Genomic DNA, 230,686 nt, shown 5'->3' on the forward strand with positions numbered 1-230,686 from the left:
AACTTGAGGCTTGAGCTTCAACGATCGTCTGTGGGCTAGAGTCACTCAGTGGGCCGCTTAGAGAACCACTCAGTGAACCACTCGGCGAACCACTCGGTGGCAGTTCAGGAATGAGTCCCGCTGTGGAGAGGATGGTTTGGCCCATGGGGACAGCAAGACCATCGGCTTGGGAGTGATCCCGTTGGAACTGCTTCACTAGAGCCTCAATAATGGCTTCGTATTCTGCGGTATCCGGTAACTTTTCTGCTTCGTTGCGTAACTTGATGACCAAAAAATCGACCCGATTTTTGTAGGTATTAAACAGTTGTTCCAAGAGGTGGCCTAGGCTGAGGGCACGCAGTTGGGCGTAATCAACGGTGGAATGTGCAACCAACTCTGGCCGATCGGGGTGGAGTAATGCAGCCAACAAAACTTTCGTGCGGAGGGGGTTGGCCACCTTCATCATTTCCTGGCGGAAGTCGTAAAACAGCAGGTGGGTGGGGGGTGTCGGGAGAGTGTGGTTAACAACAGCGGACGCAGCGGACGTACTACTTTGGCCGAGGGCCTCTACAGTTAGCATGTCGCCATAGAGTGCAGAGAGATGTTGTAGGGCGGTATCCGCAATGGGTTGATACTCAATAGGTTTACTGAGGTGCTGGACGATGCGATTAAACGCCGCTTGTAGCTCGGGAAAGGTGTTATGGATCCGCCACAGGTCATCCACGATGCGCGTAAATTGGATGGCGGCTAATTTATCGGGATCGGTTTCCCAGGTGCGATGAATCACGCAGAGCATGAGCTTCTTCAAGCGCAGTTGCTGGGGATGACGATCGAGCAGTTGTCCAATTTGGGCTTGTTTTTGAAATAACTCGATCGGGCTTTGGGAAGAGGCTGACATTTGCCCTGGCAGCCCGAGGATAGTTTCTTCAGCATCGAGGGTCGTGACCTGCAATTCATACAGATCTTGCACACAATCCAAAAAAAACTCTGCGACCTGAGAGTACTCGATCGGTTTACTGAGGGTGTTAACAACCTGATGGACTCGACTTTGGAGTGAAGGAAGACGAGGATAGCACTGCCTAAGTTCTTCCACCAGCACTGCCATATCTAAGCCCTGGAATTGGGCAGGTTGAGTGGGCCACACGTTACGACAGAGGTAAACGAGCAGCTTAAGAATTCGAGTTGCGTGGGGCGCTTGGGCTAGCCGACGCGCGATCGCGGAAACATCTCCCATGCAAGGCACTCTGAAAGGCGACACTATGCTGCTAGGGTTCCCGCCGAAATGACTCGCCGTCTCCGTTGTTTTGCGGATTTTTGGTGTTTTACAGATTCGTGGAGGTGGGGGTAGCAAAGCTTATCCATCGGTTGGAATCTGTCAATCGCGGGAATATGTGCGATCGCCGGGAATATGGTACTGTAATCTACAGTAAGTCCATCGAGAAACCGGGGATTTATCTTAACCTCTGCATCATTATCCTCGTTCTTCTGCTTTTCCCTTGCATTTATGGGTATCACGGTTCAACAAGTCTCGAAACGATTTGGCAGCTTCCAGGCACTCGACCAAGTCAATGTTGATATTGAGAGTGGTTCACTAGTGGCCTTGTTAGGCCCATCGGGATCCGGAAAATCAACCTTGCTGCGCTTGATTGCCGGACTAGAGACGCCGGACAGTGGCAAGATTTTCTTAACCGGGAAAGATGCGACTTACCAAAGTGTGCAAGCCCGCAACATCGGCTTCGTATTCCAGCATTATGCGTTGTTCAAGCACATGACTGTGCGGCGCAATATTGCATTTGGCATGGAAATTCGTAAAATGCCTGCGACCAAAATTCAGCGGCGGGTCGAAGAATTACTCGATCTCGTACAGCTCTCTGGATTGGGCGATCGCTATCCGTCTCAGCTATCCGGTGGGCAACGGCAACGGGTGGCGCTGGCGAGGGCGCTGGCGGTAGAACCCAAGGTTTTACTGCTGGATGAACCCTTTGGAGCCTTAGATGCCAAGGTGCGGAAGGATTTGCGAGCCTGGTTGCGTCGCCTCCATGATGAAGTCCATGTCACAACCGTTTTTGTCACCCACGATCAAGAAGAGGCCATGGAAGTCTCGGATCAAATTGTTGTGATGAATAAAGGCAAAGTTGAGCAAGTGGGAACTCCAGCCCAAGTCTATGACCACCCAGCCAGCGCCTTTGTCATGAGCTTCATTGGGCCAGTGAATGTCTTGCCTACGAGTTCGCGGATTTTCCAAGAGAGCGGATTCGACTCCGCCAACCCAGAGATGTTCCTGCGGCCCCATGACATCCAAGTGGAACTCCAGCCCAATGCTTCGACGGTTCCCGCACGGGTTCAACGCTTGATTCATTTAGGTTGGGAAATTCAGGCCGAATTGGTACTGGATGATGGCCAAGAAATGGTAGCTCACCTTACCCGCGAACGGTTTGACCAACTCAATCTGACGGAGAACCAACGCATTCACGTCAAACCCAAGGATGCGAAATCGTTTCCGCTTTACTATGAGATTTAACGCCAATTATGGCGCATGACAGAATCGCTGCGTAGTAGACTGACGGAGGCAGAAAATAAAGAAGGGAGTCCTCCATGAACGCTCAGGATTTAATGAAAAAACAGGTGGGTTATGCCGCCGCCGATCGTGTCCAATCCGGCATGATTGTTGGCTTGGGCACGGGTTCTACGACTGCTTTTGCCATTCAAGCGATCGGTGAGCGGTTACAATCCGGCAGCCTGAAGGATATCAAAGGCATTCCCACCTCCTTCCAAGCGATCGTGCTCGCCCGGAAATTTGGCATTCCCCTCGTGGGCTTAGATGAAGTCGATCATATTGATATTGCGATCGATGGAGCCGATGAAGTGGATCCCAATAAAAACCTGATTAAAGGGGGCGGCGCGGCCCATACCCAGGAAAAAATTGTCGATTCCCTCGCTAATCAATTCATTGTGGTGGTAGACAGTACCAAGCTAGTCGATCACCTCGGTTCTACCTTCCTGCTGCCCGTGGAAGTTTTACCGATGGCCGTGGCTCCCGTCACCCGCGCGATCGAAAAACTGGGGGGGCAACCGCAATTACGTATGGGTGTGAAAAAAGCTGGCCCCGTCGTTACCGACCAAGGCAACTTAGTGATTGATGTGAAATTCGATCGCATTGACAATCCCAGTGAACTTGAGCAAACGCTCAACAACATTCCTGGTGTTCTCGAAAATGGTCTTTTTGTGAACGTTGCCGACATCATCTTGGTCGGTGAAATTCAAAACGATCAACCGATCGTTCGGGAAATTGCCTAATTTCTAACTTGACCTAATCTCTAACTTCAAATCTCTAACTTGAATAGTTGAAAAGTAAAAATTCAGACTAGCCGTTTTCCAGGAGGCAGATGCTCAAGGCAGCCGATCGGGAAAGCGGCTTTTTTATTCGCTCCACCACCCTTGCCACGCTGACCACGTTGCGACCAACTCCGCTAAATACCCATAGCCCTGAGACCCCGGATGAGCCCCGTCAAACGCCTTCACCTCATCTAGCCAAGGGGTATAGCATTGCAACGGCGTAAAGACATCCAGGAAGGGAATCGCAAGACTTTTGCAGAGGGACTCCAGCGCCTCAATCAAAACCCAAGTGCGATCGTTCTGTCCTGCATCTGCGATCGGGGGTGGACTCACCAGCAGCACCGGGTATTGCCGTTGGGCTACCGTCAGAATCGATCGTGCATGGATCAGCGAATCAGCCAACGCAACACGGGGCTGGCCATTCTCCCAGGTCGTGTCATTCGTACCAAAGGAAAAGACCAAACGGCCATCGCAATCTTCAGGTAGTCGCAACTGAACCTCCGATCGCCAACGCTGCCTCAGTTCCGCGCTAGTTTCTCGCCGAATCCCCAGGTTGTAATAGGTCACGTTGTAATTAGTCGCGTTGTAATTAGTCGCGTTGTAATTAGTCCCAGGGGCATTCGTTACGGGGGGATGCGTCCCAGGGGTATCAGTCCCAGGGGCATTCGTCACCGCAGAGCTAGCAGTCGCAGCATGACCAGCAGTCCCAGCACGACCTCTCTGCTGAGCCATCGCACAGATCCGCCCTGTCCACCCTAGGCAATCTGGATCCCCGGTGCCATTAATGAAAGAGTCGCCTAAAAAACAGATCCGCCGATCGCGGGATGCTAAAACATGCATAGAAAGCTGGATCCCTTGTGTAGCAAGGACTTTGGGGATCGGAATCATACCGCGATCGCGGGCGTTTTTCAACAAATCCTCACCTTGGAATAGATTTACAATTCTTTACACAACCTGTGGAAAACTGACCTTTCTCCCAGGTCAATCCACAGGTTTCCCCAACATTCTCCACACGTTATCCACAACTTTCCACAGGTTTTCCCCAGAAAAGGAACGGTTTATCGACCCTCCCCGTAGCTTTGTGGAAAAGCAGCAAGTTCCTTCAACAGTTTGTGGAAAAGTGGTTGTTAGGTGAAGTTGTGTAACAGAAAAACGTCCGAAACCCGCATTTCTTCGTTTTACAAGTTCGCTTGAGTGATCAAAATTTCACGATCGTCAATGTTGATCTTCTAGAAGCGATCGCGCAGAATATAGCGACCAAAGCAAAGCCCTCAAACCTATACTCCGCTACGGATCCAAATCTTGGTTACGTGTTCGGTTATTCGTGGGACGGGTGATGTTTTTGTGTTGATTTTTTTCAGAGAGAGAATTGCCCATGGATACGCCCATCAGCCTTCTGGTCGAAATTCCTGAAACATTGCACGGTTCTTTGATCAACTTTCTGGACAATCGTCCTGATTGGGATCAGGATCGCGTATTCTCCGCTGCAATTTCCCTGTTTCTCTTACAAAATCGTTCCCCTGAACAGGGCAGCGATCGACAAGCGGCTCGCATCTATCTAGATTCTATTTTTCGTCGTCCTGCCGATGCAGCTTCGTGAGAGCGGCTGCTTCCGGCACCTGCTTTCTGAAACAGGATTATTCTGGGCTGATTTACAGATTGATTGACAGAATGTTTCGATCAAGTCTTCTAACAAGTCGCTTCCCTACCACCCTTTGTTCCCTTGCCTTGAGTTTGCAAACCTAAATTCGCAAACCTAAGTTCCCTAACTTAACGTCTAACTTGAATGTCCCAATTGAACGTCCAAAACAAGTATTTCCAGTCTTGAGTTCTTCCCTTGTTCCTTTGTCATCCGTTGGTTCCGTTACAATCTAGCTTATCTGTCTAGCTTGTCTGTCTGAATTGAATACTGGACTGGATCATTGCAGAAAGAATGGATTTCATCTTCAACAGAGTTTCGGGGTAAAAGTAGCTGCTTATAAGCTTTTGAGGCTTAGTAATAGACCGATCGAACCGTTGAAAAGTCCATTCTTTCTCCCCTGTCAGTCTTGCTCTACCTTGCTTTGTTTCAACCTTGTCTTGTTCACCTTTTTAATTACTTTGAGCAGTTATGACCTACCACATCTCTGCTACGAAGTTGAAGGCATATAAACGTTGTCCCTATGCCTACTACTTACGTTACGAACGGCGTGTTGGCTCCAATGAATGCTATGGATCGGCAGCGTTGGGTACAGCGTTGCACCAAGCCTTAGCACAGTGTTATCGCGATTGGCATTCTAGCGATCGTATACCTGATTGGGGCTGGTTTAGTGCAGCGTGGGATCAATTTTCCATGGGCTTGACCAACGGTCAGATTCTGGAGGGTCGGGGGATTCTTGAACGCTATTATCAAACGTTCATCGCCAACCAAATGTCCCTCAATCAACCGCTAGCCGTGGAAGGCAAAATCCAAGCCAAGCTTCAGGTGGAAAATGTAGAGTTTACGATTTCCGGACGGTACGATCGCATTGATTATCTCGCCGATGGATTGGAGTTAATTGACTACAAATCCGCCCGCGATGTTAAGTTACCCGATGCCGAAGAAGTCGATCTGCAAATTGGACTATATTACTTGGCTCTGGAGCAAACCTATCAGCAAAGCTTAAAGTACCTCAGCCTGCTGTTCCTGCGAACGGGGGAAAAGGTGCAATATAAAGCAACCCAACGCCATAAACGCAAAGTCAAGAAAATTATTTCCGACCTTGCCATGGAACTGCGCCACGATCGGACTTGGCAACCCCAACCCGGTTCCCAATGTGCCCGTTGTGCCTATGCTGGATACTGCGCGGCGGTGACCTGTTCTCCCAATCCTGTGCCACCCTGTGAGCGGCTTCAAGGACTCCAGCTTGCCATTAGTTTTTAGATCGTTGATTTTACAATTATAAGAATTACGTTCTCATCACCCATGCATTCGATAATGCATGGGTTTTGTATTGATTTATTGGGTATTTACTAATGGGGAATTCGTATTTATTCATGGGGAATTCGATAGAGTTCCTTGGATTCTACGATCGTCCCCTCTGCCGTCACCCAAACCAATTGGCATTGCTGGACAACTCCCGATGCGATCGTCACTAGAGAGAAATTCCGTAGTATTCCCTGAGCTGTCTGCCGCCAACGTGGTGCACAGGCTGCATTGAGGTACACCGACTGCTCCTGGGTATGAATCACCCGCCGGGTGCGATCGGGCGCAATCCGCAAACTGTGGTGCATATGGCCAAACGTAACCAGCGACACCTGTTTCCCTAGGGCAGGAACCTTCGACAACATCACTTCAAAATCCCTATCCCCATAGTCTCCCCCCGCTGGATACCAATCCTTTCCGCAGGGATCCTCCGGTTGATCACCCATTCCCGCAGGCCCGTTGTGACCCACAAAAATTAAATGATCGCAGGTTGTCTGCTCCACCACGGCCACCATTCGATCGATCGACTCCTCAAAACTCCGGACATCAAAGCGCTTGCGATAAAATTTGCGGTGTTTCCACTTCACGCCCCCCCAACTGAAAGGCCGCACGCCCACGACGCTAATGCCCCAAGCAGGAAAATCCAACTTGCCATAGCCCACGAACGCTTCACCCAGTAAATCAATCTGCATCTGCACCCGATCTTCTGCATGACGATCGTAGGGACAGCGCGATCGGCCCCAGGAACTCGCTGAATACCAAGCATCATGATTGCCTAAATTCACGGCCTTCGGTAAGTCCAGCGAGGCCACCTTTTGCACAACTTCGATCGCTTCGTTGCCAAAGTCACCAACAAATAAAACTAAATCTACGCCCAAGCCTTTGAGTGCCGTGTGATCCGCTTCTTCCCACTGATCATGGACATCCCCAACAACCGCAATTTTAATGCAATTCCCGATGGTCATAGTGTTTCTCTAAACAATTGTTCCAGCAATCTTTCCGTCATATTTTTTAGATCTGTTTTTTGGACCTATCTTGTTCCCCATCGCGCACTGATTAATCATTAATCCAAGTCGATCGCCAAGCGACCTGGGCTTCTGCAATCGATCGCTGCCGTTGCCGTTTACGATAGTCTCGGCCCAATGCCTTCATTCGCTGGGTTACTTCGCGAAGCTTACGTCGCCAAACCATGGTTTCCGCATCGTTGAATTCCAGTTCTGCCAACCGTAACTGAACCGCAACAACATGCATCAGATTAGCGGGACGCTTGCTACTCTTTTCCCGTTTTTCCGGTGAACTTCCTGGCCCTTCCACCAACATTTGCACAACATGGGGCAGTTTACCCATCGTTTCTGCACCTTCGGCGCGGGATGCGGCTTCTAAGACTGCATCCGGCAAGTTGGGAGAAATTAAACTGGCCCGTTGCAAAACCTGATTAACTTGGTGAGACAGTTGCCGTAACGTTTGTCGGGTCGATCGCTCCACATAGTCTTGCCAATTGAGCCATTGATCGATCGGGCTGGGAGGACGTTGGGAGGCCACTGCCGAAGCTACCTCCGCCAGCAACGCCGCCAATTCTTGAGCTGGATCTTCCTTTGTTTCTGCTTCATTTTCTACTTCACTTTCGTCGTCGTCCGCATCATCATCATTATCATCATCGTCATGGAATTTTTCCGCTCTAGACTGACGGTCTTCCACCATGAACGATTCTTCAAGCAAGTCCGAATCTTCCTCTAGGGATTGAATACGGAATGACGGTAACGCAGCGACTTCGCCGAGGGTGGGTAGTTGGGTTAATTGCGTAGCGGCCTGACGGGCGATCGATCGCACATCACTTTGCAACATTTCCCGCTGACTCACCGATAGCCGCAAAAATTCTTCCGGGAACCCTTCTGTGCACACATGGTAGGCCGCCAAAATCAACTGCTGGCGTGCATTTTTCTGCAATGCATCCAAATAACTAGCATAGGTCTGACGGAGGGTTTCACCCAGCTCTGCAACCTGCTTATCTAATTCCGCAAGGCTTTGATTCAGTTGCTCAATGGATGCTGCCATGGACGGTTCTGGACTCTGAATGAACAATCTTTTCTAGGATAACGGTAGTCGATCGAGACAAGCAGCCCTTCAGCGTTTTTCTCCAGGTTTGAGGGCACGTTATTTTCCCTCACAGAAACCAAGCGCCCACGATCACAATCTCTCATCCTCAAAATCTCTCACTCTCAACTAGGCGAATGGCCCAAACAGCGCTGAAGAAACCGTCGAGGTAAATCCGGCGTGGTGCCCCAGTGCAAATGTAAATACGACGCATGTAAATTGGCCATTGCCCAGCCCTCCGCTTGCCCTTCCAGTGGATTCGTCGCGGGAGTCTCTGAATGTTGCTGTTCTGAATTCTGCTGGGCCGATCGCGCAAACGGAAATTGCGACCCTCCCGATCGAGCCGGGGTTACCTGGAGCGATCGCAAATGAAACAACGGTTGCGCCGATCGCCCCGTCACCTGCGATCGATGGAACTCATGACCTCGCAGCCGTTGCCCCGCTTGCACCAGAGCACTCGTCGCTTGTACCGTGGCCTCCCGGTAGCCCAACGTTAGCCGTTTGCCCATCACTGCATCCGTCGGCAACGTCCCCACCATGGCATGGCGCTGCCCCTCAAAATCGACGATCGCCTGACAGAGATACATCAAGCCACCACATTCCCCATAGGTCGGCAGTCCCTGGGCGATCGCCTGTCCCACGGCCTGCCGTGCTGCGGCATTGTCCGCCAGTTCTGCCGCAAACATTTCCGGAAAGCCCCCGCCAAAATACAGCCCCTGGCAATCCGGTCGTGGCCCATCCCGCAGCGGACTCCAAGGCACCAGTTCCGCACCCAAGGCCGTCAGCAACTCTAAATTATCGGCATAGTAAAAACTGAAGGCCGGATCCTGGGCGATCGCTAATCGCACGGGTTGGGGGAGGGGCTCCACTTCAGGCAGATCAGACGGTTCGATCGACGAGGCCAACGGCGAATTCTCGACCAATGGCAATAGTTTTTCCCAATCAAAACAACGCAAACCCAAGACCGCCAAACGATCGAGAATCTCCGTCAACTGCGGCAATTCCGCCGTTGGCACCAACCCTAAATGCCGATCGGGCAGATGGATCTGATCCTCCCGTCGCAACACCCCCACAATCGGCAGGTTTAACGGTTCCAGCGCCGCCATCAGTAATTCCAAATGGCGATCGCTGCCCACCTGATTCAGCACCAGACCCGCCACATTCACCGCCGGGTCAAACGTCCGATACCCCTGTACCAGCGCCGCGATCGATTGGGACACACTGCGGCAATTCACCACCAGCACCACGGGCAACCCCAACACCTTCGCCACATGGGCCGTACTGCCATAGCCCTGCGGAGCCGCCGCCCCATCAAACAGCCCCATCACCCCTTCTACGATGCTGTGGGGGATGGCCTGCGATCGTCGCCCATAGGATTGCCGCACGTAGGTTTCAGAAGTCAGTACCGGATCCAAGTTATAGCAAGCGCGCCCAGTCACAGCCCGGTGAAACATCGGATCAATATAGTCCGGCCCCACTTTAAACGACTGCACCGCCAATTGCTTCTGCCGCAACGCCGCCAGCATCGCCAGCGTCACCGTTGTCTTGCCACTGCCACTGCGATCGCCCGCAATAATAACACCCATACCTTTCTCCAAAGTCCCAGACCATGCTACCCTAAAGCCTGATGGTACATCTGCTCTGCCATGCATCCCGAAAAACCCCTCGGTTCTGTTATTCAAGGCTCCCTCAGCAAAGGGTTAGAAGTTCGCCTCCATGCCGATGTGTCGGTGGAAGAAATGCGGGTGGGCAAGTTTTTGGTTGTCCAGGGTAGCCGATCGCGCTTTTTCTGCATGTTGACCGATGTAACCTTGGGCACCGCCAGCCAACGGATCCTCGCTAATCCCCCCGATCCGGCAAATACCTTTTTGCAGGAAGTGCTGGCAGGCAGCGGCACCTACGGCACGATCGAACTCGCTCCGATGCTCATGATTAACGACGAGAAGCGTAGGGACAGTCCCGCGATCGCGGAGAATACCGCTGAAACAACCTCTGCTAAAAAATCCGCCAAAGCTAAGGCCAAAATTCCCAACACCCGATCTACCGTTGCCGCCGCATCCTACCAGCCCAACACCAACGCCGATATTGAACTCCTGCCCGTTAAAACCATTCCCAGCCACTTCAGCCAAGTGTATGACGCCAGCGATCGGGACTTCCGCGCCGTCTTTGGTTGGGAAGACGACCCCCACCGCCGCAACTTTGCCATTGGGGAACCGATCGACATGGCTGTGCCCATCTGCCTGGATCTCGATCGCTTTGTGGAACGGAGTAATGGGGTCTTTGGCAAATCGGGCACGGGGAAATCCTTCCTAACTCGCTTGCTTCTGGCGGGCGTGGTGCGCAAACAGGCCGCCGTGAATCTAATTTTCGACATGCACTCGGAGTATGGCTGGGAAGCGACCCGCGAAGGTAAAGCCTTTAGTACCGTGAAGGGATTATGCCAATTGTTTCCTGGCAAAGTCGAAATTTTTACCCTCGACCCCGATTCCACTAAACGGCGCGGGGTGCGCAATGCCCAGGAACTCTACATCGGCTACGACCAAATCGAAGTGGAAGATTTGGCGTTGGTGCGGGGAGAATTGAATCTCTCGGAAACCAGCTTGGAAAATGCGGTGATCCTGCGCAACGAATTTGGCAAAGGTTGGATCAATCGCCTCCTGACGATGAGCAATGAAGAAATCCAGGAATTCTGCGAAGTCAAGATGGGGAACAAATCTTCCATCATGGCCCTGCAACGCAAACTAATTCGGCTGGAGTCGTTGAAATACATTCGCAATTCCTGTCCCCATAACTATGTCGCCCAGGTGTTGGAATGCATTGAAGCAGGGAAGCACGTTGTCATTGAGTTCGGTTCCCAATCCAACCTGCTCTCCTATATGTTGGCGACCAATATCATTGCCCGCCGTATCCATGCCGCCTATGTGCGGAAAGCTGAACATTTTTTGCAAACCAAAAACATTGACGATCGCCCCCGTCAATTAATGATTACGATCGAAGAAGCCCACCGTTTTCTCGATCCAGCCACCGTTGGGCAAACGATTTTCGGCACGATCGCGCGGGAAATGCGCAAATACTTTGTCACGCTGCTGGTGGTCGATCAGCGGCCTTCCGGCATTGACAACGAAGTCATGTCGCAAATTGGAACTCGGATTACCGCACTGCTCAACGACGAAAAGGATATCGATGCCATTTTCACCGGGGTTTCCGGCGGCCAAGCCCTGCGATCGGTGCTGGCCAAACTAGACTCCAAACAACAGGCCCTCATCCTGGGTCACGCGGTTCCCATGCCCGTGGTCATCCGCACCCGCCCCTACGACGAAGCCTTCTATGCCGCGATCGGCGATACCGACTGGGCTAGCCTTGAAGATGAAGCGGTGCTCAAAGCAGCCCTGGCAGCCAAAGCTGATTTGGGGTTTTAGTCAGCCGCAATCTCCCGCCAACCTCGATCGCAGCATAGCCCCTCAATCGCAAACTACGCTGTCAAATCAAACTTTGCCAGAAATCAAACTTTGCCAGAAATCAAACCGTGTCGAATCCAACCGCGTCAAATCCAGCCTAGGGATTGACTCTTGTAGTACCCTGTAATACAATTAGACCATAGTAGTTTCAAGCCGTTTTCCACCGAATCCCGATCGAAAACCAACCCAGGAATCATCCTTTCCCACCAGTCACTTTTGTTTTGTTAGGTTAATTCCAGGTTAATTGTGTGTGAGATTTAGTGCCATTTTTGAGTGCCATTTTTTTAGCACCATTGAAGCATCTTCATACTTGCTCCACTCAGTTTTCAGAGGATCACTTTAGGAACTTTTTGTAGATAGAAATCTGTCTCCATCTCAAGTGCGTATTCTGGTGTGTCACACTCCAGTCACATTCTTGCTACATGGAAACCACGTAGGTCATCTATGCTAAAGCTACCGATTATTACCCCGTTATTGCAGGGTGTACTAAGGAGGTCAAAACCTTGATAGAAGAGACTTTCCAGCCATGGGCGATTTCCAAGTTCAGGTAGAGGAATCCCTACTGAATTGCCCCTGATAGGGTTCGGTTGTCCCATAGCGTCCAGAGCATTAAATTGCGATGATGAAGTGACCTAAAACGGAATGCTAGAGATATTTAATAGGTTGCAATCGAATATTTCTATTCAAGAAATGTTTTGTCTGACTGGGCATTGAGATCGGGCAACACAAGGCAATCTACCCATGCCCATTCATCGCTTAGCCAACCTAACTAGCACCTCCGCTTTCGCTTCGTTATCTCTAGGATCCTTCAGAATAGGCACATTTACTCTCTTTACTGGCTTCAAGTTTTGTAATATGATTAACTCATACTCATTTCGACTTCGTTTATCATTATTTGCCTAGAGGTTGCCCAATATGAAACAGAAGTCTGAATCTCGCACCCTCCGATTTGGGGGTGCAGGCATGAAATCTTCATTGAGTCCCATGCTTGAGTCACGCACTTGAGTTCCATACTTGAGTCACATACTTGAGTCACACTTTTGACTGTCGCAAATTGTCTCCTCACTGGTTAGAGTTAGTCGCAGATTACTGAATCGTTTTCGCTGAAAGTGCTCTGTAGAACTCAATGCTTTTTTGAATATGTCCACCCTCTGAATGCGTTAGTGAGGTCTTTGATCCCTCTGGAGTCGTCCTCTATTTCCTGTTACGGAGTTTTGCCACCATGACCACTGCCACTTCCAAAACAACCCATCCCAGCCCAACTTACACGGCAGATATGGTGCGGACGTATCTGCATGAGATTGGTCGTGTACCCATGCTGACCCACGAGCAAGAAATTGTTTATGGTAAGCAGGTGCAGCAAATGATGGCCTTACAAGACCAAAAGGCCAACCTTGCTAAGACGTTGGATCATGAACCGAGCGATCGCGAATTAGCCGATCACGCTCAGATTAATGAGACGGAAATCAAGAACATCTTCCAGCGGGGTCGGCGAGCCAAGCAGAAGATGATTGAAGCCAACCTGCGCCTCGTGGTGTCGATCGCGAAGAAGTACCAAAAGCGCAACTTAGAGTTCCTGGATTTGATTCAAGAAGGCTCCCTGGGCTTGGAACGGGGGGTGGAGAAATATGATCCCACCCGAGGTTACAAGTTCTCGACTTACGCCTACTGGTGGATTCGTCAAGCCATCACCCGCGCGATCGCCCAACAGAGCCGCACCATTCGTCTGCCTATCCACATCACCGAAAAGCTGAACAAAATTAAACGGGTTCAGCGAGAACTGGCACAAACGCTAGGCCGCAGCCCCAGTGTGGCAGAGATCTCCGCTGAGTTAGACTTGGCTCCGGAGGAAATTCGGGATTATCTGATCATGGCCCGTCAGCCTGTCTCGCTTGATTTACGGGTGGGCGACAACCAAGACACCGAGTTGCAAGAGTTGCTAGAGGATGATGGCGCATCGCCGGAGATTTACACCACTCAAGAGCTACTGCGCCAAGACCTGCATAACTTGCTGGCAGATCTAACCCCTCAACAGCGGGAGGTTCTGATGCTGCGCTACGGCTTAGAGGATGGCATTGAGCGATCGCTGGCCAAAGTGGGCGAACAGTTGAACCTCAGCCGGGAGCGGGTGCGGCAACTGGAGCGGCAGGCATTGGATCACCTCCGTCGCCGCAAAGCCATGGTGCGGGAATATCTGGCTAGTTAAACCCGCTAGTTCGACCAACGTTACGCACGAAGTTACGCACGAAGTTACGCGAAAGGGCCAGCACTCAGCTGACCATCCATTACAACCACACCTAACGAGGAGCGCGATCGCGCTCCTTTTTCGATCTTGCCTGACTCCCATGAACCAGAGAGATCTCTAGCAGGCGCTAGCAGTGAGCTTCCAGCCATGAAATGGGGCTTCTAGCCGTCGTTATTCAGGTCGTCTTCAGATTGTCTCTAGAATTGCTCAAAACACAATTGTTTGTTAATTTTTCAACTAAATATTACATTCAACTTAACAACTTCGTTACCGTTGCAAATGATTAAATCACCGGCTTACGTGATCTGAGTCACAAGTCTTTGCGATCGGTCTTCTTAGGCCAGTTTTAGAGGTGGTTATTGAGCCATGACCGAGGGGTTGAGTCAGTTCAAACCATCCTATCGTTATAAAGCTTAAAGTCCCATGGGCATTGATTGGAAGGAACCGCTCTACAATGAGTTAACCTCCCTCAATCACCCAAGTGGCCGGATTGCAGAGTGGCACTTTTACACATTGCGATTCCTTTGGAAAGATGATTTCATAACTATATGAAAAGCTTCTGGGTAACAGGCTTCTGACTGATAGATCCCTTGTTCCTAAAAAGTTTGACTGTTCAGACTATCTCAGAATTTCTTCAGAATTTCTTAGGAGAGAGTCCCGCTTAATCCAGTTTTCAGTTATCTTCAAGCGCTATTTTAGCCACCGGAGTTCTGTAGACTGACTCAGTTTTAGCAGAAACGGCATTTGCATAACTGGACTCTCTGAGGATATAAAACCTTTCACAGCTTCGGTTCGCACATTTCTGGAATCGGTCATCTCAGCACTGAATCTAGTCATTGCAATACCCTCACACCTTAGGGGGACGACTCTACGCTCAGTCGATCGCTCCCGGCCTTGCTAATAAAATTTATATTGTGAGAGATGCTCTTATGGATGTGTTTTCTACGTGGTGTGATCATCAGTCGGGCGTGAAAGATGGGTTGTTTTCACGTTTATTCACCGCTGCTTCTCTAGCAGTAGGCTTAACATTATCTGTAATGGCATATCAGCCGGCCAATGCGGTGCCGAGCAATTCTCCAACTATCTTAACATCCGCAAAAACATCTGCCCTTATTCCCGCTGCTGTTTCTAGTCCCTTAGCAGATGGCGTTTATCTATACGGGGAAGAGGCTCAACCGGACGTGCTGGGTAGAGCATATTTTGTGTTTGAGGTGAAGCAGGGTCAAGTTCTCGGCGCATTGTACATGCCCAATTCCTCCTTTGATTGTGCCGCTGGACAGTTCCAAGCTAATCAACTGGCATTAACCGTGCGTGGAGCCTACGATCCCACTCCGATCCCTTTTGAAATTGCCCTCGATCGCTCAGGGATTGTCGCGTCCAATGACGTCCAGACAGAAATTGGCCTAGAAGGATTCCAGCGCCTAGAAAAAGTCAGTGATAACGATCACCGAATCCTTGAAATGTGCAAAGCAACCCTGAGCAAAACCCGATAGTCCGTTCTGGCGTTATCCATCTTGTGCAGGGAGGAGAGGCCAGTTACCGGATAGCCAGTCACGGCGTCAATCAAGATATTCAGTCACGGAGCCAATCCCTCAGTCGCCCAAATCCAGCTGAGTTGTTTGAACCCGATCGCCCCCCTCTGATAAGGTTAAAGGCATTGGTTGATATTGCCTCTGCACCATCTTGAGTTCCGCCCATGGGTCAGTCGAAAAAGGTCAAAGCGTCTGCGATCGCGGCTTCAAAAGTCACCGCTTCAAAAGCCCCCGATCCGAAGAAAGACTTAGCGTCCCCATTGGCACCCCCCCCGGTGGCTCAGCCTGTGGATGCGACTGTTGATACAACTGTGAATTCCACTGTGAATTCCACTGTGAATTCCACTGTGAATTCCACTGTGGATGCGACCGTCGATCCAGGAGCTAACCCCAACTCCTATGCAGATCGAACCGAGCGTATTCAAGCAATTACTCAACTGATCAAGACCCTTCAACCCTTCATCTGGGCGATCGTCTTGGCGATCGTCTTAATTCCCCTAGCCGGAAAATACATTATTGATCAGTCCCTAGTTCACCGAGCACCGGACATTCCCGAAGTGGTGCAGGAAGTCGCTGTCACGGCCCCGGACTGGAGTGAAGTAGATCGGGCGATCGCCGATAGTTTGCAAACCGCCCATGGGGTTGCTGAAACCTATGCCTCCCAAGCACTCACCCAATGGGAAGCGGAACTAGAGCCACGCATTGAAAATTTCCTCGACTGGTACTTCGACTTTTTTAACCAGAAGCGGATGGAATTCAGCACGCCCTTCGTCTGGGGCTATGGCTGGGCCATCCATCGTATGGATCCTAACCAACCCAGCGGCAAAGAGGCCGTGATTACCCATTTGTCAGAATCCTTTGAAAAAGAGTTCTCCAAACGGGTATTAGTGCCTAAGAACGCTCAACTGCGCTTAGAAGTCATCACCAATCAAACCGTTGATCAGTATTTAGCGGCCCTTCGTGAGTCGATCGGAGCTGTGCAAACCAAATACCATATCCCCCAAGGCCAATGGGATCGCTACCTCAGCGATATTTCCCTCACCCTGGGCAGCGAAGGCACCGTATCGAGCCTCTCCCTCAAGACTCTGGCAGGTGGTGGAACTTACCTCGCCGCCAAACCGATCGTCATGGCGTCCCTCGGCAAACTTGGGAGTAAAGCCAGCGCCAAGTTTGCCGGAGCTGCTGCCTCCAAGGTGGCCGCCAAAACCGGAGGAGCCGTCGCCGCAGAATTGGGAGCCGCCGCCCTTGATCCGATCGTGGGTCTTGGGATCCTCGCCTGGGATGTCTGGGACTATCGCCACACCGTGGAGGTCGATCGGCCTGTCCTGCGGGACAATCTAGCGACCTATCTCCAGGATGTGAAACAAGTGCTGCTCAACCATCCCGATTCCGGCGTCATGACGGCTATTCGGCAAATCGAGCAGGACATTTTGGCAGCGCTGTAGCAAATTTGCTGGGAATCTCAATCATTCAAGCGACAACAGGCAAAAAGATGCGGTTGTCACCCAACTGACTGAAATTTGACACTGAAATTTGACACTGAAATTTGACAAAGAACCAGCCCACCGACCCACCGACCCTACTCTTCTTCGCCCGCATGGTAGGAACTGCGCACCAATGGCCCCGATCGCACGTGGGAAAACCCTAATTCCCGCGCGATCGCGCCTAACTTTTCAAACTCATCAGGATGCCAATACTTGCGCACAGGCAAATGCTCCAAGCTCGGACGCATATACTGTCCGAGAGTCACCCGATCGCAGCCCACCGATCGCAGATCCTTCAGCGTTTGGATCACCTCAGCTTCCGTTTCCCCATGGCCCAGCATCAACCCCGATTTCGTCGGAATCGTCGGGTCAAATTGCTTGACGAGCTGCAACACCCGCAGCGTGCGATCGTACTTTGCCCCCCGGCGTACCGTTCCCTGAAGACGTTCGATCGTTTCAATATTATGGTTATAGCAAGCGGGCTGCGCCTCAACGATCGTTTTGACCCGTTGGGCTTGTAACGTCTCTGGAGACAAGTTCTCCTGCCGTCCGCCGTAGAAATCTGGGGTCAGTACCTCAATTTGGGTTTCTGGATTCGTGGCTCGAATGGCTGCCATCGTCGCGACAAACCAGCCAGCCCCCCCATCTTCCAAGTCATCCCTCGCCACAGACGTTAAGACAACATAACGCAGTCCTAACAATTGCACCGATTCCGCAACCTTTTGGGGCTCGTGGGGATCCAATGCCATCGGCGCGTGGCCCTTATCCACCTGGCAAAATCCACAGGATCGGGTACAAGTCGGCCCCATCAGCAAAAAGGTCGCCGTGCCCTGGGCATAGCACTCACCTCGATTGGGACAACGCCCTTCTTCGCAAATGGTGTGGATATTCCGTTGCTTGATAATTTGCTGAACCGTTGAAATCTCACTGGCCTTTCCGATCGATCTCCGCAACCACGGCGGCATCGCTTGAATATCCGCTCGCTCGGCCTCGCGATCCACCCGCGATCGAGGCATCTTAGCGAGAGAAGGGCTGGGAATCGAAGAATTAGTGTCAGCAGCCATAGAGTTGGGCACAATAGAGTCGATTGTCCAAGGGTGCGGACAAAATCAATATAATACTCGATCGATAAAGCTGCTAGGGGAGCTGGTGCAGGATGCCTCAAGATTCGGAGCACAAAACGCAAAATCCATTCATAATTCAATGGGGGAGCCGATCAAAATGAGTGAATCGCTCTCTGGATTTAGTGCTAGAAGTAATGTCATAGGAGAGTTTTCTAAGAGAGTGTGATTATTTGAACTTTTAGCTTCATCCTAAAAATAGACACCAAAAAAGCAGGCAATATACAACAGGCGCAAGAGTGTTTCCCGTCTGTCGGGTCTTTGTCAGGGTTTCATCTAGCCTTCGGATTGGACAGTCGCCGCCTTGAAACACTTTCACCTCTTTGTCTTTCACTCATGGTTATTAATTCCGCAGTCACCCGCAGAGGAGTTTAGTTGTGGCAAGTCATAAGGTTCTAGTGATTGATGACAGCGCCGTGATCCGGAACATGGTTCGCGATATGCTGCCCAAGGGCAATTTTGACGTTCTGGAAGCAAAAGACGGGGTTCAAGGGATTAACCTTGTGCGTCAAGAGCGGCCAACGCTAATCATGCTGGACTTTTTGCTCCCCCGTATGAGTGGCTGGGAAGTCTATCAGCAAATCCAAGCCCAACCCGATCTCCAGTCCATTCCTTTAGTCCTCATGTCTGGGCGTAAGGAAGAAGTCACGGAAAAGCTCCAAGAGCCGTTTGAATATTTTGAGTTCGTCCAAAAGCCCTTTGACCAAAAGCAATTAATTGAAGCGATCAAAGCGGCCATGAGCAAAGCCAAGCGGCGTCCAGCGGCAGTGGCCGCACCCGCCGCCGCACCCGCTGCCGCTGCAACGGGGGATACCAGCGGTGAAATGGCTGCGCTCAAAGCGCAAGTCGCGAAGTTGCAAGCAGAAGTCGATGCTCTGAAGAAACAACAGGCGCAAATTTTAGCTTTCATTAAGTCTAAGCTGAAGTAGAGCAGCTATTCCCACAGCCGTTTAAGGCCCAAAGTGGTTTAAGCGTGCTGCATCAAACGCCCTCCAGTTCACTCAGGAACCAGAGGGCGATTTTTAATGGCCATTGCAGGGAGCTTGAGAGCGCCAGTCGTAGCCACTGTACCCACTGCACCCACTATTACTCCAGTTCCCGACGCCCTTCCAGGGCCCGCGCTAACGTCACCTCATCGGCATATTCCAAATCCCCACCCATGGGTAGCCCAAAGGCAATGCGCGTCACCTTGGTAAAGGGCTTGAGCAAGTGGGCGACGTAGAGCGTGGTTGTTTCCCCTTCCACACTGGGACTGATCGCCATAATCACCTCTTGGATCGATTGCTGGCTGACCCGCCGCACGAGGGCTTGAATGTTTAATTGCTCCGGGCCGATGCCATCGATCGGTGAAATCAGTCCCCCTAGCACATGGTATTTGCCTTTGTACTCGCGGGTTTTTTCCAGGGCAATTAAATCGCGGGAATCTTCAACCACACAGAGCAGGCGATCGTCGCGCTTCGGAGAACTGCAAATCTCGCACACCGGATCGGCGGATAAATGCCCGCACACTGAGCAATGCCCCACCTGCTGCTTGGCATCTAACAACGCCTGGGCTAGGGCCGCCACTTCCTCCTTGGGACGTTTGAGAATATGCAAAGCCAGACGTTGAGCCGTTTTTGGCCCAACCCCTGGCAAATGCTGTAAATGTTCAATTAATCGGGCAAGGGGGCGAGTATACATCAGTTCTCCATCAGCCAGGGGGCCAAGCCAGACTCCGCCCACCCAGAATATGCAAATGCAGATGATACACCGTTTGGCCACCATCCTCACCGGTGTTGATCACGACTCGGTACCCCTTAGCCAAGCCTTCCTTTGCAGCAATTTCCTTCGCCTTGATGAGCAAATGCCCCAGCAATGCATGGTCTTCAGCCGTCGCATCCGCCAGCTTGGGAATATGTTGTTTTGGAATGAGGAGAATATGGATGGGGGCTTGGGGGCTAATGTCCCGAAACGCGAGGCACATTTCATCTTCGTAAATAATGTCGGCAGGCATTTCCTTCCGGATAATCTTGCCAAAAATGGTTTCGTTGGACTGGCTCATAAATTGTTTAAGTGCTGCTTTCGTTATTGTAAGCAATCCCTGTGAGGAATCTCTAAAAAGCCGGGAACTCTAAGCCAGATCCGTCATTTAGCGAGTTACATGCTGTCGAGAATTTGGAGTGCATCCCTGATGGGGATTGATGCCCTGAAAGTGGGGGTCGAAGTGGATGTCTCGAATAACATCCCCGGAATGGTGGTGGTGGGATTGCCCGATACAGCAGTACAGGAATCGAAGGAGCGGGTCAAAGCCGCAATTAAAAATGCTGGATTTGCCTTTCCCATGCGGCGGATCGTGATTAACCTCACGCCAGCGGATCTGCGCAAAGAAGGCCCCTGTTTTGACCTGCCCATCAGTATCGGCGTCCTCGCAGCTTCAGAACAGGTTCCCACCGATGCCTTAGAGCATTGCCTATTTCTCGGTGAATTGTCGCTGGATGGGAGCTTGCGTCCGGTGGCCGGGGTGTTGGCGATCGCGGCGGCGGCTCAGAAGTTAGGGATCCGATCGCTGATTGTCCCGGCGGATAATGTGCGGGAAGCCGCTGTGGTGAAAGGGATTGAGGTCTATGGCTTCAAACAATTGGCGGAGGTGGTGGAGTTTCTCCATGAGCCGGAGTCGGTCACACCCGCCACGATCGACAGTCAGGCGGAATTACAGCAAGGGACGATCGCTGGATTTGACCTGCGGGATGTCAAGGGTCAAGCCCATGCCCGCCGTGCCTTGGAAATTGCCGCAGCCGGAGGGCACAACTTGGTTTTCGTCGGGCCACCGGGCAGCGGAAAAACCATGCTGGCAAGGCGTCTACCGGGAATTCTGCCCAAGATGACCTTTGAGGAAGCATTGGAAGTGACCCAGATTCACTCCGTGGCAGGACTGTTGAAATCCAAAGGATCCCTGATCTGTCAGCGGCCCTTTCGCAGCCCCCACCATTCCGCCTCCGGCCCTTCTCTAGTAGGGGGTGGCAGTTTTCCCAGACCGGGAGAAATTTCCCTGTCCCACCGAGGTATTTTATTCCTTGACGAGTTAACTGAATTTAAGCGGGATGTTTTGGAATTTCTGCGGCAGCCCTTGGAAGATGGGCACGTGACGATTTCGCGCACGCGGCAGTCGGTCTCCTTTCCGGCGAAGTTCACGTTGGTGGCGAGTACCAATCCCTGTCCCTGTGGTTACTTCGGCGATCCGGTGCAGGCTTGTACCTGCTCCCCCAATGTGCGGGAAAGGTATTGGGCGAAGCTGTCGGGGCCGTTGATGGATCGGATTGATTTGCAGGTGCGGGTGAATCGCCTCAAGCCCGAGGAGATTATCCACGAAACCACCGGGGAAGATTCGGCGACGGTCTTGGCGCGGGTGCAAGTGGCACGCACTGCGGCTCAGGAACGTTTTGCGGGGACTCCCCTGCGCTGTAATGCCGAGATGCAAAGTCAGCATTTGCGTCAGTGGTGTCAGCTCGATGACAGTACGCGCGGACTGCTGGAGGGGGCGATTAAAAAGTTGGGTCTTTCGGTACGGGGCAGCGATCGCATCCTGAAGGTGGCCCGCACGATCGCCGATCTAGCTGGAGCCGATCGCCTGCAAGCCCAACATGTGGCGGAAGCGATTCAGTACCGCACGATCGATCGAATGCAGTAGCCGATCGGATGCAGTAGCCATCTCCGGTCGCCACGATCGATCTCCCGCCGCCACTTGGGCCAACCGAATCCTGGCCAGACTGATTACTCACGGATTGACCATAGTTGCAGCCGATTCTTGTCCATCTGATAGCCCGTTACCAGTAAGTGATCGCGGAACGGGAGGATCCGGGGACTGGGACGACCGGCAACGGCGGGTGCTAAATCCAAAATCGCTTCTGTGCCGCGATCGCTGCCGTCTGTGCGCCAGAGTTGAGTCTTGTCTGCGGTGTGGGCGATGAAATACAGCCGATCGCGAAAGGCCGTTAACCGGGTGGGGTCGGACGAGTTGGCAACCGGGGTGGGCGGTGGACAATTCCTCCGTTCGCCCAAGGGCGGTGGTGCACAAGGTGCGGCAATGACCGTTGTTCCTGGCGCGAGATCCTTAATTTGCCGAGTTCCTTGTACTGTCCCATCACTGACCCAAGGTTCACTCCCATCGGGGCCTGTGGCACTGAAAAAGACGCGATCGCCGACTACCGTTAGATGCGTGAGACTGAATAAACCTTGGGGAGTCAGTTGTCGGGTACCCGCCTCTGTGCCATCGGTTAACCAAAGATAGGCTTTGCCATCTGCTGCGACTGTACTAAAGAACAGACGATTCTTGACAACCCCAAAATTACGTTCTGCCCGAAAGCTAGGCCGATTCGTCAAACGTTTCACCCGACGAGTTTGGTTGGGCTGACCTTCCGTGACCCAAAGTTCTTCCCCTTGGGGGCCATTGGCAACCCAGAAAAATTGTTGTTTGATCCCCGTGAGCAATCTTGGGGCAGAATGTCCCGGCCCTGGCAGAACGTCTTGAATCAGTTGGGTGCCTGCGATCGTGCCATCGCTCGTCCACAGTTCCCAACCCTGCTGGGGGGTTTCCGCTTGGAAGTAAATGCGATTTTGCCAAACGGTGAAGGGTTCTGCGGCAGGATTCAGTGATTTCAGGGCGATCGTGCCTTTAGAAGTGCCGTCTGTGCGCCAGAGTTGCTGGGTTCCCTGGGCGTTCGCTGCTGCGAAGAAAGTCTGGGCACCCGCCACGGTAAAGAGTTGGGGAGGAAACCCAACGGCGGTACTCGGAAAGCGGTAAAAGCGTTGCGGAGTGGGTTGTTGGGCGGTACTTTGCCACAGTTCTGCGCCTTGGTTGGTGGCGATCGCAAAGAGCAGGCGAGGGGAGGGTTGGCTCACTGCCAGAATGGTGTTCGGCGGTTGGATGCGTTTGAGGGTGGAATTGAGGGCGGCGATCGGTTGCGTTGTTTGCCCATTGCTCTGCCACCAGGGTTGCGCAGAATCATCAACTTGGAACCAAACGCTAGACCCCATTGGCCAAAAGGCGATCGGATTGCCCGATCGGGGGCCTTGAGTGGTGCGACCGGGTAAAGTGTCCTTTAGCAATCGCGTTCCCGTTGGAGTTCCATCACTTGTCCAGGGTTCCCGTCCGCTGCGGCCATCATCGGCGGTAAACCAGAGTCGCTGATCCTGCACGATCGCGGGGTCAAGTAAATCCACAAAACGATCCGCAGGAAATTCTTTGAGAAGCTGGGGTGGGGGCGAACTGGCTGCGCTGGCATTGGGTAAAGCCAACGGGCATAGGAAGCTCACAGTCAGGATTAAGGAGTACAGGGGGCGGGGAGGTGTCATAGGAAGTGGGAAAGCGTCTTAGGAAACTGTCAGGAGCGAACCTGTCTAGCTGTTCACTTTGATGATGAGTCAGGTGAGACCCATCTACCCCTCAGTTACAGGATTTGATACAAGGTTATTGCTCCTCGGCCATTTCAATCGCTATCCAGCAACTTTAATGGCAACCATCCAACCCCAACTTGTCTTTGCAGATTAACAATCCCAAAATATCGAGTTGTCAAATCACAGTCAGTCGATCGTCATATCCCTATGCTTTACTAAAGCAGTCGGTTCGTCAGCGTCGTCATCTCCTTCTCAGCTTTACCATGATTCGTTTACTCAAGTTCCTCGTCGTCATTTTTGTAGCTATCTTTTGCGTCATTGCCTATGCGCGGAAAGTTGAGCCTGCATGGTTAGATGTCGTTCAAGTTCCCGTCACTTTGCCTCACTTAGCGCAGGAGTTTGAAGGCTATCGCATTGTGCAAGTGACAGATATTCATGCCGATCAATGGATGACCCGCGATCGCTTGGCGGATGTGGTGAAAACCATTAATCAACAAAATCCGGATGCGGTCATGCTGACGGGAGATTTTGTGACCAAAGCGGCGGAAAAGTATGCGCCCACGTTGCAAGCTTTAGCAGATTTGCAAGCCAAAGATGGTAGTTTTGCGGTATTAGGCAATCACGACCAATGGACAAAACCACAATTGCTAACGGAAACACTACAAAGTGTTGGTGTAGATGTCTTAAAAAATCAATTTCACACAATTTATCGAGGCAATTCTGAATTGCAAATTGCAGGCGTGGGAGATGTCTGGGCGCAACAGGATGATCTCCCAGCGGTATTGCAACAGTTACCGATCGCGGGTGCAGCCATTATGCTAGCCCATGAACCAGACTTCGCTGACGAAACTGCTGCAACGGGCCGCTTTGATTTGCAATTATCGGGCCATTCCCACGGTGGCCAGGTTTACCTACCGTTTTACAAACGAGTGACACCCCCCTTGGGACGCAAATATCCGATCGGGCAATATCAAGTGGGCAGTTTAATTCAATACACCAGTCGCGGCGTGGGCATGGCCAGCCCTCGGTTACGCTTCAACTGTCGCCCAGAAGTCACCGTCCTAACCCTCCACGCCACAACACAAGCGAGCTAATTCCGCAGGGTTGGCCAACTCTTAATGGAGCCTCTAAGATTTGGCAAAAATTGCACATTGATGTTGCGAATTGGGCATTCTTGACGTTAGCTTACATCTAGCTGATTTTAAGGATGGTTCCCATGCTGTCAAGTACATTGCCGCTTCAGTCACTCCCGCAATGCCAAGCTCTCCAAGATCAGGTCGATCGCCTCTTTCAACTGTTGAGTCAGGAACCCACCCTGCAAGCGCAGGTGGAAACGGCATCGATCCAAGCCTCTTTGAAAAAAGCGATCGCGCCGACATTTGAGATTGTTTTTGCGGGGGCTTTTAGCGCGGGTAAATCGATGCTGATTAATGCGCTGCTGGAACGGGAGTTGTTGTACAGCGCCGAAGGACATGCGACGGGGACGGAATGTTTGATTGCCTACGCAGAACCACAGGCAGAACGGGTGGTGCTCACATTCCTGTCTGAGGCGGAAATTCGGGAGCAGGTACAAATTTTATTACAACGGTTAGGGATTGAAACCGTCGTTAATATTAACAACAGTTCAGTGGTGGAAACCTTACTGGGCAAAATGCAGGATATTATTCAGACGGAAGGAGGAGAAAGTAAATCCGATCGGGCCAAGCAAGCCAGTGCCCTGAAATATCTGCTCAAGGGCTTTATTGAAAATCGTAATTACATCGACACGGTGGCCAATAAAACATTGTCGATGGAACAGTTTAATTTCACTAATCTACAAGAGGCTGCTAGCTACGCTCGTCGGGGATCCAATAGTGCGGTACTCAAGCGGGTGGAATACTACTGTCATCATCCTTTGCTCAAGGATGGCAATGTTTTAGTTGATACGCCGGGAATTGATGCGCCGGTCAAAAAAGATGCGGAGTTGACCTACAGCAAAATTGAGCATCCCGACACGTCTGCGGTAGTCTGTGTGCTGAAGGCGGCCTCTGCGGGGGATATGACGAGTGAAGAAACGGCGATGCTGGAACGAATTCGCAGCAATCCGGGTATTCGCGATCGGGTGTTTTATGTGTTTAACCGTGTGGATGAAACGTGGTACAACACGCAACTGCGGCAACGGTTGGAAGGCTTGATTCAGGAGCAGTTTAAGGATTCGAATCGGCTGTATAAAACCAGTGGGCTTTTGGGGTTCTGGGGGAGTCAGTTGCGGCAAACCAGTGGGGCCGATCGCTTTGGGTTAGATTCGCTGTTTGGATCGCCCACGGAAACGCCGCAGTTTGTCAGTGAGTTTAATCGCTATTGTTCGAGTTCGGGGAAGTTGCCGATCGATCGTTTTCGCATTGATGTGCGGAGCTATGAGACACCGAACGAAAACTATGTGCGGATTTTGGGGGAGTATGGTGGGGCGCTCGTTGAGCAGTTGATTAAGGATAGTGGCATTGAGACGTTTCGGAGTCAGATTACGCGCTATCTGACTGAGGAAAAGCGGCCCATGCTGTTGGCGAATTTGGCGGATGATTTGCAACCGTTGTGTATTGCGTTGCGGAAGACGTATTTAGAAAGTTGGCATGGTCTGAAGTCACAACCGCAAGATATTGCAGCGCTGAAGGATCAGGAGTTGCAACAGTTGGGGCGGGAACTGAAGCAGGTGGGCGATGATTTTCAGGCACACATTCAGGATGTCATTAATGAAATTGTCGGCAGCAATAGTAATGCAGCGTTTGAGGCGGATTTCAAAAAGCTGAAGGCTCGGATGGTGAGCCGTTTGGATGAGTTGTTGAATACGTTTTCGGTGGCGGCGGTGCATCAGCGGGCGCAGGCGAGTCATCGACGTAATTCTGTGGTGCCGTTGTTGGGGATTTTGGCGGAGGCATTTTACTATTTGGCGAATGGGTTGGAGGATGTGTTGGTGGAGTCTTCGCAGGAGATTGTGGGGAACTTTTTCCAGCAGTTAATGAATCGGGTACAAAAGCAGGATTATTACCGCAGGTTGTATCGGATGTTGGGGAATGATGGGGGGCTGGCGCAGAGTTTACGCAAGTTAGAGGGGGAGGCGATCGCGGCGTTGATGAATGAGGCGCGGACGGAGTGCGATCGTTATGTGCGGGAACGGCCTGAGTTTTTTGCGGAGGGGACGGCGTCGATGTTCCAGTTGCGGCAGACGTTGCAGCAGGCTTGTCGGGGCTACGATTTCAACAATATGGTGGAGGCGGAGGCGGCGATTCGGCAGTTGTTGAAGTTGGATTTTGAGCAGAAGGTGAAGGATACGGTGATGCGATCGTTCCGTCAGGTGATTAACCAGACGTTGAATGTGTGTTTGTTGCGCAATGCGACGGATCAAATGTCGTTGATTTTGCAGCAGTATGACCATGCGCGGGGGTATTTGGCGAAGACGTTAGAGAAGGAGGCGGAGGATAAAATCCGGCAAAATCAGCGGTTGTTGTCTGAGGTGGAGCAGAAGATGGCGGTGTATAACGAGGCGGTGCATGGGGTGAATGCTTGTTTGGAAGCGATGCAGCTCGATCGCCATCGGTTGCCGTTGGTTAGTGATGCAGAGGTGGATGGGTCGCTGCCTGGGGACGCATCGGAGGCTCTGACTTTGGGCACAATGGATTCGATCGAATCATAGGGTGGAAAATGCAGGAATTTAGAGCGATCGAACATGAAACAGAAGGGGTTTTTGCTTGTGATTCGAGTGTTGTTCGCATCACAAGTCTCGCTTCTGTAGCACAGCAGCTTTGGCTACAAATTGGTAACGTGTTGGGCAAAAAATACTATGTTTCAGGTAAGCCCTATCTGAGTACTCGGTTGTTTACCCATGAAGGCGTGCCTGGGCAGATAATGACGCCATCGAGCAATGGCTGGGTTTCAGGCCGAATGAGGCTACGGGTTTATTTGGAGTTTTGTCCTGATGAATCCGATACCCAGGAGTTGCAAGCTGAGAATTCGATGTTTTCTGATTCAGTACTAGATGAAATTCGGAGTGAAGGCGTGGTATGAACTCGAAACTTGAATTCTTGACTCAGGATGATGTTATTACGGTAGATAACTTAGATGATGCTTGCATAATGTCACAAGCTACATTTCGGATTAATGATTGGTTGAGTCAAGCAAAATTGCGTTGTTCGAAAAAGCAGTATGCCTTATATTCTGATGGGATTGATTGTGAAATCCTTCGGCCTGGTCAACCTTGGAAGAAATGTAAACTAAAACTTGTGTTGGCTTTCTGTCCCGACGAACCAGACACCGAACTCAACGATCTTGACCAAATTCGACAATTTCAGCTAGGGGAGTAAGTGATGACTAATCCAAAATCCATGAATTTATCGAATGATGATTTAAGTGTTATCACCTTCAAGCACGATCGCCAGGGAAATCTGCTCCAGGATGATGCCTTTGTCATTTCTCATTTGATACAACGAATTAAACGGAAGCTAGCAAATGAGACTTCTCTATGCATTGGGCCTGACGAAGGACAACGCTTTGCCAGTGATGGTATTCCATGTAAATATTTAGCCTTGGGATCTCATAGATGGATATCTGGGAAGGTCAGACTTGCGCTAGAGTTTATTCCTGATGAACCAGAAACACCGGAAGAAATATCAGCTTTGGATTCCGGGGCTTCTCCTCTTGATGGCATCCGTCAAGAAATTTCGAATGATTAATACCACTTGCATTGAGTAAGATTGGGTTTTCAGGTAGCCATCTTGTGAGCAATGGGCTACCTGCCATACCCTGACTACAATCATTATCCACACATAGTTATGACTAAACCACAACCAATTGACCTATCAAGTTGTAATGACGGAGTTCTTGATTTCCTATGCTATGGTCAACACTACGAAATGTTGAGAGATGATTCATTTATAATTCGTAGATTACTTGATCGAATTCAGCAAAGACTTTGGAATGGGACGACTGCAATGCATGTGAGCGATGCGGAACAGATTCTAAGTGCAGGAATTCAGTGTAAGTTTCTAGAACCAGGAAAATCTAAATGGATGTCTGGCAAGGTTCGGTTAGTTTTAGAATTTCAGCCGGATGAACCCGAAGAACCTGTAGAAGCAGTTCCCGACTCAGAATCTGAAACCTCACCTTTAGACGAAATTCGGCAAACAATATCTGATAATTGATTGCTTAGTTTTCATATCAGCATTGATTCGCTGATAAAAACCGACTTCCATAAGACTTTTCTTGATTTTTGGGTACTCGAAGAATGTTGAATAAGTCAATATTAGGGCCGTTCAGCCCAGATGATGTTGTTTCATTTCAGCCTATTGGACAACCCCATCTCCGACCTCAAATGCATAAGATTGGCACATTTTGTGAAGTCTTGGAACATGCTTTGACAGACAGCAATTTAGCGGAGATTATCAATCGATATCTCAAAGATAATGCCCTGGAAACTTATTCATACTATAAAACTGGTCATGGGCGACAGGAATACTCTCACTATCAAAACTGGTTTAGTGAAGGTGTTACTTGCGAAACGCTAAAAACAGATGGGTCTGGCTGGCAACATGGGAAAATGAAAATTACTGTTCAAATCAATGTGGAATTCTGCCCGAATGACGCAGAATCTGACGCCTCACCGTTAGACGAAATTCGGCAGACAATATCTGATACTGAAGTATAGGAAGAACCTGGAAACTTTATTTCTCTATGATTGAGCTAGCCCCAAACGACGGCGCACTTCCTCACTGGAAATTCCACCTTCTTGCTGTCGCCGTGCCCTTGAACGCTCAATCATGGACTGAAAATTCGGATTAGTCACCAATGATAGACTTTCCAGATCAACATTTTCCAAATTCACTAACGCTGCGATCGGCTGTCCATTACTCGTGACAACAACAATTTCTTCTGTCAGATTAGCGACGTAGTCTGCCAGTGAATCATTCGCCTCTGTAATTTTAATCATCTTCATAGGTTGTCACTGCCCCTATCATGATCGAAGTTTAGCACCCATCTGAGAAGCTCAAAATGCCTGAAAAAACATCCCGAATCACGATTCCGAAAGCGGTGCGCCAGTACATCCTCGATCGCGACAACCACCAGTGCCAAAGCTGCGGTAAAACCAGCCAACAAGCCAAACTAGAAATCGACCACATTATCCCCCTCGCCAGCGGCGGCAGCAACGACCTCAGCAACCTCCAAACCCTATGCCGTACCTGCAACGCCCAAAAACGCGATCGCTTCGACCCCCGCTTCGATCCCCACTTCCACTAACCCCGATCGCCCACCCGAAAAATATCGTGCGTTTTCAGAATTCAGTGCCATGATGGGGACTCATGGGTGTAGTGAATTTGACACGTGTGGCGCATGGACAGTTTACGATCGGCATTCCGTGGTAGCTTATGGGCTATGGCAGAAACAGGCAACCGCGATCGCATCAGTCAACAGGTACTTTTGGCGAACCTCTGGTTAGCCCTCTTGTCATTGGCCGTCAAAATTTGGATCGGCTGGGAAACCCGATCGCTCATGCTGCTCGCTGAATCCCTCCACACCGTCATTGACGCCTTCAGCACCGTCCTCAGCCTCATCGCTGTCCTCCTCCCCTACCGCCACAACGGACGCGAAGTCTGGAGCCACGGTCGCCTCGAATCCAGCCTTGCCCTCTTCCTCGTCTCCCTCCTCGGCTTTGGTGGCCTGGGGCTTACTAGCCTTGCCCTCACCCAACTCACCGCCAGCCCCAGCCTCGCCCACCTGCCTCGCCTCACCGTCACCCCCGCCATGATCCAAGTCCTGGCCTTGGTCTGCATTGCCCAGGTGGCCCTCGCGATCGTGCAAAACCGCCAAGCCCAACGCTTCAGTAGCCTCGCCCTCGGCACCAACGCCCAACACTTCCTCAAAGACGCCTGGTTACTCGTCATTTTGCTCGTGGCATTGCTCGGTCTATGGCAAGGCTACAGTTGGCTCGATCCCCTCGTCACGATCGCCATGGTCATCACCGCCGGACTCAGTTGCTGGCGCGTCCTCGACATTCAACTCCCCCTGATGCTGCGGCAAATTGCCATCGCCCCCGAAGCCATCAGCCAAATCGTGCGGCAAGTCCAAGGCGTCACCCACTGCCACCAAATTCGATCGCGGGGCGTTGTCGGTCGGCAAGTGTGGATTGACCTGCGCATTGTCCTACACCCCGAATTCCACAGCGCTAGCAACTGGGTCAAACAACAAATCGAAGCCAACCTGCGCGATCGCTATGGCCCCGTCCAAGTCGTCGTGGACATCGATCCCATTGATAGCGAACCGATCTATCCCCAAGACCTCCCCAAACGCAATCCCGATCGGGAACTCGATGGTCGATAATCGTGCACACTAGTTAGCACAAGCACATTAGTTAGCGCGTAAACACTCTTAGCGCGTAAACACTCTTAGCGCATAAACACTGTTAGCGAATTGCCGAGCAGATTACTGAGCAGATTGCAGAAGCAAGTGCGATCGCGATTGATCGCACGATCGGCAAAATAATTAGCGCCATGATTGGTCACGCAATCGTTTGCAAAATCATTCGTAAAACCATCCGTAAAACTACTGAGGATCCGCCTTACTGGGAGGAACTTTTTCCACCCCAGCCACCACTTCGATGACCTCCTTCACGATCGGCGCTGCCGTTGTTCCCCCATAGGCCAATCCCCCCGGTTCATCCAACACCGCCAGCACCACATAACGCGGATTATCCACCGGGAAAATCCCCACAAAGCTCGTAATAAACCGAGAAGCCGAATATCCACCACTTTCCGTCGCTTTTTGCGCCGTCCCCGTTTTCCCCGCCACCCGATAACCCGGAACTTGCGCCGCCTTCCCCGTCCCCTCCGACACCACCGCCTCCATCATCCGCAGAATCGCTTGGGTATGGCTGGGGGAAAAAATCTGCTTCGGCATCGATCTCTGGGGCTGCCAGTGGGGCTTACCCTGGCTGTCATACAAACCCCGCACCACATGGGGCGTCACCATCCGCCCCCCATTCGCCAGCATGGCATGGAGCTTCACCAGTTGCATCGGCGTTAAGGCAAACCCCTGGCCAAAGGACGTTGTCGCTGCTTCGATCGGCGAAGTCATATAGATCTTGCGATCCTTCAAATAGCCCGGAGCCTCAAAGGGCAGATCAATCTCCGAGGTTTGCCCCAAGCCAATGCGTTCTAGCCAACTGTAGTACACCGACGGCTTCATCGTTTGGGCAATCCGCACCATCCCCACGTTACTGGAATACTTCATCACATCCGTCAGGCTGATCGACCCTCGCCCCGCATTGTCAGCGTTATTAATCGTCCAGCCTTCAACCGTCACCGCACCCGTATCGTTAAAGTAATCCGTTAGCTTAATTGTCCCCGCTTCCAAGGCGATCGCCACATTGATTGGCTTAAAGGTCGAACCCGGTTCATACAAGTCCGTCAAGGCCCAATTCTTAAACGCCGCCATGTCCTTAACATCCCAGTAGCGGTTGGGATCAAACGTGGGATTGGTCACCATCGCCAACATCCCACCATCCTGGGCATCCATCACCAGCACCAAGCCGCGCTTCGCCCCAAATTCATTCACCCGACGATACAAAATGCCTTGGACAGCCCGCTGAAGCCGGTTATCGATCGTCAGTTGTAACCGCAGGTCATCTTCATGGACAAAGCCATTGGGCACCCCTTCCGGGAGCATCGTCCCCATGCCCGTGCGGTTCAGACGCACCGCCTTCGCTGCCCGATCGAGCAAATGCTGGTAGCTAAATTCCACGCCCCCCTGGCTCTTCTGCTGCACATCCACATAGCCCAAAATATTGGCCATTACGTCCTGTTGAGGATAGAGACGCTGCTGGGACGGCGTGAAATCTAAACCGTCGATGTAGAGTTCCTTAATGCGGTTGGCGGTATCTTCGCTCAAGCTATCTGCCAACCGAATACCACTCTTCGCAGAATCCAATTTTTGTTGTAACTCCGCCACTGGCCGATCGAGGATCGGCGCTAACTTGGCAGCCACCTCCGCCGTAGACAACGCTCCAAAGTAGCGAGGATGGGCGTAGATCGTAATCGACGGCTGATCGATCGCCACAACATTGTTATTGCGATCGACGATCGGACGCCGGGGCATAAAAGGCTTGAGATAGGTCGTCTGCTGCTGCTTTGCCCGCTCCACCAAATCATTGGCTTGCAATACCTGGAGTCGTACTAGGTTGGTGCCCAAGAGCCCGACCCCAAGCAACAACACACCCCAGACTAAGCGCAGTCGCCCAATCGAAGGTTGGGTTTCCGGCTTGCGGGGAAACCGGATCGATCGAGCGGGACGACGACGGGAAGCCTCAGAAGGGTAACGCACCTTAAGTATCCTAGGAAATAGTTAGTATCCGACAGGGGAAATAGGACGAGCTTGTGCTTCTTGATCTGGGGATTTCACCTCCTTGGGTGGGCGGGGAGGTGCAGGTTTGATCATAATCAGGTGATCCCGATTGCGAGGCACCAAGCCATAGTCAGCAGGATTCGCTGTTTTGGCAATTTCATTCTTCATCAGTTCGCTGTTCGCAGTCAGTTGTCGCTCATTGCGGCGAAATTGCTCCAAGCGAGCAAATTCTTTGCCCCATAGTTGCTGCGAATAAATCGTTAACCCATAGGTCACGATCGCGCTGCCCGCTAAAACCAATGTGATGCCCACACTCCACTGCTGCACCTGCAATATCGATCGCAACCAAGATGGCAGGCTGGGCGGGGTAGGCAGAGTCCGCACGGTTTGGCGGGAACGCAGAGAAGTCACTGTAGCGCCCTGTCCCGACTGCCCCGATCGTGGGGAGCGAGAAGATCGCCTAGAATCTGCTGTCCCCTGGCGCATAGCACGAGAGGGCGAACGAGAGGGTCGTTTGTCAGCTTGACGGGAACGCATACCTACAGACCGTATACCTACAGATATAGAACGCGATAGTCCTATCACAACCTGAGAATAGGGAGTCTCAAGCTAAGAACCGCACATTGAAGAATGCCCTATATTTTAAGCACACCTGTCTCGAAAGATCTCCGCTAATTCATAAATTTCCGTAGATTGCTCAGTAGATTGCTTTGATTGCTGGGTCGATCGCATCGCACTTGCCGCTTAACGATTGCCCTGCCCCGACGGCAACATCAGACGACTCATCACCCGACCATCCTCCAAGCGGCTCAGGCTCAAGTCCCCTTGCATCGCCTTGATGAGCTCCCGGCAAACCGCAAAGTGCAGCCCCGGCGGCTGGCTCAAGGTACTGGGAGCCAAGGGATCCAAGATCGAATTGCCCTCTAAGTCCTGGAGCAACCGAGATTCGATCGTCCCGTCATCGGTAATCGCCACCTCAATCCACCGACGATCGAACTGGCGACACCAAATGTCAATGCGGCCCCCCGCAGGCGATCGCAAACAGGCACTGAAGAGCAATTCATACAGCACCATTTCCAGCTTAACCGCATCACCCACCACCACCGGGTTATCTTCATGGTGCACCTGAGACCACAACTGGCGCTCCTTCAGGATGGCATCGGCGCGATCCATCGTGCGCCGCACCAAGCCAATTAATGGGAGGGTTTCCTGGCGAAATTTGAGTTGCCATTGTTCTTCCGTTAGGGCGACTGACAGCGGAGCCAGCGTATCATTCATCTGACGCAGAATTTGTTGCTGACGGGTCGCAATCAGAGAATCGGAGCCCGGTTTGGCCAGATCCAGGAGCTTTTGCACCCCAGAGTGGGTCGATCGATAGATTTCTTCCAGGTGGCGATGCTTATACCACCCAATTTGCTCCAGCTTGAGCCGTTCGCCCTGTAGGATGCGCTCCAGCTTGAGGTGGCGACGAGTGCCCGCCAGTTCCCCCGCCAGGAGTTCCAAGGCACTGAGATAGCGATCGTCCCATTGCCGCTGATCGTCATCGGCCACAAAGAGCACCCCCGCAGGTTCATCTTCCGCATTGGTACGCAGGCAAATCGCCAGCAGTTGGCCCATGCCCTGGGTATTGAGCCATTGCCGACTTTCCCCCGGCACCTGACTCGCCCGTAACGCCATAACGCCCGCATTTTCCAAGGCCATCCGCAGCAGGGGATCAGCATGAACCGAGACTTTTAGGTTATTGCTGATAGCATAGCGGCGATCGGACTGATCAATCGACACGACTAAACGTCCCACCCGACGTCCGGGAAACCAGGACACCAGAAAGGCCAAGGGTGCATCTAAGACACTGGCGATCGATCGCAGTGCCGATTGTTCCAAGGCTTCGATCGTCAAGCTCTGGCGCATTCCAGTAATACTGCGCTGAATGCTATTAGCCAACTGTTGTTGCTGATCAAGACGTTTTTGGAGTTGCCACTGGTGCAAAATCAAACCGATTTGCTGGGCAACACTACCGACGAGATCCTGTTCTGCCTGCGTCCACGATCGCGGCATCTCATGGCAAATAATGACTAGGCCACCTTCCGCTTTGCCCGCTGCGGTAGGACTCACCACCAGCGATCGCACCCCCAATTCCAGCAAAGGATTACGCCAAGCAGCAAACCGTAAATCATCCTCCAAGTTCTCAATCCCAACGGCTTTGGGTGTCCGCTCCAACAATTGGAGATCAATCTCACTCAAGGCAGGGAGAAAGGTGGGACAAGCTCGACGATTTTTAGGTTGGTTTTGATAGCACAGTTCAAAGCGCTGGTGGGTCTTGTCATAGAGTGCGACGATAAACCGCTCGACCTTGAGCCGTTTCCCCAGAAGGGTTGCAGCGCGGGAAATGGTCGATTTCCAATCCTGGGCACTGTAGAGGGATTGGGCAATTTCCGAGGTGAGGGTCTGATCCATCTGAGTTTGCTGGATCACCATCTCCATTTCTTCGAGGGGCGCAGCCATGGCCAACATTTGTGCAGCCCCACGGAGGAACTGTTTTTCTTCCTCTTGCCAGATCCGGGGCTCATTGCCCTCCACCGCCAGAAATCCTAGTAGTTGCCGTTGGTAGAGAATGGGAGCCGCCAAGAGCGATCGCGCCCGAATCAGTTGCATCAGGCGGGCGGTGGCATCGGCCCGCAGGGAACTGTGGGCCTCCCCGATCGCCACCACTTGATCGTTGAGCAGGGATTGATAGAAACTCCCGATTTCCTGGGCGGTAATGCCCGGAGCCGGATTGTTAATGTCGAGAAACCCGGTTGTCCTGGCATGGTTACTCAGTCGCCGCCAAAAATAGCGTTGATTGGGTTCAAACCAATAGACATTGGTGCGATGGGGCATAACAAAGCGATGGGTTTCCTCAATCACCGCCTCCAGCCGTTGGCCGAAATTAGCGAGTGATCGCATTTGATGCAAGAGGGCAAGGAGCGATCGATCGGGCCGCTTGGTCTGCTGGCGTTGCCATTCCTGTTCCGCCGCATTCAGGGATGCCCCCAATTCCCCCAGCACCATGGCGAGGCAGGCTTTTTCTTCCGCCGTTGGGAACGTCCCCCAGCGTTGGGATCCAACCAACACCACACCAAAGCAGCGATCGCGGTAGCCGATCGGAAAAATCATGGTGCCCTGGGTGTTGAGCTTTTGGGCAATCCGTTGCCATTCCCCGGCCCGCATCTCCTGCCGCAAATCGGCAACTGCGATCGGACGTTGTTGGATCACCACCTGCTCCAACAAATCCCCCGCCGTCAGACTAAATCGTTGTCGAAAAAACTCTGTACTCTGGTGAGTCGGAGTGTGACCGCCCTTGCCCAAGATGCGATGATCAGCCCGATCGTACAAACCAATCCAAATCAGTTCATACCCCGCCGAAAAGGCAGACCGCAGATAACTGAGCGTGGTTTCAATCAAGAAATCACTATCCTCAGCCTCTCGCAGGGTTTGCAGGACTTGCCCCAACGTGATGAGCTGTTGTTCGTAGAGATTTGGTTCTTTAACAGGACCCATGGGCAAAGCGTGGTTTGGCAAACTCAGTGAAGGACTCGAACTCAAAACTGATGAAGAATAGGGCGAAGTAGCGATGGCAGAGTAGTGCAGCTTAACTTTTAAAGTTCCCTGTGAGATGGGGGTTTTACCAATCCATAGGGGCACAAGATAATTTGTCTTTCTTGAAAAGATTTTTCACCCAATTCTGACGCTCCACCACTTGTCCCAGTTATCCACCAGTTAAGTCCATGGAGACCCAGATTGCTGTCTCGTTATAGCAAATTCCCCCTACAACTCAACTGATCCGCCATAAATTGTGATTCCTGACTCTCCTCTTGGTTAGATGACACAGATCCACAATACATTCAGAGTTCCTTCAGCCATCACAGCTTCAGCTACCACAGCTTCAGTCACCATAGCTTCAGTCACCATAGCAAGATTGAGCAGGGAGATCGAGACAGACGATCGAAGAGGGCGATCGAAGAGAGGACTTTCAACGGGATTTAGATAGTTTGAATATTTAAATGATTTAAATATAGTGTAGGGGGCAGGTTACCCAGTCGGTAAATTTGCGTCCCAAAAAATCTCACAGGCCCAGATCTCACCAGGATCGGCTGTTTTCTTGATTACTCTTGGAACCACCCTTGACTGACTTCTATACCACGATCGTACGGCCCATTCTGTTTTCTGGTCTCAAGGCTGACCCGGAATGGCTGCATCACCAAACACTCCACACGTTACACTGGCTCGATGCTGAGGCTCCTTCAGGCATCCGCGATGGCTTAATGCAGTGGATGCAGACGCTCTATGCTGTGGCCGACCCGAGGTTTCAACAAACCCTCTGGAACTGTTCCTTTAGCAACCCCATTGGACTGGCCGCAGGCTTTGATAAAGATGGCATGGCCACGGGGGTCTGGCCAGCTTTTGGGTTTGGGTTCGCAGAAGTTGGAACCGTGACAGCCCAAGCCCAGCCGGGAAATCCCCAGCCTAGGTTGTTCCGCCTGATGGATGATTGGGCGGCCTTAAACCGCATGGGATTTAACAATCAAGGAGCCAGCCGTCTCGCGCGAAGACTCAGCCAACACCGGGCTAGGCCAGCGCAATTTCCGATCGGGATCAACCTTGGCAAGTCTAAAGTCACCCCGTTAGAGGAGGCCGCCCAGGATTACTTAACCAGCTTCCAGCAGCTCAAAATGCTGGGGGATTACTTTGTGGTCAACGTCAGTTCTCCCAACACACCCGGCCTGCGATCGCTCCAGTCGATCGACCAATTGGAGCCCATCTTTGCTGCACTTCAGCAGGAAAACCGCGATCGTAAACCGCTTTTGGTCAAAATTGCGCCGGATCTCGCCGATGATGATGTTCGCGCGGTAGTGGACTTGGCGCAGCAGTATGAGCTAGCTGGCATGATTGCCACCAATACCACCATCCGGCGGGATGGCCTGAAAACTCAAGTCCTGGCAGCCACGGGCAAACCCATCCAGGAAGAAGCGGGTGGAATCAGTGGGGCACCGGTGAAAGATCGATCGACGGAAGTGATTCGGCTGATCTACCAACATACCCAAGGCCGTTTGCCCATCATTGGCGTAGGCGGCATCTTTACCGCCGAGGATGCCTGGGAGAAAATTACCGCCGGGGCCAGTTTGCTACAGGTTTATACCGGCTGGATCTATGAAGGGCCAGGAATGGTGAAGCGGGTTCTACAAGGACTGGGGCACAAGTTAGATCAAGCGGGCTTAGGGTCGATCGCCGATGCCGTGGGGCTGGCTCACCGAACTGACTGATGGAACGGGTTACCCTTTGACTGTAACTTTGACCGCACCTATGACCACACCTATGACCACAGAGGGCACGATCGAATTTGCGATCGCGCCCTCTGGCTTTCCATGGTGGCCTTGCCGTCTCAGCCCCTCTAACGCGGCGGCTGGAATTGACCTAGGACGCTTTAATCAGGGATGAATGGCTCAAGGATTGGGCTAACATGCGGCGATACAAATCGCTCAATTGCGCCCCAACACCTGCCCAGCTAAAGTTTTGCTGCACCCGTGCCGCCGCTTGACGCCGCAATTTCTGCGTCCAGAGATCATCCGTTAACAGCCGATCGATCGCGTGGGCAAAGCCATCCACATCCTGCGGCGGCACTAGCAATCCGGTTTCCTCTGGAATCACTGTAAACTTCAAGCCCCCCACATCCGAGGCCACCACGGGGGTTCCGCAGGCCATCGCTTCCACGGCCACTAGACCAAAGGGTTCATAATGGCTCGGAATGACGCAGACATCCGCAGAGGTGTAATACAGGGGCAGTCGATCGTGGCCAATTTGTCCAGCAAAGACCGTGCGATCGGCAATCCCAAGTTCTTGGATCAGTTGTTCAATCCGACAACGTTCCTGGCCATCGATATGGTGAGGATCGCTGCCCCCCACAATCACGAGTTTGCGCTGATTGGCTTCGGTTGGGCTTAACTGAGCCTGGGATTGTGCAAAGGCTCGGACTAGGGTTTCAATGCCTTTACGCGGGTCAAAGCGTCCGACATAGAGCACGATCGACTCTTGGGGGCCAAAACCAAGTTGGTGACGGGCATCCGCTTTGGACTGACGATGGAAGCGCTCAATATCGGTACCACAGGGAATGATTTCGATGTAGCCGTCCTGGGAAACCCACGATCGTAGATGTTCCAATTCCTGGGGACTGGTGGAAACGACACAATCGCCGTCTTCCAAAATAGCCCGTTCCACTTGTAAACGAGTCTCGGCAATGGCGGGCTTCTGTTCCACTGCTCTATACTTCACCGATCCCAAGGAATGGTAGGTATGAATTAACTGAATATTGCTCCGTTGCTTCAGTTGCAAACCGACCCAGGCCGACATCCAATAATTGGTGTGAACCAGGGGATAGTTTGTACCTTCTTTGGTTTGGAATTTCTGAAACGCCTCCACAAATTCAGGCAAGTATTGGAACAAATGATCTCGGGCAATAAACTCTGTGGGGCCTGCGGTCAGACGAATCGTGCGGCACCCTGGTGCGTGGTGCACAATATTGGGTTGGTCAGCATGGCTCTTGCGGGTAAACATATCCACTTGCCAACCTAATTTCGCCAGCGCTTCACCGACTTCGCGCACATACACGTTCTGGCCACCCGCTTCTTCTCGGCCAATCTCGATCGCAGGATCACCATGGACTGAAATGAGCGCGATCGATTGCCGCGATCGAGGGCTGGAAGAGGCATTATCTGGGAACTTAGCAGGCACAACCTTGGCTTGCAACTTAGGCTGAAGCAGAGTGGTCACTAGGAGTTGACCGTTGGATTGACCGTTAAATTGACCATTGGATTGACTGTTCGATTGACCGTTGGACTGAACATCAATCGGGCTGTTGACTTGATTATTAGGCTTCGACATAACACTAACCTCAACGCGATGGATACTCAATGCAATTACTAATCCTGTGATGACTAACCGTGCTATAACTCATTGCGCTACGACTAATCGCGCTACAACTAATTGCGCAATGAATAGTCATGTCATGACAAACAATGCCGTTACTAACAACAGCGTTCCACTGTTCACCCAACTAAGTAATGAATTTTCCATGAGATCTCCACAGCACATTGATAAGGTTATGGGTTCTGAGATTGAATCGTAAGGCAACAGTGGGTTTCTAACTGCTATCAGTGGACACACCTGCAATCCCAAACACGCAATCTAATAAAGAATATTAAGGAAAGGGGATAACTGCAAAAAGAATGGGTGCAAAAGATGCAATTATCAGCTATTCCAGGGCAGATTGAATGAAGAATTTTCAATCGTAAAACAACATCACCGATCAATCAAACTTTACTACTGATAGCGAATCCAGCAAACAATCTAAAGAGTTAGATTCAGACATATCTAAAGAGTGAGACATCAAACATAAAACACATGATTGGAAGTCAAAATTCCACTCCAAGAGGTAGCCCGAGAAATGAAGTCCGATCGCGATGCAAACCCCAAAACAACCTAAAAACCATTGATGAAGAATCACTGGACTCTATGCCACAACCGCTGATTGACTCTCTAGCTGATTGACTCTTTAGATTGATTCTTGCACCGCTTGCAGTTCTGATGACGAGCCATCCTGCCAACAGGCTCCTACTCACCTCCTCAATCATCACAGGGGGCAACAGTCCTAATGGAATTGCCAACCTTAAGACGTGATTCGTGTTGTCCGTGATTCGTGTTATCCCCAATTGTTATACCCAATAGTGTTATACCCAGTAAATGTGGAACAGGGGTAGAAAGACAGGATACAAAACGAAACTAGAGCAGCTAGGTTCAGTCATAAAGCCCAACTCCTTTAGAACTCAACAATAAACATCGTCTACAGAAGAGTTATAGACGGACAAATTCAACCCTCAAAAGTACGGATCACCACACTCTAATTGATCTCAATACAGTTTCATGTGAATGAACTCATTTTTTTTGTTTTATTCTAAAAATAATTCCAGTCCGTGACCAACGGTATTTTTGAAATTGAAAGAAAAACAAACAGCCTTAAGTTTTTGGATAAGAATAATAAAAACTAAGGTTCGGATATCCGAACCTTTTGCAATCAAAAAATAGCCAAATAGACCGTTCGTAGGAATGACCGCAGTTTATTTTTCTAGCGTGTTGAATGTACTGAACCCACGATCGACAGCTTCCTAATTTGTCCAATCATTCATCTAATCTTCCTAGTAATTCTTCTAGAATTAACCAACCATTTTCAGGACGATGTCCTTTGAATTACGGTAATTTAAATGACACGATCGTTCGGTGACGCGGATCGCTAGCAACGGTTTTCACGTTGGCAAATCCGGTTTTGGCTAGATTGGCCTCTACGTCGAAGGTGTAATACTCGTCACTCCAGGGTTCTGTACTTTTCATCAACGTAAATAAGACCGGCGGCAAATTTTGGATGACGGGAGATTTGGGATTGTTATCCACGATCGCGAAACACCCACCGGGCCGTAGCAACCGTAACACTTCCTGGAAAATTTGGTGGGTTGCCTCCTGGGGCAGTTCATGCAGCACAAATTGCAGCGTAATTAAATCGAAAGACCCATCGGGGAGGCCAGATTGTTCCGCTTGGGCGTGGAGCCATTGGGCAATTTCATGATGGGTATCCCGCTGCCGCGCCACCGCTAGCATGTGGGGCGACAGATCTAGCCCGATCGTTCGCACAGGCGTCGTCTGCCGCTGTTGGTAAAACCGATGCAGAGCCAGGGTCGAGATCCCCACGGAACAGCCGATATCCAGCACATCCTGCACAGTATCAGGGCCGCAGTCCGCCAGCACCTGATGGAAGGTCGATCGCAGGCGATCGTGGGCCACCTGCCAAGTTAGCGGCTCATTCTTCCAAACCCGCAGGGCCATGGCGTAGGTGGCGGACTCTGCCTCAAAGGCCGCATCCCAGCAGAGGTTACCCGCATCGTAGGCATGGAAGGGCACTTGGTAATAGTCGGGATAGGTCACCGCCGGATTACTGACCTCCGCCAGCCGTTCCTGGAGGCCAGCGGCGGCCAACGTGGCATAATTTTTGCGCCATGCCACCCCATTTTTTTCAGCGGTGTTGATGAGCACTTGCCGCGCCTGACGCTTCATCAATTGGTAAATCGGCTTGGTTTGGATGAGGACATTGACAGCCCGTGATAAAAAATCTTCCCCCGCCCAATCTGGCTTCGTTTTCGTCATCGTCATGGTTGCCCCTATCTAGTCATCTATGTAAATCTATTGATTTTATTGGTTTTATTCTAGGGTTTTATGGATCCCCTGGGATGGAGTCCACAGAATAAATCGCCCGAATCTGCTCCCATAAATGATCCCACGATCGCGCGGGTTCCTGGCAAGCCAATCCCTGACACAGGAGGGCGACCGTTCCAGTGGGAAGTTCGTCGGTTAGTTGCAAAACCGTCGTGGGGAGGTAGTCCTGGGCTAACTGCGTAATACCGTCTGGGGTGGTGCGGATCAGAGTACCGTGGTGGAACCAATCCAAGGCGGCAAACAAACTGGGACAGGACTGGGGCGATCGCTGGAGGATGCTACTAAAGGCCATCAGGGCTTTTTCTGCCTGGTCTCGATAGGTTAAATGTTCAGTTAACAGAGACAACCGGACTAAATTGGCGATCGCGATCCCGTTGGCCGAGGGGGTTGCATTATCCAAATAACTCCGTTCCCGGAGCAGCAGATCCTGACTCGCATCCTTGGCCGTGTTGAAGTACCCGCCGCTTTCCTCACTCCACAGATAGAGGTCAAATTCGGTTTGTACGTCGATCGCCGCCGTCAGCCAGGAGTCCGCTTGATCAGGGGCGATCGCTAACGTTGCTTGGTGCAGATCTAGCAAGGCTTTAATCAAAAAGGCATAGTCCTCCGACTGGGCGGGAACGCTGACTTGTCCACTGTAATTCAAGCGATAGAGGCGGGAGTTTTGCCGTTGTTGCATCCAGATAAATTGGGCGCACTGGGCCGCCAACTCTAAATAGCCTCCGTTCCCCCAGACCGCTGCCGCCCGAGCCAACCCAGAAATCATGAGGCTATTCCAGGCCACAATCATTTTGGTATCGGTCACAGCGGGAATACGTCCCGGCCAAGGATGGGTTTTCGCAGTTTGATTGTCAGGAGCCGGAGGGAAGGTTTCGACTTGGCTGGGGATCGCACCATACCGGAGCACAAACAGTTTCTCTAGGGCGGTTTCGACCGTTGGACTGAGGGCCTCAGCGTGGCTGCGTTGCAGAACATTTGCCCCTTCAAAATTGCCCCCTGGGGTCACGGTAAATTGCGTCGTGAGTTCCTGCAATTCCGAAGCGCTCAGGTGGGCTTGTAGGTCATCAAAGCGCCAAACGTAAAAAGCCCCTTCCTCCGGTTCCGCATCCTCTGGCGTCAGAAAACTATCCGCATCCTGGGCGGCATAGAAATAGCCTGCGGGGGCGGCCATTTCCCGTTGTAGCCATTGCACTGTGCGATCGATCGATCGGGCAAAACTGGGCGACTGCGTTCCCAGGCTCCACAAATTAGCCAAATATTCCATAATCTGGCCATTGTCGTAGAGCATTTTTTCAAAATGGGGCACGGTCCAAGTGGGATCGACGGTGTAGCGATGGAAGCCCCCAGCCACGTGATCAAAAATCCCCCCCAAGGCCAAATCCAAGCCCCGTTGCACCGCAATTTCTGCCGTATTTTCCGATGTTTCTAGGCTCAAGCGGGTATTCCGGAGCGCGGCATCGGCGTAGGGAATCATGGGGAAACTGGGGCCAGGATTTTTACCGGATATGATCGAAGTGCTATAGGCCAATCCCTTGCGCAGAACCGCGAGATCGAGGGTGCGATCGGGGTTGAGCAAGGCCATTTTTTGCAATCCACCTAGAATTTCTTCAGTGATTTCTCCTAGCTTTTCCTTATCTTGATCATAGAATTTACGTAATGATTGCAACACTTGCAAAAACCCGGCCCGCCCATATTTGGGTTCGACGGGAAAGTAGGTGCCACCATAGAAGGGAATTAACTCATCGGGCGTCAGAAAAATATTGAGCGGCCAGCCCCCCTGCCCCGTCATCATCTGCAACGCTTGCATATAAATGCTATCGAGATCGGGTCGTTCTTCCCGATCGACTTTAATGGGCAAAAAGTAGGTGTTGAGGTAATCCGCAATGATGGGATCGGAAAAGGCTTCGCCCTCCATCACCGTACACCAATGACAACTGGAATACCCGATCGAAAGAAAAATCGGTTTATTGTCCCGCCGCGCAGCTTCTAAGGCTTCATCGCACCAGTACCACCAATCGATCGGGTTGTTGGCATGTTTGCGGAGATAGAGACTTTGCGCCTGGGCGAGATGATTTGGCATGGTAAAAGATTAATAACAACAGATGAATCCAGGAATCAATCAGGTAACCATCCATCGATGGGATGGATCGAATTGGATGATAAAAGCTCAACCGTAAAAAGTTAGAGCTGGAAAGTTAGATGGTGAAAGGTTACGTTTTTTAAAAATTGTGAATCAGGAACATCAATGCACAGTGGACACATAGGTCATGCTGTAGGTCAGCAATCCAGGGATTGGGCTGGAACTCGCTGGAACTAAACATAACCAGACTGATAAAACCAATCAACGGCATCTAGAATCGCTTGACGAATCGGGGTTTGGGGTAAATTTAATTCTCGCACAGCTTTGCTGGCATCATAGAACATCCGCTGTTGAGCCATGCGCACTCCATCGATCGGCACCGAGGGCGTTTTGCCCAAGCGTGCCAGCAGTTTTTCATCCAGCCACGCCACCCCTAGGGGAATCCAACTGGGAATGCTGTACTTCGGAGCCGGTAATCCAGTGAGCTCAGCCAATTCATCCAGAAAGGCTTTCAACGACAGATTTTGATGACCCAGAATATAGCGATCGCCCGATCGTCCCTGTTCCAAGGCTCGCAGGTGCCCCCAACAAACATCTTGCACATGAATGAAATTCAATCCCGTATCCACATAGGCGGGCATGTTGCCCTGCAAAAATCGCAGAATAATGTCGCCCGTGGGTGTTGGTTTCACATCCCAAGGCCCGATCGGACTACTGGGATTAACGATCACCACCTCTTGCCCCGCCTGTGCCGCTTGAATGGCTTCCTGTTCCGCCCAGTATTTCGATTGTTTATACACACCGATTAACTTATTTGGGGGAGATTGATAGGTTTCATTGGTGGTTGTAGCGTTGGGATCAATGCCGATCGCGGCCACGGAACTGGTATAAACGGTGCGGGCGATCCCTGCCTGTCTCGCGGCCTGCAAAATATTACGGGTGCCCACAACATTGGCCTGGTAGAGCACATCCCGATCGCGCTGCCAGAGGGAGTAATGGGCTGCCACATGGAAGAGGGCTTCACAGCCTTGCAGTAAATGCGCAAAATTGGGATCCGTCAGATCCCCTTCCACCTGTTCCAAATCCCCCAGGTGCTCTAACCCTGCAAGATTTGTCCGCGATCGATGGGGCCGTACCAAAGCCCGCACACGGTACCCTTGAGCCAACAACAACCGCACGAGATTGGCTCCCACAAAGCCCGTTCCCCCCGTCACAAACACCTTCATGGTTTAGGACGCACATTTTTGACGCAACAATTACTTATTGTTACAGGTTTTGCCAGGAATTCTTTACATTTTCAGGTTTTACAATCACTGAAGAAATTGCTGGAATCTTTAGCTCATAATGCTTTGATTGGTTTACACCAACATTTTGATCCATTATCTAGGATTGAAAAACAGGAGGCTATCCCCGTAGAATGTCTGTGGTATTACAATTAGCGTCTCAGTTCAGTTTTCTGAGTCAGGTTTTCTGAGTTAGATTTTTATAGTGCATATAGTTGATCAGCGTTTGATCAGAATTGGATCTCTCACCGTTGGAGTTCAATTCTGTTGAGGTTGTCTATTGAGGTTTTGAGTTCATAATCCGATGATGATTTCCGGTTCTAATAAGGTGTTCCTGAAATGTTCCGATGGATGACCTTGGTATAACAGGAGATCCCCCTATGGTATGGCTACGTCCCCATTGTTTAATCGATCGTTGTTTAGTCGATCGTTGCCGTAACTTGATCCAGCAAAGCAGCCCGAAATCCCTGGGGCAAGTCCTGGGAATGGGACTGGCTGGTGTGTTGGTGGGCAGCGGTCTAATCGCCTCGCTTGCAGAAGCCAAAACCCGCACATCGGTCTTTCGTCATCGATCGTCCCGTTCTGTCGCTTCCAAACCTGCGCCCACTACAGGTAAATTGCAAGGAGGAAAATTACAAGCCAACGTTAAATTACCAACCAAGGCACAGACTAAATCCCAAACTAAATCGCAGCGATCGCCGCAGGTCAAGGCCCAAAAGTTGATGCCAGTCAGAGCCGGTCAACCCCCGATCGCGAAACTTCAGCAAACCCAGACCCAGACCCTCGCAGCCAGTCCTGTCCCAGCCCGCCCATCGGTCAAAACCATTTCCCAGGCTGCTTTACCCATTGCTGCATCCAAAGTGCAAGCCCGTAGTTCGATCGGGACTTTAGCGACCCGCAGCTATCCCCAGGATTGGTGTTTGGTCACGGCGGGGGAAACAACCCTTTTCCGGGATTCGCAGGATCAGTTTGATATTTTCTGCGGGGGCGACCAGCCAACTTTAGCGGTTTCCCAAACCGCCGTCCAAGATTTTTTTCCAGCCTCCAAAAAATCCTCCACGTCCCTGCGCATTTTGCCCATGGGTTCCTGTGATTCCCAACGCAGTGATGTGTTTAAATCCGCCAACCAGACCACCTTTGCTGGAGATCCCAAACGTTACGGTGTGGACATTGTTTGTATGAGTACCCGTTGAGACGACTGGCAGGAGACGGGCTGGGTTCTCGGGCTGGGGCAGTGCAAAACCATGGCACACTCTAGAAGACCTAGATTGTGGCTGAGTCATTACTGTGAGTGTTCCAACGATTTTGGTGCCCCGAGGGGCGGAGTATCAAGCGGTTTGCCGAGGGTTACAATCCCAGGGGCCCCTAGACCGATCGCCCCAGACAGTTTCTCCAGACTTGCCGCAGGTGTTAGCAATCCCCGCCGGGTTGTCTCCGGTGAAGCGTTGGTTGGAGGAATTTGCGGCCAATACCTCTCCTTTGCCATCAGCAATTTTGGTCATGGGGGTATGTGGAGCCCTGCGAGATCGAGGGAATCAAGACACGATCGGATCCGCTGTAGTTTACCAGTCCTGCCTGGATCCTACAGGTCAGTCTTGGCATTGTGCCAATCTAACTCAAATCGGCATTGCTTCAGCCATCGTTAACCCACTCGCCCTGCCCGCCAGCACAGGCATCACCTGCGATCGCGTGATTCACCTCGCCCAGGAAAAACAACAGCTTGCCCAACAGCTTCAGGCCGACGTGGTGGATATGGAAAATACGGCAATTTTGGAATTTTTCAGCCAGCACAACATTCCCGTAGCGATCGTGCGGGTGATCAGTGACGATGCCCACCACGATTTACCCGACCTCTCCCAGGGCTTTGATGAAAATGGCCAACTGCGCCCGATCACCCTAGCCCTAGCCATGCTCCGCCGACCGATCGCAGCAGTGCGGCTGATCCGGGGTTCCCTCACTGCCCTGAAAATCCTGGAACGCTTGAGTGGAGAACTGATACAATCACCCTGTTCATCTCAAGACTGAAACTAACTGTGGTGTCTCAATCGTCCCGTCGGCTCTTAGTAGCAGCCAGTGGAACCGGAGGACATGTGTTCCCCGCCGTCGCGATCGCGGAACAACTTCCGGACTATCACATTGAATGGCTGGGGGTGCCCGATCGCTTGGAAGTGCAACTGGTGGGCGATCGCTATCGGTTGCATACCGTTCGGGTGGCGGGCTTCCAAGGCAAACCGGGACTAAGGACGCTGAAAACCCTGTTCAAACTGATTCGGGCCATTGGGTCAGTCCGAAAAATTCTGAAGCAGGGCAAATTCGACGGTGTTTTCACCACCGGGGGCTACATTTCCGCGCCTGCTATTTTGGCGGCCCGATCGCTGGGACTCCCCGTCGTATTGCATGAATCCAATGCGCTGCCGGGGAAGGTGACTCGGTTCTTTGCGCCGCGCTGTACCGCTGTGGCGATCGGCTTCCAAGCGGCGGCCCAGTACCTCAAAGCCAAAACCGTTTACACCGGAACGCCTGTGCGGGCGCAATTTCTTGCGGAACCCGGAACCTCCGACAATTTAGACGATTTAGGCATTCCTGAAGGCGTCCCGTTAGTGGTCGTTGTTGGGGGCAGTCAGGGAGCAGTGGCGGTGAATCGGTTAGTACGGCAATGCAGCCCCGCTTGGTTTGAGCAGGGAATTTGGGTTGTGCATTTGACCGGAGAGTCCGACCCAGAAGCCGAGAGTTTACACCATCCGCAATACATTGCCCGATCGTTCTATCACAACATGGCGGCCTTGTTCCGCCGCGCCAACTTAGCTATTAGCCGCGCGGGGGCTGGAACGCTAACGGAACTCGCGATCGCGCACACTCCGTCGATTCTGATTCCCTATCCCTCTGCAGCAGAGGATCACCAAGCCTTTAATGCACGCGTATTTGTGGAAGCGGGAGCGGCGGAAATGTTTCGTCAGGAAAAACTACTTCCGGAAACGCTACAGTCGATCGTGCTGGAATTGCTCGCTGCACCAGAGCAGCTACAAAAAATGTCGGCCCAAGCGGCATCGCTAGCTGTGCCGGACAGCGCAATCCAAGTCGCAGACTTACTCCGTAATTTAATTGAACGTCACTCGCATGAGTGATCACGGCTATCACAATGCAACGGTCATTGGTAAACAGGAACGCACAACTTCGAATTACACCTCACATTACAACACCATCGCTAATTCACCCACTAACCATTCTTCACCAGCTCAACATTGTTAACCAGCTCAATACCAGCTAAACACAAGTAAGCAGCACGATCGAGCGATCGTGCTGCTTTTTCAACCAACAACTAGCCACTAACAACTGGTATCAACAACCCATCATCCAATACTAACCATCCATCGCTGCAACAACATGGCGCATCTCATCCACCGCAGTATGACCATTCTTTTCATGACCATTGGATAAATGGTGAGTATGCCCATTATTCTTACGAGGCTGAATTACACCATAGCCACCGTGATTACGTTTATAAATCACATTGATTTCACTCGTTTCTACGTTACAGAACATGTAGAAATCATGATCAATGTTTTCCAACTGTTCCAATGCATCTTCCATCGTCATGGGAGGCATGGCAAAGTATTTCACCCGCACCACATCAGACGGTAACGCAGGAGCCCGATCGAGCTTCAGATCGGTCACAACGGGCTGCTCTGCCAGAGCCACTGAGGTTTTGACGGGTTCTCGGTTGCGGTCTCGCCGTTTCTCTTTGTACTTGCGGAGTTGTCGAGACAGCTTATCCGCCACCATATCAATGCTAGCGTAGAGGTTTTCGGAACTCTCCTGCGCCCGCACCACATTGGACCCATTCACAAAAATCGTAACCTCCGCAGTTTGTCTGGGAGTTATCCGGGGATTCCGTTCGACTGATAGATCGACATCTACTTCGGTTAACAGATGGTCAAAATGTGCCGCTGCCTTTTCAATCTTCTGATGGACATACTCACGAATCGCATCCGTAATATCGATATTTTTGCCCTGGATAACAAGCTTCATAAAGCTTCCTCCCCTGAAAGGATGGGTTAGTTGAGCATTCAAATAAATTTGTGTAAGCAATACACACGCAATACACAAATGGCATCTATAGCGTTCCCATTAGGTCTATGACCGTGATGTTAGAAAGTATAACGAAAATGTTTCTCGATCGTGACCTAATTTAAGTGAAATTGTTAGACAACATGGAGAGTTACTTTCTGAACCAGTCATTTAACCTGCGAATTCTATAGAAGTAACCCGATGCTAGCACCTTGACTAAAAAACCCACCACTAGAGCTTTCTCCGCCACGGAGAGAGGCTAGGGTGAGTTCATTGGGCGAGTCTCTTATGCACAATGGATTTATAGTGCGAGATAGTTTTCAAGATGCATCGCTGAATCAGGTTATGTATTTAACCTAACATCTTCCTCGGATCAAAACGATCAGTTTTAAAAGTGTGTTGCATCCTGTGACAATTCTTGATTTAACCTGCTGCAAAAGCTCGTACATTCTCCGATGGCAGGTGCTACCTTGGTAAGTTGGGTCAGTAACATTCTGGGATAACGAGAGACGTTACTGGGATAACGAGATTCAGTTGGGGATAGCGAGATTAGCTAGGAATCGCTCGCATCCAACGGACGTTGAGACTTTCAGGCATTCTTGCAGGCATTACGGACTGCCACTACAAACTTTCACACGGATACAAACTTTCACACTGAAAAGCCCCACGCATCGCTTAAAACAACTTAAAAAACCGCTTAAAATGGGTAGGCTCAAGCGTGCTGAAGGGGAAGCAAAGATGGCCACCATTGCCGTAATCGACTACGACGCAGGAAATCTCCACTCTGCCTGCAAAGGATTGGAAGCGGCGGGGGCCTCTCCCCAGGTGACGGATGCCGTGGCTGACCTCGAAAAAGCCGATGCGATCGTCCTGCCGGGGGTGGGGTCTTGGGATCCGACGGTGCAGGGCATTCGATCGCGGGGTTTAGAAGCACCGATTAAGCGGGCGATCGCGGCAGGTAAGCCATTCCTAGGCATTTGCATGGGATTGCAAGTTTTATTTGACGCCAGCGAAGAGGGCCAGGAACCCGGTTTAGGCATCGTGCCCGGTACCGTGCGGCGCTTTCGGCCAGAACCCGGTATCACCATTCCCCACATGGGCTGGAATCGGTTGACCCTGAACCAACCGGATTGCCCCCTGTGGCAGGGCATTCCCGAACAGTCGTGGATGTACTTTGTCCATTCCTATTATGTGGATCCAGTTAACCCACAGGTGCGATCGGCCACCATCACCCACGGCACGCAAACGGTGACCGCCGCGATCGCCACGGGCAACCTGATGGCGGTGCAGTTCCACCCCGAAAAATCCTCCGATGCGGGAATGCATCTCCTGGCCAATTTTGTCCAATGGGTGAATGCGAGACAGGCCGTTGCGGTCTAGGGTTGGAACAGATTGCATGAGCCTACGAATTTATGGCAACCGGCTGCTGAAAACTTTGCCGGGATTGGACACTCGTCCCACGACGGGCAAAGTGCGGGAAGCGGTGTTTAATATCTGGCAGGGCACGATTGCTGGCTGTCGCTGGTTGGATCTCTGTGTGGGCAGTGGAGCCATGGGAGCCGAAGCGCTGTGTCGGGGGGCAGCACGAGTGGTGGGCATTGAGCAGTTTCCCAAAGCCTGCGCGATCGCCCAGGAAAACTGGCAACGGGTAGCCCAGCCAGAGCAGCGTTTCCAAATTCTGCGGGGAGATGTGGTGAAACGCTTACCTAGCTTGGCGGGACAACAGTTCGATCGCATTTATTTTGATCCACCCTATGATAGCAACTTATATGAACCTGTGTTAAGGGCGATCGTGGCCTATGGACTTTTGGCCCCCCAGGGGGAAATTGCCGCTGAACATCGGCCTGGGAGCTTGCTTGTCCCGATTCCAGGTCTTGTGTGCTGCCGAGAAAAAACCTATGGCAACACCGCCGTGACTTTTTTTCAGGGGGATCGGTCAGAAACCGCGATCGAAATCAGCGAGGCTCTGGTACATTAGTGGCCGTTCAACCTTCTGACTTCAAGATCATGATCCAGCCCGCGCCCACTCAGTCCCCTCAAACGCAACCCGCTCCAGATCAGCGGCAGCCCGTCCCACCCCGCAAAGGTGTTCCCCTGTGGGCGGCTTTCTCGATCGCCATCAATGGTTTGGTGCTGCTGGCAGTGTCGCTTGTGGTGTGGAAGCCGCAATTGTTGACCTTGTTACCGATTCCCCAGCCCAATGCAGCCCCGATCTCCAGCCCCGATCCCAATGCTACCGCTGCACCCGATCCAGCGGAGGCCGGAAATCGTCAACAATTGAGTTACGAGCAATGGCTAGAAATTTTGCAGAAGGAAGCCAGTGCCATCGCCAAAAAAACACCCGATCGCTTGACGGTGTTACTGGGGGATTCCCTCAGCCTCTGGTTTCCCACGGAGTTGTTACCCAGCGATCGGACCTGGCTAAACCAGGGGATTTCCGGGGAGAATTCCGCTGGCTTGCTGAAGCGCTTGAACTTCTTGGATGAAACGAAGCCCCAGACAATTTTTCTGATGGTGGGCGTCAATGATCTGATTAAGGGCGTTCCCGCTGATCAGGTGGTGGCGAATCTGCGCCAAACGGTGCAAACCCTCAAGGAGAAACATCCCAGTACGGAAATCGTGCTGCAAGCCCTGCTGCCCCATGGCGGAGAGCGGGCCACCGTGACCGATCGAGAGGCTGTGCTGAAAGTCTCCAACGAGCAAATTTTTAAGCTGAACCAACAGATTGCCGCGATCGCCCAGGAGGAACAGGTCTTTTTCCTGAACCTATATCCCCTGTTTGCCGATAGCGATGGCCTGCTGCGCCAAGACCTCAGCACCGATGGCCTGCATTTGAATCGGGAAGGCTACAACGTCTGGCGGACGGCATTAACGGTGTTTAGCCAAACGAAACTGGCTCAACCGCCTATTGCTCCTGCGGCCCAGGAAGCGGGGGCGGCTTCTAGTGAGACGCCTGCGGAAGCCAATGGGGACGCGAATTCTGAAACCAATTCTGACGCTGGCCCTGACGCCAACAAAGCCACGACAACCGAGGCCAGCACCGAGCCCAGCACGCCTGAAGCTGCCGCGCCCGAACCGCCGGAAAGCCAATCCAGTCCGGGCACTGCGGGACAGTAATAGAGACAGTAATAGACTCGATCGGCGCTGGGATTTCAGGAAAAGCCATGGTCTGGGGCCGCAGAAGGCTAGGAGAATGCCCCAGACCTCCTTTATCATGGGAAAGCATGAAAACCGCAGTGGGGAAACGTTTCTCCGGGGTGAAGAGGGATGGATACAAAAGCTTTTAAACGATCGCTGAACAATTCTGATAACTATCACCGCAAGGGGTTTGGCCATGGGGAGGAAGTGGCCAGTACCATGGAGTCGGAGTACCAAAGTCCGCTGATTCAAGAAATTCGCGAGAAGAATTACATCCTCAAGCGCGGCAATGTGACAATTCGTTTAGCCGAAGCGTTTGGCTTTTGCTGGGGGGTGGAGCGTGCGGTAGCAATGGCCTACGAAACCCGGACGCATTTCCCGACGGAGCGGATTTGGATCACGAATGAGATTATTCACAATCCTTCGGTGAACCAGCGGCTGCGAGACATGAATGTGGAATTTATCTCGGTGGAGAATGGCCAAAAGGACTTCTCTGGGGTGCAGGCGGGGGATGTGGTGATTTTGCCTGCCTTTGGAGCGAGCGTGCAGGAAATGCAGTTGCTCAACGATCGCGGCTGTACGATCGTGGATACGACCTGTCCTTGGGTGTCGAAGGTGTGGAACACGGTGGAGAAGCACAAGAAGGTGCAATACACTTCGATTATTCACGGCAAGTACAACCATGAGGAAACCGTTGCCACAAGTTCCTTTGCGGGTACCTATCTAATTGTGCTGAATATGGCCCAGGCGGAATATGTGACGAATTACATTCTGCATGGCGGCGACAAGGCTGAGTTTATGGCCAAGTTCAGCAAGGCGATGTCGGCGGGATTCGACCCCGATCGGGATTTGCAACGGGTGGGGATTGCCAACCAAACGACGATGCTGAAGGGTGAGACGGAGGCGATCGGTAAGTTGCTGGAACGGACAATGATGCAGAAGTACGGGCCAGACAAGCTGAATGAGCATTTCCAGAGTTTTAATACGATCTGCGATGCGACCCAGGAACGTCAGGATGCCATGTTTGATCTGGTGGAGGACAAGCTGGATCTCATGGTGGTGATTGGGGGATATAACTCGTCGAATACCACGCATTTGCAGGAAATTGCGGTGGAGCGGGAAATTCCGTCCTATCACATTGATAGTGCCGATCGAATTTTGTCCAACAATCGTTTGGAGCACAAGCCGTTGGGGCAGGAGTTGATGGTGCAGGAGAACTGGTTGCCGGAGGGTGAAATTGTTGTGGGGATTACTTCGGGGGCTTCGACACCGGATAAGGTTGTGGAAGAGGTGATCGAGAAAATCTTCGCGCAAAAGTTGGAATTGGTCGCTAGCTAAACGATCTATAGCAGTTCTAGGGAACTTGTGAGTTCTTCTATTGTGCTTGTGCTTGGAGTTGCCAGACTAAGATAGTGGTTGAATTTTCGACTACGTCATCCTCTGTTGTTGCTAAATATCGACCGTTGGGGCTGAGAGTAATTTCAAATCCATCGGTCGGTAATCTAAATAATTCTTCTTGAGTAGAAAGATCCCAACCTCGGATTGTTCTATCCTCTTCTCCCATGGTCAGTAAACACTTTCCGTCGGGACTAAACTTAACGTGCTTAACCTGTTTTTTATACCCTGTAAAGGTAGAAAGCAGTTGTCCCTGCAAACTCCATATTTTCACTGCTTTATCTTCAGTAGTAGTGACTATTTTTTGCCCATCTGGGCTGAAATCCAAATCAATGACTGCCCCAGGATGGATAGGCCACCGGGCAATTAATTGTCCTTGCAAGTTCCATAGCTCCATACCATTCTTTGAGAGAATTGCAATGTGTTTGCCATCAGAACTCACTGTGAACGGTGGAACAGATCTATCAGCCGCTTCAGATGGCAGATCAATCGTGATCGGTTTTACATTGGAGTTTGCATTCGGAATTTGTAAGAGATCTAAACGACGCTCCAATCTTTGGCTAGCAGCTATGGTTACTAAAACATTCTGAGAACTACTCCAAGTGACAATCCCGATCGCGTTCACACCTGAGAGATCTACATGGGGAATCTCAGGAAAGCCTTGCAGCATTGCTATGGACTTGCCTTGCAAATTCCAAACCCGGACTGTGTTATCCCTGGATGAACTGGCAATGTATTGCCCATCTGGACTGAAGGCAACATTACCAACTGCGCGTTTGTGCCCCTCAAATCTTGTGACCGACTGGGGAGTCTGACGATCGACTAGGGCGACCATGGGGCCTCGGGAACCTGTGGCAATTCGTTGGCTATCGGGACTGAATGAGATCGAGCCTAGCCAACCTGTGGGGACAACTTGTTGCGGATCTCCGGTCTTAAGATTCAAAAGTTTCAAGCCATGATTACCGCTCTCATCCGTGGCTGCTAATACTTGACTATCCGGGCTAAAGGCTAGGTTGGGAGAAATCAAGCCAGTTAATTTTAAAGGCGTTTGACTGGGACTGATATATAAAGGGCAGACTGAATCAGGGCGAATATATGCAGCGGCTGGACTCGATAGAATGGGGGCTTGCATTTGAGTCAGGGGTAATGCTGCTGTATAGAGGGGTTCATGCTCGCTACTGAATTGACCTGAACACCCTACAAGTAGAGTCAGACTACCAATGCATAGACTGAATTTCTGCATTGCGAAAGTGCCCATTCAATGCATAAGTGGATAGGGAACATTATCCAATGGGTCGATTGGACGGGAATTTCTTGTAGCTATTTTTTAAGCTTGTTTTGGAAGGCACCTTGCTGACTCGTTGAGAAGTGCTACTGGTAAAAACTTGGAACTCGCATCAGTCAATATTTGCATAAGTCAATCTTTAGTGGATACATTAGTGGGGGTGGGTGAGGAGTGAACTATTTTTGCTGAGTCCTGGATTTAAATCCTCAAATTTGGTGATTTTCAGGAAGTTCTAGAGAATGGCAGTATTAAGAACTAAGCCAGGGTGACACGACGCTAAACCAACTTGCAAAAATTTTGATGATTTCCCGGAGACAATGATGAGTTTGCTGAAACGAAGTGTAATTGGCGTACTAAGTCTGGGTTTGGTGATGGTAAATGCATTACCCGGAATGACCCGTCCCGCCACGATCGATAGCGAGGGCTGGGGAGCAATGGTTCGATCGGGGCCTTCGCTTAAAATGAGAGAACTCGGTAGCCTAGCCCATGGCGCACCCGTAGAAGTTCTAAAAGTTACAACTACCAATGACAGTGATAGTGGCTTGTATTGGTATTATGTGCAATCAACGGGTCGATCGAGGGCTGAAGGTTGGGTATCTGGTTCATTAGTCCGCTTTAAATCCAGCAATCAAACCTATGGCACCTTAGCCGGATCATCCAATGATGTCATTAACATTCGATCGGCCCCCAGCCTCAAGGGAAATGTTGTCCATACAGGGGTCGTAGGAGACTTGGTCACCGTTGGTCGATCGTCCCGAGATGCGGGCTATCGTTGGTATCACATCACCTATCCCAATGGCTCCAAGGGCTGGGTACGCGAAGATCTAATCTCCGTTTGGCCTCAAGGTTGCATCATCACCTGCCCAGAACATTAAAGTCGCGCGAACCATTCATCACACGCTGATGGTTCCACCTGATCAATTATTTGAATTCACCAATAATTAGTTAAAGTAAAAGCTACTGATTGATATTCCAAGAATCGATCGGTAGCTTTTATGTAACAACACTAGATGAAAATTTTACTTCAACAAACTCAATCATCTAAATGGAACTACTACAACATAAAATTCAGTGAAAATTTCAAATTAGCAAATCATCTAGTAAACACAATCTAGGTATTCAATCAGATTCTTGACCTAAGTCAGGTGATTGTGTTTCGACCTTCGTTTTCAAGATTGCTAGCAGCAACGCTATGCCATAGGCTGCTAGTAATCCAGGAAACGCATCTTCAACCAGCTTCCAGTGAGGAACGGTATTGGGAGCCGTTCTAGGGAGATTTTCCACAAAAATTTGTAGATTAGAATAACAGCGATCGCCTTGTTTAAAGCCGTAGCAATTACCAGGCGAGGATAAGATTGTGAGCAGTTGCAACGCCAGAACGAGGCCCCACATCCAGGCTTTGAGTTTTGCAGTGTTCGATCGATGCTTCCAAATAAAAATCCAACAGCCGAGCCAGAGGATTCCATAAAAGGGCAACAACAGAAACAAATAAAAGATTCCAGAAGCAACCGTAAAGGAAGAGCTGAGAAAGAGAAGAAAACTACAGACCAGATAAAGGGTGAGGAATAAACCAAGCTTAATCATAGAGTGGACTCTCTACATGATTACGACAGAGCCATTTTATGCTAAAAAAGCATTGCACTAAATCGATTGGGGCAACCCTGATAACCCAAGGATCTCCGATCTCGATCGTGCAATGCCGCTAAGATGAGGCGTTATACCACTGGGAAAGCGGTTGCGTCTAGGCTCAGCCAGCCACTGACTCGCTTAACCCACTGACTCGCTTAACCCACTGACCCACTTAATCTACTGACCGCTTAACCTGCAAATAAGCTATTGCGATTAAAGCTACTTTGGGTTTGGTAAGCAATCACCGCCAGCAAATCACTTCCCTGACTAATCTGCAAGCCATCCCGACTATCCGCAAAAGTCAACCCGTTCAAACTATTGACTTGCAAACGAGTCGCCCCTGCTTGATAGTTCACGATCGTCACAAACCCTTCACCGGAATTGAGTTTTACCGTTGCATGACTCGTTCCACCCAACCAAACTTGGTCATTACCGCTGCCGCTATCGATGTAATCCATTCCACCATTGGCATAGATGACATCATTTCCACGACCTCCAAAAATTGTCTCAGCCGCATCAGAGCCATAGAGATAGTCATCCCCCGCTTCACCGATCAGGGTATCCATGCCCCCGTTGCCGTAGATGGTGTCATTGCCCAAACCGCCTTTCAGGGTTTCAGCAAAGTCACGCCCATAGATCACTTGAGGCTTCACTGTACTATCTGGCTCCGGTGTCGGTTGCTGGAGTGCCGCTTTACCGAGGCTGGCATCGAGGTTCAGCGACTCACCTAGCTTAATTTGGATGATTTCGTTGTTGTCGATCGCCTTGCCCGAAAAATCCCGCCCGATCGAGAAGGGATAGTTGTTATCATTGGCCACCAGAATCGTGTCCTTATCCAACACCAAAATATTTTCGATCGTCACAAACGGAAAACTAAACTTCAGACTGCCATCCCCATTCAAATCCTGGGGATCCGCAATGTTCAGTAAATCAACGACTTCCGTTTTTTGGACGAAGCCATTGGCATCGGTTTTGGACAGATCAATCTTGAAGATTTTCTTGAAGGCAGCGGCAGCCCCTTGATTGTTATCCCGCTCAATCACCAGAAATTCGGTGGCATTAATCGGCGTGAAATCCCCGATCGCATGGCTGGGCGATTCCATCTGATACAGTCCCGCCAAGCCTTGGAACGAACTGCTCGTGGTGTCAAATTGATAAATCCGTAGGGAACCCTCCGGATCGCCCAGCACCGTTCCTTCCAACAGTGGGTAGAGCGTTTTGCGATCGAGACTGAACGCCATGCCCTCATAACCGCGCGATCGACCCAGATTTGCCGCCAAATCCCCTGCCAACACCCTGGGATGATCCGGTGAGTAAACAAAATCCGCCGCCACTTGTTTGATAACCTTGGCTCCCGTCCCCGGAAAATCTGTAAAGAAGCCATCCGCACCAATTTGGGTTAACTGCACCAACTCCTGCTCCGGCGTTTGGGGCGTGCCATCCGGGTTGAGCGTGAGGAAGTTTTCTTCGTTGCGCAGGGTGTAGGGATGTACCTGCAATCCGGCGGCATGGGCATCGTCGATAAACGAAGTGATTTCGCCCGTGAGCTGCGACCCAATTTCGGCCTTCCCATCCCCATTGCCATCCACCTTCGCCGTGAGGGGTTCACGCAACAGAATATTATTCTTCCAAGGTCCAGCCCCTTCGGCATACAGCTCCCGCATGACTTGCAACATCGCCGGACTATCGAGATCGGCATAAACCGTATTGGCGGACAACGGTTTTTCAGCGGCATCCAGAAATGCCTGACCGTAGATCGCTTTCAGATCCTTGCCTTGGCTGACGTTATAGCGAATGTCGTAGGGGAAGGAGAAGGAATCCTGGGGATCGGCGGCGCGGGTCGTATCTCCGTAGAGTTGCACGAGCGGAATGTTGCCCAAACCTTCCTGATTCAGCCGCTGCTGAATTTCGATCAGATTCTGGAACTCAAAGGATTGAATAAAAATCCGACTGGGGTCGGTAAATCCCTCGGCAATCAACGTATCCACCAGCAACTGACTGGTGTCGAGATTGATCAGCGTGCCATCCAGGAATTTCCCTTCCTTGGCAAGGAACGTGGGGTGCTTCGTTTCGGGGTAAATGCCGATTTTTTTGCCCGTCTGCGCCTCCACTTGTTTAACCAAGTCAATGATTTCCTTCAGGGTCGGAATTTCAAATTGCCCGTCAAAGGCGGTGTTGCCGGGACGGGTCGCAGGAATCCGTTCTTTAGCGCGCAGGGTCTTGAGTTCCGCCAGCGTAAAGTCTTCGACAAACCAACCCGTGTAGGTATCACCATCGATCGTTTTGGTGGTTTTGCGATCGGCAAATTCCGGACGACTCGCCACATCGCTGGTACCGGAAATTTCGTTTTCATGGCGAGCTACCAAGACGCCATCTTTTGTGACCACCAAGTCGGGTTCGATAAAGTTGGCACCTTGTTCGATCGCCAGTTTATAGGCTTCCAGGGTATGCTCCGGACGGCTGCCGCTGGCTCCCCGGTGACCGATCACGATCGGCGCATCGCCGCTCAAGGTCTTAAAGCTGGTGATGTTCGGCGTGGCGATCGGGGCTTCCAGCAGTTTGCCCGTTGCGTCAAAGTGGAGCAAATATGGCCCAAACTCTTCGCCAATCCAAATGTCGCCTTTGGCATCAATCACAAAGGACTCGACATCGAAGTCTGCCCCGGTCAGATGGCGATCGGTGGTATTTTCGTTTTGAATCGCAAAGGGAATGCGGCGATCGGGGTCGCGTAGTTGCACAAAGCCCTGAATGGCCACACTGCGATCGCCCTGCTCGCTGCCAGCAAAGCTCGGATCAACTTGGTACAACCGCAGTAGATAATCGGCGCTATTGTTCTTTGCCCCAAATCCGTTATCCGAGAGGAACCAGTAGTTATCGCCCTTGCCCCCCGGCGCAAACTGCACGCCACTGAACCCTTGTACAGGCTGTCCCGCAAAGGGGCCGGTGCGTCCATTGCCCGTAATGCCTGCGCCTGCGTTGGGGCCAGCGGCAAAGGTATCGGCTGGTAGGGCCGCAAAGCCAACCAGTTCTGCGGGTTTGACCGGAGGCGGCACGATGCCCTGGGACAGTTTGCCCGTGCCCAGGTTTTCAATCAGCAGTGCGCCGATGTCGATTAGCCGGTTGCCATCGCTCGATTCGTATAACCCCAGATCGAGCTTATTCGCATCATTGAAATCAACGGGTAAGACCTGATTTCCACTGACGCGGAAGCCATTGGCTGGCAGCAGGGCGATCGCGTTACCTGCTTCAGAACTGACGGAAAAGGAACCTACTTGACGGTTGCCTGTCCACTGCCAATTCCAGTTAATCAGTTCATCGATCGTGATGACGCCATCGGCAGCATCAGCTTCACTGGCGGAGAATTGGCCTTTGATTGCGCCACCGCCGTCCTGTTTCCAGTAGCCGCTGAATTCTGTACTGAAGGTCAGGACGCGACTGACATCGATCGTGCCGTTGGCGCTAGCATCGCCGATCGTCGTTGTTCCCGTTGTGAAATTTTCGACAATTAAGGCTCCCAGATCAAGGACGCGATCGCCCGCCGCTGATTCAAACAGCCCTTGATCCAAACCATCGACATCGATCAAGTTCAGATTGACGGGGGTATTGCCTCCACCCAGCTTGAATCCCCCCGGCGGCATTAAGGTGTTGACGATGCCATCCTGGGAGGTCAGGGTAAATGGTGCCACGACATCATTGCCCTTCCAGTTCCATCGCCAGGACACAATTTCATCCAGCGAAATCACACCATCGGCAGCATCCGCTTCACTGGCCGAGAGAATGCCCTGAATGGCCCCACCGCCATCGTTCGCCCAAAAGCCTTTGTAGCTCACGGCAAACTCCACGATCGGGCTAACCGAAATCCTGCCCTTGGTGGCGTTCCCCGTTGCGGTAGTGCCAGCAGCAAAATCTTCAATTAACAAGGCCCCCAGGTCAATCAGTTGATCGCTGGCCGCCGATTGATAGATCCCTTGATCGACGCCATCGGCATCCTGGAATTGGGCATCCAAAGGGGTATTGCTGCGACGAACCAGAAAGCCCCCCGGTGGAGTCAAGGCCGCTGCGGTGCCGTTGTTAGCCGCGATCGTAAATCCAGCCACCTGAGAATTCCCCGTCCAAGTGAATTTCCAGGTCGTCATTTCATCCAGGCTGATCACACCATCGGCAACCGCTGCATCAGTCGTAGAGACAATACCTTTAACAACAGCGTTCCCATCCCAGAACCCCGTATACTGAATCCCGAATTCCTGTGTTTTCGCAACATTCATGATCGATTTCTCGCGACTAAATAACCAGGCTGAATCATCCGACGGAAGAACCGACTGATTAACCCAACTGGCAATACAAAAAGGGGCTTCTGACGAAGCCCCAATGCATGTCAAACCTTATTAAGAACCAATGATGCCGCCATCCTTGCGGGTAATCACGATCGTGGCATCCCGAGGCACTTTACCGCTTCCCTGGGCGGCTGGGAAATTGGTTTTTGTGGGGTCGCCATCACCGGGATGTTGAAGGTTCACAAACATCGTGCGGCGATCGGGTGTCACAGCCAGTCCAGTCACCTCACAGTCAGTCACCCCAGTAAACAGGCGACGAATAATCTGATTGTTGTTGGGATCCGCCACCAACATCTGATCGTTCAAGCCCTTTTTCTGTCCACCGTCGGTTTGAATGAACAACCGGCCATCGGGATCCGCCCACAGCCCATCGGGACTGCTGAAGGTGCGTTCGTCCGTGGTTCCATGGGTATCCTGGGACAGCACGTAAATATCCCATTTGAAGGTCAGCCCCACATGGTTATCTGCATCGCGCCATTTGATGATGTGACCATCGGGGTTTGGCCCTAGGGGATTGGCCTTATCCACTTGGGCAGCGGTGCGGCGGCTATTGTTCGTCAATGTGCAGTAGACATCGCCATTGGGAGCCGTCGAGATCCACTCAGGCCGATCCATTTTGGTAGCCCCGAGCAAATCCCCCGCAATCCGGGCATAGGTTAACACTTCAGCTTGGGTTTTAAACCGTGCCTTCAGTTTGGGATTGTTAATCGACAGTTCCAACCATTCGCCCGTGAAATCATCATTGAATTTGGCCACATACAACTTGCCGCGATCCAATGGGCTGATTCCCCGCGCCTGCATCGATCGCCAGTTGGCTTCCGACACAAACTTGTAGATATAGTCAAACCGCTCGTCATCGCCCATGTAGACAACCGCGCGTCCACCCCGACCAACGACCAATTCAGCATTTTCGTGCTTAAAGCGACCGAGGGCTGTGCGCTTCACCGGGGTCTGGGACGCATCCATCGGATCGATTTCCACAACCCAACCATAGGTGTTTTCTTCGTTTTTGTAACGTGGGTTCGACAGATCAAAGCGATCGTCGAATTTCTCCCACCCGTAACCAAAGCCAGCTTTGCTAAAACCATAGCGGGCTTGCTCCGGCGTAGCCGTCCAAGTTCCGGCCTTATCGCCAAAGTACCCGTTGAAGTTTTCTTCACAGGTCAGGTACGTCCCCCAGGGCGTTTTACCATTGGCGCAGTTATTCAGCGTTCCAAGGGGTGCATTGCCAGCGGGGGTTTTGAGTAAGTCACTGTTTGCCACAGGGCCAGTGAACTTAACCGGCGTATTGACATGAATACGGCGATTTTTCTTACTGTTGCGTACAACATCCCATTTCCCATTCTGCTTTTTGAGTTCCACAACGGAAACCCCATGGGCATGTTGGGAAAGGCGCACATCTTCCAAACTGGCGGGGTTCGCTTTGCCCAGGATATGGGTGTTGCCACCAAATTCATGGTTAATGGCCAGCACGCCGCTAGTATTGCCATTGCCCAGGGGAAACAACCACATCCCATCATGGCCAATCCCAATTTGCTGGGCTTGCTGGGCAGCGGTGGGGCGAGTTACCGGGTTGCCGTCATACTCGGGCACCCCATCTTTGAGCGGTGTCCCCCAGGGAATCAGGACATCATATTGATAGTCCGCAGAAATATTGGGCACGGGGCCCGATCCATCTTTGGCCAGAACGGGCTGGAAGTTAATCGTGGGTCGGGTCGCAGGCTTAGCTTGAGCCATTGCCGTTAACGTTCCCCAACCATTGCCGTTATGGCTGACCATTGAAGCCAGAAATCCGGTTGCGGATAGGGCGGCACTGCGTGCCAACAGGTGACGCCGCGACATTCCGACCCGCAAGACATCTTCAAAGGTTCGATTACTGGAATGGTTACTAATTTGGTTATCGTCAATGTTCTGAACCATGGGTGTCTCCTCTCAATAGGGCAACAGATTGTGCTTGGGGATGCTTTTCCATAGAAAACATCGCCAGGAAAAGCGATCGCTAGTCTAGATGGCTCAAATATTGCTGAGCCAACTGACCAGCCAGCTGACGCCGATCGCGGGCTTGATCGATCGCGAATGCGATCGCGGGCCAGTTCGACAGATCGCTCCGCCGCCTAGCCCCGATCGGGCGCTGAGTCAACGGCGACTGAGGCCGCTGAAAGCCTGCATAGGCACTGTGATACTGGCTCCACAGCCGAATCTGCGGGGATCGTTGCCACTGCTGACGGGACACCGTTGTAGTTAGCAATGGCAGAACATCCCCCTGGCGATTTACCATCATCAGAATTTCCAACCGATCGAGCTGCGGGTTTTGCTGAAACCGCTGGTTAATCTGCTGGGTCAGAAATGGCTCTACCTGTTGCACCAGATCCGGGTGAGCGGTATCCCGATAAATCGGCCACTCAAAGGTAAAACGTCCTACCTGTGCCGCTTTCGCAGATTCGTTCAGTGAGGCCAATGACACAGCACTCACAACGATCGCAGGCCAAAAATGTCGATAGAATCTGGCAAATACACTGTAACTCACAGAAACTCACAGAATGGGGGCAAAGATTATCGAAAATCATCTAGCTTCAGCGAAGGGAATGGTGTAGCCAACAGTTGGGATGAGTATTCAAAATACTGAGTGCAATTTTTAATCAATCATTTTCGCTATCAGCAGAGTCAGAATCAAAATATCGGTTAAAAAACTGGGAGTTCCTAGATCAAAGCAACATCGAAATAGTAGTTCATCGAAGTAAAAAGCAGGTTAAATCCATCTAAAGCAACGGAAATCTTTTAGTGAAGCTTCGATCGCGCTTGATCCGCCAGCCATCTGCCACCCGGCAGGCAGTGCTAGTTCATGCCTGATTGACAACCCACCCCTAGAGAGGGTCTGGGGGATTTCTTGCAGCCCAAAACATTAACGGTGCTCATTCGCAAGGCGCGGATAGGCGCATATGCATCTTTTGGAGAGACTTGCATAAACTCCAAGGCTGCTCCGTGTAATTCCTCAAGTTAAGGCAAGGAGCTATGGCAATCTCCTTCTCAGTCATCCAGGGATTCCACCTCTGCCTTCTAACACCATCGCACACAGTATCTTTTTGGAGTTTTACGACCATGTCTAGTTTCAAGAAAACCGCTTCCACCACCGTTGTAGTTACCGTTCTCTCCCTCGCGATCGCAGCTCCTTCCATGGCTGCTCCCTGCCGGGATGATAAGGGCTTGGCTCGCAAGGTCTTCACGGAGTTTCAAGCCGCTTGCCAAACCGCTTCCATCGGTAGTCTTTCTGCCTGTGGGAAAGCTGGAAAAATTGTTAACGCGATCGCTAAAATTAAGACCACCTTGTCAGATTTAGGCGTCACAGTGGGCAATAACTGGCTCACCCTAGGCACTCCGGAATCCGGGCGGTTCTCGGCGGCGGGTAATCCTCGCTTCACGACCCTCAAAACGGTTGATAAGGATTCTGTCAAAATTACCCTTGATAAAACGGGTGGTAAAGGCGGGGTTGCTGCTGTGATTTGCGCCACCGATGCCAATGGCACCACTAAACTAGGCGAAATTGAAATTGAAGATGGCTCGCGGGATGCCGTCAGCAAGAACCTAACCGTTACAGGGGCGAAGGACAAGATTCTGCAAGTTCAACTGAACGGTATTGGCAGTGCTCTACAAACCATGAAGTTCAAGCTGAATGCTCAGTAGGTTACACGCTGGCAAAACAGGAATCTAGGTAAAACATGACGAGGAATGAGTGGGGAAGCAGGGAATTCAAAAGTCAACGGTATTTGACTCCTCCATTTCTGCTTTCCCTTCCCCAATTTCCTCCAGTGTTCTCTAACCATTCACTTCAGCATTGGGTTATTGTGACGCGCCTTTTGAATTTACAAAATGCACTGGGATTAACGTATGTTACGGTTACAGTTAGTCATTCCACCAATTTCCATCTGTTTACTCATTGCTAGTTGGTTCCCAAAGAGCGCGATCGCAGCCCATCCATCGGCCCATTCAGCCTTCGATTCATCCATCACCACACGACTGCCCAAATTTCTCAATTCCTCTGTCCAACCACCTTCTAAGCACCCGGTTTCCGATCGTTCCACAGATACTCAGACCCACCGTCAATCCTTCCCCATTGCGAACGTTCGCCCAGAAACGATCGTCGTTGCCCAAGCATCTACCAATGTCCCATCCCCCGTCACACCCACGCCTATTCCCACACCTATACCGGCTCCCCCACCTATACCTGCTCCCAGTCCCCCTCCCACAGCCACGCCTACCCCGGGATCCACAGCTACGCCTACCGTTCCCACTCGTCAAACCGTCAAGCCCACCGACACCCTTCGCATTCCCCTTGATCCATTCCCAACCCTAGAAGCGGGTCAATCCCTGGCCGTACTGGTGGGCACCACCGATGTGACTTCCCAAGTTAAACGGATCGATCGTGATTTAGTGTATCAGCCCGACGCGATTCCCTTACCGTTGGGGGATGTTGAAGTTGTGGTCTACCTCGTCAAAAGTCCGATCGATTGGCAAATTCTGACTCAACTTTCTTTGACTGTCACACAAGACTCTGCACTCGCTCAGGATAGTTCTGAAAAAACTCCGGCCTCTCAACCGTCACCGGACTCCAAGCCAGCTCAAGCAGAAACAACACCGAATGCCCCCTCAGCTGAGAAACCTGTAGAACAATCCACAGAGAAACCAACGGAAAACCCGACTGAAAAGCCAACGGAACCACCCACAGAAGCATCCACTGAGAAACCAGCCGAACAATCTCCAGAGTCACCCACTGAGAAACCAGCCGAGCAGCCGACCGAAAAACCGGCGGAACAACCCACAGAAGCAGCACCGTCAAATCAAGCAGCCTTTCTACTTCAACCCACGGTTAACTTAAATCTCAAATCCCAATTCCTAGAACGCCGTACCCCTGATGCAGGAGTGCCCGATCGCCCCACGTTTACGGATTTCACGTTCCAAGGTGGCTTCTCCACCACTTTGACTGCGGGCACCTTTACCAGCAAAAGCAACTTTGCCTTCGTTGGCAGCACCTTCCAAAACGAGGCACTGCGGTTCGGAGAGTTAGGTGAAAACGCACCTCCTGTTGATCTGAGTGAGTATCTTTTAGATACCACTTGGGGGCCTGTGCAAGCGCTGTTAGGGCATACCTGCCACGGCAACCACCCATTTTTACTCAATAACGCATGTAGCCGTGGATTGGTCATCAAAACGCAATTGACCGATCGCTTGAGTTTAGATCTCAGTTCACTACGATCGGAAAGCATTGTTGGGTTTGATAATTTCTTTGGTTTAGAGAACTCAGACAACAACACAAACGCGATTACATTAGGCTATCAAATTCTTAAATCTGAAGCGGGGGGAGGCGTGCGGTTTGAGGCCACCTTTATGGATGGGTCGAAACTAGCGGAAGGAAATTTTAATGAAGGCCAAGTTGTTGATGCGGAAAAGAGTCGTGGCTTTGGATTACGACTGACTGGCAATGATAATAGCAATCGCTTCAAGTTCGACATGGGATACGCTTTAAGCACGTTTACCAATCCCAGTGAACTTGATCCAGATTTAACTGATGGGTTGAATGTCGTAGAAGTTGAACCAGTGACAAAAGATGCCTATTATCTGGAAGCGAGCTATGAACTCTTGAAAGATGTACCGATCGGGGGCGATCGGACTTTTTCCCTTAGCCTCAGTGGTCGCCATGAGCGCGTCAATCCCCTCTATAAAAGTCTGGGAGCCGCCATTGGGGCCGACCAGTTACAAACCCAATTGGCCTTAAACGGTTCTCTGGCAGGGGTAACTTTCCAGCTACAACATAGCGAAAGTGAGGACAACCTAGCCAATATCCCCACCATTCTCAAAACCAAAAATCGGGCAACGAGTTTTAATCTCACTGTTCCGTTGCAAACCGTCCTCAAAAGCACCAGCGTCTTTTTACCCACGCTAACCTATTCCTATCAGTTGAATCGTCAGTTTGGAGCCAATGTTCCCATTCCTGAACTGTCGGAGTTTGATGCCAGCGAAATTCCCAACCAAGTCACCACCAGTCATCAACTCGGAGCCAGTTGGTCGATCGATAGTTTGAGTCTCTCTTTTCAACACAGCAACACCTTGCAAGACAACCGTCAACTGGGTCGGGAAACCAGTGATTTTCTCAATATTTCCAATCAAATCAACGCCAGTTGGCAAGCCTCTCCCACCCTACAAATTAGTCTAGGATTAAACCTCACCAGTGCGAAAAACTTTGAAACGAATGTGACCCAATTCACCACTGCCCCTACCTTGGGAATCACCTGGGAATTTGTTCGCGATTTGACTTGGACTTTTAATATTAATCGAACGGATAATACTGATTCGATCGATCAAAATTTCAACCGCAGTGATAGTCTTGAATCCATTTTGACCTGGAAGTTCAAGGTATTAGCGGCCCAACGGGAACTGCCAGGAACGTTTTTCATTCGTTACAGTCTGCAATCAACCCGTAACCAAGATCGAGTTTTCAACCTCAATACCGATGCCACAATTCATGTCGTCAATGCGGGCTTAAGCCTGAGCTTTTGAGTTCCATGATTCTAAGTTCCATAATAGAGATATTCATTATTGACTAGATCCCAACTTCTGCTAGACCCCACCTTCTCCAGATCCCCTGCGTGTGAGCGAGTTTATGAGACCTTTTACTCCCCTAAGACCTTTTATTTCCCTAAAACGATTGCAGTCAATCTCTCAATTCTCTAGCCATTGTTGGAAAACGTTTCTCCTGGGCTTGGCAACGATTCCAGTTACAATCACCTCTCTACCCGCAGCCCAAGCTCTCACCGTGAGTCCAACTGGAGTCAATATCAATACCTTTGGTGCAACCACCGTTTTTCTGACCTATATTAGTTTGAATGATTACCGACCTGTGGAAGCAATTTGGTGTGGTGCCATCAATGCCGATCAGTCCTGCGTTCCCGGAACAGTGTATGGTCGCCTACCCAAACGCAGCGATCGCGGTCGTCTCAGCGGTGGTAATAATTACACTGACATTATGACCATTCCCCCATCGGTCGCCCGCAAAGCTTACCAAGATGCCGTCAAGGGCTCCTCTTCGGAGTTTTTCTATGTGCGGCGGTTCGTCAGTAGTGCTGGCTTGCCCGATCAGTTTATCGCGGTGACTTGTCGCTTGGCGGGCGGTGGGGCACGGGTGCCTTTGGCGTTAACCAATGTGCGTCTCCGGTTTGAGACGGCTCGGCCTGAGCAGCCCATTCCCGTAATCGATCGCAGTCAGCCCATTCCTCCCTTCCACGCCGAAATTACCTATAACGGCACAGGACGGCTGAAGGGCCGCTGGGAAGTGGTGCTGCCAGGGGATATCCCACCGACGCAGGAGGATTTGCTCACCGAGGCAACTTTACCGATCGAGCAACGGGCTTTGCAGCAACGGTATTCCGTCATCGATCGCTTTGAAACCTATCTGATGCCCACGGGGCGTGCGGTGATTCCGGGGCCTGATCCGCGCAAGATTCCCCGAGGAACGGATGGGCTGCATCTGATTCTATTTCGGGTGGAAGCGACAGATGACAAAGAAGGGGATTCTGAAACGGGGATTGGCACGGTCAAAACTGGAGGAGTCGCGGGTTTTTCGCTGCCAGTTTTGCGGTATTACGTGGGCAATCCCCCCAATTCGTCCCAATCCAAGCAGGAATTACGCCTCTTGCAACCGCTAGCCAATGCCAGCCTACCCATTTCCCAGGGTCTACAATTTCGGTGGGGGCCGATCGCCAATGCCAAGTTCTATCGCCTTGCCATTCACCAAGGGGAACAGTTGGTGCTTTCCGCTTTGCTTAATTCCAATACCACAACCTATTTCGCGCCGCCGTTGCTGAAGGAACAGGTCGGCAAACCCCTACAATGGCAGGTCACCGCGATCGGCTCCGATGGCAAAACCCTCCTCCAATCCCCTCAGCAAGCATTTACGATTCAGCCTTAACTTCATTCTGCTGTAAATCTAAAAACGACTTTAAAATTAAGTTTTCAGCTACAATCTAACCTGGGTATACCACCAATCAGATTAGCAAAATCTTGTTCCCATTACTTAATTGGAGTTTTAAGTTGTAGTGCATTTTATCTGATCCATGATTTAGGTTTTTAGAAGATGTGTCAGCTATCTCATATTGAAGTTGAAGAGCAGCTACTTAGTACTCTTGTATGTACTCATCTTATTTGTCCAACGTGTGGGATTATTGACAATGATCAGGATCGACAGCTTACGGGACACTTATGTAGTACGTGCGGAACACCAAGTGAATGCGGTAGATTGGCTTTTACCACTGATATTCATATTCTTGTTGATTTAATCCAACAAACATATCATTCTCATGCCCCACAAACCACTTTTATAGACATGCCGCAGGGATCAGATATAGGAACTATTCTTTTTTACTGTACTTTGCGTGAATCTTTACTAAACAGCTTCTTGATCAAAAACTTGAGAGCTCGAAAAATTGACTCACTATTGATTGAAAGGCTTTTAGATGATAATAAACTAGCCCATCAGAAGTTCAATAACTTATTTTTCTCAGTTACAGGTACTAAGTGGGACAAGGCGTTGACTGCTATTCATGTGAGAACAGGCCAAGATTTCAAACGGGTTTCTCAACATATGCAAGAAGCTGCCAAGCTACGCAATGACTTCCTTCATAATGGTAAGTTCAGGTACATTAAAAAATCATTCTCTGAAAATTGTATTAATACACTTGGAGAACTTTTTGATTTATTTGCTGAGCTGCATAATGAATATAATCATCCAATCATTAAACAGGCTCTTTAATCTATTTTAACCATCAACTCTATGGTTAGGAAAGGCTCCGTTTTTTGCGCCAATATCGCCCTATTAACGGACTCCACAATAAGACTAATCCCACAAACGATCCCCCCAACCAAGCTCCACGATGGATGGTTAAAGGTCGATCGTTGATCACAGGTTGCGGTACCTTTGTCCAGGGAACCCAGGTTTTGCCCCACACCAAAAAGGCATCAATTACAATTAAAGATCCCAATCCATAGGATTTCTGATCCCCCACTTGCAACGGCAACCCTAGCGTTTCCGTGATCAGCAAAGTACTGTCAAATAATTCCCGATCGTTAAATGCTTTCGCTGTTGCCAAACTTGTAATCGTACTGGTTGCACTGAAGCCAAAAATTAATGGCCCTGTGTCCACATCCCCTTTGCCTGAAATCCCGATCGGATATTCCCGCACCGGAAAGAACCCGAAGGTCGCCACTGGAAACTGCTGCCGAAATCGCTGATATTGTTGGGTCGCGAATGCTGGATCAAGTTCGAGGAGAAAGGGCAACAAATAAACCTGGCTGGAACTGCGCCCCGCAATTTCAATCACCCCTGTGTCAGCATCCACTTTATGGGGAATGAGTTGGGTCTTGGGGTCAAGGTTTTGCTGAATATGATCAATCCAACGTTGAATAATCGGTCGATAATTGCTGTCAAATAATTCATCATGCAAAGCCAAGGAGGACAGCGCCACAGTTTGATCACAGGGCCAAGTCATGGCGGGATAGGCTGCCAGCATGAATCGCCGATCGTAGGCTTGGGCCAGTAATGCCGATTGAACGTGGAAACGCCCCAAATTCTGTGGCGATCGCGCCGCTGGCCGCTGGAGCTTCAGCAGTCCTCCCAGTAGCCGATTGCTCCAGCCTAAATAAAACACCCCATTGGGCACTTGAGTCTGAAACTGGAACGGACGACGACCTTTATCTGAATCCAGTTTCTCTAGCGTCCATTCCACTTCCGCGATCGCCCGTTGGCGCAGCGACTCATTGGCCAACCCCACATTGACCCAACTGTACCCATAAATGGCATGGCTAAAGAAATAACCCTCCGGGAAAAGGGCTTGCATTCGATCGCCCTCCCCAGTCTGTAAGCGTTGTTTGATGTTATTCAGTTGGGGTAGAACGTCTGCCCCCAAGCGATCGTAATGGCGTGAGGATATCGTCCACAGATTCCAGTTCAGTTTCAGAATCAATAGACTCATCACCAGAGAGGCTGAACCATACAGCCAAGTCGGAATCCGAGGAAATTTGCGCATTCTCAAGATGTTCCAAACCAAATGTTCTAATTCAGTGGGTCTTTGAATCGAAGCTTTACCTACCAAACTCTAACGTTGTCGCCGTCGTAGCCAACGATCGACCCCAAATCCCGCCACAATGCCCAAATAACTCATCACCAAATCCCCCGCATCCAAACTGCGATTGGGCGACAACCCCTGACAGGCTTCTTCGATCGTGGTGAATAGAAAAAACCCGATCGGAAACAACGGCACTCGGATCTGACCTAACCGGATGCGGCGATCGTTCATCACCCGCTGCCCCACAAACGTCATCAATCCATACAAAACAAAATGGGCCAGCTTATCATTCTGGGTCAAATACGTTGGCAACAATCCCTGATAGGCCAAATATAAAATCAGCCCAAAGGTCAACCCGTAGGCCACCCCCACCACATACCAACTCTGTCGAGAAGAAAACATAAACGACCCACTATGCGCCAATTTTTTGGAATCAATTCTTTGGAATCAAATTCTTTAGAACTAAATTCTTTAGAACTACAGGTTGATGTCTCTCCATTCCGACAACCCATGCAACCCCGGAACCCACACCCCGATCGCGCCAGATCATCTACTTTAATCAATATTTATCAAAGACTTTAATCTTTGATTACAAAGCAATTGATGGTTCGCAACATCGTCGATCGCCGCACCAGCAGCCGTTCTCCAGCCCTTCCTGCCGGATCTCCAGCTAGAGGTGGTACGATCTGCAATCAGCTAGGGGTGCCTAAAGACATGGGCTGAGAAACACCCTTAGAACCTGAAACAGACGGATTCGCGTTAGCCAAACCCGTGAACTCGTCTTCTGGGTAATACCAGCGCAGGGAAGCTGTTTATCTTGAGGAAACGAATATGTTGCGTTCAGACTGGATCGCCAAGCGCAAGGGTCATAGCAATGTGTCGCAGATGCACTACGCTCGCCAAGGCTTGATTACCGAAGAAATGGATTATGTCGCCAAGCGGGAAAACCTACCGGCAGACCTGGTTCGGGATGAAGTGGCTCGGGGCCGGATGATCATTCCCGCCAACATCAACCACCCCAACCTAGAACCCATGGCGATCGGCATCGCCTCCAAGTGCAAAGTCAACGCCAACATCGGGGCTTCTCCCAACTCCTCGGATATCAACGAAGAACTGGCGAAACTGCACCAAGCCGTGAAATACGGCGCAGATACCGTCATGGATCTCTCCACCGGCGGCGGCAACTTGGACGAAATCCGCACCGCCATCATCAACACATCCCCAGTCCCGATCGGCACCGTCCCCATCTACCAAGCCCTAGAAAGCGTCCACGGCAACTTCGACAACTTCACCGAAGACGACTTCCTGCACATCATCGAAAAACATGCCCAACAGGGTGTGGACTACATGACAATCCACGCAGGACTGTTGATCGAATACCTACCCCTGACCCGCAGTCGCATCACCGGCATCGTCTCGCGCGGCGGCGGTATCATCGCCAAGTGGATGCTGCACCACAAGCGGCAAAATCCCCTCTACACCCGCTACAACGACATCATCGAAATCTTCAAGAAGTACGATGTCTCCTTCAGTTTGGGGGATTCCCTGCGCCCCGGCTGTACCCACGATGCCTCCGATGCAGCCCAGCTTTCTGAACTCAAAACCCTCGGTCAACTGACCCGTCGCGCCTGGGAACACGATGTGCAGGTGATGGTGGAAGGCCCCGGCCACGTCCCCATGGATCAGATCGAGTTCAACGTCCGCAAGCAAATGGAAGAGTGCTCGGAAGCGCCGTTCTACGTGCTGGGGCCGCTGGTAACGGATATCGCACCGGGCTACGACCACATTACTAGCGCGATCGGGGCTGCGATGGCCGGTTGGTACGGAACAGCCATGCTCTGCTATGTCACGCCCAAGGAACACCTCGGCTTGCCCAACGCGGAAGATGTGCGCAACGGTCTGATTGCCTACAAGATTGCGGCTCACGCGGCGGATATTGCCCGCCACCGTCCGGGCGCGCGCGATCGGGATGATGAACTGTCTCGGGCACGCTACAACTTCGACTGGAACAAGCAGTTTGAACTGTCGCTCGATCCGGAACGCGCCAAGGAATACCACGACGAAACTCTGCCGGAAGACATTTACAAACAGGCAGAGTTCTGCTCCATGTGTGGGCCTAAATTCTGCCCGATGCAAACCAAGATCGAAGATGAACAGATCGCTGAGTTGCAAGCCTTCTTAGAAAAAGATGGCGATCGGATTAAAGCCACGGTCTAATTAAAACCACGGTCTAACCGTTCACGAACGCCCTTGTTGAACCCATGACATGGGTTCGCAGCCAGTAAATTAAGCGTCAAGAGGAGGGACCTGACTGAGTTTCCTCCTCCTTTTTGTAAGAGCCTGACCAATATTTGTAATGGCCAGACCGATCTACGGTTTCCAAGCGATTCCCATGTTCGCGATCGAGCAAAAATGTCTACAATAGCCAAGGAATGCCAGTCATCTAATGCCAGTCATCGACGGCTCACCATCCACGTAGCCTGAATCCACGGAGTCTCACCCCATGAACAGTTGCATCATAATGGCCGAAATTACCCAAGAGCCGCAACTGCGTTACACCCAAGATAATCAAATGGCGATCGCGGAAATGCGGGTGCAGTTTCCCGGCCTCCGCCCCGAAGATCCTCCTTCCAGCCTGAAAGTTCTCGGTTGGGGCAATCTGGCGCAGGAAGTCCATCAGCAATATCATCTGGGCGATCAGGTGGTGATCGAAGGTCGCCTTTCCATGAACACCGTCGATCGGCCCGAAGGGTTTAAGGAAAAGCAGGCAGAATTAACCATTTCCAAAATTTATAGCCTCGGTGCAGCCGCTGCGATGAGTACTCCCCCTGCAACGACTAGTCCTGCACCTGAAGCCCCAGCCCCCAAAGCAACTTCCACGCGTTCCAAAGCCCCCAAGACAACCACGCCATCCCCTGCAAATAACGAAACCGATTTCGACGACATTCCGTTCTAAAAATCTAGATGCCGTTTTGCAAGGCCCTAACTTCAAGCCGATCGTTGCACTGCGTTAGCTTGAACCTCTGATAGAAAAGCCCTCCCACTGAACTTAGCATTCAAGCTAGATCCAAGGGAGGGTTTATCATTTCGCTAGCTTTTTAAATTCAGATGAATGGATCGTCCTCTCTTGGCGATCGACGATCCATTCAGCATCAAGCAACGGGAAAGAAACTATGAATTGGAGAAATATCCAGGCTTGGGAATCCCGGTATTCAGCAGGTCAAAGTCTACCGTAGCCTCTAAATTAATCGTCGGTCTACCAGCGTCGTAGATCGATGCCCCTGACTTGATCAATCGGAAGCCATCTGTAATCCGCTGGCTAAAGGTTTGGGAATCCAAGAAAATTACACTATAGTATTTTCCTTGAATGCCCAATGCAGCACTTGCTGGTGCCTCAATCAGCAGATCCTTAGTGCCATCTAAATCAATATCCACCAGCCCTCTAACAAGGTTCAAAGGTGAACCCAAGTCATTATTTTTCAGCAGGGTTGGCAGCCCAGCGATCGTCGATCCGTTCATCTTCCAAGCTGCCACAAACTGACCCGATTGGAAGACAATGTCATCCTTACCATCGCGATCAATATCACCAATCTGCACAGGTTTGTAACTTCCAATATTTTGCTGGAAACCAACAACCCCATCAATTGCGTTGGCTGTAAAGACAGCCCCATTCAACGTCCAGTAACCCACTCTCCCTGTAAGCGAATTATGCCAAAACAGCTCCTTCGTAGCCGCATTACCATCAAAGTTCCCAGAGTAGGGTTGCCAACCGCTGCCTAGAATAAATGGCGTGCTTGCACCCTGCTGTTGCACAATACTGCTTGTCAGCTGAATCGTGGACGGGATTGCACCCGTCTGGGGAACATTGAGTTCCCAAATCCCCATCACACCTTGAGCCTGATTCACCCACAGAATTTCTGGCAGAGAACTCCCTAGAAGATCTGCAAATAAAATCGGAGTCCACCCCTGAGGCCGAAGAGCTGTCGTGGAATTCCCTACAACGATCGGCGCAGTGGCCTGAATTTCGTTACCAAGCGCCCCTCCCATAAACCAAACATAGGTTTCAGATGAAATCGTATTGTGCCAAACAATGTCACGACGAGTATCTCCATTGAGATCCGCCGTTCCTACAATCTTCCAACTTGCATCTGGAGCAATGACCCCTGTGTTTCCAGTCGTTCCCGCCAGTCGAGTTCTTTCCCCAGTAGTTACTTGATTCTCATTGAGATTAATCACAACGGTGGAACCACTGGGTGCATCTCGGAATAGAAAATCGGGAGTGGGTACCGTAGGAACACCTAAGGTAAACGTCACACGGGTACTGACCAGATTCGGATCATTGGCAAACCCCCCATACTCCACCACAAATCCATCGACCTTTTGATCGGAACTACGACTGCGAGGTGTGTTCTCGTAGTCATTCCACTTACCGGTTGCTAGGTAATGACCATAATCCTCATCGGTGACACTGAGAACAAAGTTATTCGGTTCACCACTATTCCAGTTTGCATAGTTGTCAGGGCCAGTTACATTACCAGACCCATCCCCCTGCCAAAACTGCCGCCCTGCTCCGCTGTTGTCCAATCCTTCAGGGCCAGTGACCCAGCGCCAAACACCTTCAACCGCTGCATCCGAAGCACCAATCCAGCCTTGTCCTTGAAGCCGCTGTTGTACAAAGCTGTCTTCGGCAGCAGAGGTAATGGTGGCTAGGTAGCCTTGCAAGCCAAATAAGGTACGGCCTGCAGCTAGAGCCTTGGCGGTATTCCAACTGGGAACCGTTAGATCGTTGCCGTTGGTAGAAGTATTGTTGGGGTTGAGACCCAGATCGCTAAAGCTGACAAACTCGTAGTAGTGGCCATTATCAAAGCGATAGACGGGACGACCGAGGTTGATATCGATCGCTTGGGTCGTCGTCTGATTGCCACCTGTTGGAGTGTAGGCAACCGTTCGCAATAGGGACTGGTAAGCCGCGATCGAAGCCGTCCCAGCCATTGTCAAACGCCCTGTGGTGGCATTGTAGCTCCAGGTAATGCCATCGGAATTAGCCACACCAGACGTTCCTGCAGCGGCTAGGGCACCCGCTGTAACGTTGCGTAGAACAAATTGAATCCCATCGATCGTTGAGCTACCTGTGGCATCACCCTGTTGCGTAATGGTTGCTTGACTATCTAGGATGATGGCACTGCTGCCACTTAAACTCGTTGAGGGGCGCGAGAACGTCAGAACAGGATTAGTTGCTGTAGAAAATGCATTAACCGGCACAATATTGAGGGGAGATACCCCCAACGCCGTGGTTAAAGCTGAGGTCTCATATGAATTCATGATGTATTTCCAACCGTATTTCTCAATCCGACAATGAAGTCAGCTGACCCTATTCCAAAATTTGGAACTTGGGAATGAAGGTCTTAGATGTCCTTACTGACTTTAAGGGGCAACCTACCCATATGGTGAATCTACTGAAAGGTAGATTCGGCGCGTTCACTGTTCCTGAGCCTTGTGCTAGGGGATACACGAAAAACCTCGGTAATCTCCTAGGAAACTTTTCGATGGTTCTAACAAGATTAAGCAACACATCCGGAATATTCGGTAGATTCTTCACCAAAAATTTAGACCAATCGGGGAAATCACGGTCTTTAGGAATTCTTTGTAAGGTTTTCCTGAATTTACTAAGCGATCGCAGATTACTCGGTATAATTTGCAGCTCAACCTTACAGGTAGAAAAATCCTTCTCAATCTCATTCTCAATTGAGGAAGATCGCAATCTACCCTATGGAAGACCAAGGTTCCCCCTTGAGATTGACAGGATGGGGCAGGGGATTTGAAGCAGGTGAGAATTTGAAGCAGGTGAGATTGTTTGGCGTCAAAATCTTACATGATGATGTCAGTGATTTACATCTCTTTCAATGATGATTTTTAGGAAGACCTGCTGGCATAATCTTGACCTGGCTGTCTTTTCAATTAAATCTTTCTGTAGATTTCTTTCTGTAGATGTGCATTTTCTTTAACCGCTCATGGGCAATTTTTACAATCTACACCATTCAAATTTCGACGATGGGAATTTACACCTTACTAATTTTCTAGGTGTAAACATCCCGCTCTCACTGCTGATTGGATTTTCTAGATCAAACAGGTACCATCCCTTGATCGAATACCGTATTGTCAGTGCCAATGCCTTGAATAAATAGTCGATCGCGATAAAGTTCGATCGCAGAGAAACCAAAGCGTGACGTGGATGCCGCTGTCCAGCTTGACTTACCAACAGGGCGCAGCGTTGCCCCACCAATTCCTGTCACTAAGTAAGTCGTTCCGTCAATGGGTTGAGAACGCTCATAATCATGTTCATGACCGTTAATGTAAAGCTGAACACGATACTTTTTAAACAGCGGCGTAAACAATTTCACAAACCCTGAATCAGTCCCATAGTGTCCAGATGAATAAATCGGATGGTGCCCATAGACCACTTTCCACAATGCTTGACTTTGGCTGAGTTCCTGCTCTAACCAAGCCATTTGACCTTTCCAATCCGCGTTGCCGTTCGTATCGAGAACAAAAAACTGGGCAGCTTCGGCCTTGTAGGAATAAAACCGGCCTTGCATATTGAACCCTGTATAACGAACCTGAGGATCACCATTCTCCGTGCGAATGTCGTGGTTTCCTAGGCAGGCACGAAACTTGACCCCGGCCTGTAACAATTTTTGGTAGGGTTCTTCAAAAGCCACCTGGATGCGACTCATTTCACCGCTGTTGTAGATATTATCTCCTGCTAAAACCACCAAGTCATAGGGATTGCGATCGCGGTGCTGCACCATAGCTTTACCCACTGCAAACTGGTTACGATCGCCGGATCCCGTATCCGCGATCGCAGCAAATCGTAGTAGGGGTTGTCCTGTCGGCGTTGCCACTTGGAGGGGAGGAACTTCCGGCGTCGTAGCCGTGGTAGATTGCCCCGGACGAAGGACTTGCTTCCCAAAAACCGCTAGACCGAGACCAGTCAGACCACCAATGATCAAAAATCGACGACGTTTAAAGCTCATAGGAGTGCGCAATCCGATGAAATTTGGGGTAGATTTGATGCTGGAGGGTAGCACGTTTAAGACTGTAGCGCTTTTCTGTTGAGGTTGTGCTGCCAAAATGAGGAGAGATTCATGTCTGATCAGCCCACACCACCGACTCCCCCTGCTCAACCCCCAGAAGATGCGACCCCGCAAGACTCAATGCCCCCATCGAGTCAACCCAGTCAACCCAGTCAACCCAGGGTAACTTCATCCCCCCAGGCAGCCGCGCCGCGATCGACACCCAGTTCTTCCCCGCTGCCCGATCGCGTCACCCAAGTTCTACAAACTTCACAACAAATTGCCCAAACGACTTGGGTGAAGGTGCGACCTACAGCAATCCAAGGGCTGCGCAGCATGACCAGCCAACTCCAACGGCTCACGACAGAATTGGAAGCCCAGGTCGAAGCCGATCCCAACAAAGTGGATCCCATTGACTTTACCCCCGTGGTTCAAACGACGCAAACCGTTTGGGAAAAACTCTATCCTGTCTGGAAATTTGCGATCGATCAACTGCGTCCGCGCTTACCCGAACCGCTCAAACCCCTGTCCGATCGGGCGTTGTCCGGTGTGGTTCTCGGAACATTGCTATTACTGCTGTGGTTCCTTTCTGCCATTCCCTCCGGCAAAGCCACACCAGCCCCGGTTGCACCGACGGCTCCAATTACACGCCCTGCACCGAGTAGCAGACCTCCATCGGCTAGTGTGGCTCGATCGGTGGATACTTCCCGTAGTCAGGCCCAACCGGTGCCCCAAAGCCTGACCGCCCCGGACAGCCGTTCTACTTTGGCATCCCCCGTTGCTGCTCCCGCGATCGCGCCACCCACTGCACAACCATCCAGCGCGCAATCGTCCACCGCGCAACCGTCCACCGCGCAAGCATCCACTGCACCTCTTCCCCTAGCAGGAGCAACCCCATCTGTTCCTCTTTCACCCGAGCAAAAACTGCTGGCCTTTCTTCAGGAGCCCCTGCAAAATCAGGAACCAAGTGACACCCAAGTGATTGTGGCAGCCAAACCTCAAGCCGCAGCGGGCAGCCTTCAGGTGATCGTGAATGACCGTTGGCGGTTACTGAATCCCACCAGCCAAGATCGGTTAGCCAATACCCTTTTGCAGCAAGCCCAACAAAAAAACTTTACAGAACTGGAACTGGTTGATTCTGAAGACACCGTGCTGGCTCGTAGCCCGATCGTCGGTTCGGAAATGGTGATTCTGCACCGTCGCTAGGGCCAAACAAAAGTCATCAATTGAGGGATGGGCAGGAAGAGTGGCTCTCCTACCTTGCCGCCCATAATCTAAGCCGTAACGACCTAACTTCATAGCCAGTTGTTCTGGCTTTGCTGTAATTTCATAAAAATTCTACGGGATGCACAGTCGCTTCGCTGAAAAGCTGAGCAGTACTTTGGGTTTAGGATCTTTCGCCCCGGACAAGACTGATGCCTCAAACACTGTTTTCTGCTGCACCCCATAGATCTTCTGTTTACCAGCATCGCCGTCGTTTAGCAACTGCGATCTTGGGAACACTGGCTATCTCGTTACTACAACTCAGCGGTTCGATCGCTGAACCGAACTCCCCCGCAGGACAAGTTTTGCAAGAATGGGGCATCTCTGAAGCGGCTCTGGCCAAGGCTCCACGCTATATTCCACCCAAACGACGCGGTATGCCAAAACGAACCCAAGGGGGTGGTTCGCGAGGATGTGCGGGACTTCCCACAGCATCAGCGGATTGTGCCATTTCCCTCACGGCACTGGTACCCGCTGATCACATTGGCTTGACTACAGCAGCCCGTCCCGTCCTGAGTTGGTACGCCTCGCAACGCAGTGAACAGCCCTGGCAAGTTACTCTCGTGGAACCCGGCGTTAGCAAACCCCTGTGGGTACAACAAATCCCCCAGGTCAAGGCTGGACTGAATCAGTTTCAAATCCCTGCCAATGCGCCAGAACTCAAGCCAGGACGCCGCTACCGTTGGGCAGTTTCCCAGGCCAATTCCTCCGATCGCTCAGTCAGCAGTCCCATCACACGGGGTTGGATTGAACGGGTGGAATTACCCAACCAGCAATCTCAGCAAATGCTAGCCATCTCCTCTCAGCGAGATCGAGCCAACTGGTTAGCCGAAGCAGGGCTTTGGTATGATGCGCTGACAGAATACACCCAAGCGCTCAAGGCAAACCCCCAAGATCCGCAACCCTTAGAATCCCTCTTTTCCTTATTCCAGCAAGGGGGATTAACCCAAGTGATTCAATGGGAACAAACAACCCCGACCCTTTCCAAACCCGTCAGTTAGTTAACCGTTCGATTGCCTAGATTGCCTAGGGAGAAAGATAACCGCAGAGTGAGAAAGATTACCTCGGAAGCAGTCCTGCGTAGGGCATAATCTCATTGAACGCAGCAGGCGACCTAGGGAGGAATCTGATTGTGACCATTCTCCGTTCTCAAAATTCTCGATCGCAGGCTGACTTACAGGATGCTGGGCAGATTCGGCTGTTGGCTTTGGACATTGATGGCACCATTGCCGGTAAGTCCAACCAACTGAGCCAACCCATTTTAGAAGCCGTTGCCGCCGTCCAAGCCAAGGGAATTGCCGTTGCGATCGCGACGGGTCGGATGTACCGGGCAGCCCTACGGTTCCATCACACCTTGAATTTGCGGTTACCCCTGATTGCGTATCAAGGGGCTTGGATCCAAGATCCCATTACGAATCAACGGGCTTGGCACACGCCCGTTGCCGCCCCCCACGCCTTGAACTTGCTGGACTATTTTGAACAACCGGATCTGCGTCAGCGTCTCTCTGTGCATTTCTATATTGACGACGATCTCTATGTTCGAGAACTCACGCCTGACACCGAAGCCTATGTTCAACGATCGGGCATTACACCGATTGCCGTCGGAGATTTGCGATCGGTGCTAGATCGGGCACCCACTAAGGTTTTAGCCTTAAGTGCAGATACGGGATTAATGCAAACTGTCCTTGCAGATCTGCAAGGGATGGTCAATCCTGCGGATTTACACATCACGACTTCTGTAGCGACCTTTGTCGAAGCAACCCACCCCCACGCCACCAAAGGCCACGCCCTTAAACGCCTTGCCGAGGAGGAACTCGGGTTACGCCCTGAGCAAGTGATGGCGATCGGGGATAACTGTAATGATCTGGAAATGATTCAATATGCAGGTCTAGGTATTGCCATGGGAGACGCGCCCGAAATCGTCAAGGCCACGGCCAATTGGATTGCCCCCACGGTTGAAGCAGATGGTGCCGCGATCGCCATTCAAAAGTTCCTACTCTCCTAAAAGCATCAGGATTCTGCCCACTCAATCCAATCCCCAGCTTGCCCCTAAAGACTGATCAACCTATCAGTCTGCCGGGTATGCCTTTGTCGTATGCTTTTGTCGTATGCCTTTACCGCTTGTGCATAGCTGCAAACTGATCCAATCAAACCTATTCCAATCCGATCCACAAACAGGATCTCATCAAAACTCTGATCAAAGCTGTGATATCTACAGAGATATCACCCGAATCACCATCTCCAAGGATTCACTGAATATCAAGTAATGCAGAAAGCTTTAGCGAAGCAATGAACCCCTTAAAAGTCAGTAAGGGCACCGACGACTGGCCGTGTTTCGTCTCGGTGCCCTTTCTGGTTCGCTCCTCACACCTCCATAATATAACTGAGGTTCACAGGATTGTCACTAGTTTGAAAAATAAGGATCTCTTATTTTTAACATCCGAATCCGTTATCACACTATTCCAGGGGCACATCCAGGGGCACATCCAGGGGCAAATTCATCAGGTAAAGGCCAGCCAGTTGCCGATGGAGTGCAGCCTGCTAGCTAATTTCTAGACCACATCTCAACCTTTGCTAAAAAGACGTGAGTTCGATGAATTTGTGGTGAGGCGCGATCGTCGGGGCTGCTCCGCAGCAAAGATCGGGGAACTTCTCCCCGCCCCCCTGCGATGTCAGGGGACTCTACTCCCCCGACACCCCCCGAAAGTGAATTCTGCGTCCTAGTACAGGGGATTTATAAGGAAAAATTGAGTTGATCGAACTCACGTTAAAAAGGGAACTGAAAGGGATATTGCAGCCTAAAGGAATGCTGCTAGGTGATGGCCCAGGTAAAGTTGTAGGGTTTCTTGGATCCAATAAATCAAAAGATGACAAAATTGTTGTTCCAAGGCCCGATCGCGATTCTGGCAATTCGCTACTTGATAGGCGCGATCGAATGCTTGAAAGGCTTGGCACAGGTGATTGGTCACTTTGAGACGTTGGTGAAGGGGGAGTTCTGGATTCCAAGCATCCCAGCTGTCAATTAAAGCGTAGAACAGTGGATTAGCGCTGGAAGGAAATTGGTGTTCACCTTGCGTGAGGGCAGCGAGGTAAGCCGCTGGAAGAGCGATTGGATTGCGCACTTGTGTATTTCGTGTTTGGGATAGACACTGTCCTGGTAAGCCCGCTGACGGAGAGAACCGATCAGCACCTTGGGTCAATCCTTGGGTCAATCCTTGGGTCAATCCTTGGGTCAATCCTTGGGTCAATCCTTGGGTCAATCCTTGGGCCATCCCGGATCGTAGAAGGGTCTGACACCTTGCATGAACCCAATGTTCTAGCCAAGGAATCTCTTGCGGGGAGAGGCATTCTAACCCGGCCTGATCCTGCTTCGACTTATCCCCAATCGGCCCAGAATGCTGGAGAAGTAGGAATAACCAACAGGCAAGGATACGATCGTTCATCTCTAAAATGATTCCGCCAGCCTGATCCGCTTGGACTGAAATTTCTGTCCAGAGGGCGGTTAATGCTGACTTGGTACCGTGAGTTGAAAGCGTTGGAAACCAATCATCGTGAGATAAACCATCGTGAGATAAATCGTCGTGAGACAAATTATTTTGAGGCAAAGTGTCTAATAATACATTTAAGACATCCGTAGAACGGTCAAATTCCTCCACGATCGTTTGGGCAACAGACAGAACAGACTGCTGGGTTTTAGCCGCAATTTGCATCGCGATCGTCGATCGATAACAGAGGGCACCAGGTAGGTCACTAGGTAGGTCACTAGGTAGGTCACCAGGCCGCTCAATCCGCTTCATTGGAAAATTCATGGAATGAACCTGCTGACCCGCAACCGCTAACACAGTATCTAAGCCAAGCGTCGGGAAAGGCTGTCCAACTTGAGTATCAAAAAGATCCATCCATGGGTAGATGGCTGTATAAAGTCGAACCCGTAAGAATGTACGCAAACTATAAAGGAGCATCTCAATTAAGCTACGCTGGCGATTCGTTCTTGATTCTCGGCATCAGGGTGGAGTTGTTAGAGCAAACCAGGCAGGTTAGTTTTTATTGATACATGGTATTGATAAGTTCCTACTGATCAGTTCCTATTGATACATTGTATTTTTTGTTATGCAGCCTTAATTTAGCTTGCTACGATCGAGCTTTCGAGCAGGTTGAGTATTCTTACTTCTCCCAATTGATTTGACTTGAATCGCAATTCGTTCGAGATATTTGACATTAATTGGTTGGTTTGAGTTTTTTTGGGGCTGTTCTAACAGTCTCAATCTCTAGTGACATAGCAAAAGCTAACTTCATATTTGGAAACAATAGTTGTTTTCTCACAACTCCCATCATTATGTATTCAATATCACAAGTCCCAGATTCCTCTCGCCCCTTTTTAACTTGGCAACGCATCATTGACTGGGCTCAGGAGCACTACCGCTGTCGCACGTTTAGTAAAGATGAACGAATCATTACCCGACCGGGCTTGCTTTACCTGGTTCAACGGGGAGCGGTGCGCTTAGTCGGAACTGCTCAAATAAGCGCTACAAGTATGAGTAACAGTTCCCGACTGGCTGCGGTGGAGTCAGAAGAGGCATTTTTAGGATTTGTGGGAGCAGGGCAACCCTTTGAAGTCGTCGCGCAGTCTCCCTTCACATTACAGAGTTTTGCCCATGTCGAGCAAACGGCTGTGATTTGGATGTATTGGAATGATTTAGACAACTGGCCCCATTTTCGCCGGGAAGTTTTGGATGCATTTCGTTACCAACATCAACGAAAGTTGCTGTGGTTAAGCACCCTGGGCCAGCGCCGCACGATCGATCGCCTGTTTGGGTTCCTCACCCTGCTGATTGAAGAATATGGAGAACCAACTAGCGAAGGCTATTGCTTGCCCTTTCCCCTAACCCATGCACAAATTGGTAGCGCGATCGGGTCTACTCGAGTCACCGTGACACGATTAATGGGGAAACTGCGTCAGAAAGGCTTGATTATTACTCAGGACGACAACTTACTTTGCCTGCCGGAGGAATCGATGTTGCGCGATCGGATGCGTTCCTACACTTATTAGGTCTGGTATTAGGTCTGGCTCAGTTAGGTCAAGTCCGGGCAGGTCGAGTCCGGTTAGGTCGAGTCCGGTTAAATCTAGTCTAATCTTCAGTCCAGTCTAATCAACTAGGATGCCATCCTAGCTAGAGAAGATCTAACACCAAACCTCAAACACTAAATTGGGCAGAGATTGCTATGCCATGCTAATCTCTGCCCAGTTTTGTTGCAACTCTCAGCCTAGACCGGGGATTTATTCCACAGAAAGACAATCACGCCGCTACCACTATTCACATTGACCAAGCTGACATACCGTACCGTTGTCCCCAGCTTGGCTTCAAACATCTCTCCCCCGCCATAGGTACCCTGCTTGGCGAATCCACCGGGAAATTGGTTGGCGAGGCTGGAGGCTACACTCTCTACATCCGTGTTGGAAATCCAGGATTTCCCTAAAATCCCGCCAACTACTTGGGTGGGATCATCGGGATTCGGGAAAAATTGTGTAGGGTCAGGAAGCAAATACGGATCCACCTCAGGTTCATTTTCTTCACCCGGATTGAGCGCCTTGCGCAGACCCACAATCACATCAGAAAACTTTTGGGATTCTGCATCCAGCTGAGAGGCTTCATTTTTATCGGTTGTCGCTTTATTGGGATCGACCTTACTGGGATCAGCACCCTCCGTTGAGCTGGTGGCGGGAGTATTGGCAGGCGGAGTAGACGGTTTGGTTTCTGGGGTCTTAGGTTGTGGTTCCGTTTTCTTTTCGGGTTCCGGTTTGGGCGTTTCTTTGAGGACGATCGGACTTGTTGAAGTCACTTTCACCTTAGCCAATGCAGGCTTAGCCTTTGCTGCATCGGTCACCTTCGGCAAAGTTTTCACCAACACCTTATCCGACAAGCGGGATAATTTAACAGGGGGTTCTTTTTCCTTGGGTTGAGGTTTATTGGAAGCCGTTAACGGAACGAACAAAATCAGGGCATGCAATCCGGCGGAAATGAGAACCATGGGGCGTACCCATTGCTGCCAATTCGTAGGCAGTGAGAACTGTTGTTGAGATTTGGGTGGCTGCGGGGGCAGGGGAGCAGGCGACGGGGGAGTGGGTTGTGGATCTAGGGTTAACGTGCTGTCTTGGGTTTGCATAGGTCATCCAGGTAGTGTTGTAGCAGTATTGAGTTCAGCAATCTCGATCGCGGGTTACAAAATCATTTATCCATTGCGGTTACGTTTTGCAAGCCATTAACCAAAACGACCACTGATGTAATCCTTAGTTTGTTTCTTGGATGGAGCATTGAAAATGACTTCCGTTCGATCGTGTTCAATCAACTCACCCAGATACATAAACGCGGTGTAGTCAGACAATCGGGCTGCCTGTTGCATACTATGGGTAACAATCAAAATCGTGACTTGGTGTTTGAGTCTGGTCATCAAATCTTCGATATTGGCCGTGGCGATCGGGTCAAGGGCTGACGTTGGTTCATCAAACAAAATCAATTCAGGATCGGTCGCTAGGGCACGGGCAATGCACAGCCGTTGCTGCTGCCCCCCCGACAGGTTAAAGGCCATATCCTGCAAGCGATCCTTAACTTCATTCCACAGGGCCGCCTCTTGCAGCGCTTTCTCCACCCTTTCCGCGATCGTTGTGCGGTTCTTTTCGCCCCGCACCCGTAACCCGTAGGCCACATTTTCGAAGATTGATTTCGGGAACGGATTCGGACGCTGAAACACCATGCCCACCCGCATCCGCACTTCGATCGGATCAAGGCGACGGGACAGAATATTCACCGACCCATCCAGAATAATTTCTCCCTCATAGCGATTGCCGGAGTAGAGATCATGCATCCGGTTAAAACACCGCAGCAACGTCGTCTTACCGCAGCCAGACGGCCCAATCAGCGCTGTAATTTGTCTATCCGGTAGAATGAGATTGATGTTCCTCAGTGCGTGGGTATTGCCATAGTAGAAATTGAGATTTGCAGCTTCTACTTTAGGTTGAATGGGGGTAGTTTGTAAGATAGTTTCTAGCATTGCTTTCCCGCCTTACGGTCAATCAGATGTGCTTAGGGAATGGAATTCTTGAGAGAATCTTTGAGAAAATTCTTGAGAAAATTCTTGACGTATCTAAATCCTGAGTACAGTCCATCTACCACTTCAGTCGCTTACGAATTTGGTAGCGTAAATAGATCGCCACCCCATTCATGGACAACGTCATTGCCATTAAAATCACCCCGGCTGCGGCTGCATTGGTTTGAAACTCAATTTCTGGCCGAGATACCCAATTAAACATTTGAATGGGAAGTACCGTGAAGGGAGCCTTGAGCCACTCTAAGGAAATGAAGGGGAACGAAGATTGGAAGGGGGATTCAGGCAGAAAGGCAATGAAGGTGAGGGCTCCGATCGTCACGAGGGGAGCCGTTTCTCCGATCGCGCGGGAAAGCCCAATAATCACTCCTGTGAGAATACTGCCCAGGGAATAGGGCAACAGATGATGGGCAATCATTTGCCACTTGCTAGCCCCCATAGAATAGGCTGCTTCCCGCAGGGTATTGGGAATGGCACGGAGGGCTTCACGGGTGGTCACAATGACGACTGGAAGCACTAAGAGCGCTAAGGTTAATCCAGCCGTCAGAATACTTTCCCCTAAATTGAAGTAATACTTGAATAACCCCAAGGCCAGTAGGCCGTAAACGATCGAGGGCACCCCCGCCAAATTTGTCACGTTAATTTCAATCAAATCCGAAAGCCAATTCTTCTTGGCATATTCCTCTAAGTACACCCCCGCTGCGATCCCGATCGGAACTGCCGCTGTCACCGTGACCAGCATCACCAAGCCCGTTCCCACCCAAGCCGCCAAAATCCCTGCGATCGCGGGATCGGGATCGGCAAAGGAGGTGAAAAATTGCCAATTCAATTTCGGCGCACCTTGAATGGTTAATTGCAGGATCAGGGCAATGAGCGTCACGATCGCGATCAGAATTCCGAAGAGACCCACGATCGCGAAGGACTGGCTCAGGACTTGCCGCCGGGAGACGGATTGGCGAATGGCATTTAGCGAAGAAGATGTCATGGCGCAGATAGGACTTCAAGAACTGGGTAGAAAAAATCGTTACGGAAACGATCATTACGACAACGGGCATCGAAAAACGAGCTACAAACTCCTCGGTTTAATACCGTTCCCGATATCGCTTGCTTAAAAAATGTCCAATGATGTTAAACAGTAGGGTCATTAAAACGAGGGCAAGACCTACAGCAAAGATTGTTTGATATCCAGTCGTCCCATGGGGCAGATCCCCCAAACTGACTTGGACAATGTAGGCCGTCATCGTTGCAGCAGAATCAAGGGGATTCAAGGTCAAGGTGGGCTGTAATCCTGCGGAGATCGCAACAATCATCGTTTCACCCACAGCTCGGGAAATGCCCAAAATGTAGGACGACGAAACCCCAGATAAAGCTGCGGGCAACACAACTTTGTAGGCAGTTTGTAACCGAGTCGCCCCTGTCGCGTAGGACCCTTCCCGCAGTTCTGCTGGCACCGATCTCAGCGCATCTTCACTAATGGAACTAATCAACGGCGTAATCATGATCCCCATGACCATGCCCGCTGACAGCATATTAAACCCGCCCAAGTCAGGTAATAAGGCTTGCAACAAAGGCGTGATAAAGAGCAACGCAAAATAGCCGTAAACCACGGTGGGAATGCCCGCAAGCAATTCTAAAACGGGTTTGGCCCATTCTCGGACAGTCGTAGAGGCAAACTCGCTGAGAAACAGTGCGATCGTGGTGCCGAGGGGAATCGCAACCAATAGGGCTACCATGGTCGTGGTCAAGGTGCCAGAGATCAGGGGCAAGACACCGTACTTAGGCGGTTCAAATAGCGGTGCCCATTCAATACCTGTGAGAAATTCAACGATCGACACTTGTTTGAACAAACCAAAGGACTCAACCCCTAAAATCACCATAATGGCGATCGTGACAGCCACACAGGAAAATGCAGCTAGGAAAAGGATTGATTCAATCACTTTTTCCTGAACTTGACGCACCGATCGACGCCTTTGGGCTTGCTGCACTGACGCTGCTAGAGAGGGTAAAGAACGCGCCATAGGGAACGGGAGGAGTAAATTTACAGCAAAGAAAGAAATTTATATGACAAGAAGAGACAAAGCTGCTCTGAGAATCCCCAACACAGCCTTGTCTCGAAACGGCGACACTTACATGCCGGAATGGAAAAACATGCTGAATCAGGACTTAGTCTTTAGGTTCCATCTTGACTAAATCTTCCATCTTCAAGTTCGTGGGTTCCTTGCCTGCAAAGCGTGTTCCTGTTTTCCCTTCAGACAGGTGCTTTTTACTGACGCTATACACCTGATCGATCAAGGGTAAATAGCCCACCTTGGAAGCAAAACCCGAAGCCCCATTGAGGTAGGACTCCACGAAGGATTTCACGGGCTGCTTGTTCTTAGCCGAATCCGCGTTGACATAGATGAACAACGGACGAGATAGCGGACGGTAGCTCCCATTGGTCACGTTAGCCAGAGAGGGCTCCACCCCGTTGACTTTAACGGCTTTCAAGCGACGATTGTTCTTTTGGTAATAAGCAAAACCAAAGTAGCCCAGCGCATTCTTGTCGCGGGAAACGCCTTGCACCAAGACGTTATCATCTTCGCTCCCAGTATAGTCCGTCCGGCTCTTTTTAGCCTTCCCATTGATGGCTTCAGTGAAGTAATCGAAGGTACCGGAATCGGCCCCCGGCCCAAACAGCTTCAAGGGTGCATCGGGGAAGCTTCCATCAATTTCCTTCCAGTTCTTGACGGTGCTGCCTGCATCCCAGACTTTCTTGAGTTGATCTACCGTCAAGTTATTGACCCAATTGTTTTGGGGGCTAACTACAACGGTCAATGCATCCATAGCAACTGGGATTTCAATAAACTTGATGCCCTTCTCTTTACAGAGTTTCAATTCTTTTTCGAGAATGGGGCGGGATGCGTTGGAAATATCCGTTTCGCCGTTGCAGAACTTCTTCAAGCCGCCACCGGTGCCGGAAATCCCAACGGTCACCTTTTGTCCAGATGACTTTTGGAAAGCTGCTGCTGCTGCTTCCGTGATGGGGAACACTGTGCTGGAGCCGTCAACCTTGACCTGAGCTTGGGCAGTGGCGGAGAAGCCTACGATCGAGGCGATCGTAACCACTGCACCTATGGTAATGGAGCGATAAACCTGGGACAACATAATACTGATTACTTTCTGGAAGGTTGTGTGACTGCACTGAAATCGCTACGAATCAGCTAAAACCAATCACTCCGATACCAGAATGGTATTAGAACGCATAGGGTCATCAAAACCAATAGCATTCAAAACCATTACCTGAGCGATTGTTTTGCGCTATACATCTAGGTAGATGCAAGTCCATTAGGACGTTCTCACAATACAGAATGAAGGTTAAGTAACAACAATGTGAAGTTATAGATTAGTTAAAAAGAAAAAATTAAAAATTATCTGAATATTAAATTCTCGTTAAGGTGCTCAGCACAGCCCTACTTTCTACCATTATTTACTGACATCACTTGCTGACATCACTTGCTGACATCACTCCCTGTAAGATCGGTGGAAGGAGGCTTATTGGAGCAAAATGGCTAGGAAGTTGTCTAGAACGATCGAACCGTGATCTGCGTTCCAGAGGGCAGAAATTTCGCGGGTGAGGGTGAGATCGGCAATCTCGCGATACAGAATGCCCTGACGTTGGACGGTCAGAACATTACTGGGTAAAACAGCAATCCCCATCCCGGCCACGACCATCCCTAAAATTGTGAGTAACCAGGTTGCCGTCGTGGTCTGCACAACTTGGGGTTGGAAACCCGCATCGATACAAGCAGTAATAAAGGCGTGGTAGAAGGGAAAGGCGGAGAGGGAAGGCAAGATGATCGGCTCCTGGGCGATCGCTCGTAGGGGAATTTGGGCTTGGGTTGCTAGGGGATGGTCGATCGGCAGAGCAAGGACTAAAGACTCCTGGGCAATCACCTGTTGCTTCCAGTTAGTATCGCTATCGGCCAGGGGGGGAAAGGCTTCTAGGGCAATGTCTAACTGTCGATCGTGCAGGGCTTGAATTTGTTGCTGGGCGGTGAGTTCGTGGAGTTCCAAGGTAACGAAGGGATAGCGATCGCGAAATTGCCGCAGGATGTCGGGCAGGATGCTGTTGGCGACGGAACTGGCCATTCCCAATCGCAACACCCCCAGTTCCCCGCGCGCCGTCCGTTGGGCTTGTTCGATCGCCTGTTGGAGTTGGGCAAGGCTGCTTTGAAGATGGTGCCGAAACACGTCTCCGGCGGGCGTCAGTTGCACAGGACGATGGCGGCGATCGAACAATTCCACATTCAACCGCTTTTCCAAGGCCCGAATGCGCTGGCTCAAGGGGGCTTGCTCGATGTGTAACTGTTCCGCTGCCCGACTAAAGTTATTGCCATTGGCGACGATCGTCAAAAAGTAGCAGAGTTGCCGCAGTTCCAATTGGCTGAGCGGTACAAGATTGAGTTGTGCAAGATTGAGTTGTGCAAGATCCAGCATCGCCATTCCTACCATATTGCTAACGATATTTTAGGTTTACCAAATGCCCCTTGAAACAATGGGGTTGGGTTTCTAAAGTAGAGGAGATCGATTTTCCAGGAATTGCGATTAAGACTAATGTTATACCCAATCCATTGTTATATTCAATTGATTTGTCATTGCAATCCATGAGATCCCCCTAAATCCCCCTTAATAAGGGGGACTTTGAGAGAATCTTTAGATTTCACAACAATTTCATCAATTTCCTCAACCTTTCTGGCTCCCCCCTTTTTAAGGGGGGCTAGGGGGGATCGGATCTATCGCATTAACGAATCAAATTCGCATTACACTATCAACCACATCAAATCTACTTAAGTAAACATATTAAAACCAAGAAATATTTCATAAAAAATCTATATCAGTTAAAGCTAAATACGATCACTAGCAAGGGAATTGTAATCATGCAAGCATCAAACAAAAATCAGGCTAAATCCCAACCACAATGGCGGTTTGGTATCGATCGGGGGGGCACGTTTACTGACATTGTTGCCCAACGACCCGATGGCACGATCGTGCTGCACAAGCTACTATCCGAAAATCCTGAACGCTACGACGATGCCGCCATTCAAGGAATTCGCGAACTGATGGGGATTCCCGATGGCGAACCCCTCCCCGCCGATCGCATCGCTGCGGTGAAAATGGGAACAACCATAGCCACCAATGCATTACTGGAACGCAAGGGCGATCGCACCGTTTTACTCATCACCCAAGGTTTTCGGGATGCGCTGCGGATTGGCTATCAGCATCGGCCCAACATTTTTGCCCAGCAGATTGTTTTGCCGGAAATGCTGTACGAACGGGTGATTGAAGTTCAAGAACGCCACAGTGCCCAGGGTGAAGTTCTGCAACCCTTGCAATTGGACGACGCCTTGATTCAGTCCCTGCAATCCGCCTACGACGCTGGCATTCATTCTTGCGCGATCGCCTTTCTCCATGGCTATCGCTACCCCGCCCATGAACAGCAAGTCGCGGACTTGGCACGACGGCTGGGATTTACCCAAATCTCGGTGTCCCACGAGGTCAGTCCTCTAATGAAACTGGTCAGCCGAGGCGACACGACCGTTGTGGATGCTTACCTCTCTCCGATTCTGCGGCGTTACGTCGATCGGGTCGCCGCACAATTAGACCATCAAGAGAACAGCGAATCCAACCCGCAATCCCCCAAACTCATGTTTATGCAGTCCAACGGGGGACTCGTAGACGCCCACCGCTTTCAAGGTAAGGACAGCATTCTCTCCGGGCCTGCGGGGGGCATTGTCGGCGCGGTAAAAACCAGTGCCATGGCCGGGTTCGATCGCATCATTGGCTTTGACATGGGCGGCACTTCAACGGATGTCTCCCACTTCAATGGCGAGTACGAGCGCACCCTGGATACGGAAGTAGCGGGAGTCCGACTGCGGGCACCCATGATGGCGATTCACACCGTGGCAGCGGGGGGCGGTTCCATCCTGCAATTTGATGGGGCGCGGTATCGCGTTGGCCCGGAGTCGGCGGGGGCGAATCCTGGGCCTGCTTGCTACCGTCGGGGCGGGCCGCTGACGGTCACGGACTGCAATGTCATGGTAGGCAAGTTACAAGCGGCCTTTTTCCCAGCGGTGTTTGGCCGATCGGGAGATTTGCCCTTAGATGCGGAAATTGTCCAGCAACGGTTTCAGGCACTCGCCGCAGACATTCAAGCCACAACGGGCGATCGGCGCACTCCGGAACAGGTAGCAGCGGGGTTTCTTGCCATCGCGATCGATAAAATGGCCAATGCAATCAAAAAGATTTCCATTCAGCGGGGCTACGACGTGAGTGAATACATGCTCTGTTGCTTTGGGGGAGCGGGAGGTCAGCACGCTTGTCTGATTGCTGAAGCCTTGGGAATGCGGCAAATCCTCATTCATCCCTACGCCGGGGTGTTGTCCGCCTATGGCATGGGCTTAGCAGATTGGCGAATGCTGAAGGAACAGGCGATCGAATTACCTTTAGAACCGGCTGTAATTCCCCAATTAGACACAGCATTAAACGAGTTAGGCATCACTGGCCGCGCAGAAATGGAAGCCCAAGGCATTGATCACGATCGCATCCACATTCAGCCAACAGTCTATCTGAAATATGCGGGAACGGATTCTACGATCGGTGCGACCTGGAGTGAACTCGCAGAAATGCGCCATCAATTTGAGCAGCGCTACCAGCAACGCTACGGATTTACGATGCCGGATAAGGCATTAATCGCTGAAGCCGTTGCCGTGGAAATCATTGGCCAAACCGATCTTCCCACAGAACCCCAACTACCGCGCCAACCAGACCGATCGCTGACCCCGATCGCCACCGTCAAACTCTACACCCGCGATCGTTGGTGGCAAACCCCGGTCTATTCCCGATCGGACTTACAACCGGGCGATCGTATCCCTGGCCCTGCATTAATCATTGAACCCACCGGAACCAACGTCATTGAACCCGGATGGAGCGCAGAATTAACCGATCGTAACCACTTGCTACTTCAACAAGTGACTGAGATTAGCGATCGACCAATTTCTAACCTCGTTTCCCAAACCACAGATTATGCAACGCCCGATCCCGTCCTACTGGAAATCTTCAACAACCTTGTTCGCGCGATCGCCGAAGAAATGGGCATCACGCTACAAAATACCAGCTATTCCGTCAATATCAAGGAACGTCTAGACTTTTCCTGTGCCATTTTCGACAAGCAGGGTCAACTCGTCGCCAATGCACCCCATATCCCCGTCCATTTGGGTTCCATGAGCGAAAGCGTTCGCAGTTTGATTGATGCTAAAGGATCAATTCTGCAACCAGGTGATGTCTATATTTCTAACAATCCCTATAACGGTGGTACTCACTTACCTGACATCACTGTAATTACGCCTGTATTTCTCGAACCATCCTCCCAACCCACCTTTTACGTTGCCTCGCGGGGACACCATGCGGACATTGGCGGGATTACGCCAGGTTCCATGCCGCCCCACAGTCGCACGATCGCCGAAGAGGGAATCCTACTCGATAACTTTTGTTTAGTGGCCCAAGGCAAATTTCGGGAAGCAGAACTTCTGGAATTACTCAATTCCGGTGTTTATCCTGTGCGGAATGCAGGGCAAAATTTAGCGGATTTACGGGCACAAATTGCCGCCAATGAACGGGGCGTGCAGGAACTCCGGCGCATGGTGGCACACTATGGATTGGCAACGGTTCAAGCCTATATGCAGCATGTGCAAAACAATGCTGAAGCTGCCGTGCGTCGGGTGATTGAGCAATTGCAGGATGGAGCGTTCAGTTATGAAATGGATGATGGTTGTGTGATTCGAGTCAAGGTGACGATCGATCATGCCAATCGCAATGCCTGTATCGACTTCACAGGCACCTCGCCCCAACAGGCCACAAATTTAAATGCGCCGTTAGCCATTTGTAAAGCGGTGGTTCTCTACGTCTTCCGCACGTTGGTGGAAGATGAAATTCCCTTAAACGCCGGGTGCCTCAAGCCCTTGGACATCCGCGTTCCAGCAGGCTGCTTGCTCAATCCCACCTATCCCGCTGCGGTGGTGGCGGGCAATGTGGAAACCTCCCAGGCGATCGCCAATGCGTTATACGGCGCGTTGCAAGTGATGGCCGCCTCCCAGGGCACGATGAATAATTTCACCTTTGGCAACGATCGCTATCAGTATTACGAAACGATTTGTGGCGGTTCCGGTGCAGGGCCGACCTTTGATGGCACGGATGCAGTGCAAACCCACATGACCAACTCCCGTCTGACTGATCCCGAGGTGCTGGAATGGCGTTTTCCGGTACTGGTGCAGGAATTCGCCCTTCGCCCCCACAGCGGTGGCCTCGGACACCACACTGGCGGCAATGGGGTGATTCGTCGGATTCAGTTCCGTGAAGCGATGACGGCGGCCATTCTCTCCGGTCATCGTCGGGTGCCGCCCTTTGGGTTAAACGGTGGTCAACCCGGCGCGATCGGACGGAACATCGTGCAACGGCAAGATGGCTCGATCGAACTGCTGGGGAGCAAGGCTGAAGTTGAAATGCAGCCCGGAGATAGCTTTGTGATTGAAACTCCCGGTGGCGGTGGCTGGGGCTAATTTTCGCAGGCGGGCCCCTTACCTTAATTTTCAATCCTGCCTCAGATAGATATTCCCCCTAGGAATCATAATCTTCTGGGGTTTCTGGAATGATGACTTGGCTAGGGGGAGTAGCCGTTGTCGCCCGATCGGGGGCCTGGGTAGCCGTAGAACTGTCAGGCGTAGACTTTGTCTCTTTTGTCTCTTTGGGTTGATTGCCCTGCGCTTGGGGAGTCATTGGGGAAAGCAACCGTTGCCAGTTGATATCACCAGAAGGCGCGATCGTCACTGCTACTTTCTCCGGTTCTTTGATCGATCGATCGTTTTGCAGATTTTTGGGCGAAGCGGCTGACTGGGGAGCGCTAGGAAGCTCAGAAGCAGCTAGCTCTGGCGTTTGGGCTTGGGACTGGCGCGTCACGGTGCAATCAAATTGATCGCCAGGATTGACGGTTCGATAGGGCGTAATTGCACCGCAGTCCACTGTGACCTCGCCCAGATCTGCTTTCAATCCCTCCTGGATTACCTGGTGGACTTGGGCAAGATTCACCAAACCTTTCACACTGGGAATTTCCCAACTGACTTGACCCTCCCGATCGGTTTGGCGTACTTCCATATCGGCCCCATTCCCCGATTCAAACATCGCAGTACAAGTAAATGTCTGCCCCTCCTTGGATTGCAGCCCTTCTGGACAAATAACCGCCTTGACCGACCCAGCCCCCTGTTGCACTAACTTTTGTTGAATTGTTTTTTCCACTTGTGCAACATCTAAGGGTGCATTGCAACCGACCAAGCTCCCAGCCAATAGACCTAGAAGGCCCGTGAGACTGAACCTGACTGGGAAAAAACTTGCTTTTTGACGGGAAACCATAATTCAACAGTAGAGAGAGGAAGAGAGGGCACTTAAGTAGACTATCGGAGGATATTCAGCGCTTCGTTAAGAGAAGGTAATCAGATCAGGAAATTCAGGTTAAAAACTCTTTAATCGTAATTGCAAATGCATGAGGTAGTCAGAATGATGCACTAACGATGATAGGATAACTCCCAGCAACGATTAGTCTGTCAATCAATGCATGGATGCCTCGAATAGTCCATACTCGTTCTTTCCACACAATACTGCGCAAATTCTACTAATTGAAGATGAGGAGTCAATTTCTGAAACCGTTGCCCTTGCCTTAAGCCAGGAAGGGTTCGAAGTAACAGTCATACGCGATGGGCGAATGGCGTTGGAAATGATTATCTCTCAGCAGGGAGGAGCGAGTGCTTCCACCAATGCAGCACCGATCGCGCGATTTGATTTAGTTATCCTGGATCTGATGCTGCCCTATGTCAATGGTTTGGATATCTGTCGGATGCTGCGGCGGGAAGGATATCAAACGCCGGTGCTGATGCTGAGTGCAAAGGCGACGGAAATCGATCGAGTCGTCGGGCTGGAAATTGGTGCCGATGACTATTTGCCTAAGCCCTTCGGAATACGGGAATTAATCGCTCGCTGTCGGGCCTTGTTACGCCGACGGCAGACGCCCCAAATGAGTCCCCAACAGCAACCGATTACGATCGCCGAAATTACCCTCTATCCCCAGGAATGCCGAGTCACAGTCCGGGGGCAGGAGGTCAATGTCTCTCCCAAGGAGTTTCGCCTGCTGGAAATTTTCATGCGAAATCCTCGGCGAGTCTGGTCGCGGGAACAACTGTTGGAAAAGGTGTGGGGGCAGGACTATGTGGGCGACAGTAAGACGGTGGATGTGCACATTCGTTGGCTGCGGGAAAAACTAGAATTAGACCCGAGTGATCCGCAATATCTTATTACCGTGCGGGGATTTGGTTATCGCCTGGGACGCTAGCTCAGGGGCGAGTCTCTCTGAACCGTCGATCGACGCCAGTTGCATCAAATCGGCCAGAACAGATTGATTCCGTAGAGATAGAGGGGAATTCCAAAGATAATGTTAAACGGGAAAGTTACGGCTAGAGCAGTGGAGATATAAAGACTTGGATTCGCTTCTGGGACGGACATACGCATGGCAGCAGGAACCGCAATATAGGACGCACTTGCACACAGGACAGCAAAGAGAAGCGCATCACCTTTGGACATATGAATGAGGTAAGCAATTCCACTTCCGAGGATGGCATTGAGAATCGGAATCAGAATTGAAAACGAAATTAGAAAAACACCCGTTTTTTTGAGATCTTGAATCCGCTTAGCAGCAATTAAGCCCATGTCTAAGAGAAAGAACATCAACGCGCCGTAGAACATATCCCCGATGAAGGGTTTCACTTTCTCATAGCCATGTTCTCCGGTGAGTAGGCCGATCGCGATACTGCCAAACAGCAAAAATACAGAGCCATTCAGAAACGATTCCTGAAGCACCTCGCCCCAACTAATGGCTTGGTCATCTTCCCGTTTGGCTGCAAAAATCTGCACCAAAATCAAGCCGACAATGATTGCGGGGGATTCCATCAAGGCCAGCGCCGCTACCATATAGCCGTCGGAGGGGATTTGCAATTGATCTAGAAAGGCATTGGCGGTAATAAATGTAACGGCGCTGATGGCTCCATAGGTGGCCGCGATCGCGGAGGCATTGTAGGCATCTAACTTCAGGCGTAGGATGAAGTAGGTATAGACCGGGACTGCGCAGGACATGAAAACGGCTGCGAGTACGGTCAGAAGCACATCCTGGCTGATGCCGCTATTGGCTAACTCAACGCCGCCCTTAAAGCCGATCGCGATGAGGAGATAGAGGGAGAAGAACTTGGGAATCGGTTGGGGAATCTCCAGATCCGATTTGACGAAAACCGCCAGCATTCCTAAAAAGAAGAATAAAACTGGCGGATTCAAGAAATTTGACGCAACCAGACTGAGATCCATCCCTACTCCCACAGACGAATGTAAAGAAACCTTACAAAGATCCAGTGTGACACGAGCGGGGACGATCGTACCCATCTCAGAATTGCGCTGCTATAATTTCTGAGGAGGTTGTTGAACAAACTCCATGGGGCTGTAGCTCAGTAGGATAGAGCAAGCGCCTCCTAAGCGCTGGGCCGCGCGTTCGATTCGCGCCAGTCCCGTTATCCCAATAGCCCGTGTTTCAAGGCTGTTAATCCTGAACACGGGCTGTTTTGTAGCAATTTTATTCTGATACATCTTCAAAAATACTCGATCAGTTAAGGGCGATTTTAAGGACTGTTCGAGGGAAACGACATGGACTATCTCAGCCTCTACGCATTTTTTTTGGGAAAGGTTTCTAGGATGCAACTTCGATCGGGATATCTATCCAGAGACATAGGCAAAAATACTGGTTAGATTTGTCTGTGACGATCGGAATTCAGCTCAATCCCAGTCCCCATCCCATGTTGCCAAAACACCATAGAGTCACCTCTGGGTTCCATTCACCGACTCTATCTCCAGATAGAGATTGAATTTCCGAGGGAACCCTAGCAAAATAGCCAGCGTCCTTTCCAGTCCGAATCGCTCCAAACCCAGATTTAAAAGCCAATTTAGCGTTTCCAGATTTGTCAAAAATGCATTGCCTTCGGTAGGATGTGACGGTTCGTTGCAAAACTCCTAAGTTTCATCAGCGGAGGTCAAGAACGATGAATCGTTTGCATTACACTCAGTTTGCTAAAGTCCTTGGTTTGATGGGTGCAGGCTTGTTCGCCAGTCCCGTTCACGCCATGCCCAGTCAAAGTGTTCCCTCAACCACCCAGACATCCACCCAGACGCCCGCAGTAGCTGCGGAAGTTCCGGCTCCAGCCCCCACGGCACCAGCTCCAGCAGCAGCCCCAGAGCCAGCTACAATTCCGAAGGAAGTTCCAGCCCCCGGCACCCAAGCAGCTCCCTTAACCCCACCGACGGGAGACACACCCAAAACCACCGAGGCTCCCAAGACGATCGTGGATGTGGCGGGTAGCAATGAATCATTCAAAACCTTAACGGCAGCCATCCAAGCAGCCGGTCTCACTGAAACGCTAGCCAGTGAAGGCCCCTTCACGGTCTTTGCACCCACCGATGCTGCCTTTGCCGCTTTACCCAAGGGCACGGTTGAAAAGTTGCTGAAACCGGAAAATAAACAGCAATTAATTAAGTTACTGACTTACCATGTAGTTCCCGGCATTGGCACTTCCGAGACATTAAAATCAGGTAAAGTACAATCTGTGGAAGGTCGTTCTATCACCCTTAAAGTAGATGAACAGGGTGTTATGGTGAACAATGCCAAGGTGACCACGACAGACATCAAGGCAGCCAATGGTGTAATTCACGCGATCGATAAGGTCATCCTGCCCCCCAACGATCGTACGGCCACTAAGGCCAAACCCTATACTTCGATGAAGAAGCCGGACAAAGCAACCATGCCCGTGGTCAGCCCAGATGCCAAGGCTGTACCTGCGACCCCACCTGCGGCTTCAGAGAATAAGCCCTAGGATGGCCCAGGACTCATCATCAAACCAGTCATCAAACCAGTCATCAAACTAGTATCACAACACTAGTTATCACAACATCTGAGCATCACGAAACCTGACATTCCTGAATCGAGGTTCTCCAAACGGGGAACCTTTTTTGACGTTTGCCAGCGATTTCGCGATCGCCTGCCGTATCCTAGAAAAGGACTTTCTAGCAAACCGTAGGCAACCTAGGCACAATGACAACGCAATTCCCCGGACAGCTATTCCCTGAACAGCCATCTCCTGTCCATGTGATTGGGGGCGGACTGGCTGGCACCGAAGCGGCTTGGCAAATCGCCCAGGCTGGGGTTCCCGTCATTTTGCATGAGATGCGCCCCTTGCAAAAAAGTCCCGCTCACCATAGCGAGCATCTGGCCGAACTGGTTTGCAGCAACTCCTTTGGGGCTCAGGCCACCGATCGCGCGTCGGGGTTGCTCCACGAAGAATTGCGGCGGTTGGGGTCGATCGTCATTGCCAAAGCGGATGAACACCAGGTTCCAGCGGGGGGAGCCTTGGCCGTCGATCGGGGAATATTCAGCGAAGATTTAACCCGCACCTTGGCCCAGCATCCCCTGATCGAACTACGCCGTGAAGCTGTGGATACCATTCCCTCGGAGGGCGTGGTCGTCCTGACGACGGGGCCATTAACCACCGATGCGCTGGCGGCGGATCTGCATCGCTTCACGGGCATGGAATACATGAGTTTCTTTGATGCGGCCAGCCCAATCGTGGTGGGGGAATCGATTAACTTTGACGTTGCATTTTTGGCTTCGCGCTACGATCGGGGGGAAGCGGCCTATCTGAACTGTCCCATGAACCGGGAGCAGTACCTTGCCTTTTGGACAGCCCTCTGTCAAGCAGAACAGGCGGAACTGAAGGACTTTGAACGGGAAACGGCCAAGTTTTTTGAAGCTTGTTTACCGATCGAAGAAATGGCGCAACGGGGAGAAGATACGATGCGTTACGGCCCGCTCAAGCCCGTGGGGTTGTTTGATGCGCGGCTAGGGGATTTTCGCGATCCGGAAAATAAATCGAAGCGACCCTATGCCGTGGTGCAATTGCGCCAGGAAGATAAGGCGGGGCAGTTGTGGAATATGGTGGGCTTCCAAACGAATCTGCGCTGGGGGGAACAAGCTCGGGTGTTTCGCATGATTCCCGGTTTAGAGAATGCAGAATTTGTCCGCATGGGCGTCATGCATCGCAACACGTTTATTAATTCACCGGAATTGCTGGAAGCAACGCTGCAATTTAAGCAGCGGGCAACGCTCTTGGCAGCGGGACAACTGAGCGGAACCGAAGGCTACACCGCAGCCACGGCGGGAGGCTGGCTGGCGGGAACCAATGCGGCACGGGTTGCCCTCGGACGGGATCCCTTGGTTTTACCGACCACAACCATGATGGGTGCATTATTTGACTTTATTAGTTCCGCTTCGCCGAAGCATTTCCAACCGATGCCGCCAAATTTTGGCATTCTGCCGACCTTGCCTCAAAAGATCCGCAATAAGCAGGAGCGCTATGGGGTTTATCGCGATCGATCTTTTGCGGATCTACAGGCTTGGATGCGAGAGCATCAAATCGTTCCAGCCCAGTGCGAGCTGGATTCGCTATCCGCCTAAAGAAGATCATGGGTCACGGGTAGACAGTCCTTAGCCAAGGCCACAGGTGCCGGATGATACTTCAATGGATTTGCAAAATACGGATTGACCGGAATGCTCCTTTTGCCACGTTGATGCGGGAGTTTCAGCACCAATAGAACTTTGAGGGATTGCATGTGGCAGATGAGGGGGTGAATTTGACCGACGATCGCTGTCGCATTCTCCAGTTCTTTGGCTCTACCTGTCGTCAGTACTACTTAGCGAACATCCAATATCTGCGGACTATTACACCTCAAGCTACTAAATCTGGAAAGACCTGCTGCACTGCTGGATGCAGCAACCGATGTTGGTCAACATTCAAGCCCTGCGCTAATGCTGGGTCTTTTTCCAAGGCAATGCGGCCAAAATCCGCTAACTTTAAAACATAGGGGAGTGTACTATTGTTTAACGCTTGGGTCGCCGTCCAAGGCACTGCCCCCGGCATATTGGGTACCCCATAATGGATCACGCCCTCCTCCACATAGGTGGGTTGACTGTGGGAGGTCGTGCGCATCGTTTCAATACATCCCCCCTGATCCACAGCTACATCCACCATCACCGATCCCGATCGCATCCGCTGAACCAACCCACGGGAAACCAATTGCGGTGCTCTCCGTCCCGGTACCAACACCGCCCCCACTAATAAATCAGCAGTGGGAACGATTTCATCGACCTGCTGGCTGTTGCTGTAAACCAAAGCAACCCGGGAGCCAAACAGCGTTTCCAACTCCGCCAACCGATCGACATTCACATCCAAAATCGTCACCCTAGCCCCCAAGCCCACAGCCATCTTCGCTGCCTCAGTCCCCACAATCCCCCCACCCAAAATCACCACATGACCCGCTGTAACACCCGGCACGCCCCCCAGCAGCACCCCTCGGCCCCCCTGCTGTTTTTCTAGAAACCGTGCCCCAAACTGCACCGCCAACCGTCCCGCAATTACACTCATCGGCACTAGTAAAGGTAATCGCTGCCCGACAGTGACTGTTTCATAGGCGATCGCACAGGTTCCTGACGCAATTAACCGCTCCGTTAAAGTCCGATCGGCAGCCAAGTGAAGATAGGTAAACAGAAACTGATCCCGACGCAAAAAGCCATATTCATCCTGCAAAGGTTCCTTGACTTTGACAATCAAATCCTGACTCCAGGCTTCCGCTGCCGTCTCAACAATTTGGCCCCCCACCTGCGAATAGTCCGAATCAGCAAACCCCGAGCCTACGCCTGCCTGGGTTTCGATCGTCACCTCATGGCCCCGTTCCACCAACGCACGCACGCTACTGGGACTCAACCCCACTCGAAATTCTTGATCCTTCGTTTCCTTGGGTACGCCGATTTTCATACTCACCTCAGTTCAACATAAATCGATCTCCGATGGAATCACAGCTTCAGCGGAGTTGCAAAAACTGTGGAATGATCCTGCTAGTGCCTTTACTAAACGGTCTTCGCCACACATTACGCCAGCTTTAGGCAGTGCCATGAGGAAAAATGGATCTGGGGTTTGGGGCACCCGCACCCTTCTCTAGCCGAGCCCAGATAAAAATATTGCATGACTTAGGAATACACAGATGTTTGATTTATACCGAAGAGACACAATAGACAATTTCTTTACTACGGAACATTTGTCAAGTCTTTTCCACACAGTTTGTGGAAATTTAATCTGAGATTCGTTTGTTATACTTCTTTAGATAGATTCTTTACCACCCATTACATCGCAGCAATCGTTAGATTTCCTGAGCTTTGCCTCGTTTTTTGGCAGGACAGTGCTGATTCAACGATAGAAGCACGATCGAAGAAAGCTTGAAATTCAACCATAGATCAAACTCACCCAGGATTGATCTTTAAACCTGATAGCGACGGATAGAATCTCGTTGTCTGGAACTCAAGAAATCCAAGCGATTTAATCTCTAGCTGGGATGAGCTGCCTTTTTGGGGGATTGCTACAGAAGACTACAATACAAGCTTGTCAAAACAAAGGTTCTATCCATATCCCCGAGGCTACCATTGATGAAAGTCTATCATCAATCCATCTTTGCCCACTAATTTTCTACTCAGCCTTCTAGATCAATATTTGATAAATTTTGGATTTCAATAGGCTATGTGCAAACAGATTCATCAGAATAGAAATACGAAAACTAGTTGGATCGTTATTCTATTTACCTGTTAACAGCACATGAATTCACATAATCAGCCTCGTGTTTCTATTGGAATCCCTGTTTACAATGGCGAACGCTATTTGGCACTTGCATTGGATTCAATATTGGCACAAACATTACCTGATTTTGAAATTATTATTTCTGATAATGCCTCAACCGATAGCACGCAAATGATTTGTGAGCGTTATGCCGATCAAGATTCTCGCATTCGCTATTATCGTGCCCCAGAAAATCGGGGTCCCGGTTGGAATTTGCAGCGAGTTGCCGAATTAGCAACAGGTGAATATTTTAAATGGCAAGCCCACGATGACTTATTAGACCCTAATTTTTTAGAGAAATGTGTTGAGGTGCTCGATCGGGATCCCAGTGTAGTCCTGTGCCACTGCTATACATCCCATGTGGATGATCAGGGCAGCGTTTATAGCGTAAACACAACCCCTTGTCACACTGACTCCCACTGTCCTAGTGAACGATTTCGGGCTTGGATGAAAATCAAGCAAGACTATGTGGGTTGTGAGATTTTTGGCGTCATTCGCAAACAGGTTTTGGATGCCGCTCCTCCGCTGGGATGCTATGCCCACGCAGATGTGATTTTCGTGGGTCTTTTAAGCCAATTTGGTCGATTCTACCGTATTCCAGAACCCCTATTCATGTTTCGCATTCACGCAGAACAATCCATGCAAACAATTCGGGATCATCAGCGTCGTAGGCGGTTCAAATTACCTTTCCGAGGCCCCTTACCTGCAACAGAATGGTGGGATCCTAGCAAAAAAGGTCAGCCCGATTTGCCAACCTGGCGTCTATATGGATTGTACGGTCGGTTCTTCGCTAAGCACCCCATGCAATTGCGCGATCGCCTACTCTGTTACCTCGCCCTGCTGGAACGACTGATTCTTAGTAAAGACCTTCTACGGCTAGGGATTGATATTCTACTGGCTGTAGAAACAATGCTAACTCCCACACCCAGCAGCAGAACACACCGCTCAACTGAAAAAAAAACAGAACCCGCAAAAATGCTATGACCTGTTACACCAGCGATGGCAGCCTAGACTACAATAAAGAAGTTCAGTAAAAATTTGTTACATTTTACTTGTAACACTTTACTGGTTCACTTGTGACGCTTTACTTGTAAGGTTGTGCCAGGTAGCTCTGAATTCAAGCCCCCGAGGTATTTACCATTCCAAGTATTTTTATCTAGGTTCTTCGATCGAGAACTGACGAGTCTAGGCAAAGACAAGCAGCGAGGTTTGGAATATGGCACAAACACAACCCACCACCGTTCCCAAATTGGAAGATCCTAAGATTGGCTTCAACACCTATGCAGAAAGACTGAATGGTCGTGCCGCTATGCTGGGTTTCATCATTGCTCTTGCGATCGAGGTTCTCACTGGGCAAGGTGCATTGACTTGGTTAGGGTTAATTTCTCCCTAAAATTTCCCTGGTTTATTAAGAAAGTTTTGGAATGGGTAATTAGTGATGACCACTAATACCCTTTTTTTATGGTTGGGGCTGGGGTGGTCTCCGAAGTTCCGCTGAAATTTGGGATGGGCAAGACTGGCATGGGCAAGACTGGCATGGGTAAAACTGGCATGGGCAAAATAATAACCATGATTCCCTTCGGACGACGATCGATTTATCGTCAAGATCCCCTGATGGGTTGGCTGCTCACAGGGGGCGCAATCAATGTCGTGTTGGGTAGCTGGGCAGACCATTCCACATTAGTCCTACTGGGCCTAGTGACAGTTGGGATGGGACTCTCACTTCGGTGGATCTCCTTCTATTTAAGACATCCTCGCTACAACTCACCTGATCAGGCATCCCCCCATGAGTCGCTGACTCCCTAACCTACTAGCCCACTGCATCATTCCCAGCCCCAGTCTTTTGGAGCTATCTTTTTACAGCCATCTTTTTGCAGCCATCTTTTGAGTCATCGCGCCTTCCCTACGCCTCATCTCTATTACCCTTCTAGCACCCTTAAGGTTTTCTTCACGATAAGCCCGTATTTTCTTCATTGATTGAATCAATCGATAGCCGTGAAATTGCGGATGTCTGTTGCGTTTCAGCAGATATGAATGTGATCGGGTTCTGGAAAATTGCTGTGTAGGTTTGATTAGTGCACAGGGTAACCTAGCTATATCCCCCAAGTGCAAATGTCGTGAAAGCACGATCTCAATTTTCACCGGCAATCCCAGGTTGCCTGCAATCCCAGGTTGCCCGTAATCCCAGTGCTTCGTTGCCTTCTCCCCTGCTCATCGTGCATCTCATTCATCGACGGTTTCCATCTACTGTTCTAGTGCATCTCTTCATTGGTTCCCAAACTATGGAACTCATTGAGGAGACGCCCCCCCCTAATAGATTCATTCCGTCTCAGTCCGATCGTATTCCACCCAAGATCTGTCCTATCGACTTCAGGAGATCCATCCCAGGGCTGCCCTCGCCTGTTTGTGATGCGCGATCGCCAGAATCATGAATAAAGAGCTTCTCAAGCATCCTTAATTTCTCTTGAACTACCCATCTAGGCCATGGCTATGCAAAGTGTTTCCGTAGCAGTTCCCTTTGTGGATCTTTCTCCTCAACATCAGCCGCTACAGGCAGAACTAGCCCAGGCAGTTCAAACAGTCATGCAGCGAGGTGACTACGTCTTGGGTCAAGCCGTTGCTGAGTTTGAAGCTGCATTTGCCCGTGCCTGTGGGGTCGCCCATGGTGTCGGTGTGGCATCTGGCACCGATGCGATCGCCCTAGGGTTGCAAGCCTGTGGCATTGGCCCAGGGGATGAGGTGATTCTCCCGGCCAATACCTTTGTTGCGACCTTGATTGGAGTGATGCGCACGGGAGCCAAGCCCATCTTGGTAGACTGTGATCCACAGACGGCTTTGATGGATCTGATTGCCGCAGAAAATGCCATTACCCCCAATACAAGGGCGATCGTACCCGTTCATCTCTACGGTCAAATGGTCTCGCCGACCTTACTGCTGGATCTAGCCAATACCTACGACTTACTAATTTTTGAAGATGCCGCCCAGGCTCACCTCGCAGAGCGGGAAGGCTATCGGGCGGGGTCGGTCGGTCGCGCTGCCGCCTTCAGTTTCTATCCCAGCAAAAACCTTGGAGCCATGGGAGATGGCGGCATGGTGGTGACTAAAGATGAAAAGGTGGCACAAACCCTACGATCGCTACGGAACTATGGCGCACCTCGGAAATATTTCCATACCGAGATGGGCATCAATAGTCGTCTAGATAGTATGCAAGCAGCTGTGCTGCAAGTGAAGCTACCCCATTTAGCAGGTTGGAACCGCGATCGGGTCAGCATTGCTGAAGCCTACAATCTCCGCCTCAAACCCTTAGCCTCCTTGGGAATTTTGCCTCTCCATAACCATGCAGGACGGGGCCACGTCTATCACCTCTATGTTGTGCGGTTGCTCTCGGAACAATCTGGCGTCCGGGAGCCTGCCTCCGTTCCCCGCGAATTCCTCCAGGAAATACTCGATCGCCAGGGGATTCAAACCGGAATCCACTATCCCCTTCCCTGTCATTTACAACCGGCCTTCAAGGCTTTGGGGTACCGTCCGGGGGATTTTCCAGTGGCAGAGAGACTGTCGGAGGAAATTTTGTCCCTACCGATGTACCCTGGTTTAACAGAAATGCAAGTCGATTTAGTGGTGAATACCTTGGCTTCAGCCCTGGAGCTCGAACCGGAAATGCGGATTTCAGCTTAGACAGCGATCGCAGGACTGCCCACTCAAGCCCCGCAATGGGCAGAATGATAGGCTAGGGTACGATCGGGGATGACTAGTGTAGAAAGCATGGATTAGTTCAATGGGGTCCTTCCAGACTTCATGACAGCGCAATCACCAATCGCAATCACCAATCGTAATTACCATGGGAACCGCTAGCCTATCAAAATCCAATGCCCCAGCTTGGGTGAATGGCGTACTGCTGGGCACCATGTCCTTGTTGTATACACCATTGTTGCTGCACTGGTACCAAGGCTGGCTGAACAAAAGTATTAGTATCGAGCACGAATACTTTAGTCATGGGCTGATTGGCATTCCCTTTGCTGTTTATATTGCTTGGACGCTGCGTCACAAATGGTCGAAGTTACCGGATGCTAGTGCGTGGGAGCAAGCGATCGGGTTGGGATGCGCAGGGGCAACAGGTAGCCTCTATCTGACTGGGTTACCAGATTTTGTGAATCTGTCCTTGCCGTTGATGCTAGCGAGTATCATCCTTTGTTTAAAAGGCTGGGCAGGTCTAAGGTTACAGGGATTTCCCTTGGTGCTGATTGCCTTGGCAACGCCCAATGAATTGCCCTACCTCATCACGCCCTATACCTTGCCATTACAGAGTTTTATTGCAAGCTGTGCAGGACTCCTGCTCCAGCTATTTGGCATGAACGTTACCGTTGATAGCATTAATCTATTTGTGAACGGCAAACAGGTTGAAGTTGCGCCCTACTGTGCTGGACTAAAAATGCTATTTACCAGTTTGTATGTTGCATTAATGCTGTTGTATTGGACGGGCACGATCGCGCGTCGTTGGGCAGTTGTCAGTTTACTGGCCAGCGCCGTTGCCCTCAGCATCACAGCCAACATTATTCGGAATACAATGCTGACCTTTTTCCATGGGACGGGTCAGGATGGCTTGTTTGAGTGGCTCCATGATAGCTGGGGAGGCGATCTCTATTCCGCTGGATTGTTGGGACTGTTAGTCCTGATCAGCCAAAAGTTGGCAGACATCCTCGACCAGCAGTCCAATTCCAAGCGCAGCGGAACTGTAACCTTAAACAATGGAACTGTTAATAACGACCATTAGGCAGCATACCCAACAGCGGTTAACAGCGTGAGGGGCGTTACAGTTTTGAGGTGCTGAAGTTGCTCAGGATTGCGTACTAACAACGCGCCTGCAAAACCCAATGAATTGACAGCAATTCCTTCAAAACTATCCTGTGATCGGGGGATTAGCATCATCCAATGGCGGGTCAGTAGAAGGTTATAGGCTCTAGGCAATAAATGGTGACCATCATGACTGCTAGCAGCTTCGCGAGCAGATCCGCCCATTGCGTTCAGACATCGTAGGTAACCCTCTAAATAAATTTGAGACATCACCTCGGAGGAGTTAAAAGAATCAAATTTTGCAATGTAATGAATAAAAGGCAGGGTGGAAACCGTAACCATTCCATCGATCGCCTGAGCCGCTTCGATCGCTGAGGCGATCGGTAAACCGGGGCCATTCTCGAGCATTCGTGACGGCACCCACTGCAAGTGTTTATGGCGTTGGCTGGCACCTGCCAATGCGCCACCATTGTAAAAAATTAATCCATCCAATTCCGCCAAAACCTGACTGGCCGCAGCAAAATCTGGCAAGGTCAAGGCAGCATCTTGCTCCTCAAATTCCCGGGTAATCAGCAAGATGTGGTGATCCACGACATTAAATTTATTCAGTAAACAAACATGGGTCGAGGATAGATCCGCCACATAGAGTTCTGGCTCGTAGGGCAAAAACGGATTAAACGCCACCCCCGATCGCGCAGTTTTGCGATCCTGCTCTTTTTTGGCGGCGGTCTTGCGATCGAGGTTGGCTAAAACTCGGACGAGAAAAGGAATGCCCGCCTGATTGACAATCTCATAGGTGGTTGCGATCGATTCCAGTGCTCCAGAAGCTAAGGCCGATTGACTACGATCGACAATGCGTTGCCAGAGGGTACCCGGTTCATAGACTGGATAGGTTGGATTCACAAGTATAGAAGGATTCATAATCAATCAAGATACAATAGCTGCCCCCAATTCTGGGGTTTACGAGGCAGAGAAAAGGGTGCCAACTTGATGTCAGCACCCTTGCCATAGGACGTTAAACTTAGCACTCACACAACAATTCAGCGCTGATACAAAAACTTAGCACTCCTAGACGGATTGGAAGAGACAGAATCTAGCTAGCCAGATAGCCTGCAATGCGTCCTTTCCGCTTCCGGAGCTTACTCAAGGCTTCTCGCTCAATCTGCCGCACCCGCTCCCGACTGATATTTAAGCGATCGCCAATTTTTGACAGGGTCATCGACTGGCCATCCGTCAGTCCAAACCGCAGGGTCAGCACTTCACGCTGCTGGGGCGTGAGATCCGCCAGCATACACTCAATATCTTGCCGGAGGGAGTTTTGGGCCGCAAAGTCTTCTGGGAGTAAGCCTTGATCCTCAAGGAGTTCGCCCAACTCAGTATCTTGGTTATCACCAACACGCAAGTCTAAGGACAGCGGAGTCCGGGCATGGAGCAGGTATTCACGGACTTGTTGCTGGGGCAAATCCAAGGCTTGGGCCAGTTCCAAGGGAGTCGCTGCACGCCCTAACTGTTGGCAAAGTTCCCGCTGGGTTTTCTTAATCTTGTTGAGCTTTTCAGTGATGTGAATGGGTAGGCGAATCGATCGACTTTTTTCAGCGATCGCGCGGGTAATCGCCTGTCGAATCCACCAGTAAGCATAGGTACTAAAACGATAGCCTTTACTGGGATCGAACTTTTCTACCCCGCGCTGCATGCCGATCGTGCCTTCCTGGATCAGATCCATCAGATCCACATTGCGCTTCTGGTACTTCTTGGCCACGGACACCACCAGCCGCAAATTAGCCTCCACCATGCGTCGTTTCGCCAGTTCGCCATCGGCTAAAACTTGATCTAACTCAGGCTCAGAAATTCCAGCGGCATCAGCCCACTCCGATGGACTAGGGGGATGGCCCAATCGATCTTCTAAGCGCTTCAGCACGTCATTCAAGTCTGCAAGCTGACGGACTTGCTTACCATAGACAATTTCTTGTTCGTGAGTTAGCAAAGGCACCCGACCAATCTCTCGCAGGTACCAACGAATTGAATCAGTTTTAGATGAGTCCAACTTCATCATGGGCTAATGTTCCGGGGGAAGAGCAAAGCAGAAATTGTAAAACTAGTTAACTTCTAGTACAGTCTGTTCTGAGCAAGAGATTCCGAGGAAGAGGTTCCGAGCAGTACGCTCCAAGCAGAATTCATGGATTGGGCCAGTCCGATCGACCTAGGGAAACGTTGCCCGTTCAGGAGCCAGATCGTCTGAATCTGGTCATTGGGCAAACGCTTAAGCCTAATTCAACCGATTGAATATCCCCTTGAATATCCATTCACAACCTTCCAACTCTTCAAACAGCTAGAGTAGAAAACCTGAAACACCACTCAGAAAGAGAACTAGAATGCGCAAACCAACTAGAATGTGCGAACCAAAACACGGGAATTCAAGGTGCGACCTAATAATGTAAGAAAAGTGTTCCTTGGCAAGCGCCTACCCGATAGGGATAACCACTGTAACCAGGGATCAAGCTTTACACACTAGAAACAAGAATACAAAAGGAGCCTAGACAAACTTTCAAATATGAAAACAGTAGATAAGTGAGATCAAGAAACTTGTCAGCTTAGGAAGCATGTATAACGAAAAACAAAATATTTAAATCTACTTGAAACTTCTAATAATCTTTAGAGTACCAACTTTAATCGATCAAAACTGCATTCCGCAGTACAAAATAACAGACTGTTTATTCTTTAACTATATTCTATTCCTCGATCGCCTCCTTCTGTCAACTTCAGTCCATCATCTAACTGGTGATCCAGATAACGAGCAAGTTACTTTGCTGCTGACCTGATCGCGCAGGATGGACTCGGCTCCAAAGCGAGCGAGCATTCGGTCGCTTAATTCGCATCCGAATTCGCATCCGCTTGCTTACCCGTTCGCCGCCATCGTTCGTAAGTTCCGCAGGGAGTTGATACAGAGTATACAGTCGCAACCAAACAGCGCGATCGCTGCGTTGCCCTCCTCTTCGGTAAATTCAAATTCATAGGGAGAATTAATCGGATCCATGGCGTGATCGATCGGTTTCGTCTGAGGGGACTGTTTTAGTCTGCTGATGCGATCGCAAACTAAATTAAATCGGCTGTGATTGGAAAAAACACAAAGCTGGGGTTCGGTCGCATACTTATCAGGATCCGAAACTTGAAAAGCATGGGCAGGCAAAGCAACCAGCCAGCAGAAGGAGGATCCAACTAAGGAGGGCAGGGAAAAAAGACTTAGGAGAAGCCGATTCATACAACTACCTCAAAATGGGTCGATATTTTGGGGGTATTAGGGATATCGTAGGGATCGCAGAAATCCCGGACTATCCCAGGAGAATCAAATAATAAGTTACTCCTTTTTGGGAAATGTGATCTCTGGGAAATACAATCTCTGGAAAATATAATCTGCATCCTTACAGTCATAGATCTATAGAACTAGATTTACAGATCTACAACCTGGATAGCGATCCCCTGCAGGGTAGCCCGAGAAACCCCGAACGATGCCCCTACGCAGAGAAATGACTTAGCCACCAAACAAATATTTCATCTGAACTTGTAACGACGTATTGGGTCCTGCGACAACAACAGCCGCTTCCGAAAATTTTGGAGCACCCGCACGAATGGCAGGGTTGCGGGAAAATCCAAACCCTTCGGTGGGAATACCCAAGGCATTACGGTTCAGTTGATTATCGGAGTTGGCATCATGCAAGACGGCCACGGCATAGCTACCCGCCCGCAAATTGCTAAACGTGATCTGGGGCGCGTCGCTCGTGATTTTGACACATTGACTCCGAACCGCTTGGGTGCCATTACTGGGAAATCCCTTACTGCTAGAAAACAGACTCAGACAAACCTGCCCTTTCTGATTCTTCAAGCCATCAATTTCAACCACTAGATCGCTCTTCGCCTGGACTGAACTGATTCGTTGAGCATGGCTGGCGGGAACCGTGCAGAGTGGCAACAGGAGTGTCCCTAGGGACAAGGCGATCGCACAGACGGACGACTTTTTCACGCTGAACTCCTTCAGATAAGCAAAACCAGTAGTCGTGAAACCGTCACCCACAATAGCAGATACAAATCCTTTCCGAACAGTAATACTGGTGACAAATCTGTGTCATTGATGTGTCATACCCCACCCATGTTGCAGAAAACCCATGTTGCAGAAAACCCATTTTGCCTCGGTGAGGTCTAGCCAAAGCTAGGTTCACGCTCATTCCCTAGGTTCACGCTCATTGGCCCTGATCCATCCGATCGTTATTCCAGCAGCCTACCTGTAGGAGTGGGTTCGATCGGGAAACTGCGAAGATTAATAGAAGTAAGAAGTATCTCGGTACGCTCCATCCTAGAACGAGAGGATTTCATGGTTGACTCCCCGATGAACGCTGTCCCCAAACGGCTGCAACGGCTACAACGGCTGCAACGGATCGCGGCTAGCCTCAGTGCTGTGGTGATTCCGTTATCCGCCATTGGCAGTCCCCATATGCCTGGATCAACCCTAGGAAGTTTCGCCGCAGATCCCGCCAATCCCCAGCCCAGTCAACCGGAAAATTCGTTAGTCCAGCAGGCCAATAAACTCCAAGCAGAAGGAAAATTTAAAGACGCGATCGTGATCTGGCAACAGGTTTTGCAGCAGGCCCAAACGGCAAACGATCGTGCCCTGCAAAAGCTAGCCCTGTTTTCTTTAGGCAATGCCCTGAAGGATTTGAAGGACTATCCCGCAGCACTCGCCTATTACGATCGCGCCAAATTGCTAATTGAGCCAGATGGGAATCCGGAGGAATTAGGTCGCCTCTGGGCTGCCTTGGGGTTTGCCTACCGCGATGCAGGGCAACTGGAACAGGCGATTCCAGCATTGCAAAAAAGTGTGAAATTTAAGCAGCAGGCTCAGGATCGGTTTGGGGTAGGAGTGATCCTCCGGAGCCTTGGTAGACTCTACGAACAACAACGGAATTATTCAGAAGCGATCGCCTACTACCAGCGCAGTTTGGATGTTTTTGTTGCCCTCAAGGACTTCAAGTGGCAAGGGTTTGCTTGGAATGGCTTGGGCCGATCGTACAATGCCATGGGACAGCGCAAACAGGCGATCGCCGCTTTTCAGAAGAGTTTGCAACTGGCGCGCCAACAAAAGGATATTCAAGGGGAAGCGGACATTTTAACCAGCCTTGGAATCACGTTTAACGAAGCGGGACAACCCGCTAAGGCAGTGGAATATTTACAGCCTGCCTTGGGTCTGCATCGTAGTTTGAAATCACGGGTCGATGAGGCGAGGATACTGGTACAACTGGGATCAGCTAACCATGAATTAGGACAGAATACAATTGCGATCGACCAACTAAACCAAGGGCTTGCACTTGCTGAAGAAATTGGCAACAGCGCTATCAGAGTGAATGCATTGACGAATCTCGGAATTTTCTATCTCAATACGGGAAATCCCCAGAAGGCGTTAACACTATTTGAAACTGGATTACAGGAAGCCAAAAAACAGAAAAACTTGGCTCAGGAGCAGAATTTAATGAGTCAGTTGGGGGTCTTATATTCCCGCTTAGGCGAGCATCTCAAGGCGATCGAGTACATGCAAGGAAGTCGTGAACTCGCGAAAACACTGGGTGATCAAAGCATTGAAGCCGCAGAGCTGAATAATATTGGAACCATCTACTATGGGTTAGGGCAATATCGTCTGGCTTTGGATCATCATTTCAAATCACTAGAACTTGCGCGGAAACTGGGCGATCGTCAAATTGAAGGGTTCAATTTAGGGAGCATTGGTATCATTTATAGAGCAGTACAAGATTATGAAAAAGCAATCCAGTATGCAGAAGAATGCCTCAAGATTGCACGGGAATTAAAAAATCCGATCGAAGAAGCCACCACCCTTTTAGATCTGGGATTAGCCTATCGCCAGATTGATTTAGCAAAAAGTACTCCTTACTTTCAGCAAGCCTTGGCATTGGCTGAGAAAATTAACCACATTGGACTAGCTGGCAAAGCACGGGGCAATTTAGCTACCAATTACTTTGACGATCGCAACTATCAACAGGCTGCACCGCTGTTCCAAAAAAGTGTTGAAATTGCCGTCAAAACTGGAGACTTACGGGAGCAGGGGGTTGCCCTGACTAACTTAGGCCATACGCTTTTTCGGTTAAAACAATATTCTGCTGCTGAAAAAGCATTACAAGATAGTATTGCCATTTGGGAAATCCAACGGGCAGAGCTAAACCGAACGGATTACAGAAGTAGCGATCGCTATAAAATCTCGCTCTTTGAACGTCAACGCATTAGTTATCGGCTATTACAACAGGTTTTAGTCGCTGATCAGCGTCCAGAAATGGCACTAGAAACAGCAGAGCGTGGCAGGGCTAGGGCACTGATTGAATTAGTCGCACGGAAGCACCAAGGGAAAAATGCACCGGAAATTGCGCCCCCCACGATCGAGAGAATGAAGCAAACGGCAAAGGCCCTCAATGCAACCTTGGTGTTCTATTCACTGATTTCCGATGATTTAAATGATGGCCCCAAGCCTGAATATGGGGATGCCTATGTTTATATTTGGGTTGTTTCTCCAGAAGGCATGGTCACATTCCGCCAATCGGATATCCGTCCGCTCTGGCAAAACGAGAAACTGAAGTTGAATGATTTAGTTCTAGGCAGTCGTCAATTACTAGGTGCACGGGGACGTAGCGGCATCAAAGTCGTTGCAGTCACTCCCCCCGAACGGGATTCTGAAGATGTTTTAAAAGCGCTCCATCAGATATTGATTAAACCGATTCAAGCACAGTTGCCAGAAGATGAAAACGCATCTGTCATTATCATCCCCCAAGGTTTTCTATTTACCATTCCCTTCGCGGCCCTCCAGGATGAACAAAATCGATCGCTGATTGAACAACATACCTTACTCACTGCACCGTCGATTCAAGCTCTAGACCTGACCCTCGCATTGAAAAAATCAGCCCCATCAACGACAAATGCGATCGTCGTCGGGAATCCAGCGATGCCGAAAATTCAAGTTGCAGACGGAACAACCGAAGTGTTGGATGCACTACCAGGGGCCGAAGCCGAAGCCAAGGCGATCGCGCAAGTCCTGAATACCCAGCCGTTAATTGGAGCCCAAGCCCGCAAGTCCGAGGTCTTAAAACGCTTGCCCAAGGCGTCCATCATCCACTTTGCGACCCATGGGTTACTCGACGATTTCTACCAACGGGAATTTCCAGGAGCCATCGCCTTAGCGCCGGATCAACCGCAGCAGGTCAATGATGGACTGTTGACGACGGATGAAATGTTGAATGAAAACTTTTCGCTCTCAGCGGATTTGGTGGTGTTGAGTGCCTGTGATACGGGGCGTGGACGCATTACGGGGGATGGCGTGGTGGGGCTATCCCGATCGCTGATTGCAGCCGGGGTTCCCAGTGTCGTTGTTTCGCTATGGGCTGTGTCTGATAACTCCACCTCCGATTTGATGCGATCGTTTTATCGTAATTTGCAATCGTTGCAACCTGCGCCTGGAACCGCCACAAATTTGAACTATAAAGCCCAAGCGCTGCGGCGCGCCATGCTAGAAACGAAGCAAAAGTATCCAGCCCCGTATCATTGGGCGGCCTTTACGTTGATTGGGCGGGGATTTTAGTCCATCGCCTCAGTAATTGATGATTCTTAGACAACGCCTGCAGAGAGATTTTGGGTTAACTCTGGGAATGCTAGCGGATAGTATCCTGCGGGATGCGCTAGGCAATTCTCCAATGGGCTTCCTTCAACAAGCGATGCAGTTCCAACCTTGTACCACCAATCCCCACGCTGTCCTCAAAGCCATTTGGGGCTACGATCGGTTTCGCGAGCCCCAGGAAGAGATTGTTCGATCGCTGGTACAGGGACAGGATGCCTTGATTTTGATGCCAACGGGGGGCGGCAAGTCCTTGTGTTTCCAGATTCCGGCTCTGCTGCGCCCCGGTTTGACCTTGGTGGTTTCGCCACTGGTTGCGTTGATGGAGAATCAGGTTCAGGAATTGCAGGATCAGAAAGTGCCCGCAGGGTTACTGCATAGTCAACTGAGCCGAGAACAACGCCGTCAGGTTTTGTTGGATTTGGAGCGGCGATCGCTCAAGTTGCTTTATTTATCGCCGGAAACTTTGCTGAGTCCACCGGTGTGGGAACGGTTGAACCATCCAGATTTGCCCATTAGCTCGCTAGTGCTGGATGAGGCCCATTGTGTAGCGCAGTGGGGTGAAACCTTTCGGCCTGCCTATTTCCGCCTAGGTGCGGTGCGAGATGCTTTGCAAACGGCCAAATCGGCCTCCACTCCCATTAATGTTGCAGCCTTTACAGCAACCGCGAATCCTGAGGCCCAAGCAACGATTCAGACGATTTTGCGCCTGCGGAATCCGGTGGTTTTTAAACTGAATCCCTATCGATCGAATTTAAATTTACAGATTCAATGGGTCATAACACCTCGGGGACGACGGCAACAATTATGGAAGTTTATCCAGCAGCAATCCCCCGCCGCAGGTTTGGTTTATGTACGCACTCGGCAGGATAGCGAAAAACTAGCAGCGGAATTACGGCGATCGGGCTATGCAACAGCGGCGTACCACGCAGGTTTAGCGGCCCAGGAACGACGGAAAATTGAACAGGCTTGGTTGACCGATCGCTTGCAGTTTGTGGTCTGTACCAATGCCTTTGGCATGGGGGTGAATAAGCCCAATGTGCGGTGGGTGGCCCATTTCCATGCGCCCTTATTGCTGAGTGAGTATATCCAGGAGGTGGGACGGGCGGGCCGCGATGGCAAGACTGCTACGGCGCTATTGCTCGCGAGCGAGCCGACGGGATGGCTAGATGGGAGCGATCGGCAACGCTGGCAATTTTTCCAGCAACAGTTAGAGAAGCAGGCCGATCAAGCCAAGCGACTGCTCAAACACATTCCCTCGGAGGGGTCTGCGCCTGATTTATTCCAGCAATATCCCCAGGCAGATGTGGCATTGTCTATTTTGCAAGCAGCAGGGGGTTTGCACTGGCGCGATCCCTTTCATTACCAGTTGACGGATCAGCGATCGTTCAAATCGGTCTCTAGTCAAAGCAAACCGGAAATTGCGGCTTATCTGAAAACGAAGGATTGTCGCTGGAAGTTTTTACTAGCTGCGTTTGGGTTTTCGCAACCAGAGAATTGGCACTGTGGCCACTGCGATCGGTGTCAGCCTCGCTAACAGAATCGCTAACCGAGTAGAAGTCATTCGAAGATGATCCAGATGATTCGTTCAACGATCATCAAGGTTGCAGGAGAATATTTTTCCCATCACCTCCTAAAACAACGACCTTCGAGTTTTTCGAGTCTGCTAAGCGTTGCATTGCCTCAATTTGACGGAACTTCAGCACCGGTTCACTCAGACCCTGGGAAAGAATTTTTTGAGCATCCGCTTGCCCTTGGGCTTCAATCCGTTTTCGTTCCGCTTCTTGCTTCTCCTTAGTCAAAATAAATTGCATCCGTTGACTCTCCTGATCCGCTTGCAGCTTGGCTTCGACACTTTGACGCAAATTCTCCGGCAAAGCCACGTTACGCAGGGGCGTATCTTCGATCGTGATACCACGATTGGTCAAAATGGCGTTTAAGTCAGTACGAAGCTGTGTCGTTAAGGCTTGCCGCTGGGTTGTGTAGAGTTCCTGGGCGTTGTAGCGAGCAGTGGTATTGCGAATCAACGATCGCACCTGCGGGAGAACAATCACTTCTTGGTAATTCATCCCCACGGTTTGATAGATCTGGCTCGCTTGATTGGGATCAAGACGATACAAAATACTGACATCAACCTCCATCATCAGTCCTTCCTTAGAGGGGGCTTGGGTTGTTTCTTTGATTTCCTGGGTCTGTACCGAGAGATGAACAACCTTGGACAAGGGATTTCTTAAATGGAGACCCGGTTGTAGCACTTTAGGAGAGACTTGCCCGAAGGTATCCACAACACCAACATGTCCTGCTGGCACAACAGATACACAACGTAATAAAGTGACTAATCCTAGAAAACTGACGATAGAAATTCCCGCGATCGTGCGATAGGGGTGAGTGCGATTAATCATAGAATTGCGTGAATCGTGTAGAGTATTGTGATACTACAGTGATATGTCTCTAAGCTGGCATACTTTAACTACAAAGTCTTAGTTGTTTTTACGGAAAACACTACGCATAATTGATGCTGGAACAATCTTTACTGTAGGAAATAACACAATCAAGATTTAGCCTTTTGTTAACCTTGACTTAAGCGTTTTTATCTATGGTGTCAAACCACGCTACGGACTAGAATCACTGTACAGTTCGATCGACGAGCGATCTCTTCAGGAATATTGCCGCTCATCACTTGCTGTAGCAATCCTTCCCTTGTTGCCCCTAGCATAATCACATCGCATTGATTTTTGTCGGCTAAATCAATAATTGCGTCCGACACCGAAGCCGCACAGACTGTCACCGGAATCACCACTGCGGAGGTTCGGTTCTTCAGATAGCTGGTCTCTTTATCTAGATTAGGGAACGACCCAATGGCTTGCTGGGGACGAGATACATAACACAGACGAATTTCCGGTTGTTCAGACAGTTTGACTAGAAAAGGTAGAAGCTGAATTGCATCATGGGAATTTCCACCCCCCGCAGTGGGGACGAGCCAACGATCGAAGGCAGGAACTTGGAATTGTGAATTTTGCAGAGGAAACTTCACTAAGATAACGCGGCAAGAAGCCTGTCGAATAATCGTATCAACAACACTGCCAAAAATACGATCGGGCGCATCAGTAACTCCTTTCCAACCCATTAATACCATGTCAATGTGTTGAGTCTGAATCACTTCTAAGATCGCTTGGGATACATCATGGGTTACGCGAATTTGGGTGTGAATGGGAATTTGCCAGTCTCGGCGTAGTTGATTGGTTTGCTTGAGTAACCGGCGGCTGGTAGCCGTGGAAACCGCGGTTTCTGCGGGAGAGCGGAGACGACTGACGGGAATCACCTGCAAACATTCCAACTCGTAACGGCGACTTTTCGCGATCGCGGCTGCCATTTGGAGGAGAGGCCCTGCGGTTTTGGGATTGGCGATAGGAACGAGTAACCGCCCCTGACCCACAGCGGGATCGCGGGTTTGGTAGACCACGTAAGACGGTTCTGGTTGCGGGCCAACGGCTTCGGTTTTGCCGCTCAGGCGATCGGTTTCTGCCCGAATAATATCCGCGCGGGTAATGATGCCCACCAGTTTGTAGCGATCGACCACAGGTAAGCGACTGAGTTTATAGCGATCGAGCCAAAATAATACTTGAGGTAAGGGATCGTGGGGCCGCACCGTCACGGGCTGTACCGTCATAATTGTGCTTAAGGGCAGGGATTCCTCTAATTTTTGCTGATTGATTTTGGCTAAATCCGTTTGCGTTACGATTCCTACTAATTGGCCCTCATCCACCACGGGAAAGCCTCGATGGTGCGATCGGGCAAAGGCTTGGGTGGCTTCTGTGAGGGACATTTGACTGGATAATGTTTCCACTCGCCGCTGCATAATATCTGCCGCTGTCAGCCCCACCAATCGGGACTCCATTTGCTGGAGGGGTTTGAGATGAATGCCATTCCAAGCCAAAACATATTTATAAATAGAACCGCTAGAAATCGCTTCTGCCACTAGATAGGATGACACAGATGCAATCATCAACGGCAACACCAGATCGAAATCTGTGGTCATTTCAAAGACAATCACGATCGCGGTAATGGGGCCACGGGTCACTGCACTAAAAAAAGCTGCCATCCCTGCCAAGGCGAAGGTGGTGGTATAACTCACTCCACTGCCCACCCCCAAGGGAATGCCCAGGGTATTTTGGAGTCCTAGGGCTCCGTAGCTCACGAGGTACCCCAAGGCAGATCCGAGCACCAGGGAGGGAGCAAATAATCCGCCGGGTGCGCCGGAGCTAAAGGCAATGAGGGTGAGTGCAAATTTTGCGATAAAAATCAGCAGCAGCATTTGCCAACTCAATTCGCTGGTAATCCACACAGATTGCAAACTTGCGTTATTGCGCAGAATGGTGGGCAAGGTGGCGATGACGGCTCCGGATATCAAACCCGCCAGACCAACGCGCCACGGGAGTCCTAACCGAAGACGACGATTCAAGCGGAGGCCGAGGAGCAGCCCCCGAATTAAGCCAATGCCCAGTACCCCCGCGATCGCACCTAGGAGAATTAACAGCGGAATCGTGGAAACTGAAAAATAGGGATAGATATCCATTAAATTGGGTGTCAGGGGCAGTTCCTCTCCCCCGAGGACGCGGGACACCACCGCCCCAATGAAAGAGGCTAAAATGGCCGTCCCAAGGGTCAGTCCGGAAACATCTTGCAGCAATTCTTCAATAACAAATAAAACCCCTGCGATCGGAGCGTTGAATCCGGCAGCCAGTCCAGCGGCGGCTCCCGCTGCCAGCAATTGCCGACGGTGATCGGGGGAGGTGGGGAGCCATTGACTCAGTTGTCCCGCGATCGCGGCTCCTATTTGCACGGTGGGGCCTTGGCGACCGAGGCTCAAGCCCGAGCCGAGGGAAATCAGAGTGCTAGCCAGTTTGACTAGGGCCACTCGGGTATTCAGGGTGATGGGAATATAGCCCAAGGCGGCTTTGACCTGGGGGATGCCACTGCCAGCAGCTTCAGGGGCAAAGCGTTCGATCGTGTAGCCTGCGAGAAATCCTCCAATTCCCCCAATTACGGGCAAGATCAGCCAGTCGGGATACAGGGTTGCCATTTGTAGCCGCCCGCTCCCCAGCCAACCCACCCCTTGTTTGAGGCAAACTGCCGCCAGACCAGAAATCACCCCAATTAACCCCGCTTCCACGATCGCCATCTGGCGCGGACGAATCTTTTGCTGCAACCGATTCAGGTTAATCTGGTGCCAAGCTGATCGAAGGAGGTGGAATCGCGATCGGGGCTGGGGATCTACCATCATGAACCCTCCAAATGGTGCCGGGAATGTGTTCTTTATTGTCTCAGGACTCCTCAAAGCTGGACAAAAAAGTGGCTAGGCACTCTTCAATTACGGGTTCTACAAGATTCAGAAGTCAGACATAGCTGCAGAGAGATAGCTACCACCACCCACTAAAGCGACCAGTTTGTCCATTCATGCAGATTCTTCCAACAGAGCACTTATGACAGAACACTTATGACAGAACATCCATGGGTAGAGCCTAATAATCCAAGGTGTCAGAATAGTGGGTAGATTGTAGGTGGGGCAACCCGGCCTAGAAGATTGATTTGCCTGTTCTGAGGCTCCTCTACCTATGAAAAAACCCGTTGTTATTTGTATCGATGACGAACCAGCGGTTTTGGACAGTCTCAAAATCGAGTTACGCCGATCGATCGGTTCCCAATGCCTCGTGGAAACCGCCGAAGATGGCGCAGAAGCCCTCGAGCTACTCGAAGATCTCCAAAGTACCCAACATCCCATTGCCGTCATGATTGCCGACTACATCATGCCGGGACTCAAAGGCGATGAACTCCTCCGCCTCGCCCATGCCCAATCCCCCCAAACCCTCAAAATTTTGCTGAGCGGCCAAGCTGATCTCGCTGCCGTCAGCCGCACGATCGAAGTCGCCCAACTCTACCGCTTCATCCTCAAGCCTTGGCATAGCGAAGACCTGACCCTCACCGTCCGCAAAGCCATTCAGAGTTATCTCCAATCCCAACAGATCGAACAACAAACCCAAGAACTGCAAGACCTCTACAACCACGTCCTCCGCCTCAACGAGGGCCTCGAACAGCAAGTCCAAGAACGCACCGCCCAACTTAACCACAGCCTGCAAGAACTGCAAATCCTTAGCCAACTCAAGGATGACTTTCTCCACGCCGTTTCCCATGACCTGCGCACCCCGCTGACTGGAATGCTGATGGTGCTGCGGCGCTTACAATCCCGTGAGGATCCGCTCGTCCTGCCCCGTAATGTTCTCGATCGCCTGGTAGAAGGGGGCAATCGTCAGCTAAAACTCCTGGAAACATTAGTTGAAGCCCACTTTAGCGAAATCCATGGCCTGCAACTGCGCCAGGAACCCCTCCAGGTCGATCGGTTTTTGCAAAGCATCGTCCAAGAGTTAGAAGCCCTTGTGCAAGCGCAACAGGGATACCTCATCCTCGACTTACCCGCACCCGTCCCTGAGGTAATCGCCGATGGCCTCCAGCTCCAGCGCGTCTTCGACAATTTGATTTCCAATGCGCTGAAATACAATGCCCCCGGCCTCACCATTCGCCTCAGTGCAACCGCCACCGAAGCCGGAGTCCTATTTTCAGTACAGGACGATGGGGTGGGGATGAGCCAGACGGAATGTGATTCGCTCTTTGAGCGCTACGCTCGGGGCGGCAATCGGGCCCAGCGATCGGTCGGCTTGGGGCTGGGTTTATTTCTCTGTCGCCAGATTATCCTAGCCCACGGCGGCCAGATTCAAGCCACCAGCCAACCGGGCCAAGGACTGCACGTTGAGTTTCTCCTACCGCACTACCCAGCGCTTCTGGAACGTCGATCGGGCCAGTTTATCCAGAGTCTTTCCTGATCCCCATTGGCCTCTCGGTTGGGTTTACTCTTTTGGCTTTCCTATCGTCCAGTTTGCCTGCTAGAGTGGGTGCAGACCCAAGGATTATTTCGATCGAACAGAGTAGGTTGTTAGGATTGCGCATTTGGCCGATCGCAGCCTGCCAGTTCCTGCAAGTTGACTCTCCCTATGCATAAGACTAGCGATTTACACGTTGTTGACACACGGGCACTCATGACTCCAGCCAAGCTGAAGGCTGAGTTTCCCATTACGGAAGCGGCGGCAGCTTTGGTGGCTGATACCCGCGATCGAATTCGGCAGATTCTACGGAAGGAAGACGATCGCCTCTTGGTGATCGTAGGGCCTTGCTCAATCCATGATGTGGGGGCAGCCCTGGAGTACGGAGAGAAACTACTCAAACTGCGGGAAGCCCTGGCAGACAAGCTAGAAATTGTCATGCGGGTGTACTTTGAAAAGCCTCGCACGACAACGGGTTGGAAGGGCTTAATCAACGATCCCCATTTGGACGGCAGCTACGACATCAACACCGGGCTCCGCCTTGCCCGCAAGCTGATGCTGGATTTAGCAGATATGGGAATGCCCAGCGCCACGGAACTGCTCGATCCGATCATTCCTCAATACATCGCGGATTTAATTTCCTGGAGTGCGATCGGGGCAAGAACTACCGAAAGCCAAACCCACCGGGAAATGTCCTCGGGCCTGTCCATGCCGGTGGGCTTCAAGAACGGCACCGATGGCGGCTTCCACATTGCCATCAATGCGATTTTGTCCGCCAGCCATCCCCACCATTTCCTGGGCATTGATACGGAAGGGCGGGCCAGCATTGTGGCGACGACGGGTAACCCCGATTGTCACTTGGTGCTACGCGGCGGCAAGGATGGCCCCAACTACAGCGCCGAAGACTTGGCCAAGGCGGCGATCGAAATGGGGCGGCAGGGACTCGCGACCCGATCGATGGTGGATTGCAGCCACGGCAACAGCAGCAAGGATTACCGCAACCAACCGATCGTGCTGCAAAATCTGGCAGAACAACTCAAGGCCGGGTCACCATACCTGATGGGCGTCATGGTTGAAAGCCATTTAGTGGAAGGCAACCAGTCCATTCCTAAGGACCTGAGCCAGATGACCTATGGGCAAAGTATTACCGATGCCTGCGTGAACTTCGACACAACGGTGGAAATGCTACAGGCTTTAGCGGAGGCCGTTCCCAGTCCAGCGGTAACCAGTGCTCCAGTTCAGCCACAAACCTTAACGGTTTAATGCCATCCAATTTGATTTTTCATTCGTAATATACAGGGACAGGGAGGCTCGATACACCTCCCTGTTTTGTTTCAGGGCGATCGTCTGAAGCGATGGCTGGTTGCAATTGAGCCGATTCCGATCGTGCCCATTCCGATCTAACCGAGTCTAAGGGTGGCCGATCGCCCATGGGTTTACCGAGGAAAATCAATTATGGAGTTGAATCTAGTCGATTGGTTGCGCTTGCTGCATCCAATTTTGGCGGTCACAGTTGTGTTTCCGTTGTTGGGGATTGTCGTGAGTCGCGCGGTGCTGACCCGATCGCGCCGGTTGGGTTCCAGTGACGATCGCAAAAAAATTCCCGCTAACGTAGGCCCAGAGCATGTGCAAACAGGGCAATGGCTAGCGATCGCGGTGATTGGCATTTATCTACTAGGCTGTGGGCGACCGATGGTGGCGTTCTGGCTCAAGCAGCAAACCCTGAGTCAAATGCCGCTGCAAGGGTTACTGGTGCTGGTGACCTATGGGGTGACGCTGGGGGCTTTGTGGGGGATTTTGAGAGCAGGAAATCAACGGCTGTGGCGCTGGACATTTTCTGGGTTAACGGCGATCGGGTTGGTCGTGCTGGGCTGGCAGGAGGGCATTTTTCGGCGGGATAACGAGTGGTTGATTTCCCATTTTTATGCGGGGTTGGCGGCGACGCTGTTGATGGTATTCTCGTTGGCGATCGTGCCGGAAATCTACCGCGATCGCAGTCAAACCTGGCGAAGGCTACATATTGCAGCCAACACTCTGGCGATGATTTTATTTATTGCCCAGGGCATTACCGGGACTCGCGATTTGCTAGAAATTCCCCTCAGTTGGCAGGAGTCTACGGTCTACGCCTGTGATTTTGACAAAGCGTCACCGACCTATAAAACCTGTCCTCCGGTGCCGAAAGCGCCACAGTAAATCGCTACAGTCAATCGCCAAATCGCTATAGTCAATCACCCAGCCAATCGTCGCAATCAATCATTGTGGTAGGAAGCCAGACCCTACCGATGCCCGTTTTGCTTGACCCACTAGACGGAGTGATGAGCTGTGCTGATTTTGTCGATCGCGCGCTGGGTGACGGCTTCCCAATCGACCTCTTCGCCATAGGGGGCATAGACGGAACTGCCGGTGGCGGGGTTATAAATGCGGCAAAAGAGAACTTGTTCGGTTTCACCGGCTTCGACAGAAATCGTAATCGGTTTGGTAAATGCGTCGATCGGGAGTTTTGATAATGTGTAGAGCAATCCTTTAGCGAACACAGTGTCCCAGCCAGATTGAATGATATACATGCGATCGGCGCGGATAAAGAGATTGACTTTCGAGTCAGATTTGCCGCGAAATTCTTTTTCTTCAAGTTCTAGTTTTTCAATAATTCCGGTGAGGGCGTGGTATTCGATCGGTTCGTGCTGGTTTTTTGCGCCATTCCAGAAATACCAGAGGCAATCGTTATATTTGCGATTGGCGTAGATGTAGCGAGGTTTGGGTGGATGGCTGAATCCCAACGGTTGCCGCTGCGATCGCAGTTCATCCAGAATAGCTTTTAGAAGTTCGTTGGTATCCATAGGCAAGGTGAGCGATCGCGCCAAATCATGAGCGCCAATCGTCCAATACAAAGACATCCAAATCGATTGTAGTCATAAAACAGATCCAAAAACAGAGCCCAATGAGCTACTTAGGGCGTATCCTAGGCACGTTGTTGGCTCATCAACTAAAGAACTTCGCACTGTCCACCCCCCCTCCTTCGCGCAACGCATTTCGATAAAGCGGAACCATCTCCGTCGCAAACTCCTCCACCTCCGCAGGTTTTGCATAAATTCAACAACTTACATCCAACTGAATTGGATACAGTAACTCAACGATCGCCTATAACTCCGTGAAACGAACTAACCGTTTCGTTAACACGACCAATCCATCGATATCACGCTCTGGGGGCATCTCCTCTCTTGCTGCCAATCCATACAACACAACCAATTGCAAACGATCACGATAGTATTCCGGTAACTGATTACAACAAGCCTGTACTACAGAGACTACTGGCGACTCTCCTAAAACTGTCATCGATCTCATTACTAACTTCCTTACATACGGTTTGTCATATTTTGGATTTTATCAAGATCACAATCTCGATCGGATCAAAGCAACCGTGGACAGCCATCAGAGATGTCCACCTCAGCCAAGGACTAACCAAGAAAACCATTCCTTTTAGAAAACCCACCAAGAACAGTGACACAATCGCCTAGGGATCCATTATGCTAAGTTTTATTACGATCCCTAAGCCATCGAGAGAACACCATGGAATTGCCAGAATCCCTCAAAACCTACAGCCAGTTTGGGCATCCCCTACTGATGTGGGTGCTCCTTGCCCTGACCGGGTACGCTCTCTACACGGGTCTCCAGTGGCGACGTGCCCGCAGCGCAGACGGCGACCTCAAAAAAGAACTGCTCAAAGGCAAATTCAACATTAAGCACCATCAAGCCGGTTCCATTCTGCTGGCCCTCATGGTTCTCGGCACGATCGGTGGCATGGCAGTCACCTATATCAACAACGGCAAACTCTTTGTAGGGCCACACTTGATTGCGGGGCTGGGGATGACTGGGTTGATCGCCACCTCCGCAGCCTTGGTTCCCTACATGCAGAAGGGCGCAGAATGGGCCAGAGTGTTTCACATCACCTTGAATACTGCGCTGGTGGGCTTATTTGCATGGCAAGCGGTGACCGGGATGGATATCGTCCAACGAATTATTAGTCGCATGGGTTAGTCGCATGGGCTAGAGTCGCGCAGGCTAGTCTTTTGTGGAGATCTCAATCAGAATCTCTCAAGAATTCTGTTGCAATGGCGGGGGATACTAACGGCTATCCCCCGTTTTTCATGGTTGCCTAGACGGTCTAGCCCCGTGATCTGAAATCTCATCGCTTTGTAGCGCTTTGTCGCATCAAAGCCCGATCGCTCCTGTACCCTAGAAAAGATTCCTCACTGAGACTGCGCCTGTGAACCTCAAAACGCCCTATCCCGCTGTTGATATCATCATTGAACTGATCGATCGTCCCGATCGTCCCATTATTTTGATCGAGCGGCATTATGAACCCCTGGGTTGGGCAATTCCCGGTGGTTTTATGGACTACGGCGAATCTGCAGAAACCACTGCTCGGCGGGAAGCCATGGAGGAAGTCGGTCTTGCAGTCGAACTGGTGGACTTGCTGGGTTTTTATTCCGATCCCAGCCGCGATCAACGGCAACATGTCGTCACCTTGGTTTACATTGCAACCGCCACCGGGGAACCCAAAGCCGGAGATGACGCCAAAAATTCTGCGATCGTCCCAGTCCATCAAATTCCCAAGAACCTCTGCTTCGATCACGATCTGGTTCTGCGGGATTATCTGAATTATCGCCACTACGGGATGCGCCCCCGTGTTAGTGAGTCTAGGTAAGCTATCCTGATGCGAAGAGACTGGCCGGGTAAGAGAAGCAAGGAGCATTGTTGCAAATCCCTGCCTGAGATTGTCCGCCGATCGTCCGATTTCGTCAGTCCTGGGATGCCCTGGAGCCGGATCTGCTTCGATCACCGGATGCCGCATCATGCGTAGCCACATGATTCAAGTAGTGGCAAGATACAATAAATCCAGCTAAAGTTCTCAATTGTCTGTTTTCAATCGTTCAATACTGATACGCCGCGAGGAGCATCGCACGCATGGCAAGAGTCGTTGGAATCGACCTAGGCACTACTAATTCCGTCGTCGCCGTGATGGAAGGCGGGAAACCCGTCGTCATCGCTAACGTCGAAGGCATGCGCACGACTCCTTCCGTAGTAGGCATCAGCAAGGATGGCGAACGGCTGGTCGGTCAGATGGCTCGCCGTCAAGCGGTTCTGGATCCGCAAAATACCTTCTACGGGATCAAACGCTTTGTCGGACGCAAGTACAGCGAACTGACGCCACAATCCAAGCAAGTTCCCTACACTGTGCGGCGGGACGATCGCGGCAATGTCCGCGTCAACTGTCCCCGCTTAGATAAAGATTTTGCGCCGGAGGAAATTTCCGCTATGGTGCTGCGGAAGTTGGCCGAAGAAGCTAGCCGCTACCTGGGCGAACCTGTGACAGGCGCGGTCATCACCGTCCCGGCGTACTTCAACGACTCCCAGCGGCAGGCCACCCGTGATGCGGGCCGGATTGCCGGATTGGAAGTCAAACGGATTTTGAATGAACCCACCGCTGCCTCCTTGGCCTACGGCCTCGATCGTCGCCAGAATGAACTGGTGCTGGTCTTTGACCTCGGGGGCGGTACGTTTGACGTGTCGGTGTTGGAAGTGGGCGATGGCGTCTTTGAAGTGCGATCGACCAGTGGCGATACCCAACTGGGCGGCGGCGACTTTGATATGGCGATCGTGAATTGGCTGGCCGATGAATTTCTGGAAGCGGAAGGCATTGACCTGCGCAAGGATCGGCAATCCCTACAACGGCTGACGGAAGCGGCGGAAAAGGCCAAGATCGAACTCTCCGGTGTCAACGTTACCGACATTAATCTACCCTTTATCACCGCCACCGCCGATGGCCCCAAGCACATCGAAACCCGCCTCACCCGATCGCAGTTTGAAGGACTGTGTAATGATCTACTGAGTCGGATCCGGATGCCCGTGAAGCAGGCGCTGCGGGATGCGGGACTGGGGCCGATGGACATTGACGAAGTGGTGCTCGTGGGTGGCGGAACTCGGATGCCCATGGTGCAGGATATTGTGCGGAATATTTTGGGTCGGGAACCCAATCAAAACGTTAATCCCGATGAAGTTGTGGCGATCGGGGCGGCGATTCAGGCTGGCGTCCTAGCGGGCGAACTCAAGGATATTCTGCTGCTGGATGTGACCCCCGTGTCGATCGGGCTGGAAACTGTGGGCGGCGTGATGAAAAAGCTGATCCCCCGCAACACGACCATTCCGGTACGGCGGACAGACATTTTCTCCACATCGGAAGATAATCAGACCTCCGTGGAAATCAACGTGGTTCAAGGCGAACGGGAAATGGCCAACGGCAACAAATCCCTCGGTCGCTTCAAACTCATGGGCATTCCCCCGGCTCCCCGAGGCATTCCCCAGGTGCAGGTGTCCTTTGATATTGATGCCAACGGGATTCTGCAAGTGACTGCTATGGATCGCACGACGGGTCGTGAGCAAAGTATCACGATTCAAGGAGCCTCCACCCTGGGCGAGGACGAAGTGCAAATGATGCTGCGGGATGCGGAACTATATGCCGATACCGATCGCCTGCGCAAGGAAAAGGTAGAGAAGCGCAACCGGGCTGAGGAACTGGCCTTGAAGGCAGAACGGCAACTGCGGGAAGCCACCTTGGACTTCGGTATGAATTTTGTTTCGCCCTACCGCAATCGGATTGAGCCACTGGTACAAAAGCTGCGCCAAGCCCTGAAAGATGGAGACGATCGCCTAATTGACATCACCGAAGCAGATCTGCGAGATGTGCTGTATGACCTGCGATCGGAGGTTTATGACCTCAACCAAGAGCAGGAACAGGAGGGTGGTTTCTTCAAGGCAGTGAAGGACTTCTTCCTGGACGAGGACGACGACTATTACAACGATTACAATCGCCGCGATCCCTACGATTACAATCGAGGCTCCTATAACTATGGCGGGGGCAATTATGGTGGCGGGTATAATGAACCGCCGCGATCGCTCCCCTATAGCCGCAACCCGTCCTTTGATGAGTGGACTGGCGGCGGACGCAATCGATCGACTGATAGCTACGGTTCCGCTAGCAGTTACGGCACTGGTTCAAGTAGCACAGGCGCAGGCGGATCCAGCTCAAGCAGCTATGGCAATCGGGGGGACGTGGATAGCCGCGATCGACGCGATCGGGACAGTCGAGACAGCTATGGCCGGGACAGTCGGGATAGCCGGGACAGCCGAGATGGCTATAACCGGGATGCCTATGGTCGGGATGCCTCCAATCGAAATACCTATCAAGGCTCTGATAACCGGGATTACAACAACCGAGATTACAACAGCCGAGATTACGATAATTACGATAATCCAAGCTATTCCGATCGCGGCTATGACAATCGCAACCTAGAGCGTAACCTAGATCGTGATCCGGGTCGCAATCCCGATCGCAACCCAGATCGCGGCTATCGTGATCTGTCCGATCGGGATCGTTCCCGTGACGGATATCCCGATCAGGAAACGGGTTACTATGATGCTTCGCCACGCCGCAATGATGATGCTTACGACGATCGCCGCCGATCGGCCAATTCCCGACGGCGTCCTGAAAAACCCAGTTACGAGTATGACAATTGGGATGAAGAAGATGATTGGATGTAAGCCCCATGGCTGTCTCTATCCTTCACGACTCAAGATCGTTGAAATCCTGTAATGCTGCACCTGCAAATGCTTTGCCTCGCTTGCATCAACCTGCTCTAGGTTCTTCTTGAAGCCCTTTGCCTTGGGTCTGCCCCTGACAACCACCGTTTATGCAAAACTTCCGCAACTATTACGAAATTTTGGGTGTGTCCCGTGATGCCGAAGGGGATGAAATCAAGCGTGCCTATCGACGGTTGGCGCGGCAGTATCACCCTGATTTAAATCCGGGCGATCGGGCAGCGGAGGAAAAGTTCAAGTCCGTCAACGAAGCCTACGAAGTTCTGTCCGATCCGGAACGGCGGGCCCAGTACGACAAGTTCGGCAATTTCTGGAAACAGCGGGGCTTTGCGGGAACCTCCAAGGGGTTTGGGGACTTTTTCCGACGGGATGCCAGTCCTCGTCCGGAAGAACCCGAGGTCGATTTCTCCGCCTTTAATGACTTTAATAGCTTTATCGATCAGCTGTTAAATACCCGCGAGAGTGCCAGCCGGGGCGGCAAGCCAAGCCGCGATCCCAATCGCCAACGACCGGCAGGTGGCTACGACTATTCTGGCAATCGGGGAACGATCGGGACTGAGCCATCCCAAAATCGCTTTGAACAACAAACCTTTGCAGACCCGCCCCCTCGCCGAGAAGTGGAAGAGCCCCGTCGCGCAACCGCAACCGCAGAGCCTCCCTCCCTCCGGCCCCGCCGCGATGCCGAAGCTCAGTTAACGGTACCGTTGGAAAAAGCCTACAGTGGCGGCAAAGAGCGAATTCGCCTAGAAGATGGCCGATCGCTGGAGGTGAATATGCCCACTGGAATGGTAACGGGGCAGCGGGTGCGGCTCAAAGGCCAGGGGGTGAATGGTGGGGATCTCTACCTGCGCATCGAAGTTGCCCCCCACAAGTTCTATCAACTCAATGGTGTGAATGTAAATTGCCAATTTCCGGTGACGCCTGCCGAAGCGGTGCTGGGGGGTGAAATTGAGGTACCCACCTTAGATGGGTTGGTTAAGGTCAACCTGCCTCCCGGTGTCCGCCATGGTCAACGGCTACGCCTAGCTAAAAAAGGTTATCCCGATGGCGAAGGCGATCGGGGCGATCAAATTATCGAACTCCAAATCGTGACACCGAAGGAACTGACTGACCCAGAGCGGGATTTGTACGAAAAATTGCGGCAGATCGAAAGTTTCAACCCCCGTGCAAATTTAATGTTGTAGATGGTGTTGTCAGGTGTTGGTATCTTGCCAGGGATTTACATCATGCCTAGCTACTTGACCAATGATGTCCGCAGCAATTGCATAACTTCTCTCCGCTTTGCTAGCAGTTGGCTGGGCTTAGTGGGTGAAATAGTTGCAATCGGTCTGTTGCCAGGTCTTTTACCGTCAGCTAGTTGGGCAAATTCCCTGTCGCCTGTGAAACCGCCTACACCGTCAGTTGAGCAACTGTCTGTGCAGCAACAAGTTGAAGCCGTCGCTTACCACCTAACCGGGGTCATGAGTACCACTGCCCAATCCCAGGCCAATCCCAAGGCCGTAGATGTGACCATGACCACCTGTACGATGCAGGTGGCGGGTCGATCGGCCCCCAATACCATTTACCTTTACCAGGAACAGGCTCTCTCCAAGTCGCTCCATCAACCCTATCGCCAACGATTCCTCCAACTTTCTCCCAGTCCCTATAGCCGCACGATTCGATCGCTAGCCTATAAACCGCAGCAGATCGATCGCTGGATTAACTTTTGCCAGAAAGCCAAAGCCGATCGGCAAATCCAATCCGCGGATCTGGGAGAGGCTATCTGTGCGGTTTTTCTCAAACCGATGACGGCATCGTTCGCCCGTGGGGACTTGCGCGATCGGGCAGGCTTCGATCGGGTCGAGTTTGTGGGGACAACCCCCGTTGATGGCTGTGCCACAAATGTTCGCGGGGCAACTCGGATACGGAATCAAGTGACTTTGCATTCAGCGGGTATGGATACCTGGGATCGGGGCTATGACGCCCAAGGCAAACAGGTTTGGGGGGCTCAAGGTACTGCCTATCAATACCGTTGGGTACAAAAAGGGGATCTGCAATAAGTTGAACTGTGCCAGAGCTCTACGACTGGCAATAGCTAAGCGGATCGATCGTGCCTTGTAGATTGCCACAAGTCTCTGCTGTAGATGTCCGGAATTGGGCTTGTGTCTTGAGAAATCATTAGTTGGGGGCGAATTGGAGCACTTCTTCCTGGGGAGATGGGCACAATACCAACATCGCCTTTTTTGAGGCAAAATTTTTGTGCTCTCGCGTTGTTGAATGCTCCTATGCAGCGTCTTGTGTTGCAACTGATGGAAGGGAATTGTGGATAGCGCAACATCAGAATTGATCAGCATTCTGAATCGGTTACCGATACCTGCACGAACCTGGGTGGAATCTCTATCCTGGGAAAATCGTCGCTATGTCCTATCGTTATGTCATTTGCTCTGTGCAGCTTCACCTCAAGCACAGGCCGAATTTCTGGATACCTATACGGCAGATGGTCTAATTACTAAAATTATTGAAAGCCACCACATTAAACGCAAGGTTCAATTTCATCTCAAGCGATTTCAGCGGTTAACCCTTTTAAGTGCAGATACCGTTTTAAGCGAAGATACCGTTCGGGACTACATTCGCCAGTTTTATATCCACTCGTCACAGGACTTAAGACGCCAACCCGATATTTTTCTAGAATCAGCGCTTAAGCTGGTCATCAGTAGCGAAGATAAAGACAATATTCTGAATTATATTTTGGGATTTGAAGTGATTAAAATGCTGTTTTCCATGAGTTGGTTACAGCATGAAAAACTCTACCGACTACAACACAACCAAGAAGATTTCTTTAACCAGTACATTAAACCGATTCAATATGCCCATCGGCTCAATCAAGTGATTGTCCCCAAGGATCAGAACTTATTTTTTGCACGTCGCGATTATTTCGTTCAGCGACCAACGATCTCTGAGAAGAAGTTGCTGGAACTGGCCATGGCAACCTTTACGGCGGAAGTGACGACCCAGTTTGGGTTTGCGATCGTGCGTCATCCCAACTGGCTAGCCTTTGACTACAATTACATTTTCTGTGATGAAGTCGATCCGGTTTTTGCAGACCCCAATGAGTGGCGAAATTAATGAGTGGCGAAATTAATGGCGAATTCGCTTTTGTTCCCCTCGATAGCGAATGGTTTCAGAAACGATCGCGACAATGCCAGAAACTGTAATGAGTACAACACTGAGGGCATTGATGTCCGGCTTCACTTGAGTCCGAATGCGACTAAAGATTTCCATCGGTAGTGTGTTGGTGCCGCCGCCCGCCGTGAAACTGGCAATCAGAAAATCGTCCATGCTTAGGACAAAGGCTAACAAACAGCCGGAGATAATGGCGGGTGCCAATTCGGGTAACAGGACGAGAATGAAGGCTTGGAAAGGATTGGCCCCTAAGTCTAAAGCTGCTTCTTCTAAATAGGGATTTAAATTACCAATCCGTGTGGAAACAATCAACGCAATATAAGCTAAGCAAAACACCACATGGGCTGCCACAATGGTCCCCAGGCTCAACGGAATAGATACCGCTGCTAAAAACACTAGGGTTGACACTGCGATCGCAATGTCCGGAATGATTAATGGCAAATAAGCGACATTTTGATAGAGTTGCTTGCCTGGAAAACGGTACCTGGCTAAGCCGACCGCCATTAAAGTGCCAAGGACTGCCGAAATGGCAACGGCGGCAAAGGCGACTTTTAAACTATCAAAGAGCGCATTGAGGATGCGATCGTCCTGGAAAAACTGACTGTACCAACGCAGGGTGAAACCGGCCCACTGAGAACTATTGGGCGAGTTATTAAAACTGTAAAACCCCAGGACAAAAATGGGTAGGTACATGAAGCCAAACATCAGTACCGAAAACCACATTTGCCAAACAAAATGCTTGGGCCGATCAGCCGGTTGGGTTTCAGAAAGGGCAGCCATAATCGATCTTTCAGTGGGACTGTAATTCTTCAGTGGGACTGTAATTGAGATTGTGGGATTAGGCATCCGTTGCCCGACGATCGCCATATTTAATCAATAAGGCAATGGCAACGGTCACCATAATGATCAACATCGTACTCATCGCTGAGCCCATTCCCCAGTCTGGGGTGGCTCCCAGGAACTTGTTATAGACCAGCCGTGCTGCTGTCATGCTAGAGGGTCCTCCCAGCAGTTCAGGATTCACGAAGTCGCCCAGCGCGTTGATGAACACCAATAACGAGCTTGCTGCTAATCCGGGTAATATCTGGGGCACAGTGACCCACCAGAAGGTCTGCGAAGGGGTTGCCCCCAGATCGGCTGCTGCTTCTAAAAGCCGTCGATCGAGCTTCTCCAACGAGGCATAGAGAATCAGCACCATATAGGGCAACAAGCTGTAAGTCATGCCAATAAAGACCGCTGGCATTTGATTGAGTAAATCTAACGGGGGGAGTCCTACACTCGTAAGCAAGGTATTGAGGACCCCTGTGGGGCGCAGAATACTGATCCAGGCGTAGGAGCGGAGGAGAGAAGACGTCCAGAGGGGTAAAACAAAGGCGAGGAGGAGCAAATTCTGCCAGCGCTTGGGGGCAATCACGCCCAACCAATAGGCCACTGGAAATCCTAGCAACAAGCAAAGAATCGTTGTTCCGATCGAAAACAGCAACGATCGACCAATGACCAGCAAGGTCAGGGGCTCAAACATCCGCACATAGTTAGCCAGTCCCGTTGGGATGACCAGATCTCCAGGACGGATCCCAGGAACGAAACTGAGTTCGAAGATAATTAACGTTGGTAAAACCAACAGCAGAATGAGCCACAACCCTGCGGGAAGCAACAAGACTAAGGGCTCCAACCAGCGAATCAGCCAGGGCGGATTTTTGTCTTGTTCCTTGGACTTAGTCGATGGTGTTGTAGACACGCTTACATCCTCGTTGCAATGAGATTCTGCACAATTTCCATGGTTCACCTTCTATCCAATTCTTCGGTTCGTTACCCCTTCGGGCCGTTAACCCTGCTGCAACCCCCTTCGTTATCCCCGCCCTGAGTGCTGGGTTTAGCTGCTGGTGACCTTGACCCAGGTCTGGTCATAAATCTCTGCAATGCTGCGATCGAGAAAAACCATGGCTTCACATCGGCTTAAAATTTCTGGTGGAGGATAAGCGACGGGATCGGTCTGTACCTCAGCGGGGAGTAGCTCGATCGCAGCCAAATTCGGTGTCGTTACCGCTAAACGCTTAGCGGTTTCTGCTGCCACATCTGGCTGCATGACAAAGTTGATCCATTGGTAGGCTCCTTCTGGATTCGGTGCACTTTTGGGAATCACCATTAAATCCACCCAGCGTGAACTTCCACTTTGGGGAACCACGTACTTGAGCTTGGAATTTTGCTGAAGTAAAGGTCCTGCATCGGAGGAATAGCCCATCGCCACCCACAAATCCCCCGCCAGAATCTGATCGCGCCAAGCATCCGTTGTGAAGTTCGAAAGATAGGGCTTTAACGCCAGGAGTTTTTCGCCCGCCTTTTTGACCAAGTCGGGATTCTTTTCATTGTAGGAATGGCCCATAGACTTCAAAGCAGCGCCTAGCACTTCCCGGGGATCATTCAACAACGTCATGCGGCGCTTCAATTTTTCCTTGTATTTCCAGAGATCATCCCAATCAGTAATGGCCTCAGATAATTTTTCGCTGTTGTAAATTAAACCTGTCGTTCCCCAGGCAAAGGGAATGCCGTACTGATTCCCCGGATCATTGGGAGATTGCCGCAATTGGGGCAACAAATTCCCCAGTCCTGACAGGCGCGTATGATCCAGGGGCGTAATCAGCTGCTTGTCGCGCATTTCTGGAATGATATATTCCGACGGATAAATAATACTGAAGTTTGCGCCCTTGCCAGCTTGGAGCGCTGCTAGCATGGCTTCATTAGAGTCAAAGAGTTCTGTAATTGCACGGATCCCACTAGTCGTCTGAAAGGCCTTCAGTAACTCTCGATCGGCGTACTGAGCCCAAGTGTATATGAACAACTCATTGGTTGCAGTCTGGATCAGGCCTCGGTTCTGTACATTTCCCAGTCGCCACCCACAACTCGATAAACTCCCCGAAATCATCAACCCAGAAAATCCCAGCAACGATCGCCGTAGCAATTGACGACGGGAAAGGGGGAGGGATCGATCGGACGATAGAGGGGTCATAGGAACAGCCACAACAGCAGGAATGCAAGGCTAGACGTTTCAGAGCGAGACATCGGTTTTGAGGGCTTTGATCACGATTTCTGACTCAGACATCCTTCAACCAGCCACCGACACACTCAGCATCAGGGCGCGCTAAGAATCATTGGGCAAAGCCAGCCCATCTTCTGGCCGCCAGACCGCATACAGACGAGTATTGGGTGACGGAATTTCAAAACCGTGGGGCAGCTGTACAACTAATGTTTCCCCAGAGGTTAATTGAAGTTGACAATTGACGTGGGTTCCTAGGTAGAGCAAATTCTTCAGATACCCTTCCACCCAATTGAGTCCGTCTGCGGGGGGCTGGTATTGCAATTGGATCTTTTCAGGCCGCACACTGATGACCACGGCACCGGAGGTCAAGGGCTTATTGCCTGTATCCACCGGAATCACCTTAAATTGGCGACCTTCCGTGCTGATAATCCACAGCATGGTGGGATGGGCTCCTTCAATTTTGCCCATGATTAAATTGGTATCGCCAATGAATTCAGCGACAAAGCGAGTGTTTGGACGCTCGTAGATTTGGCTGGGGGTTCCCATTTGTTCCACGCGCCCCCGATTCATGACCGCGATCCGATCGCTCAAACTCAGGGCTTCCTCTTGATCGTGGGTCACCATGACAAACGTGAGGCCCAATTCGCGATGGAGGGTTTTCAGTTCCATCTGCATCGCTTTTCGCAACTTTAGATCCAAGGCCCCCAAGGGTTCATCCAACAACAGGACGGTTGGACGATTGACCAATGCTCGTGCTAAGGCCACCCGCTGCTGCTGCCCCCCTGAAAGTTGGGAGGGAAAGCGTTTGGCCCATTCTTCCATCTTGACTAGATTGAGGGCTTCTCGGACGTGGTTTTGAATTTCCCCTTTCCCCATTTTTTTCAACCGCAGGCCGAAGGCGATATTTTCTTCTACGGTCAAATGGTTAAACAGGGCGTAACTTTGGAAAACAGTATTGACCGGACGACGATAGGGCGGAACGTCAACCATGGACTGCCCGCGCAACAAAATGTCTCCCGCCGTCGGCAATTCAAACCCCGCGATTAAGCGGAGAGTAGTCGTTTTACCACAACCGGAGGGTCCCAGAATACTAAAAAATTCTCCTCGTCGAATATTCAGGTCAATTCCCCGCACTGCGGCTTCGCCATTGAAGACCTTAAAAACTTTGCGCAGCTCAATGTCGAACCCAAGATTGAGTCCTGTTTCTGAATAGTTGTGAGGTACCGTCTGAGCCATAGGACGAATTGACCGAGAGGATAGGGTAGAGCAAGGTAGAGCGAACCACCCCAGCCTTGGGAAATCAGAGCGAAGGGGATCTCAGGAATCTACGAAGCTGTACTCGGCTGAAATTGTATCTACGCCATCTTAAGCCAGTGAGTTGGGATCCGTGCAATCTGTGAAGCATTGTGAGGACTCCGTGTGAGGACTCCGTGTCAGCCACGTGGGCTTTGAACGTTGGCTTAGGCGGATGCACCTCCTTTCCATCTTCGCATTAACTGCTAGATTCCATCGCACTCTATTTAGCTCTGGCAACAAGAATCTGCTACCTGTGATTAAGGATGCCCTATTTCTGGAAAAAATTCCCATAGTTTGGGTTCTGGCCAGAGATTGCTACACTGAATCATCTAGCTCGTTTGTTGATCCCTGCTGTTTTTCAAGAGTGCTATGGCCCTTTTGCAACCGTCTCGCTCCAATATTCGTGAGTCTGCTGCGCGACAGGTGGGTCGCCGCAATCAATCCCTAGTTTTGCTGCTGTTTGTGTCTTTACTGCTGCTGGGAGGGCTGGGGTCGCGGTTGGTTTACCTGCAACTGATGGAAGGGACGCGCAATCGTCAATTGGCAGATAACAATCGGATTCGTTTGATTCCCAGTCCCCCGGAACGGGGCAAAATTCTCGATCGCAAGGGCAAAATCATTGCTGGGTCCCGACTATCCCACTCGGTCTATGTTTGGCCATTGGCCACCAAGGAAGCCAAATGGAACCAAACCATTACGAAACTTGCGAGCATTTTAAATATTCCTGAAGCCGAAATTCGCAAGCGGGTTGATCAAGCGGAGCAAGATTCCCCCTTTCTTGTGCGGATTGCCCGAGGCATTAGCCCCCAGCAAGTGACTGCCTTGGCCGAAGCCAAGAATGAGCTGGATGGGGTTGAAGTCAATGGGGAAACGACACGGGAGTACAAGTATGGCGATCTGGCGGCCCATGTGATTGGCTATACGGGCGAACTCAACGATGAGGAGTACGAAAAGCTCAAGAAAAAGGGCTATCGGTTGGGGGATGTGGTCGGCAAGATGGGGATTGAGGCGACCTATGAAGAGATGTTGCGGGGGGAAGGGGGCGGCCAGCAAGTCGAAGTAGACGGTGCAGGTAATGTGGTGCGCATCCTGCACAATAAGCCTAGCCATGCAGGGAAGGACTTGACGCTGACCCTGGATTGGGATCTTCAGCAAGCGGCAGAAAAAATTCTGGGCAACTTTACAGGCTCGATCGTTGTAATGGATCCTCGTAATGGAGCCATTCTGGCCATGGTGAGTCGTCCAGCCTTTGACCCCAATATTTTTTCGAAACGGGTGTCTGAAGCGACTTGGAAACAACTCCAGGAAGGCAATGCTTTGCTGAACCGGGCCTTGCAGCAATATCCTCCGGCTAGCACGTTCAAAATTGTCACGACAGCAGCGGCGATCGAAAGTGGGAACTTCACGGGGGATGAGGTGTTGCCGACCTTTCCGTCACTAACGGTTGGAGGGGTGACCTTTGGGGAGTGGAACCACGCTGGGTTTGGGCCACTGGGGTTCACGGGAGCCATGGCTCACAGTAGTGATACTTTCTTCTATCAGGTGGCTCGGCGCATGGGAGGAGATCCCATTATCGATTGGTCGCGTCGCTTTGGGTTGGGCAGCAAAACGGGGGTGGACTTGGTGGATGAGGTGGATCCTGGTCTAGTTCCCGATCCTGCCTGGAAGCTGAAATATGAGAAGACTGAATGGACGATCGGGGATGCCATCAACATGTCGATCGGCCAGGGCTACCTCCTCTCAAGTCCGTTACAAGTGGCGGTGATGTTTGCGGTGGCGGCCAATGGGGGCTACAAAGTCAAGCCGCATTTGCTGAAGGATAACGAAGAGGCTAAAAACTGGCGAGAAAGCTTGAATATGAGGCCGAAAACGATCGAGATTCTCCAGCAGGGTCTACGGGAAGTGGTGACCTATGGAACGGGGAGTGATGCCCTGGGAAGCAGTGAAGTTGCGATCGCGGGCAAGAGCGGAACGGCGGAGGATTTTGGTAAAGGATCCCACACCTGGTTTGGAGCCTATGCCCCAGCGGATAAGCCGGAAATTGTCGTCGTTGCCTTTGGTGAATATTCCGGTGGTGGAGGTGGATCACTCATGGGTCCCAAGGCGCGCCAGGTGCTAGAAACCTACTTCACCCTGAAAAAGAATCCCAACGCAAAAGTGGGTGCCAATGCTCAGCCCAGTCCCACGGCTGAGGCCACACCGGAAGCGACAAGATAGGGAGAAGCGACAAGATAGGGAGCTGTTAGGCGGAGGCGCTTTCCCCCGAATCCGATCCGCCCGCAAAGACAGCATCTGAAAACATGCGATCGGGCCAAGGATGAAACGGCCAAGCATAAACAAGCAGAAGGGCGCAGAACCTGCGCCCTTCGCTCTCATGAACAAGTCATGAATCGAGGTTCGATCTTATATTCGATCTTATAGGGGATGAGCCAACAGATCGGGGAAGAAACGATTGAACTCAATCAGAATCCCTGCGGTTACTGTCAACAACAGCATGAGCAGGACAGGTGCGGTAGACAAATAACGTGCCATGAACAAGCCTCCAAAAAGCAAGATTTTAGTTGAATGACTATCGAGGAGAAACAGTGATTTCTGACTCGGCTGCAAACATCTTGCCCGTGGAGATTTCGCCGAAGGCAACTAGGGGCCAAGCAAAGCCACCCAGCATAAACTTCAGCGCCAGAGGCACATCAATGACCACTTCCTTAACTTCGGGGTTTTCGCCTTTCTTGATCGCTTGCAGATAGCTACGACCAGCCCAGCCGATCCAGCCTGCAATGTAGAGGAAGAGAATACCCGGAATAATGAAGTCACCAGCATGGGAAGGGTTATCCACAATCAAGTGGGGAAGCCCTTCTTCACCGCAGAGTAAACCTGCTTTGGTGTACTGGTCAAAACGGCGTTGAGCCGTGGGGCTAGCCGATGCTTTCATCCGCTGAGCGAAGGCAGCAGATTCACTGCAAGGAGTGAGATTATCGTAGATGGCGTGGGCGGGTGCGGTGGAAACGAAACCGAACCACAGCGCGATAGCCAAAACGAAAGCACACAATCGTCGCATGGAGTTGTTTCCCTTTAACTTAGAGATTGCAAAGTTTCTTGAACAAAAAGGATTGAACTTTTTGCGTAGGTATGAGGACTGATTGAGTTGAGTCAGGTATCCCCTACGCTTGCCCCAGAAGGGTTTAAGCTAAGAGAGAATACCAGTTCCCACCCAAAAGTTACCAGCAAATGGCAACGGTTATAGCAATTGAAACAAGTTGTGACGAAACTGCGGTAGCGATCGTTAAGAATCGTCAAGTTTTGGCCAGTGTCGTCGCCTCCCAAATCGAGACCCATCGCCAATATGGGGGGGTGGTGCCGGAGGTGGCTTCGCGCCAGCACGTGGAGGGGGTAAACCTGGCGATCGATCAAGCCCTAGAGGCTGCAAAGCTTGACTGGACTGGGATTGACGCTGTGGCAGGCACCTGTGCGCCCGGTTTGATTGGGGCGTTATTGGTGGGATTGACTGCGGCTAAAACGCTTGCTCTGGTGCATGACAAACCTTTTTTGGGGGTGCACCATCTGGAAGGCCATATCTATGCGTCCTACCTCAGTGAACCTAGCTTGCAACCGCCGTTTCTGTGCTTGTTGGTTTCCGGGGGGCACACCAGTCTGATCTACGTGAAAGACTGTGGGCAGTATGAAGTCCTGGGGCAGACGCGGGATGATGCAGCGGGGGAAGCCTTCGATAAAGTTGCGCGATTGCTCAAACTGGGCTACCCCGGTGGGCCGATTATCGATCGCCTTGCAACGGAGGGCAATCCCAAAGCGTTCCCACTCCCAGAAGGGCAGGTGTCCTTACCCCAGGGGGGCTTCCATCCCTACGATTCCAGCTTTAGTGGCCTCAAGACAGCGGTGTTGCGCCTGACGCAAAAATTAGAAGCCAGTGGGGATCCGTTGCCAATTCCCGATCTCGCGGCCAGTTTCCAGGCCACCGTTGCCCGCGCCCTAACGAAACGGGCGATCGCCTGTGCCTTGGATTATGGGCTGACGACGATCGCGGTGGGCGGAGGTGTGGCGGCCAATCGCGGCCTGCGGCAACAGTTACAGGCAGCCGCCGAACCCCACGGGATCCGCGTACTCTTTCCCCCGATGAAGTTCTGTACTGACAATGCGGCGATGATTGCCTGTGCAGCGGCAGAACATTTCGATCGGGGCCATCGATCGGCCCTTACCCTGAATGCCCAATCCCGCCTACCCATCTCGCAAGTCATGGATCTCTATCACGGACAGGACTCGTTCACTAGCCATGTTGAGTGCTCTAACGTTTAGCGTTCTAACGTTGAGTCTCTTAACGTTTAGTTCTCCAATGTGAGCTTCCATTCTCCCGTTTGGGGATTCCACAGGGGTTCATCGGTTTCTCCCACGATGAACGGCCCCCAATAGCGCTGGGATCCGTCCTGGGCAAAGGCCACTAAGATATCGCCTTTTTTCAATTGAATGGCGCGCCCCGGTAAGGCGACGACTAAACCGCGATCGCTGCCTTCTCCCGGTGCAAAATCCCAGTGGGCAGGCGGTTCATAGCGGACTGAGGCGGTGGATTTGTCCCCCGTTTTATCGCCACTCATTTTGTCTGCTTTAAATCGAAGGGCAATGCGCACAGGATGCTCTGACTGATTGCTAATGCGGAGATTGCCCCGTTGCGCTGGGGCGAGGGGGGCCGTGGCGTCTCCTGTTGCAGTTCCTGTCGAGGTTCCTGAAGTGGGGATCGTATCTGCTTTGGCAGGGTTGGACACGGATTGGATGGCTGAGGGGTCGCGGGGGGCTGAGTCTACAGGAATGACTGGAACCTGACTACCGGTCACAATTTCAGCTTCTCGATTGAGGCGTCCCAACCAAAAACTCCCAATACTCACCACTAATGCCGCACTGCCCGCGATCGCGATCGCCTGCAATAGACCCACCTTGCGCCCTTGAATTAGTTGCCCCATCACCTTTCCCCCGTGTGCTCTCTTTTAGGTATAACAAGTCATTTACGGATTTGTGGCATTAGAATTTCCTGTAAAATCATTCCTCTCTTTAAGTCTTCTCCTTAAGCAAGTTCCTATGCAAGATACTCGCCTCAATCGCCTATTTGGGAATGCCAGTGGCCAGATGGAGCAATGGTTTCGCAATCCTTGGCGGCGCATCTCCTTGCTGCTGATGTGCCTACTGCTAGGCTTCTTTTTAGGAACCGCTGTTTCTACTACCGCTGGTCAGGCAGCAGAGTATGACATCTGGGTCGCAGCCATTTTAGTTCTGCTGACCGAGTTGACGAGTCGAGCGGTTTACACTCGCAAGGCTCAATGGCGCAGAAGTTTGCTGGCAGACTGTGTCAATGGCCTCAGAATCGGCTTTACCTACAGCCTGTTTGTTGAAGCGCTTAAATTGGGCAGTTGATCCCCTAGGGAGCCTGTTTTTGGCAATTTAATGGTCTTCCTCCAGGATGCCCTGAGACGGGGATCTAGGTTTCAGATCAGTTTGCCTTCGATCGGTGCTGTAGGGTGGCTTGCCAAATCAGCCCCAGCCCAATTAAACCCAAGCCCACGAACCAAATTTGCCACTCCACCCAAAACGCCAAAAAGACGCAGGCTGCTAACCCAAACCCAGCGGTCCAGCGGGGATACTGCCGAACTGAGGCGGGTAAGCGCAATGCCGCTAGATTGGTAATAGCGTAGTAGCCCAAGACACTAAAGGCACTGAAGGACCAAGTGGTCTTTACGTTGCCTAGTAGTACTAGCAAGGCGACGATTCCCCCCATGGCTAGGACTGCAAGCGTGGGAGTGGTGCGATCGGCATTGAGTTGGGCCAGTGTGATCGGCATATCGCCCCGCCGTGCCATAGCCAGCAGCACTCGTGAAAGCCCCAGTAGGAGATTGAGTAACACTCCTAGCATGGCTGCGATCGCGCCGATCCCTAAAACCATTTCGCTTCCCCAGACCGGAAAGCGACGAGCCGCTAATGCCAACGGAGCTGCTTCTGTAATCGCGCCTTGTTGGAGTGCTTCGGCTCCAACGGTTCCTAAGCCAACCACCCCGACTGCAAAATACAACGCAAAACTTAAGCCTAGGGTCATCAAAATGGCTCTAGGAATGGTTCGTTCTGGATGCTGAACTTCTTCTCCAAGGGTGGTAATTCGAGCATATCCCGAGTAGGCGACAAACATTAAAGCACTGGCTTGTAGAATGGCCTGGATCGGTATCTCCTGAATTGTTCTACCTCCTCTATCGTAGAACATAGAGAACCCTGAAGGTAGTCCTTGACCGATCGCACTTGTACTGAACGCACTTGTACTGAACGCACCTGTACTGATCGCGCCTGTACCAATTACGACAAACCACAGTAAGGCCAAGACGCTAATCGTGAGAATGAATGTATTGAGTCGGCTCGATCGCTGGATGCCACTCAGCACCACTCCCGTGATTCCCACCACTGCGGCGAGGGCAACAATGACGAGGGTGACTGGGTTACCCCTGCCGAGCCCTAACCCATGGAGCAGATAGCCTGCAAAGCCGAGAGCTGCCGTTGCCGCAGACGCTGATTTGGCTAACAGAAATAACCAGCCAGCGGTGAAACCCAGTTGGGGATTGAGATAGCGGTATCCATACTCATAGGTGCCCCCATTGACGGGATGGCTAGCGGCCAGTTGGGCGGAATTGAGTCCGTTACAGGTAGCCACGATCGCGGCGATCGCTAAGGCGGGAAGAAGTCCGATCCCCGCAATCCCAGCGGCAAGGCCAATACTGACGAAAATTCCGGTGCCGATGATCGATCCCAGCCCCAAGGCAACTGCTTGGCTGAGGGTGATTTGTCGTTTGAGGCGTTGAGTCGTGACCATAACCGATGTCATTTCCAACGGGTAAATTTTCAACAAGTACCACTCTTAGACAGGTACAAGTCCCAATGAGTTTAAGCCCAGTTCCATTCCAGTGCGAGTTCGATCGCAAACATTGGCGTGAGCGATCGTTTACTGGTTGGGGGTATTAGGTAGGTGGGTAGCATGTTTAAGGGGTAGGTGGGTAGCATGTTTAAGGAAGTGGGGGCCAATGATCTCGCACGAAAATCTTTCTTTTTGAGGATTTTGCAAACCCTCCGGTGGTGAATCGTTGGGCAGCGGATAGAATGCTACATTCGAAATCACGATCTTGAAAAACTACGCTCGTAGTTAGGAATTCCAAGACTCAGGCATCGAATACCCGGCATCGAATACTTAGGAATTCCAAGCAATCCCAAACGACACTCTGATTCTTAGCAGTTATGGCGATACGTTCCTTTTCCGATCGACGGTGGTTAGGGTTCCTCGGACTTCGTATTCTAGGAACTTGGGGTATCACAACAGCCCTGGTGGGCGTCGGGATCGGGGTCGGATTGCCTAGAACGGTTGCCCAAACCCCACCCCCCGCTGATTTAACCGAGGGCATGCTGTCGCCCAGTTCTACGGGTGCACCGACTTCGATCGCAGATCCGGCCCAACTTCCCACCTCGATCGTGCCGATCAGACCTGCGGTTCCCTTTGGGCATTTACCTGTGGATCGGATCTGGAGTGACTCCACTTCCGTAGAACCTAGTGTTTCGACCAGCCTCCCCATGGAACAGACTCAGCCGGGGGGAATGCTGCCGACACCGGATAGCCCTCCCTTGGTTACGCCTTTGGTTACGCCCTTGGTTACGCCGGTAGTGCCTGTAAACCCTGTGCTTGTAAAACCTATTGAGGAGCCAATTCACTTAATTGTGAGGCGAGGAAAACGGCGGGTGGAAGTTTATCGGGGGGACAAGCAAGTGGCAAGTTACCCGATCGCCGTGGGGAAAGCAGGCTGGGAAACGCCAATCGGTAACTTCGCTGTGATTAGTAAAGAAGAAAATCCGATTTTCAAGAGTTTCAAAACGGGCAATGTGATTGAACCGGGGCCGGATAATCCACTGGGCGTGCGCTGGATTGGGATTTGGACGGACGGAAAAACCCAAATCGGCTTCCACGGCACCAACCAGCCCGAATTGATTGGCAAAGCCGTTTCCCATGGTTGCATTCGGATGCACAACAAGGATGTCGTGGCGTTATACCAATATGTGACCTTGGGTACCCCCGTTACTGTCAAACCTTAAGGAAAGCTGAAGATCGTCACAGAAAGCGGGTTGTTAAAAAGCCGGCAAAACTGAGAACGGAATCGACAACCTGGCGAAAATTAGTCGATCGCGCTAGCTTTTGGTGGATTTGCTGCATTTGAGCCAAATCCTCTGGTTTACACAGCACCCGGCGTTGCAGGAGGGCCAAGCGTGCTTGGGTGTAGTTGCGCATGGCCCGATCTCGCTGGGGCTGAAGTTCGACTTGTTCATCGAGATCGGCTTCCATATAACGGATATTTAGTTCGTCCAGGAAAGCTGCGGCAAGGGTGAGAAGCTGCTGGTTGGCATCTGCCATGGTACAAAATTCCTCAAAGGCGAGATTAGGTCAATCGCTGGTAGTCGGCACGCCTGTTCAGGGGGTTGGTTGTTTCAGTTTTGGGATTGCGATCGAGTCCGGGTGGCATTATTCACCTGATCGAGGACGGTGCGGGTGACATTGCTCCAGAGAGGGTCGGTTTGTAGTTCATTGAGAATGCGGGTCGATCGTTGTTTCACCCCATCATAATTCCGCCCCGTCAACGCGCTGGCATTGGTCAGGATGCGGGTAATCGCCGTATTGAGTTGATTAAGGTTTACCTCCTCATAGCGATTGGCAATTTCGATTAATTCCTTCCCGATCACCACTGCCTTCATACATTGGGCTACGGTGGTCTCCAATAAGCGTTGCTCTTCTTGCTTGACGGCTTGCCACTCTCCCATCAGTTCTCCGGCTCGATTTTCCATATCAGATTTTTGTTGGTTGAGTTGCTGGAGGGATTCTGAGCCACTGTAGGGATCCTGTTCCCGTGCTTTTAATTTGACGATTACCGTCTGATAGTCCTGCCGTAGTTTTTTCAGTTTGATGATGACGCTAGCGCGATACTGGGTCAGAATGGGGGGATTTTTGTTGAGGGCATCGGCCAAGAGGGCCATTTGTACCGTCAGGGTGCGGGCATATTCCGCCGATTTTCGGACTTCGTCCTTGCCCACGATCGTCCCCCCCTCCAACTGTTCAAAAATGGCTGCGAATCCCTCGTATTGGCTGCGCAGATCGGTGATGAAGGTATCCCATTCCGTTACCTGAGGCGGCTGATAGGGATCGATCGCGGCTTCAATCAGCCGACTATTCAACTCACTTTTAGAGTTAAGAATCCGCGTAATAAAGCTTTGCCGAATTTCTGCGGTAGACCGGGGTGGGGCTTCTAGCTCCCGTTTGTGCAGGGTGTCGATCGCGTCGATCGCTGCTAGAGATTCGTTCCGGAATTGGTTGGCCGCACTTTGCAGCGATCGGGCCTTTTCCACACTACAGCCGTTCAGGGCCAGACTCCCCACAACCACAAGCGCCAACCACTGTCGTTGTACTTGCTGAAAACTGGCTCGTAAACTGGGCCATAAACCTTGTGGCAAATCTTGTGGCAAATCTTGTGGCAAACCATTTCGTAACAGTTGTCCCATCCCCTTTCGCACAGCAGACAACCTTCCCTATGAATTTCCTTCATTATGGGTGTAATTTCTGGGGGACTGTGGAATCTTCATGGATCGTTAAGCCCCTAGCCCAGCTTCCCATGCATTCCTAATTAGTCACCCATATTTCTTCACCCATATTTCTTCACCCATATTTAGCCACCATTAGTCACCCATAACGTGCACGACTAATTCTCGGTGGTGAGCCATCTGGCGATGTTCCCAGACATAGATCCCCTGCCAAGTGCCGGTTAGGAGCCGTCCTTGGGCGATCGGAATCTGCTCTGATGTTTTGGTTAAGACGGTGCGAATGTGGGCGGGCATATCATCGGGGCCTTCGGTGCTGTGGATGTAATGACGACCCTCCGGGACGAGCTTGGCTAGGAAATTTTCTAAGTCAACTAAGACATCAGGATCCGCATTTTCTTGAATAATTAAACTTGCGGAGGTGTGGCGCAAAAACAGATGGCATAACCCCGTCTGAATCCCGGATTCGGCAACGATCGCCTGAATCTGAGCGGTGATTTTTTGGAGGGATTTGCCTCGGGTGCGAATCGTGAGAATTTTTTGGTAGTGGGCCATGGCGATCGGGCTGCAACAGCTCAAGTTACAATCAGCACCTCTTGGGATAAAAATTGCGCTGACGTTATCCATTCTCTGTTAATTTAGAGCGTGTTTCTGTTGAGATCTTTTTTCAGCCCCTAGCTTTCAGACCCTAACATGACCTACTGTTTAGGCATTTTGACTTCCGGCGGCCTCGTGATGGCAGCAGACTCGCGCACAAATGCGGGTGTAGACTACATTTCCACCCATCAAAAGCTGCATGACTTTTCCCTGCCGGGGGAGCGGGTCATCCTGCTGTGTACATCTGGTAATCTCTCCGTTACTCAGGCGGTGATTACGTTGCTGCGTCGGGATCTGAAAGCGAGGGAAGATGTCAATCTCCAGACGTTGCCGACACTGTATGAAGTGGCTCGTTATATCGGCAGCAAAATGCGGCTGATTCAGGAGCAGGATCGGCCTTGGCTGCAAAAGGATGGGATTGATGCGAGTTGTAGTTTCCTCCTGGGCGGGCAAATTCGGGGGGAAGATCCGGAACTCTATTTGATTTACAGCCAAGGGAACTGTATTCAAGCCTCACGGGAAACGCCCTTTTTGCAGATTGGAGAGGCGAAATATGGTAAACCGATTCTCGATCGCGTGCTGACTTCCACAACCCCCCTGGAAGATGCGGCGAAATGTGCGCTGCTGTCGATCGACTCCACCATGAAATCCAATATTTCCGTTGGCCCGCCCATCCATTTGGTGATGTACGAAGCCAATACCTACAAAATCCACTACGAACTGCGGTTGGCAGCCAATGCTTCCTACCTCGTGCAAATCCGTAACCAGTGGGAAGCCTGCCTGAAGGATGCCTTCGATCGGATGCCCAACGTGGATTGGGAGCACTATTTAGACCCCGATCTGCCCGAAGACGTTCTAGCCGAGCAAAGTTAAATTAGCCGAGCCAAGTTAGACTAGCCAAGCCAAGTTAAAGCCTGCTATTGCCTTAAAGCTGGCTATTGGTCAGAAACGTGAATCTTCAACTGGTAGGATAGCTCAGACTGCGCGCCCCCGAAGCAGTGTACCCGTCCTGCTACAGGCGCGGTATGGCCAGGAATGGCACTGGCCACTAACGCAATATGCCGATCGCCCACGACGAGGCCATGGGTTGGATCGTAGCCACGCCAGCCAGCACCGGGTAGATAGACTTCCACCCAGGCATGGAGATGGCGATCGTTGGAATCCGGATCCCCTTCCTGGTAGCCACTAACAAAGCGGGTTGCCAAGCCCACCGATCGGCAAACTTCCATAAACAGCACCGCAAAATCTCGGCAGGAACCCTTCTTGTCCCGCCAAGTCACGCCTGCCGCAAAGGGATGCCCCGTTTCGCGAATGGTGTACTGACATTCGGTATAAATTCGCTGATTCAGTTGATGCAGGAACTCGGTGATATTGCCATTGGCTGCCTGATCCACTTCCTGTGCGAGTTCCACCGCCACGGGATCGAGACTGGCTTGTCCCTCAGCGCGGCCTAGGTACGGTTGCAATTGGCTCCAAAGGGATTTGGGATAGTCAAACGGCAGTTCGATCGCCCAGGGCTCTAGCAAGTAAACAAAGGGATTGGCCTGATGGGTTTCAACGTGGGACTGGGTAGCGATCGTCAATTGTTCGACCGATTGACTGGGATCGAACCAGACTTTCAGCAGCGCGTTTCCGTCCAAATCGCTCAAGGCAGAGACGGCCTGGGGTTCCGGTGTGACGGTTACGCTAAAGTCGTGCAGCGTTTGCCATCCGTCCGATCGGGGTCGTAATCGCAGCAGATGGGGCTGTAAGGTAACCGGCTTACTGTACTGGTAAACCGTAGTGTGGAAAATTCTGTAGTGCACGGCGTTTGGGAGAGAACGTTGTGTTAGAGCGATCGCTTACGTGCTGATTTACATGGGTTGTAACGCAAAAAACGTTTCGTAAATGCTAGTGTCCACCGCATTGGTGCGCGATTGAATGCTATCTAGAAATTCATGTAAGCCACTATCAATCACTTCGTCAATCACCAGGTAATCCAGGTCTGCCCGCAGTTTGCCGAGGGTCCGCTCCACGGGACTGTTCCAGGTGCCGCGTGGGGTTCCGGTAATCTCCTGAAGCGATCGCTCGGCCTGTTGCACACAATAGCGAATCGATCGAGGAAAGTCGCGATCGAGTAGCAGAAACTCTGCCACGGAGGTCGGGGTGATCCGGTGGGCACCGCGCTTGCGATACATTTCATAGGCACTGGCTGATTTGAGCAAGGCCATCCACTGCAACTCATCCAAGGCCGAACCCACATCCCGCACCGATGGCAGCAGAATGAAATATTTCACATCCAAAATCCGCGAAGTTTTGTCTGCCCGTTCCAGGAATCGGCCAATTTGCCCAAAATGCCAGCCTTCGTTATGGGTCATGGTGGCATCGGCAATCCCGATAAATAAATGACTGGCTGACTTCACTTCCTCAAAAAAGGCAAACCAGTCTCCCATCGATCCCGCCTTGGCGGTGTCCTGCACTAAGTGATAGAAGGCGTTGATCTGCTGCCACATTTCCGAAGAAATAATTTCGCGCACCGATCGGGCATTTTCCCGCGCGAGTTGCAAGCAAGACAAAATCGAGTTGGAATATTCGCGATCAAACGTCAAAAACTGGATCACGTTTTCTTCCGTCGCTTCGCCATAGCGTTCCCGAAATAACTTGGCATCTCCTGTTGTTGCAATGACGGGATCCCACTGCTGGGTCATCCCTGCGGGTGAATCGAGCAATAGGTTGAGATTCACTTCAACAAACCGTGCAATATTTTCTGCCCGTTCAATGTAGCGATTGAGCCAGTAAATCGAATTTGCAACGCGACTTAACATAGGACTGAACTAGCGAATGAAATGAATGGAACGATCGAGCCAATCAACGGTTATCAAACCCACTCAAGGCTGATTTCACCCAGAAAAATGCAGCGAGTGAGTAATTGCAATTGCGAGATCCCAGCCTGGGCCACCCCCTAAACCTGAGATACCCCCTAAACCTGAGCCACCCCCTAAACCTGAGCCAAACAAGCCTACCAAAAGGACACAAGAGCAGTTTGCAAGAGCGCCTCTAAGATTTTGCAAGAGCGCCTCTAAGATAGTGTAGGGGGTGGGTTCCCGATCGGGCGGAAAAATTGCTTTAATTAAATAAAATTAATAAAGCAGATTGACTCCCGTTTCCCTCGTTCGATCGGCGTTGTGTTGGACTGGTTTTGAGGCTCTAATCGCAGACGACCCAAGTATCCTTGCTGCCGCCCCCCTGGGAGGAATTGACGACTAGAGAGCCTTTCTTCAGGGCAACGCGGGTGAGGCCGCCCGGATTCACGTAAATCTCTTTGCCGTAGAGAATGTAGGGCCGCAGATCCACATGACACCCCTCAAATTGGTCTCCCATCAACGTGGGCACCCTAGATAGGTTCAGGGTGGGTTGGGCAATGTAATTGCGGGGATTGGCTTTAATTTTTTCAGCAAAGGCTTCCCGTTCTGCGGGGGTGGCATGGGGGCCGACTAGCATTCCATATCCACCGGATTCGTTAGCTGCTTTCACCACCAGTTTGTCTAAGTTCGCCAGCACATGGTCTTGCTGTTTGGGTTCCCAGCACAGGTAGGTCGGGACGTTGGACAAAATGGGGTCTTCATTGAGGTAGTAGCGGATCATGTCCGGTACGAATGCATAGATGACCTTGTCATCTGCCACACCCGTCCCCAAGGCATTGGCCAACCCTAGGCGACCATGGCGATAGACCTCCATCAGCCCCGGCACTCCCAGCATCGACTCTGGTCGGAATGCTTGGGGATCGATAAAATCATCATCCAAACGCCGATACAGCACATCCACACGCTTCAATCCCTTGGTGGTGCGCATTTGCAGGTAGCCATCCGCCACGACGAGATCCCGGCCTTCAACCAGTTCCACCCCCATTTGCTGGGCTAGGAAGGAATGCTCAAAGTAGGCTGAGTTATAACTTCCAGGCGTGAGCAGTGCGACAGTGGGATCAGGTAAATGCTCTGGAACCAAGTTAAACAAGGTTTCCAGCAGTTGGCCAGGATATTCCTCAACAGGACAGATTTTCATCTTTTCAAACACCTGGGGAAAGGTGCTCTTCATCACCCGGCGATTTTCCAAGACATAGGACACCCCAGAAGGGCAGCGCAGATTATCTTCCAAAACGAACCACTGCCCATCCCGATCGCGAACGAGATCCGTCCCTGTAATGTGACACCAAATGCCAGCAGGTGGTTTAACGCCCATACAAACAGGATGAAAGCCACTGGCAGATTCAATTAACTCCCGAGGAATGATGCCATCGTAAATAATTTTTTGATCGCTGTAAACATCTTGCAAAAAGCAGTTGAGAGCATAAATCCGTTGTTTTAATCCCCGTTCTAGAAAATTCCATTCCTCCATGGCAATGATGCGAGGAATCATATCAAAGGGAAAAATGCGTTCGGTACCCTGGTTATCGCTGTAGACGTTAAAAGTAACGCCCATTTTAAACAACGTGATTTGGGCGGCGGTTTGGCGTCTTTGGAGTTCTGCCATGGGGAGGGAGTCAATCCGCTGAATCAGCGGAAGGGCTTCCGATCGGGGTTGCCCCTTGGCAACGAATAATTCATCATAAAAATCGCCTGGATCGTAATCTTCAAATTTCACAGCGGTAGACCAAAAGCGTGATGGTGAAAGGTGTGAATGGGGGAAGACCAATTGGTTAAGCCAATCGGTACAGTGAATCAACTCATGGGGCTAATTAAACTCATGGGGCTAATTAATTGCCGCAGTAAACTTAATTGGCGTAGCAAACTGCAAGACAGTTAGGGGAATGTGTGAAACTCAGTGAGATGGGTCTGCCAACTATTTATTGATATAGTGTCAGCAAGCACTGACATTCTGTAACGGGTTTGACGAACTTGATTTATGCCTTAAACCAGAAATAATCGCTAGTCATAAAGCTCAACAAATGCAAAGCCCAACATAAAGTTAATTCAATAGAAAATTCATCCAATGGACTCTTAGGTCGATCGCGACGTTTCTGCCGAACGGCACTCCTGACTGAGATTCTCACTTCCAATACTGATTTAGAGATTGAACTTAGAGATTTAACTTAGAGATTAAACTGAGAGACCGAACTGAGAAATTAAACTGAGAGATTGATACTGACTGAGATCCTGAAAGACTTAAACATCAGTTCTATATATTCCCCATCTGGCCCATTCTCGCTCACCTGATGGCAAGGTCAGCGTCATTTTCCAAAGCTTGCTGCGATTCTGGGGAAGATTTTTCCTGAAAGGCGAGAAATCTTGGGATAAGAGAAGGGTATTTGTCACACCCTGGTTTCGATGAGTGATTTGTGTTTATTGGCAATCAGCCTAAGCCAAGCACCCGGCCAGCGCACCGATCGCCCGATCGTGCCGCCCTCCAGCCACTTGCAGGCGTCTCGCCCCGCTTCCCGGTCAACTTCCCCGAAAAAAGTGGTTGCTCAGCCTAGGGTACAGCAAGAGTTGGCCCCACAGCCCGAGTTTTCACGATCGCCGGATGTTCCGATGAAATCCCCTGCGGCTCTGCCCTCCAAGGCGACACCCAACCAACCAGCCGGGGCCAAACTGAAAACGCTGCCCCTAAAAACGGCGTCACGGCAACCGGCAGGCTCAAAAACAACATCGCCCAAAATTGCGATCGCGACGACGACGCAGGCACGGCTTTCGCCCCGATCGGGGATCCAACTGTATCACCAACGCTTGACCTCCCTCCGCCATGGCCGACTTTATACCCGGTTACCCGTGGATAGCTTTTATGACGTGTGGCGATCGGCCCAGGGTCAACCAACCTATCAACAATGGCGTAGGTTGCTGGCACTGGAAGCACGGGCGGTGTCTCGACGGCAGACCCCTCGGCAGCAGACCCCTCGGCAGCAGACCCCTCGGCAGCAGAATACTCGGCGAGTCATGGTGATGGTAGGGGATTCCCTCAGCCAGTGGTACCCCAGCGATTATTTGCCTAGCCAGGATATTTGGCTGAACCAGGGCATTTCCGGTGATACGACGCGGGGAATTTTGCAACGGCTAGATGATTTTTCCACGGCGCGACCCGATCGAATTTACGTCATGGCGGGGGTAAATGACGTAAAACGGGGAGCCAGCGATCGGGAAATTCTGCAAAATCTGTCGAAGATCATCACCCGGTTACAACGTCACCATCCCCAAGCGGAGATCATCGTGCAGTCCATTTTGCCGACCCGCTCCCCAATGATCCCCAACGATCGCATCGAAGTCCTGAATCAACACTTAGCCCAACTCACCGCGCAACAGGGAGTTGCCTTTTTGGATCTCTACAGTCAATTTGTCGATCGGGATGGTTACCTTCAGCAACGGTTGAGTACCGATGGCATTCACCTCAACTTGCAAGGCTACCAGGTTTGGCAAACTGCCTTAAGCCAAGCCGAACCCGCGATCGTGTCCCTCAGCAGCCCTATCAGTAACCCCGCTCGTAAACCGCCAGCCAAGGGATGAGCCTCGTGGTTTGAGCGTGCTGCCGAGCCAATAGAACGAAACTAAAACCATCAGCCGCAAAGTTACAATGTAATTTTGTATTACACTATCAATATCTCGTATTACAATAGAAACAGCCTGCGATCGCAATGACCCATTGCCAGCAGGTTGCTTTTGTATTTGGGGACATCTTCTACCTGTACAAGTTGCTTGGTACAAGTTGCTTGGTACAAGTTTTACTTAGTACAAGTTACTTAGTACGGGTTGCTGTACGAGACCCCCCCAGCCTTGAAGTTCACCATGAAATCTAAACGAGTAGTCGAGCCATGAAATTTTCTCCGAATGTTGACCGCATCATTATTTTCGATACCACTTTGCGGGATGGCGAACAGTCTCCCGGCGCTACGATGAACGTGGACGAAAAACTAGCGATCGCGCGTCAACTGGCTCGACTTGGCGTGGACGTGATTGAAGCGGGATTTGCCTTTGCCAGTCCGGGGGACTTTGAAGCGGTTAACAAAATTGCCCAAGCGATCGGGACCGAAGATGGCCCCGTGATTTGTAGCCTCGCCCGCGCCACCCAAGGGGATATTAAGGCCGCTGCGGAAGCGATCGCCCCGGCTTGTCACCGTCGGATTCACACCTTCATTGCCACCTCCGATATTCACCTGCAATACAAATTGCGCAAAACCCGCCAGGAAGTCTTGGAAATTGCGCCGGAAATGGTGGCCTATGCCAAGTCCTTTGTGGATGATGTGGAATTTTCTCCAGAAGATGCGGGTCGATCGGATCCTGAGTTTCTCTATCCTGTGCTGGAAGCGGTGATCGATGCCGGTGCCACGACGATTAATATTCCCGACACCGTGGGTTATACCACTCCGGCGGAATTTGGGGCGTTGATTAAAGGGATTAAGGAAAACGTCCGCAACATCGATCGGGCGATCATTTCCGTCCACGGTCACAACGACCTCGGCTTAGCCGTCGCGAATTTCCTGGAAGCAGTGAAAAACGGGGCGCGTCAGTTGGAATGCACGATTAACGGCATCGGCGAACGGGCGGGTAATGCCGCCTTGGAAGAACTGGTCATGGCGTTGCATGTGCGGCGGCAGTATTTCAACCCCTTCCTGGGGCGTCCGGTGGATTCCGAAGCCTCCCTAACCAATATCAATACCCGCGAAATCTACAAGACCTCCCGTTTGGTCTCCAATACCACCGGGATGTTTGTGCAGCCGAATAAGGCGATCGTAGGGGCTAATGCCTTTGCCCACGAATCCGGCATCCACCAAGACGGCGTCCTGAAAAACAAGCTGACCTATGAAATCATGGATGCTCAGTTAATCGGTTTGACGGATAACCAAATCGTTCTGGGCAAACACTCTGGCCGCAACGCCTTCCGGACTCGCTTGAGCGAACTGGGGTACGAATTGGCGGATCAAGAGTTGAATAAAGCCTTTGTCCGCTTCAAGGAACTGGCGGATAAGAAGAAAGAAATTACCGATTGGGATCTGGAGTCGATCGTCAATGACGAAACCCAACAGCCCCCGGAAATGTTCCGTCTGGAAATGGTGCAGGTGTCCTGTGGTAGCAATGCCCAACCCACCGCAACGGTGAAAGTCCGTAACCCCGATGGGACGGAACTGATGGATGCAGCGACGGGGACTGGCCCGGTGGACGCGGTGTATAAGGCGATCAATCGGGTCGTGAATGTGCCGAATCAGTTGATTGAGTTCTCAGTGCAATCGGTGACGGCAGGCATTGACGCGATCGGGGAAGTGACCATTCGCCTGAAGTACGAAGATCGCATCTTCTCCGGTCGATCGGCCAATACGGATATCATTGTGGCGTCGGCTCAGGCGTATATGAATGCTCTGAATCGGCTGTACAGTGTCTTGCAAACAGGAGACATGCACAAAACCAATGCCCAACGGGAAGCGGGTCTAGAAGCGGCTAGCGTTTAGTTCCGTGAGTCGGGCTGTGGTGAGAAACGCCTTGATTCTGCCATGCTCTCATTGATCGATCGCCCCTTAGATGATCTCTAGGGGGTATTCTTTTGTTGGGAAGTAGTCCCATCCCGGCATAATAAAGCAAGGTTTTGCCACCCTTGTCCCGTAATCCCTATTTCGCAATCCCCATTTCGCAATCCCCATTTCGCAACCACCATGCAAGACGATCTTCTCCAGCGCGAACAGCAATTCCACGACCAATGGGCTAGCACGATCGATGTGGATGGCATCCGGGTCGCGGACTACTTTGAAGCCTGTACTGCTCCGGAAAATCGCTTTATTCTGAAGCATTTGGGCGACGTGCGCGGGAAGTTACTTCTGGATCTGGGCTGTGGGGCAGGGGAAAACAGCGTTTATTTTGCCAACCTGGGCGCACGCTGTGTCGCGTCAGATTATTCCCCCGGTATGGTGGAAGTGGCGCTGAAGCTAGCTGAGAAGAATGGGGTGCAGGTGGAGGGTCGGGTGATTAATGCCATGGCGATCGACTACCCCGACAATACGTTTGACATTGTCTACGCCGCGAACCTGTTGCACCACATTCCCGATCCCCTACAAACCATTCGGGAAGTCCACCGTGTTCTGAAACCGGGGGGCAAGATGTGTTTTTGGGATCCCCTGAGACACAATCCGGTGATTAATGTCTATCGCAAAATCGCTACGGAAGTGCGAACGGAAGATGAAATGCCATTGCATATCAATATCGTGCGCGAGGTACGTCAACTCTTTTCGACCACAAAGTTTGATACCTTTTGGATCGCGACGCTGTGGATCTTTTTGCAGTTTTACCTGATTGAAAAAGTCAATCCCAACCAAGAGCGCTATTGGAAGAAGATTATCATCGAGCAGGATCGCCTCAAGCCCACCTATAGCTTCTTGGAGCGTCTAGATAGGTTTATTAAGAAGCTACCTTTGATGAAACGGATGGCTTGGAATATTGCTGTTGTGGCTACTAAATAATGGCTGCTCAATCACTCATGAGTAGTTACTAATTTAATAGCTACTAGTTGGCTCCACTTTAATAGCTACTAGTTAGCTCCACAATGTTCTGTTTTTGCTCTGTTATGACCTATGCCGAAACTGCCTTGGAAAACGATCGCAACTTACCTCTTGCTCAGTACGATCGCGCTCTTGATGCTAATTCCCCTGATCTGGTTGATTAGCACTGCGCTTAAATCCCCCACAGAAGATCTGTTCCAATTTCCACCGCAGTTTATCCCCCAACAGCCGACCCTGAGCAACTTCATTAAAGCCTGGAATGTTGATCCTAATACGCCCTTTAGTCGCTATTTTGTCAACAGCATCATTGTCTCGGTCTTAACCGTAGGATTGAACTTACTGTTCTGTTCCCTGGCGGCTTACCCCTTAGCTCGATTAACCTTTAAGGGGCAGAAGGAAATCTTTGCAGCGATCGTCGCCACGATTCTCATTCCATTTCAGATTGTGATGATTCCGCTGTTTGTTCTATCGAATCAACTGCACTTGCAAAATACCTATTTGGGCATTATTTTCCCTTCGATCGCCTCTGCCTTTGGAATTTTTCTATTGCGGCAGGCATTTCAAGGGGTGCCAAAGGAATTGGAGGAAGCGGCTAGAATGGACGGCTGCTCAGAATTGGGCATCTGGTGGAATGTTATGTTGCCCTCGGTGCGGCCCGCCTTAACGACCCTCGCAATTTTTGTCTTCATTGGAGCTTGGGGCGATTTCCTTTGGCCGTTAATCATTACCGATCGACCAGAAATGGCCACTTTACCGTTAGGCGTGGCTAAGTTGAATGGACTCACCGACAGCGATTTCCGCCTCATTGCAGCAGGATCGGTACTCTCGATCGCGCCCATTTTGGCGTTCTTCTTGGTAATGCAGAAATATATCGTACCAACCGATGCAGGTAGTGGCGTCAAAGGCTAGTCTTCTCGAATGCCCAAAGCCATCTGCACAATAAAGGGATTTCCACCGTCTTGATGGTAGCGATCGGCCCACTGGCGGATAATTTCGTCCAGTTCTTCCAACGCTCGATCAACTTTTTCCGGCGGAATATCCAATGCTTCTAACACTCGCATATACCGAGGTTGACGATCGGCCCAACCCTTTAATAACCGGAAGAAACGCGCTGTATCTTCCACCATGACATAGGTTCTTTCTTCCTCGTCATCGGGGGAATAGGACGCGCGGGTCAGTGCATAGAAAGGCATTCCCCAAGGAGACTCAATGCGGGTCACAGTACCGGAATAGAGTAAACGCCGCTTGATATGTTCTGCCAAGGCTTCACTCAAGGGCATCCGCTGTTCCCGAGGGAGTTCTTCCTGCGATCGGGAATGAAGATATTCGATTAATTCTAAAAACTGAAAGGAGTTGATCAGTTGCGCATCCGGCAAATGGGGCGGTAATTTTTGCTCTAGATGTTTCTTCTCATCGGAGGTCAGACTGCTGGACGAAATCCGCGATCGACCGGGCTGCCAAGGAAAGTTCTCCATCCAGACGTAGGGCAACTGGATCAGGTAGCGAGGTTCCTGGGAACCCAGCATTTTTAGAAGCTTGCCTTCTGTCAAGGCTTGACCGACTTCCTCTACGATCGCTTTAACTCGCTTTGGCTCAATATGATGCAAATGCCCCGTCATCCGGAGATTGCCATCTTGTTCCAAGTAAGTCATGTAGATCGCACATTTGGCCGCTGTTGCCGCAGCATCCAAAAATGCCCCGTGACGATGGCCGCCGGTTCGCATCGCACTGAATGCTAGGTACAGCATGATCTGATCCATCGCACTTGGACTAAGTAGTTTGATCAGATCGAGGTCTTTAGTCATAGGTCAGCATCTACAACGTAACAGATTTATCAGGTGAACCAATCGAGTCAAAGCGTCCATCCATCATCCTGGACAGATAATGGACAAACTATAACACCGATCTTGTAATCCGTAGAATTACAACAAGTCTCAACTTATACTAGCAACTGTTTGGGGATCCCATCGCTGATTTTGATGGGGACTTTATACCGCTGCTATCAGGGTATCCACTTAGCATACCCATTCATGTCCGGTTCATAACATTTTCTAGATTGATTGCTTAAAAACCGGGATCTGAACTGGGTAAAGTGAGTGCTCGATCGGTCTGGATGAAAGCGTAGTGCCCCCTGATTGGAAAGTACATCGCCCCTGATGGTTCTTGGCGGCCACTGGTTTGCCGCCTACGATTCGCCTACGAGTCACCTACTAATGTAGGTAACCCATTGTAGCCAACCCGTTATAACCAACCCGTTATAGCTAACCTGTAACAGCCAACCTGTAACAGCTAATCCGTTAATAAACTACTTGATCAAACAACTATATCCATTGCCTCCGGTCAAGCAACCTGAGATCAAAAAGCCAAGAAATTCAGGGCTGTTAATCATAAAACTTGTGCGAAATCGTCAAACTCGTTGCATGACAGGATTGAGGGCAACGATCGCGATCGATAATAAGGAAAACTCTAATTCGCTGACGGATGTAATTGACCGACGGATGCAATTTGTTCAGTTGTTCTCAATGCAAAAACTTGTTGCAGCCTGAGCCTGAAAACCTGGGTGCCGAGAGATGTCTAGAACGCTTTTCTAGAACGCTATTCGGTTGCGGTTATTGTTGAGAAGTCACCTAGGTCAACGGGCAATCCTAATAAATAGGCGACAAAGTGGCGACAAAGTAATGAGGCAACTTTGTGATTAGGCGACAAGGTGACTAGGCGACTTCCACTCGACCGCTTCCACGATGGGCGATTTCTACCCGACCACTGCCGCGATAACCGGGAGCTTCAATGCGTCCACTGCCACGATGGGCAATTTCTACCCGACCACTGCCCCGATAACTGGGAGGGTCAACACGACCACTACCCCGATGGGCGACTTCTACCCGACCGCTCCCACGATAACCGGGAGCTTCGATGCGTCCACTGCCACGATAGGCGACGTTTTCTACCCGACCGCTTCCACGATAGGCAAGAATGTTGTTAGAATCTGAGATCTCTACAGCAGTCATTGTCCCGGTCAGCACAGTTGCAGTGATTAGAAGGACACCGGTTAGTCCGAGCAAGAATTGAGAGCGCATAAGCTTGGTCTATCTTGGTATGTATCTAATCACTCATACAAAGTCTCCGTAGACAGATCAGGAAAAGATTGTAGAAATGATGAATAATTTCTGCTTCGATCGTCCTTGAGATTTAGTTTATATTTTTATTTTTGCAGAGAAGTGTCTCTAAAGTTACATTGCTGGTTCGATCTCTCGTACCCGAATCCATTGCCCAGCAAGGTTTTTGTTGCCCCAGACTTGCAGGGATTGGCCTGAGACCCATTGAGTCAAGAGAATGTTAACTTCCGGGAGCAGTGTGACGAGTTGATAATCGTGATCTCCGACTTGTAGATGGTAGGTGTGGGCTCCGCTCTGCGTGAAAATACCGACCCAGGACTCACATTTGCCACGATCGAGGGGTAAGGGCTTGGCCGGGGCATAGCCGTTATTGGGATAGGCGTCAGGATGATCGAGATAATAGGTTTGCCAGGTCAGCCAATCGGGATGCTGTAGCGGGACATTAAAGAGGGGGATGACAGCGGCAGGGGCTTGGGTGTCGGTTAGTAGAGCGTTTTGTAACGTCCGGATGGGTAGGTGTCTCGGTGCACAATCCAGTTCTACGCACAATGCGGCGGCCATGCCTGCGGCTTGTCCAATGCCGAGTACTAAAGGTTGCAGGCGAGTGGCTCCGTTAGCCATGTGGGTCACGGAAATATTTTTTTCGCAGGCGAGAAAACCGTCGATCGATCGGGGAACTAAGGCCCCGTAGGGAATGGTGAAGGGGGTACCTGTCCAGCGTCCACCCCATTGGATGGATTTGGGCTGGAGGGGGATATCACCGCTGGGATAGTGATGGTCATTGGCGTAGTTGCCGAACGCGATGGCGGTACAGAGACTATCTACATTGGCGCAGCCTTCGGCACAGACTTGCATTGGTAAAGCGGCAACTTGGCCGCGGGCGATCGGTAAGATATCCTGCTCGCATACCGTTACGATCCCTTGGAGCCGCCGACTTTCCCGAAAATAGGGGTGGAGGGCAAAGGCAGAATTTGTGATTGGCAGGGTTGAGAACGATCGCCCTTGGGGGAACATGCCTTCTGCTAACCCATAGCGTTGACCTAAGGTTTGCTGAATAAAGTAGGCAAAGGCCCAACTATGCTCGTAGGCTGCTTGGAAAAAGGCTTGGCGATCGCTCGCACTGCCTAGAAGCCGCTCCAACCCTTCCCCGTAGTCATTGCCGTGAATCGGCCAATTCATCATGAAGCGATTTCCCGGCAGGCGACCGTAGTTCAAAAACTTTTCGCCGCCGTACTGGTCCCACGCTTGGTCAAAGGGGGCTGGATTGTAGTTGGGCGGGATGGGAATCACTGGAGCGACTTGGTTTTCTCCATAGTCCTGCATCACCACGACCCAGGTGGGGGCTTGTACTGGATAGCGCTGCATCCAATCGGCCATTTCTGCGGGGGCACTGGGTTCCTGGAATTCCGCTTGCAGTTCCCAGCCCCAGCGATGGGGAATGGTGCCCAAGGAGAGTAAGTCGCCTAATTCCGTACCGTCGATCGTGATTTGTGCGGTGATTTGATAGTCCTGAAATTGCACGCCAGTAATGCGATCGTCGGTTCGCAGTACCGCGATCGGAGTTTGTCCGGTAATCCAAGTTAAGTTGGGCAGTGCCTTAACCCAATCGGCAAAAATGGCTGCCCCGATGCGGGGCTCGTAGGTGAAAAAACTAACCCAGGCATGATCCAAGCCTTCCGGTTGCCGTGTGTGCAATTCCCGCAGAAATTGTCCCCAAATTCCGGTTTGCCAAGCCTGTAACTCGTTGCCATCGGGGGCAGTGACGCCTGCACTGGTCAGCATTCCCCCCAACCACTCAAATTCGCTGACCAGGATCACCTGGGCTCCCCGACGGGCGGCTTGAATGGCGGCAGCGGTTCCCCCCGTTCCTCCACCGACCACGAGAATTTGAGTCTGCAATGTTTTCATAGGTAATGCTATGTGCGATTTATGAATGCTCGACAGATTAACTATGCTCGACTTAACTATGCTCGACTTAACTATGCTCGACTTAACTATGCTCGACTTAGCTATGCTCGACAAAGGGCGTTCCCCAAAAAGTCCAGTTTTCTTTGTTGAAGGGCGATCGCCATTTGTAGATTAACGTAGACTCCATCTTCTGGCGCGATCGGGTGTCCTGGGGGGCATCCTGCCAAAAGGCGATGCCTAATTGGGTGGGTAAATTATTGTTGTAATGGGATTGCTGATAGTGAAGTAAATAGCGTTTGCAATCATGTTCACCTTTCCAACGCTGGTTAGATTTCACGGTTTCACCAACGTACAACAGAATTGGCAACGTGTAGTCAAAGACAAAATATAATGCTGAAACCCCTGCATCCTCTGCTTTCCAACGCCAGAATTGGGTATTTTGTTGGGGCAGTTTGAAGGGATTCAGGCCATCGGGATCGATCGTTGGAACGGATTCTACGGATTCTGTGGGTAAGCCGAAATCAAAGAGACTGCCTTGGGCGATCGCGGGTGCAATTTCGACGGATTGTTGATGATCCAGAATGCGCTGTTTCCAAGCCGTTAATGTGGCTGTATCCATTTCGAGGGACTGCGATCGCTGGGTTCCGTAGGTGCCTGCCAATTCCTTCGCGGAGAACAGGGAGGGTTGCTCGATCTGCGGTGTGGGAGGCTGGGAAAAAGCGGGATGCGGTGAAGCTGTATTGTTTGCATTTTGCGAAGTGCGGTACTTAGGCATCGATCGCGTTCCTCCCTGTCAGCGCAATGAATCGCAGTCAGGATAGCATAGAGAGAACCCCTTGCCCATGACTTTGCTATCCCTGAAATGACTGATTTACTGCCTGATTTATTTGTAGGTATTCTGAATCATCCCGGTTGGATTGTTGCGATCGCCGGAATTTTGCATCTTATGATCGGAACCGTTGCTGCTGCGATCGCGGTACAGCGGGGCAAGTCTTGGAAACAGTGGCTCGTGATTGGTTGGATTGGCGGAACACCCGCGTTGATCGCAGCCTTGCGCTTGCCCAAGTTGGCCGATTAAGCTGATCAACCAGCTGAAAAAAAGTTGAAAAAAGGACTCAACAGTTTTGTTGAGTCCTCACTAGATAATTAAATGTTCGATCGCAGAGCGGAGTTGAATAAAATCAACACCGTTTACGACAGTTAGTTCAGAGCGCTGGCTCCAGCGACCACTTCCAACAATTCTTGGGTAATGGCGGCTTGACGGGCTTTGTTGTAGGACAGCGTTAAGGTGCCAATCAGGCTCTTCGCGTTGTCGCTAGCGTTATTCATGGCCGTCATCCGAGCTGCCAACTCACTAGCAGCCGCTTCTTGCAGCGCGCGCAGCAGTTGGTTGTTCAAATACAACGGCAACAAAGCATCCAGAATTTGCACCGGATCTTGCTCGAAGATCATATCCTGAGGCAAGCTTTGCAAAGGTGTTGTCACCTTTTGTCGCTCCACTTGGAAATCTCCACCGCGCACGGTGAGACGGAAAATTTCGTCATCCTGCACTTCTAACCCTTGGGCATCCAAAGGTAGCAGGGTTTGCACCACGGGACGGGAGCTGATCAACGACACAAACTTGGTGTAAATCAACTCAACCCGATCGACATTTTCCGACAGGAACGACGACAGGATGGCATCCGCAATCTCAGCGGCTTCCTTAGCCGTAGGGATTTGCTCCAAGCCAGTGTAGTTCGCATCGATCGTGTAATCGCGGCGTTGGAAGTATTGCGTGGCTTTCCGACCCACCACAAACATGCGGACAGAAATTCCCTGCTCTTGCAGCTCCTTGGCCCGCTGCTCGGCCCGTTTGATTACGTTGGCGTTGTAACCCCCGCAAAGACCGCGATCGCCGGAAATGACCAGCAGACCGACGGACTTGATCTGGCGCTTTTTCAACAACGGCAAATTCGCTTCTTCAAACTTCAAGCGGCTTTGCAGACCGTGCAATACCTGTGCCAAGCGATCGGCAAAGGGACGGGTAGCAGTCACTTGCTCTTGGGCGCGACGAACCTTGGCCGCTGCCACCAAGCGCATAGCTTCCGTAATTTTTTTGGTGTTTTTAACCGACTGAATCCGGTCACGAATGGCTTTTAGGTTTGGCATCTTTTTGTTCCTCTAATCGGGTGAACGATCGCTCACCCGACATAAACCTCACTGATTTGACTTAAGTAACTTAACTTAAGCGGCGAAGTTCTTCTTGAACTCAGCGATGCCTTCCTTCAGCAGAGCTTCAGCTTCATCATCCAGGACTTTGTTGCCTTGAACGATTTCCACGTAGCGGGGCTTGCTGGTCTTCAGGTACTCGCGCAGACCCTTGTTGAAGTCCACCACTTTCTCAGCTGCCAAGTCATCCAAATAGCCGTTAATCCCAGCGTAGATGATGGCTACTTGTTCGTTCAACAGCAGCGGGCTGAACTGGGGCTGCTTGAGGATTTCCCGAAGGCGCTTACCACGGGCCAATTGGTTTTGGGTGGCTTTATCCAAGTCAGATGCGAACTGCGCGAAGGCTTCCAATTCTGCGAACTGAGCCAGCTCCAGCTTCACCTTACCCGCGACCTTTTTCATGGCCTTGGTTTGAGCGGCGGAACCCACCCGGGATACCGAGATCCCTGCGTTCACCGCCGGACGTAGACCGGAGTTGAACAGGTCAGTGGAGAGGAAGATTTGACCGTCGGTAATGGAAATGACGTTGGTGGGAATGTACGCAGACACGTCACCGGCTTGGGTTTCCACGATCGGCAGAGCCGTCATGCTACCGCCACCCAGCGCATCGCTGAGTTTTGCAGCCCGCTCCAGCAAACGGCTGTGGAGGTAGAACACATCCCCAGGATAGGCTTCACGACCGGGCGGACGACGCAGCAGCAGGGACATTTGACGGTAAGCCTGGGCTTGCTTGGACAGGTCATCGTAGACCACCAAGGTTGCTTTGCCCTTGTACATGAAGTACTCAGCCAGAGCTGCACCAGTGTAGGGTGCGAGGAATTGCAGGGACGCAGGATCGTTGGCGTTAGCAGCAACCACGATCGTGTATTCCAGCGCACCGCGCTCTTGCAGCACTTGCACCACGTTCGCAACGGTGGAAGCCTTTTGACCGACGGCTACGTAAACGCAGACCACATCTTCACCCTTTTGGTTCAGGATGGTGTCCACGGCCACGGAGGTTTTTCCGGTTTGACGGTCACCGATGATCAGTTCCCGCTGACCCCGACCGATGGGAATCATGGAGTCGATCGCGGTAATCCCGGTTTGCATGGGCTCACACACGGATTTCCGGGCGATGATGCCAGGAGCCATGGACTCGATCAAGCGGGTTTCGGTGGTTGCGATGTCGCCTTTACCGTCGATCGGACGAGCCAAGGAATCAACCACACGGCCAATCATGGCGTCACCCACGGGAATTTGGGCGATTCTGCCGGTGGCGGTTACGGTGGAACCTTCTTGGATGGTGCGACCATCACTCATCAACACCACACCGACGTTATCTTCTTCCAAGTTGAAGGAGATACCGACAGAGCCATCTTCAAACTCTAGGAGTTCTCCGGCCATTGCCTGATCCAAACCGTAAACGCGGGCGATACCATCACCCACTTGCAGCACGGTACCGACGTTGGAAACTTTTACGTCTTGGTTGTACTGCTCGATCTGTTGGCGAATAATGCTACTAATTTCGTCAGGTCTAATCGCTGCCATGGGATTGCTCTCTTTACAACGTTACGGATGAGGGAAGACTTACAAGAAAAGCATTGCGGTGATCAATGCAGCTTTGGTTCAACTAATTCGCACCGGCTAAGCGGTAGGAAATTCGGCGCAGTTGTCCCCGTAGGCTTGCATCAATGACTTGGGAACCGACTTTGATGATGACGCCACCAATGAGGCTGCTATCAACGCTGGTTTCCATATCGACCTGGCGAGCACCGGTCATCGCGATGACCCGATCGCGAATCGCTTGCTTTTGGCCGTCATTCAGTTCCACCGCCGAGGTGACTTCTGCTAATACGGCTTGGTTCAACTTACGAACCAATGCCTGAAATTCCTTGCAGATGCCCGCTAAAAAGACAATGCGACGCCGATCGATCAGCACTTGCAGGAAGTTCTGCGTAAAGGGGTTGATCTTGCCGCCAAATAGGCTAGCAATGACACCCTTCTTGGCATCATCTTTGATAAAGGGGTTTTCAAAGAATTGAGCCAATTCGTCCGAAGTTCCGATGGTTTCTAAAATCAGGTTGATATCGTTGCTGAAGTCACCAACCAAATTATTCGATTGACCCAGGGATAGCAGAGCTTGGGCGTAGGGTTCGTACACATCAGAAGTCAGCAGACCACCTTTCATTTACTGACCTCCTAGGAGTGCAATACTGCGATCGACCAACCGTTGTTGGGCATCGTCGTTTAACCGACCGGGCAACTGAGATTCTGCCTGCTGCATCGCCAACTCAGCAATGCGAACCCGCAATTCGTTCAGAATGCGAGCTTGCTCAGCACTGAGGTTGGATGCGGCTTCTTGCTTCATACGAGCCACTTCTTCGGCTGCGTTGGCCAAAATGGCTTCCCGCGCCCGTTGGGCATCGCCTTCTGCCTTGGCCACAATTGCCACCGCTTCTGCTTGGGCATTCTTGAGCTTTTCCTGTTCCGCAGCCAGTAACTTCGCAGTTTCCGCACGACGCCGTTCTGCTTCGGAAAGGGCTTGTTCGATCGCCGATGAGCGTTCGCCCAGGGTTTTGCTTAAGAAACCACGACCAAAGTAAACCAATATACCGATCACAATGGCGAGGTTGACTAAATTGGCTTCAATAATATCGAAATTGAAACCAAAGCCTCCCTCAGCCGCTTCCGCCATTTCTGAGGCTATCAAAGAAGCCCCACTGGCGAGTTGTAAAAAAATATCCATGACACCAACTCACAACTGCGCCGAAAACATTATGGTAGGGACTAGATAAAACGTTCTAAAAGCCAGAATCAAGAGCGTTTTCTGAATTTCAGAATCGGTGAATCTGTCACTACACTCCAACTAAAAGCTTGTTTAGAATCTCTTGGCTCAGGGCATCGACTTGCTGTTCCAGCGCTGCCATGGCAGTTGCTTTCTCAGCATCTAGCGCCTTCGTGGCTTGTTCTCGTTGGGCGATCGCTTCAGCCTGGGCAGCCGCAATTTGATCATCCGCAATCTTTTGTGCTTCAGCTTGAGCCTTCGCAATGATTGCCTGATACTGACGACGGCTATCTGCCAACTCCTTCTCGTATTGTTGAGTAATGGCGTTGACCTTCTCTAACCCTTCCTTTGCGCCTGTTTGACTGCTGCGGATCAGCTCCGCACGGTCTTCAACTACCTTGGTTAAGGGTTTGAAGAAGATGGCGTTCAGGATCACCATCAGGAGAATAAATTGAACTGCCATCAGCGGCAGTGTCGCATCAAAATCAAACATGATTGATTGGCTCGTGGGCTAGGACTGCAAGACATGGGCAATGGGTCACGGGCTTAATCAGGAAAACTCCCTCGACCATGACCCACCCCACAACCAAACTCAAACCTTATCTGAAGGGGTTTGCGAACAGCAGTACGAGCGCAATCACCAGACCGTAGATGGTCAGGGACTCCATGAACGCCAGAGTCAGCAGCAGGGTACCGCGAATTTTGCCTTCAGCTTCAGGCTGACGAGCAATCCCTTCAACGGCGCTACCAGACGCATTACCTTGACCAATACCAGGGCCGATCGCAGCCAAACCGATTGCCAGAGCCGCAGCTAGAACGGAAGCGGAAGAAACATCCATGGTGACTTTACCTTTAACGTAAACAAACGACAATTTCAAGTCAAATGAACGTGAACAGTATCACGCGCCGCGATACAGCGTATCACGTTAAGGGGATCGACATATCAATCCGGGGTTCAACGCTTGATTAAATCAAATTCAATCAAGGATAAACAGGTTTTAAGCATGCTCTTCATGCTCATCGCCATGCCCTTCCAGTGCTTCATGAATGTAAGCACCGGCCAGGGTTGCAAATACCAACGCTTGGATGGCACTGGTAAATAATCCCAGTAGCATCACCGGCAGTGGTACAAACAACGGCACCAGAAGCACCAGCACACCCACAACGAGTTCATCCGCCAAGATGTTTCCAAATAGACGGAAGCTCAGGGAGAGGGGTTTGGTAAAGTCTTCTAAGATTGCGATGGGGAGCAGGACGGGGGTTGGTTGCACGTACTTCCCAAAGTAGCCCAAGCCTTTTTTCTTGAAGCCAGCATAGAAGTAGGCGATCGAAACCAGTAATGCCAAAGCAACTGTGGTGTTGATGTCGTTCGTGGGGGCAGCCAGTTCACCTTCCGGCAACTTAATCAGCTTCCAGGGCACGAGCGCACCCGACCAGTTGGCGACAAAAATGAACAGGAAGAGGGTTCCAATGAATGGCACCCAAGGCCGATATTCTTTTTCGCCCAACTGGTTGCGAGCTAAATCACGCACAAACTCCAGTGCATACTCCATCAGGTTTTGAGCCCCTTTGGGCACCTTTTGGATATTCCGAGTCGCCAGCAACGAGGCAATGATCAACAATGCCGCGACGAACCAAGTCGTCAAGAAAACCTGCCCGTGAACCTCGAGATTGCCGATATGCCAATAAAAATGCTGACCCACCTCCAAGCTGGCGAGGGGCGCAATATTGAGCGTGTCTAAGAAATTAAGCATCTCAGTTCAAGCGGCTTTTCCCAAAGGTTGTGGGATGGATGATCCCAAATCGTGACCAATCATTCATTACGAGTTCGCAGAACGATCGGGAACGAGGAGAATTCGTAGGGTGTAAATAATCAGAGTTGCTTTATAGGTGAGGAATCCTAAAAAGATGGGCAGGATACTGAGTTGCTTCAGTTGTGTAGCGAGAATCATCACGCCCACGAAAACCGCAATTTGCGATTTTCCTACCGCACTTGCTCCTTGACCCAGCTTCTCGACATTTTTACCCAGCAACCTCAGATAAATGACACCCGTGAATGCGCCCATCAAATAATTCAGAGCTACATTCAAGTCATAAAAAAACCACACCGCTGGAAAGATGAGTCCCATCAGAACAATCGTTGTGACGATCAATTCACGCTGTAGAGCGTAGTACTCGTCCATAGATTGCGAAGAAGAACCTTCTTCAACCTCTACGGGGGGCTGTTCGATCGCATCAACACTGGCTTGAGGGATATCCTCCATAGCAAAAATGGTTAAACTGAAGTTTTCGACAATCTGCCAGGAAATTCAGCTCGAATGCAGTATTCAAAGCGCTTCCGTGGCAAAACTAAACCACTGGAGATCATATCACGAGGGGGTAACAATACTTAAAAATCGGAAAGCGAGGATTTGATTGAGGGGCTGGAACGGGCCAAAAAAGGGGCTTCAAAGGGCCTGTCAGGCTGGGGTGGTGGGATGCTTGCCTAGCCTTGCAATCCTGCGATCGCGACTTGCAGAAAACGCAACCAACTGGGTGCGACCATGAGCTTGAGGTAGGCTTGGGCAGTTTGTTTGAGATTGCGGTGATCGACAAACCAGGTGGGCAAGGTGAGGGGGCGGAACGGGAGGGAGAGGACTGATTTTTGGGGATGGTCGAATAGGTAAGTATTGTGGACAAAGCCTTGACCGGATTGGATGTGGTGCAGGGGGTTGCCAGGAAATGCACCCCAAGCCAACCCTGCAAACATAAAGGCTGCCCCCGCCCAGGCATTGACGCCAATGACGCCGTAGCGCAGGTGGGCGATCGCTGCGTCCAATTCTGCTCGGTATTGCCGCTGGGTGGGTGGGGCGATCAAGAGGATGCAGCCTAAGTTGCCTGCGACGGTGTGGTTAACAAAGTCTACGGCGGCTGGGAGGAATTCATCGGCGGTTTGGGCCGCGATCGTGACTTCGGCCAAGACCCCACAAAAGGCTTCCTGGGTCAGGGCGTATTCTCCCGCTTGGGCGGGGACATTAGGCAAGAGGGTCCAGGGCAGGTGATCGGTAGGGGTTTCCGGTACGGCTGGATCCTTTAATGGGAGATGATCGGGGTATTGGGTACAAAAAGCTTGGTGGCGTTCCTGGGCACCGGGGTAGTAGGCTTTGCGGGTGGGAGTTTGGGCGAGGGTTTGATGGAGGAGGGTTAAAAACTCTTCCCGTTGGGGCCAATCTTGTGCAAGGACAAGGACTTTGCCTGCGACACAATCGAAGCTGCCGTTATGGGCGACCATGCTGGCAATATGTCTGGCTTGAAATTGCAGATCCGATCGCGACCATTGACCGGGGACGACCAAAATGGGAGTGACGCCGCCGAGTTCTGAGGCAATCGGTTTGTTGAGTTGCGGGGTGCCTGTGTTTTTTTGCTGCTGGGGATTCTTGCCCCAAACAATATTGTCGTGGGTGGCTTCGGCTCCGGTGATGTGAATGGTGTCGATCTCGGGGTGTTGGCAGAGGTAGGCTCCGGTGTCTGCACCGCCGTAGACAATCGCGAGGAAGCCGTCTTGAATCAGGGGGGCAAAGGTCTGTTCCAGGAATGGCCCGATGTAGGCATTGACTGGATTCATTTTGAGTAGGACAGTTTGGTCTTCGGTGAAGAGTTGGTGAATGGTATCGAGGGGGGCGATGCAGGAGAGATTACCTGCGCCCAGGACTAGGCACAGTTGGCCAAGGCTAGGTTTGTGGCGATAGATTTTGCCTTGGGTGGTGGGACGATCGGGGTCTAGCCAAACTTCGCCACGCTGCCCCAGAAAGAGCAAACAATCCATCAGGTTTTCGGGGAAGACTTGGGCGATCGCTTGGCTTTGGAATTGCCGCAGGGGTGCGGTGCGGGGTTTGCCAGCTTGCCAGGTTTGTAGGGTGGTGATGAGCGATCGTAGTCCCATGGCGGTGGCGACGGGGCCAGCAATCCATTCTTCTCCAGCAATGGCGGCGTCAGGGTCGAGTCCTTTGGCTTGGCAGGAGGCGTTGGCCCAGGCGGGGGCGATGCGATCGAGGTTGACTAGGCATTGTTCTAAATATTGAATGCGTTGTGCGATCGAGACTTGTAACCAGTTGTGTTTGTGCTGGGTGAGGTGGGCCAGGGTGCGATCGAGGTCGGCGGAGGTAGGGGCTTGAGGCAGGGGGGTGGGAGACGGGGCTTCCATCGGTAAAACAGTCATGGCGCTTAAGGGGGTATCCCAACTTTACGTGAACGTTCAGGATTACGCCAAATTGGTCGTCTTGGTTTTATGGGAGCTGCGTAAGGCGTAAAAATCTGCAATTGACGAAAAGTTTACATTTATTGATCCGATACGGTTGACTTTGAATGGGGTTTGTTCGCAGCAGAATTTTTCACTTTGGATCCATAAGTAAGTTATATTTCCAGTCCTTTTCCCACAGTAAACGGGAGTTGGATCGAGATTGGGATGATATTCACTAACAATGAGAATCTCAATTGCGGGAAAGGTTTTAGAAATCGAGCCAGCAATTGGTTAAACATGAGCGGCAACACTTACGGATTTACCTAACCGGACATCAAGATTTCGCTTAGGAGCCGAAATGGTAGCTCCACTTCAGCCAACATCTACTAGAGCTTGGTCTACTAGAGCTTGAGGAAAAATCGTAGCATTATATTTCTCCAATTTTGACCTGCCGATCGACTAGCTTTTGTGCATCGATCGCCGTTGGAAGGTGACTCGACAGCCGTCTTTCGGGCGACAGACGGGAATAATCATGGGGTCTAGGTTTTGGTGAGGTAACAGTTGCCACTCGTAATCCCGTAGCAAATGGGCCAGGACTAACTTCATTTCCATTTTTGCAAAGGCTAGCCCTAAACAAATGCGTGACCCACCACCAAACCCCACCAGGCCAAAAGGTTTCGGTTTATCCTCTAGCCAACGATCGGGGTTGAACCGCTCCGGTTCAGGATATAACTCCGGAAGTTGGTGGGTGTAGGCGATCGAATACTGCACCAGCCAACCCGCAGGCACATGGTAACCGTTAAAGTCAAACCCTTGAACCACTCCCCGAAAGCCGCCACCGACCGGGGGATGACACCGTTCAATTTCCAGCAAAAAGCGATCGAGGGCAGGCATTTGCTGCAAGGCTTCCAGGGTTAACGGAGCCTTTCCCAACGCCTCTTGTTCTGTACGCAGGGTTTGCAGAATTTCTGGATGGCGACCCAATTCCAAAACAGACCAAGTCAGCATTGCCGTTGTTGTTTCATGCCCAGCAAACAGCATGAGAATGGCGTGGTTACAAATTTCTTCTTGGCTGAGACGATCGCCGGTTTCGTCGGTTGCTTGTAGGAGTAGACTGAGGGCGTCATTGGTGGGATTTTTGCGCCGTTGGTTCACGACCTGATTGACATAGGTGAGGATTTTTCGCCGTGCCGCTAAGCCTCGGTTGAGTTTGGTGCCTGGGAGGTTGATGAAGGAGAAAAAGCCATCGGAAAGCTGGGTAAATAAGGTACTTAGGCGTTGATTATCCGATCCAGTTTCTACGCCCAGGAAGATGTTACTGGCGACTTCAAAGGTGAATCGTTTAAATTCCGGGAACCATTGGAGTTGCTGTTGTTGTTCCCATCGGTACAGGTATTGCTGCACGATCGCTTCCATCGTTTCCAAATACCGGGCTAGGGCTGCACCGTAGAAGGCCGGCATAAGTAATTTGCGGTTACGTCGATGTTCTGCCCCATCCTGGAGAAACAGCGATCGACCCAGTAATAGGCGAAAAGGCTGGGGCCAACCATCCCCCCAGGTCAGATGATCCATACCAGAGGAAAGGATAAATTCCAAGGCTGTCGGCCCCACCATGAAGGCAGCGGGCTTGCCAGCAAATCGTGTACTAAAAATGGGGCCATATTCAGCATAGCGATCGGCAATGTAGTTGGGATTCCTAGCAAATTCTAGGGTTTCGCCAATGATGGGTAATCCTTTTCTGCCGGGGGGAAGGGGGAAGGGCGTCATCTTTGAATCTACAGGGTGGAATCTGGGCGATCGGGGCAATGAGTTTAAGTTTACGAACAAAAAAGCTTTCCGCACAGCCATCCGCATCGATCGCTCAGAAATTTTGCCCAGAAAAAACCTCTCCCAGTTGGGAGAGGTTTCACCATGAGAAGACCAACCATGACACAAGGAAGAGAACCGGAAGGGTCAGTCATAGTCGAACAAGACCTTGTCGCGCAAAACCTTGTCGCCCCAGACTATCCCCTACAAACTGACACCCAAAACACGAACCAAGACCCCTTCAACTCACCTCAAATTGGACTGAGATGAATCATCGATGGCCCTAATAGCGATTAAACGCCAGGGGAGAATTTAACCGCAGATCCAAATCGCTGTCGGAATTAATCACGACCACTTCGGTTTTCTTGGGTTTACCCAGCAACAATCCACCCAGGGCACCCCCTGCCGTTCCAATGAGAATCTTGCCCAGCGTGATTTTCCGGTTGCCCGTTACGCCAGAAATAATCGTTGCGGCCCCAGTCCCGATCGCGGCTCCTGTCAAAATCGAAGCGGTTTGATTGCCTTTTTCGATCGTTTCTTTACGAGTCACGATATTCGAAGTCGCATCGAGGGGCATCCGCAGTCCATCTTTGCTGCCATCCTTTAGGACAAGCGTCTTGGCAATGAATCGCGAGCCTTTTTCGTTATCGCTGGTCGTGGCAGGGCGCAGTTCCCCTTCCACCTTGCTGCCCGCCGGAATCAGCAGGGTGCCATTACTGGCGCGAATATTGCTGGGAACCGTCAAATCAATTTTTTGAGTTTCATCCGGAGTCACTACAATTTTTTCTGCCTTGTCGTAGGTCACCGGAATCACCGTCCCCACCGGAATTCGCAATGTCCGCGAAAACAGCACGGGCTGATTGTAGGTTTGGGCAACCCGAACTGGGGTGGATTGGGCTTGGACACCCAAGGTAGCGATCGGAGCCAAGTTGACGATCGGAGTCCCCAAGGCAATGATCAAGGCCGTTCCGGCCTGCCAACGCTTGAAGCTAGAGGGTGCGCTAGGGGACTGACTGGTCTGTTCGGAAGCCTGATCTAAAACCTGATCTGAAGCCTGACCTAATGTGTGTGAGCTAACCATAATCTAGAGTATCCGTGGAGGAGTGGTTCTTAAGCAGTTTGACGCAGGCGTTCCCAGAAGGTTCCTGACTTCTGCCAGCGAGGATTCCCCCTTACCTTCTCGCACTGAACTTGATCGCCCGATCGGAAACAAGACCCCAACGATCGCCAGAGAAGCCTCAAACGATCGAGCCACGATCGGGAAATTTGCCTCAACCCCTTACGGATCGTGCCTTTGGCGATCTACACTGTAAATTGCGTTCGTATGTATTGACGTGCATCTGTATTGGTGAATGTTTGTATTAGTGGACGCGGGATAGAGATCGATATTCCTTAGGCGAGTAGCATGATTCCCTTGCAACTCAAATTGAATAACTTTTTGAGTTATCGGGAAGCCACCTTGGACTTTCGTGGGCTGCACACGGCCTGCATTTCCGGTGCCAACGGTGCGGGCAAATCCTCGTTATTGGAAGCGATTTCCTGGGCCATTTGGGGCGAAAGTCGTGCCGCAGTGGAAGACGATATCATTCATTTTGGCGAAAGTGAAACCCGCGTTGAATTCCTGTTTTGCATCCATAACCACCTCTATCGCGTAATTCGTAGCCGCCATCGGGGTCAGGGCATGATTTTGGAGTTTCAAATTGCCTTGGATCCGTTAACCCATGAATTTCCCCAACGGTTTCGGCCCCTGACGGAAAAGGGCTTGCGGGCGACACAACAATTTATTTTGGAACACGTAAAGCTAGACTACGACACATTTATTAATTCAGCTTACCTGCGCCAAGGGCGAGCCGATGAATTCATGCTGAAGCGCCCCAGCGATCGTAAACAAATTCTGGCTGACCTGCTGAAACTGCAACAGTACGACGAACTGGCTGAAAAGGCCAAGGAGCAAGCTCGGCAATTCAAAGCGGAAGTGGATGCCCTAGAACGCCAGCAAACGTCGATCGACCAGCAACTCAGCCAATTGCAAAATCTGGAAACTCAGCAGGCTGAACTGGAACAGCACCTCTCCACGCTACAAGAGCAACAAATTCGCGATCGAAAAACCTTGCAAACCTTACAAACCCAGCAGCACCAGCGGGAAATTTGGCAACAGCAACTGCAATGGCATCGACAGCAATACCAGCAACATCAGCAGGATTGCCAACGGCTACAAAAGGAATATCAACAGGCAGAAGAGAGTTATCAAGCGATCGTTGCACTCTTGCAAGCGGAGGAAGCGATCTATGCCGCCTATTTGCACAGCCAAGAACTCCAAGCCCAGGAAGAATTCCTAGCCAATCGCTTCCAGCTTTACCAAGACTTGCAAACACGCAAACAACAATATCTCAATCAACATCAGCAACGGCTTAATGAACTGCAACAACAGCAGCAGCAATTGTGGGCCCAAACGGAGACCTTGCGCGACCAGATGGAAGAGAACCAGCACATTCTCAGTCACATCCCCGACGTAGAAGCGGGGTTGGCCAATCTGCAAAGCGCTCGTCAACAGTTGGAACAATTCGATAGTATTCAACTGCAAGTCGCACCCCTCTTACAACGCAAACAGCAACTCCAACGATCGATTGACCAAGCCACTGCCCGCGTTACGGCTCGCTTAGAAGAACTCCGCACCACTGCAAAACAGATGGAGCAACAACAATCGCAACAACCACAGTTACAGCAGGCGGTGGTGGAAGTCTGCGATCGGATTGATGAATTGGATAAACTGCGGAAATATCAAGAACGGGTACGGGAAAAGGGGTTGGAGCGGCGCAACTTCATGGAACGATTACAGGCTCACCAACGGGATTACGAAGCGCAACTGGCGGAGGTTGATCAAATCCTTCGCTTGCTCAAACATCGCAGCGAAGATGCCCACCTCACCACAGAGTTACAAGCCGCGCTGCTCCGACACCATGATGAAGCGATGGACATGATCGTTGAGTTGGCCGACGACAATCCCGCATCCCTAACGCGCGATCGGGCTCCGGTGACCGTCCAAGAAGCCACGGGGAATTACACATCCGACAATTACGCATCCGGCAATTACACATCCAGTAATCACGCATCCAGTAATCACGCATCCAGCAATTACACATCCGGCAATTCTGACCTAGACTCGACGGTGACGAATCCTACGGCGAATCTGGCAGACTTTCCCCCCTGTCCCCTGTGCGATCGGCCTTTGGATGAACACCACTGGGAATTGGTAGTGCAAAAACATTTGGCTAAACAACAGGAGATTCTGGAGCAAATTTGGGTGATTCGGGAACAACTGGCAGTATCTGAACGGGAAATCCAAGTGCTGCGTCAGGAATATCGCGATATCGAAAAACGATTGGAGCAGTACGGTTCGGTGTTAGAACGGCGGGGGCAGTTGCAGGAGCAGCTTCAGGTCAATGAATCCAGTCGCCAGAGCCTCGATCAACTACTGCACGAAGTGCAGCACCTGGAGCACCAACTGTTGAGTGGGGAATTTGCCCCCGATCTGCAAGAGGAATTGCGGCTATTGGATCACACCCTGGACAACCTGAACTACGACGATCGCAACCATGCCATTGCCCGAGGACTGGTCGATCGCTGGCGCTGGGCCGAAATTAAGCAGGCCGAAATTAAGCAAGCTCAACGGCGACAAACCCAGATTGAGCACCGGCTGCCGGAATTGCAAGCCCAGCAGGATGACTGTACGGCTCAAATCGCCCAACTGGAAACCACCCTGGCAGCGGGGCTGGCTCAGTACGACCAACACCTTGCCGACCTCGGCTACAGCCTAGAGCAGCACAACGCCCTCAGAGCCGCCCTCAAACAGGTGCAAGCCAGCCAATTGCGCTACCAAGAACTCCAGCAGGCCCAACAGCAATATCCCCACCTGCGGCAACGCCTAGAAGACCTCGCAGAGTCTTTACAAACCAAGCTAGTCAGTCTGGAAAGTGTGGGCCAGCAGTGCCAATATCTCGAAAAATGCTTAGCCGCTGCCCCGGAACCCACCGCCCAGATTCAGCAGCTAGAGCAAAAGTTGCAACGGGAGCGGCAAACCTTGGATGCAACCCTTTCACGACTGGGGCAATTACAACAACAACAGCAACAGCGATCGTATCTGCTACAAGACCAAGTAACGCTACAACGATCGCTACAAACGACCCGCCAGCAATATCGTATTTATCAGGAACTAGTACAGGCCTTTGGCAAAAATGGCATTCAAGCCCTGATGATTGAAAATGTTTTACCGCAGTTGGAAACCCTGGCCAATCAAATTTTGACGCGGTTGACGAATAATCAATTACATGTGCAATTTGTCACCCAAAAACGCAATGCGAAAGGCAAACTCCCCAATGCAAAACTCGCGGAAACCCTAGATATTGTCATTGCCGATGCCAAAGGAACCCGGCCCTACGAAACCTATTCCGGAGGGGAAGCTTTTCGGATTAACTTTGCCATTCGGTTGGCGTTGGCTCGGTTGTTATCACAGCGATCGGGGACTGCGCTGCAAATGCTCATTGTGGACGAAGGCTTTGGCACCCAGGATCAGGAAGGCTGCGATCGACTGATTGCGGCGATTAACGCGATCGCGCCAGATTTTGCCTGCATCCTCACGGTGACCCATATGCCCTATTTCCGAGATGCCTTCCAATCCCGCATCGAGGTTCACAAAACTGAAACGGGCTCTCAACTCGCGTTCTTTATGTAAGCGAGAGGCTATCTGAAGGGCGAGGTTTACTACAAGCTAGCCAATTGCAGGGGAAGCATCCGATTGGCTGCCAACACCCAGAAGAATCTTTTTAGAAAGAAAACCCTACGGAATCACTTAAAAAACGATTCCGTAGGATTTCAACCATTCAAAATCAGTGACTTCCGATTGTTTTCCATTCCGCAGGAACGCCCGAAGGAATACCCGAAGGAATGAAGCAATCTAGATAGCCTCTACGTTTTTCTCGCCAGTCCGAATCCGTACAATTTGATCCACAGGGCTGATGAAGATTTTTCCATCTCCAATTTCGCCAGTGCGGGCAGCGGCAATGATTTTATCCACTACCATGTCAACTTGTGCGTCTTCAATAACGATTTCAATCTTCAGCTTCTGCAAAAACTCAACGGTATATTCAGAGCCACGGTAGCGCTCCGTTTGGCCCTTCTGGCGACCAAAACCCCGCACTTCAGAAACGGTCATGCCGACGATTCCAGCATTGACGAGGGCAATTTTAACTTCATCCAGCTTAAATGGGCGGATGATTGCTTCAACCTTTTTCAAGGTTCCACACTCCTTGTCGATCTTTTATGTGATTGCTATGTAGATAGCAAAACCTATTGCTATCACTGCTAAACCATAAACTTTGTAGCGGATGTTACCCCACTGTAGCTTGATGGTATCAGATTCGTTGGGATCTCGAACTTTCCTGAGAAGTTATGTAATCATCCCAACCCACCTTGAGCTTACAGTAATTTATCGCCTTAGCCCGTTATGATGCTCTCCAACGCCTAACAGATCCCCTACAGGAAGGATTTCCCCAAACACCCACTTCCAGCACGCTGGGAAGCGTATTGGGAGCCCCTTGAGAGCCCCTGGGAAGACCCTCGGGGAATCATCTCCTTGGGAGAAGCCTTTGGAAGCCCCCTTGAAAGCACCCCCTTGGGCCACCTCGGCAATGCTATTTGGATGCTACTTGTGATGCTACTTGGAAGAGAGCAGGGGACGTACCAGCATAAACCCAGCCCCAAAAGCGGTCAGGACAATCAACGGAATCACGATCGCTAACTTCCAGCCACTTAAGGCCAGCGGCCCCCCAGCAGCGTCTGAAGAGTCCCCCACGCCCCAGCGGGGGGTCGCCTCTTGCTCCATCACCCAAGCCTTTGCCGGCAGCTTACGCGGGGTTGCTGATTTAATCGGTTTGGCCGATCGAGCGCCGGATCCCTGGGAAACTTTGCTCGGCTTGGCTGCCATTGTTGCAACAGGTGTTTGACTTGCGGCAGGTGTTTGACTGCTCCAAGGATCAGTGAGGGTTGAGCCAGCGATGGTAGAAGCCATAAATTGGGTCTGGCTAGCTGATTCGATCGCATTTTCTATGGGATCATCCGCCAAGCTGGGCAAATGGCTGACGGCTTGTTGGGTATACATCGCCAACTTGACTAACCGTTCAATTTCCTGCCGCAATTGCTGATTTTGTTGCAGTAACTGGCGGTTTTGATGTTTGAGAGACTCCATTGCAGCTTTAGTGGATTGCAGTTCAGAGGAGACTTCTCGGTATAGGGAAATGGGCACCGAAGGAGAGTAGGCAGTCTCCGCAGAAACGATCTGTCCAGCAGCTCTAGAATGACGCATGGGAAATGGATACCTGATTCTTGAATGGGAATAACTGAAGAGAGACCGAATGGCACGTAGGGCCACTAGCAACCTGATGAACGATCGCTGAAGGCCGTGCTTGGGTTGCGAGGTTCCAGTGGTCAGTTGTTATGACTGGGCAACGGAACTGCTACACCACCACGGATAACCGCCGCATCCGGGCTTCAGTCAGTGCGATCGGATGCCACAGGATAGCCTGAATTTTGGCAGCCGACGCACTCCTCCTCCAAGATTTTCTAGAAATCTATGGGAAAAACCGTTCCCCATAGGCTTCGTCTGATCCCGGCTTGCCTAACCACGCAGCCCCGTAAACTGGGCAACCACAGCCATCACCTGCGATCGGGTCAGCTTCGGGAAGCCATGGGTCATGGCATCCAGGGTGGCATGGGCGAGGGCAAGGGGCAACTCACAGAAGTCTCGGGCAGGCCCTTTGGGGAGGCTTTCGGTGTAGCGATCGGCCAGTTCCAAGTTACGCCGAGCATAGTGATCGAGATCTTTGACTGTCCAACCATCGGGAAAGAAACTGACCCCCCGATCCAAATCTTCGCGATGGTTCCGCAAAATATTGACCGCTTGCAATCCTCGCCCAAAGCCGATCGCTTGTGTTCGATCGGTCTGGGTGCCGTCATGCCACGCCCACAGATCTGATAGCAACAAACCTACGGATCCTGCCACGCTAAAGGTATAGCGATCGAGATCGTATTCCGTTTGGACTTCCCAATTGCGCTCTGCCCAGTAGGCCATGCGATCGGCCATGGCAGCGGTGGCTTCCCACACACGGGGCGCAATCTCACTCGGTGCATAGTTCGCCCATTCACCCAACCGATGGGATACCTCAGGAAACTGATCGGCATACACCCCAAAGGCCCGATCGAAATCTGCGTTGGTAAATCCTGTCACCCCCGATTGCAACACTTGACTAATTTCGCGAAGGACAAGGGCTTTGGTTGTATTATCCACATCGGGATGGTCCTCAATTTCATCGATCGCGCGCATACAGAGATAGCCCGAGGCGACCGCCTCCAGCAGCCCTGATGGTAGACGACTGATAGGGATGAAGAACGTCCGACTCGTCTCTTTCAAGACCTCAAGGGCGGTTTGACCGTGGTGGCTCATGCTGGTGGTTACTCCTCACTTCAGACCCGGCGTACTGTGAAACCCACGCCTATTGGGTATTTCTTCCTAAAATAAAACCCTAAATCTAGTTACTGACAAGAGCTATCCAGGAAATTAATGGTTTGGCGCTGAATATCTGTAGCTTCGATTCTAGCCAGCATTCGACAAGAAAAGCAGTGGGTTGCCTTCCCACTGCCTTGTTTCGCATCGGTTTACTATCAGTTCACGACCCGAGAACGGTCAGGTCATGGTTAGAAAATATGGTCAGGTTATGGTTAGAAAATTCTGGAATCATTCGGGTCAGTCGTTCAGGCTGGATTCCAGCTTATCCAGCCTTTAGTTGGCGGGTAAGGCGGTTGAAGTGTGAGGACTCTTGAAGGTGGTTTGGGCATCGGAGCGTTGGCAGGCCACCATGGTTTTGACATGTTCCGATTCGTCATCTCTAATGTTGACAAACACATCGTAGAGGTTGTCCACCTTGGGACGACGTTCGGCGGGTTTGTACCCAGTTTGGAACTCGTCGAACATGTACAGATCCCCATCGCGGTAATAGCTGATGGCGATTTGGGGAGCAGGGGCTGCCTTGAGTTCGGCCTCGCAATCCTTCAGGTAGTGGTCGTAGGTGCGATAGGCATGTTGTTCCACCAATTCCATGAAGTGGTAAGCCGATCGCGGTGACAGGACATAAATCACCACAATAATCCAGTAGTACAAAAGCGCCACATGGCGAGCCAAGAAGCGATCGATCCAGACATCCGCACCGCCCAACTCTTCCATAATCAGCAGGTGGTGCAGTTCATTCCACGACTCTGCAAAATGGACTTTCAACCAGTCAGCTTTGCGCCACCAGCCAATGGTTTCATACAGGTGCAGGACAGAGAGATAGGAAAAATAGGGCACCCGCGCCACCGTTTCCAGCACATAGAACCGCTGGATCGGTCGATTGCGGTAGACCGTATTCATCACAAAAACCAAAATACTCACGAGAAAGCGAATCATGGAGTAGCTCCGGGAGAGTTAATCAATGGTGGATGAGTGATATTCGCATCCTAGCGATCCCCTCCGGCGCTGCAAGGTACTAACCGATCAGCCCACTTAGTGACTTGTAGTAAAAAATTGAGGCGCGATCGGGGATTGGGGGGACTCTAAAGGAATGTTGAAAATTTTCTGGAAAAAGGCCATTGCGCCCATAACCACCCCCCAGAATGGAGAGGCAATGCCACGGCCTGTTCACCCACCCCACGATCGCATGGAAAATTTTTGCCCACAGCCAGAACAGCATTGTCCGATCCAGTACACGTTGACTGTGCTGGAAGGTAAATGGGCCTTACCCATTTTGCGGGAGTTATTTTCAGGGCCAAAGCGTACCCATACTCTGGTAGACGCCTTACCCGGAATTAGTACCAAAACCTTGATGCAACGGCTGCGATCGTTGGAAAAGCAGGGCCTTGTCCATCGGCAAGTCTATGCAGAAGTCCCACCCCATGTGGAATATTGGCTAACGGATAAGGGCCGAGAAATTCAACCCGTTTTGGTGGCGTTATATCAAGTGGGACAGCGCTGGCTCGCACAGGACAACTGTTTTTGTGGCCTGACCCACTTGCAATCCTGCCCTTCCCCGAATCCCGCTATCCCAAATCCTGCTATCCCAAATCCTGTGGCCCCCCATCAACCTACACCAGAGCAATCCTTCGCCGTATAGAAAGCCGCATAGAAAGCCGTATAGTAGAAAACTGCGAGCTGGGGCTATGTGATTCAAAGCGATGTGATTCAAAGCGATGTGATTCAAAGCGATGCGATTCAAAGCGATGCGATTCCAACCTAGCTGCGCTGTACGCTTCCAATGCTGTGCAATTCAAATAACGTGTGACTGTGGCTTATTGGTTATGGCCTATTGGTTAATGAAGTCGGAACCGGATGTCTATGGGATCGATGACTTACAAACGGAAAACATTGGGCTTTGGGACGGGGTACGCAATTATCAAGCCCGTAACTTCCTGAAATCCATGCAGGTGGGCGACTTTGCCTTTTTTTACCATTCCAACACCAAGCCACCGGGTATTGCGGGATTGATGAAAATTGTGGAAACCCAAGTAGTTGATCCGACCCAATTTGATTCCACCAATCCCTACTATGATCCCAAAGCCACGCCGGAAGCTCCCCGTTGGCATACGGTCAAATGTCAGTATGTGGAAACGCTGCCGCAACTGATTACCCTAGACCAGTTGAAGATGACCTTCTCTCCGGAGGAATTACTCGTCGTGCGCCCAGGCAATCGCCTTTCGGTTATGCCAGTTGAAACTCCGATCGCGCAGCGAATCTTACAACTCGGGGCGTTTCGGGCTACCCCCTAGCAGGTTTTGCCGGAGAGTATTGGGTCATGACCGCGGAGGGTTCCGCCGTTGTGGGTGGATCTGATACCTCCGGAGTCCCGAGCTCGGGATGGGCGGCGTGAGTCACACTGCTGAGGACAGGAGCGGCAGAGTAGCTGGGCTGGATGGGCAGTTCAATGCAGAATTCCGTGCCCAGACCAGGCTCCGATCGACAGGAGAGATGGCCCTGATGACGATCGACAATGACTTGGTAGCTAATGGCTAACCCTAAGCCGGTGCCTTTACCAACGGGTTTGGTCGTGAAAAAGGGATCAAAAATACGAGTTCGAATCTCCGGGGGAATGCCAGGACCATTATCGCGAATCCGGATCACCACCGCATTAGGCGAGTACCGTGGACAATACTCCGTCTCAATCCAAATCGTCGGTTGTTCTACGCCATGCTCCGTTAGGGCATCGATCGCGTTACTGAGCAAATTCATCAGCACTTGGTTCAACTGACCGGGATAGCATTCAATTTCTGGCAGATCACCATAGGTTTTGTGCACAGTTACCCCCGGAAATCGGCCTGTCGGCTTGAGGCGATGATTCAAAATCAACAACGTACTCTCCAGCCCATCATGGACGTTGGCCAGTTTGCGCTCGGCCTCATCCAAGCGGGAAAAGTTACGCAAGTTGACCACGATCTCTCGGATCCGATCGGTACCAATTTGCATGGAATTGAGCAGCTTGGGCAAATCCGTTTGCACAAATTCCAGATCAATACTGTCGGCATGCTGGGTCACGGCCTTGTCCGGCTGAGGACAATGGCATTGGTAAAGTGCTAGATGATCTAGCAAGTTTTTGATGTAGGTCTCGGCATGGCTGAGATTGCCATAGATGAAGCTAACCGGATTATTAATCTCATGGGCAATGCCTGCCACCATTTGACCCAAACTTGACATTTTTTCGCTCTGGATCAGTTGGGATTGGGTGGACTGCAACTCTTGCAATGCACTGGAAAGTTCCATCGTGCGGATCTGGACTTGCACTTCTAGCTGCTCGTTCTGGACTTCCAGTTGTTGAAATAAAGCTTGCAGTTGAGCCGCCATGCTAGTGAACGATCGCGCTAAGCGACCCAACTCATCCGTACGATCGCAATTGAGTTGCACCTCAAACTCACCCCTAGCAACTTTTTCCGTGGCTTGCAAGAGCTGGTTTAAGGGCTGATGGACTTGTTGGCGCAGGATGCGGTAAAGGATGAACAGTTCCGACAACAGCGTCAATGAGCCAATTGCCAAATAGAGCAAACTCTCCTGCAAGGCCGCTTGAATTAAAAGGGGCATGGGATAAACCGTCACAAAGTACCAATCGGGACCCTGCAGTTTAGTAATCGCCCAAAAGGCTTCTCCATCAGGATCTTCAAAGACGGCTGCCTCCTGATTCAGTTGCTTCGCCTGGGCCAGAATGCGCTGAAGATGACGATCGCCCGTGTTTTGAATAGTTAACTGTCCTTTTTTCTCCAGGATTGCGGTGGTGTAGCGGGGATGGACAATCATGGTGCCATCCTGCCGAAAGATCATGTTGTAGGTTCCTGGGATCGTATTTTGCTGCGTCTGTGCCAGGAGGTCATTCAGGACAATGTCATTCCCGATCGAGGCCACATGCTGCCCTCGATCATTATCCACGGGGGTGACTAAAGACACCATCCACTGTTTGGGAACGGCATCGTAATACACCTTCGTCCAAAACGGTTTTCGGGTAGGGTTGTGGGTGCGATCGGCACCGTAGCCATACTCTTCTTGGAGAATATCCACATCCGATGCCGCTTCCAATCCCCAAGGGCTACTGGGACGATAGTCCACAGACAAATTTTCGGTACCGTTAATCCAAGTATTGGTGAAGCGACTGGTAAAGGCACGACCATAGAGACTGGCTAACCGATGAAACAACAACACCTTATGTTGCAGGATCGGCGTGATCGGAACGTTTCTGCCCAGAAAAACGGTGGCGGCTCGCTCTTTATCAAAGAATGCTAATGACTTTCCCTGGGGAAAATTACGCCAAGTGCCATCCTTCCAGGCATACATTAATTGATTGAATTCTGCCTGAGGGTTGGGCGTCGCATCTACTTTCAGATCCTGTAGGAGGTGTTGTTTAAGAATTTGCTGGTTATCCTGAGCCAGCCGAAAAATTTCGCTGTTCTGTCGTCCTTGATCCAGAATGCGCTGATAGAGTTGCTGGTTGACATTGTCTTCTAATGTTCTGAAAGAATGCCAATAGACCGTCCCGATCGCCGCTGAAGAAATCCCAACAATCACTCCCCCAATTTTGAGTAAAGTTTTGCGTGTTAAAGAAGTTGTCTCTGATTGCGATTGCCAAAAGGAACGATTAAACCAAGTGGGAAGGGAGGGTCGTATCATAACGCTTACAAATTGCCGAGCATAACTGGAGAAATAGCAATTGGGGAGGCACTAACTGAGGCACTAACTCAAGAGGCACTAACCTAATGGGTAAGAGAAGGCCCCACGGGACAAGCCTAGGAAAACGAGCACAAGACCGGGCGATCGGCGTTAAACCATCCGTGACGTTCTCCGCAAATTTCCCGAAAATAGCTGATAACACTTAACCTTTTCCAATATGCCTCAGTATTTTCCTGAAAACTATGGAAAAACTCAGCATTTTCTTGTAAAGAATTCAGTAAATTAGCAAATTGTCACTCAATCTGCTACCTCAGATCAGCGGATTGGCTGCTGATTATCCGATGGGGAGGCACACATTTCCATTTGGATCCACTCTTGTCAAGGAAGGCTTACCTCAATTTGCCAAATTTGTCTAAATCGGTAAACGCTACGCTAGAATTGTTAACGCTTCGTTACGGAAGCATTTGATTTTACTACCGAAGAAGCAAGTCTTACCCTTTTACCTTAAAGTGAACAATCATGTCTCTTCCGATTCGGAACGTTGCGATTATTGCCCACGTTGACCATGGTAAAACGACCCTCGTGGATGCGTTGCTGAAGCAAGCGGGAACCTTCCGAGAGAACGAGGATATTCCGGACTGCGTGATGGACTCCAACGATCTGGAACGGGAGCGAGGCATTACGATCCTGTCTAAAAATACGGCTGTCCGTTACAAGGAAACCTTAATTAATATTGTGGACACTCCAGGTCACGCGGACTTTGGGGGTGAAGTGGAACGGGTACTGGGCATGGTGGACGGCTGTCTGCTGATCGTGGACGCCAATGAAGGCCCGATGCCGCAGACCCGCTTTGTATTGAAAAAGGCGCTGGAACAGGGTCTACGTCCGATCGTGTTTGTGAACAAAATCGATCGAGCCCGCCAGGATCCCAACATTGCCGTTGATAAGGTGTTGGATCTGTTTATCGAATTGGGCGCGGATGACGACCAGTGTGACTTCCCTTACCTATTCGGATCCGGCTTAGGTGGCTTTGCTAAGGAAAAACCCGAAGAAGAGTCCGACAGCATGGAGCCGCTGTTTAATGCGATTCTGCGCCACGTTCCGCCGCCCGTGGGAGATCCTAGCAAGCCATTGCAGTTACAAGTTACGACGCTGGACTACTCCGATTACTTAGGTCGGATTGTGATTGGGCGGGTGCACAATGGAACGATCAAAGCCGGTCAGCAGGCCGCCTTGGTTAAGGATGATGGCAAGATCGTCAAGGCCAAAATTTCCAAGCTGCTGGGCTTTGATGGCTTGAAACGGGTGGAAATTGAGGAATCTGCTGCGGGTAACTTGGTGGCAGTGGCAGGTTTTGCTGATGCCAACATTGGGGAAACGATTACGGATCCAGACGATCCCCAAGCATTACCTTTGATTAAGGTCGATGAACCGACCTTGCAAATGACCTTTATGGTGAACGATTCACCGTTCGCTGGCAAGGAAGGTAAGTTTGTCACCTCTCGCCAAGTGCGCGATCGCTTGATGCGGGAGTTAGAGACCAACGTGGCACTGCGGGTAGAGGAAACGGATTCCCCCGATCGCTTCTCCGTGGCAGGCCGGGGTGAATTGCACCTAGGCATCCTGATCGAAACGATGCGGCGGGAAGGCTACGAGTTCCAAGTGTCGCAGCCGCAGGTGATCTTCCGCGAAATCAACGGCCAACCCTGTGAGCCCTTTGAAACCTTGGTGCTGGATGTGCCCGATGATGCAGTTGGGTCTTGCATTGAGAAGCTGGGAACCCGCAAAGCTGAAATGCAAAACATGGAAGCAGGCGGCAACGGACGGACGCAATTGGAATTTGTGGTTCCGGCGCGGGGCTTGATCGGTTTCCGGGGTGAGTTCATCCGGCTAACCCGTGGGGAAGGGATCATGAACCACAGCTTCTTTGAGTACCGTGGAATGGTGGGCGAAATTCAGGCTCGCTACAACGGGGTGATTATCTCCTTTGAAGAGGGAAGTGCAACCTTCTATGCCTTGCAGAATGCGGAAGACCGTGGCGTATTCTTCATCAAGCCGGGTACCAAGGTGTACAAGGGTATGATTATCGGAGAACACAACCGTCCCCAGGATCTGGATCTCAACGTCTGCAAGGCAAAGGCACTGACGAACCACCGGGCTGCGGGTGGGGATGAGTTAGTGCAGTTGAAAGCGCCGGAAGAAATGAGTCTGGAGCGGGCACTAGAGTACATCGGGCCAGATGAGCTGCTAGAGATTACGCCAGAGTCCATTCGTCTGCGCAAGTTGGAGAAGAAAAAGCTGGCGGGTAGAAAGTAATTGGATACGTTCCAGTTCATTCTTGATTCATTCAAAACTGAACTGATTTGACTCAGGAGGCGCGATCGCGCCTCCTTTTTTGTTGGCATTCACCCAGCCATCGCCAGCAACAGATCGCCAGCAACGATATGATTTGCTCCCTAAAAAGGGCCTTGCAACCCTTGCTAATTCAAAAATCTGTGCTACGTTGAGTTTAGAGGAATTGTATTCCTCATGCCTTAGACCGAAGCCCTAGTTGCTTTTGTCTTTGAGATTATTTGTTGTTTAGCAAATAGCGGAGGTGTTGCCCATGCAAGATAGTAGTAAACGTTTGGGTCGTCAGTTTGGTGTAGTCCGGCTGTGTTCCGGGGCTGTTCTCTAAGCTAGGCCAGCATGGGTTTTATGCCTTTGGCTTATTTTTAGTCACTGATTGAATTGAGTCATCGAAAGTCGTAAACACCCAATGAGTCTTTTGATCGCTTGGCCGATTTGGGGTTCTCCCGGCAGTCAAGGTATCCACTGAAGACCCGCTAGACCGCTCCTCCTAATATCTAACTCCTAAATTATCTGGGTTAGGTTAGGGGGAGCGGATAGTTTTTGGAAACTTTTTTGGGAAGAATATTGGTTAGACTAGGCTTTGTGTCACTTTGTAAAGCGTCCTCTGCCTTTTGGTAGAGGCCAGGAAGGTCTGTCTCCAGAAAACTGGATGAAGTTGTTATCCTAGAGGAGTCAACAGTTTTCCAAATTGGCTTCATTTTTGACGCGGTAACTTGGGCGTGCCTGAGTTAACAAATCGGGTGGGCTCCTGGTAAACTGTGATCTTAGACACAACGTTTTGTTAGAACAGACCCTACTTTGGGTTAGTCTGGCGAAATAATGCCGATCTTAAAATGTCCCTGTGTGGAGTAACCTTTACACAGGTTGTGAGGAGAAAAAACATGCTAAATATCCGATTGAACTCTTTGTTGGTTAGCCCTGCGGTTTTGGCGGCAGCTCTGCTGCTCGGAACCTCCGCTGCTCAGGCAGAAACCAAAGCACCTTCTGTGGATGCGCTGAGCCAAGTTAGCCAATACAGCCAAGAAGGCAAGTCTGCTAACTCCATTGGTCAAGTGACCTCTGTCTCCCAACTGTCTGATGTGAAGCCCACTGACTGGGCTTTCCAAGCACTGCAATCTCTGGTTGAGCGCTACGGCTGTATTGCTGGGTATCCCGATCGGACCTACCGTGGGAACCGAGCCATGACCCGCTACGAGTTCGCAGCTGGTCTGAACGCTTGTATGGATCGCGTCAACGAACTGATCGCAGCTGCCACGGCTGACTTGGTGAAGAAAGAAGACCTGGCCACCCTGCAAAAACTGCAAGAAGAATTTGCCGCTGAATTGGCAACCCTGCGCGGTCGTGTAGATGCGTTGGAAGCTAAGACTGCAACCCTGGAGAAACAACAGTTCTCCACCACGACCAAGCTGGCGGGTGAAGTGATCTTCGCAGTGACCGACGAGTTTTCTGCAACCCCCGCTGGTGGCGGTAACAACACTGTCTTCCAAGATCGGGTTCGTTTGTCTTTGAACACCAGCTTTACCGGCAAGGACTTGCTGGTAACCCGTTTGGCTGCGGGTAACGCTGAGAACTTCACCCTTCCCGGTGGCGGTTCTGAAGGTCTGCAAACCTTCAACTTTGGTAACACTGGCGCAAACAAGGTCAATGTTGACTGGGTTGCTTACTATACCAGCCCGATCGAAAACCTGAAAGTGTACATCCCCGCTGTCGGTGGTCTGCACTACGACTACGCACCCACTGCTAACCCCGTCCTGGATTCTGGCGATAGCGGTAGCACCACGTTGTCTGTCTTTGGTCAACGTAACCCCATCTACGCGATCGGGGGTGGTGCTGGTATCGGTGGAACCTACGACCTGGGCGGTGGTCTGAAGGTAACCGGTGGCTACTTGGCAGACAGCGCTAACAACCCTGCCAACAAAAATGGCTTGTTCAATGGTGACAACAGCATCTTGGCTCAAGTCAGCTACGCTCCTACCGATGCTAACTTCCAAGTGGCAGCAACCTACGTGAATGCATACCGTAGCGGTGGTGGCATCTTCGATGCAGGCGGTAATAGCACCGCTGGAGCTGTGGGTTCCTTGCCAGCCAACAGCCCTAGCGTTGTAGCAACCTCCAAAGCTGCTAAGGTCAATGCTTTTGGTATTTCTGCAGCCTATAAGTTCAGCCCCAACCTGGTTTTCAATGCCTTTGGGATGTATGCCCAAGCTAACTTCATTGATGATGGCTTTGGAAGCCAAGACATCTGGAGCTATGGCGCAGGTTTAGCGTTGCCCGACTTCGGTGCCAAGGGTAACCTGCTGGGCTTCGTAGTGGGCGCTGCTCCCTACGCTCCTGGTCGTCAAACCGGTGTTGCAACTCGTGCTGGTCGGTCTATTCCTCTGCATGTTGAAGGCTTCTACAAGTACCAAATCAATGACAACATCTCTATCACTCCTGGTTTGATCTGGGTGATCAATCCTGGTCAAGTGGATAGCAATGATGATGCGTTGATTGGGACTGTCCGGACGACCTTCACGTTCTAAGGATGTCTGAGCGGAATCCGCAATTGCAGAGTCCTCAATTTACAATCTTCAACTTACTCAGTTGAGTTCGTAATTAACAAAGCCTACCTAGTCATTAGGTAGGCTTTGTTTGTAGGCTTTGTTTTATGTTGATTGCTTCTGTGTTGGTTGATTCTGTCATTTTTGGGGGTTGCAAGGGTTTACAGGTTGGAGCCAAAGGCCCCCCAAACAAACGCCCCCCCAAACACCCTAAACAATCGAAGCCTCCTAATAGGAGGCTTCGATTGGCTGACATTGACACTTTTCAAGCTACTTTCAGTTCACATTCATCCAAGCTCATACGCCCTAACCCATTGAGGTTAGCTAGCGCCAACGCGAGGACCATCGTCCAACCCTAGGACATTCACATGGGCTTTGCCCTTATTTTCAAACCGTACTTCTTCATTGGGTAAACCCATTTCAGCGGCTGCACGGCTGAGGACGCAACGTTCCCGATTTTGTTGCAGGTTTTGGTGACGGATCATCAAGGCCCGAGTTCTTTGTTCGATCGACATATTCAGGTCTCCTCTGTAGCGGTGAGTAAATGGGTGAGGCTTAAGTAAGGGGATGGTTCGGGCTGTCTTATGGATTGCAGGCAGTCTCAGACTCCGGATTATGGGGTTGAACCATCACCCTGCTAGTTCTCCTTCTTGATTGAAGTATACCCTATCAATTCTGTATCTAAAGCTACAGAATGCTATCTTTTCAAAAAACTTAATATTTTGGGATGCGTAGGGTTTCAGGGTAGGGTTTTGGGTGTGTGGGTGAGACATCAGAGATGAAAATTGCGGAAGTTAGAGTACAAGTTGGATCCTATCAATGGTTTTACCGTGAGGCCAAGCCGAAGGGATCGGAGGTTTTGGGAATTGTCATTTTGCTCCATGGGTTAGTGTCCCAGAGCTATGGATGGCGGGAGGTACTGCCAGTTTTAGCGGAGCAGGGATATCGGGTCATCGCCCCCGATTGGCTGGGTTGTGGCTATTCCGACATGCCCGATCGCCTGGACTTTGCCTATACCCCAGAATTATTAATTGAAGCGCTGGGTGGCTTTCTAGATGCGTTAGAAATTGGTACTTGCACGATCGTGGCGCAAGGATTTCTAGCCACTGCCGGGATCCAATATGCCCTGCACAACCCCGATCGGGTCGATCGGCTGGCTGTGTTTAATGCACCCATTTTTCAAACCGTCAAACTGCCCTGGAAACTGAAACAGTTAGGGATTCCTTTGATCGGAGAAGCGCTCGTCCAAGATTTCACCTTGCCGGACAAAATTCTCGAAGGTGCAGGGGGCTACCGCGTAGAGGACAAGGACATGGACATCTATCGCCGACCTTGGATTAAAACCTCCGATGCGGGACGGGCACTCCATGCAATGGTGCAAAATCTACAACTCGCCAAGGTCAGCGCAGAACTGGAGCAGGGCCTGAAAACCTGGCGCAAACCCCTCTTGATTGGCTGGGGAATGCGCGATCCCTGGTTGCCCGTAGAGGCCGCTAAAGCCTTAGCCGCAGTGGTTCCCGATGGCGAATTTGTAGAACTGTATGAAGTGGGACATTATGTCCAAGAAGACTGGCCCGAAAAGGTAAATGATGCCTTGCTGCGCTTGCTGAAACGGCAAGCAATCTAACCGTTTTCGTGTCATTAGGTTAACGATGTTGTAATATTCGTTGCCGTTGCTTCATTCGTTATCCCGCAGTTTGATACACTGCACTACGGAGCCGATCGCGGCTGCGATTTTGAGGAGCTTGGCTCGGCTTGTTGTGTTGCATAAAAATATTTAACTCGGACTATGTCAAAGTTTCGGTCGATTCTCGCGGTAGCCCTTGCCTTCGTGATGGTGATGTTTGTAGCATTTACCCACCCTGCGGATGCCAAACCCAAGAAGGCCCAGGCTCAAACCTATGCGGCAGAGCAAATTGCGAAAATTCAAGCCTACGCAAGTGATATTCAGGCAATGCGCGATCGCTTCCCTGAACTTCAGAGCTTAATTGAACAAGAAGATTACATTTTTGCGCGCAACTTTATCCATGGCCCCTTGGGGGAACTGCGATTCAAGATGCTGACGGTCGCGCGGGATCTCTTCCCTGATGCCCGCAAGACCGCAGAAGAGGCATCCAAGGATGTCTTTAAGGCACTGAATGCCCTCGATCGAGCCGGGATTGATAAGGATTACCGGGCAGCGGCTCGGGCCTATACCAATTTGAACAAGGCCTTGGATTCTTTCTTCTCAGTAGTACCTCAAGGTTAGTCTATCCATCCCATCTTTGATTCGCCTGGAGGCTTCCCCCAGGATGGATGCCTTAAAGATTGAGATTGGTCACGTTGTGATCAGAATGGGTTTATCTGGAGATGTGTCTGTAGACATGTCTCCTTTTGCTGTTTAAGTATTGTGATTCTAGAAAAGAGAACTCAGGCATCCTATGCAGGTGGTCGTAATTGGTGCAGGCATTGTGGGTTCCACGATCGCCTATGAACTAGCAACCCAGCTAGATAGGCAAGGGCTGGGTACATCAGCCGATCGATCCATTAAGGTATTGGATCAGCAGTGCCACACCATCCAACCCAAACAAAACTGCTGTCCTACGGCAACGGCTGCGGCTTTGGGCGTTTTGATGGCAGCCATTAGCAAAAAAGAAAAAGGTCGTAACTTGCGAATGCGATTGGCTGGAGTGGACTGGTACGATCGCGTCATTCCTGACCTGGAAACCTGCACAGGTCTAACAATTCCCTATAATCGCCAGGGCATTTTAATGCTGCAATTTGCAGGCGATCGCTTGGATCCTTGGGAACGCTTAATCCAACTTCGGCCTCAACAAAATCGACGGCTAGAACTATGGTCGATCGAACAGTTACAGCAACACTGTCCTCAGTTGAACTTACAGGATGTGATTGCAGGCGTTTATTCCCCCGACGATCGGCAAGTGGATCCTGTAGCCCTCACCCAAGCCCTGGTACAAGGGGCGACCCAGCAAGGCGTGGAGTTTCACTGGGGCGTAACCGTTACAGGACTCTGTGAACAACAAAGTCAAACAGCCCTACAAACTTCGATCGGGGAAATTCCCTACGATTGCCTCATTATTGCCGCTGGGTTGGGATCGAGCCCGTTGACCCAAATCCTGCTCCAGTCCATCTCACCGGCCCTTGATATTCGACCGGTCCTAGGCCAAGCGATTCAAATCCAATTGCCCCAGCCCCTAGGTCATGCCAGTTTTCAACCCGTTGTGACGGGCCACGATATTCACGTTGTGCCATTGGGTGGGGCGGAATACTGGGTGGGGGCCTCGGTGGAACTGCCGCCGGAGGACTGGGGCGATCGCCGGGATTGCAGCCCCCTCCACCCCCAACCGGAGATGTTAGAAACCGTGTGGCAAGGAGCCCTGCAACTCATTCCAGAATTGGCGCAGGCAGAACGACGATCGCAATGGATTGGTCTACGTCCGCGCCCCTTTGGTCGCCCTGCACCGGTCATTGAATGGCTCTCAGGCAACCAGAATATCTTGCTGGCCACTGGGCATTATCGCAATGGAATTTTGCTCGCGCCAGGAACGGCGATCGCGGCGAGAGAGATGATTCAAGAACGGTTGGCTGAAGGGGCCATTCGCTGAAGGTGAGATAGCAGGAACCAGCGCATGGATAAAATTTACGCAAATAAAAATCTAAGGGATGGGTAAATAGGTAGATGGGATCGCAACCCATCGTGAACCGCCCTCCTTAATTATCTGTAACGTTTTGCGGAGTCATCCCTGCAATATTGGCGTTACACAGTGCGGTAAGGTTGAAAGAGTAGTTCAAAACTTGCTTTATTCAATTCGACGTAAGATATGTCCCGCACCATCCGTATCGCATCCCGCAAAAGCCAATTGGCACTGGTTCAAACTCACTGGGTTCGGGACGAGCTGCAAAAAGCGTTCCCCGACATCACCTTTGAAATCTTAACGATGAGCACCCAAGGTGACAAAATCCTCGATGCTCCTCTAGCAAAGATTGGGGATAAGGGGTTGTTCACCAAAGAGCTAGAAGTCCAAATGCTCGAGGGGCAAGCTGATTTTGCAGTCCATTCCCTCAAAGATCTGCCCACCAATCTTCCAGAAGGGTTGATGTTAGGTTGCGTGACGGAGCGTGAAGATCCAGCGGATGCGCTGGTTGTACACGAAAAATTTAAGGGAAGTAAGCTGGAAACGTTACCAGAAGGGGCAGTGATTGGCACCTCGTCCCTGCGGCGGTTGGCTCAATTGCGTCATCATTTCCCGCATTTAAGCTTCAAAGATGTGCGGGGGAACCTCAATACCCGTCTCGCCAAGTTAGACGAAGGGGAATACGATGGTTTGATTTTGGCCTATGCGGGATTACATCGTTTAGGCTTTGGCGATCGCATCCACCAAGTCATCCCCGCTGAGATTTCCCTCCATGCCGTAGGCCAAGGTGCCCTGGGGATTGAATGCCGTGAAGGCGACGAAGAGACACTCAAGGTGATTAAAGCCCTGGAACACTTGCCCACTGCGCAACGGTGCTATGCTGAACGGTCTTTCCTGCGGGAGTTGGAAGGGGGTTGTCAGGTTCCGATCGGCGTGAATACTGTGATTGCAGATGGCCAGTTAACGCTGACAGGATTGGTAGCCAGCTTGGATGGTCAGAAGTTGGTCAAAAATGTGGTTTCAGGCACACCTGAAGAAGCGGAAGAACTCGGTATTAAACTCGCCAATCTAGTGAAAGCAGACGGCGCGCTAGAAATTCTGCAAGACATTTTTGTAACGGTGAACCGATAATTGACACCTCCATTGACACCTGGCCAAAGTAACGAGGTATCCAGTGTAGCGATGAATCCAGGATAGCGATCGCCTACCGATCTAGCTACTTATCCACTGCTATGGATGAATGATGGGTTGGGGTTGATATTCATGGATTGATAACTTGATCTGCGACTTCGGTTCACTGCACTTTTTAGAAAAAGCCTCCTGTCCTGGGGGCTTTTTATTGTTTGTTGGTATATTCCATCAAAGATTCACCTATTCTGTTGAATCATCGAGTTTTCCAGCTAATTTCTCAGTAATACAACCTAAATGCTCTACTTCGTACCTATTATTGCGCGAAGACATTTCAATTATCCCATCGTATAATTTTTAGGGTTCCTGACTATGGGTCTCTTCAGTCCTCCTGAATTTTGTCAACTGCATTAGACAACCCTTCAGCTTATTGAGCGCGAACATAGGCGCAAGCACAGGTATGAATACCAAATACAGGTATGAATACTAAATACAGATAGTGAATACACCAAATACAGGTGTGAATATTGGCGTACATACATCAGACTATTGAGATCGCATTGAGTCTCAATAGTCGATCGATGAGGTCGTTGCTATGGATGAACCATTAATTGGGGAAATTCGATTATTTGGTGGAAACTTTGCCCCCCAGGGATGGGCATTTTGCCATGGGCAATTGCTAGAAATCACACAACATAGACCCCTCTTTGCTGTGATTGGTGCAACCTATGGGGGGGATGGACAAACCACCTTTGCCTTACCTGATTTACGATCGCGGGTTGTCGTGCATCAAGGTCAGGGAACGGGACTAACCCGACGGATACAGGGTGAAGTTGGTGGTGCAGAAAAGTTAAGCGAAAGTCAAATGGGCGATCGTCATGCCCCATATGGTCAAGTGTTAAACCACGGTGATACCGAAAAGAACAAAAGAGAGCACAAAAGAGAAAACAAAACGGCTGTAATACATTCACCCAATGCAACAGAAACGGCTGAGGTCATAGCAACGGCTAGGGGCACACAAGCCAATACGAGAGCAGAACAGGTGCCGCCCTACCTGGGACTGAACTATATCATTGCCCTAGAGGGCATTATCCCTGCACGTAGGGTCGATCGTTGATTGGAACTCGTCGTGAACTAGTTGATTGAGACTGATCGTTAGCTATTAATCGTTAGCTATTAGTCGTTAGCTATTAGTTATTCACTAGTAGGCATTAACTAGTTGGGCATTGAGGTGATGGGTCATGCGTAATGGGTTGGGTGATGCGTAGATGAGGTAAGGAACCATGTCTGAGCCGCTGATGGGAGAAATTCGCTTATTTGCTGGAAACTTTGAGCCACGGGGTTGGGCATTTTGCCATGGGCAAGTCCTTCCGATCGCGCAGTATGCGGCCCTATTTAGTGTGATTGGGACAACCTATGGGGGCAACGGGCGAACAACTTTTGCACTACCGGATCTACGAGGACGAGTTGCCTTGGGGGCAGGGCAAGGCCCCGGATTAAGCCTGCGTCGTCAGGGGGAAATGGGCGGGACAGAACCCATTCGTCAATCACAATCACCGATGCCTAAGGCCCCTGCGCCAATCCAGGATCGGGGAGCCCCCACTGAGCTATCTCTTCAATTGCCAGGGAACGATCGCCCAGCCATCCCTCCCAATACGGCTGCAACCGTTAACACAGATCACTCTCCTCTCACGCGTCAGAGTGAAGGGCATTCAAGGGAGAGAGCTGGCGCAATGCCGCCCTATCTGGTTTTGAATTACATCATTGCGCTGGAAGGTCGTTACCCTAGTCGATCGTAGGTGGTCGATCGTAGGTGGTTGATCGCAGACACCGTCGATCGTAGACATTGGCAAAGTTCAAGCGATGGGGAATAGCCGTCACGCTTTCAGTCACGTTTTCAGTAACGCTTTCAAGGAGGCTAAATGAAAAGTCGAAATTTTCGAGCAAAGTTATCCCCACAAAAATTATCACCACAAAAGTTATCCTCAAAAAAGTCATCACCACACAAGTCATCGCCACAAACACCAGCCCTTTCCAGCCCATCGTCCCAGCTTGCAGAGGTTTCATCCCCCCTATTCGATCGCCCATTACTAGATCAAACCCTGTTGGAACGATCGCTATTGGGGCGACGTAATTTTTTAGGATTAGGATTGCTTTTTTCGTCCAGCGCGCTGATTCCACAATTCTTGCAAGCGCTCAATCACACTCTCAATCCCAAAAAAGCTGAGGCCGTCTCCTTCGCGTCGCCTGTCGAGCCAGCCAAGCCAGCTCTCTCCACAACAAGTCAGTTGTTAGACCAGCCAGGATGGTCGATCGGGTTTTATCCCAAGGCTCATTCCAAGGCGCGATCGTTGATCTCCGCCAAGGATTTGCAGCATGGTGATCCCAAATTTCTATCCTTGGGTGCGCAAGTGACCATTGATCGTCTCTACTTGCCCTCCAAGTATCCTTTGCAGTCTCTGAACGTTTCCATTGACTATCAACCGACAGAACTGGTACAGACGATTAAAGTCTGTGCATGGAGCTATTGCGCCAATGGGTTGAACCGTAGTCCCGCAACCAGCTTGTTTGTGCCCGTGAAGGCTGGGAAGGGTTTAACCCTGACAATGGATTGGCTCGTTGCAGGCTCGTTGGAAACCGGTTCGATCGTCCATCAATTGGCTGTGGGTTCAGGACAAGCGTTGCCAAAATTGCAACGGGGTTACTATGTCATAGCTGGGCGTCGTCAATCCACAGGAGATTTCCCGCAATGGAATACTTACCATTCCATTCCGCACTCTGAAATCAGTGATTCGAGTGTTTTAAAACACATTGATCTCAGGGCGAAGGATGCATCTCCGATCGATTTTCCTTATTTACTTCTTTCTGTAGATTATGGGAACAGTCCAACCGTTTAAAGTTTCTTCCCGTTCATGTTTCTTCCCATGGTCACGATTCACGCTATCTGTCAAGATTCGTGAGATCTCTTGAGCGCTTCTTCGAATATTCATTTGAATATTCACTGGCAGATCCAATCTCCACCGGAAGCTCCACTGTTTCTCACACCTGTACCACAACCCAGGTGACTTCTTGTGCTACAAACTACGTGACTTCTTGTCGATTGCAGTACAAATGAATCACAGTACAAATTAATCGCATCTTAACTAAAGCAATCTTTCAGTGCGTAAATCACTTGATCCTGTTGCTCGTGGGTGAGTTCTGGGAACATCGGCAGAGACAGGACTTCGTTAGCGGCCTTTTCCGCAACTGGCAACTGGCCTTCCTGGTAACCCAACGATCGATAAATGGGTTGTAAATGCAGCGGTAATGGATAGTACACATTGCAATTGACGCCCTTGGATTGCAGAGCTTGTCGCAATTGATCGCGCTGCCTCCCATCCGATGCTTTGACCCGAATGGTGTACTGGTTCCACACATGGACTCCCTGGGAAATATCCTGGGGCAATTCAATCTCAGCGATCGAACTGAGCAATTCACCATAGCGATCGGCGATGGCTTTGCGTTGTTGGTTCCACTGCTGCAAGTAGGGCAACTTGATGCTGAGAATGGCCGCTTGAATCGCATCCAGCCGACTGTTGACCCCTAGGTCTTCGTGGTAGTACGTCCCCGTACGCCCGTGATCCCGAAGCACCCGTAATGTCTTCGCGATCTCCGGATCATTGGTGGTGATAGCACCGCCATCGCCACAGGCTCCCAAATTTTTGGTGGGATAGAAACTAAAACAACCGATGTGTCCAATACTCCCGACCGCTTGGCCCTGCCACGCTGCACTGGTTGCCTGGGCACAGTCTTCAATGACCGCTAAATTGTGCTGTTGGGCGATCGCCATCACGGCAGTCATATCCACTGGGTTGCCAAACAAATGGACTGGAATCATCGCCTTTGTCTTGGGCGTAATGGCAGCCGCAATTTTTGTGACATCCAAGTTAAAACTGACGGGATCGATGTCGATGAAAACGGGTTTTGCACCCACGTTACTGATCGTCTCTGCGGTGGCAATAAAGGTAAAAGGCGACGTAATCACTTCATCGCCAGGGCCGATTTTTAAAGCCCGCAGGGCAAGGTAGAGCGCATCGGTTCCCGAATTACAAGCCACACAATCCTGGGTGCCCACAGCAGCGGCCAATTGGCGTTCAAAGTCCTCAACCACGGGTCCACCAATGTAGCGTCCCGAGGCTAAAACCCTCAGAACAGCTTGGTTTAGGTCTTCGCCAATCAGTTCAAACTGCTGCGACAGGTCAAACGGGGGAATCGTCTTCACTCAGGTACACCGCACATAAAACTTTTCAGCATTGTTTCAATAAACCTGGCCCATGGCAAGTGTCCGAGTCAAGTCGTTGGGTCAAGTCATCGGGTCAAGTCGTCGGTGTAGAGGGCGACTAGCCAGGAAAAACAGGCTGTTAGCGATCGGGTGCAGAGGGCAGTAAAGCCATGGGACGGGCCTGGTGAGGCAATGAATCGCGATCGCGGGGTTGGGCAGGTAACAAGCGTGGCGAGGACGTTACCCGTACCCGCAGAGGACGGCGCGAGGATTGCCGAACCGGCGATCGGGGGCCGGAAGATAACCAGGGTTGAGTGGACTGGTTGGGGATCCGATGAAGAGGTCGATCGCCCCGAGGATTCTTGGCAAAGGTCAGGAGCAGCCACAGGATGCCGACCAAGAATGCGCCCGTACCCATGGCAAACGCGAAAAGAGAGAGGTGGATCAATCCCACCCAATCCACCAGCGATCGCAGGACAAGGCTGAGGGTACTGACAATAAAGAGCAAGCAGGCAAGGTTGAGCAAGAGGATGACTCGATGGTTGTGGCGAGCCTGTTGCTGCAAATATCGGAGCTTGCGGTGAATCGCGGGTCGGTTATCAGCAAATTGCAGGGCTTGGAACCGTTCTGCACTCGTAATCCGCAGTGCTTTCTCCAGTCCCTGTTGTCGCAAAATCGCCCCCCCTAAAAGACATCCGCTGGCCAGCACCATCAGAACGGAGTTGAGGATGAGTTGTAGGAGTTGGGTGGTTTGTTCGACGGTCATCCGATCGTCCCTCCTGGCTTCCTAGAAGTGGCTGGGTTATGAGGCAAATTTTGTGAGGCAAGTTTTGTGAGGCAAGTTTTAGGTGATTTTCACATTTCCGATGCTTTTTACAATAGCATAGATCGGGAAGGGGATAGTTCAAGAGTACCATTTATTCCGTCCTAGCAGTGACCTGGATATTCTGCCAATCCAGTAACGCTTGGGTTAGTCCCCCTAGGGTATACTCCCTGGCCTCAACGTCTACCCGTCCCAACAAATCTTGACACGTTTTTGAGGTTTGGGGACCGATCGAGGCGAGGCAGACCCGATCGAGCAGGGCATGGGGGGAACCGTCGATCGCGGCGTCTAGGAGTTGATAGAAATGGCGAACGGTTTTGGAACTGGTGAAGGTAATCATATCCACCGTCTGAGCTTGCAAGGCTTGGAGTGCCGCAGGGGCGATCGCCGCAGGGCAGGCGGATTGATAGGCTGGAACTTCGACTACATTTGCGCCCTGGGCCGTAAATTCTTTCACCAGCACCTCCCGACCTCCCGACTCCACCCGAGGAAAGAGCAGCTTGAGCCCTGCCACAGGGTCTGGAAAGCTTTCAATTAGGGAATCAGCAACAAAATTAGGCGGAATAAAATCTGGATGCAGACTGCGCGATCGGAGACAATCGGCTGTTTTTTCTCCCACTACTGCAATTTTGACTGAGCCGATCGCCCTTGCATCATGGCCCAGTTCCAAGAGGCGATCGCAGAAATAATTGACCGCATTGGCAGAAGTCAGGATCAGCCAATCAAAGGTCGTAAGTTCGGCAATTGCCCGATCGAGGGCATCCCAACTGGAAGGGGGTGTAATTTCTAAGGTAGGCATTTCCACCACCGCTGCACCTTGAGCTTGCAGTAAGTCGGTAAACTCGCTAGATTGGCCAGCAGAACGGGTAACTAAAATCGTGAGATCGCGCAGGGGGCGTTGAGCAGCAGGCTGAGGCATAGAGGCAGCATCTATCGTTAAGGCAGTCCTCAAATTTTGCAGCAGGGCGGCGTCCAAGGAAAGAGTTGCCTGAGCATCCTGTTTTTTCTGAATCGCTAAAAATTCTCGCAGGCGCACCACTTCGCCAATTACCATGACACAAGGTGAGAGGGCTTCTCCTTTAGTTATTTGAACGATATCCCCTAGGGCACCGATCCAGATGCGCTCATTAGCTCGGCCCGCCCATTGAATGATCGCGATCGCGGTATTGGATGGCTTACCGTGGTGGATGAGTTGCTCGACGATCCTAGGCAGGTGGCGACCACCCATCAGAATGACGAGGGTTTCTAGATTCACCAGCGTGACCCAGTCGAGGGCATCGGGATCATGAGCACTAAGTATCGCAAAGCAGCGACTCAGAACCAAATCCGTCAGAGGGATTCCCGCATACAAGGGAGCAGCTAGGGCCGAGGAAACGCCAGGAACAACTTCGTAGGGAATCTGGGCTGCTTTCACCGCTTGAATTTCTGAAGTTGTCCGACCAAAAATAAAGGGATCTCCACTTTTTAATCGAATCACGCGCCGATTTTGTTGACATTGATCAACAATCAACCGATCGATTTCTGCCTGCTTTAAGCTTGGTTGCCCCCCCCGTTTACCAACATTAAAGACTAGACTGTTAGGAGGAATATATTGTAGTAATTCTGCATCAACCAGCGCATCATAAATAACTACTTCCGCTTGGCAGAGAAGCTGATAACCCCGCACCGTCAGAGCTTCGATCGTCCCACAGCCAGATCCTACAAAATATGCAACACCTTTCATAAAACCTCAAAGAAACTTTAATTAAGCTTAGAAATATTAAGCCAATCTTATAATCTTAATTTTCCATTGAAAAAATATATGGGTTTAAGGTAGATTAGCAGACATAGTATGAATAAAGTGTTAGAAGTAAATTCACTTGACGGTTCAGTAACTCTTGATTGCTCAATTATTTTTGATTTGCCAAAATTTTAGAAGACAGCTGCTCCTAGGTTGTGTCCTTTACCTAGGTTGCGTCTAATCTTGGTTTCTGGCATCTATCTTTGCCAAGCTTGATTAGATAACTCAAGGTTGATTAGTTCCTTTCGCACAGATATTCAAGTCGGTTAATTTGTTAGAGCAAGGTGCTTTAGTTAGCTGCTTTCAAACCTTGGAAATGTTGGGCAGAATCTTTAGCCAATCTATCTGCGCTAAATTCTAACCCTTAAAATCTCCATTATTAAGACTGTATCTTACTATACCAATTTGCGATTAATCCGATTCTCTCTGCTGTTGTTGGAGAGAAGCATTAAAAGCAGATTTAGCTTTAACAGGTTTGTCTGGCAACCAAGTATCTGGGGCGGTTTAGTGATGGCTTTTGTGGACTGCGACGGGTTTGTGCTGGAATCTGTAATGGATCGATCTCCGACGATCGTTTCTCCAGACCAATCTTTAGTGGACGCCCTAGGGCAAATGCAAGGAAGAAGGCCCTGTTATCCTAACCAATCAACTTCTCAACCTAATGGGCAGCAGTCGAGTTACGTTCTGGTGGTCGATCGTGGCAGGCCCCTCGGAATCGTGACTGAATGTGATATTGTCCGGCTGTCAGCCGCTGGGGAAACCCTCTCCAGTTTGCAAGTGCAGGATGTTATGACCCCTAACCTCCAAACCTTGACCTGGGTTCCAGGGTCACCGATTATCCAAGTCTTGCCCTATTTTCAGCAAGCTCGAATGCGTCATCTTCCCGTGGTCGACCAGCAAGGGTTACTTTTAGGGATGATTACATTAGAAGGACTTCGACGATCGCTGCAGCCCGTGAACTACTTACGGCAACGGCGAGTGAGTGAATTAATGACCCAGCCAGTAATTTGGATACCTCCAACAGAAACACTAGTCGCAGCAGCTAGTCGGATGGCGCAACATCGCATTAGTTCTCTTGTTGTTGCTGTTCAAATGAACGACTGCGTTTTGCCCCAAGGGATCCTTACGGAACGTGACATTGTTCAGTTACAGATTCAAGGGGTAAACTTCGATGCAACGATCGTGGCTGACGTTATGAGTCACCCCGTGATTCATGTCTCTCCTAATAGTTCTCTTCAAGCTACTGAACAATTGATGCAGAAATATTGCATTCGTCGAGTCGTCGTTATTGATGAACACCAAAACTTACAGGGGATCCTGACTCAAACCAATCTCATTCAACTTTATGATCCGCTGGAATGTTTACATATTATTCACAATTTAAAGCAGCAGCTTCAAGTCTTGCAAGACGTTGTCGTTCAACATAATCAAGATTTAGAGACAACAAATCAAAGACTATGCTTAGAAATTAAAAGGCGAGAAAGAGTTGAACACAATTTGAGAACAGTTCAGCAAGCCTTAAGTTATGAATTTGGTCAACGTACCAGGGCACTTATAGAAACCAATCAAAAGCTGCGGCAAGAAGTTCTAGAACGCCAATGTGCAGAATCGCGGTTGAAAGCAGCTAATCTAGAGTTGCAATATCGGTTGGCAGAACTGGCTCAACGCAATCAAGAAATTGCACTGTTGGGTAAACTCAGCCATTATCTCCATGCTTGTCAGACGATCGAGGAAGCCTATGGAATTTTGCCCAAATTATTGGCATCGATGTTTCCCCAAGTATCAGGTCGTTTGTATTTATTTGGTGATGTCTTATCTGACTTTAATAACGATAGCAACCATGCAATAAGAGCTCAACTGCCTTCGGAATATGCCGATCAAGCCCATGACCTCACTAGTCATATTATTACTTGGGGAACCCCAGCCCCTCCACTCTGCTCAACAACTAGCCTGGCAGCTTGTTGGGCGATTCGTCAGGGGCAAGCCCATCAAGGGCATCAAGGGCAGGTCGATCGGAGTTGCCAACATTGCATGATCACGGAGGATTGGAGACATCGGGTTTGTATCCCCATGTTGACTCAAGGCCAATCGATTGGACTTTTACTCTTGGGAACCAACTGGGAAATTTCAGAATCCACCCACCAGTTGGCAGTGACCGTCGCCGAACATGTCGCTCTAGCATTAGCCAACTTAAAACTCAGGGGCGATTTGCGTCACCAAAGTATTCGCGATCCTTTGACAGGATTATTTAACCGACGTTACTTACAAACCGTTCTCGATCAGGAACTGGAACAAGCCGAACAGCACCAGCAGAAATTGAGTTTGATTATGCTGGATATTGATTATTTCAAACGCTTAAATGACACATTGGGGCATGAGGCAGGCGATCGCGTGTTACAACAATTGGGCCGATTGCTACTGTCTAATAGTCGCTCTACGGATGTAATTTGTCGCTATGGAGGGGAAGAAATTATTTTAATTTTGCCGAATACCGATTTGAAATCGGCCTATTGCCGAGCCGAAAAATTGCGGCAGCAAATTAAACACTTTCAGTTTTTCCCCTCCCCTCCCCTCCAAAAAACGGGGTTTCAACCCTCAATGGCAGACTATCCGCCCACTGCAAGCCTAGACTATCCCAGTCCAACTGTCACCGTTTCCCTAGGCATTTCCAGTTTTCCGCTCCATGGAAAATCTCCTAACGAGCTCCTGCGGGCTGCAGATGGGGCTCTTTACCAAGCCAAACGGCTAGGACGCGATCGGGTAGCCGTCGCCTCCTATCTGTCAGAACAATCATCAACAAAATCTGAAGAGGCAATCCTTCCCCCTTCTCTATTACCCAATTAAAATCTAGGATGCCTTTTTCTTATCTTTGCGTGCTTTGTCCTTTTCCTGTTGCTTTTGACGTTTCTCTGCAACCTTAGCCGTGCGATCGGCTTCAATCTTAGCCAATCTCGCTTTTTCCTTTTCCTCAGCAATTTTATCGAGATAATATTTGTAATCACCTCGGTACAGCCGAAACTCCCCATCCCGAATTTCTACAATCTTGGTAGCCGTTTGGGAAATAAAGTAGCGATCGTGGGAGACGATGATGACCGTACCGTCATAGTCTCGAATAGCACCTTCCAGCATTTCCTTAGCGGGAATATCTAAATGGTTCGTCGGCTCATCTAAAATCAACAAATTGACAGGTTGCAGCAACATTTTTGCCAAAGCGAGTCGGGCTTTTTCGCCACCACTGAGGGACTCCACTCGCTTGAATACGGTATCGCCACTAAACAAAAAACGCCCCAGTAGAGTTCGGACTTCTTCATTTGTCCAATCGGGCATTTCATCGTGGATGGTATCCATGACGGTTTTATCAAGATCCAACGCTTCCGCTTGGTTCTGTTCAAAATAGCCTGGAATCACGTTGTGATCGCCCAGCTTTACCGTGCCTTCCGCCGGAGCTTCCATTCCGGTCATCAAGCGTAGTAGGGTCGATTTACCGGCACCATTAGGGCCCACGATCGCAATTTTGTCCCCCCGTTCAATGAGCAATTCTGCCCCCAGGAACAGCAACTTCTCTTCGTATAAATGGGTGAGGTTTTCAATCATCACCACTTCCCGGCCACTGCGCGGTGCTTCCGGAAATTTAAACCGTAGGGTTCTCACATCCGATTCCGGCGCTTCGATCAGTTCAATTTTTTCTAATTGCTTTTCGCGGCTCTTAGCTTGGGTGCTGCGGGTGGCACTGGCCCGGAAACGATCGACAAATTCCTGTTGCTTTTCAATTTCCTTCTGCTGCCGTTCGTAGGCAGCCTGTTGGGCACTTTTCTGCTCGGCTTTCTGCTCTAGGTATTTGGAATAGTTACCAAGATAGGTACTCGAAACGCCGCGCTCAGTTTCCACAATTTGGGTACAGAGCCGATCAAGGAACTCCCGGTCGTGGGAGACAATAACCATGGGGGTATTCAAACCCTTAAGGTAATTCTCTAACCATTCAATCGTATCCAAGTCCAAATGGTTAGTCGGTTCGTCCAGTAGCAGCAGATCGGGTTCCTGCAGAATCACCTTTGCCAACCCCATCCGCATCTGCCAACCACCACTGAAGGCACTCACAGGGCGATCGGCATCCTCCAACTCAAAGCCCATTTCCGGCAGAATTTTACCAATCTTACTATCCAACCCATAGCCATCCATGGCTTCAAACTGCCGTTGCAGCTTGTCCATTTTATTCAGCAAGCGATCCAATTCTTCTGGGGTAGCTGTTTCCAGGGCATGGTGGACTGCCTGCAATGCCTCGTGGACTTGGTTGACTTCCCCAAAGGCTTTCCACAACTCATCCCGCACCGTGCGTTCTTCGTCTACATCAAATTCCTGACTCAGATAGGCAATGCGGAGACTGCTAGGCCGAATAATCACTCCGTCCGTCGGTTCAATCTCCCCCATGATGATTTTCAACTGGGTGGATTTGCCCGCTCCGTTCACACCGACCAAGCCTACCCGATCGCCGGGTTTGACTTCCCAATTGACATCCTTGAGAACTTCTCCGGTCGGATAAATTTTGCTGATGCGTTCGAGGCGTAGCATTGGGCTGGCTCCAGGGTGGGATAGTTAAGCAGTGGAAGGGTTAGGAAGGGTAGAGTTAAGAATCGTAACAGCTTGCTTGAACGGATCTATTGTACGAGGAGCTGGCCCCAAACGGCGACGATCGAGGGACAGGATGGGCCAAATATTTTTGGGGTTAGCTCAAGGGGCGGTGAAAGCAGGGGTTTAGGGCCGATCATTCGCAGCAAAGCAAACTTGGAGAATGGAGCAATCATCTTCAAACAGTTCGGTGGCCTTGAGACTACGAATTTTTTCGAGAAGTTGGTCTAGATCTAGCCTTGGCGTAGTTGGAGCTTGTTGAAAGTTTTGTTGTGTCAAATCGACTAGTAGGGTCGTAAATTCCGTCAAATTCCAAAAGGTTTGATCTTTTTGGCGAACTTCATAGATGCCGTCACTGAAAATGTAAAGTGTGCTGTGGGAGGAAATGGACACAGTTGCTTCAGTGTATGCAGCATCTGAATAAACCCCGATCGGGAGGCTGCGCATTTTCAGGAGTTGGGCTTGCGGCTGACCTTCGTTATCCGGTGCGATCAAAAGGGCTGGGGGATGGCCAGCACTGGCATAGGTCAGTTGCTGGGTTGAATGATTGTAAAGGCCGTACCAAATGGTAAAGTACCGCTCATTTTGCTCACTCATCCGAAACAACTTATTAAGCGTGGCGAGGACTTGGGCTGGCTGATAGAAATTTAAGTCGGGCAGGGATTGGGAACGCAGCAGATTTTGAATAAAGACAGAGGGTAAGGCAGCGCCTAACCCATGGCCAGACACATCTAGAAGATAAATAACCAAGTGTTCCGCATCTAGCCAATAGTAATCAAAACAGTCCCCGCCTAAATGCTGGGAGGGTAAAAAGCAGTGCTGGATTGAAATTGGCGTTGTGATAGCTTTTGGCAATAACGATCGCACATAGGTTGCTGCTTCGGCCAGTTCACTTTCGAGTTTTTCAGTTTGTTGCTGGAGTGTTTGAGCTGCGCTTTTGAGCGCTTGATTCGCTTGGTATAAGCGAAGCCCTGCCCTCACCCGTGCTTTCAGTTCACCTGCCGCGATCGGTTTTGAGAGAAAGTCGTCTGCCCCAGCATCCAAGCCAGTAATCAGATCATGGCTTTCCGATCGATTCGTCAGCAGAATAAAAAATGCCGCTGCAAGCTGAGGATCTTGCTTAATGGTTTGGCACACTTCAATCCCCTCAATTCCCGTCATCACCCAGTCACAGATGATCAGAGCAGGCTGAATTGTTTTAGCTTGGATCAGTCCTTCTTCACCACTTGCCGCAGTTGTAATGTCATAGCCCTCCTCCCGAAGAATCTTATTCAGGAGAATTAGAATAAATGGGTCATCATCAATGATGAGAATGGGAATCATAAAGTTGTAAATGGAAAATTAAATTCAACATTTACTGTTGTATTGATTATTATATTGATGGATAGATTAATTAGGGAGAGTGAATCTATAATTCATCTCCTCATTAATCTACTAATTGATACTTTCTAGCCTATTGGTTTCGCGAACTGAACTATTAAAGCTGCGGTATTAGCACACAAGATTGATTAGCACACAGTATTGGCACAATGTATTAGATAAATTGGCAATATTCAAATCAGGTGGGCGGGATTAGGACAGGGTGAACGATGGAATCATTCTCAGTTGCTCAAACATACTCATTACAAGTTAGATCCGATGTTTCAGTTCTAACTCAAGTTTTATCCTGGTTTAATCAGCTTTACCAGCCCAGCATTCCTAACAATATCTGGCTACAATGCCAAACGATTTTAGCGGAAGGACTGACCAATGCAATTCGTCATGCCCATCGTGATCAGCCTACTACCACACCTGTGGATATTGAAATTATCATTGCTCACCAACAGATCATCATGAAGATCTGGGATTGGGGTACAGCATTCGATCTCAGCCAAAAAATTCAATCACTCCCCGATCGTATTGATCCGCAACAATACGGTGGTCGAGGCATTCAAATTATGCAGAAACTTGCCGATCGTATCCACTACGATCGCATCGATGACCAACGCAACTGTCTCGTTATCGTGAAGAACTATTGAGATCGCTTTGTGCTCAGCGTACCTGTCTCGTTATCGTGAAATTGTTAATCAGGATCGGGCATCATCATTGCTTAAATACGATGCAAATCGCTGCTGAAAGTAGGCATGAACTTGCGTATATTCGCTTTGGATCAGTTGGCCCATTTCTACAATTTGGTCAAGCTGATGTTGCCGACCACGGGTTTCTAATTCGCCGCAGAGTTTAGCCAGTTTCACCGCACCTAGGTAGGCACTGCTAGATTTCAGTTGATGGGCCGATTTTGCCAGGGTTTGGGCATCTTGGTGTTGGATTGCCTGTTGAATAGTTTGTAAGAGTTCTGGTGTATTGGTGAAATAACACGCTAGAAGCGCAGCCAAGGTCGATCGATCTCCCTGGATCATGTCCTGGAGCTTCTGTAAATCGACTTCGCTGATGGTAGGTGCAGCCAGAATGTCGGGAGACAGCATCAATCCAGCCGCTGCGCTGCGGTCAGACGGAGATTTGATTGCAGCCGCCCGTGCAGGGGTAACCTCTAAACCGGATGGAGCCAGCGGCTGAGGCTGACTACCAGAAGACGTTTTGAGTTGAGCTGAGACAGCGTGTTCCTGTGCTTGAGGAGCTTGTCCCAGTTGAGGAGCTTGTAACTGGGGTTTTGCCTTCGAACGATCGCACGCTTGCTTTTGCCAACGTTCGATCGCCCTTTTGAAATCATCCGGTTGAATCGGCTTGCTGAGATAGTCATTCATCCCAGCCTCCAAGCATCGTTCCCGCGCCCCGTCCAGCACATTGGCTGTAATCGCAATAATGTGAATAGGCGGCACTAACCGATCGGGGCACTGACAACTTTGCTCCGCTTCCCAGGCTCGAATTCGGCGAGTCGCTTCTAGACCATCCAGCATCGGCATTTGGATATCCATCAGAATAATGTCGTAGGACTGACGTTTCACCGCTTCCCACGCCTCTAGCCCATTGGCCGCCAGATCCGCTTGATGCCCCAAACGCTTTAACATCAAAAAGGCTAGTTTTTGATTCACGGGGTTATCTTCTGCCAGCAATACACGCAGAGGCTTCTGAACGGTTTGAGATGTGTTTTTTGGGCTTGAGTTAGCCGCGATGCGATCGGGGGTGCGATTCAAATTGTCCGGAATCGGCTTGTTGTTCAGCGCTTGAATTAAACCGTTAGATAGCTGAGACCACCGAACAGGCTTACTCAGCCAAATTGAAGCATATTGTTGTTCTAAAACGTTCTTCTGGGATTGCCCTGGAGGACTCAAGAAAATTAAGGGTACATTACGCAACTGGCTGTGTTGTTGAATTTTTTGAATCAGTTGACCGTTCTCTACAGCAGCCATCTTGGCATCCAGAATGGCAATATCAAAACTTGGGAATGGATTTGTCGCTGCTGATAATGTTGCAGTTGATAATGAAGTCACTGATAATGTTTCTGATGGTAATGCTACTAATGGCAATCTTTCTGTCGATACTGTTTCTGCTGACTGCGAATCTGCATCCTGTAGAGTTGACGCCTGCAAAAGCGCAAGAGCCGCCTCGGGAGAAGCAACAGCCATGGCTTGCATTTGCCAAAATTGAGCTTGTTGCACCAAAAGATCTCGATAGGTGGCAGAGCCCTCAATAATCAGTAATCGCTTACCCGCCAATTCTGATAGATTCAACATTTCCCCAGACGATAAATCTGTGCGGGGAAGGTGCTGTGTAGCCGTTCGATCGACTGGCACAGAATCGACTGGCACAAAACCTACTTGAGGATTATTGCTTTGACCAGGATTCGTTTGACTATCATTTGCTTGAACAACGATCGTAAAATAGAACGTAGACCCCTGATGAGTCGTTTCGGCTAGCCCAGCAATGCCCACCGGCTTGGCTAATCGTTCAAATTCTGGCGGAGGTAGTTGAAAATAGTGGGGTTGCTGTCCGGTGAAAGTTCCGTTACTTTCCACCCAAATATCCCCACCCATTAACTTACACAGTTGTTTGCTAATGGCTAGCCCCAATCCGGTTCCCCCGTAATGGTTGGCTGTTGAAGCATCTACTTGGCTGAATGGCTTAAATAATCGATCGCGCCGATCACGGGGAATACCAATACCAGTATCTTGGATGATAAATAGCAATTCATACTGCGATCGTAAGTTCTGAACTGGCTGGGCAGTAATGTAAACGACAACCTCTCCTGCATCGGTAAATTTAATCGCATTATTGAGAATATTCACTAAAATTTGGCGCAAACGGTGACGATCGCCAATCACTTGCCGAGGCACTTTAGGACTCATTAGGTAAGCCAGTTCCACCCCTTTTTCGTAGGCTTTACTACCTAATAAATCTAGAATTTCTTCAACACAAGTTTGTAGGTTAAACGGTTGGGATTCTAACTCTAACGCTCCAGACTCAATTTTAGAAAAATCCAGAAAATCATTAATAATCTCAATCAGAGCACTACCACTATTCCGAATGGTAGTCACAAAGTCCTGTTGCTGAGCATTTAAAGTCGTATCGAGTAAAAGATCCGTCATCCCAATGACGGCATTCATGGGCGTCCGAATTTCATGGCTCACCATCGCCAAAAAATTACTCTTGGCTTGATTCGCCGCTTCTGCATCCCGTCGTGCTTTTTCCAACGCAAAGTTTTTGAGCGTTAATTCCTCACTGCGTTGAGTTTCCTGCTCTAGTAGTTTCTTCAGGGCTTGTTCAGATTGTTTCCTTTGCGTAATGTCTTGATAGATCCAAAAGTGGCCTTGATACTGCCGATCGACAAAAATAGGAATATACGATCGCTCTAGCGATCGGCCATCAGCTAACAGCACCACATCGGAAAGAACAGGTTTTCTTTGACTAAGAATGGTTGCGATAGTCTGAAAAGTCAGTTCAGGATCATGGAAATGACAACTAGTAACTTTTCCCAGGTCTGCACAGTTTTGGCCAAGCAGGTCTGACGGCGACACTGGAAGGGTAAAGAGGTCACAAAAAGCCTGGTTTACCAGAATAATCTGCCGCAATTCATTTTCAACGAGAACCCCCACTTGCAGATTTTCAATTAAGGTGGCCAGCTTTGCATTAGCTAGCTGAAGTGGTGTTTCAATGGACTTTTTGGCTGGCAGCTTTTCAACAATACAAAGGTCGTAGAGTGGCAAGCCCTGAGGATCACAGATCAAAGAACGGGTGAGATTGACCCATTGTCGTTGGCCATCTTTGCGCAGACACAATTGCTCCGCAGAACTTACCGATTGCGTCAGATTGCAGGAAAGAGCCTGAGAAGGCACGATCGTTGGAGATGAGTTTTCTTCGCTTGCTGAAATTTCATCTACCGCAATGAGGTCATGCCACGATCGAGACAGTAATTCTGCCTCCGTGTAGCCTACAAGTGCACAGAATTGAGGATTAACCTTGAGGAATTGGCCTGAATGCACATTGGTCAGCGTCATGCCCACGCCAGCTTGCTCAAAGACAACATGAAACAGCATTTCAGAATTAACGTCTGCTAGCGAATTCGATGCAGTCATGGTTGGTGAGAGGGGATTGGCAACTGGTCGCGATGAATCTGTAGGCAATAAGTCTGTGGGCAATGAATCTGTAGGCAATGAATCTGTGGGCAATGAGTCAGAGAGCTTGGCAATTTCCATCTCAAGGGTTCAGCTCAAGGGTTAGGAGCAAAATGCTGATGTCAAATCTCTCCCTAGACTATTGGCCCATTGTGGCTTCCTGAGGCGTAATGTCCTTCGGAAAAATCTGAAATACACCATCCATTGCCGTCAGTTCTAACAGCATTCGCACTTGGTCATTGATAGCCCGTAAACCCAGCGTTCCACCCGCAGAACGCACTTTCTGAAAGGCCATCACAAGGGCACTCAACCCGGAACTATCCATCAGTTCAACATCGCGACAATCCACCAAGATACAGGTATGCCCATTATCGACCAGTTGATTGATGTTCTGGCGAAGTTGATTCCCCTGAATGCTATCTAGCAGTCCAAATGGGTAAATAACTTGAACCGTTGAGTCCACAATAATAACCTCCAGAAAACAAAAAACCTAAAGCTCACGCTTGATCGTCACGATCGAGGATCAATTCAATTGACTACCAGTTCAATTGGAATTGTTGATTCATTGGTCAGGCTCCTAGGTTGCAATCACTTAACTGGCCTAGTGTACCCAAGGCACAGACCCTGATCACAGCCCCCATCACAGTGCCAATCACAGGATCTATCCCAAGATCCATCACAGGATTTATCCGGGGTTCAGGCTTTTTTAGGTTGCCAGATAGCAGCGCGAATGATTCCCCATAACAGAGCTAAGTTGTACATTGACCAAGCGATATTTAACCCATACACCGCAATATCGATCGGTTGTCCGGAGAGCCACAGTCCCCCTCGCCACACAATCCCCCCAGCGGTTAAACCAAAAATAATCAATTGTGGCATCACAAGATTCAGATAAATGCCAGATTGCCGTTGTTTGGGCGTTACCTGGAACTTGATGGGGCGATGGGTAATGACACTCCACACGGCTTGGATAAATAGGGGAAACAGGGCCACAGCATATTGCTCTGAGCGCCAAAGTTCGCTAGCGGGCACGCCCCAGGCGATCGTGAGAAAGGTAATCCGGTTCAGGATAAATGCGGGAGTAAAGTGCAAGGCAAAATCTAAGCCATAGGAATCAACAGGAATTCCTCCTGTAAAGAAATACACGATCGGACACAGTAAAAAAATGAATGTCGCAAATCCAGAAAAGTAACTGTACATTGTCTGGAAATACTGAAGTTGCTGCCAGAAGGTCAGGCCGGGTTTTGTCCAAGGGTTTTCCTGTAGGAGGACTTGAATGGTACCCTGGGCCCAACGCAGCCGTTGCTTGAGGGTAGAACTGAGGTCATCGGGCGCTAACCCCTTGGCCAAAACTTCGTTGTGATAGATCGACTGCCAGCCTGCCGCATGGAGCCGCATGGCAGTGTTCATATCTTCGGTAATGCTAATGCTGGAAACGCCTCCAATAAAATCAAACTCGTCTAAACGGCTTTCATCTTTTTCATAGGCTTTGGAGAAATATTTCAAGCCAGTATTCACTAAAGCTTCTCGCCGTAGAACCGCGTTGGTTCCGGTGTAGAACGCTGCGTTAAAGCCATCTTTGCCCTGTTGGATGGGGCCATAAAATAGGTGGGCCCGATGCCCAAACGGATCTCCTTTCGGTAAGTTGTAGAAATCCTGGGGCGTTTGCACGATCGCAATGCGGTTGCTCTCATATTTTCCACAGTTGGGGTTGTAGGTGAAGAAATAGGGCAGGACATGCTTCACAATCTTGCGATCGGGAATGTGATCCGCATCTAGGGTGAGGATGAAATCCCCCGTCGTCCCCCCTGCAAACAAGGCATAGTTAATATTGCCAGCCTTGGCATGGTGGGGGCGTCCTGTCGGTTTAGGTCGGGCAATGTAGAGACAGCGCGGCAGATTGGATAGGGCGTAATTTTGGCGAGCGATCGCCTGTTTCAATCGCTTTTCCTCGGCAATGAGTTGCTCGCTAATACTTGAATGTTGCCCCTTTTGAAAGGTCAACAATTTGTGGAGCACCTGCAAAAACTGTAAAGGCCGATCGGGTTCCTGGGTTTCTACGGCATTGGGAGGATTGTCCAGAAAGGCTTCCGCAGCTTGGGCTTCTGGGGCCAGTTGGGTCAGACGATCGAGTTGAGCTTGGAGGTGGGTTTGTTCCGCTTGCAGCTGTTCAGCGGCGGCGACCAACTCTGGAGCGGCCAAATCCTCCGCGCACCGTTGTTCCACCATAGCTTTCATATCCGGCGAATTCCCATCATCCAGCACATAGACTCGTAACTTCGTCGCTGGATAGTCAATTTGTAAGGCAGCTTCGAGGGTCGCTTGAACCAGTTCAACGGGTTCGCTGTAGCAAGTGATAAACACATCAACCGTTGGGAGATCCTTGACAGAAAAGGCCGGTGTGAGATGATCTAACGGTTTGACTTGCCGTTCGATCGGTCGCCACAGTCCCAAAATGAACATTGAACCGTTAATGTAGCTGTAAATTTCCGCCAGCAATAACGGAATTGACAGCCAAAGCAAGTTGAAATTAATGGAGTTATTGAATCGCCATTGTAAATACCATAGGCCAATAATCAAATTGATAATTGCAAAGTAGCGAAACAGCAGGGTATTCCGTTTCAGGCGCGATAGATGATTTTTGAATCGAGGAAAACTAGCATCTACAGTGGAGGCTTGCATCATAAATCAGGGCTAGAGGATCACTAAAACTGTTATAGGAACGATGAGATCTAGGGCGAGGATCTGCGAGCGCTGTTAACGCTGGGTCGTCCAATAGGCTTGGGCTCCATTGCGCAGGAACTGGATATTGAGAGTATCGTGACTGGGCAGACCACGTCCCGTATCCTCCTTCGGCTGGTCTTTCCACCAGGGGGTTTGACGATTTAAGGGCCCCTGGAGTAACGGAGTTGATCCAGTCGCTTGGTACAGCAATGCAGCCAGAATTAGGCTGTTGGTACTGCTGCTAAAGGCATGGGCTGCTTTACCTGTTTTCTCGTAGAAGCCTTCGTAATAGCCCAATAGGGGACTGTACAGGTCTAATACACTTGTCCGCAATTCTTGCAGTGCCGGAGTTTGGGGCCAGAGCACATCGTAGGCAAAGGCCGCAGCAGTATTGACTAATCGTCGATCGGGAATCGGCTTGCCAGCGTCATCTAGGGCTTCCCAAGCATTGCCTTTGCCCACTAGGGTGTTATGGACAATATAGGGCGATCGCTCTATCAACGCCGTCCCGGAGGTGGTGAGCTGCCCTGTCCGTTGGTAGCGCTTAATCTGAGCGGTCACCATGGGATCGACTAGAGCCTTCATTTTGGGATCAAAGCCTAATTCCAGCCCGTAGAAAAGAAAGGCATTATGCAGCGTGACAGAATCGGCGTTCGCCGCAGTCTTGCCCCGCAGTCTTCCCAGGGGAATGGCTTCCCCCTCCACTGCCACGGTTTGGTATTGATCACCAATTTCCGATCGGCTGGCATCAAAGCCCCAGAGTTGAAATCCTCGCGCGGCATATTCTTCGTACCCCAATCGAGTTTCCGGGGTGATGCGAGGAGCCGCTTGGCCGTTGCTGCGCTGGGTAGTTTTGGCACTGTAGAGGGCACCATTCCGCACAATTCGCAAATAAGACCAGTCTAGGGGAATGGCATCCACGGCGGCGGCATATTGCGGATGACAGGTTTTCAGGATAGACAAGCTGGTTAGAAAACGACCAATATCGATCGCCGACCACCCAATCCCATCCGACGTAGGATTATTGCCATAGTCTACGGGTTTGAGGGTGCGGGTATTGTAACCTCGGTGGGGTAATTCTCCCGTGAACAGCGGCAATTGGGCCACAGTACCCAGTAAATTGCGAACCCGTTGATCAAACTGTTGGGGGGAAATGAGTTCAAACGATCGCGCCGCATGTAATGCAACGATGTAATTTCCCAAGCCCCACAGCGTTGCCGCTTTTATGTCACTGCGATCGTTGACCAATCCGCTCGGTTCCGTTTGGGCTTCAAAGTAGCGCCACGCAGCCTCAGCATAGCGGCGTTTGGGCACTGTCAGTGGGGTTTTGGGCAGGCTACATTGGGAGGGTTGGGGATCTCCCACGGGTGGAATCGGCTTCGCGATCGCAACGGTTTCTGAAGTTGCCGCGATCGGTGGGCTGGACGTCCCGTTCGTAGCAGGTGCCGGGGTCACAGCAGGTGCCAACGTCGCAGGAGGGCTAGAAGAAACGGGAGAAGTCGTCGCTGCGGTGGTCGTGGGGGGCATTGCGGTCGTATTGTTGGCACCCGTGGGAATCAGGGGGCGATTCCCACGAGCTTTGTAGTAGAGAATTTCTAAAATCAAGCCATTGGTATTCCCAGTTAAGGCTTTGTTGGGTTGCTTGGTTTCTTCATACAAACCCGCGTAAAATCCATCCTTCTCTGGCCCGTAGAGCATTTTCACAGCATTCAGTAGCTGTTGCCCATACGCGCTTTCAGGATAGAGATAGCGCCACCCAAAGGCCGCTTTCGTACTAATGCTGCGCAGTTGGGGATAGGGCTTGTTGGTGTCGGTAATGGTGGCCCAAGCTTGGCCATTGGCGTAGACCGTGTTGTAGAGAAAGTAGGGAGGGCCATCAATATTGTCTTCAGTGACGGCGGTCAGTTGCCCGGTTTGCTGGAAGCGGCGTTCCTGGACTTGAAAGACCCGTGATGCGTAGTCTGCCATGTCACGGTCAAACCCAAACTCAATGCCATCGAGAATATAGGATTCGCTGACAATATAGTTATTGGCGTTAGTCGTCTGGAAATCCCGTTCATCCACTGGAATTTTAATCCCGTAGATATCCACTAACTTAAACGGCTCGAACGCTAACGCCTTAGGGGCTTGATACCCCCAGAGTTGATAGCCCCGCACTGCATATTCTTCGTAGCCCAAACGCCCCTCCTGCACCAGCATGGTTTTACCATCTGGCAAAATCATTGCGCCATAGAGTTGCCCATCTTGCACCGATCGATCGATTTGCCACCGGGCCAGAACGCCTTTAATCCAATCGTTATATTGCGGGTGACAAGTGCGGATGACATGGAAAGCCGCTAGCATCCGGCCAATATCCAACGCCGACCAACCAATCCCCCGATCTGTGGGTTCATTGTTGTAATTCACCATTTGGCCGTTGGCCGCATGGTAGGTCTTATTGGGCAAACTGCCTTCAAATAATTGGAGTTTTCCAATGCCATTTAAGAATGCATTGAGCTTGGCATCAAATTCCGATTGATCAATTAATTTCAGCCAGCGCGCGGAGTTCAGTGCCATCAAATAATTGCCCATATCCCAGAGGGAACCGGACGGATAGCCTCCCACAGAGTTCGTGAAGCCCGTGCTCGGCTGGTAGTTCTTCACGAAATACTGCCATGCGATCTTTGCCTGCTCCTGTTCTTCCGGTGTGAGCGGGTTACGAATTTGTTCGCAGGCCAGGTTCGCTGGAGCGGGCTGGGCAACCAGATGGGATGGTGTCATTCCTGCTAACAAGCTTTGTAACACCAATCCTATTAAGAAAGCTGCTGTGCAGCGAATCCATCGAGGATACCGATTAATTGATGTCATAGAATTCAACTGCATAACTTAGACTGTCAGGAAGCAGGAAGACTGCTAACGCACCCCTTAGCTAGGATTGCAACTTGTTCAAAAGCCCATCCTTTGTAAGCCCAGGTAGATTGAGTTGGTAGTCATCGAGTTCAACGGGGGAATTTCCCAGGGAAAATAACCAAAAATGACGAGATTGAGGCTGAAAGAGGGATGTAACAGCTTTTTTGAAATTCGAAACAAGTCATACATTACTAGGGAACTTAGAGCTGCTAGGGAACTTAAACCCTTGGGAAAACCATTAGGCGAACGATCGACGGTGCAAACGATCTCGGGTATACCAACTCTAGGCTCTGGGTCAAAAGACCATGGCACAATTGCTAAGGTAAGGGTACCTTTGCCCATTGCAACAGGGGTTGGCCGACTTGTTGGTACAACAAGCTTTCTAAGATAATGCCATTGTTATTGGCGGTTAAAGCTCGGTTAGGACTGTTGAGAGCTTCATAAAAGCCGTTATACCAGCCTTTGTCGGCTTTGAGCCGGGTTTGGACAAACTGGAAGAGCTTTTCGGTATAGGGGGTGTTGTACAACACATGCCAGCCGATCGCCGCTTTGGCACTGAGAAAACGCAAATCGGGTCGTGAGGTGCGGGTATCGGTAATCGTACCCCAAGGTTGGCCATTGACAAAGAGGGTGTTGTAGACAAAGTGGGGGGCCCGATCGAGGTTGTCTTCGGTCACGGCAGTGAGTTGGTTGGTTGCCTGGTAGCGGGCTTCTTGGGCAGCAAGGATGCGATCGGCGTAGGCTTTGGGCAGGGACTGGAACCCCGTTTCAATCCCATCCAAAATATAAGGCTCGCTCAACACATAGTTATTGGCCCCTGATTTGGCGTAATCTCGTTTGTCGTAGGGAACACCTTGGTTGTAGAGATTGACGAAGGCCGTATTCGATCGCGTTTCTAGGGCTTTTTCAACGTTGAGTCCCCAGAGCTTTAAGCCAAAGGCTGCATAGTTTTCGTAGCCCAAACGTCCCTCTTGGTGGTACTGCTCTTTGCCGTTGATGACACTGGTACCAAACATTTGGCCCTGTTTAGTTAGCCGTTGAACATTCCAGTGGTTACGAATGGCCGCCACTTGGGGCTGGAACTTGGGATAGCGTGACCCGACAATTTGCAGCCAAATGACCATACGACCGAGGTCGATCGCCGACCAGCCAATTTCTTCTACCTGATCTAACTTGCCGTAGTTAACCGGGATCAGTGTTTTGGCGTTGTAGACTTTGTTGGGGAGTTCTTTGCGGTGGAGGGGAAGCTTGGCCAGGGTTTTCAACATACGATCGAGTTTTTGCTCGAATTCTGACGTTGCAATAATCCCTAATTCCTTAGCACTGACCAGGGCTGCCAAGGCTGCCGCCTGATCCCACAGGGTCACGGAAGCAAAGTTATTCACAGAATTGACTAACCCGGTTTCCTCATTCCAGTTATTGCGGAAATATTCCCAGGCATGGCGCGCGATCGCCTGTTCGATCGGGGTTAATGGCTGGGCGGACACCGATGCAGCGGGCCGCTTGACGGGAACCTGTTGAGATGGCGGAACCGGGATTCCTTCCCACTGAACAGATTGAGCGTCTAATTGGGCCAAACGTTTCCCATGGGCATTGAACATATCAGAAGGCTGACCATCTAAGGATTCGGTTGTATCCCGTTTGACCATATTTGGATTGGGAAACTTAGTGGCCAGGGTTTCAACGCCAAAAATCAACGCGATCGCCGTTGCAATTCCACTGACAATTGTAAATGCGACCCTTCCCCGAGGAGGTGGTTCAAAATCTGAATTCATAGCTTTGTCGATCAATATTCAAAAATCATGAGCAAGTTTCCAAGAATCAATTAGACAAAACGTTTACCACTCTTAGCTATAGGATGCCCAAATCATGCAGGAATCAAAACCCCTCAGCATTGAAAGAATATGCCAACCAGACACTTTTCTATCCAACCTTTTCTCGACAAGTCACTGAAGGGAATCGAAAGCTGTAAAGCACTGGCATGAGGGGTTTCATCCAGAAAAGAAATCCCGAAGAACCGAGTGATCATCACTAGAATTTGACACGCAACTGCCCACTCAAAGACTGATTTTGAAAAGGTTCAGTATCGGGACTACGATTTTGGACATTACTCAAGGCATAGCCTAAATCTGCCTCAATTTGTGGACTTAAGATAGCCGTACACCGAGCTTCATAGGTATTTGCATTGGAAAAACTGCCCTTTAGCCGTTGTTCCCCTAACGTCGTAGAAAGTCGGCAGCGTAAAAAATCAAACGGTTTCCCCTCCCAAGCCAATTCTCCGTTGTAAACCAAAAAATCCGGGGGAGAGAAATATCCACTAGTTTCCGCTACATTGTTATTAAAACTCCAGAGAAACACATTGGCCGCGATCGAAAATTGACCAATCCTGTGTTCCAAACGCCCAATCAACTGGTGCTCGGTATTGCCATCACTGTATTGCCCCAAGCGATACATCCCAAAAAACTGGGTGTCTTTCTCAACTTGCCAAAAGAGGCTGGGACTGAGATGAACGGCTGAAATTTGATTTTCCAGGGTGGTGGCATTGAATTTGTAAGGCCCGTAGCTGATCAGCCCAGACAGGGTAGCACTTGGAGAAATGGGCGTTTCAACATTCAGCTTCAGATTAGGCGCGATCGGTAGGCGATCGAAAAAATCCAACCCAACTTCAGGACGGAGCTTCACTGAGTTAATCCGAGTTTCCCACCCAACTCTCAAAGGCACATTAATCAGTGTGTCTCGATCGGACTCTTTGAAGAGATTGACCCCGGTTGTTAAGTTCAGGAGATCGCCATTGGGCAGTTTGAACTGTGGTGTGGTTTCCAGAAAAAGGTTTTCTTGGCCAAAGTTATCGCGATCGCGCCGAAAATTCGTCGTGAGACTTTCAGGCACGATCGCAGCATTCTTGGGAGAACTGGGCTGCGAGACTGAACCTCCAGGACTGTTTGGAGAGACAGCAGGCGAAGCAATAGAACCACTGGATTGATTGGATGAGCTAACAGCAGAATGGGTACTGGCAGAAGGACTCAGCCCATTGTTGGAAGAACGAACAGGCTTAGGTGGGAGCGAAACGGGTTTGGGAGGATCAAGATGTAATTGAGGATTGAAATTATCGGCCCCCGAGGCAATCCGTTTTACAGATCCCCCTAAATCAACCAAGCCCTCAGACAAGTGCTCCATCGTGCCGTCATGGGATGAGATCGGCGAATCTATTGTGAGCAATTCTGATACACCATAGCGTGGTCGATCGGTTGATGTAGATGTCAGAGACTTTGCATCGGCTTGTCGTGCTAAAAAAGCGATCGGAACGGCAACATTAATAACGATCGACAACAAGATCGGGAATGACTTTCCCATGGAAAATATAAACAGAAAACAATAGGGATTAGCACCTGGTTGGTTCACGTCTGACAATACCTAATGATCCAGTGACTTTCCTAGTCCTAACTTTTCTAGTCTTAGTAAATTAAAAATATTCTCGTGCTCAAGATTCTCGTGCTCAAGTGAGCTAGCAAGCCTAATTTAGCCGGGTGCCTAAAGAACTGCCCATCCTTCGGCAAGCCAATTCCATCTCCACCAATGGGAATCGGAATTCACAACCTCTCTCCCAACAAGGGAAAGGAATTGCGGGTGAGGGCACAATATCGAAACCTCACGAGTTATAAAGGACTGCCATAGCAATATAAATTAACTTTAACTAGCGTTGAGATCCAACCTAGTGATCTGAAACACACAATACATACATAGCCGTAACATACATAGCCATAACATACATAGCCGTATAGGTAGCCGTCTTTCAATGTAGCCACTTTACGTATAGCCACACATCATAACCACTCCACCAACACAGCACTGAAGACAATAGAAAGCACTGAAGAAGAAAGCACTGAAGACAACAGCTATGCCATTAACAGACATGAGGATGGCCACAAACGCGACCATCCTCAACCGTGTGCGAAATACATCTCAAAGATCAATCGGGATGACAGGATTTGAACCTGCGACCCCTTCGTCCCGAACGAAGTGCGCTACCAAGCTGCGCTACATCCCGATGTGGCACATTTACTTCAGCATTAGCTACTGAACACAAACATGCGAACTCATATACAGTAGCACAAAACTAGTCAAATCTTGAAGATATTTTTTGGTAAGCACGATCGGCCATTGACCGCAATCGTTGGGCAGCATTTCACCTCGATCGTTAGGGACGGAAACAGGGGGAACTCTCAACTCACTGCTAAGATGGGGAATGCAAAAGCGTTGAGAAAATTGCCGTGGTGGTTAAGCCTGATTGGTTGCGAGTCAAAGCCCCCCAATGGGAGCGGGTGGGCGCAGTCAAAGAAACCCTCCGAGATTTGGGGCTGAATACGGTTTGCGAAGAAGCCTCCTGTCCCAATATTGGTGAGTGTTTCAACAACGGCACAGCCACGTTCTTGATTATGGGGCCGGCCTGCACCCGCGCCTGCCCTTACTGTGACATCGATTTTGAGAAAAAGCCTCAGCCCTTGGATCCATTAGAGCCCTTGAATCTCGCGGAAGCCGTGCGCCGGATGGGGTTGAACCATGTAGTCATCACATCGGTGAATCGGGATGATTTACCCGACGGGGGCGCAGCGCAATTTGTTCGCTGTATTCAGGAAGTCCGAAAAGTTTCACCGGGAACCACGATCGAAGTGCTGATTCCTGACCTGTGTGGCAACTGGGATGCACTAGCAACGATTCTTGCTGCAGCTCCAGAAGTGCTGAATCATAATACGGAAACAGTACCTCGCCTCTACCGCCGCACCCGCCCGCAAGGAGATTACGCCCGATCGCTGGAACTGTTGCATCGGTGCCGAGAGATCGCCCCTTGGGTGTATACCAAATCTGGCATCATGGCGGGCCTGGGCGAAACCGATGAGGAAGTGCGCCAGGTCATGCAGGATCTACGATCGGTCGATTGCGACATTTTAACGATCGGGCAGTACCTCCAACCCACCCAGAAGCATTTGGGCGTACAAGCCTTCGTCACTCCAGAACAATTTGAAGCGTGGCGGGTGTATGGGGAATCCTTGGGATTTTTGCAAGTTGTGTCGTCACCACTGACTCGCAGTTCCTACCACGCTGAGCAAGTTCGGGCACTGATGGAACGCTATCCCCGTAGCCAATCCCAGGGTCAACCCCAGGCAACCCAGGTCTAGCCAACCGTTATAGACAGAATCTATAGACATCATCAGCTCAGGGATGGGGGAATTGCGTTGAAGATTACGATCGTGGGAGCGGGAGCCTGGGGAACCACCTTAGCAACCTTGGCTCGGGAGAATGGCCATGAGGTTATCCTTTGGTCGCGAAGCAGTGCAACGAGTTTACAAGCTGCAATCGCGGGTTCGCAGGCGATTGTTTCAGCAATTTCCATGAAAGGAGTCCGATCGATCGTGCAGCAATTGCAAACGATCGGGCTGGGGACGGAAACGATCCTGGTTTCAGCCACCAAAGGACTCGATCCCAACTCGGGGACTGCCACCGCTTTACCCAAACTGCCCTCACAACTTTGGCAAGCGGCCTTTCCTGACAATCCCGTCGTGGTTCTGTCAGGGCCCAACTTATCTAAGGAAATTCAGCAGGGATTACCCGCAGCCACGGTAGTTGCCAGCGATCGGCCAGCGGCAGCCACCCAAGTCCAAACGCTCTTTTCCTCACCTCGATTTCGCGTCTACACCAACGATGATCCCCTGGGGGTAGAACTGGGTGGCGCATTGAAAAACGTCATGGCGATCGCCGTAGGCACCTGTGATGGCTTGAATTTAGGCACCAATGCTAAGTCGGGGCTGATTACACGAGGGCTAGCAGAAATGATCCGTATCGGTGTTCACTGGGGGGCTAAGGCAGATACGTTCTATGGCCTCTCTGGGATGGGGGATTTGATGGCGACCTGTAGTAGTGTCCTCAGCCGCAACTATCAAGTGGGCTATGGGTTGGCCCAGGGGCAAACACTGACGGAGATTCTGGCCCACCTAGAGGGCACCGCAGAAGGTGTTAACACCACCCAGGTTTTGTTACAAGTGGCCCAACACCAGGGAATTGAGTTACCGATCGCAGAGCAGGTTTACGGTTTGATTCAAGGACAAATCACGCCCCAGGAAGCGATCGCGGCGCTCATGTCGCGGGTCAGTAAACCGGAGCGTTAGTTTTGAATCTAGAGCATTCTGAATCTGGAGCATTTTAATGGCTCACCTCCGTTAGCAGCCCTCTCCCCAAACAATCAACAGATCGCCCCGCACCCAGCCCTTGGCTCCAGAGGGAAATTCTACATAGTGCCAGGTGTAGCCGTTATCGCCTTGCAAATCACGAATGACCTTCACGATATCTCCCGACAGGCCATAGTGCACAACCCGTCCGGCGGTACTGGGAGCCGATCGCAGGTTGATGCGATCGTTCGGTTCACTGCTGCTGAGAGCACCGTACTGATCAGAGCTGTCAGAAAATTGGACAAAATCACTGCGAATCCATCCTTCTTTAGCCGTAGTCGCAAAGCGGACATAGTACCACAGCTCGGTGCCTTCGTTGAAAAACCGTTGCCGCAGAACTTCCACCCGATTACCGATATAGCCGGATCCGACCACTTTTGCTGTAATGGTGGGGTTAGCACGCAGATTGATCCGGGCATTGGCATCCTGGGCAGTTAATGTAGCGGGCTTAGCCCAACTGGGCAGGGAGATCAGGAAAGATCCGGCGATCGCCACCAAAGTCGTTAAGCCAACCGAGAGACAGGGTTTCAACCCAATGGGGCTGTAGGGGGTCATGCGTTGCATAGCAAAGCTCCAAAAAAGGTGTGCGTTGTAGGAAGACTGTTGGAGCAAAGTCTCTAAGACAGATGCTCCGTTGACCGTCTGAAGGGAGAGACGATCGCTGACACACCCTAGATAACGCTATCTACCGCGTCATATGCACAATTTCCAGAGTTTCACCAACGGCTTAGATGCTCACCAGCACCATTAGCAACATTGACAAGATTGGCAACATTGACAACATTGACAGCATCGGCACAACGAAATTGACAGCATTGGCACAACGGATCTGCCACGGATCTGCCACGGATCTGCATAAGTTGTTCTGTTTTCAGGAACCCTGGATGTATCCGGTGTAGTCACCACCATCAGTAACGATTCGGAATCTTGACACAAAGTAATACGGATGTCCTGGATTCATTCCATCTAGACGCCCAAGATTCAGAAAATGTCCCGATTTCGGCAGAGGTTACTGGAGTGATAGATCAGCGTGCATTGCTTATAAAAACTCATTTTTGGCTCCTATTGCTAGCAGAAAAATGAATGATCCGCAAGAGGTTGTTTGTATAACCCTCGATCGCGGGAATACTAGCCAATAAGGCGATCCAAAGCCCTTGTAGAGACGGTCCCTGAGTTTTTTCTGCCCCTTTTGCCGCCCATGCGGACTACGAGAACCTCTCCTATGGATGACTTTTCTTTGTTTACTCAGAATTTTGAAACGCCGATTCCTGAGGGTAATTTTGAACCCACAATGGATGATCTCCAGGACATTGACCTTGAAGTTGCTGAAGAGTTAAGTCTGGGTAAATCGGCGCGGCGAACGACCGATCTAGTTCGGATGTATCTCCAAGAAATTGGTCGAGTTCGTCTGCTGGGGCGAGATGAGGAAGTCTCAGAGGCGCAGAAGGTGCAGCGCTATATGGCGTTGTTGGAACAGCGAGATGCGGCAGCAGCAGACCATCCCCCCATTCAGCGCTACGTCCATCTGATGGACGCCCGCGATCGCTTAACGTCTATCTTGGGCCATCGGCCTTCCCTGGAACGTTGGGCAACGGAAGCAAGCGTCACGGTAGCGGATCTCAAACCCATTTTGGCGGAAGGGAAACAGGCTTGGGCGCAGGTAGTGGGCTTGGCATTGGAGGAACTCGAAGCGATTCAGCGGGAAGGGCTTCAAGCCAAAGAACATATGATCAAAGCTAATTTACGTTTGGTCGTATCCGTCGCAAAGAAATATCAAAATCGAGGGTTGGAGCTCCTGGATCTCATTCAAGAAGGCACCTTAGGGTTAGAACGGGCCGTCGAAAAGTTCGATCCCACCAAGGGCTATCGGTTTAGTACCTATGCCTACTGGTGGATTCGCCAAGGGATTACCCGAGCGATCGCCACCCAGAGCCGGACCATTCGTCTCCCGGTGCACATCACCGAAAAACTGAACAAGATTAAAAAAGCTCAACGCAAAATTGCGCAAGAAAAAGGTCGTACTGCCACGATCGAAGATATCGCCAAGGAACTGGAAATGACCGTGCCACAGGTGCGGGAAGTCTTGCTCAAGGTGCCCCGATCGGTTTCGCTAGAAACCAAAGTGGGCAAGGAGAAAGACACAGAGCTGGGGGATTTACTGGAAACGGAAGATCTATCCCCAGAAGAACTGCTCATGCGGGAATCTCTGCGCCGGGATTTGTTGAATCTCATGTCGGATTTAACCAGCCGGGAGCGCGATGTGATTCAAATGCGTTTTGGTCTGGACAGTGGACAGCCCTACTCGCTGGCAGAAATTGGTCGAGCTTTGGATCTCTCGCGGGAACGGGTTCGCCAAATCGAAGCGAAAGCCCTACAGAAATTGCGCCAACCCAAACGCCGTAACCGTGTCCGGGACTATCTGGAAGCTCTGGGATAACCCAATGGTTATACGAGGTTGAGGGTTTCTCATCTTGGGCACAAACATAGTTTCCCAACCTGTCTCGCCTGGATCCCACGGGGTTCAGGCGTTTATCTATTAATATCTATTAACTGCTCTGCCTCAACTGTTCTGCCTCAACTGGGATCACTCGACAGATGATAGATAAAGCAGTATGTATTCATGGCTATTCATAGAAAAATACATATTCACAACAAAATACGTCATCCATAACTACGTCATCCATAACAAAGGTTTAAGCACTCTTGCAGACAATTCTCAATAGACTAGCTTTCTTGCAACTGAGCTAGAATACAATTATCCTAATTCTCAATAGAGATGAGTTTGTTGCAAGTATGAATGCCCCAGCCTACACAGCATCTTCTCTCAAAGCCGAGCTGAATGAGCGCGGCTGGCGAATGACTGCCCAGCGAGAAACCATTCTGCAAGTGTTTCAAAACTTAGAGCGAGGCAAGCACTTAAGTGCTGAAGATCTTTATCATTTACTGAAAGGGCAAGGCGAGGGGATCAGCCTTTCAACGGTCTATCGCACCTTAAAGATGATGGCTCGTATGGGCATTTTACGAGAGCTAGAGTTGGCAGAAGGGCACAAACACTACGAGCTGAACCAGCCCCATCCCCACCATCATCACCATCTCCTCTGTGTGCGATGCAATAAAACGATCGAATTTAAGACTGAATCAGTCCTGAAAACTGGAATGAAGGTTGCACAAAAAGAGGGCTACCACCTATTGGATTGCCAATTAACGATCCATGCGGTATGCCCTACTTGCCAACGATCGCTGATGCCCGTTTAAGGTCGATCTATTATGCCGATTTAGGCAAATTTCCACGGATTTAAGACAATTGATTACAGTTAGCCTGCTGACAGTTGGTCTACTGATAGTCAACCCGTGCATCTAAACCATAGGCCCGCAAAAGCTGGGACTGGCGATCGGCCTCCGATCGTTGGGTAAAGGTGCCTGCTTGAATGTACGCCCCCTTCCGATTGTTCTTAACCGGCGAAGCGTTATTCCAAATTTGCCGCACTTGGGACAGGGTCGTCCCACTCTGAATCGGAATGACCACAATATAACGACGGGGTTGTTGTTTAGCAGCTGTTGGTGCAGGCTGGGTTCTGACAACCTGAGTTTTGGGGGACTGAACTGGGAACAATGGTCGATTCAGTGGGGTGCGAGAGGAGGATGTGGTGAAATCGCCCTGCGTAAAGGGAGAGTTAGCGGCCTTAAATGGCTGAGCTGGTTGCGAGGGTTGTACTGATTGTGAAGGCTGCAAATTAACGATGGCTAAGGCTTCTAGGGTTTGAGCATCTGCAATGCCAGTGACCGGCAACCCCTGGGTACGCTGAAAATCCGCAACTGCGGTTTGCGTAATATCGCCGTAATACGCCGTCACTTGACTTTGAAACCAGCCCAATGCCTTCAAGCGCTGCTGTAATTCACCAACGGCCTTATTTTGATCTCCCTTCGCCAGTTGGATGTAGGTGGGTTGGGCTGCTGGGGCACGATCGATCGGCTGGGTCGCTTGCTGGCCAAGGGCTGCAACTAAAGCCGCTTGTTCCTTAGAACCGACCATGCCATCCTCTGGCAGGCTGACCGTTCGTTGTAATTGTTGGACTGCCGCTTGGGTTTGGGGCCCAAAAATTCCGTCAATGCTACCCGAATAAAAGCCTAGCTGAGCCAGTTGTTGCTGGAGGGTCGTGACCGCTTCATTGCGATCGCCAATTTGTAACCGAGCTTCAGCTTGGGGCGGGGTGGATTGAGGGCGGTTCTGCGTCGTCAGGGCATTCGTAGCAACGGGAGGCTGTGGTTCGATTACCGCACCGCCCAGCACAGCTAACGTTTGTGGCCCAGCAACACCGTCGGGATCTAAGCCATACTGCGTTTGGCAGCGAATCACACCAGCCTCAGTCAAGTCTCCAAAGTAGCCCGAAATGGGGCCGTCATAGCACTGAGCTGACGTGAGACGATTTTGCAAATCGGTTACGGCGTCACCCTCATCTCCTTTTTGCAGTGCAACCGCTGCATTGCCAAGGGCGAGAATCACCATCCCGATCATGAGACCTAGCAATCGAGCACAGGCCAATCCACTGAGGGACGCTTTGAGCAGTGAGCGAAGGGTAATGAATAGATCAGCCAGAATATTTCGCAGCAGAGAGATTGATGTTGAGGGGGCCATGGGAATCACTCCAGATCAGTGCGCCAACCAGATTCCGTGAACTAACCAAATCCGTGAACTAACCAGATCAGTACACTACGACAAATTCAGTGGGTTATCAGTCCGTTAAGTTCAATGCATTATCAGTGCATTACAAAGAGCATCGCACCAAGGAGACTAGGTCACGGCTCGAATAGATTCTCTTTTCGGTATATTAACTGATCTCGCTCACCGATTTAGTGGGCTGAAAAATGATCTGGTGGGCTGAAACATTTAGCTTCCAAAGGAGCCAGAAAATTCTTGCACCTTAATCATTGCACCTTATCGATGTTGCCGCCTTTAACCCAGCCCTCCCGATCGCTATTGAGCAATCGGACTTTTTGCCAGTTGCCATCCGGTGAACTTTCTAAAACAACCACCTTTTCATTGAAACTGATTCCTCCTACGGGTGCACCATCCAAACTGGCCGATTGCCGTAATACTAGGCCGATCGGCTGAATTACCTTCCCCTCAAAGGCTCCAGGAGGCAGCGGTTTTTCCGACTTACTTTCTGGATTGCTGGGTTCGGATTTATTTTTATCGGAGGTGGGAGAATTACTGGGGTTCGGTTTAGCGCTGGCCTTGACTTGGCTTTTACGATAGTTGGGATCATCGTTTGGGAAGGTAGGCCGTTCTGGTAGTTTGGTGAATTGGGTAATTAGGTAATTGGCCGCAAAGTAGCCGCCCACAGCCAAAATTCCGATAGCAACAAAGATTCCGACAAAGGTTTTGGCCAACCAACGCATACTTCCCCAATCCTGCACTTCAATTTCGGCGTCATCTCAATTCCAGTCCAGTAGGATCTCAGCACCTACGTACAATCCCATTCGTGCGATCCCATCCAAGCGATCCCATTCGTGCAATCTTACGATGGACGATCGTCCCGTCCAGTATAGGAGAAGAAGCCTCAATCGGGTTGTTGAAGTTGTTGCTGGATCCGATTACTCAACGCACTATGGCGTGAGGCGAGACGGGCCTTACCCGCGGCAGCCCAATCTTGCAGAAATTGAATTTGCTCTCGGGCCGTTCTGGCGAGGGGAACGATTTGGCTGGCAGATTCCAGAATATCGTCGGTGGTGAAGTCGCGATTCTGGCTGAACCCCAAATGCATGGCTTCGATCAGGGTTTGCTCAATTTCAGCTCCAGAAAAGTCGGGGGTTTCGTAGGCCAAGCGATCGAGGTCATAATCCGGCAATTTCTGAGGCCGTAACCGGGATAAATGCACTTCAAAAATGGCGCGACGTTCCTCTTGGCTGGGCAGACCGACAAAGAAAATTTCA

At 50.8% G+C, this 230,686-nt stretch carries 182 protein-coding genes, 2 tRNA genes and 1 riboswitch (2 of these 185 cut by a window edge); of the genes, 88 read left to right on the forward strand and 96 right to left on the reverse strand.

Annotated elements, in window-relative coordinates; genetic code table 11:
- Positions 1 to 1,213: the 5' portion of a hypothetical protein gene (locus H6G21_RS25620; RefSeq protein ID WP_242041676.1), read on the reverse strand. It extends 170 nt beyond the left edge of the window; the window shows 1,213 of its 1,383 coding nt (coding positions 1-1,213); its start codon is at positions 1,211 to 1,213; its stop codon lies off the left edge, out of view.
- A gap of 270 nt (positions 1,214 to 1,483) precedes the next feature.
- Here H6G21_RS25620 and H6G21_RS05925 point away from each other — a divergent pair, with 270 nt between their 5' ends.
- The gene (locus H6G21_RS05925; RefSeq protein WP_190571530.1) at positions 1,484 to 2,500 is read left to right on the forward strand and encodes a TOBE-like domain-containing protein; all 1,017 of its coding nucleotides are present in this window, start codon (positions 1,484 to 1,486) and stop codon (positions 2,498 to 2,500) included.
- 74 nt (positions 2,501 to 2,574) lie between these two features.
- Positions 2,575 to 3,276, forward strand: a complete 702-nt coding sequence (gene rpiA, locus H6G21_RS05930; RefSeq protein WP_190571533.1) for a ribose-5-phosphate isomerase RpiA — start codon at positions 2,575 to 2,577, stop codon at positions 3,274 to 3,276.
- Between the two features lie 123 nt (positions 3,277 to 3,399).
- Here the strand turns inward: rpiA and H6G21_RS05935 are convergent, their stop codons facing one another.
- Positions 3,400 to 4,155, reverse strand: coding sequence for a GDSL-type esterase/lipase family protein (locus tag H6G21_RS05935; protein WP_190571535.1), 756 nt, complete (start codon positions 4,153 to 4,155; stop codon positions 3,400 to 3,402).
- Positions 4,156 to 4,690: 535 nt separating this feature from the next.
- Between H6G21_RS05935 and H6G21_RS05940 the strand changes: the two genes are divergently transcribed.
- Complete coding sequence (locus tag H6G21_RS05940) at positions 4,691 to 4,915, forward strand: DUF2811 domain-containing protein (protein WP_190571537.1); 225 nt, start codon at positions 4,691 to 4,693, stop codon at positions 4,913 to 4,915.
- A gap of 510 nt (positions 4,916 to 5,425) precedes the next feature.
- Positions 5,426 to 6,217 carry a PD-(D/E)XK nuclease family protein gene (locus H6G21_RS05945; RefSeq protein ID WP_190571539.1) on the forward strand — a complete coding sequence of 264 codons (792 nt, stop codon included), beginning with the start codon at positions 5,426 to 5,428 and terminating at the stop codon, positions 6,215 to 6,217.
- 107 nt (positions 6,218 to 6,324) lie between these two features.
- On the opposite strand, the gene H6G21_RS05950 is transcribed toward H6G21_RS05945, so the two are convergent.
- The 3 genes from H6G21_RS05950 to H6G21_RS05960 form a co-directional block, all read right to left on the reverse strand.
- On the reverse strand, positions 6,325 to 7,224 hold the full coding sequence (locus H6G21_RS05950) for a TIGR04168 family protein (protein ID WP_190571541.1): 900 nt from the start codon (positions 7,222 to 7,224) through the stop codon (positions 6,325 to 6,327).
- A 91-nt stretch (positions 7,225 to 7,315) separates the two neighbouring features.
- Positions 7,316 to 8,314, reverse strand: a complete 999-nt coding sequence (locus tag H6G21_RS05955; protein WP_190571543.1) for a hypothetical protein — start codon at positions 8,312 to 8,314, stop codon at positions 7,316 to 7,318.
- A gap of 164 nt (positions 8,315 to 8,478) precedes the next feature.
- A complete protein-coding gene (locus tag H6G21_RS05960; RefSeq protein ID WP_190571545.1) occupies positions 8,479 to 9,939 on the reverse strand; it encodes a cobyrinate a,c-diamide synthase in 1,461 nt (486 codons plus the stop codon).
- Positions 9,940 to 9,999: 60 nt separating this feature from the next.
- Between H6G21_RS05960 and H6G21_RS05965 the strand changes: the two genes are divergently transcribed.
- The 4 genes from H6G21_RS05965 (at position 10,000) to H6G21_RS05980 (ending at position 17,033) form a co-directional block, all read left to right on the forward strand.
- Complete coding sequence (locus H6G21_RS05965; RefSeq protein ID WP_190571547.1) at positions 10,000 to 11,772, forward strand: ATP-binding protein; 1,773 nt, start codon at positions 10,000 to 10,002, stop codon at positions 11,770 to 11,772.
- A gap of 1,261 nt (positions 11,773 to 13,033) precedes the next feature.
- Positions 13,034 to 14,017: an RNA polymerase sigma factor, RpoD/SigA family gene (locus H6G21_RS05970; protein ID WP_190571549.1), complete on the forward strand. Its 984-nt coding sequence runs from the start codon at positions 13,034 to 13,036 to the stop codon at positions 14,015 to 14,017.
- Between the two features lie 1,076 nt (positions 14,018 to 15,093).
- Positions 15,094 to 15,549, forward strand: a complete 456-nt coding sequence (locus tag H6G21_RS05975; RefSeq protein ID WP_190571551.1) for a hypothetical protein — start codon at positions 15,094 to 15,096, stop codon at positions 15,547 to 15,549.
- Between the two features lie 203 nt (positions 15,550 to 15,752).
- Positions 15,753 to 17,033, forward strand: coding sequence for a hypothetical protein (locus H6G21_RS05980; RefSeq protein ID WP_199307050.1), 1,281 nt, complete (start codon positions 15,753 to 15,755; stop codon positions 17,031 to 17,033).
- 134 nt (positions 17,034 to 17,167) lie between these two features.
- Here H6G21_RS05980 and lipA (H6G21_RS05985) read toward each other — a convergent pair whose 3' ends face one another.
- Positions 17,168 to 18,088 (reverse strand): lipoyl synthase, encoded by a 921-nt coding sequence (gene lipA, locus H6G21_RS05985; protein ID WP_190571985.1) that lies wholly within the window; start codon positions 18,086 to 18,088, stop codon positions 17,168 to 17,170.
- Positions 18,089 to 18,570: 482 nt separating this feature from the next.
- Here lipA (H6G21_RS05985) and H6G21_RS05990 point away from each other — a divergent pair, with 482 nt between their 5' ends.
- Positions 18,571 to 19,122 carry a response regulator gene (locus tag H6G21_RS05990; RefSeq protein ID WP_190571553.1) on the forward strand — a complete coding sequence of 184 codons (552 nt, stop codon included), beginning with the start codon at positions 18,571 to 18,573 and terminating at the stop codon, positions 19,120 to 19,122.
- Between the two features lie 157 nt (positions 19,123 to 19,279).
- On the opposite strand, the gene recR is transcribed toward H6G21_RS05990, so the two are convergent.
- Complete coding sequence (gene recR, locus H6G21_RS05995; protein ID WP_199307051.1) at positions 19,280 to 19,873, reverse strand: recombination mediator RecR; 594 nt, start codon at positions 19,871 to 19,873, stop codon at positions 19,280 to 19,282.
- A 10-nt stretch (positions 19,874 to 19,883) separates the two neighbouring features.
- Positions 19,884 to 20,234, reverse strand: coding sequence for a histidine triad nucleotide-binding protein (locus tag H6G21_RS06000; protein ID WP_190571556.1), 351 nt, complete (start codon positions 20,232 to 20,234; stop codon positions 19,884 to 19,886).
- A 99-nt stretch (positions 20,235 to 20,333) separates the two neighbouring features.
- Here H6G21_RS06000 and H6G21_RS06005 point away from each other — a divergent pair, with 99 nt between their 5' ends.
- On the forward strand, positions 20,334 to 21,860 hold the full coding sequence (locus H6G21_RS06005; protein ID WP_190571558.1) for a YifB family Mg chelatase-like AAA ATPase: 1,527 nt from the start codon (positions 20,334 to 20,336) through the stop codon (positions 21,858 to 21,860).
- 83 nt (positions 21,861 to 21,943) lie between these two features.
- Here the strand turns inward: H6G21_RS06005 and H6G21_RS06010 are convergent, their stop codons facing one another.
- A complete protein-coding gene (locus H6G21_RS06010; RefSeq protein WP_190571559.1) occupies positions 21,944 to 23,524 on the reverse strand; it encodes a hypothetical protein in 1,581 nt (526 codons plus the stop codon).
- Between the two features lie 305 nt (positions 23,525 to 23,829).
- On the opposite strand from H6G21_RS06010, the gene H6G21_RS06015 reads away from it, so the two are divergent.
- The 6 genes from H6G21_RS06015 to H6G21_RS06045 all read left to right on the forward strand — a co-directional run bounded on the left by H6G21_RS06015 (position 23,830) and on the right by H6G21_RS06045 (position 29,243).
- The gene (locus H6G21_RS06015; protein WP_190571560.1) at positions 23,830 to 24,660 is read left to right on the forward strand and encodes a metallophosphoesterase; all 831 of its coding nucleotides are present in this window, start codon (positions 23,830 to 23,832) and stop codon (positions 24,658 to 24,660) included.
- 122 nt (positions 24,661 to 24,782) lie between these two features.
- A complete protein-coding gene (locus H6G21_RS06020) occupies positions 24,783 to 27,236 on the forward strand; it encodes a dynamin family protein (protein ID WP_190571562.1) in 2,454 nt (817 codons plus the stop codon).
- 8 nt (positions 27,237 to 27,244) lie between these two features.
- Positions 27,245 to 27,607, forward strand: coding sequence for a KGK domain-containing protein (locus tag H6G21_RS06025; RefSeq protein WP_190571564.1), 363 nt, complete (start codon positions 27,245 to 27,247; stop codon positions 27,605 to 27,607).
- Positions 27,608 to 27,906: 299 nt separating this feature from the next.
- Positions 27,907 to 28,272 (forward strand): KGK domain-containing protein, encoded by a 366-nt coding sequence (locus H6G21_RS06035; RefSeq protein WP_190571568.1) that lies wholly within the window; start codon positions 27,907 to 27,909, stop codon positions 28,270 to 28,272.
- A 99-nt stretch (positions 28,273 to 28,371) separates the two neighbouring features.
- Positions 28,372 to 28,740, forward strand: a complete 369-nt coding sequence (locus H6G21_RS06040) for a KGK domain-containing protein (protein ID WP_190571570.1) — start codon at positions 28,372 to 28,374, stop codon at positions 28,738 to 28,740.
- Between the two features lie 83 nt (positions 28,741 to 28,823).
- Entirely contained in the window at positions 28,824 to 29,243 is a 420-nt protein-coding gene (locus tag H6G21_RS06045) for a KGK domain-containing protein (RefSeq protein ID WP_190571571.1), read from the forward strand.
- 24 nt (positions 29,244 to 29,267) lie between these two features.
- On the opposite strand, the gene H6G21_RS06050 is transcribed toward H6G21_RS06045, so the two are convergent.
- On the reverse strand, positions 29,268 to 29,531 hold the full coding sequence (locus H6G21_RS06050; RefSeq protein WP_190571572.1) for a hypothetical protein: 264 nt from the start codon (positions 29,529 to 29,531) through the stop codon (positions 29,268 to 29,270).
- Between the two features lie 56 nt (positions 29,532 to 29,587).
- Here H6G21_RS06050 and H6G21_RS06055 point away from each other — a divergent pair, with 56 nt between their 5' ends.
- Both H6G21_RS06055 and H6G21_RS06060 read left to right on the forward strand, forming a co-directional pair.
- Positions 29,588 to 29,833, forward strand: a complete 246-nt coding sequence (locus tag H6G21_RS06055; RefSeq protein WP_190571574.1) for an HNH endonuclease — start codon at positions 29,588 to 29,590, stop codon at positions 29,831 to 29,833.
- Positions 29,834 to 29,968: 135 nt separating this feature from the next.
- On the forward strand, positions 29,969 to 30,913 hold the full coding sequence (locus H6G21_RS06060; RefSeq protein WP_190571576.1) for a cation diffusion facilitator family transporter: 945 nt from the start codon (positions 29,969 to 29,971) through the stop codon (positions 30,911 to 30,913).
- Positions 30,914 to 31,135: 222 nt separating this feature from the next.
- Here the strand turns inward: H6G21_RS06060 and H6G21_RS06065 are convergent, their stop codons facing one another.
- The 3 genes from H6G21_RS06065 to H6G21_RS06075 all read right to left on the reverse strand — a co-directional run bounded on the left by H6G21_RS06065 (position 31,136) and on the right by H6G21_RS06075 (position 36,469).
- Complete coding sequence (locus H6G21_RS06065) at positions 31,136 to 32,911, reverse strand: penicillin-binding protein 2 (RefSeq protein WP_199307052.1); 1,776 nt, start codon at positions 32,909 to 32,911, stop codon at positions 31,136 to 31,138.
- A 21-nt stretch (positions 32,912 to 32,932) separates the two neighbouring features.
- Positions 32,933 to 33,469, reverse strand: a complete 537-nt coding sequence (locus tag H6G21_RS06070) for a hypothetical protein (RefSeq protein ID WP_190571578.1) — start codon at positions 33,467 to 33,469, stop codon at positions 32,933 to 32,935.
- 207 nt (positions 33,470 to 33,676) lie between these two features.
- The gene (locus H6G21_RS06075; RefSeq protein WP_190571587.1) at positions 33,677 to 36,469 is read right to left on the reverse strand and encodes a GAF domain-containing protein; all 2,793 of its coding nucleotides are present in this window, start codon (positions 36,467 to 36,469) and stop codon (positions 33,677 to 33,679) included.
- Between the two features lie 623 nt (positions 36,470 to 37,092).
- On the opposite strand from H6G21_RS06075, the gene H6G21_RS06080 reads away from it, so the two are divergent.
- Both H6G21_RS06080 and H6G21_RS25970 read left to right on the forward strand, forming a co-directional pair.
- Complete coding sequence (locus H6G21_RS06080) at positions 37,093 to 38,232, forward strand: quinone-dependent dihydroorotate dehydrogenase (RefSeq protein ID WP_199307053.1); 1,140 nt, start codon at positions 37,093 to 37,095, stop codon at positions 38,230 to 38,232.
- Positions 38,233 to 38,272: 40 nt separating this feature from the next.
- A complete protein-coding gene (locus H6G21_RS25970; RefSeq protein WP_277875249.1) occupies positions 38,273 to 38,407 on the forward strand; it encodes a hypothetical protein in 135 nt (44 codons plus the stop codon).
- On the opposite strand, the gene H6G21_RS06085 is transcribed toward H6G21_RS25970, so the two are convergent.
- The 4 genes from H6G21_RS06085 to hpnA all read right to left on the reverse strand — a co-directional run bounded on the left by H6G21_RS06085 (position 38,384) and on the right by hpnA (position 45,532).
- The gene (locus H6G21_RS06085) at positions 38,384 to 39,847 is read right to left on the reverse strand and encodes a glycosyltransferase family 1 protein (protein ID WP_190571590.1); all 1,464 of its coding nucleotides are present in this window, start codon (positions 39,845 to 39,847) and stop codon (positions 38,384 to 38,386) included. The two genes, H6G21_RS25970 and H6G21_RS06085, sit on opposite strands and share 24 nt — an antisense overlap.
- A gap of 1,362 nt (positions 39,848 to 41,209) precedes the next feature.
- The gene (locus H6G21_RS06090; RefSeq protein WP_190571592.1) at positions 41,210 to 42,163 is read right to left on the reverse strand and encodes a class I SAM-dependent methyltransferase; all 954 of its coding nucleotides are present in this window, start codon (positions 42,161 to 42,163) and stop codon (positions 41,210 to 41,212) included.
- A 61-nt stretch (positions 42,164 to 42,224) separates the two neighbouring features.
- On the reverse strand, positions 42,225 to 44,306 hold the full coding sequence (locus H6G21_RS06095; RefSeq protein ID WP_190571594.1) for a thioredoxin domain-containing protein: 2,082 nt from the start codon (positions 44,304 to 44,306) through the stop codon (positions 42,225 to 42,227).
- 233 nt (positions 44,307 to 44,539) lie between these two features.
- Positions 44,540 to 45,532 carry a hopanoid-associated sugar epimerase gene (gene hpnA / locus H6G21_RS06100; protein WP_190571596.1) on the reverse strand — a complete coding sequence of 331 codons (993 nt, stop codon included), beginning with the start codon at positions 45,530 to 45,532 and terminating at the stop codon, positions 44,540 to 44,542.
- A gap of 437 nt (positions 45,533 to 45,969) precedes the next feature.
- On the opposite strand from hpnA, the gene H6G21_RS06105 reads away from it, so the two are divergent.
- The 3 genes from H6G21_RS06105 to murG all read left to right on the forward strand — a co-directional run bounded on the left by H6G21_RS06105 (position 45,970) and on the right by murG (position 48,714).
- Positions 45,970 to 46,782 carry a hypothetical protein gene (locus tag H6G21_RS06105; RefSeq protein ID WP_190571598.1) on the forward strand — a complete coding sequence of 271 codons (813 nt, stop codon included), beginning with the start codon at positions 45,970 to 45,972 and terminating at the stop codon, positions 46,780 to 46,782.
- Between the two features lie 94 nt (positions 46,783 to 46,876).
- Positions 46,877 to 47,614 carry a phosphorylase gene (locus H6G21_RS06110; protein WP_190571600.1) on the forward strand — a complete coding sequence of 246 codons (738 nt, stop codon included), beginning with the start codon at positions 46,877 to 46,879 and terminating at the stop codon, positions 47,612 to 47,614.
- An 11-nt stretch (positions 47,615 to 47,625) separates the two neighbouring features.
- Positions 47,626 to 48,714, forward strand: a complete 1,089-nt coding sequence (murG, locus tag H6G21_RS06115) for an undecaprenyldiphospho-muramoylpentapeptide beta-N-acetylglucosaminyltransferase (RefSeq protein ID WP_190571994.1) — start codon at positions 47,626 to 47,628, stop codon at positions 48,712 to 48,714.
- A 235-nt stretch (positions 48,715 to 48,949) separates the two neighbouring features.
- On the opposite strand, the gene raiA is transcribed toward murG, so the two are convergent.
- A complete protein-coding gene (gene raiA / locus H6G21_RS06120) occupies positions 48,950 to 49,618 on the reverse strand; it encodes a ribosome-associated translation inhibitor RaiA (protein ID WP_190571602.1) in 669 nt (222 codons plus the stop codon).
- Between the two features lie 777 nt (positions 49,619 to 50,395).
- Here raiA and hisH point away from each other — a divergent pair.
- The 4 genes from hisH to H6G21_RS06140 all read left to right on the forward strand — a co-directional run bounded on the left by hisH (position 50,396) and on the right by H6G21_RS06140 (position 54,133).
- Positions 50,396 to 51,037, forward strand: coding sequence for an imidazole glycerol phosphate synthase subunit HisH (hisH, locus tag H6G21_RS06125; protein WP_190571604.1), 642 nt, complete (start codon positions 50,396 to 50,398; stop codon positions 51,035 to 51,037).
- Between the two features lie 16 nt (positions 51,038 to 51,053).
- Positions 51,054 to 51,635: a 16S rRNA (guanine(966)-N(2))-methyltransferase RsmD gene (gene rsmD, locus H6G21_RS06130; RefSeq protein WP_242041677.1), complete on the forward strand. Its 582-nt coding sequence runs from the start codon at positions 51,054 to 51,056 to the stop codon at positions 51,633 to 51,635.
- 29 nt (positions 51,636 to 51,664) lie between these two features.
- Positions 51,665 to 52,774, forward strand: a complete 1,110-nt coding sequence (locus H6G21_RS06135; protein WP_190571608.1) for a GDSL-type esterase/lipase family protein — start codon at positions 51,665 to 51,667, stop codon at positions 52,772 to 52,774.
- A 150-nt stretch (positions 52,775 to 52,924) separates the two neighbouring features.
- Positions 52,925 to 54,133 (forward strand): 4-hydroxy-3-methylbut-2-enyl diphosphate reductase, encoded by a 1,209-nt coding sequence (locus H6G21_RS06140; RefSeq protein WP_190571610.1) that lies wholly within the window; start codon positions 52,925 to 52,927, stop codon positions 54,131 to 54,133.
- A 37-nt stretch (positions 54,134 to 54,170) separates the two neighbouring features.
- On the opposite strand, the gene H6G21_RS06145 is transcribed toward H6G21_RS06140, so the two are convergent.
- A complete protein-coding gene (locus H6G21_RS06145; RefSeq protein WP_190571612.1) occupies positions 54,171 to 55,322 on the reverse strand; it encodes a WD40 repeat domain-containing protein in 1,152 nt (383 codons plus the stop codon).
- Between the two features lie 524 nt (positions 55,323 to 55,846).
- Between H6G21_RS06145 and H6G21_RS06150 the strand changes: the two genes are divergently transcribed.
- A complete protein-coding gene (locus tag H6G21_RS06150) occupies positions 55,847 to 56,350 on the forward strand; it encodes an SH3 domain-containing protein (protein ID WP_190571614.1) in 504 nt (167 codons plus the stop codon).
- Between the two features lie 244 nt (positions 56,351 to 56,594).
- On the opposite strand, the gene H6G21_RS06155 is transcribed toward H6G21_RS06150, so the two are convergent.
- The 4 genes from H6G21_RS06155 to H6G21_RS06170 form a co-directional block, all read right to left on the reverse strand.
- Positions 56,595 to 57,059 carry a hypothetical protein gene (locus tag H6G21_RS06155; RefSeq protein ID WP_190571616.1) on the reverse strand — a complete coding sequence of 155 codons (465 nt, stop codon included), beginning with the start codon at positions 57,057 to 57,059 and terminating at the stop codon, positions 56,595 to 56,597.
- A gap of 233 nt (positions 57,060 to 57,292) precedes the next feature.
- Positions 57,293 to 61,369, reverse strand: a complete 4,077-nt coding sequence (locus H6G21_RS06160; RefSeq protein ID WP_242041678.1) for an esterase-like activity of phytase family protein — start codon at positions 61,367 to 61,369, stop codon at positions 57,293 to 57,295.
- 120 nt (positions 61,370 to 61,489) lie between these two features.
- Positions 61,490 to 63,358, reverse strand: coding sequence for a PhoX family phosphatase (locus H6G21_RS06165; RefSeq protein ID WP_190571618.1), 1,869 nt, complete (start codon positions 63,356 to 63,358; stop codon positions 61,490 to 61,492).
- Between the two features lie 79 nt (positions 63,359 to 63,437).
- On the reverse strand, positions 63,438 to 63,965 hold the full coding sequence (locus tag H6G21_RS06170) for a hypothetical protein (protein WP_190571620.1): 528 nt from the start codon (positions 63,963 to 63,965) through the stop codon (positions 63,438 to 63,440).
- A 572-nt stretch (positions 63,966 to 64,537) separates the two neighbouring features.
- Here H6G21_RS06170 and H6G21_RS06175 point away from each other — a divergent pair.
- The 4 genes from H6G21_RS06175 (at position 64,538) to H6G21_RS06190 (ending at position 70,238) form a co-directional block, all read left to right on the forward strand.
- A complete protein-coding gene (locus H6G21_RS06175; protein WP_190571623.1) occupies positions 64,538 to 65,119 on the forward strand; it encodes a hypothetical protein in 582 nt (193 codons plus the stop codon).
- A 204-nt stretch (positions 65,120 to 65,323) separates the two neighbouring features.
- On the forward strand, positions 65,324 to 67,990 hold the full coding sequence (locus H6G21_RS06180; protein WP_190571625.1) for a hypothetical protein: 2,667 nt from the start codon (positions 65,324 to 65,326) through the stop codon (positions 67,988 to 67,990).
- Positions 67,991 to 68,093: 103 nt separating this feature from the next.
- Positions 68,094 to 69,398 carry a hypothetical protein gene (locus tag H6G21_RS06185; RefSeq protein WP_242041679.1) on the forward strand — a complete coding sequence of 435 codons (1,305 nt, stop codon included), beginning with the start codon at positions 68,094 to 68,096 and terminating at the stop codon, positions 69,396 to 69,398.
- Positions 69,399 to 69,563: 165 nt separating this feature from the next.
- Entirely contained in the window at positions 69,564 to 70,238 is a 675-nt protein-coding gene (locus H6G21_RS06190; protein WP_190571628.1) for a hypothetical protein, read from the forward strand.
- Between the two features lie 25 nt (positions 70,239 to 70,263).
- On the opposite strand, the gene H6G21_RS06195 is transcribed toward H6G21_RS06190, so the two are convergent.
- A complete protein-coding gene (locus tag H6G21_RS06195) occupies positions 70,264 to 71,511 on the reverse strand; it encodes a hypothetical protein (protein WP_190571630.1) in 1,248 nt (415 codons plus the stop codon).
- A 69-nt stretch (positions 71,512 to 71,580) separates the two neighbouring features.
- Positions 71,581 to 71,952, reverse strand: coding sequence for a VanZ family protein (locus H6G21_RS06200; protein ID WP_190571632.1), 372 nt, complete (start codon positions 71,950 to 71,952; stop codon positions 71,581 to 71,583).
- Positions 71,953 to 72,238: 286 nt separating this feature from the next.
- Positions 72,239 to 72,373: riboswitch (TPP riboswitch) on the forward strand.
- An 11-nt stretch (positions 72,374 to 72,384) separates the two neighbouring features.
- Here H6G21_RS06200 and thiC point away from each other — a divergent pair.
- Together thiC and H6G21_RS06210 are read left to right on the forward strand one after the other, a co-directional pair.
- Positions 72,385 to 73,767, forward strand: coding sequence for a phosphomethylpyrimidine synthase (gene thiC, locus H6G21_RS06205; protein ID WP_190572000.1), 1,383 nt, complete (start codon positions 72,385 to 72,387; stop codon positions 73,765 to 73,767).
- 286 nt (positions 73,768 to 74,053) lie between these two features.
- Entirely contained in the window at positions 74,054 to 74,506 is a 453-nt protein-coding gene (locus H6G21_RS06210; RefSeq protein ID WP_190571634.1) for a single-stranded DNA-binding protein, read from the forward strand.
- A gap of 215 nt (positions 74,507 to 74,721) precedes the next feature.
- Here the strand turns inward: H6G21_RS06210 and H6G21_RS06215 are convergent, their stop codons facing one another.
- Positions 74,722 to 76,872 carry a lectin-like protein gene (locus H6G21_RS06215; RefSeq protein WP_190571636.1) on the reverse strand — a complete coding sequence of 717 codons (2,151 nt, stop codon included), beginning with the start codon at positions 76,870 to 76,872 and terminating at the stop codon, positions 74,722 to 74,724.
- 800 nt (positions 76,873 to 77,672) lie between these two features.
- Entirely contained in the window at positions 77,673 to 78,584 is a 912-nt protein-coding gene (locus tag H6G21_RS06220) for a metallophosphoesterase (protein ID WP_190571638.1), read from the reverse strand.
- A gap of 111 nt (positions 78,585 to 78,695) precedes the next feature.
- Here H6G21_RS06220 and H6G21_RS06225 point away from each other — a divergent pair, with 111 nt between their 5' ends.
- The 3 genes from H6G21_RS06225 (at position 78,696) to H6G21_RS06235 (ending at position 81,891) form a co-directional block, all read left to right on the forward strand.
- Positions 78,696 to 79,829 carry a hypothetical protein gene (locus tag H6G21_RS06225; protein ID WP_190571640.1) on the forward strand — a complete coding sequence of 378 codons (1,134 nt, stop codon included), beginning with the start codon at positions 78,696 to 78,698 and terminating at the stop codon, positions 79,827 to 79,829.
- A 209-nt stretch (positions 79,830 to 80,038) separates the two neighbouring features.
- Positions 80,039 to 80,887: a DUF928 domain-containing protein gene (locus tag H6G21_RS06230; protein WP_190571642.1), complete on the forward strand. Its 849-nt coding sequence runs from the start codon at positions 80,039 to 80,041 to the stop codon at positions 80,885 to 80,887.
- A 131-nt stretch (positions 80,888 to 81,018) separates the two neighbouring features.
- Complete coding sequence (locus tag H6G21_RS06235) at positions 81,019 to 81,891, forward strand: HAD family hydrolase (RefSeq protein WP_347277986.1); 873 nt, start codon at positions 81,019 to 81,021, stop codon at positions 81,889 to 81,891.
- A gap of 793 nt (positions 81,892 to 82,684) precedes the next feature.
- On the opposite strand, the gene H6G21_RS06240 is transcribed toward H6G21_RS06235, so the two are convergent.
- Entirely contained in the window at positions 82,685 to 83,695 is a 1,011-nt protein-coding gene (locus H6G21_RS06240) for a hypothetical protein (RefSeq protein ID WP_190572032.1), read from the reverse strand.
- A gap of 527 nt (positions 83,696 to 84,222) precedes the next feature.
- Here H6G21_RS06240 and H6G21_RS06245 point away from each other — a divergent pair.
- Complete coding sequence (locus H6G21_RS06245; RefSeq protein ID WP_190571644.1) at positions 84,223 to 84,936, forward strand: Crp/Fnr family transcriptional regulator; 714 nt, start codon at positions 84,223 to 84,225, stop codon at positions 84,934 to 84,936.
- A 215-nt stretch (positions 84,937 to 85,151) separates the two neighbouring features.
- Here H6G21_RS06245 and H6G21_RS06250 read toward each other — a convergent pair whose 3' ends face one another.
- The 6 genes from H6G21_RS06250 to H6G21_RS06275 all read right to left on the reverse strand — a co-directional run bounded on the left by H6G21_RS06250 (position 85,152) and on the right by H6G21_RS06275 (position 91,466).
- Entirely contained in the window at positions 85,152 to 86,051 is a 900-nt protein-coding gene (locus tag H6G21_RS06250) for a hypothetical protein (RefSeq protein WP_190571646.1), read from the reverse strand.
- A 96-nt stretch (positions 86,052 to 86,147) separates the two neighbouring features.
- Positions 86,148 to 86,936: a phosphate ABC transporter ATP-binding protein PstB gene (pstB, locus tag H6G21_RS06255; RefSeq protein ID WP_190571649.1), complete on the reverse strand. Its 789-nt coding sequence runs from the start codon at positions 86,934 to 86,936 to the stop codon at positions 86,148 to 86,150.
- A 115-nt stretch (positions 86,937 to 87,051) separates the two neighbouring features.
- Complete coding sequence (gene pstA / locus H6G21_RS06260; RefSeq protein ID WP_190571651.1) at positions 87,052 to 87,975, reverse strand: phosphate ABC transporter permease PstA; 924 nt, start codon at positions 87,973 to 87,975, stop codon at positions 87,052 to 87,054.
- Positions 87,976 to 88,072: 97 nt separating this feature from the next.
- Complete coding sequence (gene pstC / locus H6G21_RS06265; RefSeq protein WP_190571653.1) at positions 88,073 to 89,008, reverse strand: phosphate ABC transporter permease subunit PstC; 936 nt, start codon at positions 89,006 to 89,008, stop codon at positions 88,073 to 88,075.
- A gap of 145 nt (positions 89,009 to 89,153) precedes the next feature.
- A complete protein-coding gene (locus H6G21_RS06270; protein ID WP_347277989.1) occupies positions 89,154 to 90,137 on the reverse strand; it encodes a PstS family phosphate ABC transporter substrate-binding protein in 984 nt (327 codons plus the stop codon).
- Positions 90,138 to 90,521: 384 nt separating this feature from the next.
- On the reverse strand, positions 90,522 to 91,466 hold the full coding sequence (locus H6G21_RS06275) for a LysR family transcriptional regulator (protein ID WP_190571657.1): 945 nt from the start codon (positions 91,464 to 91,466) through the stop codon (positions 90,522 to 90,524).
- Between the two features lie 440 nt (positions 91,467 to 91,906).
- On the opposite strand from H6G21_RS06275, the gene H6G21_RS06280 reads away from it, so the two are divergent.
- Positions 91,907 to 95,584 carry a hydantoinase B/oxoprolinase family protein gene (locus tag H6G21_RS06280; RefSeq protein ID WP_190571659.1) on the forward strand — a complete coding sequence of 1,226 codons (3,678 nt, stop codon included), beginning with the start codon at positions 91,907 to 91,909 and terminating at the stop codon, positions 95,582 to 95,584.
- Between the two features lie 58 nt (positions 95,585 to 95,642).
- On the opposite strand, the gene H6G21_RS06285 is transcribed toward H6G21_RS06280, so the two are convergent.
- A complete protein-coding gene (locus H6G21_RS06285; RefSeq protein ID WP_242041680.1) occupies positions 95,643 to 96,431 on the reverse strand; it encodes a DUF4333 domain-containing protein in 789 nt (262 codons plus the stop codon).
- 202 nt (positions 96,432 to 96,633) lie between these two features.
- On the opposite strand from H6G21_RS06285, the gene H6G21_RS06290 reads away from it, so the two are divergent.
- A complete protein-coding gene (locus tag H6G21_RS06290) occupies positions 96,634 to 97,404 on the forward strand; it encodes a response regulator transcription factor (protein WP_190571663.1) in 771 nt (256 codons plus the stop codon).
- A gap of 44 nt (positions 97,405 to 97,448) precedes the next feature.
- Here H6G21_RS06290 and H6G21_RS06295 read toward each other — a convergent pair whose 3' ends face one another.
- Positions 97,449 to 98,426, reverse strand: a complete 978-nt coding sequence (locus tag H6G21_RS06295; RefSeq protein WP_190571665.1) for a sodium-dependent bicarbonate transport family permease — start codon at positions 98,424 to 98,426, stop codon at positions 97,449 to 97,451.
- 126 nt (positions 98,427 to 98,552) lie between these two features.
- Between H6G21_RS06295 and H6G21_RS06300 the strand changes: the two genes are divergently transcribed.
- From H6G21_RS06300 to trmFO, 3 genes are all read left to right on the forward strand, one after another.
- Positions 98,553 to 98,626 (forward strand) — tRNA-Arg (locus H6G21_RS06300).
- A 525-nt stretch (positions 98,627 to 99,151) separates the two neighbouring features.
- On the forward strand, positions 99,152 to 99,979 hold the full coding sequence (locus H6G21_RS06305) for a fasciclin domain-containing protein (protein ID WP_199307054.1): 828 nt from the start codon (positions 99,152 to 99,154) through the stop codon (positions 99,977 to 99,979).
- Positions 99,980 to 100,197: 218 nt separating this feature from the next.
- Entirely contained in the window at positions 100,198 to 101,616 is a 1,419-nt protein-coding gene (trmFO, locus tag H6G21_RS06310) for an FADH(2)-oxidizing methylenetetrahydrofolate--tRNA-(uracil(54)-C(5))-methyltransferase TrmFO (protein WP_190571667.1), read from the forward strand.
- Positions 101,617 to 101,887: 271 nt separating this feature from the next.
- Here the strand turns inward: trmFO and ald are convergent, their stop codons facing one another.
- Complete coding sequence (ald, locus tag H6G21_RS06315; RefSeq protein WP_190571670.1) at positions 101,888 to 102,973, reverse strand: alanine dehydrogenase; 1,086 nt, start codon at positions 102,971 to 102,973, stop codon at positions 101,888 to 101,890.
- A gap of 831 nt (positions 102,974 to 103,804) precedes the next feature.
- Here ald and H6G21_RS06320 point away from each other — a divergent pair.
- From H6G21_RS06320 to crtB, 5 genes are all read left to right on the forward strand, one after another.
- Positions 103,805 to 104,809, forward strand: coding sequence for a glycosyltransferase family A protein (locus H6G21_RS06320; protein ID WP_242041681.1), 1,005 nt, complete (start codon positions 103,805 to 103,807; stop codon positions 104,807 to 104,809).
- 232 nt (positions 104,810 to 105,041) lie between these two features.
- Positions 105,042 to 105,218: a chlorophyll a/b-binding protein gene (locus tag H6G21_RS06325; protein ID WP_190571674.1), complete on the forward strand. Its 177-nt coding sequence runs from the start codon at positions 105,042 to 105,044 to the stop codon at positions 105,216 to 105,218.
- A gap of 83 nt (positions 105,219 to 105,301) precedes the next feature.
- On the forward strand, positions 105,302 to 105,631 hold the full coding sequence (locus H6G21_RS06330) for a hypothetical protein (RefSeq protein ID WP_190571676.1): 330 nt from the start codon (positions 105,302 to 105,304) through the stop codon (positions 105,629 to 105,631).
- 684 nt (positions 105,632 to 106,315) lie between these two features.
- Complete coding sequence (locus tag H6G21_RS06335) at positions 106,316 to 107,503, forward strand: DegT/DnrJ/EryC1/StrS family aminotransferase (protein WP_190571678.1); 1,188 nt, start codon at positions 106,316 to 106,318, stop codon at positions 107,501 to 107,503.
- A 163-nt stretch (positions 107,504 to 107,666) separates the two neighbouring features.
- Positions 107,667 to 108,599, forward strand: coding sequence for a cyanoexosortase B (gene crtB / locus H6G21_RS06340; protein ID WP_190571680.1), 933 nt, complete (start codon positions 107,667 to 107,669; stop codon positions 108,597 to 108,599).
- Here crtB and H6G21_RS06345 read toward each other — a convergent pair.
- From H6G21_RS06345 to H6G21_RS06360, 4 genes are all read right to left on the reverse strand, one after another.
- On the reverse strand, positions 108,596 to 109,540 hold the full coding sequence (locus tag H6G21_RS06345; RefSeq protein WP_190571683.1) for a phosphorylase: 945 nt from the start codon (positions 109,538 to 109,540) through the stop codon (positions 108,596 to 108,598). The two genes, crtB and H6G21_RS06345, sit on opposite strands and share 4 nt — an antisense overlap.
- A 172-nt stretch (positions 109,541 to 109,712) precedes the next feature.
- Positions 109,713 to 110,669, reverse strand: coding sequence for an RNA polymerase sigma factor, RpoD/SigA family (locus H6G21_RS06350; RefSeq protein WP_190572006.1), 957 nt, complete (start codon positions 110,667 to 110,669; stop codon positions 109,713 to 109,715).
- Positions 110,670 to 111,515: 846 nt separating this feature from the next.
- Complete coding sequence (locus tag H6G21_RS06355; RefSeq protein ID WP_190571685.1) at positions 111,516 to 111,878, reverse strand: hypothetical protein; 363 nt, start codon at positions 111,876 to 111,878, stop codon at positions 111,516 to 111,518.
- Between the two features lie 270 nt (positions 111,879 to 112,148).
- Positions 112,149 to 112,547 (reverse strand): DUF2141 domain-containing protein, encoded by a 399-nt coding sequence (locus tag H6G21_RS06360; protein ID WP_347277990.1) that lies wholly within the window; start codon positions 112,545 to 112,547, stop codon positions 112,149 to 112,151.
- 438 nt (positions 112,548 to 112,985) lie between these two features.
- Between H6G21_RS06360 and H6G21_RS06365 the strand changes: the two genes are divergently transcribed.
- Positions 112,986 to 116,246, forward strand: a complete 3,261-nt coding sequence (locus H6G21_RS06365) for a CHAT domain-containing protein (RefSeq protein WP_190571687.1) — start codon at positions 112,986 to 112,988, stop codon at positions 116,244 to 116,246.
- 133 nt (positions 116,247 to 116,379) lie between these two features.
- A complete protein-coding gene (locus H6G21_RS06370; RefSeq protein ID WP_190572010.1) occupies positions 116,380 to 117,816 on the forward strand; it encodes an ATP-dependent DNA helicase RecQ in 1,437 nt (478 codons plus the stop codon).
- Positions 117,817 to 117,877: 61 nt separating this feature from the next.
- Here H6G21_RS06370 and H6G21_RS06375 read toward each other — a convergent pair whose 3' ends face one another.
- Complete coding sequence (locus H6G21_RS06375; RefSeq protein WP_190571689.1) at positions 117,878 to 118,681, reverse strand: prohibitin family protein; 804 nt, start codon at positions 118,679 to 118,681, stop codon at positions 117,878 to 117,880.
- A gap of 200 nt (positions 118,682 to 118,881) precedes the next feature.
- Positions 118,882 to 121,563 carry a chloride channel protein gene (locus tag H6G21_RS06380; protein WP_242041683.1) on the reverse strand — a complete coding sequence of 894 codons (2,682 nt, stop codon included), beginning with the start codon at positions 121,561 to 121,563 and terminating at the stop codon, positions 118,882 to 118,884.
- Between the two features lie 331 nt (positions 121,564 to 121,894).
- On the opposite strand from H6G21_RS06380, the gene H6G21_RS06385 reads away from it, so the two are divergent.
- The 3 genes from H6G21_RS06385 (at position 121,895) to H6G21_RS06395 (ending at position 125,347) form a co-directional block, all read left to right on the forward strand.
- On the forward strand, positions 121,895 to 123,157 hold the full coding sequence (locus tag H6G21_RS06385; RefSeq protein ID WP_190571691.1) for a hybrid sensor histidine kinase/response regulator: 1,263 nt from the start codon (positions 121,895 to 121,897) through the stop codon (positions 123,155 to 123,157).
- Between the two features lie 168 nt (positions 123,158 to 123,325).
- Positions 123,326 to 124,417: a 3-deoxy-7-phosphoheptulonate synthase gene (locus H6G21_RS06390; protein ID WP_190571693.1), complete on the forward strand. Its 1,092-nt coding sequence runs from the start codon at positions 123,326 to 123,328 to the stop codon at positions 124,415 to 124,417.
- A gap of 192 nt (positions 124,418 to 124,609) precedes the next feature.
- Entirely contained in the window at positions 124,610 to 125,347 is a 738-nt protein-coding gene (locus H6G21_RS06395; RefSeq protein ID WP_190571695.1) for a DUF4079 domain-containing protein, read from the forward strand.
- A gap of 110 nt (positions 125,348 to 125,457) precedes the next feature.
- Here H6G21_RS06395 and H6G21_RS06400 read toward each other — a convergent pair whose 3' ends face one another.
- Positions 125,458 to 126,048: a hypothetical protein gene (locus H6G21_RS06400; RefSeq protein WP_242041684.1), complete on the reverse strand. Its 591-nt coding sequence runs from the start codon at positions 126,046 to 126,048 to the stop codon at positions 125,458 to 125,460.
- A gap of 673 nt (positions 126,049 to 126,721) precedes the next feature.
- On the opposite strand from H6G21_RS06400, the gene H6G21_RS06405 reads away from it, so the two are divergent.
- The 6 genes from H6G21_RS06405 to H6G21_RS06430 all read left to right on the forward strand — a co-directional run bounded on the left by H6G21_RS06405 (position 126,722) and on the right by H6G21_RS06430 (position 133,915).
- Positions 126,722 to 127,189 carry a DUF4079 domain-containing protein gene (locus H6G21_RS06405; protein ID WP_190571697.1) on the forward strand — a complete coding sequence of 156 codons (468 nt, stop codon included), beginning with the start codon at positions 126,722 to 126,724 and terminating at the stop codon, positions 127,187 to 127,189.
- Between the two features lie 229 nt (positions 127,190 to 127,418).
- A complete protein-coding gene (locus H6G21_RS06410) occupies positions 127,419 to 127,859 on the forward strand; it encodes an NUDIX domain-containing protein (RefSeq protein WP_190571699.1) in 441 nt (146 codons plus the stop codon).
- Positions 127,860 to 128,119: 260 nt separating this feature from the next.
- Positions 128,120 to 130,753 (forward strand): molecular chaperone DnaK, encoded by a 2,634-nt coding sequence (dnaK, locus tag H6G21_RS06415; protein WP_190571708.1) that lies wholly within the window; start codon positions 128,120 to 128,122, stop codon positions 130,751 to 130,753.
- A 149-nt stretch (positions 130,754 to 130,902) separates the two neighbouring features.
- Entirely contained in the window at positions 130,903 to 131,994 is a 1,092-nt protein-coding gene (locus tag H6G21_RS06420; RefSeq protein WP_190571710.1) for a J domain-containing protein, read from the forward strand.
- 42 nt (positions 131,995 to 132,036) lie between these two features.
- Positions 132,037 to 132,849 (forward strand): chromophore lyase CpcT/CpeT, encoded by an 813-nt coding sequence (locus tag H6G21_RS06425; protein WP_190571712.1) that lies wholly within the window; start codon positions 132,037 to 132,039, stop codon positions 132,847 to 132,849.
- Between the two features lie 262 nt (positions 132,850 to 133,111).
- Entirely contained in the window at positions 133,112 to 133,915 is an 804-nt protein-coding gene (locus H6G21_RS06430) for a cobyrinic acid a,c-diamide synthase (protein ID WP_347277987.1), read from the forward strand.
- A 12-nt stretch (positions 133,916 to 133,927) separates the two neighbouring features.
- Here H6G21_RS06430 and H6G21_RS06435 read toward each other — a convergent pair whose 3' ends face one another.
- The 4 genes from H6G21_RS06435 to H6G21_RS06450 all read right to left on the reverse strand — a co-directional run bounded on the left by H6G21_RS06435 (position 133,928) and on the right by H6G21_RS06450 (position 138,245).
- Positions 133,928 to 134,752, reverse strand: coding sequence for an ABC transporter permease subunit (locus tag H6G21_RS06435; protein WP_190571714.1), 825 nt, complete (start codon positions 134,750 to 134,752; stop codon positions 133,928 to 133,930).
- A gap of 58 nt (positions 134,753 to 134,810) precedes the next feature.
- On the reverse strand, positions 134,811 to 135,656 hold the full coding sequence (locus tag H6G21_RS06440; protein ID WP_199307074.1) for an ABC transporter permease: 846 nt from the start codon (positions 135,654 to 135,656) through the stop codon (positions 134,811 to 134,813).
- A 189-nt stretch (positions 135,657 to 135,845) separates the two neighbouring features.
- A complete protein-coding gene (locus H6G21_RS06445) occupies positions 135,846 to 136,979 on the reverse strand; it encodes a spermidine/putrescine ABC transporter substrate-binding protein (RefSeq protein ID WP_190571718.1) in 1,134 nt (377 codons plus the stop codon).
- A 132-nt stretch (positions 136,980 to 137,111) separates the two neighbouring features.
- Complete coding sequence (locus H6G21_RS06450) at positions 137,112 to 138,245, reverse strand: ABC transporter ATP-binding protein (RefSeq protein WP_190571720.1); 1,134 nt, start codon at positions 138,243 to 138,245, stop codon at positions 137,112 to 137,114.
- Positions 138,246 to 138,674: 429 nt separating this feature from the next.
- On the opposite strand from H6G21_RS06450, the gene mrdA reads away from it, so the two are divergent.
- Positions 138,675 to 140,522, forward strand: a complete 1,848-nt coding sequence (gene mrdA, locus H6G21_RS06455; protein ID WP_190571723.1) for a penicillin-binding protein 2 — start codon at positions 138,675 to 138,677, stop codon at positions 140,520 to 140,522.
- Positions 140,523 to 140,720: 198 nt separating this feature from the next.
- On the opposite strand, the gene psaJ is transcribed toward mrdA, so the two are convergent.
- Together psaJ and H6G21_RS06465 are read right to left on the reverse strand one after the other, a co-directional pair.
- Positions 140,721 to 140,837 (reverse strand): photosystem I reaction center subunit IX, encoded by a 117-nt coding sequence (psaJ, locus tag H6G21_RS06460; RefSeq protein ID WP_190571725.1) that lies wholly within the window; start codon positions 140,835 to 140,837, stop codon positions 140,721 to 140,723.
- 37 nt (positions 140,838 to 140,874) lie between these two features.
- A complete protein-coding gene (locus H6G21_RS06465; RefSeq protein WP_190571727.1) occupies positions 140,875 to 141,363 on the reverse strand; it encodes a Photosystem I reaction center subunit III in 489 nt (162 codons plus the stop codon).
- Between the two features lie 170 nt (positions 141,364 to 141,533).
- Here H6G21_RS06465 and tsaD point away from each other — a divergent pair, with 170 nt between their 5' ends.
- Entirely contained in the window at positions 141,534 to 142,616 is a 1,083-nt protein-coding gene (tsaD, locus tag H6G21_RS06470) for a tRNA (adenosine(37)-N6)-threonylcarbamoyltransferase complex transferase subunit TsaD (protein ID WP_190571729.1), read from the forward strand.
- Between the two features lie 26 nt (positions 142,617 to 142,642).
- On the opposite strand, the gene H6G21_RS06475 is transcribed toward tsaD, so the two are convergent.
- The gene (locus tag H6G21_RS06475) at positions 142,643 to 143,275 is read right to left on the reverse strand and encodes a hypothetical protein (RefSeq protein WP_190571731.1); all 633 of its coding nucleotides are present in this window, start codon (positions 143,273 to 143,275) and stop codon (positions 142,643 to 142,645) included.
- Positions 143,276 to 143,390: 115 nt separating this feature from the next.
- Here H6G21_RS06475 and H6G21_RS06480 point away from each other — a divergent pair, with 115 nt between their 5' ends.
- Complete coding sequence (locus H6G21_RS06480; RefSeq protein ID WP_190571733.1) at positions 143,391 to 143,723, forward strand: DUF565 domain-containing protein; 333 nt, start codon at positions 143,391 to 143,393, stop codon at positions 143,721 to 143,723.
- Between the two features lie 76 nt (positions 143,724 to 143,799).
- Here the strand turns inward: H6G21_RS06480 and H6G21_RS06485 are convergent, their stop codons facing one another.
- The gene (locus H6G21_RS06485; RefSeq protein WP_199307056.1) at positions 143,800 to 145,161 is read right to left on the reverse strand and encodes an APC family permease; all 1,362 of its coding nucleotides are present in this window, start codon (positions 145,159 to 145,161) and stop codon (positions 143,800 to 143,802) included.
- Between the two features lie 419 nt (positions 145,162 to 145,580).
- Here H6G21_RS06485 and H6G21_RS25625 point away from each other — a divergent pair, with 419 nt between their 5' ends.
- Entirely contained in the window at positions 145,581 to 146,426 is an 846-nt protein-coding gene (locus tag H6G21_RS25625; RefSeq protein ID WP_242041685.1) for a L,D-transpeptidase, read from the forward strand.
- 16 nt (positions 146,427 to 146,442) lie between these two features.
- On the opposite strand, the gene H6G21_RS06495 is transcribed toward H6G21_RS25625, so the two are convergent.
- The 3 genes from H6G21_RS06495 to H6G21_RS06505 form a co-directional block, all read right to left on the reverse strand.
- On the reverse strand, positions 146,443 to 146,742 hold the full coding sequence (locus tag H6G21_RS06495) for a hypothetical protein (RefSeq protein WP_190571737.1): 300 nt from the start codon (positions 146,740 to 146,742) through the stop codon (positions 146,443 to 146,445).
- 74 nt (positions 146,743 to 146,816) lie between these two features.
- On the reverse strand, positions 146,817 to 147,833 hold the full coding sequence (locus tag H6G21_RS06500; protein ID WP_190571739.1) for a hypothetical protein: 1,017 nt from the start codon (positions 147,831 to 147,833) through the stop codon (positions 146,817 to 146,819).
- A 222-nt stretch (positions 147,834 to 148,055) separates the two neighbouring features.
- Complete coding sequence (locus H6G21_RS06505) at positions 148,056 to 148,472, reverse strand: secondary thiamine-phosphate synthase enzyme YjbQ (RefSeq protein ID WP_190571741.1); 417 nt, start codon at positions 148,470 to 148,472, stop codon at positions 148,056 to 148,058.
- A gap of 138 nt (positions 148,473 to 148,610) precedes the next feature.
- On the opposite strand from H6G21_RS06505, the gene H6G21_RS06510 reads away from it, so the two are divergent.
- On the forward strand, positions 148,611 to 149,387 hold the full coding sequence (locus H6G21_RS06510) for a proteasome-type protease (RefSeq protein ID WP_190571743.1): 777 nt from the start codon (positions 148,611 to 148,613) through the stop codon (positions 149,385 to 149,387).
- 62 nt (positions 149,388 to 149,449) lie between these two features.
- Here H6G21_RS06510 and H6G21_RS26170 read toward each other — a convergent pair whose 3' ends face one another.
- The 3 genes from H6G21_RS26170 to H6G21_RS06525 all read right to left on the reverse strand — a co-directional run bounded on the left by H6G21_RS26170 (position 149,450) and on the right by H6G21_RS06525 (position 153,134).
- Positions 149,450 to 150,319, reverse strand: coding sequence for a transglutaminase family protein (locus tag H6G21_RS26170; RefSeq protein ID WP_190571745.1), 870 nt, complete (start codon positions 150,317 to 150,319; stop codon positions 149,450 to 149,452).
- A gap of 48 nt (positions 150,320 to 150,367) precedes the next feature.
- Positions 150,368 to 151,318, reverse strand: a complete 951-nt coding sequence (locus H6G21_RS06520; RefSeq protein WP_190571747.1) for an alpha-E domain-containing protein — start codon at positions 151,316 to 151,318, stop codon at positions 150,368 to 150,370.
- 382 nt (positions 151,319 to 151,700) lie between these two features.
- Positions 151,701 to 153,134 (reverse strand): circularly permuted type 2 ATP-grasp protein, encoded by a 1,434-nt coding sequence (locus H6G21_RS06525; RefSeq protein WP_190571749.1) that lies wholly within the window; start codon positions 153,132 to 153,134, stop codon positions 151,701 to 151,703.
- Between the two features lie 683 nt (positions 153,135 to 153,817).
- On the opposite strand from H6G21_RS06525, the gene H6G21_RS06530 reads away from it, so the two are divergent.
- The 4 genes from H6G21_RS06530 (at position 153,818) to H6G21_RS06545 (ending at position 158,874) form a co-directional block, all read left to right on the forward strand.
- The gene (locus H6G21_RS06530; RefSeq protein ID WP_190571751.1) at positions 153,818 to 154,987 is read left to right on the forward strand and encodes a GDSL-type esterase/lipase family protein; all 1,170 of its coding nucleotides are present in this window, start codon (positions 153,818 to 153,820) and stop codon (positions 154,985 to 154,987) included.
- A gap of 305 nt (positions 154,988 to 155,292) precedes the next feature.
- Complete coding sequence (locus H6G21_RS06535; protein ID WP_190571753.1) at positions 155,293 to 156,924, forward strand: 2-isopropylmalate synthase; 1,632 nt, start codon at positions 155,293 to 155,295, stop codon at positions 156,922 to 156,924.
- 201 nt (positions 156,925 to 157,125) lie between these two features.
- On the forward strand, positions 157,126 to 157,926 hold the full coding sequence (locus H6G21_RS06540) for a class I SAM-dependent methyltransferase (protein WP_190571755.1): 801 nt from the start codon (positions 157,126 to 157,128) through the stop codon (positions 157,924 to 157,926).
- 111 nt (positions 157,927 to 158,037) lie between these two features.
- The gene (locus H6G21_RS06545; protein WP_190571757.1) at positions 158,038 to 158,874 is read left to right on the forward strand and encodes a carbohydrate ABC transporter permease; all 837 of its coding nucleotides are present in this window, start codon (positions 158,038 to 158,040) and stop codon (positions 158,872 to 158,874) included.
- Here the strand turns inward: H6G21_RS06545 and hetR are convergent.
- The 4 genes from hetR to H6G21_RS06565 form a co-directional block, all read right to left on the reverse strand.
- Positions 158,871 to 159,770 carry a heterocyst differentiation master regulator HetR gene (gene hetR / locus H6G21_RS06550; RefSeq protein ID WP_190571759.1) on the reverse strand — a complete coding sequence of 300 codons (900 nt, stop codon included), beginning with the start codon at positions 159,768 to 159,770 and terminating at the stop codon, positions 158,871 to 158,873. The genes H6G21_RS06545 and hetR overlap by 4 nt on opposite strands.
- A gap of 906 nt (positions 159,771 to 160,676) precedes the next feature.
- Positions 160,677 to 160,973, reverse strand: a complete 297-nt coding sequence (locus tag H6G21_RS06555; RefSeq protein WP_190571761.1) for a hypothetical protein — start codon at positions 160,971 to 160,973, stop codon at positions 160,677 to 160,679.
- Positions 160,974 to 161,195: 222 nt separating this feature from the next.
- Complete coding sequence (locus H6G21_RS06560) at positions 161,196 to 162,989, reverse strand: FAD-dependent oxidoreductase (RefSeq protein ID WP_190571763.1); 1,794 nt, start codon at positions 162,987 to 162,989, stop codon at positions 161,196 to 161,198.
- Between the two features lie 97 nt (positions 162,990 to 163,086).
- Positions 163,087 to 163,764: a GIY-YIG nuclease family protein gene (locus H6G21_RS06565; RefSeq protein ID WP_242041686.1), complete on the reverse strand. Its 678-nt coding sequence runs from the start codon at positions 163,762 to 163,764 to the stop codon at positions 163,087 to 163,089.
- 87 nt (positions 163,765 to 163,851) lie between these two features.
- On the opposite strand from H6G21_RS06565, the gene H6G21_RS06570 reads away from it, so the two are divergent.
- On the forward strand, positions 163,852 to 164,067 hold the full coding sequence (locus tag H6G21_RS06570) for a hypothetical protein (protein ID WP_190572034.1): 216 nt from the start codon (positions 163,852 to 163,854) through the stop codon (positions 164,065 to 164,067).
- 122 nt (positions 164,068 to 164,189) lie between these two features.
- Here H6G21_RS06570 and H6G21_RS06575 read toward each other — a convergent pair whose 3' ends face one another.
- From H6G21_RS06575 to H6G21_RS06625, 11 genes are all read right to left on the reverse strand, one after another.
- The gene (locus H6G21_RS06575) at positions 164,190 to 165,137 is read right to left on the reverse strand and encodes a F0F1 ATP synthase subunit gamma (RefSeq protein WP_190571766.1); all 948 of its coding nucleotides are present in this window, start codon (positions 165,135 to 165,137) and stop codon (positions 164,190 to 164,192) included.
- Positions 165,138 to 165,212: 75 nt separating this feature from the next.
- Positions 165,213 to 166,724 carry a F0F1 ATP synthase subunit alpha gene (gene atpA / locus H6G21_RS06580; RefSeq protein WP_190571767.1) on the reverse strand — a complete coding sequence of 504 codons (1,512 nt, stop codon included), beginning with the start codon at positions 166,722 to 166,724 and terminating at the stop codon, positions 165,213 to 165,215.
- An 82-nt stretch (positions 166,725 to 166,806) separates the two neighbouring features.
- Complete coding sequence (atpH, locus tag H6G21_RS06585; RefSeq protein ID WP_190571769.1) at positions 166,807 to 167,364, reverse strand: ATP synthase F1 subunit delta; 558 nt, start codon at positions 167,362 to 167,364, stop codon at positions 166,807 to 166,809.
- A complete protein-coding gene (locus H6G21_RS06590) occupies positions 167,365 to 167,922 on the reverse strand; it encodes a F0F1 ATP synthase subunit B (protein ID WP_190571772.1) in 558 nt (185 codons plus the stop codon).
- A 109-nt stretch (positions 167,923 to 168,031) separates the two neighbouring features.
- Complete coding sequence (locus H6G21_RS06595; RefSeq protein WP_190571774.1) at positions 168,032 to 168,454, reverse strand: F0F1 ATP synthase subunit B'; 423 nt, start codon at positions 168,452 to 168,454, stop codon at positions 168,032 to 168,034.
- 106 nt (positions 168,455 to 168,560) lie between these two features.
- Positions 168,561 to 168,800: an ATP synthase F0 subunit C gene (atpE, locus tag H6G21_RS06600; RefSeq protein ID WP_190571775.1), complete on the reverse strand. Its 240-nt coding sequence runs from the start codon at positions 168,798 to 168,800 to the stop codon at positions 168,561 to 168,563.
- Positions 168,801 to 168,959: 159 nt separating this feature from the next.
- The gene (gene atpB, locus H6G21_RS06605; RefSeq protein WP_190571777.1) at positions 168,960 to 169,715 is read right to left on the reverse strand and encodes a F0F1 ATP synthase subunit A; all 756 of its coding nucleotides are present in this window, start codon (positions 169,713 to 169,715) and stop codon (positions 168,960 to 168,962) included.
- Positions 169,716 to 169,781: 66 nt separating this feature from the next.
- Entirely contained in the window at positions 169,782 to 170,225 is a 444-nt protein-coding gene (locus tag H6G21_RS06610) for an ATP synthase subunit I (RefSeq protein ID WP_199307058.1), read from the reverse strand.
- Positions 170,226 to 170,446: 221 nt separating this feature from the next.
- Positions 170,447 to 172,159, reverse strand: a complete 1,713-nt coding sequence (locus H6G21_RS06615) for an aldehyde dehydrogenase family protein (protein WP_199307059.1) — start codon at positions 172,157 to 172,159, stop codon at positions 170,447 to 170,449.
- A gap of 480 nt (positions 172,160 to 172,639) precedes the next feature.
- A complete protein-coding gene (locus tag H6G21_RS06620) occupies positions 172,640 to 173,947 on the reverse strand; it encodes a cytochrome P450 (RefSeq protein ID WP_190571787.1) in 1,308 nt (435 codons plus the stop codon).
- Positions 173,948 to 174,269: 322 nt separating this feature from the next.
- Complete coding sequence (locus H6G21_RS06625; protein ID WP_242041687.1) at positions 174,270 to 175,067, reverse strand: hypothetical protein; 798 nt, start codon at positions 175,065 to 175,067, stop codon at positions 174,270 to 174,272.
- Between the two features lie 324 nt (positions 175,068 to 175,391).
- Between H6G21_RS06625 and H6G21_RS06630 the strand changes: the two genes are divergently transcribed.
- A complete protein-coding gene (locus tag H6G21_RS06630; protein WP_190571789.1) occupies positions 175,392 to 178,718 on the forward strand; it encodes an SMC family ATPase in 3,327 nt (1,108 codons plus the stop codon).
- A 222-nt stretch (positions 178,719 to 178,940) separates the two neighbouring features.
- Here H6G21_RS06630 and H6G21_RS06635 read toward each other — a convergent pair whose 3' ends face one another.
- The 4 genes from H6G21_RS06635 to H6G21_RS06650 all read right to left on the reverse strand — a co-directional run bounded on the left by H6G21_RS06635 (position 178,941) and on the right by H6G21_RS06650 (position 182,483).
- Positions 178,941 to 179,279, reverse strand: coding sequence for a P-II family nitrogen regulator (locus tag H6G21_RS06635; RefSeq protein ID WP_190571791.1), 339 nt, complete (start codon positions 179,277 to 179,279; stop codon positions 178,941 to 178,943).
- 420 nt (positions 179,280 to 179,699) lie between these two features.
- Positions 179,700 to 180,347 carry a hypothetical protein gene (locus tag H6G21_RS06640; protein ID WP_190571793.1) on the reverse strand — a complete coding sequence of 216 codons (648 nt, stop codon included), beginning with the start codon at positions 180,345 to 180,347 and terminating at the stop codon, positions 179,700 to 179,702.
- 312 nt (positions 180,348 to 180,659) lie between these two features.
- A complete protein-coding gene (locus H6G21_RS06645; protein ID WP_190571794.1) occupies positions 180,660 to 181,484 on the reverse strand; it encodes a phytoene/squalene synthase family protein in 825 nt (274 codons plus the stop codon).
- A gap of 336 nt (positions 181,485 to 181,820) precedes the next feature.
- A complete protein-coding gene (locus tag H6G21_RS06650) occupies positions 181,821 to 182,483 on the reverse strand; it encodes an alternative oxidase (protein WP_190571797.1) in 663 nt (220 codons plus the stop codon).
- A gap of 250 nt (positions 182,484 to 182,733) precedes the next feature.
- Between H6G21_RS06650 and H6G21_RS06655 the strand changes: the two genes are divergently transcribed.
- Both H6G21_RS06655 and H6G21_RS06660 read left to right on the forward strand, forming a co-directional pair.
- The gene (locus tag H6G21_RS06655; RefSeq protein ID WP_190572028.1) at positions 182,734 to 183,186 is read left to right on the forward strand and encodes a helix-turn-helix domain-containing protein; all 453 of its coding nucleotides are present in this window, start codon (positions 182,734 to 182,736) and stop codon (positions 183,184 to 183,186) included.
- A gap of 184 nt (positions 183,187 to 183,370) precedes the next feature.
- Positions 183,371 to 183,838, forward strand: coding sequence for an EVE domain-containing protein (locus H6G21_RS06660; protein WP_190571806.1), 468 nt, complete (start codon positions 183,371 to 183,373; stop codon positions 183,836 to 183,838).
- On the opposite strand, the gene H6G21_RS06665 is transcribed toward H6G21_RS06660, so the two are convergent.
- Positions 183,828 to 186,218 (reverse strand): ATP-binding protein, encoded by a 2,391-nt coding sequence (locus H6G21_RS06665; protein ID WP_190571808.1) that lies wholly within the window; start codon positions 186,216 to 186,218, stop codon positions 183,828 to 183,830. The two genes, H6G21_RS06660 and H6G21_RS06665, sit on opposite strands and share 11 nt — an antisense overlap.
- A 519-nt stretch (positions 186,219 to 186,737) precedes the next feature.
- Between H6G21_RS06665 and typA the strand changes: the two genes are divergently transcribed.
- Together typA and H6G21_RS06675 are read left to right on the forward strand one after the other, a co-directional pair.
- A complete protein-coding gene (typA, locus tag H6G21_RS06670) occupies positions 186,738 to 188,534 on the forward strand; it encodes a translational GTPase TypA (RefSeq protein WP_190571810.1) in 1,797 nt (598 codons plus the stop codon).
- Positions 188,535 to 189,451: 917 nt separating this feature from the next.
- Positions 189,452 to 191,092, forward strand: a complete 1,641-nt coding sequence (locus H6G21_RS06675) for an iron uptake porin (protein WP_190571812.1) — start codon at positions 189,452 to 189,454, stop codon at positions 191,090 to 191,092.
- Between the two features lie 338 nt (positions 191,093 to 191,430).
- Here H6G21_RS06675 and H6G21_RS06680 read toward each other — a convergent pair whose 3' ends face one another.
- Positions 191,431 to 191,625 (reverse strand): hypothetical protein, encoded by a 195-nt coding sequence (locus tag H6G21_RS06680; RefSeq protein WP_190571813.1) that lies wholly within the window; start codon positions 191,623 to 191,625, stop codon positions 191,431 to 191,433.
- A gap of 263 nt (positions 191,626 to 191,888) precedes the next feature.
- Here H6G21_RS06680 and H6G21_RS06685 point away from each other — a divergent pair, with 263 nt between their 5' ends.
- From H6G21_RS06685 to H6G21_RS06710, 6 genes are all read left to right on the forward strand, one after another.
- Entirely contained in the window at positions 191,889 to 192,737 is an 849-nt protein-coding gene (locus tag H6G21_RS06685) for an alpha/beta fold hydrolase (RefSeq protein ID WP_190571815.1), read from the forward strand.
- Between the two features lie 162 nt (positions 192,738 to 192,899).
- A complete protein-coding gene (psbQ, locus tag H6G21_RS06690; protein ID WP_190571816.1) occupies positions 192,900 to 193,358 on the forward strand; it encodes a photosystem II protein PsbQ in 459 nt (152 codons plus the stop codon).
- Between the two features lie 172 nt (positions 193,359 to 193,530).
- Entirely contained in the window at positions 193,531 to 194,715 is a 1,185-nt protein-coding gene (locus H6G21_RS06695) for an FAD-dependent oxidoreductase (protein WP_190571818.1), read from the forward strand.
- A gap of 216 nt (positions 194,716 to 194,931) precedes the next feature.
- Positions 194,932 to 195,876: a hydroxymethylbilane synthase gene (gene hemC, locus H6G21_RS06700; protein ID WP_190571820.1), complete on the forward strand. Its 945-nt coding sequence runs from the start codon at positions 194,932 to 194,934 to the stop codon at positions 195,874 to 195,876.
- 592 nt (positions 195,877 to 196,468) lie between these two features.
- A complete protein-coding gene (locus H6G21_RS06705; RefSeq protein WP_190571822.1) occupies positions 196,469 to 196,990 on the forward strand; it encodes a tail fiber protein in 522 nt (173 codons plus the stop codon).
- A 166-nt stretch (positions 196,991 to 197,156) separates the two neighbouring features.
- Positions 197,157 to 197,672, forward strand: coding sequence for a tail fiber protein (locus H6G21_RS06710; protein ID WP_190571824.1), 516 nt, complete (start codon positions 197,157 to 197,159; stop codon positions 197,670 to 197,672).
- Here H6G21_RS06710 and H6G21_RS06715 read toward each other — a convergent pair.
- A complete protein-coding gene (locus H6G21_RS06715; protein ID WP_190571826.1) occupies positions 197,659 to 197,940 on the reverse strand; it encodes a hypothetical protein in 282 nt (93 codons plus the stop codon). The two genes, H6G21_RS06710 and H6G21_RS06715, sit on opposite strands and share 14 nt — an antisense overlap.
- Positions 197,941 to 198,023: 83 nt before the next feature.
- On the opposite strand from H6G21_RS06715, the gene H6G21_RS06720 reads away from it, so the two are divergent.
- Positions 198,024 to 198,770 carry a hypothetical protein gene (locus H6G21_RS06720; RefSeq protein ID WP_190571828.1) on the forward strand — a complete coding sequence of 249 codons (747 nt, stop codon included), beginning with the start codon at positions 198,024 to 198,026 and terminating at the stop codon, positions 198,768 to 198,770.
- Positions 198,771 to 199,012: 242 nt separating this feature from the next.
- Here H6G21_RS06720 and H6G21_RS06725 read toward each other — a convergent pair whose 3' ends face one another.
- The 3 genes from H6G21_RS06725 to cobA all read right to left on the reverse strand — a co-directional run bounded on the left by H6G21_RS06725 (position 199,013) and on the right by cobA (position 202,680).
- Positions 199,013 to 200,134 (reverse strand): aminotransferase class I/II-fold pyridoxal phosphate-dependent enzyme, encoded by a 1,122-nt coding sequence (locus H6G21_RS06725; protein WP_190571830.1) that lies wholly within the window; start codon positions 200,132 to 200,134, stop codon positions 199,013 to 199,015.
- A 139-nt stretch (positions 200,135 to 200,273) separates the two neighbouring features.
- Positions 200,274 to 200,900 carry a hypothetical protein gene (locus H6G21_RS06730; protein ID WP_190571831.1) on the reverse strand — a complete coding sequence of 209 codons (627 nt, stop codon included), beginning with the start codon at positions 200,898 to 200,900 and terminating at the stop codon, positions 200,274 to 200,276.
- A 151-nt stretch (positions 200,901 to 201,051) separates the two neighbouring features.
- Positions 201,052 to 202,680: a uroporphyrinogen-III C-methyltransferase gene (cobA, locus tag H6G21_RS06735; protein WP_190571833.1), complete on the reverse strand. Its 1,629-nt coding sequence runs from the start codon at positions 202,678 to 202,680 to the stop codon at positions 201,052 to 201,054.
- Positions 202,681 to 203,289: 609 nt separating this feature from the next.
- On the opposite strand from cobA, the gene H6G21_RS06740 reads away from it, so the two are divergent.
- Entirely contained in the window at positions 203,290 to 205,581 is a 2,292-nt protein-coding gene (locus H6G21_RS06740) for a diguanylate cyclase (RefSeq protein ID WP_190571842.1), read from the forward strand.
- Between the two features lie 3 nt (positions 205,582 to 205,584).
- On the opposite strand, the gene H6G21_RS06745 is transcribed toward H6G21_RS06740, so the two are convergent.
- The gene (locus H6G21_RS06745; RefSeq protein WP_190571844.1) at positions 205,585 to 207,306 is read right to left on the reverse strand and encodes an ABC-F family ATP-binding cassette domain-containing protein; all 1,722 of its coding nucleotides are present in this window, start codon (positions 207,304 to 207,306) and stop codon (positions 205,585 to 205,587) included.
- Between the two features lie 183 nt (positions 207,307 to 207,489).
- Positions 207,490 to 208,686 carry a SpoIIE family protein phosphatase gene (locus H6G21_RS06750; RefSeq protein ID WP_190571846.1) on the reverse strand — a complete coding sequence of 399 codons (1,197 nt, stop codon included), beginning with the start codon at positions 208,684 to 208,686 and terminating at the stop codon, positions 207,490 to 207,492.
- 266 nt (positions 208,687 to 208,952) lie between these two features.
- Between H6G21_RS06750 and H6G21_RS06755 the strand changes: the two genes are divergently transcribed.
- Positions 208,953 to 209,381, forward strand: coding sequence for an ATP-binding protein (locus H6G21_RS06755; protein WP_190571848.1), 429 nt, complete (start codon positions 208,953 to 208,955; stop codon positions 209,379 to 209,381).
- A gap of 48 nt (positions 209,382 to 209,429) precedes the next feature.
- Here H6G21_RS06755 and H6G21_RS06760 read toward each other — a convergent pair whose 3' ends face one another.
- From H6G21_RS06760 to H6G21_RS06790, 7 genes are all read right to left on the reverse strand, one after another.
- Complete coding sequence (locus H6G21_RS06760; protein ID WP_190571850.1) at positions 209,430 to 212,837, reverse strand: PAS domain-containing hybrid sensor histidine kinase/response regulator; 3,408 nt, start codon at positions 212,835 to 212,837, stop codon at positions 209,430 to 209,432.
- Between the two features lie 217 nt (positions 212,838 to 213,054).
- Positions 213,055 to 213,378: an anti-sigma factor antagonist gene (locus H6G21_RS06765; protein ID WP_190571852.1), complete on the reverse strand. Its 324-nt coding sequence runs from the start codon at positions 213,376 to 213,378 to the stop codon at positions 213,055 to 213,057.
- A 233-nt stretch (positions 213,379 to 213,611) separates the two neighbouring features.
- Positions 213,612 to 215,600, reverse strand: coding sequence for a glycosyltransferase family 2 protein (locus H6G21_RS06770; RefSeq protein WP_190571854.1), 1,989 nt, complete (start codon positions 215,598 to 215,600; stop codon positions 213,612 to 213,614).
- A gap of 72 nt (positions 215,601 to 215,672) precedes the next feature.
- Positions 215,673 to 218,399 carry a DUF3131 domain-containing protein gene (locus H6G21_RS06775; protein WP_242041689.1) on the reverse strand — a complete coding sequence of 909 codons (2,727 nt, stop codon included), beginning with the start codon at positions 218,397 to 218,399 and terminating at the stop codon, positions 215,673 to 215,675.
- A 446-nt stretch (positions 218,400 to 218,845) separates the two neighbouring features.
- On the reverse strand, positions 218,846 to 220,303 hold the full coding sequence (locus H6G21_RS06780; protein WP_190571858.1) for a DUF3131 domain-containing protein: 1,458 nt from the start codon (positions 220,301 to 220,303) through the stop codon (positions 218,846 to 218,848).
- A 256-nt stretch (positions 220,304 to 220,559) separates the two neighbouring features.
- Positions 220,560 to 221,882, reverse strand: a complete 1,323-nt coding sequence (locus H6G21_RS06785) for a hypothetical protein (RefSeq protein ID WP_190571859.1) — start codon at positions 221,880 to 221,882, stop codon at positions 220,560 to 220,562.
- Between the two features lie 620 nt (positions 221,883 to 222,502).
- Positions 222,503 to 222,576 (reverse strand) — tRNA-Pro (locus H6G21_RS06790).
- A 217-nt stretch (positions 222,577 to 222,793) separates the two neighbouring features.
- On the opposite strand from H6G21_RS06790, the gene lipA (H6G21_RS06795) reads away from it, so the two are divergent.
- Both lipA (H6G21_RS06795) and H6G21_RS06800 read left to right on the forward strand, forming a co-directional pair.
- On the forward strand, positions 222,794 to 223,705 hold the full coding sequence (lipA, locus tag H6G21_RS06795; RefSeq protein WP_347277991.1) for a lipoyl synthase: 912 nt from the start codon (positions 222,794 to 222,796) through the stop codon (positions 223,703 to 223,705).
- Positions 223,706 to 223,762: 57 nt separating this feature from the next.
- Entirely contained in the window at positions 223,763 to 224,692 is a 930-nt protein-coding gene (locus H6G21_RS06800) for an NAD(P)H-dependent glycerol-3-phosphate dehydrogenase (RefSeq protein WP_190571863.1), read from the forward strand.
- A 51-nt stretch (positions 224,693 to 224,743) separates the two neighbouring features.
- Here the strand turns inward: H6G21_RS06800 and H6G21_RS25630 are convergent, their stop codons facing one another.
- Positions 224,744 to 225,316 carry an SH3 domain-containing protein gene (locus H6G21_RS25630; protein ID WP_190571865.1) on the reverse strand — a complete coding sequence of 191 codons (573 nt, stop codon included), beginning with the start codon at positions 225,314 to 225,316 and terminating at the stop codon, positions 224,744 to 224,746.
- Positions 225,317 to 225,483: 167 nt separating this feature from the next.
- On the opposite strand from H6G21_RS25630, the gene H6G21_RS06810 reads away from it, so the two are divergent.
- From H6G21_RS06810 to H6G21_RS06820, 3 genes are all read left to right on the forward strand, one after another.
- On the forward strand, positions 225,484 to 225,651 hold the full coding sequence (locus H6G21_RS06810; protein WP_190571867.1) for a hypothetical protein: 168 nt from the start codon (positions 225,484 to 225,486) through the stop codon (positions 225,649 to 225,651).
- A 323-nt stretch (positions 225,652 to 225,974) separates the two neighbouring features.
- A complete protein-coding gene (gene sigC / locus H6G21_RS06815) occupies positions 225,975 to 227,189 on the forward strand; it encodes an RNA polymerase sigma factor SigC (protein ID WP_190571869.1) in 1,215 nt (404 codons plus the stop codon).
- 356 nt (positions 227,190 to 227,545) lie between these two features.
- Positions 227,546 to 228,007: a transcriptional repressor gene (locus H6G21_RS06820; RefSeq protein WP_190571871.1), complete on the forward strand. Its 462-nt coding sequence runs from the start codon at positions 227,546 to 227,548 to the stop codon at positions 228,005 to 228,007.
- Positions 228,008 to 228,086: 79 nt separating this feature from the next.
- Here the strand turns inward: H6G21_RS06820 and H6G21_RS06825 are convergent, their stop codons facing one another.
- From H6G21_RS06825 to H6G21_RS06835, 3 genes are all read right to left on the reverse strand, one after another.
- A complete protein-coding gene (locus tag H6G21_RS06825; RefSeq protein ID WP_190571879.1) occupies positions 228,087 to 229,388 on the reverse strand; it encodes a peptidoglycan-binding protein in 1,302 nt (433 codons plus the stop codon).
- Between the two features lie 290 nt (positions 229,389 to 229,678).
- Positions 229,679 to 230,152 (reverse strand): SH3 domain-containing protein, encoded by a 474-nt coding sequence (locus tag H6G21_RS06830; protein WP_190571881.1) that lies wholly within the window; start codon positions 230,150 to 230,152, stop codon positions 229,679 to 229,681.
- Positions 230,153 to 230,313: 161 nt separating this feature from the next.
- Positions 230,314 to 230,686, reverse strand: partial view of an AAA family ATPase gene (locus H6G21_RS06835; protein WP_190571884.1) — the 3' end only. 1,154 nt of this gene lie beyond the right edge of the window; 373 of the gene's 1,527 nt are visible here — the last part of the coding sequence; the start codon falls outside the window, past its right edge — the gene reads right to left on this strand; it ends in the stop codon at positions 230,314 to 230,316.

Source organism: Alkalinema sp. FACHB-956 (assembly GCF_014697025.1).
GTDB lineage: Bacteria > Cyanobacteriota > Cyanobacteriia > Leptolyngbyales > Leptolyngbyaceae > Alkalinema.

Bases quoted from the DNA above. Each gene is read 5' to 3' on its own strand.
- H6G21_RS05925 (WP_190571530.1), top strand. From the start codon at position 1,484: ATGGGTATCACGGTTCAACAAGTCTCGAAACGATTTGGCAGCTTCCAG.
- rpiA (WP_190571533.1), top strand. From the start codon at position 2,575: ATGAACGCTCAGGATTTAATGAAAAAACAGGTGGGTTATGCCGCCGCC.
- H6G21_RS05935 (WP_190571535.1), bottom strand. From the start codon at position 4,155: ATGCATGTTTTAGCATCCCGCGATCGGCGGATCTGTTTTTTAGGCGAC.
- H6G21_RS05940 (WP_190571537.1), top strand. From the start codon at position 4,691: ATGGATACGCCCATCAGCCTTCTGGTCGAAATTCCTGAAACATTGCAC.
- H6G21_RS05945 (WP_190571539.1), top strand. From the start codon at position 5,426: ATGACCTACCACATCTCTGCTACGAAGTTGAAGGCATATAAACGTTGT.
- H6G21_RS05950 (WP_190571541.1), bottom strand. From the start codon at position 7,224: ATGACCATCGGGAATTGCATTAAAATTGCGGTTGTTGGGGATGTCCAT.
- H6G21_RS05955 (WP_190571543.1), bottom strand. From the start codon at position 8,314: ATGGCAGCATCCATTGAGCAACTGAATCAAAGCCTTGCGGAATTAGAT.
- H6G21_RS05960 (WP_190571545.1), bottom strand. From the start codon at position 9,939: ATGGGTGTTATTATTGCGGGCGATCGCAGTGGCAGTGGCAAGACAACG.
- H6G21_RS05965 (WP_190571547.1), top strand. From the start codon at position 10,000: ATGCATCCCGAAAAACCCCTCGGTTCTGTTATTCAAGGCTCCCTCAGC.
- H6G21_RS05970 (WP_190571549.1), top strand. From the start codon at position 13,034: ATGACCACTGCCACTTCCAAAACAACCCATCCCAGCCCAACTTACACG.
- H6G21_RS05975 (WP_190571551.1), top strand. From the start codon at position 15,094: ATGGCATATCAGCCGGCCAATGCGGTGCCGAGCAATTCTCCAACTATC.
- H6G21_RS05980 (WP_199307050.1), top strand. From the start codon at position 15,753: ATGGGTCAGTCGAAAAAGGTCAAAGCGTCTGCGATCGCGGCTTCAAAA.
- lipA (WP_190571985.1), bottom strand. From the start codon at position 18,088: ATGCCTCGATCGCGGGTGGATCGCGAGGCCGAGCGAGCGGATATTCAA.
- recR (WP_199307051.1), bottom strand. From the start codon at position 19,873: ATGTATACTCGCCCCCTTGCCCGATTAATTGAACATTTACAGCATTTG.
- H6G21_RS06000 (WP_190571556.1), bottom strand. From the start codon at position 20,234: ATGAGCCAGTCCAACGAAACCATTTTTGGCAAGATTATCCGGAAGGAA.
- H6G21_RS06005 (WP_190571558.1), top strand. From the start codon at position 20,334: ATGCTGTCGAGAATTTGGAGTGCATCCCTGATGGGGATTGATGCCCTG.
- H6G21_RS06010 (WP_190571559.1), bottom strand. From the start codon at position 23,524: ATGACACCTCCCCGCCCCCTGTACTCCTTAATCCTGACTGTGAGCTTC.
- H6G21_RS06015 (WP_190571560.1), top strand. From the start codon at position 23,830: ATGATTCGTTTACTCAAGTTCCTCGTCGTCATTTTTGTAGCTATCTTT.
- H6G21_RS06020 (WP_190571562.1), top strand. From the start codon at position 24,783: ATGCTGTCAAGTACATTGCCGCTTCAGTCACTCCCGCAATGCCAAGCT.
- H6G21_RS06025 (WP_190571564.1), top strand. From the start codon at position 27,245: ATGCAGGAATTTAGAGCGATCGAACATGAAACAGAAGGGGTTTTTGCT.
- H6G21_RS06035 (WP_190571568.1), top strand. From the start codon at position 27,907: ATGACTAATCCAAAATCCATGAATTTATCGAATGATGATTTAAGTGTT.
- H6G21_RS06040 (WP_190571570.1), top strand. From the start codon at position 28,372: ATGACTAAACCACAACCAATTGACCTATCAAGTTGTAATGACGGAGTT.
- H6G21_RS06045 (WP_190571571.1), top strand. From the start codon at position 28,824: ATGTTGAATAAGTCAATATTAGGGCCGTTCAGCCCAGATGATGTTGTT.
- H6G21_RS06050 (WP_190571572.1), bottom strand. From the start codon at position 29,531: ATGAAGATGATTAAAATTACAGAGGCGAATGATTCACTGGCAGACTAC.
- H6G21_RS06055 (WP_190571574.1), top strand. From the start codon at position 29,588: ATGCCTGAAAAAACATCCCGAATCACGATTCCGAAAGCGGTGCGCCAG.
- H6G21_RS06060 (WP_190571576.1), top strand. From the start codon at position 29,969: ATGGCAGAAACAGGCAACCGCGATCGCATCAGTCAACAGGTACTTTTG.
- H6G21_RS06070 (WP_190571578.1), bottom strand. From the start codon at position 33,469: ATGCGTTCCCGTCAAGCTGACAAACGACCCTCTCGTTCGCCCTCTCGT.
- H6G21_RS06075 (WP_190571587.1), bottom strand. From the start codon at position 36,469: ATGGGTCCTGTTAAAGAACCAAATCTCTACGAACAACAGCTCATCACG.
- H6G21_RS25970 (WP_277875249.1), top strand. From the start codon at position 38,273: ATGACCACACCTATGACCACAGAGGGCACGATCGAATTTGCGATCGCG.
- H6G21_RS06085 (WP_190571590.1), bottom strand. From the start codon at position 39,847: ATGTCGAAGCCTAATAATCAAGTCAACAGCCCGATTGATGTTCAGTCC.
- H6G21_RS06090 (WP_190571592.1), bottom strand. From the start codon at position 42,163: ATGACGATGACGAAAACGAAGCCAGATTGGGCGGGGGAAGATTTTTTA.
- H6G21_RS06095 (WP_190571594.1), bottom strand. From the start codon at position 44,306: ATGCCAAATCATCTCGCCCAGGCGCAAAGTCTCTATCTCCGCAAACAT.
- hpnA (WP_190571596.1), bottom strand. From the start codon at position 45,532: ATGAAGGTGTTTGTGACGGGGGGAACGGGCTTTGTGGGAGCCAATCTC.
- H6G21_RS06105 (WP_190571598.1), top strand. From the start codon at position 45,970: ATGGTATGGCTACGTCCCCATTGTTTAATCGATCGTTGTTTAGTCGAT.
- raiA (WP_190571602.1), bottom strand. From the start codon at position 49,618: ATGAAGCTTGTTATCCAGGGCAAAAATATCGATATTACGGATGCGATT.
- hisH (WP_190571604.1), top strand. From the start codon at position 50,396: ATGGCCACCATTGCCGTAATCGACTACGACGCAGGAAATCTCCACTCT.
- rsmD (WP_242041677.1), top strand. From the start codon at position 51,054: ATGAGCCTACGAATTTATGGCAACCGGCTGCTGAAAACTTTGCCGGGA.
- H6G21_RS06135 (WP_190571608.1), top strand. From the start codon at position 51,665: ATGATCCAGCCCGCGCCCACTCAGTCCCCTCAAACGCAACCCGCTCCA.
- H6G21_RS06140 (WP_190571610.1), top strand. From the start codon at position 52,925: ATGGATACAAAAGCTTTTAAACGATCGCTGAACAATTCTGATAACTAT.
- H6G21_RS06145 (WP_190571612.1), bottom strand. From the start codon at position 55,322: ATGCAAGCCCCCATTCTATCGAGTCCAGCCGCTGCATATATTCGCCCT.
- H6G21_RS06150 (WP_190571614.1), top strand. From the start codon at position 55,847: ATGGTAAATGCATTACCCGGAATGACCCGTCCCGCCACGATCGATAGC.
- H6G21_RS06155 (WP_190571616.1), bottom strand. From the start codon at position 57,059: ATGATTAAGCTTGGTTTATTCCTCACCCTTTATCTGGTCTGTAGTTTT.
- H6G21_RS06160 (WP_242041678.1), bottom strand. From the start codon at position 61,369: ATGAATGTTGCGAAAACACAGGAATTCGGGATTCAGTATACGGGGTTC.
- H6G21_RS06165 (WP_190571618.1), bottom strand. From the start codon at position 63,358: ATGGTTCAGAACATTGACGATAACCAAATTAGTAACCATTCCAGTAAT.
- H6G21_RS06175 (WP_190571623.1), top strand. From the start codon at position 64,538: ATGTCTAGTTTCAAGAAAACCGCTTCCACCACCGTTGTAGTTACCGTT.
- H6G21_RS06180 (WP_190571625.1), top strand. From the start codon at position 65,324: ATGTTACGGTTACAGTTAGTCATTCCACCAATTTCCATCTGTTTACTC.
- H6G21_RS06185 (WP_242041679.1), top strand. From the start codon at position 68,094: ATGAGACCTTTTACTCCCCTAAGACCTTTTATTTCCCTAAAACGATTG.
- H6G21_RS06190 (WP_190571628.1), top strand. From the start codon at position 69,564: ATGTGTCAGCTATCTCATATTGAAGTTGAAGAGCAGCTACTTAGTACT.
- H6G21_RS06195 (WP_190571630.1), bottom strand. From the start codon at position 71,511: ATGCGCAAATTTCCTCGGATTCCGACTTGGCTGTATGGTTCAGCCTCT.
- H6G21_RS06200 (WP_190571632.1), bottom strand. From the start codon at position 71,952: ATGTTTTCTTCTCGACAGAGTTGGTATGTGGTGGGGGTGGCCTACGGG.
- H6G21_RS06210 (WP_190571634.1), top strand. From the start codon at position 74,054: ATGAACAGTTGCATCATAATGGCCGAAATTACCCAAGAGCCGCAACTG.
- H6G21_RS06215 (WP_190571636.1), bottom strand. From the start codon at position 76,872: ATGAATTCATATGAGACCTCAGCTTTAACCACGGCGTTGGGGGTATCT.
- H6G21_RS06220 (WP_190571638.1), bottom strand. From the start codon at position 78,584: ATGAGCTTTAAACGTCGTCGATTTTTGATCATTGGTGGTCTGACTGGT.
- H6G21_RS06225 (WP_190571640.1), top strand. From the start codon at position 78,696: ATGTCTGATCAGCCCACACCACCGACTCCCCCTGCTCAACCCCCAGAA.
- H6G21_RS06230 (WP_190571642.1), top strand. From the start codon at position 80,039: ATGCCTCAAACACTGTTTTCTGCTGCACCCCATAGATCTTCTGTTTAC.
- H6G21_RS06240 (WP_190572032.1), bottom strand. From the start codon at position 83,695: ATGAATTTTCCAATGAAGCGGATTGAGCGGCCTGGTGACCTACCTAGT.
- H6G21_RS06245 (WP_190571644.1), top strand. From the start codon at position 84,223: ATGTATTCAATATCACAAGTCCCAGATTCCTCTCGCCCCTTTTTAACT.
- H6G21_RS06250 (WP_190571646.1), bottom strand. From the start codon at position 86,051: ATGCAAACCCAAGACAGCACGTTAACCCTAGATCCACAACCCACTCCC.
- pstB (WP_190571649.1), bottom strand. From the start codon at position 86,936: ATGCTAGAAACTATCTTACAAACTACCCCCATTCAACCTAAAGTAGAA.
- pstA (WP_190571651.1), bottom strand. From the start codon at position 87,975: ATGACATCTTCTTCGCTAAATGCCATTCGCCAATCCGTCTCCCGGCGG.
- pstC (WP_190571653.1), bottom strand. From the start codon at position 89,008: ATGGCGCGTTCTTTACCCTCTCTAGCAGCGTCAGTGCAGCAAGCCCAA.
- H6G21_RS06275 (WP_190571657.1), bottom strand. From the start codon at position 91,466: ATGCTGGATCTTGCACAACTCAATCTTGCACAACTCAATCTTGTACCG.
- H6G21_RS06280 (WP_190571659.1), top strand. From the start codon at position 91,907: ATGCAAGCATCAAACAAAAATCAGGCTAAATCCCAACCACAATGGCGG.
- H6G21_RS06285 (WP_242041680.1), bottom strand. From the start codon at position 96,431: ATGGTTTCCCGTCAAAAAGCAAGTTTTTTCCCAGTCAGGTTCAGTCTC.
- H6G21_RS06290 (WP_190571663.1), top strand. From the start codon at position 96,634: ATGGATGCCTCGAATAGTCCATACTCGTTCTTTCCACACAATACTGCG.
- H6G21_RS06295 (WP_190571665.1), bottom strand. From the start codon at position 98,426: ATGGATCTCAGTCTGGTTGCGTCAAATTTCTTGAATCCGCCAGTTTTA.
- H6G21_RS06305 (WP_199307054.1), top strand. From the start codon at position 99,152: ATGAATCGTTTGCATTACACTCAGTTTGCTAAAGTCCTTGGTTTGATG.
- trmFO (WP_190571667.1), top strand. From the start codon at position 100,198: ATGACAACGCAATTCCCCGGACAGCTATTCCCTGAACAGCCATCTCCT.
- ald (WP_190571670.1), bottom strand. From the start codon at position 102,973: ATGAAAATCGGCGTACCCAAGGAAACGAAGGATCAAGAATTTCGAGTG.
- H6G21_RS06320 (WP_242041681.1), top strand. From the start codon at position 103,805: ATGAATTCACATAATCAGCCTCGTGTTTCTATTGGAATCCCTGTTTAC.
- H6G21_RS06325 (WP_190571674.1), top strand. From the start codon at position 105,042: ATGGCACAAACACAACCCACCACCGTTCCCAAATTGGAAGATCCTAAG.
- H6G21_RS06335 (WP_190571678.1), top strand. From the start codon at position 106,316: ATGCAAAGTGTTTCCGTAGCAGTTCCCTTTGTGGATCTTTCTCCTCAA.
- crtB (WP_190571680.1), top strand. From the start codon at position 107,667: ATGGGAACCGCTAGCCTATCAAAATCCAATGCCCCAGCTTGGGTGAAT.
- H6G21_RS06345 (WP_190571683.1), bottom strand. From the start codon at position 109,540: ATGAATCCTTCTATACTTGTGAATCCAACCTATCCAGTCTATGAACCG.
- H6G21_RS06350 (WP_190572006.1), bottom strand. From the start codon at position 110,669: ATGAAGTTGGACTCATCTAAAACTGATTCAATTCGTTGGTACCTGCGA.
- H6G21_RS06355 (WP_190571685.1), bottom strand. From the start codon at position 111,878: ATGAATCGGCTTCTCCTAAGTCTTTTTTCCCTGCCCTCCTTAGTTGGA.
- H6G21_RS06365 (WP_190571687.1), top strand. From the start codon at position 112,986: ATGGTTGACTCCCCGATGAACGCTGTCCCCAAACGGCTGCAACGGCTA.
- H6G21_RS06370 (WP_190572010.1), top strand. From the start codon at position 116,380: ATGCAGTTCCAACCTTGTACCACCAATCCCCACGCTGTCCTCAAAGCC.
- H6G21_RS06375 (WP_190571689.1), bottom strand. From the start codon at position 118,681: ATGATTAATCGCACTCACCCCTATCGCACGATCGCGGGAATTTCTATC.
- H6G21_RS06380 (WP_242041683.1), bottom strand. From the start codon at position 121,563: ATGATGGTAGATCCCCAGCCCCGATCGCGATTCCACCTCCTTCGATCA.
- H6G21_RS06385 (WP_190571691.1), top strand. From the start codon at position 121,895: ATGAAAAAACCCGTTGTTATTTGTATCGATGACGAACCAGCGGTTTTG.
- H6G21_RS06390 (WP_190571693.1), top strand. From the start codon at position 123,326: ATGCATAAGACTAGCGATTTACACGTTGTTGACACACGGGCACTCATG.
- H6G21_RS06395 (WP_190571695.1), top strand. From the start codon at position 124,610: ATGGAGTTGAATCTAGTCGATTGGTTGCGCTTGCTGCATCCAATTTTG.
- H6G21_RS06400 (WP_242041684.1), bottom strand. From the start codon at position 126,048: ATGTCTTTGTATTGGACGATTGGCGCTCATGATTTGGCGCGATCGCTC.
- H6G21_RS06405 (WP_190571697.1), top strand. From the start codon at position 126,722: ATGGAATTGCCAGAATCCCTCAAAACCTACAGCCAGTTTGGGCATCCC.
- dnaK (WP_190571708.1), top strand. From the start codon at position 128,120: ATGGCAAGAGTCGTTGGAATCGACCTAGGCACTACTAATTCCGTCGTC.
- H6G21_RS06420 (WP_190571710.1), top strand. From the start codon at position 130,903: ATGCAAAACTTCCGCAACTATTACGAAATTTTGGGTGTGTCCCGTGAT.
- H6G21_RS06425 (WP_190571712.1), top strand. From the start codon at position 132,037: ATGCCTAGCTACTTGACCAATGATGTCCGCAGCAATTGCATAACTTCT.
- H6G21_RS06435 (WP_190571714.1), bottom strand. From the start codon at position 134,752: ATGGCTGCCCTTTCTGAAACCCAACCGGCTGATCGGCCCAAGCATTTT.
- H6G21_RS06445 (WP_190571718.1), bottom strand. From the start codon at position 136,979: ATGACCCCTCTATCGTCCGATCGATCCCTCCCCCTTTCCCGTCGTCAA.
- H6G21_RS06450 (WP_190571720.1), bottom strand. From the start codon at position 138,245: ATGGCTCAGACGGTACCTCACAACTATTCAGAAACAGGACTCAATCTT.
- mrdA (WP_190571723.1), top strand. From the start codon at position 138,675: ATGGCCCTTTTGCAACCGTCTCGCTCCAATATTCGTGAGTCTGCTGCG.
- psaJ (WP_190571725.1), bottom strand. From the start codon at position 140,837: ATGGCACGTTATTTGTCTACCGCACCTGTCCTGCTCATGCTGTTGTTG.
- H6G21_RS06465 (WP_190571727.1), bottom strand. From the start codon at position 141,363: ATGCGACGATTGTGTGCTTTCGTTTTGGCTATCGCGCTGTGGTTCGGT.
- tsaD (WP_190571729.1), top strand. From the start codon at position 141,534: ATGGCAACGGTTATAGCAATTGAAACAAGTTGTGACGAAACTGCGGTA.
- H6G21_RS06475 (WP_190571731.1), bottom strand. From the start codon at position 143,275: ATGGGGCAACTAATTCAAGGGCGCAAGGTGGGTCTATTGCAGGCGATC.
- H6G21_RS06480 (WP_190571733.1), top strand. From the start codon at position 143,391: ATGCAAGATACTCGCCTCAATCGCCTATTTGGGAATGCCAGTGGCCAG.
- H6G21_RS06485 (WP_199307056.1), bottom strand. From the start codon at position 145,161: ATGGTCACGACTCAACGCCTCAAACGACAAATCACCCTCAGCCAAGCA.
- H6G21_RS25625 (WP_242041685.1), top strand. From the start codon at position 145,581: ATGGCGATACGTTCCTTTTCCGATCGACGGTGGTTAGGGTTCCTCGGA.
- H6G21_RS06495 (WP_190571737.1), bottom strand. From the start codon at position 146,742: ATGGCAGATGCCAACCAGCAGCTTCTCACCCTTGCCGCAGCTTTCCTG.
- H6G21_RS06505 (WP_190571741.1), bottom strand. From the start codon at position 148,472: ATGGCCCACTACCAAAAAATTCTCACGATTCGCACCCGAGGCAAATCC.
- H6G21_RS06510 (WP_190571743.1), top strand. From the start codon at position 148,611: ATGACCTACTGTTTAGGCATTTTGACTTCCGGCGGCCTCGTGATGGCA.
- H6G21_RS06520 (WP_190571747.1), bottom strand. From the start codon at position 151,318: ATGTTAAGTCGCGTTGCAAATTCGATTTACTGGCTCAATCGCTACATT.
- H6G21_RS06530 (WP_190571751.1), top strand. From the start codon at position 153,818: ATGAGTGATTTGTGTTTATTGGCAATCAGCCTAAGCCAAGCACCCGGC.
- H6G21_RS06535 (WP_190571753.1), top strand. From the start codon at position 155,293: ATGAAATTTTCTCCGAATGTTGACCGCATCATTATTTTCGATACCACT.
- H6G21_RS06540 (WP_190571755.1), top strand. From the start codon at position 157,126: ATGCAAGACGATCTTCTCCAGCGCGAACAGCAATTCCACGACCAATGG.
- H6G21_RS06545 (WP_190571757.1), top strand. From the start codon at position 158,038: ATGCCGAAACTGCCTTGGAAAACGATCGCAACTTACCTCTTGCTCAGT.
- hetR (WP_190571759.1), bottom strand. From the start codon at position 159,770: ATGACTAAAGACCTCGATCTGATCAAACTACTTAGTCCAAGTGCGATG.
- H6G21_RS06555 (WP_190571761.1), bottom strand. From the start codon at position 160,973: ATGACTGCTGTAGAGATCTCAGATTCTAACAACATTCTTGCCTATCGT.
- H6G21_RS06560 (WP_190571763.1), bottom strand. From the start codon at position 162,989: ATGAAAACATTGCAGACTCAAATTCTCGTGGTCGGTGGAGGAACGGGG.
- H6G21_RS06565 (WP_242041686.1), bottom strand. From the start codon at position 163,764: ATGCCTAAGTACCGCACTTCGCAAAATGCAAACAATACAGCTTCACCG.
- H6G21_RS06570 (WP_190572034.1), top strand. From the start codon at position 163,852: ATGACTGATTTACTGCCTGATTTATTTGTAGGTATTCTGAATCATCCC.
- H6G21_RS06575 (WP_190571766.1), bottom strand. From the start codon at position 165,137: ATGCCAAACCTAAAAGCCATTCGTGACCGGATTCAGTCGGTTAAAAAC.
- atpA (WP_190571767.1), bottom strand. From the start codon at position 166,724: ATGGCAGCGATTAGACCTGACGAAATTAGTAGCATTATTCGCCAACAG.
- atpH (WP_190571769.1), bottom strand. From the start codon at position 167,364: ATGAAAGGTGGTCTGCTGACTTCTGATGTGTACGAACCCTACGCCCAA.
- H6G21_RS06590 (WP_190571772.1), bottom strand. From the start codon at position 167,922: ATGGATATTTTTTTACAACTCGCCAGTGGGGCTTCTTTGATAGCCTCA.
- H6G21_RS06595 (WP_190571774.1), bottom strand. From the start codon at position 168,454: ATGTTTGATTTTGATGCGACACTGCCGCTGATGGCAGTTCAATTTATT.
- atpE (WP_190571775.1), bottom strand. From the start codon at position 168,800: ATGGATGTTTCTTCCGCTTCCGTTCTAGCTGCGGCTCTGGCAATCGGT.
- atpB (WP_190571777.1), bottom strand. From the start codon at position 169,715: ATGCTTAATTTCTTAGACACGCTCAATATTGCGCCCCTCGCCAGCTTG.
- H6G21_RS06610 (WP_199307058.1), bottom strand. From the start codon at position 170,225: ATGGAGGATATCCCTCAAGCCAGTGTTGATGCGATCGAACAGCCCCCC.
- H6G21_RS06615 (WP_199307059.1), bottom strand. From the start codon at position 172,159: ATGACTGTTTTACCGATGGAAGCCCCGTCTCCCACCCCCCTGCCTCAA.
- H6G21_RS06620 (WP_190571787.1), bottom strand. From the start codon at position 173,947: ATGACGCCCTTCCCCCTTCCCCCCGGCAGAAAAGGATTACCCATCATT.
- H6G21_RS06625 (WP_242041687.1), bottom strand. From the start codon at position 175,067: ATGGTTAGCTCACACACATTAGGTCAGGCTTCAGATCAGGTTTTAGAT.
- H6G21_RS06630 (WP_190571789.1), top strand. From the start codon at position 175,392: ATGATTCCCTTGCAACTCAAATTGAATAACTTTTTGAGTTATCGGGAA.
- H6G21_RS06640 (WP_190571793.1), bottom strand. From the start codon at position 180,347: ATGCGTCATTCTAGAGCTGCTGGACAGATCGTTTCTGCGGAGACTGCC.
- H6G21_RS06645 (WP_190571794.1), bottom strand. From the start codon at position 181,484: ATGAGCCACCACGGTCAAACCGCCCTTGAGGTCTTGAAAGAGACGAGT.
- H6G21_RS06650 (WP_190571797.1), bottom strand. From the start codon at position 182,483: ATGATTCGCTTTCTCGTGAGTATTTTGGTTTTTGTGATGAATACGGTC.
- H6G21_RS06655 (WP_190572028.1), top strand. From the start codon at position 182,734: ATGGAAAATTTTTGCCCACAGCCAGAACAGCATTGTCCGATCCAGTAC.
- H6G21_RS06660 (WP_190571806.1), top strand. From the start codon at position 183,371: ATGGCCTATTGGTTAATGAAGTCGGAACCGGATGTCTATGGGATCGAT.
- H6G21_RS06665 (WP_190571808.1), bottom strand. From the start codon at position 186,218: ATGATACGACCCTCCCTTCCCACTTGGTTTAATCGTTCCTTTTGGCAA.
- typA (WP_190571810.1), top strand. From the start codon at position 186,738: ATGTCTCTTCCGATTCGGAACGTTGCGATTATTGCCCACGTTGACCAT.
- H6G21_RS06675 (WP_190571812.1), top strand. From the start codon at position 189,452: ATGCTAAATATCCGATTGAACTCTTTGTTGGTTAGCCCTGCGGTTTTG.
- H6G21_RS06680 (WP_190571813.1), bottom strand. From the start codon at position 191,625: ATGTCGATCGAACAAAGAACTCGGGCCTTGATGATCCGTCACCAAAAC.
- H6G21_RS06685 (WP_190571815.1), top strand. From the start codon at position 191,889: ATGAAAATTGCGGAAGTTAGAGTACAAGTTGGATCCTATCAATGGTTT.
- psbQ (WP_190571816.1), top strand. From the start codon at position 192,900: ATGTCAAAGTTTCGGTCGATTCTCGCGGTAGCCCTTGCCTTCGTGATG.
- H6G21_RS06695 (WP_190571818.1), top strand. From the start codon at position 193,531: ATGCAGGTGGTCGTAATTGGTGCAGGCATTGTGGGTTCCACGATCGCC.
- hemC (WP_190571820.1), top strand. From the start codon at position 194,932: ATGTCCCGCACCATCCGTATCGCATCCCGCAAAAGCCAATTGGCACTG.
- H6G21_RS06705 (WP_190571822.1), top strand. From the start codon at position 196,469: ATGGATGAACCATTAATTGGGGAAATTCGATTATTTGGTGGAAACTTT.
- H6G21_RS06710 (WP_190571824.1), top strand. From the start codon at position 197,157: ATGTCTGAGCCGCTGATGGGAGAAATTCGCTTATTTGCTGGAAACTTT.
- H6G21_RS06715 (WP_190571826.1), bottom strand. From the start codon at position 197,940: ATGAAACCTCTGCAAGCTGGGACGATGGGCTGGAAAGGGCTGGTGTTT.
- H6G21_RS06730 (WP_190571831.1), bottom strand. From the start codon at position 200,900: ATGACCGTCGAACAAACCACCCAACTCCTACAACTCATCCTCAACTCC.
- cobA (WP_190571833.1), bottom strand. From the start codon at position 202,680: ATGAAAGGTGTTGCATATTTTGTAGGATCTGGCTGTGGGACGATCGAA.
- H6G21_RS06740 (WP_190571842.1), top strand. From the start codon at position 203,290: ATGGATCGATCTCCGACGATCGTTTCTCCAGACCAATCTTTAGTGGAC.
- H6G21_RS06745 (WP_190571844.1), bottom strand. From the start codon at position 207,306: ATGCTACGCCTCGAACGCATCAGCAAAATTTATCCGACCGGAGAAGTT.
- H6G21_RS06750 (WP_190571846.1), bottom strand. From the start codon at position 208,686: ATGATTCCCATTCTCATCATTGATGATGACCCATTTATTCTAATTCTC.
- H6G21_RS06755 (WP_190571848.1), top strand. From the start codon at position 208,953: ATGGAATCATTCTCAGTTGCTCAAACATACTCATTACAAGTTAGATCC.
- H6G21_RS06760 (WP_190571850.1), bottom strand. From the start codon at position 212,837: ATGCTGTTTCATGTTGTCTTTGAGCAAGCTGGCGTGGGCATGACGCTG.
- H6G21_RS06770 (WP_190571854.1), bottom strand. From the start codon at position 215,600: ATGATGCAAGCCTCCACTGTAGATGCTAGTTTTCCTCGATTCAAAAAT.
- H6G21_RS06775 (WP_242041689.1), bottom strand. From the start codon at position 218,399: ATGACACCATCCCATCTGGTTGCCCAGCCCGCTCCAGCGAACCTGGCC.
- H6G21_RS06780 (WP_190571858.1), bottom strand. From the start codon at position 220,303: ATGAATTCAGATTTTGAACCACCTCCTCGGGGAAGGGTCGCATTTACA.
- H6G21_RS06785 (WP_190571859.1), bottom strand. From the start codon at position 221,882: ATGGGAAAGTCATTCCCGATCTTGTTGTCGATCGTTATTAATGTTGCC.
- H6G21_RS25630 (WP_190571865.1), bottom strand. From the start codon at position 225,316: ATGCAACGCATGACCCCCTACAGCCCCATTGGGTTGAAACCCTGTCTC.
- H6G21_RS06810 (WP_190571867.1), top strand. From the start codon at position 225,484: ATGCTCACCAGCACCATTAGCAACATTGACAAGATTGGCAACATTGAC.
- sigC (WP_190571869.1), top strand. From the start codon at position 225,975: ATGGATGACTTTTCTTTGTTTACTCAGAATTTTGAAACGCCGATTCCT.
- H6G21_RS06820 (WP_190571871.1), top strand. From the start codon at position 227,546: ATGAATGCCCCAGCCTACACAGCATCTTCTCTCAAAGCCGAGCTGAAT.
- H6G21_RS06825 (WP_190571879.1), bottom strand. From the start codon at position 229,388: ATGGCCCCCTCAACATCAATCTCTCTGCTGCGAAATATTCTGGCTGAT.
- H6G21_RS06830 (WP_190571881.1), bottom strand. From the start codon at position 230,152: ATGCGTTGGTTGGCCAAAACCTTTGTCGGAATCTTTGTTGCTATCGGA.